193 protein-coding genes and 13 pseudogenes (1 of these 206 running past the window's edge) are annotated in these 230,686 nt (G+C 42.5%); 90 read left to right on the forward strand and 116 right to left on the reverse strand.

Annotation, left to right across the window (positions count from 1 at the left end; all coding sequences use genetic code 11):
- Positions 1–403: 403 nt before the first annotated feature.
- From ubiD to SFRI_RS17495, 5 genes are all read left to right on the forward strand, one after another.
- The gene (gene ubiD / locus SFRI_RS17475) at positions 404–1,885 is read left to right on the forward strand and encodes a 4-hydroxy-3-polyprenylbenzoate decarboxylase (protein ID WP_011638826.1); all 1,482 of its coding nucleotides are present in this window, start codon (positions 404–406) and stop codon (positions 1,883–1,885) included.
- Positions 1,886–1,966: 81 nt separating this feature from the next.
- Complete coding sequence (fre, locus tag SFRI_RS17480) at positions 1,967–2,665, forward strand: NAD(P)H-flavin reductase (RefSeq protein ID WP_011638827.1); 699 nt, start codon at positions 1,967–1,969, stop codon at positions 2,663–2,665.
- A gap of 296 nt (positions 2,666–2,961) precedes the next feature.
- Positions 2,962–3,495 carry a dCTP deaminase gene (locus SFRI_RS17485; protein WP_041413210.1) on the forward strand — a complete coding sequence of 178 codons (534 nt, stop codon included), beginning with the start codon at positions 2,962–2,964 and terminating at the stop codon, positions 3,493–3,495.
- Positions 3,495–4,235 carry a dCTP deaminase domain-containing protein gene (locus SFRI_RS17490; protein WP_011638829.1) on the forward strand — a complete coding sequence of 247 codons (741 nt, stop codon included), beginning with the start codon at positions 3,495–3,497 and terminating at the stop codon, positions 4,233–4,235. The genes SFRI_RS17485 and SFRI_RS17490 overlap by 1 nt, the downstream gene beginning before the upstream one ends.
- Positions 4,236–4,289: 54 nt before the next feature.
- A complete protein-coding gene (locus SFRI_RS17495) occupies positions 4,290–4,823 on the forward strand; it encodes a dCTP deaminase (RefSeq protein ID WP_011638830.1) in 534 nt (177 codons plus the stop codon).
- Between the two features lie 103 nt (positions 4,824–4,926).
- Here the strand turns inward: SFRI_RS17495 and SFRI_RS17500 are convergent, their stop codons facing one another.
- The 4 genes from SFRI_RS17500 to uvrD form a co-directional block, all read right to left on the reverse strand.
- Positions 4,927–5,952 (reverse strand): hypothetical protein, encoded by a 1,026-nt coding sequence (locus SFRI_RS17500; RefSeq protein WP_011638831.1) that lies wholly within the window; start codon positions 5,950–5,952, stop codon positions 4,927–4,929.
- 150 nt (positions 5,953–6,102) lie between these two features.
- Complete coding sequence (locus tag SFRI_RS17505; RefSeq protein WP_011638832.1) at positions 6,103–7,020, reverse strand: alpha/beta hydrolase; 918 nt, start codon at positions 7,018–7,020, stop codon at positions 6,103–6,105.
- 33 nt (positions 7,021–7,053) lie between these two features.
- Entirely contained in the window at positions 7,054–7,914 is an 861-nt protein-coding gene (gene ubiA / locus SFRI_RS17510) for a 4-hydroxybenzoate octaprenyltransferase (protein WP_011638833.1), read from the reverse strand.
- 37 nt (positions 7,915–7,951) lie between these two features.
- The gene (uvrD, locus tag SFRI_RS17515; RefSeq protein WP_011638834.1) at positions 7,952–10,135 is read right to left on the reverse strand and encodes a DNA helicase II; all 2,184 of its coding nucleotides are present in this window, start codon (positions 10,133–10,135) and stop codon (positions 7,952–7,954) included.
- Between the two features lie 433 nt (positions 10,136–10,568).
- On the opposite strand from uvrD, the gene SFRI_RS17520 reads away from it, so the two are divergent.
- Complete coding sequence (locus tag SFRI_RS17520; protein WP_011638835.1) at positions 10,569–11,447, forward strand: LysR family transcriptional regulator; 879 nt, start codon at positions 10,569–10,571, stop codon at positions 11,445–11,447.
- A gap of 170 nt (positions 11,448–11,617) precedes the next feature.
- On the opposite strand, the gene SFRI_RS17525 is transcribed toward SFRI_RS17520, so the two are convergent.
- From SFRI_RS17525 to SFRI_RS17535, 3 genes are all read right to left on the reverse strand, one after another.
- Positions 11,618–12,556, reverse strand: coding sequence for an SPFH domain-containing protein (locus tag SFRI_RS17525; RefSeq protein WP_011638836.1), 939 nt, complete (start codon positions 12,554–12,556; stop codon positions 11,618–11,620).
- Positions 12,556–13,485 carry an SPFH domain-containing protein gene (locus SFRI_RS17530; protein ID WP_011638837.1) on the reverse strand — a complete coding sequence of 310 codons (930 nt, stop codon included), beginning with the start codon at positions 13,483–13,485 and terminating at the stop codon, positions 12,556–12,558. Before SFRI_RS17530 ends, SFRI_RS17525 begins: the two co-directional genes overlap by 1 nt.
- Before the next feature lie 213 nt (positions 13,486–13,698).
- On the reverse strand, positions 13,699–14,160 hold the full coding sequence (locus SFRI_RS17535) for an NfeD family protein (protein WP_011638838.1): 462 nt from the start codon (positions 14,158–14,160) through the stop codon (positions 13,699–13,701).
- A 491-nt stretch (positions 14,161–14,651) separates the two neighbouring features.
- Between SFRI_RS17535 and SFRI_RS17540 the strand changes: the two genes are divergently transcribed.
- Positions 14,652–15,404, forward strand: a complete 753-nt coding sequence (locus SFRI_RS17540) for an outer membrane protein OmpK (RefSeq protein WP_011638839.1) — start codon at positions 14,652–14,654, stop codon at positions 15,402–15,404.
- 186 nt (positions 15,405–15,590) lie between these two features.
- Here the strand turns inward: SFRI_RS17540 and udp are convergent, their stop codons facing one another.
- Positions 15,591–16,349 carry a uridine phosphorylase gene (gene udp / locus SFRI_RS17545; protein ID WP_011638840.1) on the reverse strand — a complete coding sequence of 253 codons (759 nt, stop codon included), beginning with the start codon at positions 16,347–16,349 and terminating at the stop codon, positions 15,591–15,593.
- A gap of 441 nt (positions 16,350–16,790) precedes the next feature.
- Between udp and SFRI_RS17550 the strand changes: the two genes are divergently transcribed.
- Entirely contained in the window at positions 16,791–17,012 is a 222-nt protein-coding gene (locus SFRI_RS17550) for an HP1242/YdcH family protein (protein WP_011638841.1), read from the forward strand.
- Between the two features lie 62 nt (positions 17,013–17,074).
- Here the strand turns inward: SFRI_RS17550 and SFRI_RS17555 are convergent, their stop codons facing one another.
- A complete protein-coding gene (locus tag SFRI_RS17555) occupies positions 17,075–18,250 on the reverse strand; it encodes a type III PLP-dependent enzyme (RefSeq protein WP_011638842.1) in 1,176 nt (391 codons plus the stop codon).
- A gap of 358 nt (positions 18,251–18,608) precedes the next feature.
- Here SFRI_RS17555 and SFRI_RS17560 point away from each other — a divergent pair, with 358 nt between their 5' ends.
- Positions 18,609–19,442: a mechanosensitive ion channel family protein gene (locus SFRI_RS17560; RefSeq protein ID WP_011638843.1), complete on the forward strand. Its 834-nt coding sequence runs from the start codon at positions 18,609–18,611 to the stop codon at positions 19,440–19,442.
- A 611-nt stretch (positions 19,443–20,053) separates the two neighbouring features.
- Positions 20,054–21,271 carry a ribokinase gene (gene rbsK / locus SFRI_RS17565; protein WP_041413735.1) on the forward strand — a complete coding sequence of 406 codons (1,218 nt, stop codon included), beginning with the start codon at positions 20,054–20,056 and terminating at the stop codon, positions 21,269–21,271.
- 137 nt (positions 21,272–21,408) lie between these two features.
- Here rbsK and SFRI_RS17570 read toward each other — a convergent pair whose 3' ends face one another.
- Positions 21,409–22,383 carry a nucleoside hydrolase gene (locus SFRI_RS17570; protein ID WP_011638845.1) on the reverse strand — a complete coding sequence of 325 codons (975 nt, stop codon included), beginning with the start codon at positions 22,381–22,383 and terminating at the stop codon, positions 21,409–21,411.
- 598 nt (positions 22,384–22,981) lie between these two features.
- Between SFRI_RS17570 and SFRI_RS17575 the strand changes: the two genes are divergently transcribed.
- Complete coding sequence (locus tag SFRI_RS17575) at positions 22,982–23,398, forward strand: hypothetical protein (protein WP_011638846.1); 417 nt, start codon at positions 22,982–22,984, stop codon at positions 23,396–23,398.
- Entirely contained in the window at positions 23,395–23,589 is a 195-nt protein-coding gene (locus SFRI_RS17580; RefSeq protein WP_011638847.1) for a helix-turn-helix transcriptional regulator, read from the forward strand. The genes SFRI_RS17575 and SFRI_RS17580 overlap by 4 nt, the downstream gene beginning before the upstream one ends.
- Positions 23,590–23,671: 82 nt before the next feature.
- Here SFRI_RS17580 and SFRI_RS17585 read toward each other — a convergent pair whose 3' ends face one another.
- Complete coding sequence (locus tag SFRI_RS17585) at positions 23,672–24,445, reverse strand: radical SAM protein (RefSeq protein WP_011638848.1); 774 nt, start codon at positions 24,443–24,445, stop codon at positions 23,672–23,674.
- 540 nt (positions 24,446–24,985) lie between these two features.
- Between SFRI_RS17585 and SFRI_RS17590 the strand changes: the two genes are divergently transcribed.
- The 7 genes from SFRI_RS17590 (at position 24,986) to SFRI_RS21715 (ending at position 37,029) form a co-directional block, all read left to right on the forward strand.
- A complete protein-coding gene (locus tag SFRI_RS17590; RefSeq protein WP_011638849.1) occupies positions 24,986–27,154 on the forward strand; it encodes a nuclease-related domain-containing protein in 2,169 nt (722 codons plus the stop codon).
- 218 nt (positions 27,155–27,372) lie between these two features.
- Positions 27,373–31,410: a P-loop NTPase family protein gene (locus SFRI_RS17595; RefSeq protein WP_011638850.1), complete on the forward strand. Its 4,038-nt coding sequence runs from the start codon at positions 27,373–27,375 to the stop codon at positions 31,408–31,410.
- A gap of 177 nt (positions 31,411–31,587) precedes the next feature.
- Positions 31,588–33,132 carry an IS21-like element ISShfr5 family transposase gene (gene istA, locus SFRI_RS17600; protein ID WP_041412878.1) on the forward strand — a complete coding sequence of 515 codons (1,545 nt, stop codon included), beginning with the start codon at positions 31,588–31,590 and terminating at the stop codon, positions 33,130–33,132.
- A gap of 28 nt (positions 33,133–33,160) precedes the next feature.
- Positions 33,161–33,919, forward strand: a complete 759-nt coding sequence (istB, locus tag SFRI_RS17605; protein WP_011637026.1) for an IS21-like element ISShfr5 family helper ATPase IstB — start codon at positions 33,161–33,163, stop codon at positions 33,917–33,919.
- Between the two features lie 46 nt (positions 33,920–33,965).
- A complete protein-coding gene (locus SFRI_RS17610) occupies positions 33,966–36,455 on the forward strand; it encodes a hypothetical protein (protein WP_011638851.1) in 2,490 nt (829 codons plus the stop codon).
- Positions 36,456–36,495: 40 nt separating this feature from the next.
- Positions 36,496–36,630 carry a hypothetical protein gene (locus SFRI_RS21860; protein ID WP_279625676.1) on the forward strand — a complete coding sequence of 45 codons (135 nt, stop codon included), beginning with the start codon at positions 36,496–36,498 and terminating at the stop codon, positions 36,628–36,630.
- A gap of 39 nt (positions 36,631–36,669) precedes the next feature.
- Positions 36,670–37,029, forward strand: a complete 360-nt coding sequence (locus SFRI_RS21715) for a hypothetical protein (RefSeq protein ID WP_011638852.1) — start codon at positions 36,670–36,672, stop codon at positions 37,027–37,029.
- A 262-nt stretch (positions 37,030–37,291) separates the two neighbouring features.
- On the opposite strand, the gene SFRI_RS17620 is transcribed toward SFRI_RS21715, so the two are convergent.
- Positions 37,292–38,701, reverse strand: coding sequence for a DEAD/DEAH box helicase (locus SFRI_RS17620; RefSeq protein WP_011638853.1), 1,410 nt, complete (start codon positions 38,699–38,701; stop codon positions 37,292–37,294).
- A 5-nt stretch (positions 38,702–38,706) separates the two neighbouring features.
- Positions 38,707–39,243 carry a hypothetical protein gene (locus SFRI_RS17625; RefSeq protein WP_011638854.1) on the reverse strand — a complete coding sequence of 179 codons (537 nt, stop codon included), beginning with the start codon at positions 39,241–39,243 and terminating at the stop codon, positions 38,707–38,709.
- Between the two features lie 131 nt (positions 39,244–39,374).
- Between SFRI_RS17625 and SFRI_RS17630 the strand changes: the two genes are divergently transcribed.
- A complete protein-coding gene (locus tag SFRI_RS17630) occupies positions 39,375–39,581 on the forward strand; it encodes a helix-turn-helix domain-containing protein (RefSeq protein WP_011638855.1) in 207 nt (68 codons plus the stop codon).
- A 275-nt stretch (positions 39,582–39,856) separates the two neighbouring features.
- Here the strand turns inward: SFRI_RS17630 and SFRI_RS17640 are convergent, their stop codons facing one another.
- The gene (locus tag SFRI_RS17640; protein ID WP_011638856.1) at positions 39,857–40,180 is read right to left on the reverse strand and encodes a hypothetical protein; all 324 of its coding nucleotides are present in this window, start codon (positions 40,178–40,180) and stop codon (positions 39,857–39,859) included.
- Between the two features lie 310 nt (positions 40,181–40,490).
- Positions 40,491–40,829: a hypothetical protein gene (locus SFRI_RS17645; RefSeq protein ID WP_041413737.1), complete on the reverse strand. Its 339-nt coding sequence runs from the start codon at positions 40,827–40,829 to the stop codon at positions 40,491–40,493.
- A gap of 326 nt (positions 40,830–41,155) precedes the next feature.
- On the opposite strand from SFRI_RS17645, the gene SFRI_RS21785 reads away from it, so the two are divergent.
- The gene (locus tag SFRI_RS21785; RefSeq protein ID WP_341853332.1) at positions 41,156–41,251 is read left to right on the forward strand and encodes a helix-turn-helix domain-containing protein; all 96 of its coding nucleotides are present in this window, start codon (positions 41,156–41,158) and stop codon (positions 41,249–41,251) included.
- 291 nt (positions 41,252–41,542) lie between these two features.
- Here SFRI_RS21785 and SFRI_RS17650 read toward each other — a convergent pair whose 3' ends face one another.
- From SFRI_RS17650 to gshA, 7 genes are all read right to left on the reverse strand, one after another.
- Positions 41,543–41,869 carry a DMT family transporter gene (locus tag SFRI_RS17650; protein WP_011638858.1) on the reverse strand — a complete coding sequence of 109 codons (327 nt, stop codon included), beginning with the start codon at positions 41,867–41,869 and terminating at the stop codon, positions 41,543–41,545.
- Between the two features lie 240 nt (positions 41,870–42,109).
- Positions 42,110–42,949 carry an S-formylglutathione hydrolase gene (fghA, locus tag SFRI_RS17655; RefSeq protein ID WP_011638859.1) on the reverse strand — a complete coding sequence of 280 codons (840 nt, stop codon included), beginning with the start codon at positions 42,947–42,949 and terminating at the stop codon, positions 42,110–42,112.
- Positions 42,950–43,035: 86 nt separating this feature from the next.
- Positions 43,036–44,166, reverse strand: coding sequence for an S-(hydroxymethyl)glutathione dehydrogenase/class III alcohol dehydrogenase (locus SFRI_RS17660; RefSeq protein WP_011638860.1), 1,131 nt, complete (start codon positions 44,164–44,166; stop codon positions 43,036–43,038).
- Between the two features lie 262 nt (positions 44,167–44,428).
- On the reverse strand, positions 44,429–44,695 hold the full coding sequence (locus SFRI_RS17665) for a DksA/TraR family C4-type zinc finger protein (RefSeq protein WP_011638861.1): 267 nt from the start codon (positions 44,693–44,695) through the stop codon (positions 44,429–44,431).
- 156 nt (positions 44,696–44,851) lie between these two features.
- The gene (locus SFRI_RS21335) at positions 44,852–45,016 is read right to left on the reverse strand and encodes a phosphate-starvation-inducible PsiE family protein (RefSeq protein ID WP_341853339.1); all 165 of its coding nucleotides are present in this window, start codon (positions 45,014–45,016) and stop codon (positions 44,852–44,854) included.
- Between the two features lie 300 nt (positions 45,017–45,316).
- Positions 45,317–45,505 (reverse strand): glutathione synthetase, encoded by a 189-nt coding sequence (locus tag SFRI_RS21340; RefSeq protein ID WP_011638862.1) that lies wholly within the window; start codon positions 45,503–45,505, stop codon positions 45,317–45,319.
- Between the two features lie 53 nt (positions 45,506–45,558).
- Positions 45,559–47,151: a glutamate--cysteine ligase gene (gene gshA / locus SFRI_RS17670; RefSeq protein WP_011638863.1), complete on the reverse strand. Its 1,593-nt coding sequence runs from the start codon at positions 47,149–47,151 to the stop codon at positions 45,559–45,561.
- 571 nt (positions 47,152–47,722) lie between these two features.
- Here gshA and SFRI_RS17675 point away from each other — a divergent pair.
- Entirely contained in the window at positions 47,723–49,012 is a 1,290-nt protein-coding gene (locus SFRI_RS17675; protein ID WP_011638864.1) for an NAD(P)/FAD-dependent oxidoreductase, read from the forward strand.
- Positions 49,013–49,267: 255 nt separating this feature from the next.
- Positions 49,268–49,444, forward strand: a pseudogene (locus SFRI_RS21790) (transposase); the annotation flags it as partial.
- Between the two features lie 296 nt (positions 49,445–49,740).
- On the opposite strand, the gene SFRI_RS17685 reads toward SFRI_RS21790, so the two are convergent.
- The 8 genes and pseudogenes from SFRI_RS17685 to SFRI_RS17715 all read right to left on the reverse strand — a co-directional run bounded on the left by SFRI_RS17685 (position 49,741) and on the right by SFRI_RS17715 (position 55,009).
- Positions 49,741–49,920, reverse strand: a complete 180-nt coding sequence (locus SFRI_RS17685) for a hypothetical protein (protein ID WP_041413214.1) — start codon at positions 49,918–49,920, stop codon at positions 49,741–49,743.
- Positions 49,921–49,947: 27 nt separating this feature from the next.
- On the reverse strand, positions 49,948–50,436 hold the full coding sequence (locus SFRI_RS17690; RefSeq protein WP_011638865.1) for a hypothetical protein: 489 nt from the start codon (positions 50,434–50,436) through the stop codon (positions 49,948–49,950).
- A 112-nt stretch (positions 50,437–50,548) separates the two neighbouring features.
- Positions 50,549–50,728, reverse strand: a pseudogene (locus SFRI_RS21905) (IS3 family transposase); the annotation flags it as partial.
- 11 nt (positions 50,729–50,739) lie between these two features.
- Positions 50,740–51,420 (reverse strand): annotated as a pseudogene (istB, locus tag SFRI_RS17695) (IS21-like element helper ATPase IstB); the annotation flags it as partial.
- Between the two features lie 414 nt (positions 51,421–51,834).
- Positions 51,835–52,443, reverse strand: coding sequence for an S-(hydroxymethyl)glutathione synthase (gene gfa, locus SFRI_RS17700; protein WP_011638867.1), 609 nt, complete (start codon positions 52,441–52,443; stop codon positions 51,835–51,837).
- A gap of 105 nt (positions 52,444–52,548) precedes the next feature.
- On the reverse strand, positions 52,549–52,941 hold the full coding sequence (locus SFRI_RS17705; RefSeq protein WP_041413215.1) for a hypothetical protein: 393 nt from the start codon (positions 52,939–52,941) through the stop codon (positions 52,549–52,551).
- Positions 52,942–53,235: 294 nt separating this feature from the next.
- A complete protein-coding gene (gene gfa / locus SFRI_RS17710) occupies positions 53,236–53,793 on the reverse strand; it encodes an S-(hydroxymethyl)glutathione synthase (protein WP_041413216.1) in 558 nt (185 codons plus the stop codon).
- 64 nt (positions 53,794–53,857) lie between these two features.
- Positions 53,858–55,009, reverse strand: coding sequence for an iron-containing alcohol dehydrogenase (locus SFRI_RS17715; RefSeq protein WP_011638870.1), 1,152 nt, complete (start codon positions 55,007–55,009; stop codon positions 53,858–53,860).
- Positions 55,010–55,346: 337 nt separating this feature from the next.
- Between SFRI_RS17715 and SFRI_RS17720 the strand changes: the two genes are divergently transcribed.
- Positions 55,347–56,216 (forward strand): LysR family transcriptional regulator, encoded by an 870-nt coding sequence (locus SFRI_RS17720; protein WP_011638871.1) that lies wholly within the window; start codon positions 55,347–55,349, stop codon positions 56,214–56,216.
- A gap of 591 nt (positions 56,217–56,807) precedes the next feature.
- Here SFRI_RS17720 and SFRI_RS17725 read toward each other — a convergent pair.
- The 6 genes and pseudogenes from SFRI_RS17725 to SFRI_RS17750 form a co-directional block, all read right to left on the reverse strand.
- Positions 56,808–57,215 carry a hypothetical protein gene (locus tag SFRI_RS17725; RefSeq protein WP_011638872.1) on the reverse strand — a complete coding sequence of 136 codons (408 nt, stop codon included), beginning with the start codon at positions 57,213–57,215 and terminating at the stop codon, positions 56,808–56,810.
- Positions 57,208–59,010 (reverse strand): site-specific integrase, encoded by a 1,803-nt coding sequence (locus SFRI_RS17730; protein ID WP_011638873.1) that lies wholly within the window; start codon positions 59,008–59,010, stop codon positions 57,208–57,210. Before SFRI_RS17730 ends, SFRI_RS17725 begins: the two co-directional genes overlap by 8 nt.
- On the reverse strand, positions 59,007–60,644 hold the full coding sequence (locus tag SFRI_RS17735; RefSeq protein ID WP_011638874.1) for a hypothetical protein: 1,638 nt from the start codon (positions 60,642–60,644) through the stop codon (positions 59,007–59,009). Before SFRI_RS17735 ends, SFRI_RS17730 begins: the two co-directional genes overlap by 4 nt.
- Positions 60,645–60,652: 8 nt before the next feature.
- On the reverse strand, positions 60,653–61,786 hold the full coding sequence (locus SFRI_RS17740; protein ID WP_011638875.1) for a tyrosine-type recombinase/integrase: 1,134 nt from the start codon (positions 61,784–61,786) through the stop codon (positions 60,653–60,655).
- 69 nt (positions 61,787–61,855) lie between these two features.
- A pseudogene (locus tag SFRI_RS17745) lies at positions 61,856–62,812 on the reverse strand (IS1595 family transposase).
- A gap of 332 nt (positions 62,813–63,144) precedes the next feature.
- Entirely contained in the window at positions 63,145–63,636 is a 492-nt protein-coding gene (locus SFRI_RS17750; RefSeq protein ID WP_011638876.1) for a tyrosine-type recombinase/integrase, read from the reverse strand.
- Positions 63,637–64,712: 1,076 nt separating this feature from the next.
- On the opposite strand from SFRI_RS17750, the gene SFRI_RS17760 reads away from it, so the two are divergent.
- Together SFRI_RS17760 and SFRI_RS21695 are read left to right on the forward strand one after the other, a co-directional pair.
- Positions 64,713–65,834 carry an AlbA family DNA-binding domain-containing protein gene (locus SFRI_RS17760; RefSeq protein ID WP_041413218.1) on the forward strand — a complete coding sequence of 374 codons (1,122 nt, stop codon included), beginning with the start codon at positions 64,713–64,715 and terminating at the stop codon, positions 65,832–65,834.
- Positions 65,835–65,962: 128 nt separating this feature from the next.
- Positions 65,963–66,133, forward strand: coding sequence for a hypothetical protein (locus SFRI_RS21695; RefSeq protein WP_165870202.1), 171 nt, complete (start codon positions 65,963–65,965; stop codon positions 66,131–66,133).
- 94 nt (positions 66,134–66,227) lie between these two features.
- On the opposite strand, the gene SFRI_RS21085 is transcribed toward SFRI_RS21695, so the two are convergent.
- Positions 66,228–66,650 carry an antitoxin Xre/MbcA/ParS toxin-binding domain-containing protein gene (locus tag SFRI_RS21085; RefSeq protein WP_011638878.1) on the reverse strand — a complete coding sequence of 141 codons (423 nt, stop codon included), beginning with the start codon at positions 66,648–66,650 and terminating at the stop codon, positions 66,228–66,230.
- Between the two features lie 51 nt (positions 66,651–66,701).
- Positions 66,702–66,968 carry a hypothetical protein gene (locus SFRI_RS17770; RefSeq protein WP_011638879.1) on the reverse strand — a complete coding sequence of 89 codons (267 nt, stop codon included), beginning with the start codon at positions 66,966–66,968 and terminating at the stop codon, positions 66,702–66,704.
- 152 nt (positions 66,969–67,120) lie between these two features.
- On the opposite strand from SFRI_RS17770, the pseudogene SFRI_RS17780 reads away from it, so the two are divergent.
- The 10 genes and pseudogenes from SFRI_RS17780 to SFRI_RS21355 all read left to right on the forward strand — a co-directional run.
- A pseudogene (locus SFRI_RS17780) lies at positions 67,121–68,200 on the forward strand (IS3-like element ISShfr8 family transposase).
- Between the two features lie 47 nt (positions 68,201–68,247).
- A pseudogene (locus SFRI_RS21795) lies at positions 68,248–68,448 on the forward strand (LexA family protein); the annotation flags it as partial.
- Positions 68,449–69,705: a Y-family DNA polymerase gene (locus SFRI_RS17785; protein ID WP_011638882.1), complete on the forward strand. Its 1,257-nt coding sequence runs from the start codon at positions 68,449–68,451 to the stop codon at positions 69,703–69,705.
- Positions 69,706–70,705: 1,000 nt separating this feature from the next.
- Entirely contained in the window at positions 70,706–71,062 is a 357-nt protein-coding gene (locus tag SFRI_RS17790; protein WP_011638883.1) for a hypothetical protein, read from the forward strand.
- Between the two features lie 75 nt (positions 71,063–71,137).
- Complete coding sequence (locus SFRI_RS17795) at positions 71,138–72,487, forward strand: TolC family protein (RefSeq protein ID WP_011638884.1); 1,350 nt, start codon at positions 71,138–71,140, stop codon at positions 72,485–72,487.
- Entirely contained in the window at positions 72,484–73,410 is a 927-nt protein-coding gene (locus SFRI_RS17800) for an efflux RND transporter periplasmic adaptor subunit (RefSeq protein ID WP_011638885.1), read from the forward strand. The genes SFRI_RS17795 and SFRI_RS17800 overlap by 4 nt, the downstream gene beginning before the upstream one ends.
- Positions 73,411–73,500: 90 nt before the next feature.
- Complete coding sequence (locus tag SFRI_RS17805) at positions 73,501–76,617, forward strand: efflux RND transporter permease subunit (protein WP_011638886.1); 3,117 nt, start codon at positions 73,501–73,503, stop codon at positions 76,615–76,617.
- Between the two features lie 89 nt (positions 76,618–76,706).
- A complete protein-coding gene (locus tag SFRI_RS17810; protein WP_041413220.1) occupies positions 76,707–77,021 on the forward strand; it encodes a P-II family nitrogen regulator in 315 nt (104 codons plus the stop codon).
- 31 nt (positions 77,022–77,052) lie between these two features.
- On the forward strand, positions 77,053–77,412 hold the full coding sequence (locus SFRI_RS17815) for a DUF6488 family protein (RefSeq protein ID WP_011638887.1): 360 nt from the start codon (positions 77,053–77,055) through the stop codon (positions 77,410–77,412).
- 390 nt (positions 77,413–77,802) lie between these two features.
- A pseudogene (locus SFRI_RS21355) lies at positions 77,803–77,952 on the forward strand (integrase); the annotation flags it as partial.
- 228 nt (positions 77,953–78,180) lie between these two features.
- Here the strand turns inward: SFRI_RS21355 and SFRI_RS17820 are convergent.
- Both SFRI_RS17820 and cadR read right to left on the reverse strand, forming a co-directional pair.
- Positions 78,181–78,792: pseudogene (locus SFRI_RS17820) on the reverse strand (group II intron maturase-specific domain-containing protein); the annotation flags it as partial.
- A 42-nt stretch (positions 78,793–78,834) separates the two neighbouring features.
- Entirely contained in the window at positions 78,835–79,275 is a 441-nt protein-coding gene (gene cadR / locus SFRI_RS17825) for a Cd(II)/Pb(II)-responsive transcriptional regulator (protein ID WP_011638890.1), read from the reverse strand.
- An 85-nt stretch (positions 79,276–79,360) separates the two neighbouring features.
- Between cadR and SFRI_RS17830 the strand changes: the two genes are divergently transcribed.
- The 8 genes and pseudogenes from SFRI_RS17830 to SFRI_RS17865 all read left to right on the forward strand — a co-directional run.
- On the forward strand, positions 79,361–81,766 hold the full coding sequence (locus SFRI_RS17830) for a heavy metal translocating P-type ATPase (RefSeq protein WP_011638891.1): 2,406 nt from the start codon (positions 79,361–79,363) through the stop codon (positions 81,764–81,766).
- Entirely contained in the window at positions 81,763–82,842 is a 1,080-nt protein-coding gene (gene lspA, locus SFRI_RS17835; RefSeq protein ID WP_011638892.1) for a signal peptidase II, read from the forward strand. The genes SFRI_RS17830 and lspA overlap by 4 nt, the downstream gene beginning before the upstream one ends.
- Before the next feature lie 129 nt (positions 82,843–82,971).
- Positions 82,972–83,529 carry a recombinase family protein gene (locus SFRI_RS17840; protein ID WP_004213590.1) on the forward strand — a complete coding sequence of 186 codons (558 nt, stop codon included), beginning with the start codon at positions 82,972–82,974 and terminating at the stop codon, positions 83,527–83,529.
- A gap of 2 nt (positions 83,530–83,531) precedes the next feature.
- Positions 83,532–85,076: pseudogene (locus SFRI_RS17845) on the forward strand (Tn3 family transposase); the annotation flags it as partial.
- Positions 85,077–85,216: 140 nt separating this feature from the next.
- Complete coding sequence (locus SFRI_RS17850; RefSeq protein ID WP_006991878.1) at positions 85,217–88,195, forward strand: Tn3-like element ISShfr9 family transposase; 2,979 nt, start codon at positions 85,217–85,219, stop codon at positions 88,193–88,195.
- Positions 88,196–88,372: 177 nt separating this feature from the next.
- A complete protein-coding gene (locus SFRI_RS17855; protein WP_002962881.1) occupies positions 88,373–89,275 on the forward strand; it encodes a cation diffusion facilitator family transporter in 903 nt (300 codons plus the stop codon).
- Positions 89,262–89,699, forward strand: coding sequence for a phosphatase PAP2 family protein (locus SFRI_RS17860; RefSeq protein ID WP_011638894.1), 438 nt, complete (start codon positions 89,262–89,264; stop codon positions 89,697–89,699). The genes SFRI_RS17855 and SFRI_RS17860 overlap by 14 nt, the downstream gene beginning before the upstream one ends.
- 114 nt (positions 89,700–89,813) lie before the next feature.
- Positions 89,814–92,306 (forward strand): annotated as a pseudogene (locus SFRI_RS17865) (Tn3-like element ISShfr9 family transposase); the annotation flags it as partial.
- 46 nt (positions 92,307–92,352) lie between these two features.
- Here SFRI_RS17865 and SFRI_RS17870 read toward each other — a convergent pair.
- The 6 genes from SFRI_RS17870 to SFRI_RS21910 form a co-directional block, all read right to left on the reverse strand.
- Positions 92,353–95,439, reverse strand: a complete 3,087-nt coding sequence (locus SFRI_RS17870) for a Tn3 family transposase (protein WP_011638896.1) — start codon at positions 95,437–95,439, stop codon at positions 92,353–92,355.
- 23 nt (positions 95,440–95,462) lie between these two features.
- On the reverse strand, positions 95,463–95,774 hold the full coding sequence (locus tag SFRI_RS17875) for a type II toxin-antitoxin system RelE/ParE family toxin (protein ID WP_011638897.1): 312 nt from the start codon (positions 95,772–95,774) through the stop codon (positions 95,463–95,465).
- A complete protein-coding gene (locus SFRI_RS17880) occupies positions 95,774–96,034 on the reverse strand; it encodes a type II toxin-antitoxin system Phd/YefM family antitoxin (RefSeq protein WP_011638898.1) in 261 nt (86 codons plus the stop codon). The genes SFRI_RS17875 and SFRI_RS17880 overlap by 1 nt, the downstream gene beginning before the upstream one ends.
- Positions 96,035–96,226: 192 nt before the next feature.
- Entirely contained in the window at positions 96,227–97,186 is a 960-nt protein-coding gene (locus SFRI_RS17885) for a cation diffusion facilitator family transporter (RefSeq protein ID WP_011638899.1), read from the reverse strand.
- 19 nt (positions 97,187–97,205) lie between these two features.
- Positions 97,206–97,772 carry a recombinase family protein gene (locus tag SFRI_RS17890; RefSeq protein ID WP_011638900.1) on the reverse strand — a complete coding sequence of 189 codons (567 nt, stop codon included), beginning with the start codon at positions 97,770–97,772 and terminating at the stop codon, positions 97,206–97,208.
- 7 nt (positions 97,773–97,779) lie between these two features.
- Positions 97,780–98,061: a double zinc ribbon domain-containing protein gene (locus SFRI_RS21910; RefSeq protein ID WP_024946414.1), complete on the reverse strand. Its 282-nt coding sequence runs from the start codon at positions 98,059–98,061 to the stop codon at positions 97,780–97,782.
- A gap of 210 nt (positions 98,062–98,271) precedes the next feature.
- On the opposite strand from SFRI_RS21910, the pseudogene SFRI_RS17900 reads away from it, so the two are divergent.
- The 4 genes and pseudogenes from SFRI_RS17900 to SFRI_RS17915 all read left to right on the forward strand — a co-directional run bounded on the left by SFRI_RS17900 (position 98,272) and on the right by SFRI_RS17915 (position 104,399).
- Positions 98,272–101,249: pseudogene (locus SFRI_RS17900) on the forward strand (Tn3-like element TnShfr1 family transposase).
- A gap of 90 nt (positions 101,250–101,339) precedes the next feature.
- Positions 101,340–101,930: a recombinase family protein gene (locus tag SFRI_RS17905; protein ID WP_011638902.1), complete on the forward strand. Its 591-nt coding sequence runs from the start codon at positions 101,340–101,342 to the stop codon at positions 101,928–101,930.
- A 134-nt stretch (positions 101,931–102,064) separates the two neighbouring features.
- On the forward strand, positions 102,065–103,690 hold the full coding sequence (locus tag SFRI_RS17910) for a phosphoethanolamine--lipid A transferase MCR-4.3 (RefSeq protein ID WP_011638903.1): 1,626 nt from the start codon (positions 102,065–102,067) through the stop codon (positions 103,688–103,690).
- Between the two features lie 193 nt (positions 103,691–103,883).
- Positions 103,884–104,399, forward strand: a complete 516-nt coding sequence (locus tag SFRI_RS17915; protein WP_425271578.1) for a Tn3 family transposase — start codon at positions 103,884–103,886, stop codon at positions 104,397–104,399.
- 455 nt (positions 104,400–104,854) lie between these two features.
- Here SFRI_RS17915 and SFRI_RS17920 read toward each other — a convergent pair whose 3' ends face one another.
- The 6 genes and pseudogenes from SFRI_RS17920 to SFRI_RS17945 form a co-directional block, all read right to left on the reverse strand.
- Positions 104,855–105,262: a hypothetical protein gene (locus tag SFRI_RS17920; protein ID WP_011638872.1), complete on the reverse strand. Its 408-nt coding sequence runs from the start codon at positions 105,260–105,262 to the stop codon at positions 104,855–104,857.
- Positions 105,255–107,057 carry a site-specific integrase gene (locus SFRI_RS17925; protein ID WP_011638873.1) on the reverse strand — a complete coding sequence of 601 codons (1,803 nt, stop codon included), beginning with the start codon at positions 107,055–107,057 and terminating at the stop codon, positions 105,255–105,257. The genes SFRI_RS17920 and SFRI_RS17925 overlap by 8 nt, the downstream gene beginning before the upstream one ends.
- Positions 107,054–108,691: a hypothetical protein gene (locus tag SFRI_RS17930; protein ID WP_011638874.1), complete on the reverse strand. Its 1,638-nt coding sequence runs from the start codon at positions 108,689–108,691 to the stop codon at positions 107,054–107,056. Before SFRI_RS17930 ends, SFRI_RS17925 begins: the two co-directional genes overlap by 4 nt.
- A gap of 8 nt (positions 108,692–108,699) precedes the next feature.
- Positions 108,700–109,833 (reverse strand): tyrosine-type recombinase/integrase, encoded by a 1,134-nt coding sequence (locus SFRI_RS17935; RefSeq protein ID WP_011638875.1) that lies wholly within the window; start codon positions 109,831–109,833, stop codon positions 108,700–108,702.
- Positions 109,834–109,902: 69 nt separating this feature from the next.
- A pseudogene (locus tag SFRI_RS17940) lies at positions 109,903–110,859 on the reverse strand (IS1595 family transposase).
- A gap of 218 nt (positions 110,860–111,077) precedes the next feature.
- Positions 111,078–111,509, reverse strand: a complete 432-nt coding sequence (locus tag SFRI_RS17945) for a WapI family immunity protein (RefSeq protein ID WP_011638905.1) — start codon at positions 111,507–111,509, stop codon at positions 111,078–111,080.
- An 848-nt stretch (positions 111,510–112,357) separates the two neighbouring features.
- Between SFRI_RS17945 and ltrA the strand changes: the two genes are divergently transcribed.
- The gene (ltrA, locus tag SFRI_RS17950) at positions 112,358–113,830 is read left to right on the forward strand and encodes a group II intron reverse transcriptase/maturase (RefSeq protein ID WP_011638906.1); all 1,473 of its coding nucleotides are present in this window, start codon (positions 112,358–112,360) and stop codon (positions 113,828–113,830) included.
- Between the two features lie 349 nt (positions 113,831–114,179).
- Here the strand turns inward: ltrA and SFRI_RS21915 are convergent, their stop codons facing one another.
- The 10 genes and pseudogenes from SFRI_RS21915 to SFRI_RS21800 all read right to left on the reverse strand — a co-directional run.
- The gene (locus SFRI_RS21915) at positions 114,180–114,335 is read right to left on the reverse strand and encodes a hypothetical protein (protein ID WP_207891339.1); all 156 of its coding nucleotides are present in this window, start codon (positions 114,333–114,335) and stop codon (positions 114,180–114,182) included.
- A gap of 194 nt (positions 114,336–114,529) precedes the next feature.
- Positions 114,530–116,188: a mercury(II) reductase gene (merA, locus tag SFRI_RS17960; protein WP_011638907.1), complete on the reverse strand. Its 1,659-nt coding sequence runs from the start codon at positions 116,186–116,188 to the stop codon at positions 114,530–114,532.
- A gap of 34 nt (positions 116,189–116,222) precedes the next feature.
- Positions 116,223–116,624: an organomercurial transporter MerC gene (gene merC / locus SFRI_RS17965; RefSeq protein ID WP_244262841.1), complete on the reverse strand. Its 402-nt coding sequence runs from the start codon at positions 116,622–116,624 to the stop codon at positions 116,223–116,225.
- Positions 116,625–116,652: 28 nt separating this feature from the next.
- The gene (gene merP / locus SFRI_RS17970; RefSeq protein WP_041413222.1) at positions 116,653–116,928 is read right to left on the reverse strand and encodes a mercury resistance system periplasmic binding protein MerP; all 276 of its coding nucleotides are present in this window, start codon (positions 116,926–116,928) and stop codon (positions 116,653–116,655) included.
- A gap of 98 nt (positions 116,929–117,026) precedes the next feature.
- Positions 117,027–117,374: a mercuric transporter MerT family protein gene (locus SFRI_RS17975; protein ID WP_011638910.1), complete on the reverse strand. Its 348-nt coding sequence runs from the start codon at positions 117,372–117,374 to the stop codon at positions 117,027–117,029.
- Positions 117,375–117,464: 90 nt separating this feature from the next.
- Complete coding sequence (gene merR, locus SFRI_RS17980; RefSeq protein WP_011638911.1) at positions 117,465–117,872, reverse strand: Hg(II)-responsive transcriptional regulator; 408 nt, start codon at positions 117,870–117,872, stop codon at positions 117,465–117,467.
- A 534-nt stretch (positions 117,873–118,406) separates the two neighbouring features.
- Positions 118,407–119,045, reverse strand: coding sequence for a gamma-mobile-trio protein GmtX (gene gmtX / locus SFRI_RS17985; protein ID WP_011638912.1), 639 nt, complete (start codon positions 119,043–119,045; stop codon positions 118,407–118,409).
- Positions 119,042–122,560 (reverse strand): gamma-mobile-trio integrase GmtZ, encoded by a 3,519-nt coding sequence (gmtZ, locus tag SFRI_RS17990; protein WP_011638913.1) that lies wholly within the window; start codon positions 122,558–122,560, stop codon positions 119,042–119,044. Before gmtZ ends, gmtX begins: the two co-directional genes overlap by 4 nt.
- Complete coding sequence (gene gmtY / locus SFRI_RS17995) at positions 122,553–124,010, reverse strand: gamma-mobile-trio recombinase GmtY (protein ID WP_011638914.1); 1,458 nt, start codon at positions 124,008–124,010, stop codon at positions 122,553–122,555. The genes gmtZ and gmtY overlap by 8 nt, the downstream gene beginning before the upstream one ends.
- A 79-nt stretch (positions 124,011–124,089) precedes the next feature.
- Positions 124,090–124,203: pseudogene (locus SFRI_RS21800) on the reverse strand (oxidase); the annotation flags it as partial.
- A gap of 152 nt (positions 124,204–124,355) precedes the next feature.
- On the opposite strand from SFRI_RS21800, the gene SFRI_RS18000 reads away from it, so the two are divergent.
- Positions 124,356–124,613: a hypothetical protein gene (locus SFRI_RS18000; RefSeq protein ID WP_011638916.1), complete on the forward strand. Its 258-nt coding sequence runs from the start codon at positions 124,356–124,358 to the stop codon at positions 124,611–124,613.
- 66 nt (positions 124,614–124,679) lie between these two features.
- Here SFRI_RS18000 and SFRI_RS18005 read toward each other — a convergent pair whose 3' ends face one another.
- Both SFRI_RS18005 and SFRI_RS18010 read right to left on the reverse strand, forming a co-directional pair.
- Positions 124,680–125,339, reverse strand: coding sequence for a thiopurine S-methyltransferase (locus tag SFRI_RS18005; protein ID WP_011638917.1), 660 nt, complete (start codon positions 125,337–125,339; stop codon positions 124,680–124,682).
- Positions 125,340–125,437: 98 nt separating this feature from the next.
- A complete protein-coding gene (locus SFRI_RS18010; RefSeq protein WP_041413224.1) occupies positions 125,438–125,785 on the reverse strand; it encodes a hypothetical protein in 348 nt (115 codons plus the stop codon).
- A gap of 292 nt (positions 125,786–126,077) precedes the next feature.
- Between SFRI_RS18010 and SFRI_RS18015 the strand changes: the two genes are divergently transcribed.
- Positions 126,078–127,910, forward strand: coding sequence for a protein kinase domain-containing protein (locus SFRI_RS18015; RefSeq protein WP_011638919.1), 1,833 nt, complete (start codon positions 126,078–126,080; stop codon positions 127,908–127,910).
- A 111-nt stretch (positions 127,911–128,021) separates the two neighbouring features.
- On the opposite strand, the gene SFRI_RS18020 is transcribed toward SFRI_RS18015, so the two are convergent.
- The 3 genes from SFRI_RS18020 to SFRI_RS18030 form a co-directional block, all read right to left on the reverse strand.
- Entirely contained in the window at positions 128,022–130,418 is a 2,397-nt protein-coding gene (locus SFRI_RS18020; RefSeq protein WP_011638920.1) for a zinc-dependent metalloprotease, read from the reverse strand.
- Positions 130,419–130,457: 39 nt separating this feature from the next.
- The gene (locus tag SFRI_RS18025) at positions 130,458–134,168 is read right to left on the reverse strand and encodes a response regulator (protein WP_011638921.1); all 3,711 of its coding nucleotides are present in this window, start codon (positions 134,166–134,168) and stop codon (positions 130,458–130,460) included.
- Between the two features lie 261 nt (positions 134,169–134,429).
- The gene (locus tag SFRI_RS18030; protein ID WP_011638922.1) at positions 134,430–136,694 is read right to left on the reverse strand and encodes a TonB-dependent receptor; all 2,265 of its coding nucleotides are present in this window, start codon (positions 136,692–136,694) and stop codon (positions 134,430–134,432) included.
- 216 nt (positions 136,695–136,910) lie between these two features.
- On the opposite strand from SFRI_RS18030, the gene SFRI_RS18035 reads away from it, so the two are divergent.
- The 3 genes from SFRI_RS18035 to treF all read left to right on the forward strand — a co-directional run bounded on the left by SFRI_RS18035 (position 136,911) and on the right by treF (position 140,838).
- Positions 136,911–137,933 carry a LacI family DNA-binding transcriptional regulator gene (locus tag SFRI_RS18035; RefSeq protein WP_011638923.1) on the forward strand — a complete coding sequence of 341 codons (1,023 nt, stop codon included), beginning with the start codon at positions 136,911–136,913 and terminating at the stop codon, positions 137,931–137,933.
- 111 nt (positions 137,934–138,044) lie between these two features.
- Entirely contained in the window at positions 138,045–139,283 is a 1,239-nt protein-coding gene (locus tag SFRI_RS18040) for an MFS transporter (protein ID WP_011638924.1), read from the forward strand.
- 16 nt (positions 139,284–139,299) lie between these two features.
- Positions 139,300–140,838 carry an alpha,alpha-trehalase TreF gene (gene treF / locus SFRI_RS18045; RefSeq protein WP_011638925.1) on the forward strand — a complete coding sequence of 513 codons (1,539 nt, stop codon included), beginning with the start codon at positions 139,300–139,302 and terminating at the stop codon, positions 140,836–140,838.
- Between the two features lie 69 nt (positions 140,839–140,907).
- On the opposite strand, the gene SFRI_RS18050 is transcribed toward treF, so the two are convergent.
- Positions 140,908–142,302 (reverse strand): PhoH family protein, encoded by a 1,395-nt coding sequence (locus SFRI_RS18050; protein WP_011638926.1) that lies wholly within the window; start codon positions 142,300–142,302, stop codon positions 140,908–140,910.
- A gap of 323 nt (positions 142,303–142,625) precedes the next feature.
- Here SFRI_RS18050 and rapA point away from each other — a divergent pair, with 323 nt between their 5' ends.
- Both rapA and SFRI_RS18060 read left to right on the forward strand, forming a co-directional pair.
- Entirely contained in the window at positions 142,626–145,532 is a 2,907-nt protein-coding gene (rapA, locus tag SFRI_RS18055; protein WP_011638927.1) for an RNA polymerase-associated protein RapA, read from the forward strand.
- A 132-nt stretch (positions 145,533–145,664) separates the two neighbouring features.
- Positions 145,665–146,537: an alpha/beta hydrolase family protein gene (locus SFRI_RS18060; RefSeq protein WP_041413225.1), complete on the forward strand. Its 873-nt coding sequence runs from the start codon at positions 145,665–145,667 to the stop codon at positions 146,535–146,537.
- A 51-nt stretch (positions 146,538–146,588) separates the two neighbouring features.
- Here SFRI_RS18060 and SFRI_RS18065 read toward each other — a convergent pair whose 3' ends face one another.
- The gene (locus SFRI_RS18065; RefSeq protein ID WP_011638929.1) at positions 146,589–147,395 is read right to left on the reverse strand and encodes a crotonase/enoyl-CoA hydratase family protein; all 807 of its coding nucleotides are present in this window, start codon (positions 147,393–147,395) and stop codon (positions 146,589–146,591) included.
- Between the two features lie 442 nt (positions 147,396–147,837).
- On the opposite strand from SFRI_RS18065, the gene SFRI_RS18070 reads away from it, so the two are divergent.
- Positions 147,838–148,833, forward strand: coding sequence for a response regulator (locus tag SFRI_RS18070; protein ID WP_011638930.1), 996 nt, complete (start codon positions 147,838–147,840; stop codon positions 148,831–148,833).
- Between the two features lie 15 nt (positions 148,834–148,848).
- Positions 148,849–149,805 carry a GGDEF domain-containing protein gene (locus tag SFRI_RS18075; protein WP_011638931.1) on the forward strand — a complete coding sequence of 319 codons (957 nt, stop codon included), beginning with the start codon at positions 148,849–148,851 and terminating at the stop codon, positions 149,803–149,805.
- Positions 149,806–149,888: 83 nt separating this feature from the next.
- Here the strand turns inward: SFRI_RS18075 and rraB are convergent, their stop codons facing one another.
- The 6 genes from rraB to SFRI_RS18105 form a co-directional block, all read right to left on the reverse strand.
- Positions 149,889–150,320 (reverse strand): ribonuclease E inhibitor RraB, encoded by a 432-nt coding sequence (gene rraB, locus SFRI_RS18080; RefSeq protein ID WP_011638932.1) that lies wholly within the window; start codon positions 150,318–150,320, stop codon positions 149,889–149,891.
- A gap of 95 nt (positions 150,321–150,415) precedes the next feature.
- Complete coding sequence (locus tag SFRI_RS18085; protein WP_011638933.1) at positions 150,416–151,150, reverse strand: 1-acylglycerol-3-phosphate O-acyltransferase; 735 nt, start codon at positions 151,148–151,150, stop codon at positions 150,416–150,418.
- A gap of 147 nt (positions 151,151–151,297) precedes the next feature.
- The gene (locus SFRI_RS18090) at positions 151,298–152,083 is read right to left on the reverse strand and encodes a metal ABC transporter permease (protein ID WP_011638934.1); all 786 of its coding nucleotides are present in this window, start codon (positions 152,081–152,083) and stop codon (positions 151,298–151,300) included.
- A gap of 4 nt (positions 152,084–152,087) precedes the next feature.
- Entirely contained in the window at positions 152,088–152,993 is a 906-nt protein-coding gene (locus SFRI_RS18095; RefSeq protein ID WP_041413226.1) for a metal ABC transporter solute-binding protein, Zn/Mn family, read from the reverse strand.
- A complete protein-coding gene (locus SFRI_RS18100; protein ID WP_011638936.1) occupies positions 152,977–154,170 on the reverse strand; it encodes a membrane protein in 1,194 nt (397 codons plus the stop codon). The genes SFRI_RS18095 and SFRI_RS18100 overlap by 17 nt, the downstream gene beginning before the upstream one ends.
- A gap of 87 nt (positions 154,171–154,257) precedes the next feature.
- On the reverse strand, positions 154,258–154,530 hold the full coding sequence (locus SFRI_RS18105) for a hypothetical protein (RefSeq protein ID WP_041413227.1): 273 nt from the start codon (positions 154,528–154,530) through the stop codon (positions 154,258–154,260).
- Positions 154,531–154,774: 244 nt separating this feature from the next.
- Between SFRI_RS18105 and SFRI_RS21865 the strand changes: the two genes are divergently transcribed.
- Complete coding sequence (locus SFRI_RS21865; RefSeq protein WP_011638938.1) at positions 154,775–154,900, forward strand: hypothetical protein; 126 nt, start codon at positions 154,775–154,777, stop codon at positions 154,898–154,900.
- Positions 154,901–154,905: 5 nt separating this feature from the next.
- On the opposite strand, the gene SFRI_RS18115 is transcribed toward SFRI_RS21865, so the two are convergent.
- Positions 154,906–155,235, reverse strand: coding sequence for a hypothetical protein (locus SFRI_RS18115; RefSeq protein ID WP_011638939.1), 330 nt, complete (start codon positions 155,233–155,235; stop codon positions 154,906–154,908).
- Between the two features lie 124 nt (positions 155,236–155,359).
- Between SFRI_RS18115 and SFRI_RS18120 the strand changes: the two genes are divergently transcribed.
- Complete coding sequence (locus SFRI_RS18120) at positions 155,360–157,003, forward strand: mechanosensitive ion channel domain-containing protein (protein ID WP_011638940.1); 1,644 nt, start codon at positions 155,360–155,362, stop codon at positions 157,001–157,003.
- An 81-nt stretch (positions 157,004–157,084) separates the two neighbouring features.
- On the opposite strand, the gene SFRI_RS18125 is transcribed toward SFRI_RS18120, so the two are convergent.
- Complete coding sequence (locus SFRI_RS18125; protein ID WP_081430172.1) at positions 157,085–157,918, reverse strand: MaoC family dehydratase; 834 nt, start codon at positions 157,916–157,918, stop codon at positions 157,085–157,087.
- 303 nt (positions 157,919–158,221) lie between these two features.
- On the opposite strand from SFRI_RS18125, the gene SFRI_RS18130 reads away from it, so the two are divergent.
- Positions 158,222–158,992, forward strand: a complete 771-nt coding sequence (locus SFRI_RS18130; RefSeq protein WP_011638942.1) for a methyltransferase domain-containing protein — start codon at positions 158,222–158,224, stop codon at positions 158,990–158,992.
- Between the two features lie 67 nt (positions 158,993–159,059).
- On the opposite strand, the gene SFRI_RS18135 is transcribed toward SFRI_RS18130, so the two are convergent.
- Positions 159,060–159,968, reverse strand: coding sequence for a TraB/GumN family protein (locus SFRI_RS18135; protein WP_011638943.1), 909 nt, complete (start codon positions 159,966–159,968; stop codon positions 159,060–159,062).
- Positions 159,969–160,020: 52 nt separating this feature from the next.
- Here SFRI_RS18135 and SFRI_RS18140 point away from each other — a divergent pair, with 52 nt between their 5' ends.
- Positions 160,021–160,329 carry a hypothetical protein gene (locus tag SFRI_RS18140; RefSeq protein ID WP_011638944.1) on the forward strand — a complete coding sequence of 103 codons (309 nt, stop codon included), beginning with the start codon at positions 160,021–160,023 and terminating at the stop codon, positions 160,327–160,329.
- A 417-nt stretch (positions 160,330–160,746) separates the two neighbouring features.
- Complete coding sequence (locus SFRI_RS18145) at positions 160,747–162,492, forward strand: GGDEF domain-containing protein (RefSeq protein WP_011638945.1); 1,746 nt, start codon at positions 160,747–160,749, stop codon at positions 162,490–162,492.
- Here the strand turns inward: SFRI_RS18145 and SFRI_RS18150 are convergent.
- Complete coding sequence (locus SFRI_RS18150; RefSeq protein ID WP_011638946.1) at positions 162,487–163,011, reverse strand: DUF3016 domain-containing protein; 525 nt, start codon at positions 163,009–163,011, stop codon at positions 162,487–162,489. The genes SFRI_RS18145 and SFRI_RS18150 overlap by 6 nt on opposite strands.
- A gap of 236 nt (positions 163,012–163,247) precedes the next feature.
- On the reverse strand, positions 163,248–163,757 hold the full coding sequence (locus SFRI_RS18155) for a DUF4240 domain-containing protein (protein WP_011638947.1): 510 nt from the start codon (positions 163,755–163,757) through the stop codon (positions 163,248–163,250).
- 66 nt (positions 163,758–163,823) lie between these two features.
- On the opposite strand from SFRI_RS18155, the gene SFRI_RS18160 reads away from it, so the two are divergent.
- From SFRI_RS18160 to SFRI_RS21700, 5 genes are all read left to right on the forward strand, one after another.
- Positions 163,824–164,222 carry a hypothetical protein gene (locus SFRI_RS18160; RefSeq protein ID WP_150099391.1) on the forward strand — a complete coding sequence of 133 codons (399 nt, stop codon included), beginning with the start codon at positions 163,824–163,826 and terminating at the stop codon, positions 164,220–164,222.
- 122 nt (positions 164,223–164,344) lie between these two features.
- Positions 164,345–165,142 carry a response regulator gene (locus SFRI_RS18165; protein ID WP_011638949.1) on the forward strand — a complete coding sequence of 266 codons (798 nt, stop codon included), beginning with the start codon at positions 164,345–164,347 and terminating at the stop codon, positions 165,140–165,142.
- Between the two features lie 155 nt (positions 165,143–165,297).
- Positions 165,298–165,570 (forward strand): HU family DNA-binding protein, encoded by a 273-nt coding sequence (locus SFRI_RS18170; protein WP_011638950.1) that lies wholly within the window; start codon positions 165,298–165,300, stop codon positions 165,568–165,570.
- A 394-nt stretch (positions 165,571–165,964) separates the two neighbouring features.
- Positions 165,965–166,651, forward strand: coding sequence for a TorF family putative porin (locus tag SFRI_RS18175; protein WP_011638951.1), 687 nt, complete (start codon positions 165,965–165,967; stop codon positions 166,649–166,651).
- A 319-nt stretch (positions 166,652–166,970) separates the two neighbouring features.
- Positions 166,971–167,147, forward strand: a complete 177-nt coding sequence (locus SFRI_RS21700) for a PA3496 family putative envelope integrity protein (RefSeq protein WP_011638952.1) — start codon at positions 166,971–166,973, stop codon at positions 167,145–167,147.
- Between the two features lie 84 nt (positions 167,148–167,231).
- On the opposite strand, the gene SFRI_RS18180 is transcribed toward SFRI_RS21700, so the two are convergent.
- A complete protein-coding gene (locus SFRI_RS18180) occupies positions 167,232–168,209 on the reverse strand; it encodes a PDC sensor domain-containing protein (protein WP_011638953.1) in 978 nt (325 codons plus the stop codon).
- Between the two features lie 235 nt (positions 168,210–168,444).
- On the opposite strand from SFRI_RS18180, the gene SFRI_RS18185 reads away from it, so the two are divergent.
- The 4 genes from SFRI_RS18185 to SFRI_RS18200 all read left to right on the forward strand — a co-directional run bounded on the left by SFRI_RS18185 (position 168,445) and on the right by SFRI_RS18200 (position 172,996).
- Positions 168,445–169,797 (forward strand): flavohemoglobin expression-modulating QEGLA motif protein, encoded by a 1,353-nt coding sequence (locus tag SFRI_RS18185; protein ID WP_011638954.1) that lies wholly within the window; start codon positions 168,445–168,447, stop codon positions 169,795–169,797.
- 138 nt (positions 169,798–169,935) lie between these two features.
- A complete protein-coding gene (locus SFRI_RS18190; RefSeq protein ID WP_011638955.1) occupies positions 169,936–170,907 on the forward strand; it encodes an HlyD family secretion protein in 972 nt (323 codons plus the stop codon).
- Positions 170,904–171,875, forward strand: coding sequence for an ABC transporter ATP-binding protein (locus SFRI_RS18195; protein ID WP_011638956.1), 972 nt, complete (start codon positions 170,904–170,906; stop codon positions 171,873–171,875). Before SFRI_RS18190 ends, SFRI_RS18195 begins: the two co-directional genes overlap by 4 nt.
- 11 nt (positions 171,876–171,886) lie before the next feature.
- On the forward strand, positions 171,887–172,996 hold the full coding sequence (locus SFRI_RS18200) for an ABC transporter permease (protein ID WP_011638957.1): 1,110 nt from the start codon (positions 171,887–171,889) through the stop codon (positions 172,994–172,996).
- A gap of 44 nt (positions 172,997–173,040) precedes the next feature.
- On the opposite strand, the gene SFRI_RS18205 is transcribed toward SFRI_RS18200, so the two are convergent.
- From SFRI_RS18205 to metF, 8 genes are all read right to left on the reverse strand, one after another.
- Complete coding sequence (locus SFRI_RS18205) at positions 173,041–173,439, reverse strand: hypothetical protein (protein WP_011638958.1); 399 nt, start codon at positions 173,437–173,439, stop codon at positions 173,041–173,043.
- Between the two features lie 110 nt (positions 173,440–173,549).
- A complete protein-coding gene (locus tag SFRI_RS18210; protein ID WP_011638959.1) occupies positions 173,550–174,923 on the reverse strand; it encodes an alanine/glycine:cation symporter family protein in 1,374 nt (457 codons plus the stop codon).
- 204 nt (positions 174,924–175,127) lie between these two features.
- Positions 175,128–175,661 (reverse strand): SRPBCC family protein, encoded by a 534-nt coding sequence (locus SFRI_RS18215; protein ID WP_011638960.1) that lies wholly within the window; start codon positions 175,659–175,661, stop codon positions 175,128–175,130.
- Positions 175,662–175,888: 227 nt separating this feature from the next.
- Complete coding sequence (locus tag SFRI_RS18220; protein ID WP_011638961.1) at positions 175,889–176,254, reverse strand: cupin domain-containing protein; 366 nt, start codon at positions 176,252–176,254, stop codon at positions 175,889–175,891.
- Positions 176,255–176,296: 42 nt separating this feature from the next.
- The gene (locus SFRI_RS18225) at positions 176,297–176,575 is read right to left on the reverse strand and encodes a cysteine-rich CWC family protein (RefSeq protein WP_011638962.1); all 279 of its coding nucleotides are present in this window, start codon (positions 176,573–176,575) and stop codon (positions 176,297–176,299) included.
- Positions 176,576–176,754: 179 nt separating this feature from the next.
- Entirely contained in the window at positions 176,755–177,873 is a 1,119-nt protein-coding gene (locus tag SFRI_RS18230) for a c-type cytochrome (RefSeq protein WP_011638963.1), read from the reverse strand.
- A gap of 10 nt (positions 177,874–177,883) precedes the next feature.
- Positions 177,884–178,471, reverse strand: a complete 588-nt coding sequence (locus tag SFRI_RS18235) for a c-type cytochrome (protein ID WP_150099444.1) — start codon at positions 178,469–178,471, stop codon at positions 177,884–177,886.
- A gap of 201 nt (positions 178,472–178,672) precedes the next feature.
- Positions 178,673–179,557 carry a methylenetetrahydrofolate reductase gene (metF, locus tag SFRI_RS18240; RefSeq protein ID WP_011638965.1) on the reverse strand — a complete coding sequence of 295 codons (885 nt, stop codon included), beginning with the start codon at positions 179,555–179,557 and terminating at the stop codon, positions 178,673–178,675.
- 521 nt (positions 179,558–180,078) lie between these two features.
- On the opposite strand from metF, the gene SFRI_RS18245 reads away from it, so the two are divergent.
- Positions 180,079–180,570: a DUF1097 domain-containing protein gene (locus SFRI_RS18245; RefSeq protein WP_011638966.1), complete on the forward strand. Its 492-nt coding sequence runs from the start codon at positions 180,079–180,081 to the stop codon at positions 180,568–180,570.
- Between the two features lie 151 nt (positions 180,571–180,721).
- Here SFRI_RS18245 and SFRI_RS18250 read toward each other — a convergent pair whose 3' ends face one another.
- The 3 genes from SFRI_RS18250 to metB all read right to left on the reverse strand — a co-directional run bounded on the left by SFRI_RS18250 (position 180,722) and on the right by metB (position 184,790).
- Positions 180,722–180,928, reverse strand: a complete 207-nt coding sequence (locus tag SFRI_RS18250) for a hypothetical protein (RefSeq protein WP_041413228.1) — start codon at positions 180,926–180,928, stop codon at positions 180,722–180,724.
- Between the two features lie 167 nt (positions 180,929–181,095).
- Positions 181,096–183,489, reverse strand: a complete 2,394-nt coding sequence (locus tag SFRI_RS18255; protein ID WP_011638968.1) for a bifunctional aspartate kinase/homoserine dehydrogenase II — start codon at positions 183,487–183,489, stop codon at positions 181,096–181,098.
- 131 nt (positions 183,490–183,620) lie between these two features.
- A complete protein-coding gene (gene metB, locus SFRI_RS18260) occupies positions 183,621–184,790 on the reverse strand; it encodes a cystathionine gamma-synthase (RefSeq protein ID WP_011638969.1) in 1,170 nt (389 codons plus the stop codon).
- Between the two features lie 209 nt (positions 184,791–184,999).
- Here metB and metJ point away from each other — a divergent pair, with 209 nt between their 5' ends.
- From metJ to SFRI_RS18285, 5 genes are all read left to right on the forward strand, one after another.
- On the forward strand, positions 185,000–185,314 hold the full coding sequence (gene metJ / locus SFRI_RS18265; RefSeq protein ID WP_011638970.1) for a met regulon transcriptional regulator MetJ: 315 nt from the start codon (positions 185,000–185,002) through the stop codon (positions 185,312–185,314).
- A gap of 74 nt (positions 185,315–185,388) precedes the next feature.
- Entirely contained in the window at positions 185,389–186,129 is a 741-nt protein-coding gene (locus SFRI_RS18270; protein ID WP_011638971.1) for a sulfite exporter TauE/SafE family protein, read from the forward strand.
- A gap of 356 nt (positions 186,130–186,485) precedes the next feature.
- The gene (locus tag SFRI_RS18275) at positions 186,486–186,815 is read left to right on the forward strand and encodes a c-type cytochrome (RefSeq protein WP_011638972.1); all 330 of its coding nucleotides are present in this window, start codon (positions 186,486–186,488) and stop codon (positions 186,813–186,815) included.
- A 148-nt stretch (positions 186,816–186,963) separates the two neighbouring features.
- Positions 186,964–188,676, forward strand: a complete 1,713-nt coding sequence (locus SFRI_RS18280; RefSeq protein ID WP_011638973.1) for a DUF3373 domain-containing protein — start codon at positions 186,964–186,966, stop codon at positions 188,674–188,676.
- Positions 188,677–188,738: 62 nt separating this feature from the next.
- Positions 188,739–190,133 carry a tetrathionate reductase family octaheme c-type cytochrome gene (locus tag SFRI_RS18285; protein ID WP_011638974.1) on the forward strand — a complete coding sequence of 465 codons (1,395 nt, stop codon included), beginning with the start codon at positions 188,739–188,741 and terminating at the stop codon, positions 190,131–190,133.
- Positions 190,134–190,227: 94 nt separating this feature from the next.
- Here SFRI_RS18285 and SFRI_RS18290 read toward each other — a convergent pair whose 3' ends face one another.
- From SFRI_RS18290 to SFRI_RS18300, 3 genes are all read right to left on the reverse strand, one after another.
- Complete coding sequence (locus SFRI_RS18290; protein ID WP_011638975.1) at positions 190,228–191,208, reverse strand: pseudouridine synthase; 981 nt, start codon at positions 191,206–191,208, stop codon at positions 190,228–190,230.
- 111 nt (positions 191,209–191,319) lie between these two features.
- A complete protein-coding gene (locus tag SFRI_RS18295; RefSeq protein WP_011638976.1) occupies positions 191,320–191,898 on the reverse strand; it encodes an LON peptidase substrate-binding domain-containing protein in 579 nt (192 codons plus the stop codon).
- A gap of 213 nt (positions 191,899–192,111) precedes the next feature.
- Positions 192,112–193,167: a hypothetical protein gene (locus SFRI_RS18300; RefSeq protein ID WP_011638977.1), complete on the reverse strand. Its 1,056-nt coding sequence runs from the start codon at positions 193,165–193,167 to the stop codon at positions 192,112–192,114.
- 105 nt (positions 193,168–193,272) lie between these two features.
- Between SFRI_RS18300 and SFRI_RS18305 the strand changes: the two genes are divergently transcribed.
- Both SFRI_RS18305 and SFRI_RS18310 read left to right on the forward strand, forming a co-directional pair.
- Entirely contained in the window at positions 193,273–193,734 is a 462-nt protein-coding gene (locus SFRI_RS18305) for a NanQ anomerase/TabA/YiaL family protein (RefSeq protein WP_011638978.1), read from the forward strand.
- Between the two features lie 380 nt (positions 193,735–194,114).
- A complete protein-coding gene (locus SFRI_RS18310; protein ID WP_011638979.1) occupies positions 194,115–195,038 on the forward strand; it encodes a manganese-dependent inorganic pyrophosphatase in 924 nt (307 codons plus the stop codon).
- A 49-nt stretch (positions 195,039–195,087) separates the two neighbouring features.
- On the opposite strand, the gene SFRI_RS21380 is transcribed toward SFRI_RS18310, so the two are convergent.
- From SFRI_RS21380 to SFRI_RS18340, 5 genes are all read right to left on the reverse strand, one after another.
- Positions 195,088–196,316, reverse strand: a protein-coding gene (locus tag SFRI_RS21380) for an IS3-like element ISShfr4 family transposase (protein WP_086019777.1) whose coding sequence is annotated in 2 segments (ribosomal slippage) — positions 195,088–195,965 and positions 195,965–196,316 — 1,230 coding nt in all. Because the reading frame shifts where the segments join, the coding sequence is not laid out codon by codon here.
- Positions 196,317–196,429: 113 nt separating this feature from the next.
- Positions 196,430–196,834: a DUF1850 domain-containing protein gene (locus SFRI_RS18325; RefSeq protein ID WP_011638981.1), complete on the reverse strand. Its 405-nt coding sequence runs from the start codon at positions 196,832–196,834 to the stop codon at positions 196,430–196,432.
- Positions 196,834–198,867: a TRAP transporter permease gene (locus tag SFRI_RS18330; RefSeq protein WP_041413767.1), complete on the reverse strand. Its 2,034-nt coding sequence runs from the start codon at positions 198,865–198,867 to the stop codon at positions 196,834–196,836. Before SFRI_RS18330 ends, SFRI_RS18325 begins: the two co-directional genes overlap by 1 nt.
- A gap of 203 nt (positions 198,868–199,070) precedes the next feature.
- Positions 199,071–200,024, reverse strand: coding sequence for a TAXI family TRAP transporter solute-binding subunit (locus SFRI_RS18335; protein WP_011638983.1), 954 nt, complete (start codon positions 200,022–200,024; stop codon positions 199,071–199,073).
- A gap of 331 nt (positions 200,025–200,355) precedes the next feature.
- Positions 200,356–201,630 (reverse strand): glycerophosphodiester phosphodiesterase family protein, encoded by a 1,275-nt coding sequence (locus tag SFRI_RS18340; RefSeq protein ID WP_011638984.1) that lies wholly within the window; start codon positions 201,628–201,630, stop codon positions 200,356–200,358.
- A 236-nt stretch (positions 201,631–201,866) separates the two neighbouring features.
- Between SFRI_RS18340 and SFRI_RS18345 the strand changes: the two genes are divergently transcribed.
- The 4 genes from SFRI_RS18345 to SFRI_RS18360 all read left to right on the forward strand — a co-directional run bounded on the left by SFRI_RS18345 (position 201,867) and on the right by SFRI_RS18360 (position 206,228).
- Positions 201,867–202,508, forward strand: a complete 642-nt coding sequence (locus SFRI_RS18345) for a DsbA family protein (protein ID WP_011638985.1) — start codon at positions 201,867–201,869, stop codon at positions 202,506–202,508.
- A gap of 178 nt (positions 202,509–202,686) precedes the next feature.
- Positions 202,687–203,367 carry a monofunctional biosynthetic peptidoglycan transglycosylase gene (gene mtgA, locus SFRI_RS18350; protein ID WP_011638986.1) on the forward strand — a complete coding sequence of 227 codons (681 nt, stop codon included), beginning with the start codon at positions 202,687–202,689 and terminating at the stop codon, positions 203,365–203,367.
- A gap of 273 nt (positions 203,368–203,640) precedes the next feature.
- Positions 203,641–205,575: a B12-binding domain-containing radical SAM protein gene (locus SFRI_RS18355; protein ID WP_041413229.1), complete on the forward strand. Its 1,935-nt coding sequence runs from the start codon at positions 203,641–203,643 to the stop codon at positions 205,573–205,575.
- Between the two features lie 218 nt (positions 205,576–205,793).
- Positions 205,794–206,228 (forward strand): dCMP deaminase family protein, encoded by a 435-nt coding sequence (locus SFRI_RS18360; RefSeq protein ID WP_011638988.1) that lies wholly within the window; start codon positions 205,794–205,796, stop codon positions 206,226–206,228.
- Positions 206,229–206,414: 186 nt separating this feature from the next.
- On the opposite strand, the gene SFRI_RS21595 is transcribed toward SFRI_RS18360, so the two are convergent.
- From SFRI_RS21595 to SFRI_RS18380, 4 genes are all read right to left on the reverse strand, one after another.
- Entirely contained in the window at positions 206,415–206,825 is a 411-nt protein-coding gene (locus SFRI_RS21595) for a hypothetical protein (RefSeq protein WP_011638989.1), read from the reverse strand.
- Between the two features lie 191 nt (positions 206,826–207,016).
- Positions 207,017–207,562: a hypothetical protein gene (locus tag SFRI_RS18370; RefSeq protein ID WP_011638990.1), complete on the reverse strand. Its 546-nt coding sequence runs from the start codon at positions 207,560–207,562 to the stop codon at positions 207,017–207,019.
- Between the two features lie 442 nt (positions 207,563–208,004).
- Positions 208,005–208,286 carry a hypothetical protein gene (locus tag SFRI_RS18375; RefSeq protein ID WP_011638991.1) on the reverse strand — a complete coding sequence of 94 codons (282 nt, stop codon included), beginning with the start codon at positions 208,284–208,286 and terminating at the stop codon, positions 208,005–208,007.
- An 81-nt stretch (positions 208,287–208,367) separates the two neighbouring features.
- Positions 208,368–208,715, reverse strand: a complete 348-nt coding sequence (locus SFRI_RS18380) for a hypothetical protein (RefSeq protein WP_011638992.1) — start codon at positions 208,713–208,715, stop codon at positions 208,368–208,370.
- 878 nt (positions 208,716–209,593) lie between these two features.
- On the opposite strand from SFRI_RS18380, the gene SFRI_RS18385 reads away from it, so the two are divergent.
- From SFRI_RS18385 to SFRI_RS18395, 3 genes are all read left to right on the forward strand, one after another.
- Positions 209,594–210,175, forward strand: coding sequence for a protein tyrosine phosphatase family protein (locus SFRI_RS18385; RefSeq protein ID WP_011638993.1), 582 nt, complete (start codon positions 209,594–209,596; stop codon positions 210,173–210,175).
- A gap of 539 nt (positions 210,176–210,714) precedes the next feature.
- Entirely contained in the window at positions 210,715–211,689 is a 975-nt protein-coding gene (locus SFRI_RS18390) for a DUF1852 domain-containing protein (protein ID WP_011638994.1), read from the forward strand.
- A 44-nt stretch (positions 211,690–211,733) separates the two neighbouring features.
- Positions 211,734–212,801: a methionine synthase gene (locus tag SFRI_RS18395; protein ID WP_011638995.1), complete on the forward strand. Its 1,068-nt coding sequence runs from the start codon at positions 211,734–211,736 to the stop codon at positions 212,799–212,801.
- A 48-nt stretch (positions 212,802–212,849) separates the two neighbouring features.
- Here the strand turns inward: SFRI_RS18395 and SFRI_RS21090 are convergent, their stop codons facing one another.
- From SFRI_RS21090 to SFRI_RS18415, 4 genes are all read right to left on the reverse strand, one after another.
- Positions 212,850–213,830: a hypothetical protein gene (locus SFRI_RS21090; protein ID WP_011638996.1), complete on the reverse strand. Its 981-nt coding sequence runs from the start codon at positions 213,828–213,830 to the stop codon at positions 212,850–212,852.
- 287 nt (positions 213,831–214,117) lie between these two features.
- A complete protein-coding gene (locus SFRI_RS18405; RefSeq protein ID WP_011638997.1) occupies positions 214,118–216,802 on the reverse strand; it encodes a TonB-dependent receptor domain-containing protein in 2,685 nt (894 codons plus the stop codon).
- A gap of 84 nt (positions 216,803–216,886) precedes the next feature.
- The gene (locus SFRI_RS18410; protein WP_011638998.1) at positions 216,887–219,721 is read right to left on the reverse strand and encodes a hypothetical protein; all 2,835 of its coding nucleotides are present in this window, start codon (positions 219,719–219,721) and stop codon (positions 216,887–216,889) included.
- A 217-nt stretch (positions 219,722–219,938) separates the two neighbouring features.
- Entirely contained in the window at positions 219,939–220,313 is a 375-nt protein-coding gene (locus SFRI_RS18415; RefSeq protein WP_011638999.1) for a hypothetical protein, read from the reverse strand.
- A 303-nt stretch (positions 220,314–220,616) separates the two neighbouring features.
- Here SFRI_RS18415 and SFRI_RS18420 point away from each other — a divergent pair, with 303 nt between their 5' ends.
- Positions 220,617–221,825 carry a potassium/proton antiporter gene (locus SFRI_RS18420; RefSeq protein WP_011639000.1) on the forward strand — a complete coding sequence of 403 codons (1,209 nt, stop codon included), beginning with the start codon at positions 220,617–220,619 and terminating at the stop codon, positions 221,823–221,825.
- A gap of 61 nt (positions 221,826–221,886) precedes the next feature.
- Here SFRI_RS18420 and SFRI_RS18425 read toward each other — a convergent pair whose 3' ends face one another.
- The 8 genes from SFRI_RS18425 to SFRI_RS18460 form a co-directional block, all read right to left on the reverse strand.
- The gene (locus SFRI_RS18425) at positions 221,887–223,104 is read right to left on the reverse strand and encodes a M56 family metallopeptidase (RefSeq protein WP_011639001.1); all 1,218 of its coding nucleotides are present in this window, start codon (positions 223,102–223,104) and stop codon (positions 221,887–221,889) included.
- A complete protein-coding gene (locus SFRI_RS18430; RefSeq protein ID WP_011639002.1) occupies positions 223,104–223,478 on the reverse strand; it encodes a BlaI/MecI/CopY family transcriptional regulator in 375 nt (124 codons plus the stop codon). Before SFRI_RS18430 ends, SFRI_RS18425 begins: the two co-directional genes overlap by 1 nt.
- Positions 223,479–223,666: 188 nt before the next feature.
- Entirely contained in the window at positions 223,667–226,855 is a 3,189-nt protein-coding gene (locus tag SFRI_RS18435) for an efflux RND transporter permease subunit (protein WP_011639003.1), read from the reverse strand.
- A gap of 16 nt (positions 226,856–226,871) precedes the next feature.
- The gene (locus tag SFRI_RS18440; RefSeq protein WP_011639004.1) at positions 226,872–227,831 is read right to left on the reverse strand and encodes an efflux RND transporter periplasmic adaptor subunit; all 960 of its coding nucleotides are present in this window, start codon (positions 227,829–227,831) and stop codon (positions 226,872–226,874) included.
- On the reverse strand, positions 227,819–228,169 hold the full coding sequence (locus tag SFRI_RS21600) for a hypothetical protein (protein ID WP_041413232.1): 351 nt from the start codon (positions 228,167–228,169) through the stop codon (positions 227,819–227,821). The genes SFRI_RS18440 and SFRI_RS21600 overlap by 13 nt, the downstream gene beginning before the upstream one ends.
- 174 nt (positions 228,170–228,343) lie before the next feature.
- The gene (locus SFRI_RS18450; RefSeq protein WP_011639006.1) at positions 228,344–228,754 is read right to left on the reverse strand and encodes a hypothetical protein; all 411 of its coding nucleotides are present in this window, start codon (positions 228,752–228,754) and stop codon (positions 228,344–228,346) included.
- A 44-nt stretch (positions 228,755–228,798) separates the two neighbouring features.
- Entirely contained in the window at positions 228,799–228,975 is a 177-nt protein-coding gene (locus SFRI_RS21385; protein ID WP_011639007.1) for a DUF3012 domain-containing protein, read from the reverse strand.
- Between the two features lie 170 nt (positions 228,976–229,145).
- A complete protein-coding gene (locus SFRI_RS18460; RefSeq protein ID WP_011639008.1) occupies positions 229,146–229,511 on the reverse strand; it encodes a SpoIIAA family protein in 366 nt (121 codons plus the stop codon).
- Between the two features lie 329 nt (positions 229,512–229,840).
- Between SFRI_RS18460 and arfB the strand changes: the two genes are divergently transcribed.
- Positions 229,841–230,257 (forward strand): alternative ribosome rescue aminoacyl-tRNA hydrolase ArfB, encoded by a 417-nt coding sequence (gene arfB, locus SFRI_RS18465; protein ID WP_011639009.1) that lies wholly within the window; start codon positions 229,841–229,843, stop codon positions 230,255–230,257.
- A gap of 224 nt (positions 230,258–230,481) precedes the next feature.
- Positions 230,482–230,686, forward strand: the start of a protein-coding gene (aroQ, locus tag SFRI_RS18470; protein WP_011639010.1) for a type II 3-dehydroquinate dehydratase. Its footprint extends 242 nt past the window's final position; the window shows 205 of its 447 coding nt (coding positions 1–205); its start codon is at positions 230,482–230,484; its stop codon lies off the right edge, out of view.

Here is a 230,686-nt window from a genome sequence, read left to right on the forward strand (position 1 = left end):
ATAATAGGCCCACTCAATTATTATTAACACCAAGAACCATCATTCACTCCAATAATCAAACAACTTAAATAATTTCATTCACTCGATAAATTATCAAGTGATGCCTCCTGAATTGATGTGATTATAATATTGGTATTAACGCTTACAGCCTTTCAAAATCATTCGTTAATAATCAGTGGCAGTTAATGGCGTGACACAATAGCCTTAGGTAGGTAGCTACCTGATGAAATTATTAATTGACATTCAGATAGTTACTCTCAAATGCAAAGAACTATTATGCAACCTAACCAGTATTGAAAGCCGCTGACCAATACCAATTTATATGGATTGGTATTAACCCTATATTAGAAAAATGCTATAGTGCGCGGCATATTGGTTTGGATTTGATTTACAGGCGGTAAACATGAGTTTTAAAGATTTACGCAGCTTCATCGATCATTTGGAAAAAAATGGCGAGTTAAAGCGCATTAGCTACCCTGTTGACCCTCATTTAGAAATGACAGAGATCGCCGATCGTGTTTTACGATCTGGAGGCCCCGCACTGTTATTTGAAAATCCGACCAATCATACAATGCCAGTACTGGTTAACTTATTTGGTACGCCTAAACGTGTTGCTATGGCATTGGGTAAAGACGATCCTTTGGCTTTGCGAGAAGTCGGTGAGTTATTAGCATTTTTAAAAGAACCCGAGCCACCTACAGGCTTTAAAGATGCCATCGCCAAAATCCCCATGTATAAGCAAGCATTAAATATGCCGCCTAAAACAGTGCGTAATCCGCCTTGTCAGCAAGTGGTAAAAACTGGTGATGAAGTCGACTTAACCTCGTTGCCAATCCAACATTGCTGGCCTGGAGATGTCGCCCCATTAGTGACTTGGGGACTCACTATCACCAAAGGGCCGCGTCAGAAAAGACAAAATTTAGGTATTTATCGTCAACAGTTATTAAGTAAAAACAAGCTGATTATGCGCTGGCTTGATCATCGTGGCGGCGCTTTAGATTTTAAAGACTTTAAACAGCTCCATCCTGGAGAGCGTTATCCTGTCGTAGTGGCATTAGGTAGCGATCCAGTGACCATTTTAGGTGCTGTCACTCCTGTGCCAGACTCCATGAGTGAATATGCCTTTGCAGGTTTACTGCGCGGCGAACGAACTGAAGTCTGTAAAGCCATTAGCTGCGATCTTGAAGTGCCAGCCACCAGCGAGATTATTCTTGAAGGTTATATTGACCCTGAAGAGACAGCAGTAGAAGGTCCATACGGCGATCATACTGGCTACTATAACGAAACCGACTCATTCCCAGTATTTACCGTGACTCACATTACTCACCGTAAAGATGCCATTTACCATAGTACCTATACCGGGCGTCCACCTGATGAACCGGCCATGTTAGGCGTGGCATTGAACGAAGTATTTGTACCTATTTTACGTAAGCAGTATCCAGAAATTATTGATTTTTACCTGCCGCCTGAAGGTTGTTCATACCGCATGGCTGTGATTTCAATCCGTAAGCAATATCCCGGCCATGCTAAGCGTGTCATGATGGGGGCGTGGTCGTTCTTGCGCCAGTTTATGTATACCAAATTTATCGTTGTCGTTGATGACGATGTCAATTGCCGTGATTGGCAAGATGTTATTTGGGCTATTACTACACGAATGGATCCTATTCGCGATACCATGATGGTAGATAATACTCCGATTGATTATCTTGATTTTGCCTCACCCGTTGCCGGTTTAGGATCTAAGATGGGTTTAGATGCCACTAACAAATGGCCTGGTGAAACCACGCGAGAATGGGGAACCCCTATCGTGATGGATGAAAAGACAAAACAGAGAATTGACCAAATTTGGGATGATCTCGGCATACAGGATATGCCAACATTGTAACTACAGTGATCCGAACAGGACGTAAATAGCTATAATTAACTCGTTGATAAAAAAATTATAAAAGGGTTTAAAGGACGTTAGATGAAAACCATTCGTTGTCAGATTGAAAAAGTCACCCCGTTTAATGACGCTGTATACCAAGTGTTCCTTAAACCCGAAGCAGCCTTTGATTTTAAGGCTGGTCAATACCTAACTGTGGTCATGGGTGAAAAAGACAAACGTCCTTTTTCTATCGCTTCCGCGCCTAATGCAGCGTTAATTGAATTGCATATTGGTGCCGCGGTTAGCGAAAGTTATCCAATGCAAGTTGTTGAACGCCTACAAACAGCGACACATATTGATATTGAAGCACCCGCTGGCGACGCATTTTTACGCAGCGATAGCCACAGACCACGTATTTTAATTGCGGGCGGCACGGGTTTCTCATACATAAAAAGTATCGTTGAAGCACAGATTGCTAACGGCGAAACCATTAATACTAAATTGTATTGGGGTTGCCGTAACGAAGAAGCCATGTACTATCAAGACATCGCTCGTCAATGGCATGCTGATCATTCGTGGTTAGAGTTTATTCCAGTAGTAGAACTTGCTGACGGTAATTGGGAAGGTAAAAAAGCTAATCTGCTCGAACAAATAAAGCAGGACTTTGTTAGCTTAAACGGTTACGACATCTATATTGCGGGTCGCTTTGATATGGTAGGAGCTGCACGTGAGTTGTTTCGCGAGCTAGGTATTGAAGAAGCCCATTTATATGGTGATGCCTTCGCATTTATCAAATAATCTCTTTCAATAAAACCATTAAAACCGGCTATCTTGCCGGTTTTTTTATGGTCCTCTTCTTACGAGAACCATTTTTGATTTGTTAATTGCTCTTATTCACCTTTTTACCAAAGTTCACAATACAAAAATGTAACATATATGTGCGGGTTATAGATGTTACTCGTGCATTGAGCCATACTTTTATTAATAAAGCTTATACTTAAATGTTTCTCTAGTTACGAGAGCATCCAAAGTTTAGAATAGCTAAACAGTTAAATTAGTAGTTTACATTAACAATGTATATAAGGAGATTATCATTGATTTACTCACCAAAGTCGTTACTTGAAGAAATTAGAAAGGGCAATATTATTAGAAATCTATCAGAGCGGGAGTTAAACGCACCGGAGGGAGTAGGTTTTGATCTGCGAATAGCATCTTTGTCTGTAATTGAATCAGGCTCTGGTAGTTTAAGAATTGATACTCGTCGCACTCCAAGTGCAGAATCGATTCTTTGGGATAGTAATGGGTATATTAAGCTTAAATCAAATAGTACATACCTTGCAGTAACATGTGAAGAGTTTGAACTACCGCAAGATATGGCTGCGCTTTTTTACCCCCGAAGTACATTATTTCGAAGTGGCGTATTGTTTCAATCAAGTGTATTACCTTCTGGTTATATTGGACCAATGACCTTCGCATTAACGAATACACGTCTTGAGGATTTTGAAATTGAACAAGGTGCGCGTTTTGCACATACTATTCTGACATCAGTTTCAGGAGCAGTGAACTTATATAAGGGTCAATGGCAGGGTGGCCGTTTGGTACAACCATTTGATGAGGAGCAAATCTAATGACCGTTTTACAAGTCAAAGGGCGGACTACTAATTCAGAAGCATATTTTGATGCTCACTCTTTATCAAATAGTAGTTTCATATATACCAATGCAAGTGAAGATAATATAGAAGAGTATTCTTTGGAACTGACTTTAGGTTCAGGTTGGAATAATAGTTACTCTTTGAAAAATCAAGGACTAATTGAAATTTCTGAATGTATTAGTATCCCTAAACATGGTTCTATTGTAGTAGAAGTAAATGAAGACATATATGTTCCTCACAACAAATATGGCATTGTGGTACCTACAGGAAGTATGTTTCTGTCTCAAGGAGTTCTAATTGCCTCAGCAAAAGTTGAACCTGCATTTATCGGGAAGTTGAAGCTTAGGATGTATAATACAACAGCCCAAAAAGTAAATATTAATAAAGGTGACAAAATAGGATCTGTCATATTTTTTTCAACTGAATCAACAAAAGTACATGATAAGACCTATAAGTCTAGCAGTATATCTATAAGTCCTGAATCCACCTTTAATAAAGCTTTAAAGTGGTGTAATTATAATAGACTCACTCTTATTGGTTGGATAGTCACATCTATTATTGGCCCCATGCTGCTACTTGGTTCAACATATATACTCTACTACAAAGATATTTTAGAAAATAACAACAAAAATATCGACTCAAAAATAAACTCTGAAATAGAACTAAGATTAAAAAAATTAAATAAAGAAATTTTACCTATAGTGCCTAGAACTTGAATGCTAATAGTCACTCAGAGATAGAATCTTCATATTCTACAGGAGAAGACCGAAATGATGGTCATTGAGAAAAATCTAGAACAACTTACATGTCAATTTGAAGTATGTGAAAAAATTTTAATAGATGATTTTTCTTTAAAAATAGTATTGGGAAACACTTACTATAAGCCAGTTAAGATAGGAGAATCTATTGTTTATGGTATAACGCCTAATCCAAGCTCTTTCTTTTCTGATAAAGAAACTATTAATCAAAATGTAATTTTAAAACCTGGAGAACAAATAATAGCATGCAGCAAACATAAATATAAATTACCATTAGATTATTTCGGATTAGTTCAAACTAAGGGGACTTTAGCAAGATTATTTGTTTCAGCAACATGCAATGATGGCCAAATTGAACCAGGATTTGAAGGTTTCATTACATTAGAAATAGTTAATCAATCACCATGGACTATTGAGTTGCCTAAAGGAAGTGAAGTAGCTCAGATGTATTTGATTAAATGTAGTAGCCCTGCACTAAACGCATATAATGGTAGATATTCTGAGGCAGCGAAAAAAGGGCCGACAATTGCAATATTTAATAACTAAATTAACTACAAAGCAAAATTAAGTGTTCAATGAAATTAGAATAGAACAATTACCCATAAAAAATGCGCTTTTATCAGCGCATTTTTTATGGAATTTTTTATTATTACACTGCCACAGAGACTTTGTTATTAAGCGCCTGAATTAACTGCTGTGGATTGTCCACACTCAAATGCACCGTTTTCATGGGTTCGGGTAACTGGCCCATACCACCATGATAAATAACCGGACGGTTTAGGGTGATAGTGACATTACTCTGCCCACGGCCAATCATAATGGTTTCTGGCTCATCTTTATTTAATTCAGTTGATTGTTGATCAGCGGCACTAGCAATATCGGCAATATCGGCAATGTTCACTACCATAAATCCCCATAATGAATTATTGATCACTAAGTTATCTCTGATTAAATACAAAGAATAATAACGTGATAGCCGATGGTTAGCCACGATAGACATTAAGGTATAGGCAATAATGCTCGAGACAATTATCGCCACCCACTCGCTCCATGAAACCAGTAATAAATAACTGCCACAAGATGCAGCGATGCAACCCATTAGCATAAGCCACACATGCCAGCGCGTTGCACTAATGAGGTTAATATTGGCGATGGCCGCCGGATGATGACGTGAAAACCAAGGGATTGAATAAAACCAGTTAGTCGCCTCACTGGCCATGATAAGTGCGATAGTTAAGCTTTTTTCATCGCCATCTCGATACGTTTCTACCGCCCCGACTCTAGGATCGCCCTTAAGCTTTCGCACCTTAATCAAGCCACGAACAACACTCACCACCAAATACAATTCAATGACCAACAGCACCGCAATAATCGGATAGCGTAACCAAGCAATAAACTCAAAATAGTGCGCGACTTCGGCAGGAAAACTTAACCGAGCAACTAAGCTGCTTAAACTGAAAATAACTATCAATTTCCACAGTTTCTGACCACCCATTTTAATAATGCAATACCAGTAGCTCAGTGGCAGTAACACAAAATACAATACACAAATAAGGTATAACGACCACTTGTCAGCGTCGCTTGTTAACGACTCTGGTGTCCACTGAACGCCTATCACAAAGCTCAACACCATTAAGGCTAAAAAGGCTAACCGATACTTTACCGTGGCTCTCATTGAATACTTATCCCTGTATATGTTATTAACCCACGCATATTATTGTGAATATAAACGTGAAGATACAAGTTGTTAACATATCAGCAAACATTAGTTTCACTGCTATTGATTGACGCAAAAATTGTTACTAAAAATTGCCGAAAATGGGTATCAAGATAAGTTGCGCTTAAACAGCCAAGTTAAACCATGAATGGCGGTGGTAGGAAAAGCCATAGAATGATCGGCCTCAGGGATAAGCAGCAGCTTGAGTGCTAAGTCACCAGATTGCGCCGATGGATGGGATTGGAGGAGTTTAAAAAAAGCCTGCGCATCAGCCACCATATGATGATTATCGGTATAAGGTGGTTTTTCTAATTCGCCAATGCCAATAAACACCTTGGCAGATATTGCTGGTGTTTGACTAAAACGCTGAGCAAACTGCTGCAATAATTGTTTATTGTCAAACCACAGAGATGGACTGCCCAATACGTAATAATTAAATAACTTTGGCTGTTCTAATAAAATATAAGCACCCATTAACCCACCTAGCGAATTACCCACAAAGGTGTTTTGTTGGGTATCGACCCGATAGTTTTTTTCAACGAAGGGCATAACAACCTGACTGATATAAGCAACGTGTCGCTTGGCCTCGCCAGTGGGTAGTTTCCAACTCGCATCGTGACTTGGGGTATAGTCGCGGATCCGACTCGCCGAACCTTTGCTTGGCCTCTGATAGCCTATGGCGACTAAAATAGCTTGCTGCATCAAGTTGCTGTTCATTGGAAATCGCGTCGCACCAGACACTACTTGCAAGCTATACATGGAGTCAGTCATATAGATTACAGGGTAATGATGAGTAATATTGTTGCGGTAATCTTTTGGTAATTTGATCATCACTTGATAGTGGCGATCGCCATCTTTAAGCACAAATTGACGGGTACGAGGAATATTGACTACTGCAGCGGTGGAATGCACATCGACAGCGTTGCTTGTTAAGTCAGTCAGTACAGCATCATTGTTAGCTGACGCAATGGCTAGAGATAACCCACAACACATTATCGTGCCGATTAACCTATAAATTGTTTTCATGCATCCCTGCCCTATGGTAATAAACCACAAACGTTAAATCATATAATCCAGCGCAAGTGCAATAAACAATACCATTCCGGCCCAGTTATTATTTAAAAAGGCTTTAAAACATGGTGCACGTTCACGACCAAAAATTAATCGTTGCTGATACACGGCAAAACCAATAAAGCTGATAATGCCCAAGCCATAAATAACCCCACGGTCGGCCACCAGCCCAGCCATTACAAAACACCCTAATGCAGCAAGTTGAAACACACCGATAATTTGTCGATCAAAGCGACCGAATAAAATAGCCGTTGATTTAATGCCGACTTTTAAGTCATCGTCACGGTCGACGATGGCATACATGGTGTCGTACGCAACCGTCCAACACCAATTGGCCATAAATAACCACCACGCTTCAACAGGCACTTCACCAAGTTGAGCGGCATAAGCCATTGGAATTGACCAACTCCACACAATGCCCAAAAACATTTGTGGCATGTTGGTCACCCGTTTCATAAACGGGTACATCACCGTTAAAATAATCCCCACCACAGATAACTGCACTACCAGTGGATTAAGCCATAATACCAAGCAAAACGCAGCCAAACCTAAGAGGGTAAATAGAGTCAGAGCCTCTTTAACAGACACTTCCCCCGACACCAACGGTCGCATACTCGTACGCTCTACATGAGCATCTAGTTTACGATCGGCAAAGTCATTAATAATGCAGCCATTGGCGCGCATAATCACCACGCCAACAATAAAGATTAACAGCACCTTAATATCTGGCAGCCCTTGAGCCGCTAACACCAGTGCCATTAAACACGGCCATAGCAGCAGCAAGGTGCCAATAGGCCTATCAATCCGCATTAATCGTGCATAAGCACGAAGCTTATCTTGCAATGACATTGGTGTCATCTCTCCATGATTTAGCAAGCGAAACACATTAACAACGCTCTAATTTGGCTAACGACACCAACAGCCATTTACTACCGAAATCAACAAACTCAACCTGCACACGTCCTTTTTCACCAGAACCTTCAAAACTAGTGACAACACCTTCACCAAACTTAAAGTGCTTCACTTTAGAACCCACTTTATGACCGGTGTCGTTAAAACCATGAGGTTTTTTAGTGGCAACCGTAGCCTTCGCAGGAAAACGCTGACTAACTGACGGCTTAACCTGAGCACGTATACGGATTTGCTCAACAAACTTTTCGGGAATTTCGTTAATAAACCGTGATGGGCTAGCATAATCTTCACGGCCATAAATACGACGAGACTCAGCATAACTGATGTACAGTTTTTGCATAGCACGGGTCATACCGACATAACACAAACGGCGCTCTTCATCTAAACGATCGCCTTCATCTAGTGCCATCTTACTCGGGAATAATCCTTCTTCAACGCCAGCCATAAACACCATTGGGAACTCAAGCCCTTTGGCTGAATGCAATGTCATTAACTGCACGGCATCGGTAAAGGCATCAGCCTGACCTTCGCCAGCTTCTAATGCTGCATGAGACAAAAAGGCATTAAGTTCGCCCATGTCTTCAAGTTCTTCAGGCATTTCAAAACTGCGCGCAGCAGTAACCAGCTCGTTTAAGTTTTCAATTCGCGCTTGAGCTTTCTCGCCTTTTTCGGCCTCGTACATGGTACGCAAGCCTGAACGATCAATCACATCATCAGCCATCCGGTACAGCAACATATCTGCCGTATCAGTTCGCATCGCAATAATCAGTTCCATAAAGCCATTGATGGCATTAGCGGCACGACCAGCAAGGACTTTTTCTTCGATTAAACTCACGCAAGCTTGCCACAGAGTCAGTTCATGCTGTCTGGCGGTTGAGCGTATAATATCCAAAGTACGATCGCCGATACCACGAGCTGGTGTATTCACCACACGCTCGAATGCTGCATCATCATTTTGGTTATTAATCAGACGCATATAGCCCATAGCATCTTTAATTTCTTGTCGTTCGAAGAAGCGCAGACCACCGTAAATACGATACGCTAACCCTTTGTGTAAAAAGGCTTCTTCTAATACTCGCGATTGCGCATTTGAACGATATAAAATGGCACATTCGCTCAAACTACCGCCCTTTTCATGCCAGTCGCTAATGCGTCCAACAATGAATTTGGCTTCATCCATTTCATTAAAGGCGCAATAAACCGAAATGGGTTCACCATCTTTATCTTCGGTCCATAACTCTTTGCCCAAACGATCTGGGTTATTGGCAATCACAGCGTTAGACGCATTCAAAATATTCGCTGTTGAACGATAATTTTGTTCTAAACGAATGGTGGTTGCGCCTGAAAAATCTTTTAAGAAACGATGTAAGTTTTCAATTTGTGCGCCACGCCAACCGTAAATAGATTGATCGTCATCACCGACAATCATCACATTGGCGGTATTACCGGCTAACACACGGATCCATGCATATTGAATCGCGTTAGTATCTTGAAACTCATCGACTAAAATATGACGGAAGCGTTCTTGATAATGTGCCAATAAATGCGGCTTATTGAGCCATAATTCATGAGCTCGTAATAAGATTTCGGCAAAGTCGACCAAACCTGCACGATCGCAAGACTCTTGGTAAACCTTATAAATATTCAGTAAATTCTGTTCAATCGGAAAGCCGCCCGCATCGATATGCTTTGGACGTAATCCTTGGTCTTTTTTGCCATTAATATAACCTTGGGCCTGACGAGGAGGATATTGCTTCTCGTCTAAATTAAGGCTTTTTAGAATACGTTTAAGTAAGCGTAACTGATCGTCAGAATCGATAATCTGGAAACTTTGCGGTAAATTGGCGTCTTGATAATGGGTTCGCAATAACCGATGCGCTAAACCATGGAAGGTACCGATCCACATCCTACCCATGTTAGTGCCCACAACCTTTTCCACCCGTTCACGCATTTCTGCCGCGGCTTTGTTGGTAAAGGTGACTGCCAAAATAGAATATGGACTTTGTTGTTCAACTTGCATTAACCACGCAATACGATGGGTTAATACACGGGTTTTACCACTGCCGGCACCCGCTAACACCAACATATTTGAAAGTGGCGCGCCGACTGCCTCACGCTGTTTATCGTTTAGGCCGTCTAATAATGATGATACGTCCATTTTTCCTCCCAGAAATCTGCGAGGCATTATATCTTAAATAGCGAGATAATGGCGTGCAATACTTCAGCTATTTTATGCCAGCTATCACCTTAGGTAACAGAGTGAGTCCATTGACGACATTAATATCAAAGTCACTAAAATCACTTACTTGTGATGCTCTAACCGCGAAAACACACCTAAATTGACAAAGCTGTAAGCGAAAATTACTATATAAAATAAACAATTAATTAATGTTAGCGTTAAGTAATTGGCCTATTAGTCAATTAAACACTCAAATTCATGACTAAAGAAACAAGATTACGTTTGTTATTTTTGTGGCGAGTCTGTTCGGTTAATATGTCGGTTTATGATCGATATGTTCAATGCCATTAATACTAAAAAGCCCATTAAAATGGATTTATTACCCACAGTTTTTGCTGTATAGGTTGCCATATTGAATATCAAAGATTTAGAGCTATTCATTGCTGTAGCAAAGTTAGGCAGTTTTTCGAAAGCTGCAAAATCTTTTGATACTCGCAGAGCATTAGTCAGTCGCCGTATTGGAGAAATAGAAAAACAGCTCGGGGCACCATTATTTACTCGCACAACTAGAGTCATGGCCTTAACCTCTGCCGGTCGACAATATCTTGCTCAAATCGAACCACTGGTGAATCAATTAAATCATGCCGGATATGTGTTTAAACATCGCCATGATGAAGTACAAGGTAATTTACGCATTGGTTTATTGCCTTTCGTCGACAAGTTGATGGATGAATATATTGCTCACTTCATTCATGCGTATCCGCAAGTCCAATTAGAGGTGTTAATTGTGTCTGGTGGCAGTAAAGAGCTCAATCGTTTAGGGCTCGACTTGATTATTGATGTAGGTGAAGTTAACGGCGCCAACATTGCTGTACACAAACTGACGACTTTTGAGCGTAAAATTTATGCTAGCCCCAGTTACCTAGAAAAGTCATCACTGATCGAAAATACCGATGACTTACAATATCATTCATTACTAGGTTTTAGAGATGCACATGGGCAACTAGAGCAGACCTGGCATTTTCAGCACGCAAACGTACCAACACATTATAAAGTTATCTGCAGCGACTTTAACTCGTTATATCACTTATGTTTAGCTGGGGCGGGTATCGCTTTATTACCTCATGTTATTGCTCACGAGGCGGTAAATCAGGGACGATTAATCAATGTTCTGCCGCAACACAGCATTGGCTTTGCCGACATCAGCTTGGCCTATTCTACCAAAAGTCCTCAATCGCCTGTAGCAAAGGCCTTTTGCGAACACTTACTTCGGGAGATGGTTCCCTGTTAAAGCGATAAAAGCGGTAAAAGCGGTAAAAGCATAATTAAAACAGACTGCCGCGGTAAAGGTATAATTTAAATAGACGGTGGCGGTAAAAACAATAAAAAAGGTTAGCGAAGTCGCTAACCTTTTTTATTGTAATGTTCGTCACGTGGTGGCGAACATAGCAGTGTTAACGATTATTTCTTATCGTCTTTTAAGCCAATACTTTGCATCCAGTATTCAAAATTAACTAGATTACCCGGTAACACAATACGGCTATCAGGTTTGCTTAAACCATCTAACTGCTTCATATATTGCTCACCAAGCTGCATACGTAATGCACTTTGTCCGCCTTCAGATGAAATAACCACCGCTAATCGTTCTATCGACTCTGCAGTTGCTTTCGCTAAAGTGAGAATTTCTTGCGCTTTACCTTCGGCCTCATTAATGCGGCGCTGCATTTCACCTTCAGAGCGGTTAATGGTTTCTGCCATCACACCTTCTGAACGATTAATTTTACTCTGCTTATCACCTTCACTTTTGGCTAATAATGCCCGACGTTCACGCTCGGCATTCACCTGCATTTCCATGGCATTTTTAACTGTTTCTGGTGGGGTAATATTTTTAATCTCGTAACGATGCACTCGAATGCCCCACATAGAGCCAGCTTCGTCGAGAACTTCAACCACTTTGGCTGATATCACATCACGTTCTTCAAAAGTACGATCTAAATCTAAGGTACCAATCACAGAACGTGTAGTAGTTTGAGCGAGTTGAATAGCAGCATAACGGTAATCGGTAATACCATAACTTGCTTTAACGGGATCGGTAACCGAAATATAAATCACCCCATCCACTTCAACATTAACTTCATCACTCGAGAAACATTCTTGTGGCGGTACATCAATAGTTTCTTCTTTTAAGTCGTGGATATAAGCCACTTTATCAAGGAAGGGGATCAGTGCATGGAAGCCTGCATCTAAGGTGCTGTGATACTTGCCTAAACGCTCAACAATGTAAGCCGACTTGGTCGGTACAAGACAAATAGACTGGAATAATTTCAGTACAAAAATGGCAAAAATAACGCCCCAGATAGCCATCACAATCAAATCAGTATCAATTCCGTTAATCAACATTAGCGTGCTCCTTTTGCTGATGAGTTTGATACGGCATGAGTCACTTGCTCCATACCTTCAAAAAAGCCTTCTAGCTTGGCCATTTCCGCTGGCACAACAGAAACTTGAGCTTCAGATAAAATTTTGCCCACTTGGCCAATAAACTGTTCTTTAAGTAACATGTTCATAGCGTCATCGCCGCCATTTACTGTTAAGGCTTTGCAGATCATTTCCATGCCTTCAGCTTTCGCGTTAGCAATAATGGAAATTTCTTGCCCTGTACCTAAAGCCTCGTTAATACGCTTTTGTTTTTGACCTTCAGATAAATTAATCGCTTCTTGACGTTCACCTTGCGACATATTGATCATTGCAGCTTTTTCAGCATTCGCTAACGTGATTTCAGCACGCTTACGGCGTTCTGCTTCCATTTGTTTTTCAAGGGTGTGAATAACCTTCATTGAAGGCGAGATATTTTTAATCTCATAACGTAATACTTTGATCCCCCAAGGATCTGAGGCTTTATCAATTTCACGCACAATGGATTCATTCAAACTGTCACGCTCAGAAAACGTTTGCGACAAAGTTAGCTTACCAATTTCAGAACGCATGGTTGTTTGCGCTAAGTTAACCGCTGCACGGCGATAATTTTCAATACCATAGCTGGCAAGCTTGCCGTCCATCACCTTAAGGTAAACTAAACCGTCAACTTCCAATTGGGTGTTATCTTTTGAAATACAGCTTTGCGGTGGCACATCTAATACTTCTTCACGAGTGTCGTGGCGATAAGCAACCCGATCGACAAAAGGGACAAGAAAATGAAACCCTGGCTCTAGCACGGTACGAAACTTACCCAAACGCTCAATAACATGCACTTCACGCATTGGCACAATTAACATGAGTTTGAACAAAATAAACATTACAAATAAAAAAACGATTGTTAACACAAACATATCTACTCCCTTTTAATCTGACTTTCCTAGATAACACTTAACGACAATCGCAACACGACAACTTCGACACAATATTTACAAAACAATAATTGCGAAACTACAATTACGACACAATATTCATATCATAATAAACTGAATTTATTACACTTAAGTACTCGATAACCTCAACTCACAGTAACAACTCACGGCAACAAAAGCTTATCAACTAAATCGCTATACAGAATCAATAATCGGTTCAACAACAAAAGCTATATTATCCCGACAAATGATCCTGACTTTGGTGCCTTTTTTTATCACAGTACCATCACCTAAAGCAGTCCAATCAGTACCCAAACAGCTAATTCGACCGGTTTTTTGACCAGGGCCAATGGCTTGTTTAACGATAGCGACTTGATTATAGAGATCCGCCTCTTCATCAGTATTGTCGACATGAGAATCGCCGCCCACTAAACGCTGGGTCACATGACGAAAACTCAGTAATAACACCATTGAAGCCATAAACCATAATGTCAGACTTTGTACCAAGCCATCAATAATGCCAACAGCTTGTGCTGATGCGACAATAACGCAAGCCGCACCTAATAAAATAACGATACCACCCGGAATGATAATCTCCGAGATCATCAATAACAGCCCAAGCACTAGCCAGACTGCAATCGGATTTGAAAGCTCCATATTCTCCCCCATAAATGAGAATGTCCGTAAATTCACTATAACAGCTTTATTTATTATTGCGACATATTATGTCAAAGCGTTGTTACGAACAGTAAACGGGACAAACAATTCATCAACTTACCATTACCGCAAGAATGTGTATCGCTAATAATGAGTATTCCTATCAAAACCTATATTGCTGCAAAGTGACGTCTTATTTATCACCATAGTGATATTCGTTAAAATTAGATAACAGCGCCAATCAAACACTTTATGCGTTGCATCACACTAGCAGTGTTAATACCTGCCATAAGATTATATTGATGATGAAAACAATGAAATCTGTACATTCTAGTCGGTTTTAATTGTGCTCTTTCAAAATATTGAATATATTGCGCCCCATTGTGCACGATTGGGAATAATAGGTCACAGATTTAGCCTCGATCGCTATAAAACTTACCTTTAAACTGTCAAAATTGACGTATCTGATCATTTTACTAACCGGAAGAAAAATGAAAAAAATCTGCCTTTTAGCCACACTTGTACTCTCACAAAATGTTTTTGCTGACGATATAGTCCAATGGTGGGATGTTAGCGCAACTGTCTTGCATGGCGAAAACTATGACTTAGCACCATCAGAAAGACAAACTACCATCACCTTAGAAACAGCCGGTGGTTGGAAGTATGGTGATTGGTTTGCATTCCAGGATTTTATTAATTTCAATGGTAATAATAACGGTGTTGATAGCACGACTTATGGCGAAATATCTCCGCGCTTTAGTGCTAGCAAAATATTGGGCCAACAAGTGAGCTTTGGTGCGATAAAAGATGTCTCTTTAGCGTTAACTTACGAAGAAGGCGAAGGCCCAGTTAACAGCATGCTTTATGGTATTGGTGTGGACCTTGACGTGCCATTTTTTAGCTACTTACAACTGAACACTTACCGTCGTGATGCAATAAGCAGTGGTAATATCAGTGATGGTTGGCAGTTTACGCCAGTATTTAGAATCGACATGCCAGTGGGCAATGCCAATATTATTTTTGATGGTTTTATTGATTGGGTATTCTCTGCCGACAACAACGGCTACGACGAAAACCTGCACATCAATCCACAAATAAAGTATGACTTAGGTAAAACATTGTTTGGTGATCACAAACAAAACAAACTGTTAGTGGGTTTTGAATATGATTACTGGCAAAGTAAATACGGTGTTGCGGGTATCGACCAAAATACCTATTCAATTATTGCGCAGTATCATTTCTAATTTATGCCGCTATTGATATAAGTTAGATAACAAAAAAGGTGCCTAGGCACCTTTTTTAATGATTACATTTCAACACTCATTGATTTGAGGCAATTTGTTTTGCGCAATCAGTTTTAACACCATCAGCCTTAACACAATCTGTTTTTACACAATATCTTGTTTTGACGTGATGGTTAAAACGTTAGCTTAAGCTAACAATTTTTTCGCTGCTGCTACAACAATAGACACTGCACTTACTTCAGTCTTCTTCATTGTCGCTTCATCAGGGATCTCTTGCTGTGTGCGGTTTACAATAACACCGGCAACACATGCTGCACGCCAACCTTGAGTTGCACACATTGTAAATAGCGTAGCTGATTCCATTTCATAGTTCAGCACACCCATTGACTGCCACTCTTTCATAGAGCCAACATAACGCTGAGTAATGCGACCAGAAACAGTATCGTAACGCTCTTGACCTGGATAGAAAGTGTCAGAAGAAGCAGTAATACCAATGTGCGGCTCTAAACCAGCGTCACGACAAGCTGCAACCATAGCAGTGGTACATTCAAAGTCTGCTGCTGCTGGGAACTCAAGCGGTGCAAAGTGTAAGCTTGCGCCATCTAAACGCACAGAAGCTTGAGTCACAATCACATCACCCACGTTTACGTGCGGTTGGATTGCGCCAGTTGTACCTACGCGTAAGAAAGTTCTCACACCTAATTGTGCTAATTCTTCAACCGCAATAGAAGTTGATGGTCCACCGATACCAGTTGAACAAACAACCACGGCTTTGCCATCGATATAAGCTAAGTAGCTTGTGTATTCACGATGGCTCGCTAAGAACGTTGCGTTGTCCATTAGCTCAGCAATACGCTTAACACGCTCTGGATCACCAGGAACGATTGCTAAGGTAGCGCCATCTAACATTTTTTTAGTTAATCCTAAGTGAAATACATCGGACATTGTGAAAACCCCTTTCAGTTTTGAATATTAAATTCTTATAACCCAGACTTTAACCTAGTCTTTAGGCGGATAAGGTTAACTTGATCACATATAAATTCATAATAGTTAATATTCTTTCGTTAAATTATTACTAACATATGTCCAAAACCCACCAAATACACTGATTTCAGCATAGTTAAAGGTCGATAAAACAACAAATATCTTATCTCGCCTAACAATCATTAACGTGATTTACATCAAGTTAACCTCGCAAAAATGGTTTTAGGCTGAAGGTAAGCGTAACCAATGAGCATAAAGTTAATCAGTATTAGATTCAACACATCTCATTTTTCAAACTGTATTTGGTGCTGAAGTAAGCATCATTGTTATTGGAATAACATCTTGTTAATGCAAAGTGAAATGAGCCCTAAATCTACTGACACAACTTACAAGGAGTAACTTATGTTTCCAGAGTACCGAGATTTGATAACTAAACTTAAAGTAACCGATAAGCACTTTATCAAAAAATTTAACGACCACAATCAACTCGATGAGCAAATTACCGCACTAGAAAAGACCAGTAGCAGTGATGCGACAACTGAATTAAAACTAATGAAAAGCACGAGATTACATCTTAAAGAACAAATATTGGATATTTTAAAAAGCCATCAGCAAGAGGTTTAGACGCGCATAAAAACAAAGGACGCTAGTGCGTCCTTTATGATGTTGTCAAACTACACCATCAATTAAAGGTAATAATCTTTAAGTGGTGGGAAGCCGTTAAAACATACTGCTGAATAGGTCGTGGTGTAAGCACCAGCGGTTAACCAGTACATGCGGTCACCAATGGCTAAATCAACCGGTAAACCATAGCTATAGTGCTCATACATAATATCTGCACTGTCACAGGTTGGACCGGCAATGACACACTTGTCTAACTCGCCTTTACGCTCAGTATAGATTGGGAATTTAATCGCTTCGTCCATGGTTTCAATTAAACCAGAGAACTTACCCACATCTGTAAATACCCAGCGCTCTAATGCAGTGTTCGACTTACGAGAAATCAATACCACTTCAGATACTAATACACCAGCATTTGAAAGCAAAGAACGACCAGGCTCTAGAATAATCTCTGGTAATTCATCACCAAAGTCTTCTTCTAGGAAATGCTTAATCTGCTGAGCATAAACACCTAGCTCGTTCGTTTTGTCCATATAGTTGGCAGGAAAACCACCCCCTAAATTGATCATCTTTAGTACGATGCCGTGTTCTTCTTTTAAACGGTCGTAAATACTTTTCACTTTACCGATAGCAGAATCCCAAGCACCGATATCACGTTGTTGCGAACCCACGTGAAAAGAAATGCCATGCGGTTGCAAGCCTAACTCTTTTGCCAATACTAATAAGTCGTACGCCATTTCATTTTGGCAACCAAACTTACGTGACAAAGGCCAGTCAGCTGTGTGTGTACCTTCAGTTAAAATACGCAAGTACACTTTTGAACCAGGAGCTTCTTCAGCAATCATGCGTAAATCGGCTTCAGAGTCTGAAGCAAACATACGTACGCCTTGTTCAAAGAATGATCGTACATCGACACGCTTCTTAATGGTGTTACCGTAGCTAATACGGTCTGCAGAAACACCTATCGACGTTACCATTTCAAGTTCGTAAATGGATGCGATGTCAAAGTTTGAACCTTTATCTCGCAACAAGGTTAAAATTTCTTTGGCCGGATTTGCCTTAACCGCATAATAAATATTTGCGAAAGGAAAATTGTTAACCATATCATCGTATTGTTTCGCAACGATTTGGGTGTCAATAACTACAAATGGCGTTGGCTTATCTTTAGCAAATGCCTCAATGCGGTCAAACGTGTCCTTGTCATAATAATCTGCAACATCAATCGATTGAAATTGGCTCATTAGGCCAGTGCCTCCTGTAAGTAGGGCGATAAAAGTGTCATTACGAATCTGTAAAAACATGCGCAGTAAACGATATTTCCAATCAATACGCAACGAATTTTTATGCAAAAAGTATAATTTTTTATTCTTCGAGAAATATCAATAACACGCAACGCATTACTCGTTTAATTTACAGCGTTATTGATTGGTTTCTGCGCCTAGAAAGTATAGACATTTGCCAGAAAAATGCCCATTAAGTCGTTAAAAATATTTTCACCGTGATGGCACTTAACACCCATCACAGATTTACACCTTAGAGTAAAAAGTTGTTATCATCCAATTTGATAACATCTTAACGTGCTTCAATAAGGAACATAGAATGAACGAACCCAGTTTAGATCAAGAGCTCCAACAACTGCAAAATGTCTATAGCGTCATCACTGAGTTTGTTGTTGAGTACAGCTTTCAAATTGCTGGTGCGATTATTATTTTCTTATTGGGGCTTTGGGTGGCAAACAAAGCGGCCAATGTTGTCGCTGCTCAACTGAAAAAACATAACATTGATATCACCCTCAGTAACTTTGCTTCCAACTTAGTTAAAATCATCATTATTGTGATGGTTGCCGTTATCTGTTTAGGCAAACTAGGGATTAGCGTAACGCCAATGGTGGCTGCTATTGGTGCCGCTTCACTTGGAGCTGGCTTGGCATTACAAGGAATGTTATCTAATTACGCAGCCGGCATTACCATTATTGTCACCCGCCCTTTTGTGGTTGGAAATACCATTGAAATTAAAGGTGTCGGCGGTGTGGTTGAAATAATTAAACTGGGCCAAACCATATTAACTAATGAAGAAGGCGAACAAATTAGTATTCCCAATAAGCACATTGTCGGCGAAATTTTACATAACTCATTTGCTTATAAATTGGTTGAAAACAAAATAAATATTGATTACCACGCTGATGCCGATCATGTTATCCAATTAATTAATGACGTACTTGCCGCTGCTCCGGCAATTTATCAAGACAAAAAACCATTAGTCGGCATCAATGGATTTAATACTGTGGGTATAGAGATTGGCGTACGTTACTGGGTTCCGACAACACGCTATTTCGAAGAGAAGTACCACACTAACCTCGCCATAATCAAAGCACTCAATCAAGCCAAAATTAAGATACCTTGCCCGGTAAAGGAAATACATTTACAGCACTAGTTTTAGTGGCACTAGTTTAGTAACGAGAGTATTAACAGTGCTAGTATTTACAGTTCTAGTGTTCACTCTGCTGCCGGTACTCTTCATCGTGTAAAGTATTACGATTGTAAGTGCAACAAATAAAACGCCAATAAAGCAGCCGTTGCAGTTTTTAATCCATTCAATCTCACTGGCCCTAACAATCGGAACTGGGCCAACAAACTATTGCCGCCAATGGATATTCACCCGAGGCTCTATTGAATTCGCGCTGTAGTGGGAAGCTCCGCAAAAAATGTAATGAGAATGATAGTGCCGATGCAATAAGTAAGAATAATCAACAAGTTTACCCCTGTAAGAACACTTACTCACCTACGCTTACTCTCCATACATTTATTATCCAAAGCTACTGCGAACAGTATGAATATTATAGTGTGTGAAATAACCCAACCTCTTCTTTATTATGTACATTCAATGAAGCTCATGCAGCTAAGCTCATTGAATTTTTGTTGTCGAATCATTCACTAGCCCCAAATTGCCAATAACGGATAGCAAACGAACCAACTCGTTCACTTTGCATGTTAAGCTCTTGTCTTTATCACAACTTATTTTCTGCAAAAGCACTATATTTCATTATGAAAAAACTAAGTCGAAATGAAAGACTGGCTGTTATTCTCAAGTTGCTTAACATGCATAAAGAACTGTCTAACCAAAAAATATCCACATTACTGGCGGTAACCGCTAAAACGGTTCGTTGTGATCTCGTTCAACTGGAAAAAGACGGCCTGGTAAAACGAGTTCATGGCGGAGTCAGTCAGTCTGAAGGGGTGGATATCAAAAAGTATAGCTTGGATGCCATGCTGGCAGAATTACTCGACCGCAGCATACTGAACGACAGCATGGCACTCGACTCAAACCAAGGTAGATTAATCAAAATGAAACATAATGTATTTGTACTTGGCTCATTCAATGTCGATATTGTTGCGAATCTAGCACGTTTCCCCCAACCAGGTGAGACCTTGCATTCAAGTAGCAGCAGTATTGGCGCTGGCGGCAAAGGGGCAAACCAAGCTTATGCTGCGGCTAAAAATGGTGCCAATGTTAGCTTCATGACTAAAATTGGTACTGATCAATTTAGCCAATTTGCGCGCCAACATCTCAGCAGTACCGGCATAGACAATACGATTATCCTCGAGTCCTCAACTAGCCCGACTGGTACCGCGCTGATTTATGTTAGTGAACAAGCTGGCGAGAATATGATTGCGGTCAACGAAGGCGCAAACATGACGCTGACCGATGATGAAATACACTCAGCCAAACAGCATATTATTAATGCACAACTGTTTTTAACCCAACTTGAAACCAACTTTGATGCTATCAAGCTCGCGATGAGCATTGCCAAAGACAACGGTGCTAAAGTAATCCTCAATCCGGCGCCATATCATCAAAGAACTCTCGAGTTATTACCTTTAGTTGATATGATCACTCCTAATGAAACAGAAGCTTCGTTAATGACTGGGATCGAAGTAACCGATCTAGACAGTGCTAAGCAGGCCGCTATTGCAATACATGCCTTAGGCGTAACGTCGGTGGTGATTACTCGCGGATCTGATGGGGTATTACTTTATGAAAACGATCAATTTACCCTAATCGAGGTGTTAAAAAGCGCGGTTGTAGATACCACTGGTGCAGGCGATGCTTTTAATGGCGCTTTGGTCGCCGAGCTTGCTAGAGGCAGTACACTGCATCAGGCCGCTAAATATGCCAACGCTTATGCGTCACTCGCTGTTGAGCGCCTAGGCGCAGCAAACATGCCAGATGGCTCACTTGTCGCAGCTAGACTTAATGCTTAATAGCGAGTGCTGATTTCTAATGTAAAGCGCTAATGTAAAGCACTAATGTAAAACACTAGAGTCGAACGCCCATGAAAAAGCGCAGTGATTACTGCGCTCATTTGTAAGCGGTATTAGCCCGCCAGATGCCGACAGTGCTATTTCAATCTTACGGCATAATTGATAATACTGTGGCGATATAATTCCAACAGTTCGGCATCTTTCACCGTAACAGCAACCTGTTGTGGCGACTGGTTCATCCATTCATCATGCGGGTAAACACGGTCATCAATCTTCTGAATGGTCATTCCTTCGGCAACACCATCGACAACCACTCGTATTGGCCCTTCTCTAAGCGTGAACAACTCTGGATTAATCACATAGGCAATGGCGGATGGGTCGTGCACATGGCAAGCATCTAAGCCCACTTTTTCACTATAAAACCTCAAATAGAACCGGCTAACATCCCAAATAAATTGGCCAACGTCGCCTGCATTGTCACGTAATTGGTCAAGATAATCACGAGTAAAAAAGCTTTGTTCAGTCACGTCTAAACCAATCACAACCACAGGCCATGAGGCCGTCAACACCATATCAGCAGCATGAGGATCATCGTGTACATTAGCTTCGGCAAAAGGGGTCACATTACCGCGATGACCGTTCTCACCAAAAGCGCCACCCATAATGACCACCTTGTTAACTAAGTCGACAATGCTTGGGTCAGCCTGAAGCGCTAGCGCAAGGTTAGTTAACGGACCGATGGCCACTAAAGTAATCTCACCAGGCTCCGCCTTTACAGCGTCAATGATGTATTGATACGCAGGCCGCGGATCAGCTTGTCCTTCTACTTCAGCTGGGACATTCACATCACCAAAGCCACCTTCTCCGTGTACAACGACAGTTGGGCCAACTGGAGGTCGAACGATAGGCTTACTCGCGCCAGTGACAATATCGGCTTGCAACTGAAATTTTTGTTTAAGATAAAGCGCGTTACGGGTCGCATTTTCAATGGTTACATTGCCATAAATAGTAGTAATACCCTTAAGTTCAATATCGGGGTGTGCTTCGGCAAACAGAATAGCAAATACATCATCAATACCGGGATCTGTGTCTAATATTATTTTAGTTTTCATGGGGATCACTGTCCTACTTTTATTAAGTAAATCGATACACTATAAGGTTTTACTGAATATCCTGCAATGAGACTCACAGGCCTTTCAATGCATACCAACAAGATATTCGAAGATGATTAACGACTGCGACAAACGAACTGTTACAGGGTCCTGAGAGTCATTAAAGCCCTTGGCACTATACAAAAATAGTGCACAAAGAAGTGTGATTGCTCGTCAAACTTTTATCTGTAAATGAACATAATGGTTCACTTACACGCGTGCAACTAACTATGACAAATGCATCAGCGATAACATCACTTTATTAAACACCTACAGATATTCATTTCAGGCGTAGATGAGTAAATCCACTCTACAGCTTAGTTTTGCCGTCAATACATTCATTAACCTAATCTGGCTCAATAAGTTAGTTTTTAGCTGCAATGCACTAGTCCAATCATTTTGACTCAGTCATTAATGTAACCTCTTAACCCGAGTTGAAGTTAATTTACAACACATCGAAAAGTAAAGCTTACTTGACACCCACTAATAGATTGCTATAACTTAAAGTCAAGCTTAGTTGACATAATGACAACTAATCACGACCAAAGGGATGTTGATAATGTCACCATTAACACAAAATCAAGACTGGAAAAATACCAACAAACATAATACAACTCGTTTAGCTACATGGACCCTAGCGTGGGTGATAAGTATGGCCGTCGCTAACTTTGGTCCACAATTTATTTGGCAGCAAGATTTAATCACCATAATGGCCATAGGCACTAATTTCATGATGGGTATTGGGATGATTTTAGCCAATAGACGCCAACTACTTGGCTTAGATGAATTGCAGCAAAAGATTCAATTAAATGCGATGGGCCTCAGTCTGGGGGTGGGGCTAATTGTTGGCTTGAGCTACTCAAATTTAGACACGACAAACTTAATAGCAGGTCACGCGGAAATTTCTCATTTGGTGATCATTATGGGGCTAACCTATTTAGTCGGTATTATTCTAGGCCATAGGAAGTATCAATGAAAAATCGCCTAAAAGTGCTCAGGGCAGAACAAGACTTGACCCAAGCACAACTAGCAGACTTACTTGATGTGTCCCGGCAAACAGTCAACGCGATCGAAACCGGTAAGTTTGATCCGAGTTTGCCATTGGCCTTTAAAGCGGCACGTTTATTCAAGTTACCGATTGAAAGTATCTTTGAAGACGAGCAATAAAGCTAAGGCTGTCACTAAGCAGAAAATACAGGCTAGTTAATTAACCCATTCAATAAACTGGTTAGTATCATTGTAAATGCCGCTACAAACCCCGGTGCCATTCTTGTCGCAACGGGATCATTCCGTGTAATGCCTGCTCAATTTGAGTGATTAATGCAGACTTATCTTTGCCTAAAATACCTTTAAGCACTAAATAGTTCGAAGCATGATCTGAACGAAAAATGGTTTTATCCAACTTCAGATGGCTCAATAGCGTGTGCATTTCTGTCAATAAACCGCTTTGATCTGGCAATACAAACTTACCATCAAAAACATTATCCATGCGCTCAGTTCCCAGCGGTAATGTTACCACCAGTGTGGATAAATAATCGGGCTGAGCCGCATTCATTAATTCAGCAGAGGCTATCGCATGTTGACGAGATAACTGCACACCACCTAATCCCATGAGAATCATCACTGATGATTTTATGCCTGCTTGGCTAATCTTCTGTAACGCAGCTAAAGATGAGGCAAACGTTTCGCCTTTTTTAATGCGTCCAAGCACTTCATCATCACCGCTTTCACAGCCAATATACAAAATAGATAAACCCATTTGTCGTAATTGTGCTAATTGCTCAACCGTTTTATTGCTTAGGTTACGCGGGAGACAATAACTGCTAATCCGAGTGACATGAGGCAGATGAGTATTAATCAATTCACAAATCGCTTTTAAACGATTAAACGGTAACGTCATCGCATCACCATCGGCTAAAAAAACACGGTTAAATGGATAACCAGATGCGGCAGCAGTAATAATATCATCTTCAATTTTATCGAGTTTCTGTGCTCTAAACTGTTTTTGTGGCTGGGTATACATGCGTTCAGTATCACCCCCAAAAGAATACCAAGTAAGGCGGTGAGTGAGATTCAATTTATATTATCCATTAAATTACAGTAACTAATAACAAAATAAATTGGTACCAAAAATAGTATATCAAAAGGTTAGTATACTATTACCAATAAATAAATTTGAATACTACTTTGTAGTTCCATGTGAAACTGGCCGTTATATTTGAGCCTAACCAACTTATTTTTGGACAGGAATGTGTCAGCAGCCTTGCTAAATTAGCAAGCAGCCGATTACCTCAAGTAGTAAGAAACTCGGCTTAGAATAAGCCAACAAGCCCCACCTTTGATCGTAAAAATCGAAAAAATTTTCAAATAAGTTCTGACTTCCACTAACTGACTTATCACCTTTGTGGGAAGCATTTGACAAGCCTTTGAACATCAGACAGAGTGCCTTAAAAACTAAATTAAAGTTTTAATTGGTAGCACTACGGTCTAATTTAACAGTCTACATCATAGGCTTAACTCATATGCGGCATATAGGCATTGAATACTAAAAGGCGATTAAGCAATGACGATAAGAAAAGAACAAGACATTTTCGATGAGCTAGAGCACTTATCGTCCAAGGAAGGGTTTATCGATGTTTTATCATTCTTATGCTGGAAAGATACATTCGTCCACGGGAGAAATGGCATCATAGATGAAGATGCCTTTGCCAATAATTTTGATCGTTCTAAATTATGCCGCACCGAGCTAGCCACACTATATGGTTTGATGTGTAAAACTGGAGTTACTGGTAATGGCCTAACAATCAATGAAATAGTTGAATACGCCCAACGGGTCTATGAGTTATTCGAAGAGTTACATCGGTCATTCTACAATGCAGAGGACTTTGAGGAAACGACTGAAAAGCTAGAATCATTTAAGAATTTAGCAAACGGTTCCTCGTTTATGAGAGAAGCTATATTTTATAGTGGAGAGAGCGTTTTTAAACATCAGTATCGTGATTTAGTAAAAATTAGATACCAAAAAGACAACCCATGGCTCAAGGAGAATAAAGGGTTCGTAATTGAAGATGCCATATCCGTTTTAGAAGTAATAGATAAGCTTCAATTGGAAAAGCTAAACACCTTAGTTCCTAATATTTTTCAAAAGGACAATCAAGCTCCCTTTTCATCAGCCTTTTGCTTTAGCGCTGATGAACTCCATAGGCATTCAGAGCTTAGCAAAGAAGTCACTTTCAATGTTCTTTCTGCACTGTCTGCGTCGCCAACTAGTGGTATGAATGGGTTCTCAAGCGTTGATGATTTCAATCATAGAAACGCCTTTCCAATCGTAAAGTTAGATGATGGTTTATATGCTTCATTTTTATCATTTTCTAATTGGGAGTCTCTATATGAAAGCCCCTTCTTTTGGTTTAATACCGATAGTAGCTATAAGGGTACTGCAAGCGATCACAGAGGAGAATTCACAGAAGATTTTACCGCTGACCGTCTAAGAAAAGTGTTCCCGCCTCAAAATGTATACACCAATATTGATATATACGATGGGAAAAACAGAGCGGGTGAAATAGATGTTCTGGTAGTCCATGGTAAATATGCAATCGTGATACAAGCGAAATCAAAGAAGCTTACTATTCCAGCCCGCAAAGGAAACTCAAAACAACTTAAGTCCGATTTCAAAGCCGCTGTTCAAGATGCTTATGACCAAAGCTACCTTTGTGCAGAGCTGTTACAAAGGAAAGATGTTAAGTTTAAAGACGCAGAAGGAAAGGTTGTTGCTTTGGGTGATGACTACGAATCGATTTTCCCTGTATGTATTGTTTCCGACCATTACCCAGCTCTAGCCTCCCAAGCTCAACACTTCTTGAGGCATACCGTAACGGAAACTATCAAGCATCCATACGTAATGGATGTGTTTTTGATAGATATGATGACAGAAATGTTAAGCTCACCATTGTATTTTTTAGATTTCGTTACCAAGAGAAGTGACCATGGTGATTCAATTCATTCTAATCATGAATTAACAACACTCTCCTGCTATATCATTCAAAACCTATTTTTTGACGAAAACCCAGACATGGTAATACTTGATGATGACGTCTCTGCATCACTAGAATTATCGATGTTAGCGAGGCGTGAAGATGGTTTTGATCATATCCCTAAAACGCCAAGAGGAATTCTTACAAATTATTCTGGAACCCTCATTGGTAACATTCTTGATGATATCAAAAACTCTTGTGACCTTGGCCTCATGAAATTAGGATTCCACATTCTGTCACTCAGTGAAGGCTCTGGAAACATCATTAATGATGCTATTTCGCAAATGGTTGATCTACACAAAAAGGACAACAAACATCATGACGCGACCTTACCAATACTGGAAGCAAAAAAAGGCTTAACAATCCATGTCAACAATGATGAGGATGAGGTCTCTGGTAAACGTCTAGTAGCACACTGTGAGAAAAGAAAGTACACATGTAAAGCAGATGAGTGGGTAGGTTTATGCTTTAGTCCCGTGTCATCAAAATTTAGGTTTGCTACCTATCATTGCTCAAAATGGGAACCTTCCGTCAAGATGGATAAAATAGTAGAGAGCCTACCTAAGATAAGTGATGCACATGAAGTAAAAAATGGGAAAGTCGACTTTAAAGCTAAGCAGGCCGTTAGGAAAAAAATAGGGCGTAACTCATCATGTCCCTGTGGTAGTGGTAAAAAATTTAAACGATGCTGTATTTAACTTACGCTAACTGAATTTAACCGATGGTAGAGCGAACTAGGGCTTACCAGTACTATGATAAACACCACTTACCTCAATATATCTAATTTACAACAATAATTTAGTGGCGTTATCTTTGGCGTATAAATAGAGTGGCCTGGAACATTATCGTACTGCTATTGAATAAGCTGTTATTCGATTGAAAAACCAAAGTTGTTAAACGAGGAAATTATCAGAATATGAAACCAGAATTCTTAGGAGCCAGAGCTTCCAACACAGGCGATGATTTTCATGAGTGGTGGGCTCTTCGTTTAGCATTACAATTGCTAGCCCCAGATACAAACTTAGAAGCTGTAACTGTTGAAGGTGTAAATCTTGATGAGCAAAATGAGATAGGGTTAACGGAATGGGACTCTGTCGATTGTGGCTTATTTTATGGTGGCTATACAGTAGAAAAAGCTGAAAAAGTTGTAATTGAGCAGTTAAAGTATTCACCATCAACACCTGAAAAGAACTGGACTGTTTCGGATTTAACAAGTTCCAAGTCGAAGTCTTCAAATAACAGCATTATCAAAGGACTTGCTGATTCATTTAGTGCCATATTAAAAAAAAGACCAGATCTGATCAGTATCAGTGCGTTAACAATCAGGCTAGTCAGTAATCGACCTATTGGTGCTGATCTTAAGAAATCACTTTCCGATACCAGTAACAAAAAACATGAAACACTGAGGGTTGCCAGTGGCCTCAATAAGAGAGATTTTAAGAAATTCATTATGCTTTTTGACTTCTCTGATTGTGGTACGGGGTCTCGTTTTGAGCAAGAAGAAAACGCGATTAATGAAATTTTAAATCTAACACATAGTGCTGATCGAGGGTTTGTGTTGGACTTGAAAGACCGTATTCACAAGCTTATGCTACCGGAGGCTACAGGAAGTTATATCACTAGAGAAACAGTGCTTACATGGATGAATGTGTCTGATCCTCTTGCTTTATTTCCATGCCCTTCAAGACTCAAGCCAGTAGAAAATACAATTAACAGAAATGTAGCTGTTGCGATACAAACTGCAATGGTTAATGGTGATCAATTTATCTGCCTACATGGCGAAGGCGGTAGTGGCAAGACGACCGTACTAAAACAGGTTGAATGCTTATTACCTGAAGGCTCAGTCATGGTTACATATGACTGTTATGGCGCTGGCACTTATATGGATAGTGAAGCATATCGGCATAGGCCGAAAGATGCTTACTTGCAAATAATCAATGAAACCTCGGCTCGATTGCGATTACCCTTGTTGATTAGTCAGGGTTCTTGCATTGATTTTCTCAAGGCCTTTTCGTTAAGAGTCGAAAGTGCGAGCAAAATTCTAAAAGCACAAGCCGACGATGCATTGTTGGTCGTCGTTATTGATGCTGCGGATAATACTGTAACGGGTGCTAAACAGTGTAAGCCGGAAGAAATCAGTTTTGTTCATGAGCTGATTAAGATCGGTAATCTACCAAGTAATGTTAGGCTGATGGTCTCAGCGAGAACTGGGCGTTTGGATTCGTTATCTATTCCTGTTAAATACATCCCGGTAGAGATATCTAACTTCTCAATGGAAGAAACTGCGCTAAATGTACTTAACCAATATCCCAGAGCAACCGAAGCATGGATAGAGGATTTTCATAATTTATCTAACCAGAATCCACGAGTGCAAAGTTACGCATTCGACTACGCGGATTCAGAACCGGGCAAAGCGATTGAATTTTTAAGACCCAATGGAAAGGGGTTGGATCAAATCTTTGAAGCTCGATTTGAAGAGGCGATTTTGAAGGAAGGTAATTCTGAGGTCTTGTCTCTTGTTTGTTCATCGTTAATAGCACTACCTGCACCTGTTCCAAAGCAACATTTAGCTAGTGTTGTGGGGATATCAATAGAAAGGGTTAATGATATTGTCTCTGACCTTCCCGGAATGCGTGTTCTTGAAGATAAAGTAGGGTTTCTTGATGAGGATGTTGAATTTTTTGTTAGAGAAAAGGCGCAACCAAAGCTTTTGGAAGCTTATAAGCGTTCAGCTGCACATTTCAGTGCCAACCATCAAAGTGACGAGTATTCCGCCATGCACTTGGCTTCAGCACTATTTTCAGCTGGGAAAGGCCAAGAAATCATAAAAATCATTGAGCAAAATGAAGCGCCAATAGCTATAAAAGACCAGATAATTCGCAGGGAAGTACAACGTCAGCGATTACAACTCGCAATGAAAGTATGTCGTTCAGCAGGCGAGCCAGCAGATGCGATATTTACTTTGTTGGTTGGGGCTGAGGCGATCAAAACAGATGATGCCGTAGAGAAAATTATCGCTGAGAACCCTGATTTATCCGTCCATTTTGCGTCTGATACTGTAGGCCGAAATATACTTTACTCGTCAAAAACGTATGAAAGCCATGGTAGGTTCTTATCGCATATTGTTGCTCGTGATGCAGCTGACAGAGACTTTATCGCTGCCCGCGAAAAGAAACGCATTTTTCGTGAATGGATGAATCGAAGAAGTGAGGATATTGAACGACAAAAACTCGAACAAAGCGAGCATCGATACAAACATATAGATGCGTGGCCATTAGAGCTTGAAGATATTGCCGCCGTTGCGCATTCAGTGCTAGATATGGAGGGATACGAGGCTGCATACGAGTTCATTTGTAGCTGGAAGCCGAAAAGTCTCCATTACAAAATCGCGTTCAGGTTAGTGGATCGCCTATTGCTATCGGGCAAGGCAGTCACAGTTCAAGAATTTTTGGATAGTGGCTGTATTCCAGAGCCTTGGTCATCACTATTCAACTTACCTTTAGCGCTTGTCGGTCATGACATTAATTGTGCAGCTTTTGAAAAGTCACTATGCAGCAAGGAAATACTGAAGTATTGCGATCTAAAAGAGCTGGAACAGCACACCTCTGAAGATGCAGATGATTTCAGATACGCGGAAATGCTACTTAGTGGCTGTGAAATTTTGGCTGCCAATGGGGTGGACTTGTCCTCTGTTGAGCCAATCCTTGAATATCTATGCCCTGATAAATGGCGTTTAGTCAATAACATCTACATACACAACATTCTTAAAAACGATGTTGCTTTTAGAGCATACTCTTTGTTGACACGTAATCGTGGTCTCGATGTCACAGTGGAGTCCTATTGGATTGATTCGGCTATACCTGATGATCTTGATGAGCCCGAAAAAAATAAGCAGAAGCAAAAGTTATCGAAAAAACACAAAGAGATAAAGGAAAACCTGTCAGCTTTAATATCTGTTTATGCTGTTAGAGCGGATATATTGCTGTCCAATATCATGCCTAAAGATGCTGAAGAGAAAGTTAAGTCTGCACTAGGCTCTTTGTTTTCAAATTCCTGGAGAATATCCAGAGAGCACTATTTTGAATCCATATGTAGTCAGCTCTCTTTATCTGTAGCTAAGCTATCTGTTGTACCTGGTATCGATACTAACACAGTGCTAACCCTAGCTAAGGGAGCGTTTAAACAATGGCCATCAGTGTTTTCTTCCGGTCAGCATAAAGTTATTGAAAACCTGATAAAAATACCGGAGTTGAGGCCGTCAGTTGTTAAGGATATTTACGACCGTTCAATTGAAGTAAAAGATCTAAAAACAGCAGCAAGTGAAAAAATCAGCATTCTTCTAGATTTGTCCAGAATATTGCTTTTTGTGGATAAGGATGAAGCTAGAGAAGTTTTTAAAATTGCAGTTGATATCGCTAATGATGTTGATGTCGATGCTATGCATGATGTGGCTCTTTTTTCAGCGTTATCCAAAAACGCCAAAAATCACTTTTCACCCAAAAAATCGCAACAAATAGCGACTCAAATGTCGGCAATAATAATCGAATACGGCACTCTACTTAAAGGGTATGAACATTTTCCTTGGGGCGATGCAATTTCTGCTGTTGCTATATTAGATATAGCAACAGCAATTAGACTTATTGGGTATTGGGAAGATTGTGATTTAGTTCAAGCCAGCGATACCCTACCTGCATTGATGTCTACAGGGGTTACAGAAGGAACTATAAACTCTGCGCAGGCTGCATCTTTGCTTAATTTCTGTGATGATTTGAATGATGAGCTTGTTACTAAACTGGTGCCGGTTACAAGCGTTCAAGAAGCCAGTCAACTGATAGAGGAAATCGCAAAAGCTGAGTTATTGAGATTCAACAGGAGCGGTAGTTCCAAAGTATGCCAGATGCTAAATGAGCTAGTTGCATATTCTCATGCATCGCGATCACCTAATACCATCTAAGCCGATCACCTAATACCATTCATCGCGATCACTCAATACCATCGATGCCGATCACTTTTCGGTCAAAATAGTATTGAGTGATCGGCTTGAATAGTACCGTTCGTTTTTTGTACTTTTTTGTCTGCCCGTAGGTGTTTTTAACCGTTATTCTTTTCATTTTTGATGATGAGAATGACCATGCCAACGGCACCTATTTCAATGCGTAAACTCAAAGAAATTTTAAGACTAAAATACGGCTGTAAACTCAGTCATCGTCAGATAGCAAAAAGCTTATCTGTTTCACCCTCAATCGTGTCTAAATATGCCTGTAAATCAGCAGAGCTAGACATTACTTGCTGGCCGCTTGATGAGAAGTGGGATGATAACTCTCTACAACAAGCGTTTTTCAAAACAAAGCCTCGTTTAAAAGGCTTTACCATTCCTGACTGGTCGTTAGTTCAACAAGAGCTTCGGCCTAAAACCATGACGTTGTTGCTGCTTTGGGAAGAATACAAAGAGCGGCACGCGGAAGGTTTTTACAGTTACACTCACTTCTGCCGTCAGTACAAGGCATGGCTTAAATGCCAAAAACCCTCGATGCGACAAAACCATAAAGCTGGTGAAAAACTGTTTGTGGATTACTGTGGCCCAACCATGAGTATTGTTGATAGAAGTACAGGCGAATGCCGTACTGCACAAGTATTCGTCGCGGTCATGGGGGCATCAAATTATACCTATGCCGAAGCGACTTACAGCCAGAAACTTGAAGATTGGGTGATGAGTCATGCCCGTTGTTTTGAGTTTCTTGGTGGTGTTCCTGAGCAGATCATTCCTGACAACCTTAAAAGTGCCGTCACCAAACCCTGCCGATATGAGCCTGACTTAAACCCAACCTACCAACAACTAGCGACGCATTACGATACCGTCATTGTGCCTGCAAGACCCTATAAACCAAAGGATAAAGCCAAGGCTGAAGTGGGTGTACAAATTGTTGAACGTTGGATCATGGCACGTCTTCGTAATGAAACCTTTTTTAGCTTGCGTCAATTAAATCTAAAGATTCAAGAATTACTCATCGATTTAAATCAGCGACAAATGAAAAAACATCCTGGCTCACGATTAAGTCAATTTGAAGCCATTGATAAACCAGCGTTAAAACCATTGCCCTTGCAGCCTTACAGCTACACCTTAGTGAAACAAGTGAGAGTACATATTGATTATCATATTGAGATTGAAAAGCACTATTACTCAGTGCCACATACCTTGATCAAGCAAAAACTTGAAGCACATGCCTCAGGAAAATTGGTGACACTCTACCATCAAGGCATACGAGTCGCTGTTCACCCCAGATCATACCGAGAAGGTGCGCATACAACACTTGAGCTACATATGCCTATCGCTCACCAAAAACAACAGCAATGGACACCGCAGCGATTTGAGCGCTGGGCAAGTCAGTTTGGTAAATCAACCGAGCAGTTTGTTATGCAATTGATGCAAGCTAAAAAGCATCCAGAGCAAAGCTACCGTGCTTGTATGGGGTTATTAAGCCTAGGCAAGAAGTTTACAGACCAACGTCTTGAAGCCGCCTGTCATCGCGCATTAGCCACAGGTGTTACTCGCGTAAAACAAGTGAAAACCATCTTAGAAAAAGGCTTGGATAAGCAACCCTTGCCACAAGCTCAGGGTGATTCGCTACAAGATATTGATCATAAAAATATCCGCGGCAATAACTATTACCATTAATAAAAACTAACCAATCAAAGGAAATCTTATGAAAAATATCAATCAACAAGTCAATAACCAGTTAAGTAACTTAAAGCTAAGCGGCATACGTGATGCGCTATTACAGCAACTTGAACAACCTAATCTATACGTAGAACAAAGCTTCGAAGAGCGGCTAAGTTTATTGCTTGAGCATGAAATAACGCAGCGTGACCAGCGTAAAATTGACCGCCTAACTCGACAAGCAAAGTTCAGAGTTGGCGGCACGCTTGCTCAACTCAACTATGGCGCAGCACGACAACTCGATAAAACTCAGATCCGTTCATTAGCACAAGGTGAATGGCTTCGCCTTCACCAAAATATTTTGATTACGGGAGCAACGGGGTGTGGCAAAACTTACCTCGCTTGCGCTCTTGGTCAAAACCACTGCCAACAAGGGAGTAGCGTTTATTATTTTAGGCTCAAGGAGCTATTAGAAAAGATGTTCTTAGCGCAAGCCGATGGTAGTTATCGAAAACTGATCAACAAGCTTAGCTCTGCTAATTTACTGATCTTAGATGATTGGGGATTAGAGCCATTAACGGCTCAACAACGTAGTGATTTATTGGAATTAATTGATGCAAGATATGATACAAAATCGACATTAATTGCCAGTCAATTACCGATCGAAAATTGGTATGAAATGATAGGAGAATCGACACATGCTGATGCGATTCTAGATCGACTTGTTCACGGAGCAATAAAGTTGGAATTAAAAGGCGAATCGATGCGAAAAAAACTAAATACCTTGACTGAAGCCGATCACTGAAGCTAGATTTTACGGAGGTCTACTGGCGAACAAAAAAGTGATCGGCTTGAATGGTATTGACCGATCGGCATCATGGTATTACGCACTAGTTCCATATAGCGATAGTAGTAAATATTGGCATTCAGCACTTAATCAATTGATTAAATTTAAATCACAAATCAAAGTAAGTACTCAGACAAAATCTAGTAATGATAAGCTTGATTCGACAACTAGGAATTTAACGGAGAAAGAGTTCCTTGACGGTATAAATGTTGCGGAAATTTCCTTTGAATCACCTGACGACTTTATAAACTCGATACTCGTCAAGAAAAAGGAAGCTAGCGGTGAAGATTTTTATATTACTAGCGATGACATATTGAGGGTTGTTAGCAATCGTTTGGAGTCAAAAGATCGTATTTCTTTTCTGAATTTCCTAACTGATGAGCGAGTAATTGATGCTCTTGGCTATACATGGGCTAAAACGTTAATTGACTGCATTAGCCTATGGAGTGGGTCATCTCACGCCGTATCTTCTTGGAAAGAGGAAAACCTGCCAATCTTAATTGCTAATCATTTGGGCGAGTTTTCTTATGGTGAATATTATGGCTACGATAAACGGATGCTGAAAGATGTTATTCATAGCCTTAATTTAAATAAAGAAGTCACGGTTAGCTTACTGCTGGATGGCCTGGAAAAAAATGCTGAATCTTTACCCTTACCCAAGCTATATTCGGTGATCAGGCTGCTGACTGATTATTGCAGCGAGGAACAAATTGCAGATGTCACAACTCGTTATGTTCAGCGACTAACCACACGGTTACGACTTCCAACGAATAAAATTGAGTCTGAGTGTTCAGCTGAATCAGCATTAGCATACCAACTCTACTCGTTCTTAGGCGATGTGGATACCAGGGTGAGATGGCGAGCGGCACATAGTATTAGAGCGTCTGCCAGAATGGGAGATTTTAAGAATATTGTGACGTTAACCGCTCTGTATGAGCTTAAATCCATGCCCGGCTATCGTGAAGATAATGCACCTTTCTATTGGTTGTCAGCGCGTCTTTGGCTCATCGTTACATTTGATCGAATTGCATCCGAGGTGCCCGAGGCCATCGCACCTGTCGCACGCTGGTTGTTGAGTATTGCCACTGACCAAGACTTCCCACATGTATTGATACGCCATTTTGCTAAATCCTGCTTAATGAAGCTTCTTTCAAATGGTTTTATTGAATTTGATGAGCAGGAAATTGCTGCGTTGCATGCTATCAATATTTCAGAATTAGTTTCCGAAAAATCTAAAGGTAGAGTTTCTCGGGGAAGATTTCACGGAGGTGGTAAAGAGAGAAGGTTTAGTTTTGATTCGTTAGATACCCTCAGCTATGTATACCCAAGCGCGATAAAATGTTTTGCTGATGTAAACGAAGAAATGTTTCTTGATGAGGCGGAAGCCTGGATTATTGACCGGTGGGGTAATGGTTCGGATCTGTCAGTATGGGAAAAAGAACCAAGAAAACATAAGTTTGAAAGAGCTGACTATTCCCTATACAGCCACAGTCACGGCTCCATGCCGACGATAGAGCCTCATAGCTATTACCTAGAGTGGCACGCCATGTGGTGTAGCCTCGGTTCTCTAATGGCAGAAAAAGCGTTAGCTGAGCCTGAATATGATGATGACGACTATGGAACATTAAACGGTTTTTTGAGCCGGGAAGGGTTAACTCAACCACCGCAGTGGTCAAGTGACCTTCGCAGTCCAACACCACTAGAAACACATTTTCACTATCCCCCTACTGTCGAGGCAGAAGATTGGGTGGCAACAATAACCGCCGATGATTTTGAGTTGGAGCTTGGTTTAAGCTCTGAAGATGGCAATTTAGTTGTGGATTCATATCATGATATTCGCACCAGTAATCATCGTTCCAGTGTAAGAATATCCTCTGCCCTTGTTAATCCAGAAACCGGGTTTGCATTGGTTAGATCGCTTCAAACATCCGACGACTCCCATGACTACCGTTTGCCACCTGCTGGTCATGAATTTGAGATTGATGATGGCCCATTTTTACTACGTGGTTGGCTCAATGAACACTCTGGTGATGCACGTCTAGATGAAAAGGATGTGTTTAATCATGGTGTCCGCCTAATAGAAGCGACGCCGTCTGAAAATGTCGTTGAAATACTGGGGTTGTGCCGTTCGGATAGTTATCCCGTTAACTGGCTTGACTCCTCTAATGGGGACAGCGCATTTCATTATGAAGCATGGGGTGATGTAAGAGATGACTCTCGACAGAGAGAATACTTATATGGTGAAGACTGTATCTCCAATGGCCACCGCTTGAAGATATCGCTACATCACCTAAAGCAATATCTAGATAAAGTTGGCTTTGATCTAACCATTGAAGTCGAAATAACACGAAGAGTAACTAAAGATGGAATTACAGAGTATAACGAAAAGTCCGAAAAAGAAGCACGGTACGCAAGACTCTATCTTCTCCGAAGAACTGGAGAAATCCTTACCACTGAAGGATGTGTTGGTACTTGGACACCATCTGGCAACTGAGCTGGGTTTCTCCGATAGTTGCGATACCTTGGGAAAATGGATGTCGCACTATTTAGCCGAGATGATGGATCGTGCTGAGCGTGAGGAAAACGCAGAAAAAAAAGAAAAATACCAACAGCAAACCGTTGATTTAATTTTAAAAATATGGGAACACAGAAGCTCCTTAAATGGATAGGCATACCCATTAGCCAGATTCAAGGGAATTATCGATTCTTTGAGCATACTTTCTCCTGAGGCTAATGTATGGGAGAGAAATAGGCTTGGAAAGTACGAATCCTTGGCGGCAGATTCATTCTCGATGATTGTAAATCTGTATAGAGCGCTAAATTTTATTGAGTTTTTACGATTAAAGTCTTCTAGGAATAAACAAGTACCAGCTTCAGTGCTAACTAATGAAGAGCAGGAAATATACAACTTTCTAGTTTCGTGGGCCGAAGAAGAAATGAATTTTCGTTCTAACAACGAGTTGGATATCGAAAAAAATGATGTTCAAGGTTTGTCAAAATTTATGAGTGATTATATTGATGATTTATGCGTGAAGTTGAACTTGCTCAAGGATGAGCTATCTGAATAGGAGCTTACCAGAGTATAGGAAATCGACAAATTCTTAGTATTATTGCCTCAATATATTAAAAAATTGAGCTCACTTAAAAATAAATGAAAAACAATTAAAATTGCTAACTGATTGGTTTAGATGCTCATAGGTATTGTTCCTAAACTTCTGATTTTATGGGAGAGTTACATAGCTTTCTCTTAATCAAAAGAATATTCTAGCATCCCTCACATAAACCAAGCCTGCTATTAAAAGTGGTGACACCATAAATAAGATTTCAGCATCAAAAAGGGGAGTTAAAAGTAGATACTACCTTTTCTCTAAAGCCACCTAGAATCTCAAAAGATGGTGACGTCGGCCAAGATAGATTTTGATTGTTCGAACCGGCTATTAACGGGTGTTTTGGTGCTGTTATGTGTGGAGTACTAAACCTAACTGTATGACTATCTTGAGATGGGGAACTTGCTCTTATTATTTCACTTCCCCCCAGCTTAACGGAGACCGTAACAGTATCAGACTCCCTGAATACAACTGGCACATCTGGAATCTCTTCAGCTATACGATTTGCAAACTCGACAAGCTTTGGTGCTGCAAAGGTGTACAGCCAAGCATCTTGGTTCGTAGCCTTGTCGACTCTTAAAATTCTGCCTAATACTTGCCTGAAGTAGAGTTCGGTTTTAACCCTGCTAAGGTGACAACACACCTGCAAACGTGGAATGTCGGTGCCCTCGCTAATCATGCCTACACTGACTATCCAGTTCGTTGTGCTATTCCTGAATTCGTTGATTTTAAGTGAAGGCAGGTCTTCTTTATAAGTAACTATTTCAGCGGTTTGTGCATATTCATTTCTGAGCATATTCAGAATGTATGCAGCATGCTCTATCGATGATGCAACTACTAGTCCAGCAGCATTAGGGTTGTGCAGTCTTATGTCGTCGAGCTTGTTAGTCGCCAGCGTTAAGGCATGTCTAATGGCAACATCATTTTTGATGACCGATTGGTAAGAAACTAATGAGCCTTTGAATAGAGCATCCAGGCAATTAAACGTCTTAGTTTCATTTTCTTCGTCAGTAACAGAAATTTTTTCATTATCGATCAATACAATCTTTGGGCTTCGGCATACACCATCAGCAACAGCTTCCCTTAAACCGTAGATATAATCACACTGTATCTGATTGTCTGGGTCTGTATAACGAGATAAAGCTATCGGTGCTTGATCTGAGCGCCACGGAGTGCCAGTTAACGCTAAAGTGTATTCGGCTTGGCTTTGAATATTCAATAAGATCTCTTCCCCCCAGGCGTTAGCATCTTCAAGAGAGCTGCCTGAGCAATGGTGGATCTCGTCAAATATCACGAGTACCCGATTTTGTTTTAACAGTTGCCAGAAATCCTCTTTGAAAGACAGCATGCTTTGATATGTATAAGAGCAACCAACGGCACCTATGACGCCATCGAAACGACATTCCAGCCGTTTCGAGAAAGTTTGCTTGATACCCTGCGATATATTTATCGAAGGTGAAAAGCAAAGTACAAAATCGATAAGGTCTTGCTCAAGCAGCTGAACAGCGACTTCTGAAGCCATAATCGTTTTACCAGCGCCTGGAGTTGCCAAACAAAGGAAGTGTTTATGTTTGGCACTAAAGTGCTCTAGAGCGCGATTGACGCACTCTGATTGCCATTGTCTTAGATGCATTAAGGTTACTTTTGCTGATGAGCGAGAACAGACTTAATCGCTTTGATTTGGCCGAGTAGTTTCGAGCTGTTTTCACGGGCTTGTAAATACTGGGATTCAAGGTGCGCTTTCATCTCAGGGAAGGATTGATACAACCGCATATACTCTTCTGACTCGCCAATGCTAGTGAGTAAATCAACCTCAGATTCTTTAAGACGCTTTTCAAGCTGCTGGACAGCGAGACGAGCACTTGCATTAATCAACTCGGGTTTATTAACCTTTCTTTCAGTTATTTCAGTGATAAAACTCGCTTCATGAAACAAATCCGACTTCTGATACGTAACTCTTTTAGAGTTTTTCGCTCCTTTTTTTAACAATAGACCTTTCTTAACTAGTCTCAGAATTTGTCTGTACACATACTTGCGAACCTCTACAGAATCCTTATTAGTAGGAGATATAGCTAAATATGCATCACGTAATTGAGATACACGGAAATTGTTAAAGCTCTCATCCTGGAGAATAGTATGCAACCTTGTGCATATTTTCATTGAAATTTTCGACATTACTTTCTCGCAAGAGGTAGTGGTTCACTGTCTTAAGCTCTTTGTAATGAGCTTTAAACTAAATACGGATTATAATCCGTGGCTTTATAAGCCGCAACTTTGGATAGTCTTTATCTTTAACGAGATGAAAAATGAAAGACTTAGCTATCCAATTTGGAGCAAAATTGCGCGATAAGCGCAAAACACTAGGCATTTCTCAGGATAAATTGGCATTACTAGCAGAGATTGACCGCAGTTATGCAGGACGAATCGAGCGCGGTGAAGTCAATATCACCCTCGAAAAAGCCTATCAGTTAGCAGAGGTTTTGGGGTGTGATGTCAGGGAACTGCTGCCTTAGTTTAAAAAACAATTTGTGTAATGTATTAAATTTACAATAGTTGTCATTATGGAAGTTTTTACTCTAATTGTGGCATAGTGATTTTAGGTACTGATTTGTTGTTGAACGCACTTTTTATCGTGATAATAATTTGAAATATTTCACGATTAATCACACTGATTAACGCATTTTTGCCCCATTGTGAGTTACAAGCGATCCAAAGTAATTGATAATGGGGAGCAAAGCATCGTAAATATAAAGGCTTATGGTTGAGCATAATGAAAATTATGCAAGCACTATAGGCCATCGATATCAACGTCGATTTCAGGTTGGTTTAATCTTGATTTGATCAACTCAACTTGCCTTTTCTTATTTTCTGCCTCTGATCTAGCAAATCGCTCGTTAAATTCAATAAATTCGGGCGCTGTACCCTCATAACGCTGAATGGGAGGCCACAACACATCGAGCAAAATCGCATAGCTGTCTTTGTAGTCGTCTGTCAGTTCGTCAGCTATAGCAAGTGCATGGGCGTACTCTTTGGGAGTAACAATCCCCTCGCGACCAAACGGTAAAGCGTTTTGTAATTCCTTAGCAAGAAACTTAATTTTTTTAATATCCACTGTGCAAACCTCTAGAACTACGGGTTAAGTTGAAGGAAAACCAAAGGAGTTATTTGGTAGTTTTATGTTCTTTTAGAGCAAAAGCGGCTGTTTTAAAAAACTTTTCACATAAGTCGAAGTGATAAATATTACCATCCTCCTGAGAGTCATATCCAAATCAAGCACTCAGCTCAACGAACTCAGCGTATCTATTTCCATGCACTTCAATCATAACGGTTTCCTCCCAAACATCACAAATTCTATTAACTTCGGTTTGCCCCATTCCTTGCTAGGGATGCCAATTCGCCGATTTCAACTTACTGAATAATTTTCAGTCTATTCGGGTAATAAAGGTTTGCTCGTCATCCACAAAAGCTACAAAGCCGCCGTGATAGATAAATACCCGACCATGCCGCTCAACTAAGCAGGCAAGCTGTGGGTTCAAATCTTCTTCGTTACCCTGTCTTTGATATGTGCCGATATCGGTGATTACGCCGCTGAGAGTAGGCAAATATCTATAAGTTCGCTTTGCTTGATCAACCAGGTTCAATTCGCTGGCGGTAGAGAAGCAAGAGGGTATCGTACCGGCTTCTTCGATAAACATAGTTTTCAGTTCTTCAAAAGCTGTGATCACTAGCCAGTCGATGCCGTTAATATGATGGATAAACATTGAGTTTCTCGATAATTCTGATGCGGCGATTTTAACATTATCAGGGGCAGAACGTAGTAGAGATTTAGTCATTCTGTGCAATTTACGGTCATTCACTAGGCCAGCTTGAAACACGTCTTTGCCCCAATACGTTCTATCCAAGAAATCTTCATGGACAGAGCAAATCCTGATAAGCCGTAGCATAACTAATATGACGTACTCAAGGCTTGCCTACTTCCGGTAACCAAGTTGTTGAGATACGCTAACCCATATCCATGAAGCCGTTTGTGACGTGATGGCGGTAATAATGACTAAGACGAGAGATAATCGGCTCTGCGAGTGGCCATATGAATCATTACGAAAAAGGTCGTCACACCCCAAATATAAGTACTTTACAGCGCTTAGACGATGAACTCGATGTATCTATAAATTATTTTCTGTAAAAATAATGCATCAGCAAAGCTCGCCTGATATAAAAATTACCTGAACAGGAAAATTAGCATTAATAGAGGAGTTTGAATATAAAATGGAAGAGTGATGCTATTTACATAACTTTATGAAGTGTCCACCTTATTATAAAAATCAAATCAAATAATGAGTTGATAGCCGATTACCATGTCATTTACAATTGAAGTTTGTATATCTTTACTCATCTCAAACTTTTAACTGACTAACGAAGAAGTAAATACATGGCAGATATTGTAATTAGAGCAAGGAGAAAAATAAAACATGGATTAGTGGCTATGCCCCTGAGATAGGTTGATCATTACCACACCAAGGGCAACCAACAGCATACCAATCCAAGCTGTCATGTCCAGATGCTGACGATAGAAGAGTGCAGACAGAAGTGTCACTGTAACAATAGCCATTCCAGCCCAGAGCGCATGTACGACACCGACAGGCATTCCCTTCATCGCCTGGCCTAAGAAAATAAAAGCCGTCAAATGCCCCAAAATCACCATGACAGCAGGGAGTGGTCGCGTGAAACCATCGGTCGCCTTAAGCGCCACATGAGATAAGGCTTCAGCCATGACACCCAGTAATAGAAAGATCCAACTCATAATATAAGCCTTAAATTTAAAATGTTCGGCAGAATAAGTCCGCTGCTTTGATCGAAATAATGATTTGTTGCGGCTATTATATTGATATTTACTCAGATGATAATCGGGTTAAATAACAAATCACTTTTACCCATTCGTAATAAAGATAGGTAGCCCAAAATAAAAAAGGTGTCGCCACAAATGACAACACCTTTTCAGTCAGATCTTATTAGTTAAAATAAGTTACTGGTTTAAGTTTAATTACTTTCCCAGATGCTCGGCATGAAAACGCAGATGGTTTTCGATAAAGCTGGAGATGAAATAGTAGCTATGATCATAACCTTCACGATAATTAAGCTCTAGAGGGTAACCCTTAACCTTAGCTGCAGCTTCGAGCACTTCGGGCTTCAACTGCTCGACAAGAAAGTTATCGGCGTCACCTTGGTCTACCAGAGCCGGTACAAATTGGGTCGCCTGGCGCATCAAGACGCTGGCATCATATTCCATCCATGTCGCCGAATCGCGGCCTAAATAGGCAGTCAACGCCTTCTTGCCCCAAGGACAATTAATCGGGTTACTGATCGGGCTAAAGGCCGATACTGACTGGTATGCATCAGCGTTACGCAGCGCGATAACTAACGCACCATGCCCGCCCATTGAGTGGCCCGCAATAGAACGTTTATCACTGACAGGGAACATAGATTCAATCAGTTTTGGCAGTTCATCGACGACGTAATCGTACATACGGTAATGGCGATTCCACGGTGCCTGCGTCGCATTGACATAAAAGCCCGCGCCTTTACCAAGATCGTAGCCTTCATCATCGGCGACATTCTCGCCTCTGGGGCTGGTGTCCGGCGCGACGATAGCAATACCAAGCTCTGCAGCCAGTGCTTGTGCCCCAGCTTTCTGCATAAAGTTTTCATCGGTACAAGTCAAACCTGAAAGCCAGTACAGAACTGGGACCTTCTTACCACTTGATGCTTGTGGTGGCAGATAGATAGCAAATCGCATCTCACAATTTAACGTTTGAGATTGATGACTATACTGTTTATGCCAACCACCAAAACTCTTATTTACACTCATATTTTCAATTGTCACGCTTGAGCCTCCTTAATCGCTCCGACTTAATTAGTGATACCACTGACTAAGTCGAAACAGCAGGATGAATATCTTATCGATGAGTATTACTTATCAAAATGAATAACAGTACGGATACTCTTACCTTCGTGCATAAGATCAAACGCATCATTGACCTGCTCAAGACTCATGGTGTGAGTGATGAAGTCACTCAACTTAAACTCACCCGCTAGGTAACGTTCGACATATTCTGGTAGTTCAGAGCGGCCTTTAACACCACCAAATGCACTGCCTTTCCATACCCGACCCGTGACTAACTGGAATGGACGGGTAGAGATCTCTTGGCCTGCACCCGCAACACCAATAACCACTGACTCACCCCAACCTTTATGGCAGCACTCAAGTGCAGAGCGCATCACATTAACGTTACCGATACACTCAAACGAGTAATCGACGCCGCCGTCGGTCAACTCAACAATCACGTCTTGAATTGGCTTGTCGTAGTCTTTCGGGTTAATAAAGTCCGTAGCACCCAGTTTACCGGCTAACTCAAATTTACTTTCGTTAATATCGATAACGATAATGCGAGACGCTTTAGCCATTGTCGCGCCGATAACGGCCGATAGACCGATACCGCCCATACCGAAGATAGCGACCGTGGCGCCTTCTTCAACCTTGGCGGTATTCATTACTGCGCCCATACCGGTTGTGACACCACAACCCAATAAACACACTTCTTCAAGTGGTGCTGCAGGGTTCACTTTCGCCAGTGAAATTTCAGGCAACACGGTATATTCAGAAAACGTTGAGCAGCCCATATAATGGAAGATATCTACGCCATCTTTAGAGAAGCGAGTGGTACCGTCAGGCATTAACCCTTTACCTTGAGTGGCACGAATTTTCTGACACAGGTTAGTCTTGCCAGACTTACAGAATTTACATTCGCCACATTCAGGCGTGTAAAGTGGAATAACGTGATCACCCACTTGTACGCTAGTGACACCTTCACCGATAGATTCAACGATCCCGCCACCTTCGTGGCCTAGAATACAAGGGAATATACCTTCTGGATCATCGCCAGAAAGCGTAAAAGCATCGGTATGGCAAACGCCTGTTGCGATCATCTTGACGCGTACTTCACCCTTCTGTGGTGGCATTACATCTACTATTTCCATAGATAGTGGCTCGCCTACAGCCCAGGCGACTGCGGCTTTCGATTTGATTGTTTGTGCTGTCATCTTAATATCCTTAATTGATAATATTTAAATAGCGGTCTTATCTGAATAAGAACCACGGTTAATATGAAACTATTATAGCTAACGCCCGGAGATTGATAATCCCACCTTTATGCAAATTACTTTTACCACATGGTAATAATTGATTATTGCCTCCCCTACAACAAGTAATGGCAGACCTAAGTAGGTGTTTGCGACAACAAACAAGCCAAACATTAACTTGTAAGCACTAAACCTCATGTTCAATGACTCTGAAATTCAGAACTTACCTCAACTGACTATCTTTACTGGCACGGCGATTAACCTTGCTTACCTCTTTTTGTCTCTTATCCGACTCACTCTGGCAGCCAACACAGAGTCGAACACCTGCAACGGCTTTTCTACGATCCTCAGGAATTGGGCATTCACATTCCTCACAAAAAAGTAGACTTTGACCGACTGGCAATCGACTCCGGGCTTGGGCGACGCCATCCTCAACACTGTTGTCTATTTGATCTTGTACGGCGCCGTCTTTAGACCAACCACCAGCCATTCAGCCTCCTACTCTTTAAAATTTATTCGTGATGTAAATATATCTATCAATTTGATCTTGCACCGTCATCCAAACGCCATTATCTCGACCAACCACCAGTCATCAGATTATTCTACACATTACCAACTAATCAAACTTAGAGTCGCTTGAAGTCAATCACTCAACAGATGAATGAGACCGCTTAGCCGATACCAGCCAATAGGTAACACCCAACGCGATAATCACAGTAGCCGAAGCCCATACATATTCCGGTCCCACCTCTTTAAAATCTAAGACGATAATTTGTCTTGAGATGGCCATCTGTGCGGTCGAAATGACTATCTGCGCTAGTTAACGACAGTAGGGTTGCAACAATACAATATCGCCGGATAACCGGACATAACGTGCTGGAGCCATGATCTTTTAGAGATAGAAGTGCCAGTGAACTTTATTATAGTATTTAAGTCAGATAGCACAGCCATAAATTTATGACACGACAAGCGAACTAGAGGGCATATCAGCCTTACTTATTGAGGCTTAACTCATTATCAAGCTTCATTCATAGACAGTTATTGACTATTAAGCTTTACGCTCGGTGACACCCATCAGTTCAGCTGCTATATCTAGGTTGAACTGACTATCTCATTCCCGAATACAGGTTGGACCACATCGCCCCATGACCTGTCCATTGAGGGAATAGAGATCGGCTTGTTTCATATAAAAGAGTTGCCAACCTCTATCTTGAGCTGCCCATAGCATGGCCCGTGGACTGTCTTTGTTGTAATCGATCGATTCGATTGGATCCGTCACTATGCCGAGGCGAATAGTCATAATGTGTATTTTTATCTCAGGTAAATAGTACGTGTCATCGGATTCATTTAGGCTTACGCCACAAAGTAAGTCTTGAGAAAGTGTTCAAACGGATTTTCCTCATTTAGCTCTAACGCTTGCTGCTTTTGCAATGACTCTCGGGCCAGATTTTGAAAGAGGGTTTTCTCAGATTCGGATAACGCCTGCTGGCTAAGATGCTGTTTATGCTGTTTCGCCTGAGTCAACATCTGCTTAGTAAAGCCTTCCCCCTGTGTGATCGACTGCATAATTCTTGCCGATGGCGTTAATGAACTTTGCAATATCTTGTCTTGTTGAGCCGAAATGGCATCGCGATATTCCTGAGTTTCACCTGATTCTCCATTTAAAGAACTAACTTTATGGGCTTTATCCAGTAGCTCTGCGACAGGTATAAGCTCATCCAGTAGTTGCCGAGCCATTTGTTGAAAAGCAATCGGCTCCCCAGCGTTTTGCAAGATCAATGAAGGCTTTCGTCCTTCCTCTATCACCAGCCGCAGGTTAGTCTTTATTTCTTCATCTTCGATCGCAGTGATCTCGGGGCTGTCGGACAGCAGGCAGAAGAGCAAAAATGTATCCAGAAAACGGATTTGCAGTGCATCGATGCCTAGCGGTAAGAAAGGGTTGATGTCCAAAACGCGCACTTCGATATATTCGACGCCACGCTCTTTTAACACTTGATTCGGCTTCTCTCCGGGGCTCATCACGCATTTTGGACGAATATCGCTGTAGTACTCGTTTTCAATTTGTAAGATATTGGTGTTTAGTTGGCGATATTCCCCATTAACTTGGATACCGATCTGCTCATAAGCCGGGTAACTCTTATGGATAGCCTGATCCAGATTGTCGAGATAAGTGTCTAAATTATTCAGGCTAACCTTTATCGAAGCCTGTGCCTCACTCTTATAGCCAAGATCGCTCATGCGTAATGAGGTGGCAAAAGGCAGACCCAAGGTATGCTCGCCAATCAGATTTAAATTATGGGGTTTGTCGGCTACAAAACTAGTATCGAGCACCGGAGAGGCGCCGAACAGGTAACTTAACAACCAGGAGTGACGATGAAAGTTGCGTATCAGACCAAAGTAGCGCTCCGATCTAAATGCTTGCAACTCACCCAGATCACCCCAAAGGGTTTGGGCAAGAGGCCAAAACGCTTCCGGCATGGAGAAGTTATAATGAACTCCCGCTATCGACTGCATAATTCGCCCATACCGATGTGCCAATCCCTGCCTGTAGATATGTTTCATCTGACCCAAATTCGAATGCCCGTATTTGGCGATGGGAATACTGTTTTCCCCCTCTAGACGACAGGGCATACTGGACGGCCACAAATACTCCTCACCAATATTACTCTGTGTAAAACGATGCAGCAGTTCCAGATAGTCGATGCAATCATCTACCTGCTTGAATACCGGGGTGATAAACTCGAGCAATGCCTCGGAATAATCGGTCGTGATGCTGCCATGAGTTAACGCAGAGCCAAGTGCTTTGGGGTGGCTAGTTTGTGCAAGCTTGGCCAGTGGCGTGACTCTCAGCCCCTCTTTTTCTATACCACGTTGAATATTCGTCAGTAAGCTGTAGTTGTTCACATCATCGAGCTTGTGCAAACGTGTATGGTATAAATTAGACAAGGAAGTCTTCCTTCATAGGAGAGGATTATAATCTTACTGATTATTCAGATCGCAGTAACCCGGAGCTCAAAGATATTTAAGCGAGCAATTTTATCTACCCACACCGCAATAACAATCCCCTTAACGGTAATTAACTCTTACCACACGGTAATAATAAATCACTCATCTGAAGAGTAATTCCATTGCATTTGGGTTACGTCGAGAAGCGAGAAAATACTTAACGATCATTTTTCCAAGCTAATATTGTCATGCCTGCATTTCATTACCTACATTATTACACGTTAGCAAAAGTAATTTGCCGAATAGACGGATTATACTTTTCCTGTATATGAATATAATACTCCATCGAAGTGAATGTGATTTACCCCAAGTGCTACTTGGTCTGATGCCGATATCTAATTCTTGATTAGCCAGCTTGCCAAAAAAGAACAATCTAGAGCCGCTTAATTAAAGCTGCAATGCTCAGAATTTGGTTTTTTTACATTCGAAACGAAAACAAATAGGCGCAAGCCTGAGAGGTTCTGTGGGGCTAAATGCCCGGGACAATTTAACTATTTATTTGGAGTTTGTAATGACCAATATTGTTGTGATCGGTGGCGGCGCCGGTGGTATGGAGTTGCTGGGTAAGATCAGCAAAAAACTGGGTAAGCGTGGCAAAGCCAATATTACTCTAGTAGATATCAGCAGCCACCATATCTGGAAACCGCTCTTACATGAACTGGCGGCTGGTAGTCTGGATGAAGGGCTAAATGCCGTCGATTATCGCGTTCAAGCCGCTCAAAATAGTTATAACTTTGAGCAGGGTGCCCTGACTGGCGTCGACCGTGAAAATCGAAATATCACCCTAGCCGCGATGAAAGATCAGCATGGCAATGAAATTCTCCCCGAGCGTCATGTTGATTACGACTATCTAGTGATAGGCATAGGGGCGATCACCAATGATTTCGGTATTCCCGGTGTCCGCGAACACTGTGATTTTTTAGACTTGACCGAACAGGCCATGAATATACGTCAGAAAATCCTCAACAGATTCCTGCAGCATGCCAAGAATCCTGAGCAGGGCCATTTCGATATTACCATCGTAGGGGCTGGCGCAACAGGCACTGAGATGGCTGCCGAGATGCACCATGTTGCCGACACTCTGAGTGGTTATGGCTACGAGATCGCAGAAGATCTGCTGAGGGTTAACCTGATTGAAGCTGCCGATCGCGTAATGCCGGGTCTGAAGAAGGAGTGCCTGTACGGAGCCGTCGATAAACAGCTACGTGCTCTGGGCGTGAACATCATGACCAATACTAGTGTTACTCAAGTAACGCCTGAGGGAATGTACACTAAAGAAGGGCTGTTCATTAAATCAGATATGATGATTTGGGCGGCGGGAGTTAAAGGTCCTGACGTTCTGGGCACCCTGGGACTCGAAGTTAACAAGATGAACCAGCTCATGGTTTACGCCAATTGCCAAACTACCACAGACGAGCGTATTTTTTCCTTCGGTGACTGTGCCGCCTGCCCACAGCCGGATGGCTCTTTCACGCCTGCCCGAGGCCAGACAGCCCGTCAGATGGCACTGCTGGTCGGTGACAACCTGATCCGCATATTAAAGGATAAGGATGCCGAGCTCAAAGAGTATCTTTATAAGGATCTGGGAGGATTTGTGAACATGTCTAAGTTCTACACTGTTGGCAATATGTTTTCATTTATCGGCGGGGGAATAGCCATTAAAGGATGTCCGGCCCGCTTTGTCTATGCTTCCTTATATCGCAGGCATATGCTCGCCCTGCATGGCCCGATAAAGGGCTTGTTACTTATGGGACTCAACGGCATGCAAAGCTGGCTGCGCCCACAACTTAAGTTGTGGTAGGGGAACGGCCTTAGGCTTACTAAAGGAGTCGCCTAAAATAAACTGAAGGTCTTAATAAGCCAGTTGGTTCTCCCAACTGGCTTATTCATGTATGAGGTTTAAGAAATATCTGGATATTTTGAGTGCAATCAGAGCAAGTGCATGAGCGCAGAGAAAAAGCTAAGTTTCCATGCGTTACCTGCATGTTTACCTAGAAATTGGCAGATAGAAAATCGCTTACATTGGATACTTGTTGCAGGATTCGCCGTTTCAATTCTGCGGGCACTAGAAGGCTTTACTAACTCTGTATTCCAGTTTATGGATGTGCCACTGACGCCCCAAGTTACAGCTGTATCAGTAAGCGAGCTAAGAGTGTTGAAATCAAGTATCGGGTAAAGAGTCATGGTCGGTCCTGTGGCGCATGTTGTTATTAATTCAACAGGTCTCAAAGTTTTACCGATAGTAAGCGAACGGGTATAGTAGGATGGGCAACACTGTGGATCGGCTGGGATTGTCTTCAGGAACGAGTACAGGAACTGATTATTGCGAAAGAAATGCTGCAGGATGGCGTTGACCTCCAAAATCTGTGATCAAGAGACAGAGCGTGCACCATCAGATGAACTGTCTGATTTGCTGCCGTGGAACGTTGATTTAGGTGAAACAGAATAAGCTTCACCGGTTCATTGACCGCTTACCAATGAAAATTATGCGTTTGTAAGTAAAGCGTGTACGAATAAGCTAATAAACGTTTAAAACACTTCATTTTCTTTCAATAGTTTTGTTAACAACTTTAATCGTTGCGTATTTTCTTCATCATCTCTAAAAGCTATCACTAATTCTTTTTCCATAATTATAGAGACAGTTTCTATCTTGGAAGACCATTCTTGTTTAGACAAATGTTGCATGACTACAGGATCGGTAATCGCCACATCTCCTCGACCAGCTAATAGTTTTTTTTACAACAATAATTCATTCGACGCACGTTCTACGTTATGTGGATATTTTTTAATCGCGTTATCAATAATTTTTGGATAATGGTATGTACTAACAATTCCGACTGAATATTTTTCAAATAACTCATCAATACTGTCAAAATTAACGACTTTGTCTGCGATTTTTAAGATGGCGATTTCTGACCAGTCAACCGCCGGAGAAATTATAGCCCCATCAAATACATCTTCAGGCCACGCAGGAAAAATTCCGATATATTCATTATTGGTTTCTACTAAATATTTAGACCTTTTCCAAGGATAAAACTCAACGATAAGAGTGATATCTTGCTTTTGTAACAGTTTTCTTAATTTCTGAATTGAATGTCCCTGATTTTCTACTTTTGATCCAGCATAAGGAGGCCATTCTAGCGATGTTATCTTCCAAGTTTCTCCGGCATGTAACGTGGGCATAAATACGATTGAACACAATAAAATAAATTTGACAATCAACATCCTTGTTTTCCTCAATTAATGTTTTTAACAGTTCCAATAACTATAGTGTAGTTAAAATTTTTCAATCGATTTCTGGTTACGGTGTTTTTCAAGACATTTGTCGCCTAAATTGTTAAGCAGCTTCTTTGTGTTGCTCTGGATTTAACTCCACAGCGCCTATGGGCTGCCAGTTTCGCTCTTCTTTTGACCATTGTTCTGGATGTTCATTTCTTTTTGTCTGATATTGCGTAATACCATTATGCCGATCGGTCAATACCCATTTAAGCCGATCACTTTTTGTTCGCCAGTAGATTTCCGTAAAATCTAGCTTGAGTGATCGACTTCAGTCAAGGTGTTTAGTTTTTTTTGCATCGATTCGCCTTTTAATTCCAACTTTATTGCCCTGTGAACAGGCCGATCTAAAATGGCATCTGCATGCGTCGATTTTCCGATCATTTCATACCAATTGGCTATCGGTAACTGACTCGCTATTAAGGTCGATTTTGTATCGTATCTTGCATCAATTAATTCCAGTAAATCGCTACGTTGCTGCGCCGTTAATGGCTCTAATCCCCAATCATCTAAGATCAGTAAACTGGCACTACTAAGCTTGTTGATCAGTTTGCGATAACTGCCATCGGCTTGTGCTAAGAACATCTTTTCTAATAGATCTTTGAGCCTAAAATAATAAACGCTGCTCCCTTGTTGGCAGTGGTTTTGACCAAGCGCGCAAGCTAAATACGTTTTACCGTAACCCGTTGCGCCGGTGATCAAGATATTTTGGTGAAGGCGAAGCCATTCACCTTGTGCTAATGAACGGATCTGCGGTTTATCAAGTTGCCGTGCTGCACCATAGTTTAGTTGGCCAAGTGTGCCGCCAACTCTGAATTTTGCAAGGCTCGTTAGGCGGTCTATTTTACGCTGATCTCGCTGAGTTATTTCATGATCAAGCAGTAAACTTAACCGTTCTTTAAAGCTTTGCTCAACGTATATACTCAAGTTAGGCTACAGACTCGCAATAATCTAGAGAAAATTATTGTTACTACAGCATTTATAGCAATAAGGTTACTTCAGATGAGAGAGCTGATTGCCAGAAAAAAGAAAGCAAAATCAGTAAGTTGCGCTCAATATTACAGTCCACTTGAGTTGAAGTTGATGTGGGTCAAAGACCGAGCATAAGGCTGTACCGAAAGAGCCACCCTCAATGTAAATGTACTGGGCATATTATGCACTGGCAAAGCTTGGGCGCTGACACGATAGCAAAGCAACAGGAATTGTCGGCTGGCTGGTTTGTATTAAGCCAGCTTCTTGAGGGAGCAATCTTAATGCTACAACAGATAAAGGACATGTGATCAAGAGACAGCTTCTCAACAAGGCAATACAAAAGGCTCAAGTGTGCCTTTTGTATCTTTTTACTTTTTACTTTTTACTTTTTAACATATGTCCAGCAATGACATCCATCAAAGCAGGAGAGAGACAGTCAAACGGCTCTAGCCCTAAACTATTCAACTGCTTTCTAATCACATCCATATCTTTAGGATCTGTGCCTGTTTCAATAATTGATGAAACAAATGCGGCAAACTCAGGAGCCGCCCAGCCACTTTCTGTTGAAAGTTCGGTATGAACGAAGTCTAAACCAAAGAAAGGATGTTCTTTATTGTCAATACGGCCATACATATGCACGCCACATTTCTGACAAGCAAAGCGTTTAATTGCCGCATTTTCGTCTATTACTTGTAACTTTGTCCCATTGCTTGAGACTGCTAAGTTTTCACTCGGTACTACAGCAACTTGAGAGAAAACCACCCCTTCAGGCTTCCAGCATTTTGAGCACCCGCAAACATGATTATGTGCAGTTTGAGTGGTGATACGTACCGTCACTTTGTTTTTATGACAGTGACATTTCAACTCACCACCAGAAAAATGATTAGATGAAGGTGTAATACCTTTATCTACACTAGGGTGAATACGAATGATGCTTGATGAGCCGAATAGACTTTTATATTGGTTTACAATCTTATTGAACATACATACGTTCTCTATTTTATTTAATAGAAACCATTAATAGTTGTGGTTTCCATATTACTCGAATTTAACATCCGACATTTGAAATTCTATTAGCGATAACCATTCTTATGCCAGTGGAGCAAACTCTGCAGCAGCTTTACGGTGAGCGGTATAAATGGCTTCGCCATCACTTTCCGCATCAAAGATAACCGTCACATCTGGTGAAAAAAGAATAACATCGCCTACTTCAGCAACATATTTATTACCTTGCTGGTCTCGCATAACAATCTTACCTTTTGTCACGACTTTATATTCTACAGAATCATAGAAGTATTCAAATTCGACACCTGGCTGCATGGCGAAGTGGCCAATTGTCAGCGCGTTTGAATTATTGGTAACAGCAACTTCAGCCATTTGGCTTTGCAACCCTTCAATTTCAAGAATTTCATTTAGTTCGTTCAAATTAAATGAACCCGCTTTAAATAGCGATATCCCTGGCTTATCAATCATTGTGGTCATATTTAGTTTATCCATTTAATTTAACATAAACCCCGATAGAGGTGCTTTATACATTATTTGAGTTTGCTTGGTATTTACATACAGACTATTAAAGATAGTAATAACATCTTCAAGGCTTTCATTATTTCTTTCAATGCGAGTTTCGCACCTAGAAATTAAATTTAATTTCGTTCCATCAATCTATATATCCATCAGGGCTACCGCTGAAACCTGACATAAAAAAGCGCCGTAACGCTTTTTTATTAAATCAATTCCTCCCAGAACTGATTGATAAAACAGAAACGAACTCAGACTTTAGCCGTTATTCGCGACATGAGTCGCGATGGCGTCCATCAATACAGGAGACAAGGTGTCGTAAGGCTTGAGCCCTAACTCTTTAAGGGTTTTACGCACATCTCCCATGGATTCAGGCGCTGCGCCCGACTCGATGACCGATGAGACAAATGCGGCAAACTCCGGTGCTGACCAACCTTGCTCTAAAGATAGTTCGGTATGGACAAAATCTAAACCATGGAAGGGGTGGCCCGTGTTTTCGATGCGGCCAAACATATGCGTACCGCACTCATTGCAGGCATAACGCTGAATCGTTGCCGATTCGTCGATAATGATCAACTTGTGAGGATTTTCAGTGACGCTCACCTTGTCACGTGCGACAACGGCAACTTGAGAAAACAAGGCACCTTCAGGCTTCCAGCATTTGCTACAACCGCAAACATGATTGTGGGCAGTCTGTGCACCAACAGCAACTTCAACGGGCTTGCTACTGCACTTACACAATAAATAACCGCCAGAAAAGCCATCACGACCGGCAACAATACCGTTATCGACTTGAGGGTGAATTAAAGTTTTAATAATGATTACTCCATGGATATTTAGTTAAGACAACCTCCATCTGAGGCTGTCTGTTTGGTTTGAATTACATAGCTTTCTTGAAAATATTAATAATATCTTCAGTGGTTGCCTTTCTTGGATTTGTTAAGGAGCAGGCATCATTCAGGGCGTTGATTGCCATAAACTCAAGCTTGCCCTCCTTAACACCAAGATCAGACAGTTTCTGATCTGTGCCAACCGAAGCAGATAGCTTCTCGATAGCAAGGATGCCAGCTTCAGCAGCATCGACTAACGTCATGCCCACAGTATCTACACCCATCGCTTTCGCCACCTCGGCAAAACGCTCCACTTTTTCAGCCGCGTTAAAACGTGACACTACCGGTAACAAGATGGCGTTACAGAGACCGTGCACCAGGTCATAGGCACCACCAAGTTGGTGAGCCATCGAGTGTACATAGCCTAATGAAGCATTAGAGAACGCCATACCTGCAAGGTACTCACCGTATTGCATAGCCTCACGAGCCTCACGATTTTCACCATTGTCGACTGCCGCTTTCAGGTTTTGGGCAATAAGCTCAATAGCTTTAACTGCTAACGCATCAGTTATTGGCGTGGCTGCCGTCGACACATAAGCTTCTACCGCATGAGTCAATGCATCCATGCCTGTCGCTGCCGTGAGGAACTTAGGCATTGCAACCATCAACTCTGAGTCGTTTACTGCAATTATTGGGGTCAGGTTTTTATCTACAATCGGGTATTTAGTTTCATCTTCCTCATTGGTCACGATGGCAAATATCGTCATCTCTGCTGCAGTACCAGCTGTAGTATTCACCGTCACCAGAGGAAGTTGTGACTTAGCCGACAGATGAACCCCTTTAGAGTAATCACGAATGTGACCGCCGTTGGCCGCGACCAATGCGATGCCTTTAGCACAGTCATGTGAAGAGCCTCCGCCGAACGAAATAACGAAGTCACATTTTTGCGCTTCGAGCAGAGCCAAACCCTGATCAATATTTTTTTCTGTCGGGTTCGGCTTAACGCCATCAAAAATTGTGAATGCGATATCGTGAGTAGATAACTCATCTGTCAGCTTATCCACCAACTTGATATCTACTAATGCCTTATCTGTAACAATCAGTGCCTTGATGAAGTTTCTTGCCTGCAGTTCTTTGCCTAACAATTTGATAGCATGTTGTCCCATCAGAGACATTGGAGGCATATAAAATGTAGTACTCATTTGTCTTTCCTTGTATTGAATAAAAAAGGGTAAATTTGCTAATGGGTCGATAATTTTGAGGCGATAAACTGGCCTAGGTTTGATGTCAAAGCCTGAATATCTTTGCCTGTATCGCTTGGATGACAAGGATTATATTCTGCTCAAAAATAATGATAATCCCATAATTTTGAAAATATCTTTTTCCCCTCAGTAACAATTTAAGGTGTAAAAAGAACTCCCCCCCTTTGTGATATCAGAACAAAAGGAAATTCACTCTTATTTAAGATACAAATTGCATCTCCAGAATTTTTGACGATAATGAGTATTATTGAAGACCTATAATTACTAGGAAACAACAATGTTTAATTGGGAAGGCGTTAGCGAATTTGTCGCCGTTGCAGAGGCAGAGAGCTTTACTAAGGCTGCAAAACGGCTTGGGATATCAACCGCGCAAGTCAGCAGGCAGGTTAGCGCATTAGAAACCCGAATGGCTACTAAGCTGTTTCACCGCACCACACGTAAAGTGTCGGTGAGCGAAGTGGGCCGGATCTATTATCAACACTGCAGACAAGTGCTCGATGGATTAGAAGAGGCCGAGCGCGCAATTACCAATTTACAGAGTACACCGAGAGGGCTGTTAAAAATTACCGCCCCAGTAACTTATGGTGAAAAAACGCTTGCGCCGCTGGTGAACGACTTTATCGCTAAATACCCGGAGCTTGAAGTAAAGATAAATCTAACGAATCAGAAGGTCGACTTAATCGATGAGGGGTATGATCTCGCCATTCGACTCGGACAGCTTGAAGACTCGAGTATGATGGCCAAAAGACTGTGCTCCAGAACTCAATATGTCTGCGCCTCCCCAGATTATGTTTCAACTTTTGGCATACCTCACTCACTGTCGGAGCTGGAACAACATAACTGTCTGCTGGGAACATTAGATTACTGGCGATTTCAGGAAAATGGAAAGACGAGAAATGTCAGGGTTAAGGGTAATCTGACCTGTAACAGTGGCCATGCACTCGTTGATGCCGCGATAAAAGGCATAGGCATCATTCAGCTACCTGACCACTATGTCTTGCCTTTTTTAGAAGATGGACAGCTTGTTCCACTACTGGAGCAAAACCGTCAACCTAAAGAGGGGATCTGGGCACTTTATCCACACAACAGACACCTATCACCTAAGGTGCGCATGCTACTCGATTACCTGAGTAAGGCTCTAAGCTAAGTGCTGATTCCGAGGGATCCCCCACAAATTTAGTAGGATTATTGCGGAGCCAGTATTAAATTCTGCAGCATCTAAATGGCTGACTGACAATGCGATTTCAACAGCTTCAAATTCCTTTCTTTGTATGCTCTCAAGCTAATAAATTAGTTTGAGAGCATGTGCGGTGCTTTATTGTGTTTGCTTGATATTACCTGTGTTTACCAGCAGCTTTGACTGCTAAACTTAGCTGGGGATATCAATTAAGCCCCTAGGGCATGAAATATGAACTCACGGATAGAGTAGCCACAACCTCCTCTCTCCGATTTTAAAGAACAATCTATTACACGAGACCTATGCCTCATGAATTTCGGTCGTTATCGCATATCCGATCACCATACTTTACCTAATGACTATAGTCATTTTATGAGCTTAAGCTCTAAAACGTTTATGTCCAAAAGTGTGTTTGAAAGTGATCAAACTTTATAAATACCACGTTACATGTAACTAACTATATGTAATTGTTTTATATGGATTTGTTTGTTGTTGCGATTTTATTGAAATTAAACCATCAATTAATCTCAGTAAATCTATTGATTTTAGCTTTTAATACAATTACTTACTACAATATAACTGTGTAACATTGCTGTTTTTAGCACTAACACCACTTAACACCATATTTTTCCGTATTAACGTAGCGTTTTGCGATTGAACCTTAGATAACATGGCTTTTAACTCCTCGACCTCAGTTCGAAGTTCTCGATTGCGCTCTTTGTATTCATTCAGCTCAATTTGCTTGGCATCACGCTGCTGTCGAATAGCTTTATTCACACCACCTTTAATACGCTCTAACAGGTCAGGGCAATCGCGATGAATCAACGCTCGGCTTACGCCAGCTTCTTCGGCAACGGCAGCAACACTCATTTTACGCTTATCAGAGACAACATTAGGCCGAGCTTTTTCTATGCGAATAATGGCAAGTCTTACCGCTTTATGTGTCGACTTTTCTTTCTGGTTAGACATTCTCTACCTCGATTAGATCTCTTTGGCTAAACTTCTGCTTCATGGCTTCAACATCGATACCTAAAGCACTCAATACCTTTTCACAGCGTTCCATACCTTTCCTAGCTGCATCTCTACCTGCTTCCCCTATATCATCCAACTGCATAAGTTTTATTTGCTGAACAAGCATCCCCTCCCAGTAGGGAAGATGCCGTTTATCTACAATTCCGCTCTCGCAGCTATCGGGCTTACCGCACTTACATTCATCATCATTGGTACACCATCCAATACCTGTTGAACGGATAGGAATAGAGCTAGAGTAGGCTTTAGCCATATCACTGAGAGAGCCGAAAGTTTTAATTAGCTCTCCATCTGCACGGACTTTCTTGATGTTTTTAGCCATATCGCCACCCGTAATCGGTGTGTCTAGTTCAAACCAGTCTTGCTTGATTTCTTCTTCGATCAAATACTTTTCTCGGAGCAGTTCTTCGAATAATTCTGCGTCTAAATCTTCGTTAAAGGCATACAGAGCCGTCATGGTGATTGACCAGTGTTTAAAATGGTCTTTTAGTGCCCTTAAATCACCCAATTCAGAATGCACTGCATAGTTGGCAAAGGTGCGGCGAAACTGGTGCGCTGACAAATTCCAGTTGCAATCTATCTGTTGACATAAATTAGGCAACCTATGAACAGTAATTGTACATCCAGACAACAGGCTAATAGCGTTACTTTTTTTAGATACCGACAAACAAATATGGTCTGAGATTTGTTCTAGCCTATTAACTTCCACATGGTCTTGACTATCCCTTGCTTTTGATAAGTCATTTTCAAGCTGCTTTTGCAATGGCGCACTATAACGACCAAGAATGTCGATAGCTTGAGTTGCAATCTCTGGCGCAATCCATTCAGCTAATCCCGTATGGGTCTTCTCTGACGCGGTTTCAATGTAGTAATACGTCACCTCATCTCTTGTCTCACTGCGATACGCTCCGCGTTTAATACCTAAAACCTCATGGATACGCATACCTGTTGTGAGTAGCAACCAGAAGATGCAACTGTCTCGCAGCAGTAATGATTCACGCTTACCTTTTGATGCCAAAATTTCATCAGCCCTGTCTAAACATGACTTTGTAAACTTACAGAGTGGAATTAGCACTTCGTTAGGGATGATAGGGGTTTTGGGTTTGGTTTTCGCTTTTTGAGCGGCCTCTCCAATCAGTCCTGCCTGCATATTGGCACCAGAACCAGGCCAAGGATGCTCTTTAACAAAATAAAATGCTTTGCAACACTGATAAAGGTTTTCCACTGCGAGGAACTTAAGCGTTTTTGTTGTTAACGAAAGAGGCTTTATTTCGCCATTCCGCTTTGCGCTTAGTCTATTCACATACTTAACATAAGCACTAGAGGTAAAAGCAGTCAAGCCATGCGTTGCAGTTGTGTCTGAACTCAAGGCCCATTTAAAGTAGCCTTTAAGAGAACTTAAAGAATGTAGTAAAGAGTTGACCGCTAATCCTTCTTTTAATTTATTCCATATGACCCATTTTGCCATTTGTTTCATTTCAGGGTTATTTATTGTGCCAAAATTAAGTGTAAGGTTACTTTTGGTGGTGCCTTTAGTCCCTTTAGCAGCAGGAAATTTCCATAGTTCTTCTTCATATCGAGAGTAAACTTGATAGTGACCGTTGGCTAACTTTACATAGGTTACAATGCCCGTCAGGGTGCCATCAATCGCTCGCTCTAGTGTGCTTTGATTAGGCTTTGAACATTGCTGCTCCGCAAACTCAACGTCCGTTAGTATCAACTCAATCAAACTCATTGTGTCACCTTTAACATATCGAGATTTTGCCAGTATGGATGTGGATTGGTTCTTGCTCGTTCCTTTTCAGCATTGACATGCTGCAATTGACCAAGCTTGGCAAACTCAGGCACAACCTCTTCATCCACAATTCTGAGCACGTTCTTTAGGTGCCGCTTCCAGTCTTTACGACCAAATTCATCACGGTTACGAATTATTGCCCAATAGAAGCTAAAGAGCTTATACAAATCATTGCCTGTAATAACGAAGCTCTTACAACGGAAACACCCTAAGAAGTCATTACAGAACGTTCCATCTTTCGGTGCTTTATCCCCATTTTTCGGGTCTTTACAATGGCCGACAGGAACGCTTGGAGCATCGCAAGTTAGCTCTTTGACTCGTATTTCACCCATCAAACCTAGGTTACGTTTTGATTGCTCAGGGGCTTGCAAATAGTAGTCAAGTGAACTTGTTCCACTATGTTTAGCTTGCTGTGCTGCAATCAACAAACTTTCACCACTCAGTTCGTACATGCCATTGATGAAAGTTTTGCGAATACGACTGATATTAAGCTTAATTGTGCGTCCATCTTCATCCTTTAGGTCGTTTTCTTTGATGAATTTTTTTATGTTGAAGTGCAGCGATAAGTCTGACAGAGAGGTAATAGCGCTTTTACTGTTGCTAGCGACATATAAGAATACTAAATTGCTACCACTCACTTGCCTCAATGACGAGCTTAGCTGAATAATGGTATCGATCAGGTAAGCCACATCTAGTTTTACCCCTTGTACTACCTCAACGTTTTCTGATTTGCGCAAGTTATGTAATTGTTTTGCATTACCCCGCTTTTTAAACACAGTTAAAAGCTTTCGATTATCTTTAAGTGGATGATCAGTTAAAGCATCCGTTGTCATGTTAAGCAGTGGTGAAGTATTGATACCCGTTTGAATTGCCACAGCAAGTAGGCACAACGTTAATTCGTAACCCGACAATGACTCTCTCTTTTGATAAATAGGTTTAACCGCTTGCTTTAACGCAACAACAACCTGTCTTTTCTCATAGGGAGAGAGTGATCTTTCACTTTTTGCATGTTTACCGGAGTTTGGAAAAGGATTCTTGGGGAAAAAATCACTATTAAGGTTGATGTCATCGACAAGTGGCCAGTAGCCTTTTTCTTTCATACGGACTAACAATGACTTGAGGTGCGTGTAGAGAGCTTTTTGAAAGCTAGGTTTAAACTCACTACCTTTGAGGTGCAGCAAATATTGTTCAATCAGTCTAGGCGTAATGTCATTTTGCGTTAAATCTCCCCTGACTGAGTGCCTGAATAACTCAAGATATTGTGCAAAATAGCGAAAGCCATTCTTTAAATACGTGTGCTGAGTTTCTTCAGTAAAAGCATTAGTGTTTCTCAGTAACGCCTTTGCAGTGTAGTAAACTCGATTCGTGATGTCGTCGTAGCCTTTGCCGTAATAAGAGGTAAAGTCGAAGTTTACGCCATTGCCACCTTTAGAACCCAGATTTGGGTAGGTAACAACTGGGTGTATTGCTCGCACTAAGCCTTGGCTTTGGGGGGCGTCAACGGTTAGCTCTACTGCCGAAGTTTTCCTGATCTTATCTTTGTTGATGGTGAGGTATTTTCGTTGTCTTGCCATGCTACTGCCTACACAATTGCATCAATTTGTTGTTGATACTCAATCGACAGGTCGTCCACCAAATCATTAACCAGATGTAAATATTTCATTGTGGTGGTAATACTGGAATGTCCAAGACGGCTTTGTAGATACATCAATGGCTCAAACTTACTGCTTTTGCGCTCTAAGAGCCCTTTGAGCATGTGAGTTGCATAGGAGTGTCTTAACATGTGCGGAGCCACATGAAAGGGCAGATTCAGAGATTTGAGCGCCTTTCCAAAGGCAGAGCCTTGCGAAGCCCATTCTTGACCATCAGAGGTTAAGAAAAGGCAATCTGAGTTCACTCCTGATTCTTGTTGCTTCTGAAAACGAGCTTCATTTACATAACGCCACAAATCTTCCATTAGCCTTGATGGAATGTGTATTTTGCGCTCTTTCTCACCCTTAGTCCGTGAGATATTTACTTCGTAGTAAGTTTGGTTTCCAGAAGGTTTTCGTATTACGTGTAGGGGGAAAAGCAGTAGCTCCTTACGCCTAATTCCTGTCTGTAGACATAAACGAACCATCAGTTTGAGCGTTGGGTTTTCAATCGAAGATAACAATTCTTGAACTTCATAGGCAGATAAAAACTCTGCTTTCTTTTCAAAAGTTTTCATCATCAAGTCCGAGCTGTATTTTTTGCCACCATTTCTCTCGGTATGAGCCAAAAACTGCTGACCCTTTCGCACCGAAACCGACTCTAGTGAGTAAGGCAATGAGTCAAACCACTTGCCAACACCATAACTGTAAAACCGCACGATCGTTCTTAGGTGTTGGTTGGTTGAATTGACCGACATGCCAAACTCACCAACGCAAAGGTCACGATAGGCGCTGACTAACATTTCATCTTCACTACTTTCAGAAATATTTCGCCAATCTAAACCGTTATGTTCACAGAATGTCAGGAATTGATTTAAGTGGCGGGCATAAGTCCACCAAGTATTTTCACTGTCTACTCGCCCACGTTTCAAGCACTCATAAATAAGGAATTGCATTGCTTCCACACAAAGCATTCCAGATTCAATCCCTAGCTTTGCATTATCAACTTCCCACGTTAAGAGGGGAAAGTTAGGGTACTTTACACTTTCAATTTCAAAGTCAGATGTGGATTTAATGCAAAGCATAACCGCCTCAATGTACTGTATATTAATAAGGGCTATCCACTTAGCACAACCAACCACTATATATTGTGGTTATCGATTTTTAATTGATTGGTACGTTATCGGCTTAGAACGCACTGCTTGCTCAAGCAACCTGTAGAATAATAATCCCCGAGAATCTGACTTTCTTCTGTTGAAGCGAAATGTAAACTCATCTAAATAATAATCAAGTTGCTTAGCCTTTACCGCGCCTTGATACGTACCTAAAAGCCATCTTTTACATAATGATGAGACTCGATGTACCCCAGCCATTGTTTCATGTGCAGGTACAGATGAACCTAAATGCACTATCCGATTATGCTTATATCCTTTTTTGTCTATTTGTTTGTATGCTTGAGAACCATCACTACAAATTGTGCTACCAGGTTCTATTACATCTTGAATGAATTGATGGATATGTTATTTAGTTGCACTTTCTACTTGCCTTAAACGTATCCGACCAAATCCAGAGGGTGATAGCAGCTCAACAGCAACCAAAACTACAGCTTTACGCTTACCCTGTTGATTTTTAATAGATGATTGTGGAACGAGGCCACCTATTAGTGTTTCGTCAACCTCAACGATGCCGGACAACTTATCCCTTTCAGGATCAACCATGGCATATCTTAATTTGTGCATTAATGACCAAGCGGTTTGATAACTCCCAAGACCTAATAGCCTTTGAACTCCAAGAGCGCTGACACCATTTTTTTGATTCGTAATAAACCAGACCGCAGCAAACCAACTTTTCATTGGGGTTCTTGTTTTGTCAAAAAGTGTACTTGATGTTACTGAACACAGAGAACGGCAAGCATGACATTTTAACTTGCCATTACGTAACTGATAAGGTGATTGATGGCTTGAACAGCTTGGGCAAATGAATCCGTTTGGCCAACGAAGTGCGTAAAGGTAGCTAATGCAAGATTGTTCATCATGAAACCAATCAACAAATTCGTCCCAATTTTTAGGGTAATCGACGCCAGCTTTTAATAAATACGATGAAGTTTTCATTACTACATATTGACACTGGTATCGCTAAATGGACAGCCCTTATATTAATACAGTGTAACTGTGGGCATTATGCTTTGCTACAAAAATAAAAGATTTTTTATGTGGACATTGGTATGTAAAACGTTTCTGGACAAAAGTGAGTTAGATTTTATACTCTAAAATATATGGTTTGCATTATAATAAGTATAGCAAAGCTCGATATACAGGTGTTTTTAGTGATTAGTTTCAATCAATAAATTCTTTACATATATATGACCCAAAGATATTATAAGTCATTGATTAATAGTCAGAATACCACGAAAAATAGCCTTAGGTTCTGGGGGCATACCGTATTAACAATCAGTAGATTCTGAAAGTGTAAGAGCATCCTCCAATTCAACACCAAGATAACGAATTGTGTTGTCTACTCTAGTATGTCCGAGTAAAAGTTGGACGGCTCGAATATCCTTAGTTTTTGCATAGACTAATGTTGCTTTGGTTCGTCTCATTGAGTGAGTCCCATACAAGTTAGGATCTAGACCAATATTTGATGCCCACGACCTGACAAGAGAACGATAATACGAATAGCTAATCGGTTGCTCATTTCGTATTAAGCTTGGAAATAAATAATCACTTGTCTTTAGAGCTGCGACAAAAATCCATTTCATCAGACTTTGTTGAGTTCTAGCAGTGACTTCAAACTGGACTTCAACATCCGTTTTCTGCTGAATAAGCTTAACTCTTGCAAACATTCGTTCTTGTGACGATATATCACAAACCCTCAGAGGAAGTAGGTCACTTGTGTATGACCATATTAAAGTTTGATAAAAAATTAAGGTTTTCATGAACGGTAATGACGCAATAGTTTGATAAATTATCAGAGGACAAATTTCATTTTTTGATAATAAAGTTTGTTATGTATCATTGAAAGTGTAACATCTATCTTAATGATTAATATCTGCGGTTGTAAGGGTTAACTGAACTAAAGCATTATTCTTATAGAGGTAGTGCTTTCTTTGCTGATTGGAATCTAACAGAGGCGATGTTGCCAAACTCATTTCTGCCCCATTATGAGTTAATCACGATTTCTGACTTGCATCATTTATCTAATGATAGACCCAAATATCGACTTCGGAATCTATAAAGCAGTGATCAAAAAGATGCACCACTACACAGATATAAACCTTAGAGGTAATTAAAAGTGTATTATTTTCGTAGTTATATTGTTGGCGGTTATGCATATTATAGAAGTAAAAGTTTTGGCCATTCTGGGGCAGTGTCTATGGTATTGCTTTCATCATTAGGTTTTGTTTTTCTCATCTTGCATGGGGTGTTAAATGCAAATGATGTTAGTTTTTTTTCAGATGTTAGCGTGAGCGGGTATTTTTTTATATTTTTAATATGTGCTTTATGGCTATACATTTATTCACTTTTTTGTAAAAGGTTAAAAATATATGAACTTGATTTTGAAATCAGTATAGACCCTAGAAAAATTAGGTTGCATAGCTATGTAACATATTTTTTTATTACGATATTCATTGTTGTTCGAGTTTTTATTTGAACATTTTATACGAGACACCCATTGTTTCGGGCCTAAGCCCCAGCGCGTTATAGTTTGGCTGCTCGGTTTGTTTCTCTACTGCTTGTTCGACTTGTTCATCACTGGCTCGTTTCTGTCCATCAACGTTCCAGGTAATCTTGGCGACAAGATTTTCCTAATTCCTTCTGAGCCAAGCCCTCAGAGCTTCTATGGAGATAAGTATTATTCAAATTTATCTAAGGCTTACTAGCGACTAAGTCGTGCCGAAATTATGCCAGCCACTACTGTACTTTAGTTCCAACTTCCTGTTATTACGCTACTTATGGCATTATGAGCTCATCAACACGTTCAATATACATAATTTCATCAGTGGATTATTTTATGACAAATAGCTTAATGGTTCGGGATGTGGATACACAGCTTAAAAATATTTACGATACTTTTGAAAGAGTTAACAGTGGTAATATCAATGGCATTGGCCCTTGGTCTACGCTGTATAAAGAAACATTCTTGTGGGATAAATTTAGAGTTTTTGAATCACATTGGATGTCATATGTATATGACAGATCGGTGACTTTTCCCGAAATACACTCCATTCTCCAGATAATTAGACCTACCTTAGAGCAAGCATTAGATATCTCCGCTCCACCATTGATTCAAGAAAAAATGTATGAGCTAAGTAGGTTAGCGTTAGAAATAAGATTATACGGAAAAACAGAAGATCGAGAAAAATACGTCAGAATGGCTGCACCATTAAAGTGTTTCCCTCCTACGTTACGCTACTACATTGAAGCCGTTGAAGCTCATGCGAAATTTGCAGACTATTTGCTATATGGTAGTCCATCACCTAGAACGCTTGAAAGGATTTTGAAGTTAGTTATCGGTATCTCCAATTGTCCTAAAGGAGGAGTAAAATATTTAGAAAATTTTCAAAGCCTCTGCTTAGATTATACCCAACCAGATAATAAAGAAGCTTTGGAGATAATAAGACGTGATGAAGGGCAACATGTTGAGTTTAAAGCATGTTATCAGTCTTCTAACACTAAACGTCAGTATGATAAAAAGAATCTCAGCCAACAGCGAATTACATCAGTTGTCGCATTTTTGAATTCAAATGATGGAAATTTATTTATAGGTGTGGATGACGATATGACTATACATGGAATTGAAGACGAGCTAATGCAGTACCATAGCGACTCAGAAGACAAATTTGTAATGCAGCTCACATCTCTTTTTCGGGATAGTATTTACACGCGTACCACTGATAACCTTGAACTTAAAGCCCTAGCAAAGCCTAAGGAGCTAATTACGATTAGCTTAGTTTCGATTAATGGTCATACCGTTGCATGGGTTCAGGTGAAACAATCAAGAGAACATTTATTCTTTTATCGAGAAAGTAAAAGCAACTATCAATTTTTTATCCGTACAGGGCGTAATAAGGAAAAAATAAAACCTGAGGATATTGAGCGTTATCTTGCTCTTCAAGATGGTATTTCAGTATAAGAGTATTAATTCAGCTAATGTGAAACGAATTAAATAGTGTAAAGACCCTAACTCATTTCTGTCCAAAAACGGTTTAGTAAATGGCCCATTTATACCTATAATACAAATTTTGTAAGAGGAGTTCCTTTGTGAAAAAACATGGCTCAGCAAAAGGTATTTTAAAGGATATTAAAATAGACGGTTCTTTAAATGATGATGAATCTTTGCTATTTGCTATAGATGAAGATTGTGAAATAGCTGAAATAGTTCATCGGCGACGTGATCAAGAAGAAATCGAAATTGGGATTGATGACTTGTAATAGTCTTTAATGAAAACTAACTGTCCATAACTAATTTCTTGATGAATTTATCTAAAGTTCCAATAGAGATTGTTTGCATCCTAACTAATTTTTTTCATGTTGTCATTCCATGAGAGAGTTTATTTAGTTCTTCTGAAACAAGTTTAATACCCATTACTGTATCAAGATAATTCAGCGGGGTTTCATTGTATAATTGGAGGTTTGGAGTGTTTAACCATTTCAAAGCGGCTGCATTATTACCGTGATATTGCTCGGCTTGAGCTAAAACTTCAATAATCATTAACATACGTTCGCTCTGATTCGGGGATAGTCGACAAACAAATTTTAAACTTGTGCTACCTGAAGCTTTTCCTATCAGCAAGATTACATGCTTTTTATTCAATCCCATTAATCTTGCTGCTTCATCCAGCATTGCTTCAGGTAAACCTATTTTGAGAAACTGAATAATGTTAAGTAATGAATCATCCTTAAAATCAAAGTCTTTGCCACCAAGTATATAGAAAGCTTTCTGATACATAGATTGTCCTAAACAATTTTTTTGATAAATACATTTGATTCTGTAACGATATCAAGTTGCTTTTACTGAACTCACCGTAAAAGTAACTTGTTGCGGCTTGCCCTGCAACGACCTTGTAAATATAGGTTTAGAAACTACAGGTGAGTAGTGATGATCAACTTTTTCGCATTCATCTATGTGTTGAATTAATGCTTTGATCGCATTTTTATATTGTTCAGGAACTCTCATCACTATCGTTTTTTCATATCTAGTCTTGCGGCCAGCACCTTTACGTACACCACCATGCGCCCCTTTATGAGCATCACTTTTATCTGCCATACTTAGAACCTCTTGATTACGTAACGATATCAAGGTAGCTTGATTTGGTTACATAATCAAATAAAACGTTACAAGTTTGGGCTAATCCCCCCTAAAAATAGTAGATTTCAAAAGTAGAATTTTCTCGTAATATATACGCAGGGAGATTCTGCATGAAAACATCAAAATTTAGCGACAGCCAAATCCTAGCAATCCTTAAACAAGCCGAAGCTGGCACCCCAGTTCCGGGGCTTTGCCGTGAGCATGGCATGAGCTCTGCGACCTTCTACAAATGGCGCGCCAAATTCGGTGGCATGGACGCTTCTATGATGGCGCGATTGAAGGAGTTAGAGGCTGAGAATTCACGACTCAAAAAAATGTATGCCGAAGAGCGACTCAAAGCTGAAATACTCAAAGAGGCCATCGAAAAAAAGTGGTAAAGCCGTCGCGGCGGCGGGAGCTGGCGCAAAAGGCGGTGAGCCATTTCGATCGCATTTGCGTGTGCCTTGTTTGGACTCAGTGAGAGCTGTTATCGCTATCAGGCAAAACTCAGTGATGAAAACGCTGCAATAGCCGACTGGTTACAGCAACTGACATCAACCCATCGGAGTTGGGGGTTTGGGCTATGTTATTACTTTTTACGTAACGTGAAACGCTACCGATGGAACCATAAGCGGGTGTATAGGATTTACCGAGAATTGGAGCTAAATCTACGAATTAAGCCGAGGAAACGCTTGAAGCGTGATAAACCGGACACATTGGCGGTGCCAGAGGCAATCAATGAATGTTGGTCCATGGACTTTATGCACGACCAACTGGAAGATGGTCGCAGCATTAGGTTATTGAACGTGATTGATGATTACAACCGTGAAGGCTTGGCGATAGAAGTCGACTTCTCCTTACCTGCGGAGCGTGTGGTGAGAACATTGGATCAAATCATCGAATGGCGTGGAAAACCAAAACAGATACGCAGTGATAATGGTCCAGAGTATATAAGTGCGGTACTGGCTGCCTGGGCTGAAAAACACAATGTAGAACTGAAATTTATTCAGCCTGGCAATCCACAGCAGAATGCCTATGTAGAACGCTATAATCGGACTGTGCGATACGAATGGCTGAGCCAATATCTTTGGAATAGTATTGCCGAGGTACAGGAACATGCGACACAATGGCTATGGTTTTATAACAATGAAAGACCCAATACAGCAATTGGTGGTGTCCCACCAAAGCAAAAACTGGCACTAGTGGCCTAAGTCTCTACTTTTGACCTCAGCTAAAAATGGGGAGATTACCAGACGGTCGAAACGGCGATGTAATAGTTGCCAATTTTAATGGCGAGTTTGTCTGCAAGATTCTAGATACCAAGCTGCGTGTTCTCCATTCCTCTAATCAACAATACCAACCTGTCACAATTCATGAATACGATTATTTTAGTATTGAAGGCGTAGTCACACGTTCTATTCGTTGCCACCGTCAAAGCCCTTTGTTGTGGGGTAATTAGATGTTTGCTCTAGTTGACGCGAATAGCTTCTATTGCAGTGCAGAACAAGTCTTTCGCCCTGATTGGCGTGGTAAGCCTGTTATTGTGTTGAGTAACAACGATGGGATGATTGTTGCTGCTAATCGTCAAGCTAAAGAGGCTGGAATTGGGAAGTTTCTACCTTACTTTCAAGTTAAAGCCTTATGCGCCAAACGTGGTGTTATTGTCTGTTCCTCAAACTATGAACTTTATGCTGACTTATCTAGCAAAATGATGGATATCATTGGCCGCTTTGCCCCTGAGCAACATGTCTACTCTATTGATGAAAGCTTCCTCTCTTTTAAAAACTGCTATCCCGCTATCAAATGCCTCCTTACGCAAGGCCAGTTAATCCGCCGTGCTGTGTGGAAAGAAGCGCGGCTAGCAGTCTGTGTGGGTATTGGTGAAACGCTTACTCTTTCTAAAATAGCCAACCATGCAGCTAAGAAGATTGAGGGCTACAAAGGAGTTTGTTTCATTAGTAATGAGCAAGAGCGTATAGCTATTTTAAAGCAGCTTGCTGTAGGGGATGTATGGGGGATAGGCCGCCGAATAAGTAAGAAGCTTGAATTAATGAATATCCGTACTGCGTTTCAACTTGCGTCTATGCCGCCGACACTGGCAAGAAAGCAATTTAGTATTGAAATAGAACGTACCGTTCGTGAGCTTAACGGCCAAGCCTGTAAAATATGGGATGAGTCGAGGGCAGATAAAAAGCAGATATTTTCGACTAGAAGCGTAGGTGAGCGCATCACAGATTATTCGTCGTTATTACAAGCATTGAGTAAGCATGTTGCTATCGCAGCGAGTAAAGCACGTAAGCAAGGTTCAAACTGCAAGACCTTGCTGATTTTTGCCAGTAATTCACCCCATGATGAACGGCCTGTAAGCTATAAAGCTATTGTACATTTTCCATGTCCAACCAACTGCACTGTTGAGCTAACCAAAGCTATGAGTGAGGCCGCACCAAAGCTATTTCGTGAGTTCGTACATTATTACAAAATCGGTATAGGGCTTATCGATTTAGCTAGCGAAAAACATAACCAATTCGATTTATTTAACCCTTCAAAGGCTAATCCCGCTTTGATGAATACGCTAGATGACATTAACCAACGCTATGGCAGTGATACGATGTTTCTAGCAGCTCAAGGCATAGAGCACAAGTGGTCAATGCGCCGTGATTTGCTAACGCCACAATACACAACCAAATGGTTCAGTGTACCCAGCATTAAGTGCTAACTAGGTTTTTGCTTTGATTAATGTTTTCACTGTTAGTATCACTCATATGCTTGGTTTAATTAGATAAATCAGACATTAGCTAATCACTGTTCCTTAGCTTGAAGCATTCGATGAACCTTCTTAAAATTGGTCTACCTTTCTTTTTACTGGCTTTTAGCTCAACAGCTATTGCAGCTGGAAATACGCGGCTTAGGAGGAGTTATTTATGTGCATATATGCTATGAGTATTGATTTTAAGGGCTTCTACAATACATATGGTCTAATAACAACATGTATTATATTGGAGCGTTTATTAATAACATGAATTTTAATGTGTAATCAGTAGTCCTTCACTGCTAAAAGATTGCTTCGTGTTTAAGTTAACTTACGTGAATAAAGTAATAATAAAAATTTGTTCCAGTCACTGTAATATTCTTCAATAATGAGCTAGCTAATGATGATGATCGTTAGCTGCAATCCGGTATGATGTGATTAAGTTGGCTTACTCAAGCTCGATATACCAGAAATCTCTATAAGAGAAACTGTTGCACTTACTTCAGCTCAGATTAATGGACAGTATTTATTTTGATAAAGTAACAAAATCAAGTTTTTGAAACGGAATGATGATACGTTAAGAGCTTGTATGTGAGTATTTTTGTTAAAAATGCTGCATTTACTTAAAACTTTGTACAGAGCCTGTACATATACCGTTCCAGCAAAACTAATGAATCCTAGTCAATGCATTTTATTAGCGATAACTTGTTTTCAGGCAGATTTTAATGTCATCGATGACTACCACTGTGAAGCGTTGCTATCGAATTGTACTTGAGTTCACCTCGTCATTCGCGAGTATTTAACTTTAATTTTAACTTTAAAATTTTATAGGCTCTTGTACATTCTTAAATAACAGGTTTAATATTCAGCGGGTAAAACACCGCCATCAGTCTTGAACAGAGTTAAATATGCATTGATTTTTTTATGGGGAATGTTAAAATCAAAATGTATCTAAATTGGGGTTAGCATGATTAAATTAGTATCGACAATTTTAATTTTTGTATGGGTTGTGTTTCAACCTATGACAAATATTGTCGATGCTCACCCGCTAAAAGCTTATGCTGAGATTTTATCAAGTACACCAATCGATAATAATGTATCAGTTATCAAAACACCTCCAGTTCATGATGTATCTACGACTGATATTCCTTCTTCAAATGAAATGTTTCACTGCCACCACCACAGTAGTCATTGCCATATCTATTTGTTAAGTGTCTATGAGGCTGAAACTGATATCCTCACAAAATACGCTCCATACAACTCATATTTATTTTCTATTCCAGAAACTCCTTTTTCAGCTTCAATTCGTCCTCCGATCGCCTAATTTTTATTCTAAGTCAATTTTTGCAAATGATAGAGTTTGCGCATTTTTATATCTTAAATAATTAGGTATTACAATATGTTAATGTTAAATCGTCCTCCAAAACTAGTTTTGGAGCTCTCGAGTCGTATTTATAATATACGGATTATTTCGTGTGTTTTCCTTGTGGCATTCTCCTTTACAATCAGCGCAGCAAGAGCATCATCGGCAGATCAAGCTATATCGCTGCCAACTGCAATGCAGCGTTCACTATCACAAAATCCTTCTCTTAAATTTTTTCCGTATCGAATTGATGCTCTGAATGGTCAAATGGAAACTGCTAAATTATCACCTGCTTATGAATTAGGTTTTGATACTGAAAATGTTGGAGGAACTGGAAATTACAACGGTATTAGTGGAGCTGAGTTCACTATAGCTTTATCCTCAGTTTTTGAAATGGATAACAAGCGTTTAGCTAGAATTGGGACTGTATCTTCTGAATTGTCATTATTAGAAGCAAGCAGGCAGGTTGAGTCACTGGCTTTACTTGGTGATGTTACTCGTCGTTATGTTGATGTACTTGCTGCACAAGAACAAGTTGTTCTTGCACAGGAGGCTACTCAACTAAGCATTGATACTTTGGATATTGTAAAAAAACGCGCTGCTGCAGGTGCTACACCCGATGCAGAAGTTAAACGAGCATTAGCAGCCTTAGAGCAAGCCAGGCTATCATTATTTGCCGAACAGCAACGCTTATCTTACTTAAAAGTTTCGTTATCGAGTTTGTGGGGATCATCCTCACCTGACTTTGAGAATGTTGAGGGGAATTTATTTCAGTTTGGGGAAGATATCTCATTTGAACAATTGTTTGAAAGAGTCAAACTTAACCCTGCAATAGAGATTTTTGCATCAGAAGCTCGTTTAAAAGATGCTGAAATACGTGTTGCTAAAACACAGTCAAAATCTGACATTAGTTGGTCTGTGGGGGTTCGTCGAGCTCAAGATACAAACGATACAGCACTCGTAGCTGGCTTCAGTATGCCTTTATTTTCTGGCTCTAGGAATCAAGGTGCTATTTCAACAGCCATTGCAGAAAAAAATCAAGTATTCGTAAAACGTGATGTCATGTTATTGGATATGCATAATCAGTTATTTCGAGCTTTTTACAATAGAAAACAAGCTATTTTAGTCGTTAACTCATTGCGTTCCACCATCATCCCTTCTTTAGAGCAAGCACTGATTGAAACTCAAGATGCATATCAGCGTGGAAGGTACGGTTATCTGGATTATGTGAGCTCTCGTCAGGAGTTGTTAAGTGCAAGACGTACATTAATTGAAGCTGCAGGTTCAGCATTAACTTATGGTGCAGAAATCGAACAATTGACATCAGAGCCTTTAGCTAGCTCGCAATATAACGAGAACATCAAATTATCAGGAATATCTCAATGAAATTAATTTCTAGTTTTACAAAAGTTCTATTCTTAACCAGCTTCTTATTTTTTACAGGGTCTATTTTTGCAGAGTCTGGTCATGGAGATGAATCAGAACATGAAGAGGAAGGGCATATAGAATTATCTAACGAGCAAATACAGCATGCCGGAATAGTGGTTAGCACCGTTGGTGCCAATGTTATTCGTGATGTATTACCTGTTTATGGTTTGGTTGCTACTAATGCTGAAAGTTTGCAAGTGGTTAATGCCAGATTTGATGGTGTGGTACGTGATGTAAAGAAGAGCATCGGTGATCCGGTCCGTAAAGGTGAAACATTGTTAATTGTTGAAGCAAATGAAAGCTTGAAAAACTATTCAATAACTTCTGAAATTAATGGATATATCACACAGCGAAATATAAATATTGGAGAGAAAACAAATGAAACTCCTTTACTGGTGATTCAAGATTTTTCTACTGTTTGGGTAGAATTAAGCATATTTCCGAAGGATCTTCCTTTGGTCAAATTAAATCAGACGGTTAACATACAAAGTACTGATTTAAAAAATATTTCAGAAGGTAAAATTATTTATATTTCACCATTTGGACAAGTGCAAAGCCAAGCCACTAAAGCTCGTGTTCTACTTGAAAACAGCAACAACATTTGGAAGCCGGGCTTATTTGTTAATGCCAACATTACACTTGATGAAATAAATGCGCCAGTTTCTATACGTAATGAAGCAATACAAGTTATTGAAGATAAAAATGTAGTTTTTGTCAAAGGTGAATCTGGGTTTGAACCACGCGAAGTGAGCCTTGGTCGAACAGATGGTCAATATAGTGAAGTTCTAACGGGTTTGTCGGTTGGTGAAATGTATGTGAGTAACAATAGCTTTGTTTTGAAGTCTGAGTTGGGGAAAGAGGATGCTGAACATGGGCATTAAATTTTTTATGCGTCTTCGTTTACCTTTATACCTTATTTATGTTTTTAAATTTAGACATAATCGGTTGTGTGCTTCAAATAGGAGTTTTAAATGATTGATAAACTCATTCAATTTTCCATAACCCGCCGGTGGTTGGTTATGTTTTTTGTTTTGCTAACGGGTGCACTAGGCGTTTGGAATTATCAACATCTTCCTATTGATGCTGTACCTGATATTACCAATGTTCAAGTTCAAATTAACACAGAAGCACCTGGGTATTCACCACTAGAAGTTGAGCAGCGAGTCACCTATTTGGTTGAAATGTCAATTGCAGGTTTACCTTATGTTGAGAGTACTAGATCGCTATCTCGTTACGCACTCTCACAAGTTACTGTTGTGTTTGAGAAAGGAACTGATATTTATTTTGCTCGGAATCTTATTAACGAACGTTTGCAACAAGCTAAAAGTGAGATGCCGTCAGGTATTGAGCCCGTAATGGGACCTGTTGCAACTGGATTAGGTGAAATCTTTCACTATTCAGTTCATGCAGCGCCAGGGGCTTTGCAAGCAGATGGACAACCTTACGATGCAACAGCTTTGCGTACATTGCAAGATTGGGTTATTCGTCCTCAATTGCGTTTGGTTGAGGGGGTTACTGAAGTAAATACAATCGGAGGGTATGAAAAGGAGTTTCATATTACACCAGAACCTTCAAAGCTATTGGCTTACCAAATTAGTTTTGATGATTTAGTCGCTGCGTTGCAGAAAAATAATTCGAATGTAGGTGCTGGGTATATAGAGAAAAATGGTGAACAATATTTGATCCGTGCTCCAGGTCAGGTTACTGATATTTCATCGATTAAGCAGATCATTGTTGCTCGTAGGGATGGAATTCCTATTACCGTAGGTGATGTTGCAGAGATTGGGTTTGGTAAACAGCTTAGAACTGGTGCTGCAACTCGCGATGGCGAAGAAACTGTGTTGGGCACAGCTGTTATGTTGCTTGGCGGAAATAGTAGAACTGTTTCTCAGGCAGTATCAGCAAAATTGCTTGAGATTAATAAAACTCTTCCAGAAGGTGTGATTGCTGAACCAGTTTACGATCGTACTGTATTGGTAGATAAGACGATTGCAACAGTTCAGACCAATTTAGCTGAAGGTGCTGTGTTGGTCATTGTCGTTCTTCTCGTTATGCTGGGTAATGTTAGGGCTGCTTTATTAACTGCCATGGTGATCCCTTTATCGATGTTGATGTTGATGACTGGCATGGTAGAAACCAAAGTAAGCGCAAATCTCATGAGTCTAGGTGCACTTGATTTTGGGTTAATTGTTGACGGTGCTGTAATCATAGTTGAGAACTGTATTTTAAGGCTGGCAGGAAGACAGCATCACCTGGGGCGAATATTGACATTGGATGAACGTTTTCAGACCGTCTTTACGGCTACCCGTGAAGTGTTTACTCCAAGTCTGATAAGTGTTTTAGTTGTTATTATGGTCAATTTGCCAATTTTGGCGCTGACAGGTGTCGAAGGTAAAATGTTTACTCCAATGGCAATGGCCGTAATCATGGCTTTATTGTCTGCACTTGTATTGTCTCTCACTTTTGTTCCTGCGGCAGTCGCTTTGTTTATGACAGGCCACATAGAAGAAAAAGACAACTTTATCGTCAGTCAATCTAAACGATTATATCTGCCAATTTTGTCGATTGTGTTGAGATTCCGAGTACTTGTAATTTCAATAGCATTGATATTTGTGATTTTAGTCGGATTTGTTGCAACAAAAATGGGAACCGAGTTTGTTCCTAATCTTGATGAGGGCGATATTGCGATCCAAGCACTTCGAATTCCAGGGACCAGTTTAACTCAATCATTAGATATGCAGTTTAAGTTGGAGAAGGCAATTCTAGAGATTCCGGAGGTTAAAACTTATTTCTCGAGAGTTGGTACTGCAGAGGTTGCGAGTGATCCTATGGGGCCAAATATATCTGATGGTTATGTGATGCTTAAGGATCATAGTGAGTGGCCAAATCCTGAAAAGACTAAGGCTCAACTTTTAGAAGAAATAAGTGAAAAACTAGCCTTACTACCAGGTAATGCTTTCGAAATAAGCCAACCTATTCAACTTCGGTTTAACGAATTGATTTCAGGTGTCAGATCTGATTTAGGTATAAAAATTTTTGGAGATGATTTATCTAAATTACTGAGTTCAGGTGCTGAAATAGCAAAAGTGTTAAGTAGTATTGAAGGGGCTGAAGGCGTAAAAGTAGAGCAAGTTTCTGGATTACCCATCTTATCAATTGATGCTGACAGAGCTGCTATGTACCGTTTAGGCTTAAACGTCTCGGATGTCCAAGATGTAGTTGCTGCTGCAACGGGAGGTGAGAGTGCTGGCTTGATTTTTGATGGTGATCAACGTTTATCAATCGTTGTAAGGGTTGATGAGAGGGTTCGAGGAAATTTAGAAGCGTTAGAGCGTTTACCTATTCCGTTACCTGAAGGTGGTTATGTACCATTAAGAGAAGTCGCTAAACTTACTTTAGCACCTGGCCCTAATCAGATTTCACGTGAAAATGGAAAACGAAGATTGGTCGTTAGCGCGAACGTCCGTGGTAGAGATCTAGGCGGATTTGTTGCAGAAGTACAAAGTAAGGTTGCTGAGCAAGTCAAATTATCTCCAGGATATTGGTTAGAATACGGTGGTACTTTTGAGCAATTACAATCTGCTTCTGATCGTTTAACTATACTTGTGCCTATAACATTGATAATGATATTTGCTCTTTTAATGATGACATTTGGCTCAGCAAAAGACGCAGCTTTAGTCTTTAGTGGAGTACCACTAGCCCTTACTGGAGGCGTCATAGCTTTATGGTTGCGTGATATCCCTCTATCTATTACAGCTGGTGTAGGTTTTATTACTTTGTGCGGCGTTTCTGTTTTGACGGGGGTTATGATGGTATCTGCATTTAAAGATGAACTGGATCGTGGAAGTCCTATCGATCAAGCTATTCAAACTGGTGCAATGTTGCGATTAAGACCAATTATGATGGTTGCACTTGTTGCAGCATTAGGGTTTTTACCAATGGCGCTTAATACTAGCACTGGTGCAGAAGTCCAGAGACCACTAGCTACAGTCGTTATTGGTGGGATCATTTCATCAACATTACTCACTTTATTAGTATTACCTGGCTTGTACAGACTTACTTGGCGAAAGACGAAACAGCTAAAATAGTAATTAAAATTTAAGTATGAAGAAGGGATTGCGGTGTTCGAGTTGTCCGTAATCCCTTTAAATATAATTTCAAATTGACAGGTAAAAATATGAAAAAAATTACTGCATTAATTCACCATGTAAGGTCTGCCGATGTTATACAAGCATTACAAGATTCTGGCTACGGAAATATATCAATATTTGATGTCAAAGGAACATTGAAAGCTCTTCGGGAAAGTGAGTTAGCATATTCTTCTGAAGCTGGTGTTACTATCTCTGAAGTTCAGCTATCTCTTATATGTGAAGATGAACAAGTAGATGAAGTTATATCAATTATTAGAAAAATAGGTAAAATTGGAACGGAAATTTCTGGGTGGGTTTACGTTAGTCCAATTGACACAATCCTTCCAATTGGTGGCATTTAGATACTTAGTTTAAAATAATAAGGGCATATTTATGAGATATTTATTTGCTTTTTTAGTTATCGTTACTTCTTTTAATTGTAATTATTCTTTTGCGCATCTAGATAGAATGAAAAGCATGGATCATTCAAGAAATAGTCATATGAATGAGAAGAAGGTAATTAGCATTACCATTAAAACAATAAATAAAATGACATTCAAAGATTTAGGTTATGAGGCTGGTAAGCTGCCATCTTCATGGGAAACCATTAACAATGCAGATGTAAATATTGTAAATGTTCATGAAGGAAGTTATGTCGTGAGTGCTACGAACTCACAAGTTAAACAGACATTATATTTTAGAATTGATGACGATGGTGATGTCGTTGCAGTATCTGAGAATAAGGGCTTTTAATAAGCGGTAAGTAATGAAATAGTGATTGTCAAACGACTACTTCTAATTGAAGTAGTCGCAACCATTGTTCTTACTAAATTAGGATAAGAACAAGGCGTCTAAAGGCGGCACTACCAACTTAGAAGCCTGTTGGTAATCATGGCAATTGCACCATCATCCTAATTGTTTACTATTACACATTATGAGAGTCTGAGTTAGTTAACTTGAAATGGTCGCATAATCATGTGAATCGCTTTGGTAATGGTGTCCCAGTGTTCATTCGTTGAGTGTAAAAACATCTGCACATAGCCAAAACTCAAACGCGATTATCCTGACTTACAATACATCCTCATTAGCGAAAGTACTATTAGCTACACTTATGATGACCAATCAATAAAGTAGGAGGTCACCATGGTCTCATCAAACAAAAAAAATCATAGCGGAGTCAAAAAGCCTTTTCGGCTCGAAGAGATTTGGCGTATTCGAACTAGGCTAGAAATAGAAAATAGCCTTATGCAACTAGCGTTACTCAATTTGGCAATCGATAGTAAACTCAGAGCAAGTTGTGCGTTTATATAATAGTTTGATAATTCTTAATAATGTTTGATCATTTATATAATAGTTTGATATTTTTTGTCGCTTTTGGTGAATGTTCAGGTTAAGAGTTAGCACATTTTTGTCGGGTAGACGACACTTGTTGCCAAGTGCCGTCCCCCTAAGAACCCAGCGTGCAACTTTCACTGCACTAGGCTCAAGCCTCCACAAAGGTATCGTTTGATACCCAGCAACTTATAAAGCAGTGAGAGCAGGTTCATTCCAAGCGTTACGAGCTTGCCTTTTCGATTTTCTCCTAGCCAAGTATTCTTGGTATTGAGGATCGAATGGTATAGCCGCACTTCGAATTTTCACATGTCTCTCAATAGGCACTTTGGCTATTTGGAATAGATTGAATTGGCAATCCATATCCTTGACCTTCTGCCAACCGTGAAATTGCCATTGGCCTTTTCGGTTGATGAAGTATTTAAGGGCTACCCAAGTCTTAGACTTTGTTGGATGGCGCCTTACTGCCCAGTGCCATAACGAATAGAATAGTTTGTGCCCAACATACCCGAATACTTGTTTAGCAACGCAATGACGATAATAATTCGCCCACCCCCTTAGTTTCGGATTTATCAGTTTGATAAGGTCGTTAACAGGGATGGTTGCGTGCTTTTTGATGAGTTCGCGCAGGTTACTTAAGAACAACAACGTGTTGGATTTACTCGGTTTAATGAGCAATTTTCCTTTGTACTTCCTATGATTAAACCCTAAGAAGTCAAAACCATTGTTGATGTGGGTAATATGCGTTTTCTCTTCGGAGAGTGTTAAGCCTCTTTCCGCTAAGAAATCAGCTATCAAGGGGTCGCCTCAGAAAACGGAAAATAAAGCACGCTAAGCCCTTACTTACCCAGATGTTTGACTGTTCGTGGCACTTTCACCATGGCAATTGCAATTGCCCAACCCTTGCAAAATGCCGCACGCCTCTACAGATCGAGAGCCAGAACACTTCTCGCGCAAATCAACCAAGTGCCGTTTTAACTGCAACAGCGCGGACACACGCATTTCCACCTGTTGAATATGGGCCTCCAGCAGCGTGTTGACCTCCCCACAGTCCTGCATCGGGTTGTCTCGCAGACCCAGCAATGCGCGAATCTCGCTCAACGTCATCTCGAGCGAACGGCAATGACGGATGAATTGCAAGCGCTCAATGTGCGCCTCACCGTACAGCCGGAAGTTGCCACCGCTTCGCGCTGGCTTCGGCAGTAGCCCTTCCTTCTCGTAGTAGCGGATGGTCACGACCTCGCACCCAGAGCGCTTGGCGAGGTCGCCAATTCTGATTTCCATGCATCAATCTCCAATTATCACTTGACTCTATAGTGACTATAGAGATTTTAATGGAGGCTGAATAGAAGATTTTCAGGAGTTACTCATGAGCGAATGCGCTTCAAAGGGGTGTGGCTGCACGACTGAGCCGATCATCCAACCCACGGCACCGGCCCCGCTGGCAACCGGATCGGCTCAAGCGGTGTACCGCATCGAGAACATGGATTGCCCGACCGAAGAGGCGCTGATCCGAAGCAAACTGGCCGGTCTGGCGGGGGTGGCGGGTCTTGAATTCAACCTGATGCAACGTACCTTGGCCGTGCGACACGAATTGCCTTCGTTGTCTCCCGTCGAGCAGGCGCTGAAGGCCATCGGCATGCAAGCTGTGCGCATGGATCAGGCGTCGGCCGAGCAGACGACCAAGCTGTCCATTGCCAAGATGGATTGCCCGACCGAAGAGACGTTGATCCGCAACAAGCTCGGCACCGTGGCCGGTGTTGCTGATCTCGATTTCAACCTGATGCAGCGCACGCTGTCGGTACGCCATGCGAACCAGGTTCTGCCAGACGTGCTCGTGGCACTGCAAGCGCTTGGATTCGAGGCGCAGGTCGTGGACACGGCAGAGGTCGCATCTCCATCCGCCGCCCCTGTGACCACGCCGACCAACTGGTGGCCGCTGGGCATCTCCTTGGTCACTGCATCGGCGGCCGAGGCGGTCTACTGGCTCCACAACGGCAATCACTGGTCGGTTGTCGTTCTGGCGCTTGTCGCGGTCTTCACGGGTGGCCTCTCCACCTACAAGAAGGGGTGGATTGCGCTCAAGAACCGTAATCTCAACATGAACGCCCTCATGTCGATTGCGGTCACGGGTGCCATGTTGATCGGCCACTGGCCCGAAGCGGCAATGGTGATGGTACTGTTCGCGCTGGCCGAGGTAATCGAAGCCAAATCGCTGGATCGCGCTCGTAACGCTATCCGTGGCCTGCTCGACCTGACCCCGGAACAGGCCACGGTACAGCAGGCTGACGGCACATGGCGCGAGGTGGGCGCCAAGCAAATCACCATCGGCGCCCGCGTCCGGGTCAAACCAGGTGAGCGCATCGCCCTTGATGGTGAGGTGCTGGAAGGCCGCTCTGCCGTCAACCAAGCCCCGATCACGGGTGAAAGCCTCCCGGTCGAAAAATCCCCCGGTGATTCGGTGTTCGCTGGCACGATCAACGAATCCGGCTCGTTCGAGTACCGCGTCACCGCCTTGGCCAACAACTCCACTTTGGCCCGGATCATTCACGCGGTAGAGGCTGCGCAAGGTAGTCGTGCGCCGACTCAGCGTTTTGTCGATCAGTTCGCCCGCTGGTACACCCCCGTTGTATTCGGCGTTGCCATCGCCGTCGCGTTGTTGCCGCCGCTGTTCATGGGTGCGGCATGGCTCGACTGGATCTACCGTGCATTGGTTCTGCTGGTGGTCGCCTGCCCGTGCGCACTGGTGATCTCTACACCGGTCAGCATCGTCAGCGGCCTGGCCGCCGCCGCCCGCCACGGCATTCTCATCAAAGGTGGCGTCTATCTGGAAGAAGGCCGCAAGCTGCGCTGGCTGGCTCTGGACAAGACCGGCACGATCACGCACGGCAAGCCCGCACAGACCGACTTTGTCACATGGGGCAATGCACTCGCCTCGGACAGCCGCAGCATCGCTGCCAGTCTGGCGGCCCGCTCGGACCATCCTGTATCCAAGGCGGTGGCACAGGCCGCGCAGACGGACGGGGTTGCCTTGCTCGACGTGGCCGAATTCAACGCGCTGCCCGGTCGGGGTGTGCAGGGCCAAATCAACGGTGAAACCTACCATCTTGGCAACCAGCGGATGCTAGAAGAGCTGGGGCAGCGTACTCCCGAGCTGGAACAGCGCATCGCGGCGCTGGAAACCATGGGTAAAACTGTCGTGATGTTGGTCAGCGCAAAAGGGGTTCATGCCTTATTTGCCGTAGCGGACACCATCAAGGAAAGCAGCAGGAGCGCCATTGCCGAGCTTCATGCACTGGGCATCAACACCATGATGCTGACCGGCGACAACCCCCACACGGCACAGGCCATTGCCGCACAAGCCGGGATCGACCGTGCGCAAGGCAATCTGCTCCCAGACGACAAACTGCGCGAAGTTGAGCTACTGGCCATAAAGGGCAAGGTCGGCATGGTCGGTGATGGCATCAACGATGCCCCGGCCTTGGCGCGTGCGGACATCGGCTTTGCCATGGGAGCGGCTGGCACAGATACCGCCATCGAGACCGCTGACGTGGCCCTGATGGACGACAACCTGGGCAAGATTCCGACCTTCGTGCGCCTGTCGCGTGCGACGGCGCAGGTGCTGATGCAAAACATTGTGCTGGCCCTTGGCATCAAGGCAGTATTTCTGGTGCTGACCTTCACGGGTCAAGCGACCATGTGGATGGCGGTGTTTGCTGATATGGGGGCCAGCTTGCTCGTCGTTGGCAATGGCTTGAGGCTGTTGCGCAAATGAGCTGGAAATTCTTTCTCTACGACTGGGGTGGTCTGAACATCGCGTTGTTCCAAGCCATCAACATGAGCACACCTGCAGCGCTGGAACCGCTGGCATCGTTCTTCAACCTTGTGATAGGCAACTACTGGACTGCACCACTGATGCTCTTGGCGATGTGGGGATGGTCAAAGTCGGCACCTGACCCAACGCGGGCCGATGCCATCCGGTACAGACTCAGAGTCTTTAGCGTGGCCTTTGCGTTGGCATTTCTCGTCGCCACCATCTTGAAGCTATGGATCGACTTTCCACGCCCGCCTGCCGTTTTTGGCGACATGGTGCGCGTTATCGGGGGCATCGAACGACACTACAGCCTGCCCAGCGGGCATGCCACCTATGCCGCGCTGGTGGTCGGCGCGCTCTGGCCTTTGATAGGCCGTCGTGGCCGCATCGGCTTGGTGTTGTACGCCGCATTGGTCGGTTGGTCACGCATCGCAGCCGGAATGCACTTTCCTGCCGATGTGCTGGCGGGGTGGGTACTTGGATTGAGTTGCACGGCGCTCGCCGGGTGGCTGATGCCGCTGGCCGCCCCTGTGTGGCAATCGGCTCGCCGCACATCGACTTGGGTCTGGTTCGCAGTGGCCGCCAGTGCTGTCATGACCGATCAGCTCGCAAAGTTCGCCATCACCCGCACGTTTGCCTACGGTGAACAGGTCGAAGTCACGCCCTTCTTCAACTTCGTCCATGTCCTGAATCCCGGCGCGGCATTCAGCTTTCTGGCGAACGCTGGCGGCTGGCAACGTTACTTTTTCATCACGCTGGGCCTGGTCGTTTCTGCTTGGCTGGGACGCATGCTGTGCCAGCAATTGCCCCGTCTCGAAGCGATGGGATACAGCCTGATCCTCGGCGGTGCGCTGGGCAATGTCGCGGATCGTGTGCTGCGTGGACAGGTTGTTGATTTCCTTGACTTCCATTGGCGACTTGCGCACTGGCCCGCCTTCAACCTCGCTGATGTGGCGATAACTATCGGAGCGCTCTGCCTGTTCTTGACGGTTGTACCGAAAAGCAGTAAAGGCACAGAGGCCGAGGTGTCCGGTTAAGCTATACCCTAACCTGATGTCAGATGCTTGGCGCAAAGCACGTCAGAATAGAGTTGTAGTTTGTATTTATTGACACAGGCCGCCAAGGGTAATAGATTTCATCCTGACACTTTTACCTTTGGAGGCATCTTGCAAGGTCAACGTATCGGCTATATCCGCGTCAGCAGCTTCGACCAGAACCCTGATCGGCAACTGGAGCAAATCGAAGTCGGTAAGGTATTCACCGATAAGGCTTCCGGCAAGGACACGCAACGTCCCGAACTTGAAAGGCTGCTGGCCTTTGTGCGCGAGGGCGACACCGTGGTGGTGCACAGCATGGACAGGTTGGCACGCAATCTCGATGACCTGCGCCGCATCGTTCAGGGGCTGACACAACGGGGCGTGCGGATGGAGTTTGTCAAAGAAGGGCTGGCGTTCACCGGCGATGACTCACCGATGGCCAATTTGATGCTGTCGGTCATGGGGGCTTTTGCGGAGTTCGAGCGCGCACTGATCCGCGAACGCCAGCGCGAGGGAATCGTGCTGGCCAAGCAGCGCGGTGCCTACCGGGGACGAAAGAAATCGCTGAACAGCGAACAAATTGCCAAGTTGAAACAGCGAGTCGCGGCAGGCGATCAAAAAACCTTGGTGGCCCGTGACTTCGGCATCAGTCGCGAAACCTTGTACCAGTACCTGCGGGAAGACTGATCATGCCGCGCCGCTCAATCCTGTCCGCCACCGAGCGCGAAAGCCTGCTGGCACTACCAGATGCCAAAGACGAACTGATACGGCACTACACGTTCAACGAAACCGACCTATCGGTGATCCGCCAGCGTCGCGGCGCTGCGAATCGATTGGGCTTCGCCGTGCAGCTTTGCTACTTGCGATTCCCTGGCATCTTCTTGGGCATCGATGAGCCTCCGTTTCCGCCCCTGCTGCGCATGGTGGCCGCACAACTCAAGGTGCCGGTGGAAAGCTGGAACGATTACGGCCAGCGCGAGCAGACACGGCGGGAGCACTTGGTCGAGCTGCAAACGGTGTTTGGATTCAAGCCCTTCACCATGAGTCACTACCGGCAAGCCGTGCATACATTGACCGAACTGGCCTTGCAAACAGACAAAGGCATTGTGCTGGCCAGCACCCTTGTTGAAAACCTGCGGCGGCAGAGCATCATCCTACCCGCCATGAATGCCATCGAGCGCGCAAGCGCCGAGGCCATTACCCGTGCCAACCGGAGCATCCATGCGGCATTGGCCGATTCCTTGATACCTGTCCATCGCCAGCGCCTGGACGAACTGCTCAAGCGCAAGGATGGTAGCAAAATGACGTGGCTAGCGTGGCTGCGCCAATCGCCCGCCAAGCCTAACTCGCGCCACATGCTTGAACACATCGAACGCCTCAAAGCCTGGCAAGCGCTTGACCTACCTGCTGGCATCGAACGGCAGGTACACCAAAACCGCTTGCTCAAGATCGCCCGCGAGGGCGGCCAGATGACGCCCGCCGACCTGGCCAAGTTCGAGTCGCAGCGGCGTTACGCCACCTTGGTAGCACTGGCCATCGAAGGCATGGCCACCGTCACTGATGAAATCATCGACCTTCACGACCGCATCATCGGCAAGCTGTTCAATGCGGCCAAGAACAAGCATCAACAGCAGTTCCAGGCTTCCGGCAAGGCGATCAACGACAAGGTGCGGATGTATGGGCGCATCGGTCAGGCGCTGATTGAAGCCAAACAAAACGGCGGCGATCCGTTCGCCGCCATCGAAGCGGTCATGCCGTGGGACACCTTCGCCGCCAGCGTCACCGAGGCGCAAACGCTGGCGCGGCCTGCAGATTTTGATTTCCTGCACCATATCGGCGAGAGTTACGCCACGCTGCGCCGCTATGCGCCGCAGTTCCTGGACGTGCTCAAACTGCGCGCCGCGCCCACCGCCAAGGGTGTGCTCGATGCCATCGACGTGCTGCGCGGCATGAACAGCGACAGCGCGCGCAAGGTGCCCGCCGATGCGCCAACCGCATTCATCAAGCCGCGCTGGGCAAAGCTGGTTCTGACCGACGAGGGTATTGACCGGCGTTACTACGAATTATGCGCCCTATCGGAGCTGAAGAACGCACTGCGCTCTGGTGATGTTTGGGTGCAGGGTTCGCGTCAGTTCAAGGACTTCGACGAATACCTGGTGCCGATCGAGAAGTTCGCCACCTTGAAGCTGGCCAGCGAATTGCCACTGGCCGTGGCCACCGACTGCGACCAATATGGGGTTCTGGGGATTTCCCCCTCTAAAAAGACATAATCCTCTGTAGACCACACTAATAAATGGCTGTGGAGGTAGGTTACTACTTATAAGTGTGGCAAATTAGGTAGATATCGTACATTTTAATACGGAACAGCCCTGATATGGCCATCAAAAACGAAATTTCTATTCTCACGAGAGCAGAACAGGCAGATCTTTATTCCCCACCCATTTTTTCAATCGAAGAACAACGTCTGTATTTTTCTCTGAACGATGGGGAATTGGCAGTTTTTCGGTCAATTCGTCTCAGAGCTCATAGATGTTACTTTGTCGCGATTTTGGGATACTTTAAATCAAAGCCCGTCATCCTAGATATCGCTTACTCGCAGGTTTCTAAGGATTTAATGTTCATCAGTAAAGAGCTGCTTGGCGGCAAGGGGCTCAGACCATTCACTCCCTCACAAAAACAAAAAGATCGACTCTACGCAAAAGTATTAGACCTTGCTGGTTATCACAAATGGGACGAAAGTCAGCACTTCAATTCTCTTTTCGACCACCTTGTTCAGGTGGGCAATGCCTGGCTGGAGCCGCGTTACCTCTTTGATACTGCTATTGAATTCCTAGCCAGTCACAGCATTGCTATCCCCAGGTATACCGTACTCCAGAGACTGATAAGCAGAACAATGCAGCAGGTCAGAAAAGACCTGGCGCACCAACTTAATCAACTCACCAGTCCTGAACTTCACGTCTTTCTGGACAGCATAACAGCCATTGATGACGGACTAAGCCTGAACCAGCTCAGAGGCGGTGCAAAAAGTCTGACCGTACCTGAGCTTAAAAAAGAGCTTGCCCTTTATCATCAGTTAGCGCCATGGCGCACGCAAATCAATGGCGTTATCGATGGGCTTAATCTGTCTCTTAAAAATCGACAACACTTCGGTGAGCTCATCAACTATTACGGCAGTAAACTCAAACGATTCAAACGCGCACAGCAGCATCTATGGTTGCTATGTCACCTGACAGAGCGGATACAACTGGCACTGGAACGGTTAACTGATGGGTTCATTTACCATATCCGCAAGCAACAAGAAGCTGCCAACACCTTTGCACAACAAGCAGTGTTCCTGTCCTGGCAGTCAGCCGCGGACAATGTCACAAAAGCGGCAGAGTTACTGCATCTGTTTGTGGATGAGAACATTGATGATAATCAACCCTTCTCAGTAGTCAGACAACAGGCATTGAAGGTCATGAATGACAGGGATATCCAGACCCTCTGCCTTTACCTGAAAAAACAGAAACGGACCGTGGAAGAGTACCAGTGGCAACATTACGATGAACAATGCAATCTCCTGAAGCAACTGTTAAGGCAGGTGTTCTTGTGCCTTGATTGTGAGGCCGGTAAAGGCTCAGAAGCCGTCGTCGCCCAACTTCAACAGATTCAGACGGAAATCGCATCCGGTGGACCACTGAAGACGATGGATACGTCGCTCATCCCGAAAAAGCACCTCCCATGGTTGGTTAAACAGGATAACGTTAACCCGCAACGTTACGAATGGCTGCTCTACCGCCAGTTGACTTCGCGACTGAACGGACGCATTTATTTGCCAAATGTTACCAAATACCGCGCACTGGAAGACGACCTGATCCCCCAGACATCGCAGGATACCTTGCTGGCCTCATCAACACTGGACAGACTAAAACAGCCCGCAGAGTTATTGTTACAGGAGCAACAACACCGGCTGGAAAGTGCGCTCAAAGACGTTGCTCTCCATATTGATGAGGGAGACAATCGAAATGTGATCATGAAAAATCGTACCGGTACCCGCTGGCGTCTGCCGACCAAAAGCGCTACATCTCTGGTCAACAATCCCTTTTTTAAGCGAATGCAACCGGTCGATATCGCGGATGTACTGCGGTATGTAGAGCGCGAAACCGGGTTCATGAAATGTCTGACTCATGTACTTCCGATACAAAAACAAGGGTTCACTCATCAGGATGATTTACTGGCCATTCTGATTGCCAACGCCACTCACCGTGGTGTGTATGGCATGGCGCAGATCTCCGATCGAAGCTATGAACACCTGAGTACGGTGCAGGCCAACTATATCCGGCCTGAAACGCTGCATGATGCCAGCGATGTGATCAATAATGCGGTTGCAGCGCTACCCATCTTCCGCCACTACCATATTCAGGAGGACCAGTTGCATGCCAGTGCGGATGGTCAGAAATTCGAAACCCATCTGGAAACCTTTAAAACCCGGTACTCCTCTAAGTATTTCGGCACCAATAAAGGGATCACGGCCATGACACTGGTAGCCAACCACAGCGCCCTCAATGCTCGGATCATCGGTTCCAACGAGCACGAATCACACTATATTTATGACCTGTTACAATCCAACAGCAGTGATATCAAACCTGACGTACTCTCGACAGATACACACGGTGTCAATCATGTTAACTTCGCCTTACTGGATCTATGCGGTTACAGTTTTGCACCGCGATACGCGCAGTTCAGTAGTGTCATCAACGATCTGTTTGACGTAACTGAAAATGAACATGGCGGCACCAACCTTGCCCTGAAAAAGCCCATCAGGACGAATGTCATCGAAACGGGATGGCAGGATATTAGGCGCATTGTTCTGTCACTTCAGACAAAGCGAACGACACAGGCAATGCTGGTAAGAAAGTTGTCTGGTTATCCTTCGGGGCACCCGACATTACAGGCGCTGACGGAGTATAATCGACTGGTCAAAGCGCAATATTTACTGGATTACATAGACAATGCCAGTTTGCGGCAGTACGTTCAGCGTGCTCTTAACCGGGGAGAAGCGTGGCACTTCCTGAGACGGGCTATTGCGTCGGTAAATGGCGATCAGTTCCGAGGCAAAAACGAGTCTGAAATCGCTATCTGGAATGAATGTGCAAGATTGCTTGCCAACGCGATCATCTACTTCAACTCCGCGATACTGAGTCATCTGCTGGAACACTTTGAAGCGAGAGGAGATGAAGAGAAAGCGGGTATCACTCGTTCTGTTTCGCCCGTTGCGTGGCAAAATATCAACTTAAGCGGAACGTATAACTTCACTAATACTGGGAAATTGCCCGATATTGGCGAAATAACGAGGCCGATAGTGGATGATTAGGCTCCAAACTGAAAGTAAACCACCTCCGCAGCCATTTATTGGTGTAGTCTACAGAGGATTATGTCTTTTTAGAGGGGGAAATCCCCAGAACCCCTACATGCGTTAAATATCAGCACAGATATGTCATTGCCTGAAAAAGCGCCATCACCACTATTTGTTATGCAAGAGGAAGAGTAAATGTCAAATAATAACCATACGCACAGCCATGCACATAACCATGACGGAAAATTAAGCATGGCAGTATTTATCAATATTTTACTTACTGTGGCCCAAGTTATCGGCGGGGTTTTATCAGGTAGTTTATCCTTGATTGCTGATGCGCTTCATAACCTCAGTGATGCAGGCGCTATCGTTATTGCGATTGTTGCGAGAAAAATTGCAAGAAAACCCGCTAATAGCCAAATGACTTTTGGTTTTAAACGGGCTGAAATTATCGGGGCATTAATCAACAGTACTACCCTTATTATTCTTGGTATATATCTCATTTATGCCGCAGTTGAGAAGTACTTTAACCCTCAACCTATTGATGGTTGGATTGTTGTTTGGATTGCGACAATAGCCTTAGTGATTGATTCCATAACCGCGTGGTTGACTTATCAAGCAGGCGCGAAGAATAACTTGAATCTCAGAGCGGCATTTATTCATAATTTATCTGATGCCTTTGCTTCTGTCGTTGTCATTGTTGCGGGTAGTTTGATCATTTTATATCAATGGTATGTTGTCGATTTATTGGCAACCATACTTATCTCGGTTTATGTGGTGTACCACGGTATTATTTTAGCTAAGCAAAGTATTCGTATTTTAATGCAAGCGGTCCCCGTTGATATCGATATCGATAAGATTTGTAAGGATATCGAATCAATGGAGAATGTTGAAAAAGTAAGACACATTCATGTGTGGCAATTAGATGATAGCGAAGTGTATTTAGAAACCAGTGTTAACTTAAAAACGATGGAACAATTCCAAGATCTTAAGCCAATTAAAGATTTGCTCGCAGCTCAATACGGTATTCACCACTCGACCATAGAAGTGGTAGTAGGGAACACCTTGCAAATGGAGAATTGTTTTGAACTTGAGTAAACACCTGCTTTATTCAATGTATGCATTAACGCTTATTGCTTTTTTATTTGAAACAACAAATAGCGATATTTGGCTTCAAAATTTGTTATTCAATGCATCCAACCAAACGTGGTTAATTGATAAATATGAAGAGCCTTATCGTTTTATTTTTTACTTGTTGCCTAAATACAGCATTATTTTGTTGGCACTGTCGCTCATTGCTTTTTACGTTATCGCTTGTAGACGCAAGTACTCTAAGCACTTTCAAAAGCGATTATTAGTGGTTATTTTCTCTTTGATGTTAGTGCCGTCAGTCATCGGCGGTTTAAAAGCAACAACCAATGGTGCTTGTCCTGCGCAGCTTGAACTATATGGCGGCGATGTCCCTTATGTTAAGGCGTTTGAATTAATGCCTGAATGGGGTTCTGGGGATTTCCCCCTCTAAAAAGACATAATCCTCTGTAGACCACACTAATAAATGGCTGTGGAGGTAGGTTACTACTTATAAGTGTGGCAAATTAGGTAGATATCGTACATTTTAATACGGAACAGCCCTGATATGGCCATCAAAAACGAAATTTCTATTCTCACGAGAGCAGAACAGGCAGATCTTTATTCCCCACCCATTTTTTCAATCGAAGAACAACGTCTGTATTTTTCTCTGAACGATGGGGAATTGGCAGTTTTTCGGTCAATTCGTCTCAGAGCTCATAGATGTTACTTTGTCGCGATTTTGGGATACTTTAAATCAAAGCCCGTCATCCTAGATATCGCTTACTCGCAGGTTTCTAAGGATTTAATGTTCATCAGTAAAGAGCTGCTTGGCGGCAAGGGGCTCAGACCATTCACTCCCTCACAAAAACAAAAAGATCGACTCTACGCAAAAGTATTAGACCTTGCTGGTTATCACAAATGGGACGAAAGTCAGCACTTCAATTCTCTTTTCGACCACCTTGTTCAGGTGGGCAATGCCTGGCTGGAGCCGCGTTACCTCTTTGATACTGCTATTGAATTCCTAGCCAGTCACAGCATTGCTATCCCCAGGTATACCGTACTCCAGAGACTGATAAGCAGAACAATGCAGCAGGTCAGAAAAGACCTGGCGCACCAACTTAATCAACTCACCAGTCCTGAACTTCACGTCTTTCTGGACAGCATAACAGCCATTGATGACGGACTAAGCCTGAACCAGCTCAGAGGCGGTGCAAAAAGTCTGACCGTACCTGAGCTTAAAAAAGAGCTTGCCCTTTATCATCAGTTAGCGCCATGGCGCACGCAAATCAATGGCGTTATCGATGGGCTTAATCTGTCTCTTAAAAATCGACAACACTTCGGTGAGCTCATCAACTATTACGGCAGTAAACTCAAACGATTCAAACGCGCACAGCAGCATCTATGGTTGCTATGTCACCTGACAGAGCGGATACAACTGGCACTGGAACGGTTAACTGATGGGTTCATTTACCATATCCGCAAGCAACAAGAAGCTGCCAACACCTTTGCACAACAAGCAGTGTTCCTGTCCTGGCAGTCAGCCGCGGACAATGTCACAAAAGCGGCAGAGTTACTGCATCTGTTTGTGGATGAGAACATTGATGATAATCAACCCTTCTCAGTAGTCAGACAACAGGCATTGAAGGTCATGAATGACAGGGATATCCAGACCCTCTGCCTTTACCTGAAAAAACAGAAACGGACCGTGGAAGAGTACCAGTGGCAACATTACGATGAACAATGCAATCTCCTGAAGCAACTGTTAAGGCAGGTGTTCTTGTGCCTTGATTGTGAGGCCGGTAAAGGCTCAGAAGCCGTCGTCGCCCAACTTCAACAGATTCAGACGGAAATCGCATCCGGTGGACCACTGAAGACGATGGATACGTCGCTCATCCCGAAAAAGCACCTCCCATGGTTGGTTAAACAGGATAACGTTAACCCGCAACGTTACGAATGGCTGCTCTACCGCCAGTTGACTTCGCGACTGAACGGACGCATTTATTTGCCAAATGTTACCAAATACCGCGCACTGGAAGACGACCTGATCCCCCAGACATCGCAGGATACCTTGCTGGCCTCATCAACACTGGACAGACTAAAACAGCCCGCAGAGTTATTGTTACAGGAGCAACAACACCGGCTGGAAAGTGCGCTCAAAGACGTTGCTCTCCATATTGATGAGGGAGACAATCGAAATGTGATCATGAAAAATCGTACCGGTACCCGCTGGCGTCTGCCGACCAAAAGCGCTACATCTCTGGTCAACAATCCCTTTTTTAAGCGAATGCAACCGGTCGATATCGCGGATGTACTGCGGTATGTAGAGCGCGAAACCGGGTTCATGAAATGTCTGACTCATGTACTTCCGATACAAAAACAAGGGTTCACTCATCAGGATGATTTACTGGCCATTCTGATTGCCAACGCCACTCACCGTGGTGTGTATGGCATGGCGCAGATCTCCGATCGAAGCTATGAACACCTGAGTACGGTGCAGGCCAACTATATCCGGCCTGAAACGCTGCATGATGCCAGCGATGTGATCAATAATGCGGTTGCAGCGCTACCCATCTTCCGCCACTACCATATTCAGGAGGACCAGTTGCATGCCAGTGCGGATGGTCAGAAATTCGAAACCCATCTGGAAACCTTTAAAACCCGGTACTCCTCTAAGTATTTCGGCACCAATAAAGGGATCACGGCCATGACACTGGTAGCCAACCACAGCGCCCTCAATGCTCGGATCATCGGTTCCAACGAGCACGAATCACACTATATTTATGACCTGTTACAATCCAACAGCAGTGATATCAAACCTGACGTACTCTCGACAGATACACACGGTGTCAATCATGTTAACTTCGCCTTACTGGATCTATGCGGTTACAGTTTTGCACCGCGATACGCGCAGTTCAGTAGTGTCATCAACGATCTGTTTGACGTAACTGAAAATGAACATGGCGGCACCAACCTTGCCCTGAAAAAGCCCATCAGGACGAATGTCATCGAAACGGGATGGCAGGATATTAGGCGCATTGTTCTGTCACTTCAGACAAAGGCTAAATTTGCCCAACGCGCCAAAAATGTAAAGTTAGCTTTAAGCTCTAAAATTCATCACTTGAATTTTCGTTCTCAATCAGCGCTTGCTTCCAATATTCTGGTTCAGCATATCGAGCAACCAATGCATCGATATCTATTTTTGAGGTTGATGGACTAAACTCAAAATTGCCATACATATTGATGTGCTGCCATGCAACGGGCGAAATACTGTGAAGCTGAGCCAGTGCGTTTTGATCTCCTACTGTTTGCTTCTGTTCATAGACACGAGATAGCAGCACTGTGTTGTAGTAAATGACCGCATTGGTGATGAGCCGAGAGCATTCATTCCAAATTTGTTGCTCCTCTTCCGTTTTTACTCTGAATTTTCCACCGTTAACAAATGCAACTGCTCGCCTGAGACGATGATAGGCTTCACCACGATTTAATGCTTTTTGTACACATTGACGTAAGCCAACATCGTCGACAAAGTCGAGAATGTATAGCGTTCGGCATATGTTTTCCAACTCCCATAATGCTTTCTTGGTCTGATTCTGACGCGAATAGCTCGAGAGTTTGCGAACAATCGTGGCTTGAGTAACATCTTTTTGAGCTAGCGATGCCATGATACGTTGAATATTGGGCCATTCACGTTCAATCAATTCATCGTTGGTTTTTCGGGCAGGCTTTATTAGCCAGTCACCACACTCATTGGGATGTTGTGAGCCGACTAACGTATCCATTTTCTTATGCAAATCACGATAACGAGGTGCAAAATGATATCCAAATGCATGCAAAATCCAAAAATTAACCTGATTGGTGCCATGGGTGTCAGTGGAATGCCGTTCTGGCTTTATATCAGAGGTATTGTTATGCAATAAATCGAAAACGTAATGGCTTTCATGTTCGTGAGTCCCAATAATCTTTGCATTTATAGGAACATGATTTGCGACCAACGTGTAGGCGCTGACACCTTTCTGTAAACCAAAATACTTAGGAGAATATCGAGCGTTAAGGGTGTTAATTTGCGTTTCCATCCGCTGGCCATCGCTACTTGAATGGAGCGAGTCCTGAATATCATAGAGATGAAATGCGGGTAGCTGGCTGGTTGCATTACTAATCGCATCATTAGCCGCTCGCAACGTCTCCAAGCGTAGATAATTTCTAGACGTCCCCGCCATTGATGCTGAGCTAAGGCCTGAAACCTCAGCCATTTTTGCTAACCCCATGTTTGTTCCCATCGCAACAATACAGGCGAAAATTTCACGGGGATCAGCTTCATGCTTTACATAACGATCTAATACATGGGTAAATGCATTTAAAAATCCAGTATTACCCGCAACAAACCACAGTAGATCCGCAATACCAATTCCTGGTAACTGGCTGTAAAAATCGCTATTAACGGATTCATCACTGCTCGGATAAAGCAGCTTCCAACGACGCTTTTCGGCAGCCCCAATTACTTTAATATGTTTGTTGACCCCATCAGAAATATGTTGGTTAATCGCACTATAACGTGCTGCTAGCATAGTATGAAATACAGCCAGAGTATCTTGGATAGGGGCCAATAAAATGGGTGCACCAATATCTTGCAATACTCGTTCTTTATCCTGCCATCTAAGATCGCTTATTAAGTCATCTTCAAAGCGGCGAAATTCATTACTATGTTTAACGTACACATCACCCGCTTCCAGTGAGTTGCGTAGTAGGCGATAGACCAAAAACTCATAGCGATCTACATCTAGCGTTTTAAATGTTTTACCCTCTTTACTAAACAAATATCGGCGTAAACCTTTAGGAATAATCTCAGTCGGAAATGCATTAGGATCAGTTTGCCTTGGTGATTTTTCTGTGCGTAACAAGTTTTGTAAAAAACCGATAGCTTCAAGCAAAGGAGAGTCTTCTACACGTCCGGCAAAATCCAGATCAGTAAAAAGTTGCCTTAAGTTACGTTTGAATGTGGCGGATAATTTTGTGTAATGTAACCATTCAAATGCCGTTTTGTCGAAAGCAATATTGCGTAAGTAATCAGCAACTAATGGGAATCTCTCTTGTTCAAGCAATGCATAGGCTTTTTCTTTAATAATGGAAAAAGGTGTGTCATCGGTGATGGTGTCATCCGTAAACAGGCTCAATACATGACCCGCAGCCTGTAAATTTTTCGCTGCATTGGTAACCGCATTATTCATTGCTTCTTCAGCGGCACGCTTGGCCTGTTTCTCGTATTGATCGACCCAATGGAGCAATGCTTCAATTAAGTTGTCATTAATTTGCTGAAACCGATGAAAAGCAAAAAACAGCAGATATAACTGAGCAGTCTCTTTTTTCATGCGTTGAAGTTTATAAGTGGTATAAAACTTAACCATAGAAGCATAATACTTGCCGCTTTCATTGGAGATCCCCGCTGTTATGAGGAACTGCTTGGCAAACTCATGTAGAGGCTGGAAAAACTGCCGCCGTGCGACTTCATGTCGCAATTCTTTATAACTGAAATCTTTAGCTTCATGTTTTAATGCGCTGACGCGAAATACTCCTGAATCAGCCCGAAGCAAAGCCGCTAATTGCTGATCGATAAGTGAAGTCATGCAAGTGCTAAGTAATCGAGCAATACGGGTGCGTTCATAAGCCACCACTCTACCAATCATCTCTTGCATATACCGATAACTGGGCATGACAATACGGTGTAATGCTAAGTATTGGGTTAATTCACGAAAGATAAAGATAGGTTGTGTCGATAGCATCGCAACCCGCTGTGCTTTATCTTCCAAATCAACTTTTACCTCATTATCACATTGTTTATACTGGAATAAATCAAGAATTGCTCGTTGTTGTTCAGCCCTAATCGGTCTTGAGGGACTTTTCAGCCTTGAAAGCGTTTTGGTGGGAAAGTACAGCGCGGCAATGTAATCCAAGTCATTTAGTACTGACGATTCTTGTTCATAACTGAAAAACTGCCGTTTGGCTTTGAAATAGCCCAGTTGCAATACTAAATGGGCTGCCACAGAAAACGTTCGGGTATTGTCGAATAGCTCGCGCTCTTTAGCACTTAAGTCAAAATATAATCGACGATCATCATCTGAGAAATGAGGTAATCCAAACAGTTCATCTATTTCATCAGTTGACAAAATAGATAGCCGCCGAACGTCATTTTTCATGGTGCCCCCCCTATTTCAATACATCAAATAATTTCCCGCTCCGCGAGATGTGCAAGTGGAACCATACTTTTATGTAAGATCCCAAATACAACGAATTGATGCTCATGTTGGATGTAATAGATGACATGACTTGAATAAGGGAAGCTAAACACATTCACGCGTACCTCGGGTCTATTTTTCCCAAGGGTGGGTGTTTCAGCCAGCAGCTGAATCGTTTGTCTAAGTCCTGATAAATATGTCTTCGACTGAGTCGTTCCCCATTGGGCTAACGTAAAGCGGTGAATACCTATCAGATCAGATTGTGCATCGGGCGTTAAATGATAAGTTACCGGCATTAGTCATACTGCCCTGCGGCCAGCTCATCAAAAAAGGTATTACCATCAACCAAATTGCCCATTTTGATGTCAGTCATGGCTTTCACCGCTTTGGATTGAAGCAAATGTAATTTTAGTGTCTCGATACTTTGGTACGCATCAGCTGAAATAACAACGGCCACAGGCTTGCCATTTTTATTAATTTGGATTGGAGCTTGTTGAGCTTTGAGCAACAAATCTCCAAAGTGAATTTTTGCTTCATTGGCTGAAAGAGTGTTCATTTATCACCTTTAAACGAATCGTTCGATTCGCTCAATTTACACCAGTTGGGCGATAAAAGTCAAAAATGCACCTTATCAAAATGTATACTATTTGACAGCTCTGGTTATTGCCTATCAGGGGTCGTCTCAGAAAACGGAAAAAATCGTACGCTAAGACCGGTTTGGCTAGCCGGGTAGTAGGAGTCCCATTAGTCACGCCTGCCGGGCTGCGGCTTGGTCTGGTTGAGAACTCGGTTCTTTGTGGCGATGATCCACGAAGTTGCACCCATCGACGCTGTGTTCACAGGCAACAATCTCCAGTTGCAGCGTCGTATGGAAGATGCTGAATCGGTCAGCCAGCAACAACTTGAGGGTTTTGAGCAACTCGTCGGGCCCTATTTCCGGCGCATACACGATATGAGCGGTCATGCTGACCTTGCCGCTCGTGAGCGCCCATACGTGCAAGTCATGCAGCCCTGTCACGCCTGGCACGGCCTGAACAGATGCCATCAAGGCTCCCATGTCAATGCCGTCTGGGACTCCCTCCAGCAAGACATTCAGGCTTTCCTTGAGTAGCAGCCAAGTTCGTGGCAGCACCCATAGCCCGATTGCCACGGCGACGACCGCATCTACCCACACCCAGCCGGTGAATCGGATGACCAGCGCAGCTCCGATCACGCCGATGGAGCCAATCATGTCGCTCCAGACCTCCAGATAAGCGCCTTTGACGTTGAGGCTCTTGTCCTTGCCGCCCTGAAGCATACGCATGCTGATGAGGTTGACGATCAGACCCAGCACTGCTACCACCAGCATCCCGCTGGACTGAACCTGCGCTGGCTCGCGCAAACGCTGCCAGCCCTCATACAGGATGTAGCCAGCGACGCCGAAGAGCAACAGGGCGTTGAATGCGGCCGCAAGGATTTCGAAGCGGTAGTAGCCATAGGTGCGCTTGGCATCGGCTGGCCGTCTCGCCACCCGTACAGCCGCCAAGGCGATGGCCAGCGCCGCTGCATCCGTGAACATGTGCGCCGCATCTGAGAGCAGGGCCAGGCTGTTGAAAACGATGCCTGCGGCGACTTCGGCCAGCAAGAAGCTCCCGGTCAGCGCCAGGGCGATCCAGAGCGATTTTTCATTGCGCTCGCTGGGTAGGGCATGGGTGTGACCGGTGCTCATTTTCGTCCTTCTTCTGAGTTCATTTTTGTTCAGCGTGACCGGAAGCCGGCACCCAGCGATACAACGTCGGGATTGAGACCCCGAGGTTCTTGGCCACGTCCTTGGGAGCGATCCCGCTGGCGAGCAGCTTCTTGGCCGATTCAATCTTGCTTTTGGTCATCTTCGGTTTGCGCCCTCCCTTGCGGCCTGACAGCCGGGCGACCGCCAATCCTGCTCGGGTCCGCTCCACCGTCAGCTCGCGCTCCATTTCGGCGAGGCTGGCCATGACGTGAAAGAAGAACCGTCCCGACGGCGTGCCGGTGTCGATGGCGTCGGTGAGACTCTTGAACTGGATGCTCTGCTTGTGCAACTCGCTGACCAGATCGACCAATTGCTTGACGCTGCGGCCCAGGCGATCCAGCTTCCAGACGACCAGCGTGTCTCCCTTGCGTAGCATTTCAAGCGCCTTGGCCAAGCCGGGGCGCTCGGCTCTCGTGCCGCTTAATTTGTCCTCAAAGAGCTTTTGGCACCCGGCCTGGGTCAAGGCCTCCCGCTGTAGCTCCAGGTTCTGATCCTGCGTCGAGACGCGCGCATAGCCAACCAGCATGGCACGGTCAGACCGCTGCCTTGCCGCACTGAGCGCAAAACTTCGCACCCGGTTGCAGTGTGGTTCCACATTGCGCGCAAGCCGAAGGAACCAACGAAGTCCCGCACTGCTGGCAGAAGCGAGCGCCTGGCGCGTTAGATGCCTTGCAGTTGGGGCAAGCAAGGCCGCCATTACCCCACCCGCCCGCTGGAGGCCCGCCGCTTCCGTACCCACCGCCACCACCGTGATGCCCACCACCGCTGTAACCACCACCGTGGTGGCCACCGAAAAGTCTGTCAAAAATACCCATGAGTCTTTCTCCTTTCGTAAACACGTCAAAGCCACTTGGGGCAGCGGTTGGCTACATCCCTATTTCTCGAAACGCGTTGATATGATAAGAATTCAAGAATAAAGTTTCAAGAACTGTTTTCGAGAATCGCAACGCATTGATTTGCTGTACCGCGCCAGAGGGTTGAGCGGGATTGTCGCAAACCTACGTTTTTGAGAAGAAGGAGACTGCATGCCCCGCCGTTCAATCCTCTCCGCCGCAGAGCGCGACAGTCTCTTGGCGTTGCCCGATACCCAAGACGAACTCATCCGGCTCTACACGTTCAGCGAACCCGACCTGTCACTAATCCGCCAGCGGCGCGGTGACGCCAACCGCCTGGGTGTCGCGGTGCAATTATGCTTATTGCGCTTTCCCGGTCAGGGCCTGCTGCCCGACGCTGCGGTGCCGATGCCCCTGCTGCAATGGATCGGACGGCAACTGCGCATCGATCCATCGTGCTGGCCACAGTATGCAGAGAGGGAAGAAACCCGGCGCGAGCATCTGCTTGAGCTGCGTGCATATTTGGGCATGGAGCCGTTCGGCCTGGCGCACTATCGGCAGGCTGTCCATGCCGCGACCGAGTTGGCCTTGCAAACCGACAAGGGCATCATGCTGGCCAACAGTGTTCTCGACGACCTGCGGCACCGACACGTCATCTTGCCGACGCTGGATGTTGTCGAGCGCGTCTGTGCCGAGGCGATCACCCGCGCCAACCGGCAAATCTACGAAACCTTGTCCGAACCGCTATCGGACGCGCATCGTCGCCGCCTTGACGATCTGCTCAAACGCCGGGACAACGGCAAAACGACCTGGCTGGCCTGGCTGCGCCAGTCACCCGTCAAGCCCAATTCGCGGCACATGCTCGAACACATCGAACGCCTCAAGGCATGGCAGGCGCTCGACCTGCCTTCCGGCGTCGAGCGGTCGGTGCACCAGAATCGCCTGCTCAAGATCGCCCGCGAGGGTGGCCAGATGACACCCGCCGACCTGGCCAAGTTCGAGGCGCAGCGGCGCTACGCCACCCTGGTCGCGCTCGCCATCGAGGGTATGCAGGTATGGCCACCGTCACCGATGAAATCATCGACCTGCATGATCGAATCCTGGGCAAGCTGTTCAACGCCGCCAAGAACAAGCATCAGCAGCAGTTCCAGGCATCCGGCAAGGCGATCAACGCCAAGGTGCGGCTGTTTGGGCGCATCGGTCAGGCGCTGATCGAGGCCAAGCAAGCGGGCCGCGATCCGTTCGCCGCAATCGAGGGCGTACTATCCTGGGATGCTTTCGCCGAAAATGTCACCGAAGCGCAGAAGCTCGCGCAGCCCGAGGACTTCGATTTCCTGCACCGCATCGGCGAGAGCTACGCCACGTTACGCCGGTACGCGCCGGAATTCCTCGCCGTGCTCAAGCTGCGGGCTGCGCCCGCTGCCAAGGATGTGCTGGACGCCATCGAGGTGCTGCGCGGCATGAACAGCGACAACGCACGCAAGGTGCCTGCCGATGCGCCGACCGACTTCATCAAGCCGCGCTGGCAGAAGCTGGTGATGACCGATGCCGGCATCGACCGGCGCTACTACGAGTTGTGCGCACTGTCGGAACTGAAGAACGCGCTGCGCTCCGGCGACATCTGGGTGCAAGGCTCACGCCAGTTCAAGGATTTCGAGGACTACCTGGTACCGCCTGTGAAATTCGCCAGCCTCAAGCTGGCCAGCGAACTGCCGCTGGCTGTGGTCACCAACTGCGACCAGTACCTGCATGACCGGCTGACGCTGCTAGAAACACAGCTTGCGACCGTCAACCGCATGGCGGCGGCCAACGACCTGCCGGACGCCATCATCACCGAGTCTGGCCTGAAGATCACGCCTCTGGATGCGGCGGTGCCTGACACCGCGCAGGCGCTGATCGACCAGACCGCGATGATCCTGCCGCACATCAAGATCACCGAACTGCTTATGGAAGTGGATGAATGGACGGGCTTCACCCGCCACTTTACGCACCTGAAATCGGGCGACCTGGCCAAGGACAAGAACCTGCTGCTGACCACCATACTGGCCGACGCGATCAATCTCGGCCTGACCAAGATGGCCGAGTCCTGTCCCGGCACAACGTATGCCAAGCTCGCCTGGCTACAAGCCTGGCATACCCGCGATGAAACCTATTCGACGGCGCTGGCCGAATTGGTGAACGCGCAGTTCCGGCATCCCTTCGCCGAGCATTGGGGTGACGGCACCACGTCATCGTCGGACGGCCAGAACTTCCGCACCGGCAGCAAGGCCGAGAGCACCGGGCACATCAACCCGAAATATGGCAGCAGCCCAGGGCGGACGTTTTACACGCACATCTCCGACCAGTACGCGCCGTTCCACACCAAGGTCGTGAACGTCGGCGTGCGCGACTCGACCTACGTGCTCGACGGCCTGCTGTACCACGAGTCCGACCTGCGCATCGAGGAGCACTACACCGACACGGCGGGCTTCACCGATCATGTCTTTGCCCTCATGCATCTGCTGGGCTTCCGCTTCGCGCCGCGCATCCGCGCCCTGGGCGACACCAAGCTGTTCATCCCTAAGGGTGAAGCCAGTTACGACGCACTCAGACCGACGATTAGCAGCGACAAGTTGAACATCAAGGCTATTCGTGCCCATTGGGATGAAATCCTGCGCCTGGCTACCTCGATCAAACAGGGCACGGTGACGGCCTCGCTGATGTTGCGCAAGCTCGGCAGCTACCCGCGCCAGAACGGCCTGGCCGTTGCGCTGCGCGAGCTGGGGCGCATCGAGCGCACGCTGTTCATCTTGGACTGGCTGCAAAGCGTGGAACTACGCCGTCGTGTGCATGCCGGATTGAACAAGGGCGAAGCCCGCAATGCGCTGGCCAGGGCGGTGTTCTTCAACCGGCTGGGCGAAATCCGCGACCGCAGTTTCGAGCAGCAGCGCTACCGGGCCAGTGGCCTCAACCTGGTGACGGCGGCCATCGTGCTGTGGAACACGGTCTACCTGGAGCGCGCCGCGAATGCTTTGCGCGGCCACGGCCATGGTGTCGATGAAGGGCTGTTGCAGTACCTGTCGCCGCTGGGTTGGGAGCATATCAACCTGACCGGCGATTACCTCTGGCGCAGTAGCTCCAAAGTAGGCGTGGGGAAATTCCGACCGCTACGTCCGCTCTCTGGGTCTTAGCGTACGATTTTTTCCGTTTTCTGAGGTGACCCCTATCAAAACTACTATCATAAGTGCATTATCAAAACCTTTAAAGAGATATGGTAATTTATGTCCAAAGTTGGTTATGCTCGAGTGAGTTCTACGGGTCAAAGCTTAGAAGTGCAACTGGGCAAGTTACATCGAGCTGAGTGCAATAAGATATATCAAGAAAAACGCAGTGGGAGGACGGCTGAACGGTCTGAATTTCAATCTTGCATGAGTTATTTACGTGAAGGGGATACCCTAGTGGTAACACGACTCGATCGTCTTGCTCGCTCAGTCGTACACTTAGCCCAGATTGCTTCGCGTTTTCAAAGTGAAGGCATTGATTTACTCGTTATCGATCAGAACATTGATACGAGCACTTCGACTGGGAGACTCATGTTCAATATGTTGGCTGCGATTGCTGAGTTTGAAAATGACTTGCGGACAGAGAGACAGGCCGAAGGTATCGCAAAAGCACATGAAAATGGGGTTAAATTTGGTAGACCTGTAAAACTCACGGATACCTTAAAACAGGCTATTTATGATAAAAGAGCTGAGGGGGCCACCATTGGGCAGCTTGCCAAGGAGTATCACCTTGGAGAAGCCTCTATTTATCGGGCACTGAATTCTGTGAAGAGCACACAAGAAATTACAAGTAAACTTATAAGTAATTGAAGTTTATTTACTTAATTGTTTACATGTAACTTTTAGGTGAATTGGGCTCAATTCACCTAAAACGGTCTTATCTGTTAAGGTTATTTTAATGAGGTCAAGCTAGTATTGTTTTTTTTAGCAAAAAAGGGATTTTTGTGATTTCTAGATTTAAGACGTTATCGGTTAACCAATTCACTTTCATCACTGCGTTGTTTTATGTTGCCATTTTCAATCTACCGCTCTTTGGTATAGTGCGAAAAGGAATTGAAAAACAACCAGAAGTTGATCCCCTTTTCATCGCATCTATGCCGCTATTTTTAACATTTGCGCTGAGTTTTTTGTTTTCAATTTTTACCGTCAAATACCTGCTGAAGCCCTTTTTTATCGTATTGACGTTACTTTCCTCAAGTGTATTTTTTGCAGCCTATCAATACAATGTCGTGTTTGACTACGGCATGATAGAAAACACGTTTCAAACACATCCTGCTGAAGCATTGATGTATGTAAATCTTGCATCAATTACCAATCTACTGCTGACTGGGCTATTACCGTCATATCTTATTTATAAGGCCGATATTCATTATCAGCCCTTTTTTAAGGAGTTATTGCATAAATTAGCCTTTATGCTGCTAATGTTCGTTGGCATTGGGATAGTCGCCTTTTTTTACTATCAAGATTATGCTGCATTTGGTCGAAACAACAGTGAGTTAAGGCGTTACATTGTCCCTACCTATTTTGTCAGTAGTGCATCTAAATATCTCAATGAGCACTATTTGCAGACGCCCATGGAATACCAACAACTTGGCCTAGATGCGAAGAATGCCAGTCGTAACCCGAACACTAAACCTAACTTATTAGTGTTTGTTGTGGGTGAAACTGCGCGCTCAATGAGCTATCAATATTATGGATATAACAAGCCAACCAATGCTCATACCCAAAATCAGGGGCTGATTGCGTTTAACGATACTAGCTCATGCGGCACGGCCACGGCGGTGTCTCTACCCTGTATGTTTTCACGAATGGGGCGGGCAGACTATGATCCTCGCCGTGCTAATGCTCAAGACACAGTGATTGATGTGTTAAGTCATAGTGGTATAAAAGTACAGTGGTTTGATAATGATTCTGGCTGTAAAGGTGTGTGTGATCAGGTTGAAAATCTCACGATAGATTTGAAGAGTGATCCGAAGCTGTGTTCTGGCCAATATTGTTTTGACCAAGTATTGCTCAACAAATTAGATAAAATTCTGGCAGTAGCACCAAGTCAAGATACAGTAATTTTTTTGCATATCATTGGTAGTCATGGACCAACTTATTATCTTAGATACCCGCCAGAGCATCGTAAATTTATACCGGATTGTCCGCGCAGTGATATTCAAAATTGCAGTCAAGAAGAACTGATTAACACCTACGACAACACTATTCTATATACGGATTTTATTCTCAGTGAAGTGGTGAATAAATTAAAAGGTAAGCAGGATATGTTCGATACTGCAATGCTGTATCTCTCTGACCATGGTGAGTCTTTGGGTGAAAAGGGCATGTATTTACATGGTGCGCCCTATAGTATTGCACCGAAAGAACAAACTAGCGTACCAATGCTGGCTTGGGTATCTAATGACTTTAGCCAAGATAATCAGTTGAACATGACTTGTGTTGCACAGCGAGCAGAACAGGGCGGCTTTTCCCACGACAATTTGTTCGACAGTTTGCTAGGACTTATGAATGTAAAAACCACCGTCTATCAGAGCCAACTCGATATTTTTGCACCTTGCAGGTATTAGATATGGCTGTAAATGTTTTATCTTAGGGGTGACATATTCACCCCTTAAATCTTGGACTAACAATGTCCTCTATTGTTACATTTAGCTCTCAATCTTCCACAATGAGTTATCACGGTCTTTTAGACTTAACATCAATTTGCCGTTGTGAAACTAGAACAATGGCTTACAAGCTGTAAATGCTAACTTTACATTTTTGGCGCGTTGGGCAAAATTAGCCACAAAGCGAACGACACAGGCAATGCTGGTAAGAAAGTTGTCTGGTTATCCTTCGGGGCACCCGACATTACAGGCGCTGACGGAGTATAATCGACTGGTCAAAGCGCAATATTTACTGGATTACATAGACAATGCCAGTTTGCGGCAGTACGTTCAGCGTGCTCTTAACCGGGGAGAAGCGTGGCACTTCCTGAGACGGGCTATTGCGTCGGTAAATGGCGATCAGTTCCGAGGCAAAAACGAGTCTGAAATCGCTATCTGGAATGAATGTGCAAGATTGCTTGCCAACGCGATCATCTACTTCAACTCCGCGATACTGAGTCATCTGCTGGAACACTTTGAAGCGAGAGGAGATGAAGAGAAAGCGGGTATCACTCGTTCTGTTTCGCCCGTTGCGTGGCAAAATATCAACTTAAGCGGAACGTATAACTTCACTAATACTGGGAAATTGCCCGATATTGGCGAAATAACGAGGCCGATAGTGGATGATTAGGCTCCAAACTGAAAGTAAACCACCTCCGCAGCCATTTATTGGTGTAGTCTACAGAGGATTATGTCTTTTTAGAGGGGGAAATCCCCAGAACCCCAAAGTGCTTCAGTGTTTATCCATGTATGCGTTATGCATGTTCAGCAAGAAATTTTGCATATAATGAATCTAACACTTCAGAGCAGAGGTGAATGATTTTGTCCAATTCCAGTCACTAGCGGCACCGCTTCATGAGGTGCCGTTTTGCTATCTGGAAGTGGGAAATGTAGATGTCGCCCGAAGTTCGTAAAACATTTATGTCCAAAAGTGAGTTTCAAAGTGATCAAACTTTATAAATACCACGTTACATGTAACTAACTATATGTAATTGTTTTATATGGATTTGTTTGTTGTTGCGATTTTATTGAAATTAAACCATCAATTAATCTCAGTAAATCTATTGATTTTAGCTTTTAATACAATTACTTACTACAATATAACTGTGTAACATTGCTGTTTTTAGCACTAACACCACTTAACACCATATTTTTCCGTATTAACGTAGCGTTTTGCGATTGAACCTTAGATAACATGGCTTTTAACTCCTCGACCTCAGTTCGAAGTTCTCGATTGCGCTCTTTGTATTCATTCAGCTCAATTTGCTTGGCATCACGCTGCTGTCGAATAGCTTTATTCACACCACCTTTAATACGCTCTAACAGGTCAGGGCAATCGCGATGAATCAACGCTCGGCTTACGCCAGCTTCTTCGGCAACGGCAGCAACACTCATTTTACGCTTATCAGAGACAACATTAGGCCGAGCTTTTTCTATGCGAATAATGGCAAGTCTTACCGCTTTATGTGTCGACTTTTCTTTCTGGTTAGACATTCTCTACCTCGATTAGATCTCTTTGGCTAAACTTCTGCTTCATGGCTTCAACATCGATACCTAAAGCACTCAATACCTTTTCACAGCGTTCCATACCTTTCCTAGCTGCATCTCTACCTGCTTCCCCTATATCATCCAACTGCATAAGTTTTATTTGCTGAACAAGCATCCCCTCCCAGTAGGGAAGATGCCGTTTATCTACAATTCCGCTCTCGCAGCTATCGGGCTTACCGCACTTACATTCATCATCATTGGTACACCATCCAATACCTGTTGAACGGATAGGAATAGAGCTAGAGTAGGCTTTAGCCATATCACTGAGAGAGCCGAAAGTTTTAATTAGCTCTCCATCTGCACGGACTTTCTTGATGTTTTTAGCCATATCGCCACCCGTAATCGGTGTGTCTAGTTCAAACCAGTCTTGCTTGATTTCTTCTTCGATCAAATACTTTTCTCGGAGCAGTTCTTCGAATAATTCTGCGTCTAAATCTTCGTTAAAGGCATACAGAGCCGTCATGGTGATTGACCAGTGTTTAAAATGGTCTTTTAGTGCCCTTAAATCACCCAATTCAGAATGCACTGCATAGTTGGCAAAGGTGCGGCGAAACTGGTGCGCTGACAAATTCCAGTTGCAATCTATCTGTTGACATAAATTAGGCAACCTATGAACAGTAATTGTACATCCAGACAACAGGCTAATAGCGTTACTTTTTTTAGATACCGACAAACAAATATGGTCTGAGATTTGTTCTAGCCTATTAACTTCCACATGGTCTTGACTATCCCTTGCTTTTGATAAGTCATTTTCAAGCTGCTTTTGCAATGGCGCACTATAACGACCAAGAATGTCGATAGCTTGAGTTGCAATCTCTGGCGCAATCCATTCAGCTAATCCCGTATGGGTCTTCTCTGACGCGGTTTCAATGTAGTAATACGTCACCTCATCTCTTGTCTCACTGCGATACGCTCCGCGTTTAATACCTAAAACCTCATGGATACGCATACCTGTTGTGAGTAGCAACCAGAAGATGCAACTGTCTCGCAGCAGTAATGATTCACGCTTACCTTTTGATGCCAAAATTTCATCAGCCCTGTCTAAACATGACTTTGTAAACTTACAGAGTGGAATTAGCACTTCGTTAGGGATGATAGGGGTTTTGGGTTTGGTTTTCGCTTTTTGAGCGGCCTCTCCAATCAGTCCTGCCTGCATATTGGCACCAGAACCAGGCCAAGGATGCTCTTTAACAAAATAAAATGCTTTGCAACACTGATAAAGGTTTTCCACTGCGAGGAACTTAAGCGTTTTTGTTGTTAACGAAAGAGGCTTTATTTCGCCATTCCGCTTTGCGCTTAGTCTATTCACATACTTAACATAAGCACTAGAGGTAAAAGCAGTCAAGCCATGCGTTGCAGTTGTGTCTGAACTCAAGGCCCATTTAAAGTAGCCTTTAAGAGAACTTAAAGAATGTAGTAAAGAGTTGACCGCTAATCCTTCTTTTAATTTATTCCATATGACCCATTTTGCCATTTGTTTCATTTCAGGGTTATTTATTGTGCCAAAATTAAGTGTAAGGTTACTTTTGGTGGTGCCTTTAGTCCCTTTAGCAGCAGGAAATTTCCATAGTTCTTCTTCATATCGAGAGTAAACTTGATAGTGACCGTTGGCTAACTTTACATAGGTTACAATGCCCGTCAGGGTGCCATCAATCGCTCGCTCTAGTGTGCTTTGATTAGGCTTTGAACATTGCTGCTCCGCAAACTCAACGTCCGTTAGTATCAACTCAATCAAACTCATTGTGTCACCTTTAACATATCGAGATTTTGCCAGTATGGATGTGGATTGGTTCTTGCTCGTTCCTTTTCAGCATTGACATGCTGCAATTGACCAAGCTTGGCAAACTCAGGCACAACCTCTTCATCCACAATTCTGAGCACGTTCTTTAGGTGCCGCTTCCAGTCTTTACGACCAAATTCATCACGGTTACGAATTATTGCCCAATAGAAGCTAAAGAGCTTATACAAATCATTGCCTGTAATAACGAAGCTCTTACAACGGAAACACCCTAAGAAGTCATTACAGAACGTTCCATCTTTCGGTGCTTTATCCCCATTTTTCGGGTCTTTACAATGGCCGACAGGAACGCTTGGAGCATCGCAAGTTAGCTCTTTGACTCGTATTTCACCCATCAAACCTAGGTTACGTTTTGATTGCTCAGGGGCTTGCAAATAGTAGTCAAGTGAACTTGTTCCACTATGTTTAGCTTGCTGTGCTGCAATCAACAAACTTTCACCACTCAGTTCGTACATGCCATTGATGAAAGTTTTGCGAATACGACTGATATTAAGCTTAATTGTGCGTCCATCTTCATCCTTTAGGTCGTTTTCTTTGATGAATTTTTTTATGTTGAAGTGCAGCGATAAGTCTGACAGAGAGGTAATAGCGCTTTTACTGTTGCTAGCGACATATAAGAATACTAAATTGCTACCACTCACTTGCCTCAATGACGAGCTTAGCTGAATAATGGTATCGATCAGGTAAGCCACATCTAGTTTTACCCCTTGTACTACCTCAACGTTTTCTGATTTGCGCAAGTTATGTAATTGTTTTGCATTACCCCGCTTTTTAAACACAGTTAAAAGCTTTCGATTATCTTTAAGTGGATGATCAGTTAAAGCATCCGTTGTCATGTTAAGCAGTGGTGAAGTATTGATACCCGTTTGAATTGCCACAGCAAGTAGGCACAACGTTAATTCGTAACCCGACAATGACTCTCTCTTTTGATAAATAGGTTTAACCGCTTGCTTTAACGCAACAACAACCTGTCTTTTCTCATAGGGAGAGAGTGATCTTTCACTTTTTGCATGTTTACCGGAGTTTGGAAAAGGATTCTTGGGGAAAAAATCACTATTAAGGTTGATGTCATCGACAAGTGGCCAGTAGCCTTTTTCTTTCATACGGACTAACAATGACTTGAGGTGCGTGTAGAGAGCTTTTTGAAAGCTAGGTTTAAACTCACTACCTTTGAGGTGCAGCAAATATTGTTCAATCAGTCTAGGCGTAATGTCATTTTGCGTTAAATCTCCCCTGACTGAGTGCCTGAATAACTCAAGATATTGTGCAAAATAGCGAAAGCCATTCTTTAAATACGTGTGCTGAGTTTCTTCAGTAAAAGCATTAGTGTTTCTCAGTAACGCCTTTGCAGTGTAGTAAACTCGATTCGTGATGTCGTCGTAGCCTTTGCCGTAATAAGAGGTAAAGTCGAAGTTTACGCCATTGCCACCTTTAGAACCCAGATTTGGGTAGGTAACAACTGGGTGTATTGCTCGCACTAAGCCTTGGCTTTGGGGGGCGTCAACGGTTAGCTCTACTGCCGAAGTTTTCCTGATCTTATCTTTGTTGATGGTGAGGTATTTTCGTTGTCTTGCCATGCTACTGCCTACACAATTGCATCAATTTGTTGTTGATACTCAATCGACAGGTCGTCCACCAAATCATTAACCAGATGTAAATATTTCATTGTGGTGGTAATACTGGAATGTCCAAGACGGCTTTGTAGATACATCAATGGCTCAAACTTACTGCTTTTGCGCTCTAAGAGCCCTTTGAGCATGTGAGTTGCATAGGAGTGTCTTAACATGTGCGGAGCCACATGAAAGGGCAGATTCAGAGATTTGAGCGCCTTTCCAAAGGCAGAGCCTTGCGAAGCCCATTCTTGACCATCAGAGGTTAAGAAAAGGCAATCTGAGTTCACTCCTGATTCTTGTTGCTTCTGAAAACGAGCTTCATTTACATAACGCCACAAATCTTCCATTAGCCTTGATGGAATGTGTATTTTGCGCTCTTTCTCACCCTTAGTCCGTGAGATATTTACTTCGTAGTAAGTTTGGTTTCCAGAAGGTTTTCGTATTACGTGTAGGGGGAAAAGCAGTAGCTCCTTACGCCTAATTCCTGTCTGTAGACATAAACGAACCATCAGTTTGAGCGTTGGGTTTTCAATCGAAGATAACAATTCTTGAACTTCATAGGCAGATAAAAACTCTGCTTTCTTTTCAAAAGTTTTCATCATCAAGTCCGAGCTGTATTTTTTGCCACCATTTCTCTCGGTATGAGCCAAAAACTGCTGACCCTTTCGCACCGAAACCGACTCTAGTGAGTAAGGCAATGAGTCAAACCACTTGCCAACACCATAACTGTAAAACCGCACGATCGTTCTTAGGTGTTGGTTGGTTGAATTGACCGACATGCCAAACTCACCAACGCAAAGGTCACGATAGGCGCTGACTAACATTTCATCTTCACTACTTTCAGAAATATTTCGCCAATCTAAACCGTTATGTTCACAGAATGTCAGGAATTGATTTAAGTGGCGGGCATAAGTCCACCAAGTATTTTCACTGTCTACTCGCCCACGTTTCAAGCACTCATAAATAAGGAATTGCATTGCTTCCACACAAAGCATTCCAGATTCAATCCCTAGCTTTGCATTATCAACTTCCCACGTTAAGAGGGGAAAGTTAGGGTACTTTACACTTTCAATTTCAAAGTCAGATGTGGATTTAATGCAAAGCATAACCGCCTCAATGTACTGTATATTAATAAGGGCTATCCACTTAGCACAACCAACCACTATATATTGTGGTTATCGATTTTTAATTGATTGGTACGTTATCGGCTTAGAACGCACTGCTTGCTCAAGCAACCTGTAGAATAATAATCCCCGAGAATCTGACTTTCTTCTGTTGAAGCGAAATGTAAACTCATCTAAATAATAATCAAGTTGCTTAGCCTTTACCGCGCCTTGATACGTACCTAAAAGCCATCTTTTACATAATGATGAGACTCGATGTACCCCAGCCATTGTTTCATGTGCAGGTACAGATGAACCTAAATGCACTATCCGATTATGCTTATATCCTTTTTTGTCTATTTGTTTGTATGCTTGAGAACCATCACTACAAATTGTGCTACCAGGTTCTATTACATCTTGAATGAATTGATGGATATGTTATTTAGTTGCACTTTCTACTTGCCTTAAACGTATCCGACCAAATCCAGAGGGTGATAGCAGCTCAACAGCAACCAAAACTACAGCTTTACGCTTACCCTGTTGATTTTTAATAGATGATTGTGGAACGAGGCCACCTATTAGTGTTTCGTCAACCTCAACGATGCCGGACAACTTATCCCTTTCAGGATCAACCATGGCATATCTTAATTTGTGCATTAATGACCAAGCGGTTTGATAACTCCCAAGACCTAATAGCCTTTGAACTCCAAGAGCGCTGACACCATTTTTTTGATTCGTAATAAACCAGACCGCAGCAAACCAACTTTTCATTGGGGTTCTTGTTTTGTCAAAAAGTGTACTTGATGTTACTGAACACAGAGAACGGCAAGCATGACATTTTAACTTGCCATTACGTAACTGATAAGGTGATTGATGGCTTGAACAGCTTGGGCAAATGAATCCGTTTGGCCAACGAAGTGCGTAAAGGTAGCTAATGCAAGATTGTTCATCATGAAACCAATCAACAAATTCGTCCCAATTTTTAGGGTAATCGACGCCAGCTTTTAATAAATACGATGAAGTTTTCATTACTACATATTGACACTGGTATCGCTAAATGGACAGCCCTTATATTAATACAGTGTAACTGTGGGCATTATGCTTTGCTACAAAAATAAAAGATTTTTTATGTGGACATTGGTATGTAAAACGTTTCTGGACAGAAGCTTGTTAGTGCCCAAGCTCTAACACTCACTATTCGCATTATGATAAGTATGGTGAATTTAGGTTAACGCCATAGTCTCTTGTTATAAAGCTCGTACGGGAAAGCCTTCTAAAATCTCATCTAGATCTTCGATAATAGATTGGAGATAGGTTTGATCAAATCCTGTAGAGAACTTAAGTTCATTTCCAACACCAACACTGTCCATGCAATTACCCTCTAATTCAATTCCACCTCTTCCATTCCCGATTAGCTTGATTTCAAGCTGCCCCTCAAGACTGTCGAATGTAGCTGTACCTTTTAGGCAAACATAGAGCTTTTGTATTTCTTTAGAGAACTTAACGAAATCATAGGTTTGAAAACTGGCAGAAAATTTACCACTGAAGCTTCCAAATGAAACACTAACAGAGCAAATAAGCCAGTTATCATCAAAAGACTCACTGCTTGGAGAATGTTGGTACTGTTCTACAGTGATCTCAACTTGCTCATTTGGAGAACAACCGATGGATAAACTCATACGTTCCTTGTGCTTTATAACGTTTTAGTATTTATACGTTGCGCTATTTGCAAGGCATAAATCGCTTGTTGGACTTGGCCTATGCCACATCCATATTAATCGGTATGTTTTATGCTATAGGAATTTGCTTTTTTACGGTACTTGTTTTTTGTACAGCTTTGTATCTAATCACCTTTTCTGATTACATCTTTTAAGAAAGGTTTTCGATATTTTAGCTTTTATATTGCCCGTTTATGAGTTTTCCCAGATATACCTTACTGACACGTAATGGGGCGTGCGACGTGAGGTCGTATGAAGCGCTGTTCACCGCTTTTGAGTGAACCATCTGTATCACCAGATGAACCTAGGAGCCTGAATAAAGTAGCGGCTCTGACAATGTAATGAAGATTGGTTATAGACCAATCGGGATCTGAATCGTGAGAGAACGATCCTCCTGATAACCACAAATTGGGTGAGTGCTAGGTAGTCAGTATGATGAACATATGTAAATCCGCGTAAGGTGCGTTATACGATGAAACAGCGGAAGTGGTTTATACGCTGTGGCCAAAAGGCAATGAGAGTTGGAAAGAGATTGCCCCATGCTCTTTCGTGGTCAATATAACTCTTCGCACTATAGCGGGCATCTACCCTGACATTGCGCGACATACGGAACACGGTAAGCCTGTATTGCTCCCTTTGGGAAAGCCGATATGGCCGATAGCGGTGCAGGTATAGGAGGTTGGAAAAAGCAAAGGCTGCATTGTAACGATGCAGATACAGACTTGTGTCTGGTCACGAAAGTGAGCCCACTTCCGACTGGTCTCCCGTTGCAAGATAATGTGAAGAACTTTATTCAAGGAGAAACGCAAATGATGATTTCAACAGAGATTAGTGCCTCTCCTGACGGCGAACAATGGCAGTCCATAGACTGGAAATCCGTTGAACCGCATGTATTAAAGCTTCAGATGCGTATTGCAAAGGCAACACGAGAAGGTAAACACGGTAAGGCGAAAGCGTTGCAATGGATACTGACTCACTCGCGTTCAGCAAAACTTCTTGCTGTTAAACGAGTATCAAAAAACAAAGGCAGTAGAACGCCTGGAATAGATGGTGTCATCTGGAACACGGATGCACGCCGCATGAAAGCAGTAAATCAATTGAGCAGGAAGGCATATCAAGCCAAACCACTCAAGCGTATCTATATCCCCAAAAAGAATGGCAAACTTAGACCTCTTGGTATCCCAAGCATGATAGACAGAGCACAACAAGCGCTCCACCTTCTTGCATTAGAGCCTATATCGGAGACGCTTGCTGACCCAAACAGCTATGGATTTAGACCAAATCGTAGCACTGCCGACGCAGTCGATCAGTGCTTCAAATGCTTGGCTCTAAAGAGATCAGCGCAATGGGTTCTTGAGGGAGATATCAAATCCTGCTTCGACAAAATCGGGCATCAATGGCTTGTTGATAACATCGCCATAGATAAACGAATGTTGGAACAATGGTTAAAGTCTGGTTTTATGGATAAAGGGTTGTTTTATCGTACTGATGAGGGCACGCCACAAGGAGGGGTTATATCCCCAACCTTGATGCTAATGACTCTTGCTGGACTTGAACAGCGCATAAAGTCTACAGCACTCAAAAAGGGTGCTAGAGCCAACTTTATTGGATACGCCGACGATTTCGTCGTCACCTGCGCTTCAAAGGAAGTGCTCGAGAACGATATCAAACCGTTGATCGCTGACTTCTTGGCGGAAAGAGGCTTAACACTCTCCGAAGAGAAAACGCACATTACCCACATCAACAAGGGTTTTGACTTCTTAGGGTTCAATCATAGGAAGTACAAAGGAAAATTGCTCATTAAACCGAGTAAATCCAACACGCTGTTGTTCTTGAGTAACCTGCGCGAACTCATCAAAAAGCACGCAACCATCCCTGTTAACGACCTTATCAAACTGATAAATCCGAAACTAAGGGGGTGGGCGAATTATTATCGTCATTGTGTTGCTAAACAAGTATTCGGGTATGTTGGGCACAAACTATTCTATTCGTTATGGCACTGGGCAGTAAGGCGTCACCCAACAAAGTCTAAGACTTGGGTAGCCCTTAAATACTTCATCAACCGAAAAGGCCAATGGCAATTTCACGGTTGGCAGAAGGTCAAGGATATGGATTGCCAATTCAATCTATTCCAAATAGCCAAAGTGCCTATTGAGAGGCATGTGAAAATTCGAAGTGCGGCTATACCATTCGATCCTCAATACCAAGAATACTTGGCTAGGAGAAAATCGAAAAGGCAAGCTCGTAACGCTTGGAATGAACCTGCTCTCACTGCTTTATAAGTTGCTGGGTATCAAACGATACCTTTGTGGAGGCTTGAGCCTAGTGCAGTGAAAGTTGCACGCTGGGTTCTTAGGGGGGCGGCACTTGGCAACAAGTGTCGTCTACCCGACGTCTATAGTACGAGTAGCTAATCGACTGTTGTTTCAATCTAGGGCTAGAAAAAATAAAATCGCTTGCGCTTAACGAAGCAAGTAAGATCCATTTCATCAAACTTTGTTGGGTTCTGGCTATAATTTCAAATTGAACTTCAATATCAGTCTTCTTCTGGATATGCTTAACTCGATTAAATATCCTGTCTTGGGAAGAAACATCGCATACTTTCAAAGATAGTAAGTGTAGTGGTCAAGCTTAATTGGCCCTAAGTTTGCTATCAATAGCCAGATTGAATAGTGCTAACTGCATCAAGTTCTCCTCAATCTCTAGTCTCGTGCGAATACGCCAAATTTCTTCAAGCCTGAAAGGCTTTTTGACACCACTTCGTTGTCCACGGTTTAGTATGACCATGATGACCTCCTTTTTGGTTGACTGGTCATAATGGTCATAGTTAGTAGGATTGGGATACAAATAAATTACACGTCTAGGCTCATTTCTGAACAAAAAAGCTAAGTCTCGGTGGCATTTAGTACCACCGACCTTCGACTGTTCTTGTTTGATTTCAAATTCATATCATATAGAACACCACATCAATCAGTGATTCTTTACCCGGCGCAGCAGGAGAGTGCTTTAACATCCTTGTTAAAGGTCTGCGCGCAGAGTTTTAGTCCTTCCACCATGGTCAGGTAGGGGAAGAGTTGATCCGCTAGCTCAGTGACTGTCATGCGATTGCGAATGGCCAATGCTGCACTCTGAATTATTTCACCGCCTTCATGCGCCAATATTTGCGCTCCGATAATTCGACCGGTTTTCTTTTCTGCCACTAATTTAATGAAGCCGTCGGTCTCGAAGTTGGCCAGGGCTCGTGGCACATTTTCCATGCCCAAGACTCGACTGTCCGTCTCAATATCTTGCGCCTTGGCCTGTACTTCGGTTAAACCCACAGTGGCGACTTGCGGATCGGTAAAAATCACCGCGGGCATAGTGGTGAGATCCAGTTTGGCGTCGCCACCTATCATATTCACAGCAGCACGACTGCCAGCTGCGGCAGCAACATAGACAAATTGCGGCATATTGGAACAGTCTCCGGCGGCATAAATGCCGGAAATATTGGTCTCCATTCGTTCATTGACGATAACCTCACCGCCCTGGTTGGTTTTAACACCGATTGCGGCAAGATTAAGTTGGCTGGTATTGGCATTACGCCCGGTACTGATCAACAGTTGATCACCAATTAACGTTCCCGCATTGGTTTCCAGCGTAAATTGTTCTCCTTGATATGAAACGCTTGCCGCCTGAGTGTGATTCAACACGTTAATGCCTTCTTTTTCAAAACATTCGCTAAGTTTCTCACCTAGCAAGGGGTCTTCTGCATACAGTAATGAATGCCGCGCCAATACCGTCACCTCGCTACCTAAGCGGCGATAAGCTTGTGCTATCTCCAACGCGACCACAGAGGAGCCAATCACGATCAGATGTTGTGGCAGCGCTTTGGCAAATAATGCTTCTGTGGATGTCCAGTAAGGGGTGCCGGCAAGACCATCAATCGGCGGGATCGTCGGCGTCGAACCGGTGGCAATTAATATTTTATCGGCATGCAGCACTAGCTCTGAACCATCGACTTTACGGATGATTAAGGTATTGGCATCGTTAAATCGTGCAAACCCTTTAATTAAACTCAGTGCGGGATTATTGTCTAGAATATTCTGGTATTTGGCTGCCCGCAATTCTTCCACCCGCGCGGTCTGCTGCTCGGATAAGCGCGCTCGACTCAGTTCTGGGGCATGATTTTCCAGTCCTGCAAACGGGTTGCTTCGCTGTTGCTGAGCCAATTGCGCCGCTCGAATTAAAATTTTGGACGGCACACAGCCAACATTGACACAACAGCCGCCGATCACCTCGCTTGCTTCAATAATGGTAACCTGTGCGCCACGCTCCGCTGCCTTGATGGCGCAGGCAAAAGCGCCAGAACCGCTGCCTATGATGGCGACCCGTTGCTGAGGGCTAATGTCTTCTTGCTGGTCAGTGTCGCCACACCTTGTCGTGTCTTTAAGCTCTGTTGCAACGTAGCCTAAGGCATTAATCGCTAGGATCAGTTCTGCTACATTGACACCATCTCTTGTGGTGATCACAGCTAGGGCTTTTGCATAAGACACCTCAGTTTTAATGACGCCTTCAACGGCATCGAGCGCCTCTTTAATGTGTTCGACGGAGCTTGGGCAGCTCATCCCTTGTATGGATAAGCGTATGGATAATAAAATCATTTTCTTTCCTCAACTAAGGTAAATAATCATTGGCTTAAACGGCACAACTTTCATCGTCGCAGCGCTTATTAGCGGGTGAAAAAATGTCCCATACAGAAACGGCCACCATCAGCGCGAGCGCCGAATAGGTCACATAAGCACTCCAGCCATATTGAAACAAGGGGTAGAGTGATAACAAGAGTAGCGCTGGGCCGAACATACCCAGAGCACTGCGATGCCACTGCCTATGGCTGAACCAGCCCAGTCCGTTAAGCACTAAGGCAATCCAAGCGAATAGGGGCAATAAGGTGTTGACGAACAGGCCTTCCCATTGGCTGAGAAAGCCTAATCCAATCGCTGCGCCCAAACTGGCAATCGCCGGGAAACACATGGCGCAGCCCATAGCAGAGATAACAGCACCCAAGGAGCCCGCTTTATCACCGATGCGTGTCAGCATATTGAATAAATTGGTCATAGCCTTCTTCCTATTGTTTGATAGTTGACGGGTAACCTGCGTTGGTGGTCGCATCGATTAACGCTTTGACCGTGGTTTTCTCATCATCAAAGGTCACAATTGCCACCTTGGTCTCAAAGGTGACATCGGCCTCGCTGACGCCTGCAACATTTTGCAGCGATTTTTTCACCGTAAAAGGACAGGTAACGCAGTTCATGGTCGGCACGTCTAAGGTCACAGTTTGTGGTTTGGCAGCAGCAGTCAAACTGGTGAGTGCCATAAGGGTTAATAACGTGACTTTTTTCATTGTATTCTCCAAGTGTTAGTTAAAAGTGTAAGTGCTATGAATCGCTGTGTTCTGTCATTAATCTTCAATTGGTTAACGCCAAATCCTTGGTGCTGCACTTAGGCAAACCAGACAATCCAGTAATTGCTGGTCACTAGCACTAGCGCTGCGAGTGCCGTTAACCAAAAAATGACCTGTCGACGCTTGCGCACTTGCGGCACGGCGCAGGCGGTTCCTGGATCACATGCTTCCATTGGGCGATAAACGTTTCGACCGGCGACAGCAAACAGAGCCAATACCACAACAATGAAAATAGGACGATAGGGTTCTAATAAGGTCAGGTTACCAATCCAGGAGCCACTGACTCCCAGCAACAGCAATATGAAAGGTCCAGCGCAACACAGGCCAGCGCCGACGGCGGCAACAATGCCACCAATAATGGGCAGATTAGGATCTTTTGGGGACACGTCTTACTCCTCAGTTTTCAATGTATGGAGTAAGTGTAAGTGCCGTACCTATGTACGGAGTCAAGCATATTTATCTGTGGGTAGAGTCGATCAGGGTTGCAAGGAATCGATAATGGGGCAATGGCTGTCATCTTCATTGTTATGGCACTGTAGCAACAGTGTATTAAGCGCGGTTTCCAAGCGTCGTAAATCAACCATTTTTTCTCTGACGGCGCCAAGTTTATGCTCGGCAAGCTCTTGGACTTGACTGCATGGGCGATCCTCTAGGCTCAATAGATTAGCAATTTCCTCCAGCGTAAATCCCAACTCCTTGGCTCGTTTGATAAAGCGAATACGGTTCACCGTTTCATTTGGGTAATGACGGTAACCCAGGTCTGGCTTCAGTGGTTGCTCGATCATTCCTCGTCGTTCATAAAAACGCACCGTCTCAATATTGATACCAAGCTCATTGGCCAGCTTACTGATGGTTCTTTTCTTTTCAAGTGAGACAGAAGTCATACCTCTTCCTTTGATTACTATTATGAATGGGATCATAACATTTCTTATTAGGTGGCCAAATCTACTATGCCACTACACAAGAAGTATAAACGATGCTGAACTCCATAATTCTGACTTGAATTTAGTGGCAAGAATCCAGTAATTTATGAGGCTCACCGCCATTGCGGGGCTTATTCGTATTAGAATTACTTATGGATTAAAGTAGTACCCGAAACACGCTTTGGGGCAGAAATGAGTTTGGCAACATCGCCTCTGTTAGATTCCAATCAGCAAAGAAAGCACTACCTCTATAAGAATAATGCTTTAGTTCAGTTAACCCTTACAACCGCAGATATTAATCATTAAGATAGATGTTACACTTTCAATGATACATAACAAACTTTATTATCAAAAGATTAAATTTGTCCTATGATATTTTATCAAACTATTGAGTTATTACCGTTCATGACAACCTTAATTTTTTATCAAACTATATTATTGTCTTACAGATGTACTAAATCAATTGCTAGAATTTAGTACATATAGAGTTATGGCTTACAAAGACAACGTTTTTTCAATCGCATCGACAAAACCTGCTTTGAATATTGTATTACCCTCACTATCTTTAACTCTTCCCTGCTTATCTGGTGTCCACCCATTTTTTTCAAATGTATCTGGGTTAATAGAGTGTGATAATGCTTCTACTTCAGTTGGGAGTAGATTCGACTTAGTTAAAGATGGATGAGATGAACTTTCCATTGCATTGTTATTAGCTGATGGCCTTAGATCAATATTAATATTTGATAGCTCTTTTGCTAATTGTAGCTGCCCTGTTAACTTACTATTTTGTGCAATTAAGTCCATTACGAGCCATTTGATACGGGCATCATCAATATCACCAACCCATGCATTTTGTTCTTTTACTTTGCTTGAGATAACTTTTAAGGGTTTTTTAAACTCTGCCCATGATTGGATGAGTGCGCGGTATTTTTCGCCTGTTTTATTTCTGATAGCCTGAGCCTTTGGACCGTTAACAGCTTCACTTAAACGGCCAATTGTGGCTATTGTAAAATCACAGGACCCTCGTTCAGACTGTTCGGTACATATCTGATGAATTAAATCTATTGTTTTTGCCATTTTTGGAGTAGCACTTTGTTTAAGTTTTTCACAAAAATCATTAGGTTCATGCCTCATATTGCCTCCAATAAAGACTTGTTAACGTCCAGTTGAGTCAGTTGGCTTCCGAGTAAGATCTTCTTTACCTCATCATGAAGTGGCGTGAGCTGATTATCATCATTAAAATCACTTAAAAGGATCTCTGCTCTCATCAGTTTTTCAACATTTTCCCACGACTTTAAACGACTCTTTAATAGCTCACTCATTTGGTTCCCCACTTCTAGCTGCTGGTCAGGGGAGAGCATGCACAACCATGGCTGAATGCCATTTTGGTGCGCCATCTTGTCAATTAATTGAGAGCGCCTAGCATTGGCCAATGATGCATCACTTAGTGTAAAAATAGTTGCATTTTCACACACAGTGCTTAGCTGATGAAACTCGCTATTAGTTTCATCAATACTCCAGTTAATAGAGGAAGATTCTGTATTAGCAACTAACATAGTTCCTGTACCTTCCTCCGCTTCAATGGACTGGTTCAATAAGTTGGTACACTGCATAATAAGCCGTACAATATGCACTGTATCAGTCGCATACATACACGTTTCTTTAGCTATCATTTCAAGGTTTGATGCCGCTTTATCCAACTCCATTGATTTAGTGAACACCTGATCCTTTTTTTCAGCGTCATAACGTTCATCCTCTAATGACTCAATATGAAGAATTAGATTCTGTTCTTTTTGTTTAATATAAAACTGCTTTAATGAAATTTCGTTAAATACAGCGGTTAAACCGCCTAAAAAAGCAGGGCTTGTGATAAAAAAACGGCAACGGATACAGTTTTTTTCACCCAGATGCCCAGACGCTACGGGTAAATACTTTTTAATTTTGACTTCACTATTTTCAACCTCCCCTCCTTGATCACATTTCCCACCACCCATAGGGCATATACCTATATCGGTGAAAGAAAATGCTGAAGCTGGATGATTGTTATTTAAATATTTAAAGGCTAATAGATCGTTCGGAACCAATGAGTCTCTTACTGCTTCAAATTGTTTATTTCTAATTTGTTGCTGAACTCTCAGTGGCGCAACGGCTAAAGCTCGTTTATCTGCTGCATTAAGTTCATCACGCATTTCAGCATGACCTACCTTAGTGTAATAAATCGTCATAACTAACCTTGCATGGCCAACCAACTTTTGAACAATATGGATAGGCACTTTTGCATCAACAACAAATGCTGTAATTAAGCTTACGCGCATTGCGTGAGGTGTATAGTCTGATTTGTACGAACCCACACTCTCTTTAGCATTAACTTTATTTGTTAATAGGTTATCTTTGTCTTCTATTTGATGCAGAACATAAGCAAGTGCCTTAGAGAAAATGGGCTGCTGGTGAGGTTGGCAACTATTACCCATTCTAAATAAAAAGCAATTGGCACCTCGTTGTTCTAAAATCCTATTTCCAATGGGAACTCTCAATGTAAGCCCTGTCCATTTTGTAGGCTCAGCAATAGCATTGTATTTGGACTGCCAATGTCTAAGTTTAATCATCCAATAATCTAAATTATCAGGAGCCCAAGGTATATCGTAGCCGCCCTCCTGACGCGATGTTTTATTGGTAGTAAAATATAAACCCAGCTCACTTCCTGAATATTCCTTTATAAAACCTTGCTTTTTTGTCTGTCCTGCTAAGGGCCCTTTATTCGCGACCCACTCGACTTTACCATTCACCAGCTCGGGAACTTTTTTATCTGCTTCTCCGCTATCGCACCAGAGAATCTGTTGCCCTCGAGCTGGGACACTCAATAAAGTATATAAGGCAAAAAAACGAACAGGAGACCACATTTGACAGACTTTTTCGTTATAGCTCCCGACTAACTCACCTGTATGTTTTCCTTTTCGACGGTCTCTTTCTACATACCTATAGACACAATCTAGATCATTTTTATCAATTAGCGAAGAGTCTACGTCAAACCAATCACTTTCCATCAAGTCGTGTAAATGACTTAAATGACTTAGGCTTTTGGATTCTATTGGCAAGATCCACTCTCTTGCTTTAACCACATAAGTATAAGCTAAAAGAGGTTTATCAGATTCAGATAATTTATTGGGTTTAATGTCCAGCAAAGGGCTTTGAAATCGACTTAATGGATTACGAAAATCAGGATGAATTAATACTTCGTCTTCGTCTTCGAATGTGCACAATTGAGAAAGACAATAATCAAGGAATTCAAGAATGATTACGTGGAAGTGAGACTTACTTTTCTCGCCAAAAAACTTAAGGAACTCCTCATACTGATTATTATTAACCTTTGTTGTTTTAAGCAGGAATTCCTCTGGTTTTGATGGGTAATTATTTTCCATAATGAATTTGCAGATAAAACCAATACTAGTTCTTTTCTTCATTGTAATGTTACGCTGAGATTGCTCTATATATGAGTCAAATAAATCTCTCCAACCATTAAATTCCAAGCTTACATCCGCAAGAGAATAAGGCTTTGATTGGTTCAGAAAACCATACCATGAACCAAACACCTTCCAGCTATCTCGATAAACACAAGCTGGAGAAGCTGGAAGCCTAGGGTCTTCGTTGTAGCGCTTCTCATACTCAGTACGCGACTTAATACAGAGCTGAATAGCAGCTTTTGAAGCGGCTTCAACTGTAGAGTAAAACGCTGGAATACTATTGCCTAAAAATCCTCGCCATTTACCAAATTCCGGCCAGTCACCTCGGTATGTTTGTTCAGGGCAACTAGGAAGCCAAGAGTCTTCGTTATAACGCTTTCTGTACTCAGGACGTGTTTTAATACCGAGCCTAATTGCAGCTTTTGATGCGGATCCAATCGTAGGGTAAAATTCTGGAATATCAGTATCTAGAAAACCATACATTCCACCCAGTGCCCGCCAGTCATCTCTGTAAGTATGAGCAGGGCTATTAGGAAGCCTTGGGTCTTCTTTATAACGCTTTCTGTACTCTCGACTTGTCTTAATACCGAGCTTAATGGCGGCTTTTGAAGCATCTTCAACTGTGGGGTAAAAATCAGGGATTTTATTATCTAAAAACCCACGCCACTTGCCAAATGCCGGCCATTCATCGCGGTAAACGTTATTTGGGGTTTTGGGAAGATTAGGGTCTGATTTGTAGCGTTTTTTGTACTCAGGACATGTTTTGATACCGAGCCTAATGGCGGCTTTTGAAGCATCTTCAATTGTGGAATAGAAGCTAGGAGCGTCTTTACCCAAAAAGCCATACCAATTGCCAAACGCCTTCCAGTCATCCTGATAGATTTTATCAGGGGAACTAGGAAGCCTAGGGTCTAATTTATAGCGCCTTCTGTACTCAGGGCCTGTTTTAATATCAAGCTTAACAGCAGCTTTCGAAGCCTCCTCAAGTGTGGAGTAAAAATCGTGGATCTCATTACCGAAAAAACCTCGCCATTTGCCAACCCCCTCCCAGTCATCCTGATAGATTTTATAAGGATGACTGGGAAGCCTAGGGTCTGCTTTATAATGCTTTTTGTACTCAGGAAGCGATTTAATGCCAAGCTTAATAGCTGCTCTTGAAGCTTCTTCTATCGTGGCGTATTTACTCATCATCACTCCCTAACACTAAAATTACTTTAGCCTTACTATCGAAACGTTTTAATTCCGCTCGTATCTGGCTAGGCGAAAGTGATTTATAAGAGTCTTGAGACTTTATCGATTTGTGATTCAAAGCATTGGCTACGAATAAATTACTAACACCAGCTTCTTCTAGGCGATTCGCATAAGCGTATCTATGACCATGTGGTGTTGTACCTAAGTCTTTTTCAAAGCTCAGTCCAATCCGTTCAATAGCTTTTTTGTGTTTTCGTTCAAATGCATCAATCGAATAAGGATCGCCATATTGATTAGTAAAAGCATACGGATGCTCGCGGTTTTTATGTGGACTAACCCTTTGTTTAGATAGATACAAACGCCAATAAAATAAAAAATGTTCGCCAACTGATGGTTCAAACCAATTTACAACCATATAATTTTTTTTTGATTGGGATAATTTATTATTCTTCCAACCGGCATAGACCTTTTTACTTTTTTCATATTTGTTTCGGGGCAAGAGTTGGAAGTTTTTAGCCAGTGTTTCTTCACGAAACTCAATACGTCCATTAGTATATGACATAGGAGACTGGCCGATTTCAGGTTCGTACACACATACCAGAGCTTCATTTGAATTTTCAGGATGAATTTCTATATCCTCAAGCCATAGATGGAAAGGTTCCGATCTTCTTAACCCGCCAAAGTGGAGTAACATAGTGATGAGTATGTCCCTTAATTCAAGTCGGGTATAAGCTGGTGCGGTAGCTAAAACACCAGGTTTTATAAATCCTTTATGAATTAAGTCATCAATATATCCATCAGGAAACCTGTTCAAGGCAGAGTTATGATCATTGTCCCTATGGTCTTGTTGGTATCTAACATTTCTAGATAATTTATTTATCTCTTGCATTGATTTTTTTGACCATGTGTGTGCGAGAAAAGCATTTTTATATTTATGTGAATATGCTGCCCAATTTAATCGTTCTTCGTGACTAGTTGCTTCACGCCAAGGATTAAGCTTGTCTTTGTTGTTAAGTTCTTTATGGTCGCAAAGCCAATCAGAGTATTGAGTCACATACGAAATGATTTTATTACCATTTCGTATACTTCTCTTTCTCCATCTGAGTCCCGTGGGGTCTTCACCATTTAGGTTAATTGTTCCTGAGAAAAGTTTATCTGAAAATGCAGCGAAAAGATCTGCAGGATATTTGTAATTAGTTGTATTGAACTCTACAAATTCGACTAATAAACAAATAGCTCGAGCACTTGCATCAATCCAAGACATGCTCTTATTTCGTTTATAGATTGAATAAGCCAGATATGATTTTAAGACCCCATTTTGCGTGTAAATAACAGGCAACCTTATTTTTATTTTATCTTCAATATGTATGGTTGTCCTAACGACCAAAGGGTGAAACATAAATAGCACTCTTGCATAACATTTAGTACAAAATAGGGGGGCACGCATATATTGTAAAGATATGTTTTATTATAACTATGAAAGGAATCGTTTAGAAAAGGGTAGAAATAGTACAACAGAACTAGGGGTGATACTCGCAAAAACTGCACTGATTCCAGCTACAACCATTGGAAACCTGTAAAATTAATGACTTTCCCTCTGAAGGAGGACGAAATACTGGTTCAATGTAATTAAGCATCAGAGTGTCCAAATTGATGAAAATGTGAGTTAGCTAATGAAATTTGGGATTTTTCATACAAAATGCGTTCAAAAAACTATCATTCAAAAGTATTATTGTTATAGTAATGTTGTAAACAATAAATAAGCCATTCAAAAGACTTAGGTGAAAGGATTATGACTCAAGTTGCATACCAAATAAATGATCGACGTGACAAGGATGTAATTCATCACGATGAGCATTGGAATTTAACCACAGCAGACCAAAAACTCGCACTGTATGACTTACATCGTTATGGTTATCGATTATTGTTCGTTCGTCATATGCTTAAAGGGCCAGTGGCTGTCATTAGTCAGCAAGATGATATCGCAGCCATTTACGCCGACGGTGAAGTCGATTTAAGGCCCTTAATTACCCTTAGAGAATCTCACTAACGCCTTTAAAAATGATTTCGCGTTATAAAAAAACCTACCGATGTTATGGTAGGTTTTAGCGTCTCTTTATGATTTTCGAGTTAACTTATAAACGGCTTCATTAAGCCAAGGCACGTGTTTATTCATAAACCTCGGATTGTCAGCCAGTACATCAACACACTCCAACAATTCAACATCAAAATATGGCGTTAAATAGCTTTCAACCCAACGTGGACTGACTGCAAATGGTGGCCCTTTTAGAGTCTCTTGTAAGTAATCTAGGGTGATTAATAAGCCACTTACATTCGCCGGTATCAGCGCAGCGAGTGCTTTAACATATTGTTGGCGCATTTCTTCTGGCCAAGCAATCAGGGCAGCGCGATCGTAAAAACCACTAATCGACGCTGTTGCACTTTTAGGGAGAGTAAAAATATCACCTTGATATAAGGTCACTTGATCGGTAGAAAAGACCACATGTTCGTCGGTATGATTGACTTGATAAGTCAGACCATTGTCGGTAAAAAATTGTTCAACCGCGAGGGTATTGAGTTCACATCCAAGCACAGTATGACGCTGCTCGGCCAAATAAAACATATCCAACGATTTACCACATAGAGGAACGAATACCTCAGTGTTTTCATTCAAACCAATATGCGACCAATATTTTACTAAAAAAGGGTTCACTTGGTTTTGGTGAAAACCAATTTGTTGTAACTGCCATTTTTCATGCCAAAAGCTGGGTTCCATGATGTTATTCTTCAGTCAAGTTGCTAATGAGATGCTGGCTACTTTAAAGACTAAAAAAAATGGATGCAACCTCCCTTGATGATTTGGCATTCAACTTACTAGGCTTTACCGTCTAGAGTCATTTGTACTTGCCTTAACCAACGACAGTTTTCACATTGGCACTTTCTACGCGACATATGATGCGGGCTTAAATTTGAGTCAATGTAATCGACCGCGATTAATAATTGTTGCTTTAATTGGTCAACCGACTTCATTTCAAGCGCAACCATTTCATCGTTATGATTAATCCACAAACACTCCTCTCCCTGATGACAGGTTATGCATTGCTCATCACTTTGATTAAAAAACACTGCATGGGGACAATGGGTAACTTCCATTGATTGTAAAATTCGCTGCCGAGGAAAATTAAACAACTGAATTAAATCAGTTTTATTTATATTATGCATATAACCTCTCATAAAATCGTTAATTAACTATTACAGCCATAGTACCTAGTGTTGATTGATTTTGATTTGATATAGGTCAAGGTTTACTTATCGTAATTTTTTAGATAGGAAGCGACCATTTACAAATCAAAAAGCTTGCTCACAAAACAATACTGGGCGGTTTTTAGTAAAAGAACAGCCATGTTTAAATAGACTGCGCTGATGTGTGGATGGAATCTGTTGTTTTATATAAGAAGCACTTGCCGCAGTAAGGTTAATCAAGGTTTAATGGGCTTAAAAAGGAGGCTTACTTTTGCAAACACCGCAACTGCAACACTTTTATATCAATGAAGAGCAGTCCATCTACCTGCTCAGCGCCAATGATGCACGCAAGCATAAGGCCTGGATTCGCCTGTGTAAGCAACAGCTGAGTAAATTGGGATATCAGCAAATTGAATTTATTGGTAAGGGAGCCTATGGCTTTGTGTTTGCGGGTATCAATGAATTTAGCCAATCACATGTGTTTAAATTCTCAAGGGTAAATTTACCTCAAAGCGTCCAAGATAGGCTTGAAGAAGAAGCCTATATGCTTAGCCAAGTAAAACACCCAAACATACCTGGGGCGATAAAATTTGAACGGGTTGGTAAGCAAGGCATTTTAGTAATGGAGCGAGCTCAAGGCGAAGACCTCGACAAAATTTGCCAACGATTAGGCGCTTTGCCACCAGTAATGGTCGTCAGTATCGCGAGACAATTAGCCAATATTTTATATTATCTTCGTAAAGGTAAGCCTTTAGTGCATGGCGATATTAAGCCATCTAACTTGGTTTATGATATTGAAACCGACAAGTTGTCGTTAATTGATTGGGGCTCTGCGGTATTTGCTCAGCGAGATGAACACGGCCGCGCGGTTGATGACAATGTCATGTCCTTACTATCAAGCGACCAACAGCACACTAACGCGCGTATGGGCGATGTGTATTTTATTGGTGACGAACAATTGAGCGGTGCGTTATCTACGCCTCGATTTGACGAACAAGGCGCTGCTGCAACCTTATATGCACTCGCGTCAGGACAAATTAGTCGTTTCGGCACAAAAATCATTCCTGCAACCAGCATAGGGTTACCTATCGAACTGGCAAAAATACTTGATGCAATGCTCAGTGATGATGTTGAACGGCGCAATCTTGCGGGTGATTACTTTCTCAAAAGTCTACGCCACAGTCATCGAATGCATTTGCCGATACTATCCACTCCCCCCCTCGCCCCCGACATTCCTGTATGGGCTCAACCGCGTTCGAAAGCCGTCGAAACCGTAAGTTACAGCTCGCGTAAATCGTTTTTGAAAGAGCACAATACTCAAGATCCCATTGCCAAAATGGATGATGTGCAATTAGAGAAATATTATCGCAATTTTATGGTGGGTATGGCCGATACCGAAAAAGGCTTTATTGCCGCAGTAGGCCGTTTAGCACAGTATCCTATCGTCGGCGGTTTGGTGATCCATTGGCAAGAGTCTGGCGTGTTTATCGACTCCAATTTAGCCATCTACGATCCAGACAGTAAAGCGCCGCTCGTGTTAGCGGTAAATAATATGGTCACCATGGCGCGAGGAATTAAGCGGATTGGGGTGTTCAAAGCTTGCTTTTTTAATGCCAAAGACACCTTACACCTTGAGCGAAAAAGTACCGAGCACCAATATAAAATAACCGGTGAACTGCAAATGCCGTTTGAAGTCGGTGATGTGCCCACCTTGGAAGATAAATCTCGGCTGCACTCATACTTTGAAGACGGTAAAGATCCGGAAGAAAACTTGGAACTGCCAGCAGAAATCATGACTGAACTTGGGTGGTTAAATCAAATCCATCATACTGGCTGTATTATCTTTGAAGCGTTACCAAACCATTTAAAAATCCACAGTTATTTACGTTTATTAAATCCACGAAAACAGGCAGCATTTCGAGCCTGTTTGGATAGAATTATGACTCACGCAAATAAAATTCAAGGTCATGGTATTTCAGGTTTTATGAAACTGCCCTATAAAAACACCCGTCAATTTAGCCATATCGATCGTAAAGCAGATGATTTCTATCCTAGAAACCCTAAAGTCATCGTTGCAGGACCCACTTTACCGCAAAAAAAATAGTCATATTCTAAATGCTATCATCAGGTTATTACACTGATACAAAGCAATACGCGACCCCAATAGAGGTCGCGTATTATCAGCTGTACATCACTCAACACTATCACTCAACACTTAAATTGGCGAACCAGGAGGCAAGTCCATCGGCTTGGTGATTAATCGATAAGTAGGATCGGTCATGCCTTTCGTTACACCTTGAAACAGCCAATCGTAATGCGCCGATTGATAATCGCTGCCACGGTTACTGCGACGCTTAAGCTGCTTAATAATATAGTCCACTCTTGCGGCTAACTGCGCTTTAACTTCAGGTGCTGTTTTAGGGCTATGGTACGTTGCTAATAGACTATCAATCACCACAGTATTGACTCGCATTTGCATCGCTAGACCCTGGCCACTCGGTAAATCTTGATACAAACTGGCACCCGCAAGCTTATCGATTAATTGAACCACCGACAGTTGCTGACTGTCTTCCATATAAGCCTGACTGACACGGTTTAAACGTTCAGGGGTTAATAACTGCGTCACTATATGACGGCTCAACACTTCAGCCATCGCCACTGGATCGGTTATCACACCTAAGTTTGATCCAAAGCTTTCACGAGTTTTTCGATAATTACCGGCTTTTGGCACTAACGCTTGCAGCACATTATTTGGTACTAATAAGCTCTCGGTTTGCAAACTCGCCAATAATGCATCGAGTGCAGCAAGTTGCATTTTAGGACGAATATAATTCCAACGTACGCCTGAACCTACTTGTTGATAACTATAATCAGTCCCGCCAATCCACTTTGCAGCGGCTTCTATTTGATAACGCGTGAGCAAATATATAGGCACAAACACATCGGCTAATTCGCCATGAGGTTCATCGGCCAATAAAGCATCTGAATTAAAGTCCTCAATCGCTTTACGGCGCACTGTTTCTAAACGTACTAATTCCGCTACTGCATCGTTACCACGGTCCCATAAACTGGCATACGCATTACTGGCACTGGCACTACGAGAGTCTGCTTCCCCAATATAACGAAAACCTTTAGTTAAGGTCGACGTTAACAAAGACTCGGTCTGCGTAAGGCCACCATAACCATAGGCTATGGTGTATTTGTCCCACTCACCCATTCCTTCGGTGTAAGGCGTAGCAATATCAATGTTATCACCTTGAATACTCACGTACGGATGTGGGTAATCCATTACTGAAGCATTATCGTTTGTTGATGCTGCAAAGTTATGGTCAAGCCCCAGGGTATGGCCCACTTCATGGGCAGCTAACTGACGAATACGGGCAAGCGACAATTCCATGGCGGCATTAGCAGCGGCTTTACGATCTGGCCAACCAGCAGTGAGCCCTCGAGCAATGAGATGGTCTTGGCGTACTCTTAGACTACCAAGCGTGACATTACCTTTAATGATTTCACCGGTACGAGGGTCGGTTACTGCTGCGCCATATGACCAACCTCTTGTGGCGCGATGCACCCATTGGATCATGTTATAACGCACGTCTTGAGGGTCTGCACCTTCTGGCAACAATTCAACTTTAAAGCCGTCAATAAAACCTGCATCAGTAAATGCACTCTCCCACCAACGTGCACCTTCCAGTAAAGCACTTCTAATAGGCTCCGGTGCACCAGGATCAAGATAATACACAATAGGCTTAACCACTTTACTTGGAGCGTCACCAGGAGTGACTTTTTCTAATCTGTGGCGCAGCAAATGGCGTTGAGTCAGCGGTTGATCAACTGCGGTAGAATAATCGGCATACTCATCAGATAAATAACCGCTCATAGGATGATAACTACGAGGTTGATAACCCACATCTGGGAGTTGTATAAATGAGTATCGCACGCGAACAGACAACAATTTACCGTCTGGAGTAACTTGCTCAACTTGCTTGCCCGCTTTGCTGGCTTTAAAGGTTAAATTCACATCAATATCAGCATTACGTTCGAACGATTTAATCTTTTGCGGCAATATCATTGAGCGGCTACTGTCTAAGCTATACAGACCTTGCTTAGTTGCCGTTAATACATCAGACACACCATGCAAATCATTAATCACTAAGTCATTAATCGCAACTAGAGCCGTTTTGCCCTCGACTAATTTACCGCGCCATAAAATCGACTCAGCAAAAGCTTGCGTTACCGCTTGACGTTCGGCGACATTATCACTGGAGGCTCGAAAATAGGTATTAAGCTGCTTGAGCACAACATAAGGACCATGCTGTTCAAATTGTACCATTCGAGTTTGACCTAACTGGCCACGGTCTAAACCGATATCATTCGAACCAACGCCATGAGGTAAACTGGTCAGCAATAGAAAGGGTTGATTGAGCTTATCCGCTTGCAAATAAAGCTGGGCAGATTTGGCATCGTAAAATAGATTAATAAAGCCTTTTGCCGCTTCAGCATTTTTGATTATTTTTTGGGCTGAGTCGCTGGCAGCTATTGCAGCGTTAGAAAGTAATGTTGCTGGTGTGACGGCCAGCAACAATGCCAATGAAATACTACGGCGGATCATAAATAATCTCCCTGTCGTTAATATCCTATCTTCAAAAAACTAATCGTCTTTATGATTATGTTTATATGCAATCCAATGAGATAAGGTTTCAAATAATTCAGTAAGCACAATTGGCTTAGTGATATGTGCATTCATGCCTGCAGCTAAACTTTTTTCTTTATCACCCGACATTGCGTGCGCAGTCATGGCGATAATAGGCATTTGTTGTTTGCTATAACGTTTGCGTAATTCGGCGGTAGCAGTTAATCCATCCATTACCGGCATTTGAATGTCCATTAACACTGCATCAAATGGTTTAGAATCAATCACATCTAATGCAACTTGACCGTTGTCGGCTATCACTACTTCATAACCGGCACTTTTCAGTAATTCAGACGCCACTTGTTGGTTAATAAAGTTATCTTCAACCAACAATACTAAACCAGATGCTTTGGCGGGTTCGGCTTCAATAATAACCGGCATTGCATTCAGCTTAGGTTCTTTGGCAAAGGCATTAATAATTTCATCAAATAACGCCGAGGCCTTAAACGGCTTTTGTAATACCGCATAAACAGAATTTTTTTGCAGCTCATGGTCTAACGGCTCAGCAGCATAAGCGGTCATTAAGATAATAATAGGACGCTTTGCTATGCTACCATCAGCGACCATTTCATCTATCGCCTTAATAACATCACAGCCGTTCATTTCTGGCATCATCCAATCTAACAACAATAAGTCGACTGGCTTTTTACGCAATATATCCAGTGCTTTTTGACCACTGTCTGCCGTGTTCACACCAAAGCTAAAATCGGTCATCAATGTCGAATAAATTTGTAATGCACTTGGGTTGTCGTCAACCACCAGCGTTGTTAGGTTATTTAATTGTTCTGGCACCACCAGCGGCGCGATCACTTGTTCTTCGGCAATTTCAAAGCTAATGGTAAAACTGAAAATGCTGCCGGAGCCCAGTTCGGACTCAACTTGCATGGTTCCACCCATCATCGACACTAAATGTTTACTGATAGATAAACCTAAACCCGTGCCGCCATATTTACGTGTAGTTGAACCATCAGCTTGTGAAAATGCATCAAACAGCATTGCTTGTTGGTCTTTACTGATCCCAATACCGGTATCGCGTACCCAGAATTTCATGGTGATACGGTCGTCACGCTCACCCACATCTTCGCAACCCAGCTCAACTTCACCAGTTTGGGTAAATTTGACCGCATTAGACAATAAATTAACGATGACTTGGCCTAAACGCAGTGGATCGCCATACAAAATAAGCCCTGCGGTGACTGGCGCATACAGCAGTAATTCGACGCCTTTTTCTTGCGCTTTAATGGCATTAATATCAATAACATGATCAAGCACTTTATCCAGCGGGAACGCGACTCTTTCTAACTCTAATTTGCCTGCTTCAATTTTAGAAAAATCTAGAATGTCATTAATAATTCGCAGCAACGATTGGGCAGAAAAACCGGCTTTATTAAGATAATCTTGCTGTTGCACAGTCAAGCTAGTGCGTTGTGCTAACTGCAACATACCAATAATCGCATTCATTGGTGTCCGAATTTCATGACTCATGTTGGCCAAAAATTCACTTTTGTACATGTTGGCTAACTCGGCGTCTTGTTTTGCTTCAAGCAAGGCGACTTCGTTACTCTTCTGACGGGTAATGTCTTTATGTGTACCGAGCATTCGCTTACTACAACCATCCTCAGAAAACTCAACCGCTCGCCCACGAGATAACACCCAGAAATACAGGCCATTTTTACCGCGCATTCTAAATTCGATTTCATAAGTGCCAACCGGATCGCGCACATATTGAGCGCGGTACTCTTGTACTCGTTCACGATCGTCAGGATGATATAACTCATCTATTGATTCGAGTAACGGTGGAAACTCATTAGCTTGATAACCCAACATTGAATAGAAAGCCGGATTACAAATAATCTGTTCAGAATCAATGTACCAATCCCACAAACCATCTTCTACCGCATCCATAGCAAGATGGTAACGTTGCTCAGACATGCGTAATTGCTCAGCGGCTTCGTATTCACGGGTAATATCACGCCAAACAGAAATCAAACCTAATAGATCGCCACGGCGATTGTAAAACGGCAATTTAAAGGTATCGAGCAATACCGGTTTACCTTCAATATTGACTCGTTCTTGGTAACGTAATGAATGCTGCTGGGTCAGAACTTTGTTGTCTTCTTCCCCAATGCGCAAGCCTTGCTCTGGGCTCACCACTTCTGATGACGTTAAGCCAATAATTTCATTTTCGGTATAGCCCAGCATTCTTTCAGCTGACTTATTACAGCCTAAGTATTTGCCTTCTTTGTCTTTAAACACGATCGCTTCAGGGATCGAATCGATCAATGATCGTAGCAATGCAAACTCGCGCTCACGGCGCTCAGTTGTTTCACGTAAACGCTGAGTACGCCTAGCAACTAAGTTATCAAGACGTTTATTTTGTTCGGCGAGATGATGAGTATACTGGCGGTTTTCTTCAAAAATACGACTCACTAGCGCAAACCACGGTTCCCAACCACGGGTAATTTTCTCTGGCGGACGGATAGGCGTTTGTGAACACGCTTCTAGATGGGTTAATAAGCGTGAAGCTGGGCTAACGAATGCTCGGCGAGTTTGCCAATGCACAATGGTAACCAGCAGTGACAAGGCCAATACCACTAATAGAAAACTCAGTTGTAGCTTGTCCCACGAATCTTTGAATAAATCATCTTCATCTTGTAAATACAGTAACCGCCAAGGCGCGTTATGCAATGCCACACTATGAATGTAATATCCATTTCGCAAAATGCCTTCATGGGCGTCAAATAGCTCAGACTCCGATAACGAATGTAACTCTGCCGGAATTCGCTGGCTAATGTGGTAAACCTTATTCATTTCACTGGAGTCAAAATCACTGTGAGATAAAATATTATTTTGCTGGTCAAGCAAGATCACCGTACCGGGCATTTTAAAATAGGTACGAATTTGTTTATCCAGCGATGATAACGTCATGTCGAGGTTAATCGAACCGATAAACTCATCTTCTAGATATACCGGTAAACCAAGCGTAGTAATAAGGCCTTGATGCGCCGAATCGATGTACGCCTCACTCCAAAAAACACTACGTTGTGGATTCATTGAAGGCGTTGATAATTGAAATTGTTTCTTATTGAGCAGCTCATCTCTAAAGCGTAAATCATTATTTTCCCATGGATAAAATGACATCATCCGACGGTTAGAAATATAATAGATCGACGAAGCTTTAGGGGCAGCTTCTTTCGCGACAGGAAAGGATAATGATAGCTCAAACAGCATTTCAAGCTCTTGATAAAAGCTCTCGCTACGGTCATCTAATGAACCCGCACCAGTAATGCGTCCCATATTGGTAAACGGTACACCACTGTTGGCATAATTGGGTTCTAAAGTGAAATACTGGCCATCTTCGTTAAATTTTTCATACTCTGGTAAGCGCTCTTTACGCACAAACTCGCCCAAACGTAAATGATCCACCGCTACATCACGCAAGCTTTTCACCGCACGAATGCTCGACTCAAGCAATAAGTCGATTTGCATAACATGACGAGCTACTTGTTCTTCTCGTTGTTGAATTTGCTGCTCTTTTTGACGTTCAAACATAATGCCAGCGGTCAGCAAAGCCATCACAATTACCCCGATATAGGTGTAGAACACCGCTCGGTTATAATTACGTTGAATAGGAGATTTTAGTTGTAAATCTGGCTCAGTCGGTTTCATTAACCACCCTTGATACAGCGTAAAAAAAAAGACCCGCTGTCGAACGAATAACACCAAAAAACGGCAGTTATAACAGTAATGATTATGATATCAGGAAGATATCGTTAATCACATGAATAAATACCTTATATGGTCTGATCTGTTTAACCTAGTAAGCTTAGGCATACCAGCAAAATAGCATCGAAAACGTGATAAAAAAAAGACAAAAAAACCAGTAGTTTGCACTACTGGCTGTTAATATATTAAGAGAGTTTTAGGGGATTAAAACTGGTAACTTACATTAAAATCAATGGTTCTTGGAAGGATATAGCGTCCATTTGAAGAAAGTGAATCTCGAGGGTCACCTTCTGTTAGTGCATTCTCATCTGTTAAATTACTCACAGCAAGCTGCATTTGAACTTCTTCGGTTAAGTTAACAATAACGCCTAAATCGACTTTGGTGTATCCAGCTAACGTTACCGTGTTTTCATTATTAGCAAAACGGTCGCCAACTGCCGATACCGTTCCGTAAAGCGTCGCGTACATCCCATTTGAAAAATCAATATCGTAACTAGGTGTCATACGCACTTGCCAGCCAGGCTGCCTTTGCGCTTCATTACCTTTATTGGTAGGGCTTTCGGTAATTTCAGTTTGTTGTATGGTTGAATTAAGATTTAACGTAAAGCCACTATCCGTGAAGTAATTAAAATCAACTTCAAGACCATACGCTTGGTTTGTTAATACCTCAGCTGGGGCACCTGGAACTGCAACAAAAGTATCGCCTTTTACTTCATTGAAAAATGTTGTGGCATAAAGTTCGTAATCATCAGCAACTAACTTGTAACCCAATTCATATTGAGTAACATCTTTAATCAAATCTTCACCCGACTGATATGCGTCAAAGTTATCGCGAAAATCATCAAAGAATGGCATTTTAGAACCATCACTTATCCGTGCAAATATGCCTTGGGAATCAGCAAACATCCAATTTGCTCCTAAAGTCCATGCTATGGCAGACTCATCATAGGAAACCGCTTTGCTGATCACACCGTCTAACCCTTCATCAACCGTATACTCAATTTGATGATTTTCGTTGCGAATACCAGCATCCATCGAGAGTGAATCGGTTATTTCATGGGATGCTGCAACATAAAAAGCTTGAGTAGACCCATCGCCAACACTGTTTATATCGTAATTCCAACCACAGCTATCTTGGTTATCGTTACAATCGATTCCCGTTAGCATTTCGCCACCAGACTCAACCACATGATAAGCTTGGTTACCTATTGACCACCAGTCATTCGCGCTAAAGGTAGAGTGGTAATAACCCGCAGTAATTGTACTGTTATCAAATGTTTTAGTAATAGCGAGATCATTGGTAAAGGCTTCAATTTGTTTCTTAACAACCCAACGACCAATTTGCTGTACCACAGTTGAGCCCGCGTATTCTGTTCCTGTTACCGCGCCAGAAGCAGTGCTTCCACTGTCTGCAATCGTCGATAACATGACTGGATCACCATCAGGGACTAATCCATATGTATCAGCATCGCCTTTGGTATAAATAAAACGGTCAACAATGCCCCAACCATTGTCTAAGGTTAAATCTAAACTGCCGCCTGATACAGAACCATTCCAGCCTCGACCTTGGCCAAAATCAACGTTGATAGCTTCACCATTGGGTCCAAATTTAACTGTTGCTTGACGGTTATTGGTTCCAATTTGGTTATATTGATTATCGACAGTAGAAACATTTATCGGTGCAGGCAAATACCACACGCCATGGTCATCAGTTTGACGAGTAAAAACATTGAACTTACCGTTATCAAATTTTTTGGTGATATTAACCGTAAACTGTTTGCCTTCTTCTGCATTGAATCCGGCATCACGAACGCCTGGTGAGCTCTTAATATAGCCACCAGCCATAAAATATAAATCTTCTGCTAATTGGCCACTAACAACGCCGTCAACACGTTGTAAGTTGTAATCTGAAGTTGAATATTTCACTAAACCTTCAGTTTCTTCGGAGCCTTCTTTTAATAAAAAGTTTGTGGTTAAACCTGGTTGGCCATTTGATACCACAGGATTAGGACCACCACGAAGTGCTTCCATGAATGACACTGTTTCGTCTAGTCTAAATAAGGTTGAGTTTTCTAAAAATGACAGCGTTGGCGGTGGAAAAATAGGCGCGCCTTGCAGTTGAACAGTTAAGAAAGGAGCATCTCCGCCCCCAGGAAAACCACGAACAAACACGTTAGCACCTGATACACCACCTGAACTTTCAGCCCAAATCCCCGGTACAGCCTGAAAAAGTTCTGCAGTGCTTTTTGGAGCCAATTTTTTAATATCGTCTTCAGAAAACGAGCTAATGGCATAACTAGCATCTTCTTTGGCAACACTTTTCCCACTAAATGTGCCGGTTACTACAATTTTTTCGACTCTATCTTTGCTGACTTCTTGTTGTATTTTATCTGCGGCAAAACTGCTATTAGCTTGGCAAATTAAAGCTATTGCTACAGTTAATGAAGATAGCTTGAAATTTTTCATCATGTTTTTCCCTTTGGTTGACAAGCGCATTTAGCGATGATCAACGATTTATTATATTGATTACTTTTTCTTCCCCACACCCAATATAGGTTCCAATGCAAACGTTTGCAATAATTTTATGCAAACGTTTGCATTTTGATTTCGCTTTCCGTTGCATTACTGGCTGTATATGTAATAATTCTTTGACAGGTTTTAAGGATATACTGGGATGTTTCACCTTTGAATAACGACAATAAAATCACCCTAGCGGGTTTAGCCAAGCTTGCTGGTGTGTCTACTTCTACCGTATCAAGAGCACTCAACAATAATCCGCTGATCAAACAAGAAACTCGCGATAGCCTCCAAGCGCTTGCCAAACAGCATAACTTTAGTTTAAACCGCGCCGCGAGTCGGTTACGTACACAAAAAACCAATGTGATTGCTGTCATTTTGAATCTAAGCGACAGTACCGATCAAAGCATTAGCGATCCATTCTTACTTAAGGTTGTAGGTGACTTGAACCAAGCACTCAACCAACACGGTTATGAAATGTTGTTATCGAATTCATTAATGGCTCATGAAGATTGGACAAGTTACTTTATCAACAGTAGCCGTGCCGATGGCATCATTGTTGTAGGCCAAGGAAAAAGCACCCAAAAAATAGAAGATGTCGCCCTCTCAGGAGCACCACTGGTGGTGTGGGGAGATCCTAAAGTGAATGCTACCTATCCTGTTATTGGTAGCGATAACTGCCTTGGGAGTTACTTAGCTACGCGTCATCTTATTGAAGGGGGCTGCAAACGGATTGTATTTCTTGGCGACCCAGAACATGCCGAAATGAGTGAGCGTTACAAAGGCTACGAAAAAGCCCTCGCTGAATTCAATCTTGATATTAGTATCGATCTTACAGTATCTTGCGACATTACCAGTAAAGCTGCATACGAAAAAATGGACCAAGTTATCCTTGATCACGGGCTTTTTTTCGACGGTATTGTAGCAGCCAGTGACATGGTTGCTCTTGGTGCATTAAAAGCGCTAAAAGAGCGTTACATCAATATTCCAAATGACGTCGGCATCGTAGGATTTGATGATATTGTCATGGCTGAATTATTTCACCCTTCACTCACAACCATCCAACAAGACACTAAAACGGCCGCGAATATCATGGTAGAACAACTCATCAACCAATTGAATGGCCAACCAGCAAAATCAGTTGTTATGGACATCAAACTGATCACTCGAAAATCGACTAAATCGGTGTAAGTTATTTCGATAATAGAAAAAACTAATACTCACAAGACAAAATGCAAACGATTGCATTAGTGAGGTTTCAAAGATACACTGAAATGACTTACCTTTATTTGAGCGAACTTTATGCCTCGTTTTATCACTATAACTGCCATTGCTGCTTGTTACTTTGTGTTTGCTATTTTGCTCAACAGTGTTGGTACTGTAATCCTGCAATCGATCAATAGTTTTGATATCAGTAAAACAGAAGCAAGTACACTGGAAGGTTTTAAAGACTTATCTATCGCATTTGTGTCATTTTTTGTTGCTTCAATTATTCCAAGAATTGGCTATAAAGTTGCGCTACTCATCGGATTATCAATTGTCACTATCGCCTGTGCTATTACGCCAATGCTAGGTCAGTTTTGGGTGATCAAACTGCTATTTATGTGCATTGGTGTGTCTTTTGCGTTAGTAAAAATATCGGTTTACTCTGTTATTGGCCAATTAAGCGACTCGATAAAAGCACATTCATCATTGCTCAATACCATTGAGGGTATTTTCATGTTGGGCAGTTTATCGGGGTATTGGTTATTTAGCTTTTACATCCATCCCGACAATGACTCATCAACCCACTGGCTACAAGTTTACTATCCGTTAACCGCAATGGTGTTAGTCGCGATGGTTCTCGTTTTCTGCTCATCCATGACCAAGCCGTCACAACAAGACACACCACCTAGTATTGTGGATGGGTTTGTCGACATGATCAAAATGAGCATAAAACCTTTGGTACTCATTTTTGTTATGTCCGTGTTTTTATATGTGCTTATTGAACAAGGCATAGGCTCTTGGTTACCCACATTTTACAATGAAGTCATTAACCTACCGAGTCATATCAGTGTACAAATGGCGAGTATTTTTGCAGCATCACTCGCCATTGGACGCTTACTCGCGGGGCAAATTCTAAAGTTCATCAATTGGCATTTATTTCTAAATATCTGTCTCATCGGTATGGCGTTAATCATCGTATTTTTACTGCCCCTAACTGGAGCAAGTTCTGGTGAAGAAATAAAATCTATCGTTGATGCTCCACTTATCGCTTATTTATTGCCACTTATCGGCTTAATGATGGCTCCTATATACCCCGTGTTGAACTCAGTAATGCTGAGCAGTTTAGCGCGTCACAAACACGCTCCGATGACGGGGTTGATTGTTGTTTTCTCTGCTTTTGGCGGCACGACAGGCTCGCTTATTACTGGTTATTTTTTTCAAGAAGTTGGAGGAAAGAATGCTTTCTATCTAGCCCTTATCCCAATGGTGCTGTTAATCATCAGCCTGTACTTTTTTAAGCAAGAGACTCAGAAAAGCTCTGTCAATAAGTCGTAACGAAAAGGCCTTTTTCATGGAACAGATCTATGATTCAACCAATCAAGCTAGACAAAGCTTGATGTTTTTTGAAAGTGATTTATTTAAAACGGTACAAATAAGTCATATTTTTACCGACAGTAAAACGTTTGCAGATGCGATTCCACGCATTGCCATGAACGATATTCTAAATGAATTCAATAAAATCAGTAGCAACTTATCTAAAGCTGAATTACTGCAATTTATAGCCAATTATTTCGAACTACCAGAATATCAAAGCATCGTCATAAATAATCCTTCTGCTGATATTGATAAATATATAGATACCTTATGGGGCAAACTTGAAAAAGCAGCAGATAAGCAAATCCCTGGTTCGCTATTGCCTTTGAATGGAAAATATATCGTACCTGGCGGTCGTTTTAGAGAAATATATTACTGGGATAGTTACTTCACCGCATTAGGGTTAATAGAAGCAAACAAGGTTGATATTGTCGAATCTATGTTCACTAATTTCGTCGACCTGCAGAAAAGATATGGTTGTATACCTAATGGCAACCGCAGCTATTATTTATCCCGCTCTCAACCTCCTATTTTAGGGTTGATGTTAGAACTATTACTTCCCTTTCAAAACAATTCAAAGCTGTTTTTAGCTCAACATCTCCAAGCAATTGAAACAGAATATCAGTTTTGGATGCAGGGAAATGAATCACTGTCCGCTGATAATAGTGAATTCAAACGGGTCGTAAAAATGCCAAATGGCTGTATTTTGAATCGTTATTGGGATGATTCAACATCACCAAGACCTGAATCATATCGCGAAGATATGGAGTTAATGAATAGTTTACATGCTAATCAAGATACTTTTTTTAGACATATACGTGCTGCTTGTGAATCGGGTTGGGATTTTAGTTCTCGCTGGTTATCTGACATCAACTCATTAGCCAGTATTAATACCACTAATATTGTTCCAGTGGATTTAAACTGCTTATTATATAAATTAGAAAAACTATTATCTGAATACCATTCTTCATTGAATAATGTGCTTAAGAGTAACCACTATGAGCACCTTGCTGAAACCAGAAAAACCGCCATTAACCAATATATGTGGTGCCCTGAGCAGCAATTCTTTTTTGATTACAATATCAAGAGTCACAATATGAGTTCGGTAAAATCATTGGCTGCCACTTTGCCATTATATGTTCAATTAGCAAGCCAATTGCAGGCCGACTCAGTCAGTAACATCCTTAAGAATGAGTTCCTAAAAGTTGGCGGACTCGTCACCACAGTAAATTCCACAGAGCAACAATGGGATGCACCGAACGGATGGGCACCATTGCAATGGTTTGCCACTCAGGGACTATCTACCTATCATCATAACTCGCTTGCTAATGACATTAAACAACGCTGGATATCGACAATAGAAACGTATTTTACCCAAACAGGTAAATTAATGGAAAAGTACAATGTTTGTCAGCAAACACAGAAAGCTGAAGGCGGTGAGTATGATGTTCAAGAGGGTTTTGGGTGGACAAATGGCGTCTATCTTGCTTTTAAAAAACAATTGAAAGCCAAATAAAAGTGCAATAAACATAAAGGATCAAAAACGCCGAACTCGTTTTTGATCCTTTATTATGACGTAATGTCGTTACAAATGTTCTTCAGCAAACTCAGCTAAACGAGACCGTACGACGCCATTAAGATAAATATTGGCGCTGCCTTCAAAGTCTTTAAAACGTTCAACCATATAAGTTAACCCTGATGTAACCGCAGTTAAATACGTTGAGTCTATTTGGGCTAAATTACCACTACAAATCAGCTTAGTCCCCTCACCCATACGAGTGATCATGGTTTTAATTTGTGACGCTGTTAGGTTTTGACATTCATCTAAAATAACCACCGAATTTTGAATAGAGCGGCCGCGCATAAAGTTAATCGATTTAAACTGAATGTTGGCTTTTTCCATTATGTAATTAACGCTACCTGCTGGGTTTACATCATTTTTATGGAGCACTTCAAGCGTATCGGTAATTGCGGCAAGCCAAGGGGTCATTTTCTCTTCTTCGCTGCCAGGTAAAAAACCTATCGATTCAGCAATTTCAGGGGTATTACGGGTGACGATAATTTTGTCATATAACTTACGTTCAACTACCAATTCTAATGCCGCGGCCATCGCCAATAGCGTCTTGCCGCAACCTGCTGGTCCCGTCAAAATAATCAGTTCAATATCAGGATCTAACAAGGCATCAAGTGCCATACCTTGGTAAATATTTTTTGGGTTAATGCCCCACGCTTCATGATGTAATAAGCGATCTCGGCCGCGATCGATCATCTCTAAATGTTTATCGGTTTTACTGACCACTCGACCACAAAAATCTGAACTGTCATCGATTAAATACTGGTTCAGATAAAAGTTTTCATTACCAAGATGTTCCAATGGCACTTGGTGAACCGTATGTAACCCTCTACGTTCAGTGGAGACTTTATCGACATTTTGCCAAAAATCCCCAGAAAATTGATAAAAGCCTTTCGCGAGAAAGCGCACATCATCAATTAACTGATCGCTGCGGTAATCTTCTACGCGCTCAATACCTGCACCTTTGGCTTTTAAGCGCATGTTAATGTCTTTGGTGACTAACACGACGGTGCGAGGAAAATGGATTTTTTGTAAATGCAGGGCGGTGTTGATAATGCGGTTATCGTTATTGTCTCCAGGCAACGAGCCGATAATAAACTCTACTTGATGATCTGGGAAAATCGATAAATGGCCAGAAACCTGAGAATGTTCTTCGCGAGTAGGCAATGCTACGCCTTTTAAAATTTGCTCCGGGGTTGTGGGACCACCAAGAATATCTTCTAATGCACGTATGGCAACTCGTGCATCACGACTCACATCTCGCTTACGATCCTTAATACTGTCGAGCTCTTCTAACACTGTCATGGGAATAATTACATCATGTTCTTTAAACGAATATATCGCTAAAGGTTCATGTAGTAACACGTTGGTATCCAGTACAAACAACTTTTTGTCGTTTTGTTGCATGGTGCCTCCAGAGTGCTCTCAATGAATAGATATCAGTATCACTTAACTAAACGTATAACATTAAAGGGATAATTAAAGTCTCTATTGAAAACAGGCCATTGCCATGAGCAATGCTGCCTTAATAAAATATGCCATTTGTCGGGTTAGAACTCAATGTCATCATCGCCTTTGTTTCACACTATGACGTCAATGTGACGCTAACATGTCAAGATGATGTAAAAATGAACATCTAAACGATAAATCAATGCTAGAATTTCAATCTGGATGGGTTTGGTTTAACATACGCCCCCTTTTTTGTTTCACGCAATAAATGAGAGTAAAAGATGCCGTTTGCCTTAGGTCAACGCTGGATAAGTGATACCGAGTCAGAACTCGGATTAGGAACAGTCGTTCAAGTTGAAGGCCGCATGGTTACGCTGCTATTCCCTGCCACTGGAGAAAACCGGATGTTTTCTCGCAGTGAAGCTCCCTTAACCCGAGTTATTTTTAACCCAGGTGACACTGTCGAAAGCGGTGAAGGTTGGAGTATCACCATTGAAGAGCTTGAAGAAAAAAACCAATTGGTGATTTATCATGGTATTCATAGCGAGACTCAAGAAAAAGTCAGTCTTCGTGAGACCATGCTAAGCCACAATATTCGCTTTAATAAACCACAAGATCGTTTATTCGCCGGACAAATTGACCGCCTCGAACGTTTTGGGGTGCGTTATCAATGTCAGTTATTGCGCCACAAATTAGCCACCTCAGATTTACTCGGCCAGCAAGGCCCACGCGTAGGCTTAATTGCACATCAGCAGTGGATCGCTCATGAAGTGGGTAGCCGTTACGCTCCACGCGTATTACTGGCTGATGAAGTCGGTTTAGGTAAAACCATTGAAGCTGGCTTAATTATTCATCAGCAATTACTTACTGGTCGTGCTGAACGTATTTTAGTCATTGTGCCGGACACTCTACGTCACCAATGGTTAGTTGAAATGCTCCGCCGCTTTAATTTGCGCTTTTCAGTGTTTGATGAAGATCGATGCGTAGAAGCGTATGCCGACAATGACAATCCGTTCTATACCGAGCAGTTAATTATTTGTTCACTTGATTTACTGCGTAAGAAAAAACGTCTTGAACAAGCTGTAGATGCTGATTGGGACTTAATGGTTGTCGATGAAGCTCACCATTTAGAATGGTCAGAAGACGCACCAAGTCGCGCCTATAAAATCGTCGAAGCGTTAAGTGAAGTGGTCCCAGGCGTATTGCTCCTTACCGCGACCCCAGATCAACTCGGTCATCAAAGCCACTTTGCTCGTTTACGTTTGCTCGATCCTGATCGTTTTTATGATTACGATGCTTTTTTAGCTGAAGAAGCAAGCTACAAAGATGTGGCAGAAGCGGCTGAAGCATTAAGTCAGGATAAAAAATTACCCGACAGCGCAATTAATAGCTTAACTGAGTTGCTTAGCGAGAAAGACATCGAGCCAAGCATTCGTTTGATCCAGTCAAAAGATGTTGATGCAGAATCACAGCAAGCGGCACGTCAAGAATTGCTCCAAGAATTACTCGACCGCCATGGCACTGGCCGCGTACTGTATCGTAACAGCCGCGCATCAGTTAAAGGCTTTCCGAAGCGTTTATTTAATGCTTACCCACATGACATGCCTGCGCAGTACGTTACCGCTGAACGCGTTAACGCCATGATGGGCAGTGCCAAGCAGCCACAGGCCAAAGCAGCACAAGCATTAAGCCCTGAGAAGCTTTACCAGGCATTTGAAAACGACAGTGCCAGCTGGTGGAAGTTTGATCCACGGGTAGACTGGTTAATTGAGTTTCTAAAATCGCATCGCAGTAAAAAAGTACTGATTATTGCTAGCCAAGCAGAAACAGCATTAAGCCTTGAAGAAGCCCTGCGAACCCGCGAAGGTATTCAAGCTACGGTATTCCATGAAGATATGTCGATTATCGAACGCGATAAAGCCGGCGCTTACTTTGCTCAAGAAGAAGGTGGCGCTCAAGCATTAATTTGTTCTGAAATTGGTTCTGAAGGACGTAACTTCCAGTTTGCTAGCCATTTAATTTTGTTCGATTTACCGCTCAACCCTGATTTATTAGAGCAGCGTATTGGCCGCTTAGATCGTATTGGACAACAAAACGATATCCAAATTCATTTGCCTTACTTGCGCGATACCGCTCAAGAAAGATTGATGCGTTGGTATCATCAAGGACTCAATGCATTCGAACTCACCTGCCCGAGCGGTCATGTGTTGTTTAACGAATTTGCCGATGAACTGATTAACGTACTTTGCGACGACGATGAAGATCTGATGACTCAATTGCTGAATCACACCCAGCATCGTTATAAAGAACTTAAACAGGCAATGGAGCAAGGTCGCGATAAACTACTTGAGATCAACTCTCATGGTGGCGAGCGTGCTAATGCATTAATTAAGCGCTTATCAGACAGCGATAACGATACTCATCTCATCGGTTCGGTCATTCGCTTGTGGGATATTATTGGTGTCGATCAAGAAGATCGCGGTGAAAACTCAATCATCTTACGCCCGAGTGAACACATGATGTTCCCTACTTATCCTGGGTTAAATGAAGACGGTATTACTGTGACGTTTGATCGTGAAACCGCTTTGTCTCGTGATGACATTGCATTTATCACCCAAGAACATCCTTTGGTACAAACCGGTTTAGATTTAATCACTGGCTCAGAAACGGGCACCACCAGTGTGGCAATTCTAAAGAATAAAGCGCTTCCAGCGGGCACTCTGTTTTTAGAATTAATTTACATGGCCGATGCATCTGCACCAAAATCGACTCAGTTATACCGTTATTTACCACCGACACCTATCCGTGTGTTACTGGATAAAAATGGTCTTAACATGGCAGACAAAGTGGACTACGCCAGTTTTGATAAACAGCTAAGTGCGGTAAATCGTCACATCGCTAGCAAGCTCGTCAATGCCTCACAGCCTATTTTGCATCCGCTATTGGCCAAAGGTGAAGAGTATGCAAAAGAGTCGCTTACGCAGCTAGTCGTGGATGCCCGCGCTAAAATGACTCAGCAACTTACAGGCGAATTGGAACGACTTGAAGCCCTAAAAGCCGTAAATCCGAACATTCGTGAAGACGAGCTAGAATATATTCGTAATCAAATGACCGAGATAACTGGCTACATGGATAACAGTCAATTACAGCTTGATGCAATACGTATGGTACTTGTCAGCCACGTATAACGGCTAACAAGCATTAAACAATATTGTAGTAATCATGTCGTGTAACCAATGCCCTGTATATCAGGGCATTGTTTTTATTCGCCGTTATACATTAAGCTAACCGCATTATGGTTTCATTCGCTCGAGGTTATAGTGCAACTAGGACAATTTAGTCAGTTACTAATCGTAACGATAAGCATATTGCTGGCAGCGCCTAGCGCAAAGGCACAGCAACCCTACGGTCACTTACCTGCCGATGAAATCAAATTTATCACTATTGACGGTAAACAAACTGAAGTGCTTGTAAGGTCTTGGCAGAGTAAAAAACACTTTGGTTCGGCGATGATTATTGCAGCCTCTGACACCGATGCTGATGCAGCAGGCTTAGCCAGCTACTTACGAACCAATATTAATGCTCGCGGTTGGGCAAGTATTAGCCTAACGCCAGCAAAAGGGCTGTATCGGCCTAACTATGCAACAAAACCTGAAGAAGTCACTAAAGCAGGCACCGAACAACTGCAATTAACCAGCAATAAAAGCACTCCAAAGTATGAGTCATCTCAGTTGCTTGAGCTACGAAATTTTCAACAAAGTAATCTCAATGAAGCCCTAAACCAATTAACCTCAACCACCAGTTTATTTCCTGGGGGCAAGATTCTAATTGTTATTGATGACACAGCCGGCATGGTCACGAATCTGCTTTATGACAAAAAAATCCCTACCCCTGATGTGCTAGTCATCGTCAATGCTTATCGCGAGTTTGAGTACTTAATTGATCCGCAAAGTCAGCGTAAATCGATCGCCGAGCAATTAGTCACCATGTCGATCCCGATCCTAGATATTCAATCTGCTGATGCACATCCGAATTCAATTGAACAAGCACCTACCCGCCTCAACTACAATCAAGTGAAACCTGCTAAGTATTATCGCCAATACCAAATGAGCTTGGACTTAAGCAGCCCTAGTGGCTGGGAAGAAGCCCTCGATCAAATAGAAGGCTTTTCCAGAACAGTTATCGGAAGATAGTATATTCAGCGTAGCCATGACTAAAAATAGAGCATTAGCGAAAACAAATCATTACCACCAAGATTGACGAGAACGATAGGCTTTATCAGGATTTTTAGTTTGTCTAATTGCTGCAATCACGCGGTTTTTACCCAGCAACAATCTTATTTGGCTTAGTGATTCTCGGGCTAATAGGCTGCGCACTGAGGCGGTCCAACTTTGATTGATGCTGCGTTTAATGGCTGCATTAGCATCCGGGGAAGTGCGGCTTATTTTTTGGGCTAGTGCCGTGGCACACTCATAAGCGTTATCACTTATTTGAGTTACCAAACCTAGCTCAAGCGCTTGCTCGGCAGTTAAAATATCCGCGGTATAGGTCAGCATCAAGGCTTTGTCTTTCGGCATAATTTGTCTTAATGCCACCAAACCAGCCATATCTGGCACAAGCCCCCACTTTGCTTCCATGATCGACAACTTACAGCTTGGCGTAGCAATACGAATGTCAGCACCCAATGCAATTTGAATCCCACCGCCATAGCAACAACCTTCTAGAACCGCAATGACAGGAACAGGCAAACGCTGCCATCCCAAAGACACACGTTGGGCTAAATTTGCATTGCCAGGCAACCACTTGAATAAAAGCTTTAATGCACTTGTGGGTGAACTCGCGACACTCTTCACATCTAAGCCAGAACAAAAGTTACCTTCTGCGCCAGATATAATAACCGCATTAATTCGTTTATCACCACGGAGTTGTTTAATCACATTATCAATCGAAGTAAACATTTCAACATTAAGTGCATTAATTTTACTGGGTCTATTTAAGCAAACATGGGCAATGCCATTATCTACTGTTAACTTAATTAACTCTCTTTCCATGAAACACCCTGCTGCTGGTCAGTCCAGTTTACAGGCTAACATATCTGGACTAACTGGCGAATAGTAATAACATGACAAATAATCGGCGTTGGTCAAAATATTGCCACATTTTATTTTGAACAATATACATTGAGTGTTAGCCTAATATATCATCGATATAGGTATAGCCATTCCATCTTCATGATCATGCTTCTACACTAAATATTATGCCAGCTTGATATGACATTGATCACAATGTGGTAACTGCCACTAAAATGTTGCCAACTTGACCAGTATGTTAAAACTAAGTTATCAATATTGTAAGCAAATAAGTATAATGCACTAACGAACAAAAAAAATCGCTGTAAATAGTCTTATAATTATAACTATCCGCCTCGCTCCGTTCGCGGTTGCATTAATGAGTGTTTTTTCCCTAAAGGCGAAATAAGGAAGACCAGCAACAATGACCATTCCAATATTAATATGCGACGATTCTGCACTCGCTAGAAAGCAAATGGCAAGAACTCTCCCCAAAGATTGGGACGTTGAAATTAGTTACGCCACCAATGGCGCTGAAGGCCTTGAAGTTATTCGCGCAGGTAAAGGTGAGATTGTGTTTCTCGATCTCAACATGCCAGTCATGGATGGTTACGAAGTACTCCAAGCGGTACAACAACAAGATTTGCCCGCATTGATTATTGTGGTGTCTGGTGATATTCAAATTAAGGCTCATGAACGAGTCAAAGCATTAGGCGCCCTCGACTTTATTCAAAAACCCGTTAGTGCAGAGGCTATCAGCCATATTTTGCAAGAGTACGGTATTTTGACCCTTACTCAGGGTAATAAAGCTGAAGAAACACCAATGATGAAAGTTGATATGCGTGATGCATGTCAAGAAATAGCCAACGTAGCGATGGGTAGAGCCGCAGACTTACTCGCTAAGCTTCTGGATGTATTTGTACTATTGCCTATCCCTAACGTTAATGTGCTTGAAGTCAGCGAATTAACGATGGCCTTAAAAGCAACCGAACGAAATTCAACAGTCTCAGGGCTTTGCCAAGGATTTATTGGTGCAGGTATCGCAGGTGAAGCGTTATTACTGTTTCATGATTCTAGCTTTGAAGATATGGCCAAGTTAATGGGATTAGAAAACCCAAATGACGTTAGTACTGAAATAGAAGTGATGATGGACACAGGTAATGTGCTCATTGGAGCATTTTTAAATGGTATTTCTGAACAACTTGACATGAAATTCAGTCAGACACATCCGGTGGTACTTGGCAGGCACTGCAGTGTCAACGAACTCATTCACGACAACTCTGACAAATGGCAGCGCACTCTCGCGATGGAAATTAACTATCGAATAGAAGATTACAATATTGAATGTGATCTTCTGCTGCTATTTACTGAAGACTCAATTCCTACGCTGAACTACAAACTTGGCTATTTACTCGACTAATGTTGGATACTTTTTATGTCAAATGATCAAAGTGCGATGAACGAACTCCACTGGCTAATCGATATGGTACAAACCATTGAGGTTGGTTTAGTAGTGCTCGATCGCGACTATAATATCCAACTTTGGAACGGTTTTATGGAAAACCACAGTGGTGTCTCACCCAATTCCATTAAAGGTAGTAATCTATTTGAAAAGTTTCCCGACTTACCAGCCACGTGGTTAAAACATAAAATGGAGTCGGTTTTTTTACTTAAAAACCGCACCTTTATTAGTTGGGAACAGCGCCCATACGTATTCCAGTTTAAAAACTATCGCCCGGTGACTGGCCGAGCAGATTTTATGTATCAAAACATTACCTTACTGCCATTAGCGTCATTAACCGGGCAAATAACTCACATCAGCATTATTGTCTATGATGTGACTGATATTGCGGTTAATAAACTGCAACTTAAAGCCGCTAATGAGCAACTTGAACAACTTAGTCAAACCGATGGTCTAACCCTTTTGCATAACCGTCGTCATTGGCAAAGTTGCATGGAAAAAGAGTTCGATCGTTATTCTCGCTATGGCGATGCAGCATCATTGGTGATGATTGATATTGATAATTTCAAGCGTATTAATGATGAATATGGTCACCCTGCCGGTGATAAAGTGATCCAACATATTGCCTATTTGTTAAAGCAAGCGTTGCGTGACACTGACTGTGCTGGCCGTTATGGCGGAGAAGAATTTGGGGTGGTATTATCTAAAACCACTGCAGAAGAAGCTCTCAACTTTACCGAACGGTTAAGAAAACGTATTGAAGCATCGGAAGTCGCATTCGAAAACCGCCTTATAAAAGTCACCGTAAGCTTGGGCATTAACGATTTAGATTCCGAAATAGATAATAGCTCAACCTGGTTATCGGGTGCTGATAAAGCCCTATATGTAGCTAAGCAAGAAGGCCGTAACAAAAGCGTTATCCATAAATAAGCGCCTATAAAATCTTTTTGTTATCCATAAAAAAACGCCCATCATCGATGAGCGTTTTTTTATGGAATTAGATTGTCGACTTATTAGTGGAATGCACCATCAGACTCATCTTCATCTTCATCGTCATAATCTTCGTCGTCTTCTTCATCGCCTTCAACTTCATCACCGACAAAAAAAGTCCCCCAACCGTCATAGTCTACTTTTTGCTTGCCCGCCACGAGAATCAACTGTTCACATGCTTTATCCAGTAAGGGCACTTCTAGCTTATGCTTAGCAATGGCGTCAAAACAGAAAATAATTGAGCCATCTTCAAGTTCCATTTCTTCTGCATCATTCACTTCAAAACCAAGCTTAAATGCATCAACAGCAGCTTTTTCTAAACGATCAAAATTAGTCGCCGAAAAATGATGTTCAATCGTATATTCCGCATCAGGCTCTGAACCATCAGCAAGTAAGGCATCAACAATTTCAAGATTCTCAGCAAATTGCTCTTTTAACTGACGCTCAACAGACATGGATTACTCCGTAAATAGGACTCGTAAAAATTTAATCAATTATACCCAAACTGACACAAGTTGCGAGCTTGCCAGAGATGTTTGGTGATCAGTGGTTATGTTCGAGCTTTTAAGGTTAACGCTTCAGCTTCTTTATTTAACTCAACTAAACGTGCTGACATCAATTGATGCACCTTAGTGTTTAAGGCTTTAACATCATTTTTATCTAAGCCAGCCGTTGGGATAGGTTCCATCATCTCCACAATTACCACACCGTTGTTCCAACGATTAAGGTTAATATGGCTTTGACACGAAGCTAATACTGGTACTATCGGCGCTTGAGCGGCTATTGCTGTATGAAATGCTCCCACTTTAAACGGTAACAATCCGCGACCGCGAGAACGAGTCCCTTCAGGAAATATCCATACCGACAGTCCTTTGTTCTTCATTCTTTCTACGGTTTTAGCCATAGTATCAAAAGCACTGTGCCGATTTTTACGATCAATAAGAATATTGCCTGATAACCAATAAATTTGACCAAATAGCGGCATCCACGCAAGGCTCTTTTTACCTAAGCTAACAGTCGCTTTTGGTACCACTGACGTATGAGTAAACAAATCAAAATTATTTTGATGATTCGCAAGATAAATGCAAGGTTCCGATGTAGCACTTACAGGATGAACACGTTTAATGACCTTAATGCCTAATATTGGTGCAACAGAACCAAATATACTGGCAATTACATGTACATTATTACGATGCATTGGCCGCAAAAGGCAAAAAACAATCGAAAATACAAAGAGTAAAAACAAAAGTACGGCGAGAATGATTGAACGAGCGATAAGCAGCACAGCATACTCCTGCAATAAAATTGGCGTCAGTATAACGATGCTAGTCTAGGGACTCAACGTTTTGTTTACATATGTACGCTGAAATATTCTGCCCCTGTGATGTGGGGCAGAATAACATAGTTTATATGACAGCTAGATGGTAGATAATTATTTAGCTGGTTGATGTGCTGATGCTGGTGAACGTAGCTTAAGTAACATTCTAAATAACAATGCACTTAATGCTAACGTTGCAACAATAGCGGCACCACTTGGCAAGTCGTAGCTAGCAGACAACAGTAGCCCAGCAATATAGCCCACTATGCCGACGCAATAAGCCCATACTAACTTGGTTTTACCTTGATACTTATTTAATGCCAATGCCGGTAAAATAAGCGTGCTAAAGACTAAGTACACGCCTACTAACTCCACCGACAAAGTAATCACTAATGCAAATAAAAAGTAAAAACCTGCACCATCTAATATCCGTGGTTTAGCGATGATCACCCCAAGAATACCTGCAGAGACTACTGCAGGTAATGCTAATTGAGACCAGCTCACCCACAATATTTGACCAGACATTAACTGCTTTAATAACTCAGCTCCATGAGGATCATTGGCTAACAATAACATTGCCACCACCGCACTGAGCACATAAAAACAACCAATAAATGCCTCGAGTTCACCGACTAACCGTTTTGCCATCCAAGCGATCACACCCGCACCTGCTAATGCAAATAGCGCAGGCATCCATACATGAGCAAACGGTAACTCTTCTACTCGATGATCTATGTGCGATACGATTGCCCCCAATGCAGCAACCTGAGCGATAGCCAAATCAATGAAGATAATGCCACGCTTTAGCACTTGTTGACCTAACAACACATGAGTTGATAACACTAATAGCCCTGCCACTAACGCAGGCAACAAGATAGACAGCAGCTCGACATCAAACATAGTGTTATTTCACTCCATTTAATAATGTCAGCAGACTATCGTATAGACTGATTAAGTCTTTACTTTCATCGTTACCACCTACCGACATCGGTAACACCAATACCGGCAGATTTGCGCGTTCACCTAACCATTTAGCCCCTCGCTCATCTTGGTATGATGCCACTATTACCGCCATTACATCGCCTTTTTCAGCACGAGTAAGTAATGAGGCTAAATGGCTGCTGGTTGGTGCTAAGCCAGGTTTAGGCTCAAGATCTGCCACTTGCTCTATTCCAGTCCAATTAAATAAATAACGGAAGCTCGAATGATAAGCGATGACTTTTTTGCCGGCTAAGTTTTTAGCTTGTTCTTGCCATTGCGGCATTTTAGCCTGCCAACGTTGGCTAAAGTCGCTCAACGACTGGGCATACTTACTGGCATTTTCTGGATCAACTTCAGTAAGCTTAGCGCTCAAGGTCTGCGCAACGGTCAACATCCGCAAGGGGTCTAAATGCAAATGAGGATTTCCCTTTGCATGCACATCGCCCATTGAACGATCTACTTTGGTTAACTTGTCCAAGGTATCAATTTGATCTGCGGCAAAAAACAAGCCTTTATCCGTTGAATTAACCTGAGGATTAGCAGACTTCATTTGTAACATTGGCAACCAACCAATTTCTAAATCGGCCCCGGCGCACACAACTAAATCAGCTTGGCGCATTTTAGCAATCAAGCTTGGTCTTGCTTGTACTTGATGTGGATCTTGCATCGCTGTGGTGGCCGAATACACTCTAGCATCGGGTGCTAAAGTTTGCGCTAATGCGGCATATTCAGGTTCACATGCAAACACGTTCAGTTCCGCTTTAGCTGTCGCGGTAAACAGCAGCGACATTGAAGTCACTGCTAAAAGCAATTTAGAATTGATGCGCACCGTGAGCTCCTAATGACATGACATATTGTAAAGTAAAGATATTATCATCTTCAAAACCATCGAAATTAGTTCCAGTCTGATGAGTGTATTGCAAACGCACGGTCGAAAAATGACTGCTATGCCAAGCAAGACTGACTTCTGACTCTTTTAATTTCTGTGGATCGAGGTGATCGTCATGGATTTCATTAGTATCAATTTGCCCGTAACGAATCCCAGCAGACCAACTTGGTGAAAATTGATACACACTACTCACGTACCAACCTTGATGATAGTCATCGGTACTAACGTCCTCATGATCTGCCTCAAGAATATGTCCTGGCTCCATACCAAAAATGTCAGTGACTCTAAAATATTCGCCACTGACGGTTAAGTTTTGATATTTGTAATTACCATTCGGTGCCCACTTATAAACAAAGTCAGCAATATAGGTATTTTCGCCTGTGTAAGATGCACTATGACTATGCTCAGCATGTCCTTCATCAGCCGCTTCGTCTTCGTGCTCATCTTCGGCATAAGCTTGGCCATTCTGATTACGCAAATAGCTCAATCCTAGTTGCCAAGAACTCTCGATACCAATGTCACCACCGATTTTGGTTAATGCGGTATACACGCCAACATCATCAAAATCACGCTCACCGTGCTCATCTGCAGCGCGTAAGCTTTCGCCTTTAAACGCTTCGACACCCATGGTCCAGTAGAGATCTGTTGGGGCCACATAATTTAAACGAACACCATCATCAAAATAATGACCACCTAAAAATGCACGATAGGCCGCTGGACGATCCGTAAATGCATCGGTATGTAAATGTTGATTATTTAAATAACCAATATCCGATAAAAATCGACCCGCACGAACTGATAAACCGTACGGCATCGCTAACGTTTGGATAAAGGCTTCTTCTAAATTAAGCTCTGTTTCACCGTCATGAGACTCAACAACTGCGGTCACTTTACCGTAAAACATTTCATCAATATTGGCACTTAATGCCAACTCAGTTTCGCCTAAACCAAAACCTTCAGCACGCTCAGCTAATGGTCGGTCGCCCGTTTGATAATAACCATCGAGCACAGCACTAATACTAGGATTAGTTAAACTAGAATCTTCTGCCATTGCAGAATACGAACTCACAGCACAAGCCAGTGCCAATAACGAAACACGTGTGTTTAACGCAGACATAATATCTCCAAAATACAACAAGTAGCCGCCTACCTGGGTTTAGAATAAACCGGCAGATAACGGAAAATAAATTATTACAATGTTGGACTAACGAGATACAGGTGGGGCACGACTTTGGTAGTAGGCTTGGAATACGCTAAGTAAAAAAGGCAGCGTATATTGTTGGCGTTCGAACGTTTGCTTAGAAACGGCAAAAACTAAATTGGAAGAGTGAAGCGTTTTATTAAGCTGATGCTGATGAAAACACAAAGTACAATGATTTTGTACCCCGTCATCAAGATGTTTAACTGAGTGTGCAGACGCAGCAATAGACAACACAATCAAAATGGCACTTAGCCAGATTGCGATAGTTTGTCTCATTTTGATGCGGGAACTCACCAGAACAACTCCACCAGGTTAATAAAAGTGAGCATTAGTGTAAAAGACCGCAGCGGAAAAGCAACACTTAGATTGTGACAATTCATGACACCCATTCACAATCGCGTTCATTAACAATTAACCTTAACAACTAATGGGTAACTAAAACGTTATTTTTAAGATAGGCTTAAGCTATTACCCATACCATAATGAATGTGTAAAACATCATCATTACAGGACAAACACCATGGCACAATTTATTAGAGAAAATATTGGCATCATTTTAGTCATGATCATTGTTGGGGTTGTCGTGCTAGGCGGGATTTACTATGTTGAAGAATCACTAGAAAGCCAAGTTATTGAAGTTAAATAACAAACTTATTTCGCATGCGTCTCTGCATTAGGATCATTTTCAGGCACTTCAATCAGCTGCAAGTGGTCCATAATATGAGATAAACCCACCATAATAACAGCCAAAATAATCAATGGTGTAGTGATAACGGTTACACCCTCAACAAAATAGCCTACTGCAGCAGCAATAACCCCACCATAGAAACCTACTATTTTAACAACTGACAAATATTTATTATGCCCAAGCCATGCAGCACAATGAGGGCATTGAACTTCTACTGACAAACCTTTCCCGCGACTGTCATTCACCTTCGCAATTGAAAAAGATTTATAGCAATGAGCACATTGCAGCGACATGATAATTTCCTCAGTTCAATAATGTCGGCAAGTGTAACAAATTAACCTACCAATTACTGTATTTGGCTCCTATAGGATTTTTCCATTATCATAGGCGCAACTCAGAGCCCTAGGACAACTTTACATGCTACGGATTTTACTAACGTTATTATTATTCACATCGGCAGTGTTTACGACACTATCTCTTCGTGCAGAACAAGATGCTGTGATACCGATTGTTGCCACTAGTCAGCTAACTGATACTCAAAATCAAATCAGCCGTTTACAACAAACAATCGAGCAAGATACCAAGCTACTATTTAAGGCAAAAGGTGAACTGCGTACATTTACTGAATATCGCATTAAAAACAAGTCGTCTGAATTACGCGACAAAATTGGTCAACTTATTGCCACACCAGACGCAGACCAGCAATATCTAGTCACCTTAGTACAAAGCCAATTGGCCTTTTTAGAGAATGTCAGTGCGTACTTAGACGCCCAAATTATGACCATGCGTCTTGATTTAAGTCTAGATGATGACAGTCAAAAAATCCTAGCCATTTCACAACGAGAATTTGAACGCGACCATTATCTCAAGGCACAATTAACCACTCTGCAGTGGGCAGAAACACTGAATATAGATGTGAGTGTCCAAAAGCAAAAATTGACCGAGTTTATGCTCAATAGAGCGGATCAGTTTGATAGTTTAGTGCATTACACACAAGATGAATTACAAAAAGCCGTTGCAGAAGCCGCTGATGCAGGTGCAGATATCACCAGCGAACAAAAAGCTGATGTGGTGGCACTAAAAGAACGCTTGGAGCAAAGCAGCTCTAGCTTAGCGGTTTCAGCGGGAATACTCGAAACATTAGGCCAGAACGTGGCACCATTTAAACAAACATTGTTTAGTGTTTCTGGTGATATCACCCAAGATGTATTGAATTTTAGCGTCGCGTCTAACCTGCTACAAGGTTGGGGTAAAGTCATTAAAGATCAGACGATTAATAATGGACCCAGTTTAACCTTTAAGATTTTAGTGTTTCTATTCATATTATTTGCGGCAAGTTTAGTCGCCAAAATTGTTACACAAATTATCTCTAAAACAGTACGTGCATCGAAATTACAATTTAGCCAACTGTTGCAAGACTTCTTTATCTCGTTGTCGAGTAAAATAGTGTTTGCCCTAGGATTATTGATTGCCTTATCACAGCTCGGGTTTGAGCTTGGGCCGTTACTCGCGGGTTTTGGTATTGCGGGAGTCATTATTGGTTTTGCACTGCAAGATACCCTGTCTAACTTCGCTTCTGGCATGATGATCTTAATCTATCGTCCATTTGATGTCGGCGACTTAATCAATGCCGCTAATGTTACCGGTCGCGTCAGCCATATGAGCCTAGTATCAACAACAATCAAAACGCTAGATAACCAACGTCTTATTGTTCCAAACAATAAAATCTGGGGCGATACCATTAACAACATCACCGCAGAGCATCAGCGTCGAGTAGACATGACTTTTGGCATTAGCTACAGCGACAATGTTGAACATGCAGAAACCATATTAAAAAGTATTGTAGAACAACACCCTAAGGTGCAAGCGCATCCAGAACCGATAGTGAAACTCCACACATTGGGCGAATCGTCAGTCGACTTTATTGTAAGGCCTTGGGTTAAACCCGATGATTACTGGGAAGTATACTGGGACATTACTCGCGCAGTGAAAATACGCTTTGATGCGGAAGGCATTAGTATTCCGTTCCCGCAACGCGATGTACACATATATCAAAAGTAAGCTTTGCAGTTAGCAATAAAAAGGCTCAAGTCATCGACTTGAGCCTTTTTATTAATAGATAAAGTTAGCTAACCAAAGGGCTTATAAATAAGTGATGCTGCCCTGTAAATGAGGTCGGCGGCCTTTAACATCACGCATTTCAAAACGTTTACCATTTTCAATACTTTCAAACGCAAACGTCACTTCAGACGGCATAAATACTGGCAGTTTAAATTCAACATCAACTTGAAATGGTTGATCGCCAACAAACGTCATTAACTGAGACATCACCCGCGCTTTAGACCACATTCCATGCGCTAACACTCGCTCAAAACCAAAGCGTTTTGACAACAATGGATGTAAATGGATCAAGTTATAATCGCCAGAAGCTTTAGCATACCGACGGCCGAGATCATCGGTTAAGCGCCATTGCTGAACGTTTTCCCATACCATTTCTGACGCTTTAGGCGGACGAGCACGACGCCCAGCAGACTCGATACGATATAAGTAAGTTGATAGCGCTTGCCAAACTAACTCTTCACCGACAAACACCTTAGACACCAAATCAAACTCAAGCCCCGCATCGGTAGTACGGCTTGTGGTTAACTCACACTGTACTATTAGGGTTTCATCCGCTCGTACTGGGCGTAAGACACTAATACTATTCTTTAAATGAAGCATGCCAAGTAACGGAAATGTCACCGCTTTATGGGTAAAAATCATCGCATGCAAACGAAATGCCCAGACATACAGATACGTTGGCGGTAACGTCATACCGTCATATTCAAAACTGCATACCGCAGCATATTGGCTAATTTTATCTTGGGACAACACCACATTCGACGCTTGTACATAAATATTCGGAAGCGGTTGTTGGTTCCATCCCGGTTTACGTCCAAACAGGATTTTGCGATACAAAGACAAAAGCGAAGGCATCGCTTTTAATTCGATAGCGTAGTCGTGACTCACAATGTTGTACCCTAAAGTAGGCAGCAAAAAAGCTGTGCTGCAAAACGATTAATAGATGATTATACCTTAGACTCTTGCAGTTGCTAAACCGCTAATTACTTAATGCGTTTAAAACAGCATGTCGAGACAACATATATTGATGCCATCAACACAAAAAATACTCGACACAATGGTTGTGACAACTCACTTACTACAGCTAATTTACCTTTACCTTTTTCAACCCAAAATGCGACAATTACCCGACTTAAATGACTTAACGTAGCCGATACAGTGCAAGATAAAAACTTCGATAAACTTAGCCAAAAGTTTGCCCAAAATATTTACGGTACCACTAAAGGTGAAATCCGTGCTGCAGTATTATGGCGCGACTTAGCACCTGCCCTAGCCAGCCTTGGCAAACCACGATTACGTATTTTAGATGCCGGTGGCGGTTTTGGTTATTTGAGTCAAAAACTAGCGGCTTTAGGTCATGATGTTGTGTTGTGTGATATTTCAGAACAAATGCTTGCCCTAGCACGGCAACAGATTGAAGCGTCAAATACCGCATTATCGATACAGTTAATCCACAGCCCAATACAAGCATTAACCGTTGAAGAGTATGGTCAATTTGATGTCATTCTCTGCCATGCGGTAGCAGAATGGCTAATTGATGCTCGTAGCACCTTGCAAGGTTTATTGAGTTTGCTAAAACCTCATGGTTTATTTTCTCTGATGTTTTTTAATAAAGAAGCCTTACGGTTTCATAGCTTAATATCAGGTAATTTTGACTATGTTAACCGTGACTTTAAGGTCAAAAAGAAGGTCGGATTAACGCCGACTCACCCGCTGTATATTGAAGATGTCCGCAGTTGGTTTAGCCAATGGCAACTGTCGATGGTGAGTCAATCGGGGGTAAGAGTTATCAATGATTACTTGAAAAATAATCTGCCACCTAACTTCGACAAACATCAACTGATTGAAATGGAGTTGGCCTACTCGCAACAAGAACCTTATTTGTCGCTTGGGCGCTACATTCACTTTGTAGGCCGATCGACTCCATAATAAACCCATTGTTTTAGCATTTTACTTTCAATAGCTTGCCTTTTGAATAGCTCGCGCTACATCGACATTAGCACTGTAAAAAGCTACAACGAGTAATCGTTGCACCTTGCTGTTTTAGTAGGTCAGGAATGGCTTGCTGTCCGACAATATGGCCAGCGCCCACCACGATAAATAATTGTTTGTGGGTTTTACTTTGTAACAACTGGATGATTTTTTGCGCCATCGTGTGATTACGTTGCCACAACAGTTTTTCGAGTAGTTCATCAGCATCGCCCGCTTGCGATTCCATAATGTTTGCGAGAGCATTACCATCGCCTTGGCGCCAAGCGTAGATTAAATCAAGCATTTCAGCATCGCTAGCGTTAATCGAATCATCAAGCATTTGCAGTTGAGTCGCGGTTGAAAATGATGAAATTAATTCAAATTGAAACTGAATACTCTCAAGCTCAACTACATTTTTACCACTGCGATTTGCCATAAAATAAGCGTCGACACCTTGTTCTGCGCTGTAACCTAATTGCCCAAAACGGCCCATGCTAATTTGCGCAGACTGCAACCAAGGTGCATACGGTGCCAGTGCTTGGCACAAGGTTTGATGACTTTGGCAATACTCTTGCCGAGTCGCATTAACGTCTGCGGCAATCTCTGCCGGCAAACCACCATAGCGTTGCAATAACGCTCCAGTATCACCTTGGCTAATATCTGCTTCAACAACCAGTGCATCCGATTGTTTAAATGCTGATTCTATATGCTGTGCTAGTGGATAGAAGTCTTGACGACCAACATGAATGGAGCCCAATAAATACGCTTGCTGTTGCTGATACTCAATTTTATAGAATACCGGAGAATCCAACGCAGCTGCCGATGTGGATGTAAAACACAGTAGTAATGCGACTAAACCGTAGCAATTTCGCTGTAAGCGACCATAAATCAAATTGATATTGAAAATAAGCCGACTTTCTCTTGTTGCCTGCATACTAGCTCCTTATAATTAACGTTATTCTTTGCACATGCACTATGAGGCAATTATGCCGTACACCAATGTTTTTCTACAGATAAAAGAAAACCTGCAAATAGCCTATAGACAAGCCATTGATTCAGATGCTCGCCTAGATGAATTACGTAAAGAAGGCCACGGCAAGTTTGTAGCTATTTTTACCGAAGAGCAAGGTTTTACAACTAGTAGTAATCGTTTCTTACCTTATGTACAAGAATTGGTTGCTGAATTTGATGCGATGCAGAGCAGCACTCATGTTGCACCTGAAACACTTGAAGCCTTTGTCAAAAAGCTTGCGGCCTTACTTCAAACACTACAAATATTTAAACTCGCCAAATAATCGATAAGCTCGTAGTGTCTGTTGATCTTTCAAAGTTGTTTTTGCGGCGAATTGTTAGTCATTTAAACAAGGCAGAGGCTTTGTCGTGTAGTTATTCTATACAAAGAGCCGATAACGCAGTAGAAATGACTAACAAACACTGCCCGAAAGGTTCGACTAAAAACGTTTTACTCTTTGTTGAGTGCATCTTATTGAAGAGATTTTTGCTTAGATTGCTAGGCACCAATCACCTCGATTAACACATTTTTATCTCGAACAAAATTTAACTAACAAAGATCAACAGACCCTAATACTTTCTTATTAGGAGCTTTCCATCATATGACATAATCTTGTCATATTTTCGCAATAGACTTGTCTCTCATTGGTAACAATACCAAACGCAATGCCGTTAGGTAATTAATAAAATGAGACGCAAAGATGACGGCTTTACAGCTAGTAAGCGAACTTGATCACATCATAGAACAGCAATCTATCGACGCTGTATTCCAGCCGATTTTTAATGTTTCAACAAATCAATTGCACGGTTATGAAGCGCTCAGTCGTGGCCCTAAAAATAGCCCGTTACACACGCCTTTCGCTCTATTTACTACCGCCGAAAAACAAAACTTATTAAGCGAACTTGAAACCTTATGTCGCAGCATTTCAATTAATGCATTTCACTCTCGCCAGCTTAATGGCAAGCTATTTATTAATATTTCACCAAAAGCATTGCTCGATCCCAATCATCCAAAAGGCATGACACTACAGCTTATTAAACAGTTGGGGATCAACCCGTCGGATGTGGTTATTGAATTGTCAGAACAATATCCTGCCGACGATATCGACTTGCTAAAGTCCTGTTTAAACCATTATCGCAATCAAGGGTTTTTAACCGCTATTGATGATTTAGGCGCCGGTTATTCTGGATTACGCTTGTGGTCTGAATTAGCACCAGATTATGTCAAAATCGACCGCCATTTTATTCATCAAATAGATACCACCGCGGTAAAACAAGAGTTTGTCCGCTCTATTGTCGATTTATGCCAAAACTTAACCTGTAAAGTGATCGCAGAAGGCATTGAAACCAATGAGGAACTCACCACTCTAAAACAATTAGGGGTAACCTATTGCCAAGGCTACTTTCTTGGACGACCAGCTCTCCATCCAAACCAGCAATTTAGCAGTGAACTGAGCACTCTCATAGCTCAACCTAATTCTCGTTATTGTGAAACAGCTGAAAGTTTATGCACCAACGCCATAAAAGTATCTCCTGGTACACAACTTAAAAAAATCAGTCAGACTTTTGCTGAACAACCAGCATTACAAGCCATTGTGGTAACCGAAAATAACAAGCCATTAGGTATCGTCAATCGCAGCACATTACTCGAGCTATTCAGTACACCTTATGGCCGTGCATTACACGAAAACCGCCCTGCGAAAATGGCAATGGACACCAAGGTGTTACACATTGACGCCAACGAACCGCTTACCTATGTCAGTCAATTACTTACCTCAGATTCAGTCAACACGGTGGCGCAACAGTTCATTATTTTGCGAAATCAGCAGTTGATTGGCATTGGCCATACTAAAGATTTATTACAACGTATTACTGAACATAGAATAAAAATGGCGCGACACGCAAACCCTCTCACCAACTTGCCAGGAAATGTGCCAATACAAGAAGAGCTAAAACGCTTAAGGCTACAAAAAAAATCTTACTATCTTGCCTATTTAGATTTAAGCCATTTTAAACCTTACAACGATATTTATGGATTTTGGCGTGGGGATGAAGTCATTCAGTTAGTAGCAAACTTGTTGCTGCCTTATCAAAATGAACATTGTTTTGTTGGCCATATTGGTGGGGACGATTTTGTTATGATAAGCATGCAAGACGACACGCTAGCCAATTGCCAAACAATTATTGAATTATTTGAGCAACAGAAAATGAGTTTTTACAATGGCGATCACTGGCAGGCGCAAACAATGCAAGCCCAAGACAGGCAAGGACTGCAATTCCAATACCCTTTGGTTTCATTATCCATTGGGGTTTTACCGCCATTGGTGACCCAACAAGCAACAGAATATCAAATATCAACGTTAAGCGCCCAAGCCAAAAAGCAGGCAAAAATCGCTTCAAATGGATTTTACCTGCATGAAAAACAATCGACATTGCTTAGCTTATAATTTGGGAGCTACCGTTTTTTGTAACCAATCATCAAATAAGTTGGTTTCATATTGAAACGGTCTGTTATTGAAATTACGCGTATTATTCATAAAACTCATGTCGATAATTTTTTCATCTCCAGCAATAATGACTTTGTCACCTTCATTTACACTGTAACTAAACGTCGCTCTGGGTGGATATAAATCTTTTACAATACGTAAATCACCTGGCGTAGCCCCAAATGTTGGTCGCATGTCTCCAGCTAAATCAAGGTTGGTCACTTGCATTTGCAAAGTCTGCCCTGGCTTAAGGATTTTTTCAGCTTGTTTATTGATGTTTTTGGTTAAGGTTTCAAATAAACGGTTTTCAAAGCGCGATTGAAGTTCATTTGAAGTTTTGATATCACGAAAATCTTTTGGAGTTTGCCACTCAATTTTAACCATCCCCACTTCGGTAACCGGGTTCAGTTCTGGCGCATCTTCAGCCAGAGCAACTTGGCATACCAATACCGGTGCAAGCAGTAAATATTTTACGTTCATAATAGACCTCCAAAGGGCTTAAGGCACTTACAACACAACCACTTCAAACGGTAGGTTAAACAATCAATTCAGCACGTCATGTTTAACGTTTATCTAAACTGTTGTTGTCATATTGCAATGCGGATAATCGTCATTAAATTGAATGTTAGCCATCTAGCCAGCATCATATGTAATAACTATAGGCCTGTTAAGCTGAACCAACGCTTAACACAGGCCTATTATGAATATTCATTCCGCTAAAAAGGAAACCGTGCGCTTAATAAAGGATAGGTTTGACGCATCACTTTTGGCTTGGTGCTGAATTTTTTGCCCACTGGTGTGTTCAGCCCTGATGGCATAAACGGCAACTCATCCCCATTACGATCTTCGTAAATTTTACCTGCAATTAAATCGTAGTCTTCCATAAATGGGTAAGCATAATTATCCACTAACGGCCATTGTGCTAACTCACCCAAGCAATCAGGATTAGCAATAACCTTGTCATACCATTGCTGACCTAACGACAGTAAAAAACATCTAAATTCGGCAAAGGCATAGTCAGAGTCGCAACCGGTAATGATGTATGCCGCGCCCCAAACTGACCATAAATAACTACGGCGTAACTGTTGACCTAACATTTTATCAAATGTCTTTAGCGCCTCATCATCTAAGACTTGCAATTGTTCGCGTAAACGCAATTCAAGATCAGCAGAAGACTGCTCCGGTTGATCTCGTGTTACTAGCGCCCAAAAATGTGTTTCTGTCATCAAAATGTATCCATCACTCTATTTTGTGAGATATTCTACCTCAAATTTTCCAGCTAGATGATCAATATGAACCAAAATGCAGCCCCCCGAATACCAATTAGAGTCATGCTTCTTATCTCACTGTATGTTGTACTCACTCTTATTGCTATTTGGCGCGCGACAACTTATCAAGCATATGATTTATTAACACTGGGAGTAATACCGGTTTTCATTGGCTTAATCAAACGTGCGGCATGGACAAAAGTACTGTTGATAAGTTATGTAGGCTTACAAAGCCTCGGACTTGCAGCGATGACTACAACAGCAGTGATTGCTTATCAAATCACCCCTGATGACGTAAAACTGGTGTTTCAAGGTTATAACATTCCACTGATCCCACTGTGGTTGTTACTGTTGAGCGTGGTGGTATTTCAATGGTGGGTTGGACTCTCTAACGTGACTAGAAACTATCTCGTTAAAAAGTAAGCATAAAATGCTATTACTCTGGTCTGACTGCCATCCTCAGGCCATTTTTAGTGTATAATTCGCTCATGCGCGCAACATTAAAACAACAAAATAATAATAAATATATCTGTGGAACGTGAATTATGACTAGTTTATCCCCAAGTGAATTATCCATCCTATTACTTGAGCCTTCAGAGACTCAACGTAAAATTATCATTACACGTCTTCAGCAAGAAGGAGTGAGCAGCATTCAAACTGCCGCAACGATCGCTGAAGCCAAAACAATTATTCAACGCCATAAACCTGACTTAATCGCCAGTGCGCTGCATTTTGTCGATGGTGAAGCCACAGAACTACTGCAGTACATCAAAAGTACCCCCGCATTAAATGATATTCAATTTATGCTGGTTTCCAGTGAGTGTCGCCGTGAACAACTCGAAATCTTTAGGCAATCAGGTGTTGTCGCCATTTTGCCTAAGCCATTTAATGCAGAGCATTTAGCCACGGCACTTAATTCAACCATTGATTTACTCAGCCACGACGAGCTGGATTTAAGCCACTTTGACGTGCATAACATCAGGGTGTTAGTGGTTGATGATAGCCGAATGGCGCGTAATGTGATTAAACGCACTATTGGCAACTTAGGGATGCAACTGATTACTGAAGCGGTTGATGGTGAGCAGGCTATCAATCTGATGAAAGAAAACATGTATGACTTAGTGATAACCGACTACAACATGCCTTCGGTAGATGGATTAGCATTAACGCAATATATCCGTAACCACAGTCAACAATCACATATCCCGATTCTAATGGTGTCGTCAGAAGCCAATGATACCCACCTAAGTAATGTATTTAGTGCTGGGGTTAACGCCTTATGTGATAAACCTTTCGAACCACAGTTAGTAAAGAAAATTCTTTACCAACTGCTAGAAGAATAACCACAGAGCGAAAAAAGACATTATTTGTACTGATTTTGCTGTAAAACCACTACAGATACTGAATTTATGGGATAAAGTGCTTTTAAACCAGCATGGCTTGTGGCATGTTATTCATGTTTTAAAAAACACTTCTATGGAAAGCAGAGAATATCAATATGAACAAAAGTGAATTAATTGCAAAAATCGCTGAAAATGCGGAACTAACTAAAGCTGAAGCTGGCCGCGCACTAAAATCTTTCGAAGAAGCGGTAACTGAAGCCATGAAAAATGGTGATAAAATTTCTATTGTTGGTTTTGGTTCTTTTGAAACCACTCAACGTGCCGCACGTACTGGCCGTAACCCGCAAACTGGCAAAGAAATTCAAATTGCTGCAGCTACTGTGCCTAAGTTTAAAGCTGGTAAAACACTAAAAGATAGCGTTAATTAATTATACGCTCAGTCTTTTTTTGATAGAAACCTCCTCTGTGGAGGTTTTTTATTGGTTATTTTTCAGCTTTGCTTATTCTGTTATCCAGATGCCCGAGTTAAATTAATAATATAGACCACCTCAGACCACCTACTATCCCACAGCAAAACGCTAATCTACTCAATATAAGCGAATATCTAACGCCGATGTATTGTTGCACATTAAAAGTGCGCTCCTGCATCATTTAGCGGCAACAAAGATGCAACAAAATGATCCAGAACTACATAACTTACTAATTTAAAATGTAAAAAAATATTGGCATGCGATTCGCTAATTAATCTTCAGACAAACCAACATTGAGCTCATTTAATGCTACATAAATGCCTCAGTGATAATAAAACTTTAAGGGATGAAGATGAAAAAATCACTATATCAAGCAATTGCGTTATCAACAGGCTTATTACTAAGCGGCTCAGCCCTTGCTGAAGTCACTGGCAATATTGGCGCAACATCGAACTACTTATGGCGTGGCACCACACAAACCAATAATGAAGCAGCCGTTCAAGGTGGCATTGACTATGCTCATGAGTCTGGATTTTATGCCGGTACTTGGGTATCAAATGTCGATTTTGGTGATGAAACCAGTTACGAACTAGACCTTTATGGTGGTTATGGCGGTAACTTTACTGAAGACCTAACTTACGACATCAGCTACCTTTATTATGCTTACCCAGATGCTGGTGGCAGTATTGATTTTGGTGAAGTGGCCTTGGTGCTTGGATGGAAATGGTTAGATGTTGGTTATTCTCAAGTGATCAACGCTGACTCTGATGTGTCTGGTGCAAGTGACGAAACAGATTGGAACTATATTCAAGCCAATGCCAGTTTCCCGTTAACAGAAAAGCTCAGCATTGCATTCCACTACGGTTATTCACAAGGCGATGTTGTTGAAGATTTATTTGGCGACACCTATGCAGACTACAACGTGACTTTAAGCGCTGAAACAGACCTAGGAACAGTCTCATTTATGGCCTCTGACACAGACTTGCCAGACAATGATGCTAAAGTTGTTTTAGGTTACTCATATGGCTTTAGCCTATAACGAGTAACCCTATCGCACATGCGCTTTGCTGTATTCGTGTTATCGACGCCACCTAATTAAAGGTGGCGTTTTTTTACCTGCTTGAAAGCGGAGCATTATCTACGCTCAGCACATCCAGAATATTTGATCACAAGCACACTCTACGCACCAGCTAGTTGGTTTTACTAGCAAGAAAAACAATTAATGCTAAGCTCAAAGAGAAAGGTAAAAATAGCTGTCCAACTGAGGAAAAATATTTTACTTCCCTATTTAGGTTTTTTTAGTTAGAAAATGCTCATTGAATTAATACCACGCTTTTATTCAACATGAGGGTTTTGTTATGGCTAATCTTAGTGAAAGAGTGCCTGATGACACAGAAATGGACGCGATGACAACGCCTAGAAACGTTAAATCCGCCGAAACATTACAACATAAACGCCAAGTAAAACGCAGATTAGAAGATTTCCTCGAACAAGCTCAATTACGTAAAGCGATTGGTGACGACGACTTTTTCTAAAAAATAGGGATAAACGCCAATGTCGTTTATCCCTGTCTATTTTAAGCGAGCGAACTTAGGCACTACTAAGCGCTAATTAATTGCCTATTCATTTTTAGTTTGTACACGCCTAGTGTGCTTACCAACTTGTGCTTGTGTGAGTAGCAGCTCAGCTTTGGCACCTAGATACACATATATCCCTAACCCAACCAATAGCCCCACGACCGCTAACATCATCAAAATGGCAGGCTCAATATATTGTTTTTCTCCCAGCGATGCTTTAAACATCGTCAGCAAAGCTTCAATTGAAATCGCAATCAAAATGGTCGAAATAAACCGCGTAATCGTTCTACGAGTCGAGCTGTGACGGAAGATATCTTTATGCATCAGCACTTCTTCTTCCAAAATGGTTTTACCCAAATCAAAAATAGCTAATGCCAATGTAAGAAAAATGATAATACCAAAGGGCTGTAGCGGATCATGGGTCGCAGATATTTGGCTAAACAAGGCATAAATATCGCGGATCACGGTCCACATGAGTACGCTCACCAACACAAACAGACACAATACAATCGCAGTATAAATACTTTTAAAAAACGGAGACATTTTACGCCGAGCACTGTCGCCCATCATAAACTCGATCAATCGTGTTAGGTTGACATCAATAACCACAATAACCACTTGCCCAGAGGCCGATTTAATCATTTGCGATGCCGACAAGCACAACCCACCACCAGAGTTTGATAAATAGGGTCGAGTAATATGAACGGTGTCGATAGCAGTCAATTGAGTAAAATAAGGTCGTTGGCTTCGGTCAACATGATGACCGCAAGCCATTAGCTTAACTTGCTGATTAATGACGCTGATATTAGGACAAATCTGCATCCCTTGCTCATCAAGTAAATAAATGAGTTCAACGAAGGGATAACTAATCGCCATGTCTTCAAAAATTTTTGCCGAAATGGGTTGTTCGAATAAATTAATATCTCCCACACCGATCAAAATAGATTCTAATAATTCGTGTACCAGATGTTCATATTCATGGTAACGCTCGATCACACTTAAATAGCTCATCGCTGCCATAGGATTTCCTTTTAATCTAGATTACTTTAGCTAAAGCAGTTTTAATGCCAAATAAATAAGCTATTATTTTTAGATACTTAAATAATATGACTAGAGGGGGGTTGCGATATAAACTGATTTTCCGCACCAAAACAGTGCTACATTTGAGGTGTTTTTTCATTGCCGTTTTGCAATCAACATCTGCTAATATAAGTGCAAATACTGCTTACAATATTTTCAAGATTAGGAAAAGACAATGTCTGACTCTTTATTGCGTTATCAACAAGATATTCGTCGTTTTTCTGATGAATTAATTCGTATCCAAGCACCGATTAAAATTTTAGACTCGATAAAATGGCCAAGACAAGTTGAAGATGACTTTTTAGCTAAACAAAGCAAAGAGTTACCCAATATCAGCAATGATTTTTATCAATCGATTCCTTTATCATTTAACGCAGATCAGACCCAAACCGACCTACAAGGGTTAAAAAATGCCGTTGAGCGAGGTTTAGGTAAACGCGATAAGTTAGGTAAAATTTTACTGGCTAACATTGATCAATATCGGATCGTGATAGACATGCTACACAATCGTGGCAAGCCAATGTTTGGTAAACTCAGTCAAGAATTGTATGGCAGTGCCAGCCACAAATTACATGGCGATCGTCATACGGTACGCCAACTGGGTGATCGTTTAAGCCATATATTTTCGTTACCTGCTGCGCGCCACATGAGTAGCCGTCATCCAAAAATTATCACCGCACCAGAAGCGGTCAATGTTCTCAGTGAGCGTTTAGTAAAATATTTTCACAATGATGAAATTCACGTTAAATTGAGCGATGGTATTGTGTCTGACGCTGCTGTAGGTGGTGACACAGTAAAACTCAATACCCGTGCCATGTTCAGCGAATCTGATTTGAATGTGTATGAAGTACACGAAGGCTGGGTTCATGTGGGCACCACGCTTAATGGTCGTGCGCAACCACATGCGACTTGGCTCAGTGTCGGTTCACCGCGAGTGACAGCGTCGCAAGAAGGCTTAGCAGTGTTGATGGAAATGCTGACCTTAAGCTCAAATCCAGGCCGCGCACGCCGAATTAGCGATCGTGTATCTGCTGTCGACATGGCTGAACAAGGTGCCGATTTTATTGAGGTCTATCGCTACTTTAGAAACCTAAACCTGAGTTCAAAAGACAGTTATCGTGTTACTCAACGGGTATTTCGTGGTGGTATGGTTGGCGGAGGCAGCTTTTTCACTAAAGATATCTCCTACGTACGCGGTTATGTTGAAAACATTAACTTTATCCGTAGCGCCATTAGCACGGGTTTACCAGAGTTAATCCCTATGCTGTTTTTAGGTAAATTAGCCATCGAAGACATTCCGGTTCTGTATCAAGCTTACCAGGAAGGCATTATTGCCCGCCCTAAATATTTACCACCAATGTTTGAAGACATTAGCGGCCTTTATGCCTGGTTTGGCTTTGCGTCCGGTATCGGCAATATCGACTTAAAAGGGGTGCAACGCCATTTTGCACGCCAATTCAAAAATGTTGTCCCTACTTCTGCAGTCGACTTATTTGAAGATTCAGAGTTTGATAACAACTTCGAATAAGCGACAGTCATAGGTTAGTAAACGAATAGACTAAGTGTGGCATAAGTCACACTTAGTCTACTAAACAAGTGTAATGCTAATGCCTTGTTACCTAGCGAGTTTGCTATAGTGTAACTACGGCTATGGTTGAGACTTGCTATGAAACACATTCTATTTTCAGCGTTATTTTCAATGTTATTCTCCAGCTTGATATTAATGAGTGGCTGCACGCCAGCAAGCCCTTCACAAGCATTAGGTACCTTAGAGCGCGACCGAGTCATTCTTCGTTCAACCGCAGCAGAAATCATTACTGCACAACCCATTAAAAAAGGCATGCAAGTCAACGCCGGTGACTTATTAGTCCAATTTGATACCCACAAACAAGCCGCGCGCTTAGCGGTAATGCAAGCCGAAGTGGTTAAAGCCCAAGCCTACTTATTAAAACTCACTAATGGCGAGCGCCCAGAAGATATCGCCAGTGCCAATTCGGCATTAAAGAGTGCCAACGCCGCCAAAATCGAAGCGCAAAAATCTTATCAACGCAGCGCGAGTTTATTAGCAAAAAACCTGGTCAGTGAAGCAGAGCGCGATCGTGCTTTAGCGCTTCGCGATCAAGCCAATGCAGAATATGATGCCGCCAACGATCGATTAACAATATTGATCAAAGGTGTTCGCCAAGAAGATATTTTTCAAGCACAAGCAGCACTCGATGCTGCCAATGCCAACCTACGTTACGAGCAGCAGGTTTACAGCGACTTAAGCATTCGTGCAACTCGCAGTGGTAAGTTAGATAACTTGCCCTACAATGTTGGCGAACGCGTCCAGCTAAGTGCGGTGGTAGCGGTTATCCAAGCTGATGCTGCGCCCTACGCCAGAGTGTATATACCAGAACCCTATGCAGCTAAACTTCGCATTGGCCAAACGTTGTCTGTCAGTGTAGACGGTATCGACAGCACATTTAACGGCACACTGCGTTGGATAAGTACTGAACCGGCATTTACCCCCTACTACGCACTGAATCAAGCAGATAGGTCACGATTAGCCTTTCTAGCCGAAGTGAGTTTAGACAGTTCGGCCAGCGAACTCCCTACGGGCATACCAGCCCAAGTTATATTACCGACACAAAAATGACCTCATCCGTAGACCCACAATGGGTAATTCAAGCTCATGGGCTAACCAAAAAATTTGGCGACTTTACTGCGGTAGAGCAATTAGACTTATTGGTGCCTAAAGGCAACATTTATGGTTTTTTAGGCCCTAATGGCTGTGGTAAATCAACCACTATTAGAATGTTAACCGGTTTACTCACCCCCACAGAAGGCACCATTAATGTCATGGGATTAGCCATCCCGAAGCAAGCTGAAGCATTACGCCATAATATTGGTTATATGACCCAAAAATTTTCCCTCTACGATGACTTAACCGTTACAGAGAACTTGCAATTTATTGGCCGAATCTATGGTATCGACAATAGCACCTGCAAAAAACGCATTGCTCAACTGCAAAGCACTTACAAACTAAGCCAATATCAGCATCAACTGGCCGGTACCCTTAGCGGTGGACAAAGACAACGATTGGCCCTCGCCTGCGCATGTTTAAATCAACCAAAATTACTGTTTTTAGATGAACCCACCTCAGCCGTTGATCCACAAAACAGGCGTGACTTCTGGGAGCAATTGTTCGATTTATCAGAACAAGGCACCAGTATTTTAGTGACTACCCATTATATGGATGAGGCCGAACGCTGCCATAAAATTGCCATTATGGAAAAAGGCAGGATCAGAGCGGATGACACGCCAAAAGCATTAATGGATAACATCAATGCCCATGTGGTTGAAATCAACACCACTGATTTAAGGCCGTTAAAACAAGCATTAATTAGCCACATTGAAGTGACATCTGCGGCGCAGTTAGGCCATAGATTACGGGTATTGGTCAGCAAACAAGTGGTAGATCCTATCTCTTGGTTACTGCATCAGTGCCAACAGCATAATCACCCCGTTAACCTGCAAGATATTCACTTAGTTAGCGCTAATCTTGAAGACGTGTTTGTCAGTCATACTGGCCAGCGTGTTCCAGCCTCCCATGAAGCAACATAAGGGCTAACAACATGCTGAACAGTATTCGCCATAGCTACATGCGTATTCATGCCATTACCGCTAAAGAAGTTAAGCAGCTTATGCGCGATCGAATTACCTTTGCCATGGTGATAATGATCCCGCTGATCCAGCTGTTGTTATTCGGCTATGCCATCAATACTGATGTGCGGGCAATACCAGTAGCAATTGTTGATCAAAGTGATTCAGCTGCAGGACGCTGGATAGTCGAAGCGGTAAAAGTCACCCAGGTAGTGGAAGTCACATCCTATCTCACGACAGCAGAGCAAGCACAGGCTGCTATTCGCCGTGGTGACATTAAAGCGGCATTAATTTTACCGCCTACTTTGAATGAAAAAATCGCACGCAATGAACCGATTGGCCAATGGATAGTCGATGGTTCAGACACCATGATTGCAGGCGCGATAAAGCAACTGCGCAACCTATCGCTCAACGATATTGTACCGGAGCAAACCAGCAACCAATCTCGGTTTGAAGTTAGCTTATTTTATAATCCGGAGCAGCGATCCGCGGTGAATATTGTTCCAGGTTTAATCGCCGTCATTCTGACCATGACCATGGTGCTGTTTACTTCATCAGCTATTGTTCGTGAGCGTGAACGCGGCAACCTTGAATTATTGATCACCACCCCAATAAAGCCAATAGAACTGATGATTGGAAAAATATTGCCATACATCGTCATCGGCTTAGTGCAAATGACCATTATTTTAGGCTTAGGCAATATTATTTTTGCCGTGCCCATCAATGGCGCTATCAGTCATTTATTGTTGGGCACGTTACTGTTTATTACCGCTAGCCTGACATTAGGGTTAATCATATCTACTATTGCAAAAACACAGCTACAAGCCATGCAAATGACCATTTTTGTATTATTGCCAACCATATTACTCTCTGGATTTATCACCCCATTAGAAGCCATGCCGACAGCAGCAAAATGGATTGCCGAAGCACTGCCAGGAACCCATTTTATGCGGGTGATCCGAGCGATTGTGTTAAAAGGGGCAACGTTAGGCGAGTTAATAAACGATGTATTGTGGCTGGTGGGTTTTACAGTCATTGGATTATGGATTGCAGCGATGCGATTTAGCAAACGATTAGATTAACGCCTATTGTATGACTCCAATAGGCGCTAGAAAAATGGGTCTAGTTATAAGCCACGGTCGATGACATATGCCTCGCCGTTACACTCTAAATAAACAGCACAAGACGAGTAATTAACTTTGCCGCATTGCTTCAACACAATGGCATTACCGCCTCGTTGGGTCACTTGTAATTTGAGTGACTTAGTCATTGAAGACAAACTTGGAAGATCATCTAACTTTTCAGGATCTGATGAATTTTCACAATATGAAGTGGTCACATCGCCAAGAAACTGCGCTTTGAACCTAGACATTTCTGCTGAGGTGTAGGTATCAACCCCTGCTATTGTGGCGTTACCTAGCGCAATTGTACCCGCATTGGTTCGCAGTGACAGGTTAGAGCAACCCGACACAAACACCATACTCAAGATGGCGGCAACAGAGACAGTAAAAACAACGTACTTCATAAAAAATCCTTTTAAAAAAGCATGTTCATCAATGTACTGATAAACATGCTTAATAATCATTTGGCTAAAGTTAACCTAAAATAACACTTAGCCAACTATTTACGACAATATTAATTGGCTTTTTGTTTTGCGTTAAGCGCTCTTTGCTTGAGAAAGTATTCGCGAGTTAGGCCAAATACCACAGGGCTTAATAGCACTAACGCAATTAAGTTTGGAATCGCCATCATCGCGTTCAATGTGTCGGCTAATAACCAAATAAATTCTAATGAGCTTACAGCACCTAAAGGCACAACCAAGGTCCAGATTAGACGAAATGGCTTAACTGCTTTGTCGCCTAATAAGTATTGAACACATTTTTCGCTGTAAAAACTCCACCCTAAAATAGTGGTAAAAGCAAACACAGCCAAAGCGATGGCCACGATATAGTTACCCATGGGCAGTGCATGTGAAAATGCTAGAGAGGTTAATGCTGCGCCGTTTTCGCCAGATGTCCACGCACCAGAAACCACAATCGCCAAGCCCGTTATTGAACATACAATGAGCGTGTCAATGAACGTACCTAACATGGCCACTAAACCTTGCTTCACAGGGTTATTCGTTTGCGCCGCCGCATGGGCAATTGGCGCACTTCCTAACCCGGCTTCATTTGAAAATACCCCACGTGCCACACCAAAACGAATCGCAGCCCATACCGCCGCCCCCGCAAAACCACCTTGGGCCGCTACTGGGTTAAAGGCACTTTCAATAATCAACATAAAAGCAGCAGGCACTTCGTCTGCATATACAACCAATACCGCTAAACCAGCGGTAATATAAAATACCGTCATCAATGGCACTAACTTACCAGCCACTTCAGCAATACGTTTAATACCGCCCATGAGTACCGCACCCACCAGCACCATTAACACCACACCTGTAACCCAACTAGGTACACCAAAGTTACTGCTCATCGCATCAGCAACTGAGTTAGCTTGTACGGTGTTACCAATACCAAAACCGGCAATGGAGCCAAACAGAGCAAATGCAGTACCTAACCAGGCCCATTTGCTGCCTAAACCATTCTTGATGTAATACATCGGGCCGCCAACATGGTTACCGTTAGCATCTGTCTCACGATATTTTACCGCCAGAACGGCTTCCGAAAACTTAGTCGCCATACCCACGAGCGCCGTACACCACATCCAAAATAATGCCCCTGGCCCACCAATAAAAATCGCCGTAGCCACACCAGCAATGTTACCCGTACCAATGGTGGCCGATAATGAAGTCATGAGGGCATTAAATGGACTGACATCACCTTTTTCACTTTCATCAGTAACCTGACGACCCGACCATAATAATTTAAAACCTCGATTCAGCTTTAAAATAGGCATGAATTTTAAACCTATCGACAAAAACAGCCCGACCCCTAAAATCAAAATAAGCATGGGAACGCCCCATACTATACTGTTAATCATACTGACAAATTGCGTGACTGCTTCCATGTAAAAAACCTCATAATGAGTAATGACTTATGTCGAATATTATAATTATTAGATATTTGGTTATTTTTATTATGGTTACAGTGGCCCAACTCCACTGCAACGATTGCGTTTTTTAGATTACCCCGATTAAGTTAACCATGGCAACCCACCGCATGACCTAATGAATCATCTTCAAGATGAGTCATTAGGTCATGCGCATACAAATTATTTTTCGAGTACCACTTTCAATGACTCTAGACCTTGCTGTAAATCAGCACCTATCATGGTTTCAAAATCGATAAACAAAAACATTAAGTTAGTTGGATAAGCAAAATGACCACTAAAACCCCAATCAACTTTAGTTTGATTAGCATTAACGGCTGCAGTGCTCATATAGGCAGGCTCGGTCGCTTCAAAGGGTGAGATAAACCGTAATTCAAAATCGATACGTTTACCTTCATCTATGGCAATAATTTCTTGCTCCCCAACACCAACATCTGGGTTTTCACTGGCCCAAGCAGACACAAAGCCTACTGTCGCATCAGTACCGCGGTAGGTTTTGACCATATCGGGATCCATTTGCGCCCACTTACTAAAATTATCTTGGTTTTTTAGATGTTTAACGTAATTAAAAACCTCGGAAATCGGTTTATCTATGGTGATAGTACGAGTGACTGAATAGTCTTTTTGAACAAATAGGGCGACAACAAAAGGGATCGCAATAATAGTCGCGACAACAACGAGAATTTTTCTAAGCATTATTATTATCCTCAAGTATACATAGCGTTATATGACAGACTTTTTGACTTAATGGCCAAAACGCAATCTCCTCAGTATACCGACTAACAGCAGGCTAACAATAAAAATTAACATCGAGTTAACAGTAGTTTCTCATTAAACACACAACTGACTTTGCACCAACGGCTAGCGCTGAAATGCACTAGCATGAGCAGAGGCCTTTAATAAATGACAAACCTTTGCCTACATTATATCCACTGATCATTTAACGCCGTTCGATCGCTATCGATTTCGCCAGTATTGACGACACCTCGAGGTTCGATAATCATGATTTTGCATTCTTCTTTCGCCATGGGCTTATGCTCAACACCTTTAGGAATAACATACATTTCCCCAGCCTGAAGTGTGATGTTCTGATCGCGAAAAGCAATCTGCAACGTTCCCTCCATCACAATAAATACTTCGTCAGTATCGGCATGTTCATGCCAAACAAACTCACCCTCGACCTTAACCAATTTAAATTGATAGTCATTCATTTCCGCAATCACACGAGGAGACCAATGCTGATTGAACAAAGAGAACTTGTCATTGAAATTAATCACTTTCGTTTGCATAGGAACGTCCCTAATGAATGGTAATTATGGTTATGGTTATGGTTATGATTTTAATTCTGATTTTGGTTCTGGTGAATAAGTTTCGACGGGATCGATATTGAATTGTTGCGCCAATTTAGTCATACATGACTGACAAACACATTGGCCATTCGGCAAATCAACCAAAGTAGATGCCGCTTTGTATTGTGCAATGATCAATGGCATGTTTAACGCTTGCTCAGCACACCAGCATGCATCGATGGCTAACCCTTGCTCCATTGCACAACCATTAGCTTGCTGGCAAAGTGGGCACGATTGTGCTGCTGAAGTAAATAATGTCATTGCCCTGCCTATATGGTGATGATGATAAATGAATATACTGACATTTATCATCATGCTCAATAAACGCTATACGCATTACATTTCTGAAAACGTATTAACAATCGATAAAAATACCCACTAAGCGTTAACTTAATGGGTATAACTGACAATGATTGATGGTTAATACAGAGTCAATATGATTACTTTATATTATTTTTAAGCGGAAAAACCGGATATGAGGCCGTTCCCAAAACAGGCTTACCAGCAACGGATTGACCATAATATCCTTGGTGCTTATGATAGGTGGCTTGAGTCTTACTCACATCACCGTTAAAGCGAGGATCTTGTGGGCGATCAAACGAATTAAGGTAAGCCGCTACATCCCAAGCTTGCTGAACCGTTAATTGCACGCTTTTGCCTAAAGGCATATTTTCATAAATAAAGTCAGCTGCAGTATTGACCCTATGCATGCCTGCGCCCCAATTATAGCTTTGAGCTCCCCATAATGGTGGCAATGCAGTAACACCAGCAATCACTTGTCCTTGACCATCTTCACCGTGACACACTTGGCAATGTGTTTGATAAACTACCTGGCCGCGTTCTGGAGAATAGGCCAGTTCAGGTTGAGATGTTTTCGGATAGCCGCGCCCAGGAAGCTGGCTTAACGCTGCTATATCCAAATGTTTAGCAATAGCCGCTGGCATTGGGAAATCATCCCGTTTACCACCTTTAACCAACTCCACATCAGACAATTCAGGCACTGGGCCAGCAACCTTGTATTGGTCCATTAATCCGCTCATGCCTAACCAGTAAGAATAGGCCGATATTGCTACTAGCTCAGGAGAGTTTGCCGCCGGAGCTTTACCGTTCATCGAATAGGTAAAACAACCTTGTATGCGCTCTTGAAAAGAGTTTACTTTATCGTTTTTCTTGCGATAAGCAGGATAAGCAAAGTATGCCGCCCATAAAGGCGATGCATTGGCTTGTCGTCCTGAATTCATATGGCAGTTAACACAGTTGAGCTCATTGCCAACATACTTATCTCGCAGTTGTTGGGTGTTAACAAACAATTGATAACCTAAACGAACCTTGTCACCAAAATCCCCCTCAGGAATAGCAGTTAATGGTGCGGGTTGAAGATAAACAGCATCAGCTTTTTTCTCCAGCGCAGGTAATGCAGCTTGGCGATCGGGTAGTGTCGTCGAAGACTCAGACGATTTTACCGCAGTAGGCTTCGCCGGAACTTCGGTCATTAATTCATCGGCCTGTAAAGGCAAGCTAAACAGAGCGCCAATGGTCAATAGCGATAATAATTTCATAGCCATGTCCTTATTTTATATTGGCAAAAAACTGAGATAACCCATCGATTTCAGCAGCCGTTAATTTCAGCGCAATATTGCCCATCATGTTATCAGCATCGCCTGTGCGAGAGCCCTCTTGCCAGGCTAACAATTGAGTTTTAAGGTAACTGGCTTGTTGCCCCGCTAAACGAGGAAACTGCCCGCCCCCCACGGCAGACGGACCATGGCAACTTACACACGCTGGAATGGTACGTGACCAATCACCTTGAAAGGCTAATGTTTCGAAAGGATCGCTAATACCAACCTTGTCACCGCGAAATTGGAGCGGAATGTCTGCAACAGGTTGCTGACTAAAATATTGCGCCACAACAGCAATATTGTCACCTTGCACCGTAGCAGCCATTGCCAACATGGTTGGGTTTTGACGTTTACCTGCATGAAATAACGCAAGTTGATTGCTGATGTAATCGGCAGATAAGCCTGCTAAACGAGGGCCAATAATATCGATACCTTGACCTTGTGCACCGTGGCAAGAAGTACACAGCTGAGCCGCGGCTGGAACCGGCAGTTGTGGGGGAGTTGTTTCTGCAGCTTCTGCTGTCATAACAGTCAACATCGTTATGCCAGCCAATGCAGCGAACTTGTACAAGGATGTTTTCATCATCACACCTCTTTAGTCATTCGTGATTGGTTATTGTCATACCACCATAGGCTAAATATATTTAAAAAAGAATACGGCAAACGTCGAATATTTAAACAAAAATCCCGTTAATGAAACCATTAACGGGATTTTTGTTTGCGTAAACTTTACATTGTGCTACTTCGGACGCACGCCTAATGTATGGCAAATGGCATACGTTAATTCAGCACGATTAAGGGTATAAAAATGGAAATCTTTAACACCTTCACGAGACAATACTTTCACCATATCAATAGCAACGTTGGCACCCACTAGCTGACGTGTTGCTGGGTCGTCATCTAAACCTTCAAATTGGCGGTGTAACCAATGTGGAATAGCGACATTGGTCATGCCAGCGAAACGCTTAGTCTGTTTAAAGTTAGTCACAGGTAATATCCCTGGAATGATCTCAACATCTATACCAGCTGTAACACAGCGGTCGCGAAAACGTAAGTAGGATTCAACATCAAAGAAAAACTGAGTAATGGCGCGGTTAGCACCCGCATCAATCTTTTTCTTTAAGTTTATTAAATCGGCCTGCGCATTACGCGCATCTGGATGCACTTCAGGATACGCCGCTACCGAAATATCAAAGTCGGCCACTGAGCGCAGTAAACGCACTAAATCATTGGCAAAGCGAGTTGGTTTTGGGCTACCGTCAGGTAAATCACCGCGTAATGCCACGATGTCTCTAATACCAGAATTCCAATAATGCTTTGCCAGTTCAACTAATTCTTCATCACTAGCATCAACTAAGGTTAAATGCGGCGCAGCGAGCAGATTGGTTTCTTTCTGGATACGTTCAATCACGCTATGAGTACGGTCACGTACACCAGAATTGGCACCGTATGTTACTGATACAAATTTAGGGTTCAATGGTTCTAAACGACGAATAGAATTCCACAAAATCTCTTCCATTGCTGGCGTTGAAGGCGGGAAAAACTCAAAAGACACATTAATATCATTCAGCTCAGACAAGCTCTGATTTAACGACTGGGCATGTTGTGCATGATGAAAAGCCATAATGTATTCCTTCAACTTCTGTAACACTTAGGAGTCTATACCAATCAACTAAAATGATTAATTCAACTTAAACCATTTAGCCGTTTGGACGTCTATATGTCCATATACTAGTTTAACTACATCTTAAGTCAAGCTAAAAAACCATCAATAAGCAATTTGTAGTAATCACATTAACGCTAGGCCTAAATAGTAGGTTATAGAAAACAGCTTAAATCAGCTTTTTGTTCATCAGCCTACAGACAATATCATTTGATAATGTTCAAATTGTTTTGATCAAAAGTGTCAGCACGCAGGCGATAAACATGATGATGATGAGGAATGAGTGCAAATACGGGAGGTGATATGCAGTAAACGTAATGACCCCTCCCCCCACTTAACAAGTTGCATAATGTTTGGTTTTATTAGCAGTTGCTTTTATTTGCGAACTGGATCGACTTTTATAAAACCTAAATACATAACTTCTGTTTATTGTGCTAAATTTAAAATTCACCGTTCTAAATTTCATCTATCGAGAGGCGACTATGGCGCATCGTTGGCAAATTGCAATTTCTGCTGGTTTATTGGCTGCTGTTTGGGCTGGTCTTGCTGATGTATTTCATCTCGTGACATGGGTAGGCTTTCTCGGCTGCAGTACCTTTTTCGCTCAAACAGAAACAGGTGCTAAAGGCATGATGATGGCGATGATGACCAATCTTTCCGGTGTATTCTGGGGCTGGTTAATTATTGCAGGCAGCGGTGTTCTAGGTTCGCCAATGATCAGCTATGCATTAACAGGCATTGTCACCGCATTTATGTGCTTACAAGCCAGTAATAAAAACTTCGCCTTTATTCCCGGCACCTTTATCGGTTGTTGCATCACTTTTGCCTTAAATGCTGATCTAGCCGCTATCATTCCACCACTTATTATCGGCGCCGTACTCGGTTACAGCATGAGCCTACTCACAGGCCTATTAATAACGTTAACCGATAAAACAACTGAATCATTAAAAGATGACGCAGTAGAAGAAGCCTAAGCACAGGCGACTTAGATTGTGTCGCCTTAACAGTATTAGTTACCTGCGAGTAATTGGCTGCAGCGACAAGCTGAACCAATCCTTATTAATAATCTATTTTTTAGGTGATGTTGATTAGATCTTTAAGCTTACAAAAAGCAATCTCGTTATATTACTGATACCAAATGGTAATATTTAACGTCGCTGGCATAAATGAACCACCGCTTTGAGTTTGTTTAATTTCAGTAATCTCTATAGATGTGTGCCTGGATAACCATAAATTAATTTCGTCTTGTAAACCACAATCAGCTTGTTCTATCGGTTGCATCCAAAAGCTGAGTTTAGGTTTTAACACTTTAGTAAACACTTTGACTTTCATACTTATTTTCGAACTCCATTTCAAGAGATGAACACTAGTCATATCACGTTTTAGTATTTATGCGTTGAGCGGTTTGCGGCAAATAAAGAATAGAGCTGAATTTCAGCTCAAAAACATTCCCGAGATGACATAAAAAAGACCATTAATAATGGTCTTTTTTAACAAAACTACTCTTGTAACAGGTCTTTGCAAATATGCACTAAATCCGACTGCACCGCTGCTGCAGTCACCTCTCGCCCAGCCCCTGGACCGCGAATAATCAATGGATTACCTTGATAAAACGCACTACGAATAACAAACACATTATCCCCTGGGGTTAAATTCGCATAAGGATGATTATTATCAACCCACTGCAAACCCACTTCAGCCTGTAACTTACCTTCGACTTTATCCAGCGAAGCCACATAACGTAGCACCTTGTTCTGTTCAGCTGCAGCGACATACTGCTGCAACAAATCGTCATCAAGCTCACTAATGCGCGCTAAAAAGTCTTCAAGTGATAACTCAGCTAAGGCTTGAGGCACTAGCGAGTTGAGACTAATATCTTCTAGCTCTACCGCTAAGCCAATCTCACGAGCCAAGATTAACAACTTACGTTGCATATCGCGGCCAGATAAGTCATCACGAGGATCCGGTTCAGTAATGCCTAAACTGCGAGCATGAAGTACTAATTCTGAGAACGGCTTGCTGCCATCATAATTTTCGAATAACCAACATAACGTGCCCGAAAAAATCCCACCCACGGCTTCAATAGTGTCACCACTATTACGTAAGTCATTTAACGCATGTTGAATAGGCAAACCAGCGCCACAGCTGGCGTTATAACGCCAAAATAAGCGGCGATTACTCAGCTGCTGCTTTAATTCGCGATAAAATGGCAATGGCCCTGAACCGGCTAATTTATTGGCACTCACCACATGAATACCACGGGCAAATAGCTCTGGATATTGTAAGGTTAAGGCGGCACTAGCACTAATATCTAAGGCGACAATTTCATCGCATGATAACTGCGCTAATTGATCAAACAGTTGATCATAATCCCATTCAATACCTTGCTGTTGATAATCTTGCTGCCATTGTTCAAGGTTAATTCCGTCGTTAGAAATTAACGCTTTTTTCGAACCAACTAAACCAACGAGCTCAACAGAGGCTTCAAGTTCGTGATCTAATACTGGACTGGCGCGTTTAAACAAATCAATCCACGCCTCACCAATGTTACCCACTCCCAGCAATAACACTCCAATACGCATTCTTGGCCCAGCACAACGACGATGTACTTTTTGGGTCAATAAACTCACTTGAGCTTGCGGTACTAAGGTGACCAAACTTAATGCATCTTGATAAATCGGTTTGGCATCACGACTGAGTAGTCGGGCAAAACTGCGTCTAAAGTGATGAGCATCAGCACTGACTAATGCCACTAGGCCTAAGTCAGTTTGGGCACTCAACTCTTCAATCAAAAATTCGCTGCTGTATTGGTTAAGCAAAGCTTGCACTTGTTTTTGGCTTTCAAGCGTTAACGCCAACTCAAACTTATGCTGTGCTAGCGACCAATAAGCTAACGGCGTGATACCAGCTTTATCCAAAATGGCCAGTAACGGTTCAATATCTGCGTTCATTTTAAAACTAAACAACACCACTTCATTTAAGTTAGTGACCACAGGCGCACTCGCTGATGAACTCAGTGGCGCGATTAAAGTAAAGTCAGTGTGTGAAGCATAACTTGAGCGTACCGCTAAACTCACTTCAGTATTAAACAGTGGCTGTAAGGTACGAGAATGCAATACAGGAGAGCCTAGGCGCGCTAAGCGGTCAGCTTCGGCTAAGGACATACTCTTGAGTAATTTCGCATCATTAATTTTGTTAGGGTCGGCATTAAACACCCCTTCAACATCGGTCCAAATGGTTACACGATCAATGTCAGCTAAGCTGGCAATTAAGGTGGCACTAAAATCAGAACCATTGCGACCCAGTAATAAGGTATCGCCGTGGCGATTTGCGCATATAAAACCGGTGATCACTAAACGCTCTTGCGGGTGCAAGGCTAATAAGGCTTGTACCTTGTCACGAGACTCAGCGACTAAAATATTGGGTACGGCGCCTTCATCGGCAACCAAAATAGAGCACGCATCGACATGAGTCGCAGCTACGCCCATTTCTCGTAACAAAGCGGCCATTAAGCGCGCCGACCAACGTTCACCAAAACTCACCACTTGGTTTAATTGGTAATCGTTACGTTGCTCTAAAGATAATAAGCTGACTAACTGAGATTTGTCGGTAGACAAACGTTCGCGTAAATCACGCGCTTGCTCGTTTGACAATAATTGTTCAATTAACGTTTGCTGGTAACTGATCAGAATTTGCAGCTCTTCTTGCCACAACTGACCACTGTCACGCAGGCTCAATAATTTGTATAAGAAGTTAGTCGTTTTTCCGGCGGCGGATACCACAACTAAATCATCACTCTGACCATGCGTAAGTAGAATATGTGCAACACGGCGATAGCAATCTGCATCCGCTAAACTTGAACCACCAAACTTATGTAAATGACTTCGCGTCATTACTGACTCCTTAAACAACTACGACTTTTGTTGCGACTGCTAGACTTCTATTTTGAAACCAATAGTGTTGCAAGTGCATGTTTTGCTATTTTACCCAATTTGGTCGAAACCACAGCTAACTTAAACTCGAATTAAGCTGATTTTATCGCTGCAACAGCTGCTAGGCCTGCTTGAATATCGGTCAAGAGGTCATCTGCATCTTCAATACCGACAGATAGTCTCAATAAAGTCTCTTTAATACCAGCCTCTTGCCTTGCTTGTGGGTCCATTGCTCTATGGGTCATAGTGGCCGGAACGGCGACTAAACTTTCCACCCCGCCTAAACTTTCGGCAACACTAAACAACGACAGCGCCTTTAAAAATGCCACCACTTCCGCTTCGCCGCCGATTAACTCAAAACTTAACATAGCACCAAAGCCTTGTTGTTGTTTTGCCGCAATTTCGTGACCTGGATGGTCTTTTAAACCCGGATAATACACCTTTGCCACTACATCACTGGCGTTGAGTAACTCAACAATCTTTTGTGCGTTACGTTGATGCTCACGAATTCGTACCGCTAAAGTACGTAAGCCTCGCAAGGTTAAATAACTGTCAAATGCTGAACCCGTAAGCCCAAGAGTATTTGACCACCAATGTAACAACTCACCCACTTCAGGATCTTTAGCGACTACAGCCCCACCGACCACATCGCTATGACCATTGATGTATTTGGTGGTTGAGTGAATAACAATGTCTGCACCCAATAACAATGGCTGCTGTAATATCGGCGATAAAAAGGTGTTATCGACTGTTACTAACGCGCCAACGTCATGGCAAGCTTGGCTAATGGCAGCAATGTCGACCACGCGCAATAAAGGATTCGATGGCGTTTCTAACCACACCATTTTCGGTTTTTGAGCTATTGCTTTGCTCAGCGCTTGTGCGTCAGTTTGATCAACGACCAATAACTTAAATTGGCCTTTTTTGGCCAAGTTAGTGAATAAGCGGTAACTGCCACCATAACAATCGTGCGGCACAACCAATAAATCATCAGGACCAAGTAAGCTAGTCACCAATGTAATCGCGGCCATGCCGGTACATGTCACTACACCGGTTGCACCTTGTTCAAGTTTGGCGAGTGCGTCGCCTAAAATACATCGAGTAGGGTTACCCGAGCGACTGTAATCAAACTCGCGCGGATTATTGTGGCCATCGAATGAATAATTGGTCGATAAATAAATCGGTGGCACGATAGCACCATGTTGTGTGTCTGTTTCAATACCTTGGCGAACGGCCAATGTGGCGCTTTGATGCTTAGTCATGGTTGACTCCTAAAATTTCACAAACACACAAAGAGATGTCTAGACGTCCAAATTTACCTAAGAGATCCCCATCCGTCAACCAAAATAGACGTTTAGACGTCTAAACATCAAGAAATCTATTTGCAATCGGGATTAAATAGTAGCAATAATTTGACTAGAGATTGTAACGGTTTAAAATCTGCAGCGTATTTATCGTTAAGGGTAAGTTAATGACTGAGTGGAATGGCGAATATATCAGCCCATATGCCGAGCACGGCAAAAAGAATGAACAAGTAAAAAAAATTACGGTTTCTATCCCTTTAAAAGTATTAAAAGTACTGACAGATGAGCGGACGCGTCGCCAGATAAATAATCTGCGCCATGCAACTAACAGTGAACTGCTATGCGAAGCATTTTTGCATGCGTACACCGGTCAACCATTACCTTATGACGGTGATCTTTCAAAAGATCAGCCTGATAGCATTCCAAGTGAAGCGAAAAAGTTAATGGATGATATGGGTATCGAGTGGGAAGAACTCGAATAATTCACTGATTAGTGATTACCTCACAAACTTTTAAACTGCCCTATAAAGAAGCAGTGATGTTTTAAAGAGAACTTATGATGTCATTTATCGATCCAACGACCTTGATACTGGCATCAATTATCGTGTTTTTTGGCGCGCTAACTCAAAGCTTAATTGGCTTTGGGTTAGCCGTTGTTGCAAGCCCGCTGCTGTATATTGTTAATCCTCAATTAGTTCCAGTTCCGATAATTGTTATGGGCTTTGCCATTTCTGCAATGACCTTGTTTAGAGAGCGTGGTCACTTACAATTTAATGGTTTGCAATATGCCTTACTCGGGCGAATTCCTGGGGGGTTTTTAGGCGCTGGATTATTGCTGTTTGCCCCACAAGCAATATTAGGCTTAGTGATTGCAGCTATTGTGTTTATTGCTGTTATTCTTAGTATCTTTCGCTTTAGCGCCCCCATCAATCGCCTCAGTTTATTTATCGCAGGGGTATTTTCGGGCATATTTGGCAATATCGCTGCCATCGGCGGTCCGCCAATGGCCATTTTGCTTGCAGGCCAAGACCCAAGTCAATTTAGAGCCGCTTTATCAGCCTTCTTCGTGTTTAGCTCATTAATAGCGCTAGCCATTTTAGCCATCGTAGGCTTAGTTGAAGTGAAGCATTTATGGCTATCACTGCTATTATTGCCTTCAGTCGTTGCTGGTTATCTTGTCTCGGGTAAGTTAATTGGTCGCGTTGATAAAGATAAAACCCGTATAGCCACATTAGTGTTATGTAGTATTAGTGCAACCGTGTTAGTTATTATGTCGACCAACACGTTAATGAGCTAATCAACTATTCTGCACCTGTAAACAAAACGAGCCATCAATGGGCTTGTTTTCTAACAATGATTAAAATCTTACCCTTCTATTTATCAAGCAGTCTATTTCTCACCTAAAAAACGCCATCAATAAGTATCAAAAAAAACCGTTTCACTTCCCCTAACAAACTCATTATCTATATGCAATAGATCCATATCACACTAGTTCATTAGATTTCTTTCAATTAACTTTTTTTCAATTAGATTTTTCTCATGGATATGATCTACTTCAAATTAACACTACCCACTTTTAGGTAACATTGTTTACAGCAAAGAAATAATTAAATGTTGTTAAGCACGACCCTAATAAGCCCGACAGAGGACAAAATGATGAACACATACATTAAAGTTGGTATCGCAGTTGCTATGGCATTATCACTTGGCACCCAAGTGATGGCCGCAGATGGTGGTAATCCTAAAAAAGGTAAGCACCTATACAAAAAAGAATGTAAAGCCTGCCACAGCGCTAACAGTGAAGGCCTTGAACTCACCCCAATGACTAAAACCATGAGCCAATGGGATCGTTTTTTCACCCGTGATAAGCACAAAGCTAAACCTGCCGTTTTTGAAGCCTTATCAGAAAAAGACCTGAAAGACATTCAACAGTTCTTATATGACCACGCCGCCGATTCAGACCAACCAGCTACCTGCGGCTAAATCATCAATGCTGAGTATCTTTTCGTTCTAAACGAAACATCAGCCAATAAACCAAACGAAAAAACTGTGAGGCTTAGCCTCAGGGATTCTGACACAAAAAATTTGCCAAATTGACCATGCTATTTGGCAAATAAAGGGGAGAAAGACCATGAGAACTCTCATCTCAATATTAGTGGCTAACGCGCTCTTTATGAGCGGCGCAAGCCTAGCAGCAGATACAGATGCACAAAAGATTGCCGATCTTAAACAACAACTGGTTACGATTAATGAAGATCTTGATTATTTAAATTCACGAGTTGATAAAACCGAGCGTCACACAGCTTTAGACAGAATAGCCATTACGGGTGATTTTAGAACTAAAGCACATTCATTACATTATCAAAACGTCACTTGGAACCCAGCCATGAACGTTAACTTTTCTGACTTTGGCGCTAAAGCCATGTCAGGAGCGTTTGGCGATCCAAATAGCGCTACCTCACCGTTAGGCCAAATGATGATGGCAAACCCTGATTTAGCCAGCGCGTTTCAAAGCGGTATGCTACAAGGTGTTATGCCAATGCTGTTAGGCCAGAAAACCCAACAAGACATTGATAACGATATATTTTACACCACGCGCTTACGCCTAAATATTGATGCGAAAGTGTGGGATAACGTCAGCTTTGCAGGACGTTTAACCATGTTTAAGAGCTGGGGAGACTCTGCTGGGGTTAAAGTATTCGACTCATGGAATTCATTCACCATGGACGGCACCAGTAGCGGTAGCACCAGTGGTGATGAGTTAAAAGTAGAGCGCGCCTATTTTAATTGGAAAGACATTAACGGCAGTGGCACTTACCTTTCTATTGGACGTCGTCCTTCAACGTACGGTCCACCAAATCATTATCGTGAAAATGAACTCAGAGGTGGCACGCCATCAGGTCACTTAGTTAATTTTAACTTCGATGGTCTTACCTTAGGTTACAACTTGGGTGATATTACCGGTATTGAAGGCCAAACAGTACGTTTTTGCTATGGCCAAGGCTTTGAATCACAGTACGGCAATGGCGAATTGTTTGGTGACATCATCACTAAAGATACCCACCTCGGCGGGTTTAATATCGACGTGATTAATGACGGTAACCATTTCTTACAGTTCACTTTATTCGGTGCTAAAGATGTCAATGATGGCTTTACGGGCACCATGGCATTCCCTACTCAACTGGCGGGTATCTTTGCCCCAACCATGTATCAAGACATGCAAAAGTTTGACAACTTTAACTTCGTCACCCGTGTACAACCAAGCGGTGTCATTGGTGATATGTACTTAGGTGGTTTAGGTTATGCCTATGAAACCGATGACGATCTGAAAATGTTTGCCTCATTAGGATGGACTCGTGCTGAACCTAACGGTAATGCAGGTTTGTTCGGTGGCATGTTAAGCGATGCAGTATTTGAAGCAGAGTTGAACAGCACTGGTACTGAAATCATTATGGTGCCAAAAGAAACTGTTGATAGCGACACCAAAGATGGTTACGGCATTTATGTAGGTATGCAAATTCCTGCACCATACGGCAAATTCGGTTTGGAATATAACTATGGTTCTAAATACTGGAGTCCCTTCACCCAAGCACAAGACGACCCAATCGGCAGTAAGTTAGCCACTCGCGGCCATGTTGCTGAAGCCTATTATATCTTTGATATTAATCCAAAAATGTTTATCAAGTTAGCTGGTTTGTATTACGACTATGAATATACCGGAAGTGGCTCACCAGTAGGTGCACCGATGAAGGTTGACGATGTGATTGCCGGTAGCGCGTACTCAATGTTGCCAGTTGTTGACACCGCCTATGACGTCAATGCCTCACTGACCGTTAACTTCTAACGCTAACTTAACCTTCTAACTTGGCCCCCCTGAGCACAATCTCAGGGGTAAGGACAAACACCATGAAATTATTATCAGCACTGGCTGTATTACTGTTATTAAGCAGTAGCGCACAGGCTGCCTTTAACCACAAAGAGGCGCTGAAAGGGCCTTTTGCTAATGGCCCTGAAGTGACGACACAATGCTTAACCTGCCATAAAGAACATGCTGAAGAGTTTATGAAATCTTCACATTGGACTTGGGAGTTAGAGCAAAAACTACCAGACCGCACTGTGATGCGCGGTAAAAAGAACAGCATTAACAACTTTTGTGTATCGATATCGGGTAACGAACCGCGTTGTACCAGTTGTCATGCCGGTTATGGATGGAAAGATTCAACATTCGACTTTAAAGACATGACCAAAGTCGATTGCTTAGTTTGTCACGACACCACGGGAACTTACATTAAAGATCCTGCGGGCGCAGGCGAGGCCTTAGCAAGAGTCAATTTAGCCAATGTTGCCCAAAATGTAGGTGCACCCGTGCGTGACAATTGCGGCAGTTGCCACTTTTACGGTGGCGGCGGTGATGCGGTTAAACACGGCGATTTAGACTCATCAATGTCTTATCCAGACAAAGCGACCGATGTCCACATGGATACCGATGGAAATGACTTCCAGTGTCAAACTTGTCACGTTACTGAAAATCATCAAATTACCGGTAACTCGATGGGCGTATCACCTGGAGGGGAAAACAAAATTGGTTGTGTAAATTGCCATGATGCTGCGCCTCATAAAAATAAAAAGCTCAATACACACACAGCAACTGTAGCGTGTCAGACTTGTCACATACCATCATTTGCTAAAAATGAACCCACCAAAATGCATTGGGATTGGTCACAGGCAGGACAAGATCTTCCTGAAACAACAGACCAATACGGCAAGCACACCTTTATGAAAAAGAAAGGCAGCTTTATTTGGCAAAAAGACGTTAAACCACAATATGCCTGGTTTAATGGCCGCGCCGATGCGTATATGGCTGGCGATAAAATGGACCCAACTAAAACGGTTAAATTGGCTTATCCATTAGGTGATATTCGCGACCCTAAAGCTAAAATCTACCCATTTAAAGTGCACACGGGTAAGCAAATCTATGATGCTAAACTTAATATTCTGATAACCCCTAAAACGTACGGTGAAGGTGGCTACTGGGATAAATTTGATTGGGACTTAGCTGCTAAATTAGGCATGGAAGCTAACCCAACCATGGTAGAAAAAGGACTCAAATACAGTGGTCAGCATGGTTTTGTTGAAACCGAGATGTGGTGGCGCATCAACCACATGGTGTCACCAAAAGACAAGGCACTACAGTGTAATGACTGCCACAATAAAGGCGAGCGTTTAGACTGGAAAGCCCTTGGTTATGATGGCGACCCAATGAAAAATCGTAAAGGTATTAAACACACAAAAGCTGACTAATACTCAGGTAAGCTCACTGCAACAGCAATAAGCTGATACAAAAAAACCGCTATCGACTTTACGATGGCGGTTTTTTTATTCGCTAAATAACGAACTAAAAATTCAAACTTTGGCACTGAAAATCTTGTTCAATAGCACTGATGGGATCGGTAAAGCGCAACCGTTTAGCCAACAACTGCAACGGCTTATCAAAGTTATCCGGCCCTTTAGGTAGTAGTACTGGATAAAAGCGGTCGTGTAAAATCGGCATACCTAAACTTTGCATATGTACACGTAATTGATGAGTTTTACCGGTAATCGGACTTAACTCAAATAAGCCAAAACCATTTTTTACCGCCACTAAACTGATTTCAGAATGGCTATTCGCCTCGCCTTCAACCACCTGCATAGTAAAGCTGGGATTTGCCGCCACAATACGATTTTTAACCGTCCAATGAATAGGAAGCATACAAGTATTATCGGCAAATTCACTCAGCAACGTAGGCGTTAATTTAGCGATTGCTTGATAATCTTTAGTGATCTTGTCATCTAAAAACAGCTGATGATATGCATGGCGTGTTTGCGGATTGAGCGTCATTAACATCACACCAGCCGTATCTTTATCGAGCCTGTGCGCCGGTGCGACCGTATCTATTTGAGTGGCGATACGTAAACGATGTACTAAACATTCATTAACGTAATTTCCGCCTGGGGTAACGGGTAAAAAATGCGGTTTATAAACAATAATAGTGTCGTTATCTTGATACAACACCTGCTCAGCAAAAGGCACTTTCGTTTCGGCCAGCACTTCGCGGTAATAATACACTTTGGCAGTGGCTTGATAGGCACTCTCTGCGGTAATTAGCTCACCATTTTGCCAATGCACTTTGCCATCATTGATCCGTTGTTGCCACACACTGGGATCGATTTGCTTAAAATGATCGATCAAAAACTCAAGTGCTGTGTGGTATTGCTTACCAGCTAATTCATTAGCACGCGGCAACACAATATACGAAGGTTGAGCGGCAATGGCAGCGTTTGGTGTTTGGGAAGAGGATTGAAGATGATCCGCAGTGTAGTTTGATGAATTAGGCATAAACAACTTTGCTATATAAAGATGAAGATAGGTTCAAACGAGAAGGTATCTTATCAGGCTAGGCCGAAAATGTATCTTGATTATCTCGATATCGATAACACAATATTGCGCTTATACATCCACGTGAGATTTTAGTAATTGCAGCACAAAATCCATAGTTTTATGGCAATTAGGTTGTTCAACTAAAATCAGCTTATCACGGTTATACATAGGTAAAACCTCTAACCAACGCTGACTCACCCAAGCGGCATCTTCTAAATGAGTTTGTGAATACAATTCCAGTAAATCTGGATTCACTTGATAAAATTGTTCAAGTGCGGCGCTGATAATTTCAAACTCACCCGCAATGGGCTCATTGCACCAATTAGCGCAAGGGAGCGCACGAGCAATCCAACAACCATCTCGTTTTTGTGCCGTAGATAAAATTTTAAGACGCTGCAAGCCTTCAATAACAATGCTTAAAGAACCATCCTCTAACTGATTGAAATCAATAATATTGCATTGGGTGGCTGTAATATAACAAGGCAGTGAGCTATTCACTTTCAATGGCGCAAAAGCTAAACCATAGTGGCCTTTTAGTACATCGGCAACCATGGCTAAATCACTCGGTGACACGACTCTAATTTCAAGTCGTCCACCGGGTAATAGCACAGCATCTTGAATCAGTAATGCTACTTCTTTTGTTTGCATAACAGCCTCCTACACCATAGGTGAAGTTACTGAACCAAAGTCAAATCAATGAAACAAGTGTAGCAGTGGTTAATTATTCAACAACTTAAGTAGCCTAATATAATGCTTACTACCGACATAACCACCCGTTTTCGCTACGCCCTACTCCAATAGACCTTGTTTAATACGACTATCTTTCAAAAAAAGTACAAAAAACATTCAACTTATTGGATCTTATAAACGCTCAATACGATCCATAATAGTGCCAGAAGCAACAATTTCAGCAAACTCATCAGCTAATACCTGGCTTTGCTGCACGCTTTGCTGCCAATAGGTAATCCGACTTTTAGTATCTAAATTTTTAAAGTCTTCACGGTCAGGAATTTTACTAAACGGTAAGCTTGCAATAAATTGCTTACTCGGCGCTAAAATTAAACCATTGTGATAATTCGCTTTCGCTTTACGCCACAATAAGGATTTATCAAACCAGCCTGGGCTCATGTACGGGTAAAAGTGTGGATACAAACTCAAGCCTGTAGCGGCAGGCAATGGCATATCAAAATGATAATCGGTTATGCCACCATCGTAATAATGACCCTTAGGCGAGCCTTGCAGATCTTTTACCGGATCAAGTAGTAACGGGATCGATCCTGTCGCTAGCAATCCATGGCGGATATTGTCTTGGGTTAACTCGACATGTTTGGTGGGCAAATCTTTCAAACGTCTAAAAGGTGATGCGGCGTCTTTATGGCTTAAAATAACCCGTTCAAAGTGCCAGCCTAAGCTTTTACGATTGACCACATTACTTACTGCAGCCATCGACAGTCCCATCATTAAGCCAAATTTGGCATGAATGCGATTTAAATGACGGGCACGACAAGCCACCATATGATGACGAATTAACGGATTAGCAATAATATCAGCGCCTTGCTGCTCACCTAAAATGCCATCAACAATTTGTAATACTTGGGCACTGACTTGTTCACGAGTCGGCTTTTTTTCGTAGTTCTGATGAATATAAAAATGCTCTAAACGTTCATAGGCCGCTAATGGGTCTTGTTGCGCCATACAAGCTAAACGCCACGCACCCGACGACGCGCCCATGGTATAAAGGGGATCTTCGCGATCCTGAAAAAACTCACTAAATAAATATTTATCTAAGCCTGCTATGGCCAACCACTTAGGTCCGCCTGATGCAGCAAAGAGCTGAGTAAACAATGATTGATCTAAGCCATTCGCTTCTAGTTGTTCGTAAGCAGTTGGTCCAGCAAGTAAACGTAATGCAGGCAATGTACAATCCTTCTTATATTTGTAATGCTGTTATCTTTGTAAAACTGTATGCTTTAGCGCTAATACGCTAGCATATTTTTGTGGTTCATATCTTACGGAATTTTTATGATTGTTGATACTTTAGCAAATCGTCACCTATACACTCAACTTAGCCCGAGATTAGCCAAAGCATTAGCCCATCTCGCGGACACAGACTTTAGCCAGCTTGAAGTGGGCAATTATCCGCTTGAAGGCAAAGATATTTTCGTTATCGTTAATGACTATGAAACTAAGCCTAAAGAAATCGAACCCTTTGAAGTTCATCAACAGTATATTGATGTGCAGTATGTGGTTAGCGGGGAAGAAGAATTTGGCTATTTACCGTTAGCCAATCAAACACCTTCTAAGCCTTATTTTGACAAGCATGACTATGCTGAATACGGCTATGAATCTAACAAAGATGATGCGGCGTTTATTCCGCTAAAAGCGGGCATGTTTGCACTATTTTTCCCTGGCGACATCCATATGCCAGGCACCAGCCCAACACCACAAAAAGTTCGCAAAGTGGTGATAAAAGTACGGGTATAACGATATGGCCTTAACAAATGATGAATACTCAGTCCTACTGCTGAATTATTAGCAAAAAATCGCTATTTGAGAGAAGTCTGCTAAAGTTAATTCCAGTACAAGAAGCACCTCGACAGAGCACTTGAGATAGTCTCAATAGAATACTGAAAAGAGACTTCGATAACGTTGTTATCCCAAGCTAAAGGCAAATATACACCTACCCTGAGTAAAATATAAAAAGCCCCGAGACTCTCCGCTCGGGGCCTTTTTTTGTCAATTAAACACGCATATCATTATGGATAACACTCATATGGTAAGTTGAACCGTTGAAGTGGTATTTTTTAATGCGATGAAGATCAATCCTTGTTAAAATCAGGGCAACTTTATAGGAGAGTCTTTCAATGGCAATGTATGTAGTGGGTCACAAGATCCCTGATTCAGATTCAATTTGTGGTGCTATAGCATTAGCATATTTAAAAAACCAAATCGATGAACCGGCAATTGCAGCCCGTTTAGGCGAGTTATCACCAGAAACCGCATTTATTTTAGAAAAATTTGGGTTTGAAGCACCAGAATACAAAACCAGTTACGCTGGTGAAGAAGTCTATATTGTTGACCATTCAGAAATTACTCAAGCACCAGATGATATCGCTCAAGCGACTATCGTCGGTATTGTCGACCATCACAAATTAGGCGACCTAACCACTTCTACTCCGCTAGAATGTTGGATCCGTCCAGTTGGTTGCAGCAACACCGTCATCAAAATGATGTACGATTTCTACCAAGTAGAAATTCCAGCAAACATCGCTGGTATCATGATGTGCGCCATTTTAAGTGACACCGTTATTTTCAAATCGCCAACCTGTACCACTGCCGATATCCGTTGCGTTGAAGCGTTAGCTAAAATCGCCGGTATAAAAGACTTTAAAGAACTCGGCATGGATATGTTTAAAGTGAAATCAGCAGTTGAAGGCACACCAGCACGTGACCTTGTTATGCGTGACTTTAAAGACTTCAACATGAACGGTAACCTAGTGGGTATTGGCCAATTAGAAGTTATCGATTTGTCTGTATTTGACGATATCAAAGCTGACTTAGAAGCTGATATTGCTAAATTGAAAGTTGAAGGCAATCGTCACAGCGTATTATTGCTGCTAACCGATATCATGAAAGAAGGTTCAGAAATGTTAGTTGTTTCTGATTCAGCAGACTTAACTGAGCGCGCTTACGGTAAACCTACCGTTGATGGCCGCGTGTGGTTAGACGGCGTATTAAGCCGTAAGAAACAAGTTGTACCTGCACTGCAAGATGCATTTGCAAAGTAATACTCTGCAAGCAACTTTGTCTAGTCCTAAAATAGGTTGACGGTTTTTATTAAGCCAGTTGGAACTCCCGACTGGCTTTTTCATGCACTTCGTTTGGGGTTTTCATTCCTAAACTAAGGTGCGGTCTTAACTCGTTATAAGTCCTAATCGATTCTTTGGTGAGTATTGCCAGCTCCTTCATCGTACGACAGCGGTAAAGTAAAAACTCTTGCTTCAAAATACCATTCACTCGCTCAGCTAACGCATTCTGATAACAATCATACCCATCTGTCATCGATGGCCTTATCGCATTCGCAGCCAATTTATGTTGATATTCTGCTGAGCAGTACTGTATCCCTCTATCTGAATGATGAATGACATCACTGGTTGTCTGACGATTCTTTATCGTCATCTCCAATGCTTTAACGACATCACAGGCTTTCATTTCATCACTTAATTCATAACCCATTATTTTTCTTGAATATGCATCTGTGACTAATGATAAATAGTGAGTTCCTTCGTCTGATTTTACGTAGGTTATGTCACTGACAAACACCTCTTCAACCCCCTTCACCACTCTGTCTTTGAGTAAGTTTGGGTGTTTTCTCAACCAATGATGGCTATGGGTTGTCTTGGTGTAATTCTTCCTAGGCTTTACTAACATATTGTGTTGTTTCAAATACCGAAATAGGCCGTCCCTACCTAGCTTTATGCCTTGTTTAAGTAACTGTGGCTTGATGAGTTGATAAAGCTTACGCGTTCCCACTCTGGGCATGAACTGACGCCAATACATAACCATCGTCATCACCGGTTTTAACATGTCAGCTCTTGCTGCTAAGCGCTGCTTCCATTGATAAACAGCTTGTCTTGATAGGTTGAACTGCCGACTCGCTGTCGCTAGCTTTACAGTGCCTTTTTCTTTGGCAAGCCAGAGCGTTCGGCTAAGTACTTTTTTTCTAAATCAATACCGTACTCATTTTTAAGTAACTCGACCATATCGCCATAAATCATATTTTTCATTTCGAGATTGGAGACTTGTTTCTCTAATCGTTTGATTTTCTGGGCGGGTGTTTCTGTAGATTTGGACATAGGTGAATGCTCAATCGGCTGGGACCAATCTAATCTACCATGTTTTCGTAACCATGTTAGGACGGTACTTCTCCCTTGAATGCCATAATGGTCTTGAGCTTGCTTATACGTTAGCTCGCCTTTTTCTACTTGACTAACAACCGCTAATTTAAAGCCTAACGTGTAATCTCGTTGAGTACGTTTTATATTGATTGATACTGAAGGTTTCATAGATAAGTCTCCAATGTGTCAACTTATCTCAGGACGGGACACTTAAAAAAGAAAAGCTGAATCAATTGATTCAGCTTTTCTATGCTTCAGCGCCTATCTATTATGTCGATTAACTAACTTGGTATATCACAGCCCCATAGCTCAATGGAGGGCTGCTCAGTGGTAGGCTCACCCACCCAATAACTCATAGAATGGCATTGTTGCCCAGCCTGAGTCGATGACACACATAACTGATAATCGCCTGCTTCTGGAGTGCGGCCCAACTTTAGCATTGGCAAAATAGGCAAATGCGGTTTGTAGTGCCAACTGCCATCTTTTAACACTGCATCGGCAGGGATCTCCATTCCTGCGCCACTGCCTTTTACTCTTGCTTGTTCTAAAATAAAACCTTCATTAGTTAATCGATAATCTTCGGCCCAACGAATTTTCTCAATAGTGTGAGTCCAAGACAATGTCATCTGTTCAGCAGGCACTTGAGCCCATATTGTGCCTGCTAAACCCAAACATAGCCCTAGCATTATTCGCCCTGCGCTAAACGTTTTAGCTTACGTGCTCGCCATACGTGGTGCAAAATAAACACCAGTGCCAAACCAAAGCCTAACTCATCACTTAGCGGTGTCGCCATAATTAAACTGCCACCAGCAATAAAGCCTAAAACACGTTCCCACCAATAAAGGTTTTGTAATAAGTAGCCGGTAAATATCACGCCCCAAATACCTATAGCAACCGTCGCTTTAAGGACCACATAAACCGTTTCTAGCACACCACCACTTTGGAGCATTAACGCAGGGTCGTACACCGCCATAAACGGAATAATAAACCCAGCAATGGCAATGCGAATGGCCCATAAACTGATTTTTAAGCCTTTCTCTTTGGCGATTGGCGCCGCGGCGAAACACGCCAGGGCAACGGGTGGTGTAAGGTCTGCCATAATGCCAAAATAAAACACAAACATGTGCGACACAATTAACGGTACGCCTAAATCCAGTAACGCTGGCGCGGCAATTGAGCTGGTAATAATGTAATTAGGAATTGTCGGGATCCCCATACCTAATACCAAACACGTCACCATCGTCAGCACTAAAGACAAGAATAAGTTATCTTGGCCGACAGCCAGAATATAGCCGGCAAACGTTGAAGCAATACCGGTTAGTGACACAACACCAATAATCACGCCCACTAGCGCACAAGCAATACCTACAGGTACTGCATGTCGCGCACCTTCAACTAACGCATGCACACATAATGTTAGGGTTTCTTTGCCACCTTTAACAAACCAACAAATCACCACCAGCATAGCGATAACGCCAAACATCACCCCTATACCTAACTGGAAAAATCCTGCACATAACACCCCTAGCGCTATCCAAAAAGCAAACCGCATAGCAGCTGATGATAGATTGAGAATAATGGCCGAACCTAAAATAACAATCGCAGTGAGTGCTAAGCCAACCATGCCAGAAAACAGCGGTGTACGACCTGAAAATAACAAACCAATCAAAATAAATAGTGGAATTAATAAGTACCAACGCAACTTAATAGCTGCCCACGGATCCGGACATTGGTCTTTAGGTAAACCAGATAAATTGGCGCGTTTAGCTTCTAAATGCACCATCCAGAACACCGAACAAAAATACAATACCGCGGGGATCATCGCTGCTTTAGCAATTTCAATAAATTGCACATTAATGGTTTCTGCCATAATAAAGGCCACGGCGCCCATAATCGGCGGCATAATTTGGCTGCCCATACTGGATGTGGCTTCTACCCCACCCGCAAAAGCAGACCGATAACCAAAGCGCTTCATTAACGGAATAGTAAACTGGCCGGTGGTGACCACATTGGCAACTCCCGAACCGGTAATGGTGCCCATGAGTGCTGAAGACACCACCGACACTTTTGCAGGCCCACCCACTTTATGGCCAAATAAGCCCATAGCAAAGTCGGTAAATAAGCGGATCATGCCTGCTTGCTCTAAAAAGGCACCAAACAGAATAAACAAGAAAATATAGGTCGCGGATACATAAGTTGGCGTGCCATATAAGCCTTCGGTACCAAAGGCCAACTGGTTAACTATTTGATCGAAACCATAACCTCGATGCATCAATTCACCGGGTAAATACTCGCCAAATAAACCATAGGCCAAAAAAATACCACAAATAATCGGCAGGGCTATTCCCATCACTCGTCTTGCGGCTTCAAACACTAAAGCGACTAACACCACACCAATAATCATGTCATTTTGGGTTAAATCACCAGAACGTTGAATTAAGTCTGCTTCGAACACCCATTGATAAACCGCGGTAGCCATACCCGCTAAACCGAGTATCCATGCCAAAGGTTGCCATGGCTGACTCTTGCCTATACCTGGGTAGCTAATAAACACCACTAATAATAAAAAGCCCACGTGTACGGCGCGCAATACTTGTGTCGAAACTGGATGAAATGCCGCGGTGGTAATTTGGAAAATAGAAAAAATCAATGCTACTGCAAACAAGGCTTTTGGCCAGTTGCGAGTATCGGCACTTAAGCCTTGCTCTGGTTCGTTAATTTGGGTTGGATCGCTCATGGTATGCCTCGACACTTACTACAACTAATAACCTCAGCTCAGAAAAATGAGTCAATTAACAATGACGTTGACTCAATCAGTCACTCTTGATCTAAAACGGAAGTTAGCAAATATGGTTGAAAGACAGAAATAAACAAGCGCTTGCTGGGTTTACCAAACAAGCGCTGTTAACTTAATACTATTACTTATAGCGCATTCACTTCTTTGTAATAGCGTTCTGCACCTGGGTGTAGTGGGATAGGCAGATCTTTTGCCGCTGTGGCTAAACTGATCGCCTTCGCAGCTGAGTGAGCAGTACCTAAACGGTCTAGGTTTTCAAACATCAGCTTAGTCATTTGATAAGCAATCTCATCAGACACCTTGCTGTGACTTACCAATAAGTTTTGTATCGCAACAGTACTCACATCTTCTGTTTGGCCTTCATAAGTATTAGCCGTAATCACCCCAACTTGATAAGCAGGATTATTAATTTTAGCGACAACATCTGCAGGGATAGCCACAAAGTTGATATCCATTGTTGCGGCTAAATCACGAATGGCTGCCATACCTAAACCAGACGATTGTAAAGTCGCATCCAATTGGCGGTTTTTAATCAGCTCAACAGATTCGGCATAAGGCAAAAACTCCACTTTACCCATATCGTCGTAACTGAGTCCTGCTGCTGCAAATATAGCACGCGCGTTAAGTTCAGTACCTGATTTTGGCGCCCCAACAGAAATACGTTTACCTTTTAAATCTGCAAGACTATTAATACCAGCATCTTTATTGGCGACAATCTGAATATAGTTAGAATATGTTGCTGCAATAACACGTAATTTTTTAAGCGGCGCTTTAAAACCGGCTTCCTGATCACCTTCCCACGCTGCCGATACTGAATCACCTAGAGCAAGCGCTAATTCACCACGCCCAGCTTGTAGTAAATTGAGGTTTTCAACCGACGCTTTAGTCGCTTGAACAGAGGTTTTAGATCCCTCAATGCCATTGCTGTAAAGTTGAGATAAAGCCACACCGATAGGATAGTAAACGCCACTGGTGCCACCGGTGAGAATATTGATAAATGTCGGCGCGGCCATAACAGCCGTACTAATAGATAGCGCTGCAGCCGCGCCAATCATGCAAAAACGTTTGGTTAATTTCATCCTGCAATATCCTTATTTTTTATATTGTTATGAGTATTATTGTGTAGTTACACTACCACTGACATCCAGTGCAATCTATATAGACTAAAGGCTAATAACATCATTATAAATCGCCTTTATTCCGTGATTTCAGTTACTTCGATATTAAACCAATAGCAACATTAGCATTTCTCATCACCAACTTGCTCTAGGGCAGTCTGAGCAGTAAGCAATAAATACTCTGCCATCAACGAGTATAGTTAATTGAAATAAAAAGGTGCCAACAATGTCGGCACCTTTTTAGTCTATTCTGTTCGCCCTCATTAAATGAAAGGCTGAAATACAGTTAATCTTACATATTCATACAGTTAGCATAATATGTCACTGTGGCAGGCCAGTCAGAAAACACACCCATTACTCCGACATCTTTTGCCAGTACATCTAACAGCTCAAAAGTATCACCTTCGTTATCTATCACGTCAGCAATACTCTGATAATACCAACCACCACCGCCTTGACTCAGTGGCCCAGACCGCTCTAATGACCAAGCAATCATCTTCAACCCAGCGGCACTTGCTGCTTTGGCATATTCAGATGGCACTATCGCGTTATTGTCTCCCACAGTAACCAGCATCCATAATGGCGGCGCAATAATCTTGACCCCGTCTGCTGCTAGAGTGTCCATACTCGGTGACCATGTGGCACTGTTCTGTGGATCAAAACCACTCAGATCATAACGATCGTCAAGGTATACCGCTTGATCGGCAAATTCAGGCGCATTGGCTATCCAATATTTTACATCGTCTAAATTAAACGATTGTGGAAACACTTGCGATGCATCAACGCCTGCTGCGGCATATTCATCTAACATTTTTTGGGCGTAGTCTTGTTGAGTAAAACCATCATACGGCATGCTGATACTGGCCGACTTAAGCTCGGGAGTCATCTTTACTCCAGCAGCTTTGAACAAGGCGATACTTTCAGCGTGAGTCATTAACGTGCCATTACCTGCATATAAGTCGGTGCGCCAATTTGGAGTGCCATCCATAAACTCTTCAACTGTAGTGGCATTAGGGTTAAAGCCGTCCATTTTGCCTTTTAAGGTTGTAAACTCTGCAAGACTAATATCGCTGGTACAACAGGTTGCCGTTGCACTCACGCCATTGACGGCATCAGCTGGTGAAAATGGCACTGAACATTTATTAGCTAGGGCTGGGATAGCCAGAATATTGGTGGTAGTGGCTAAATCACACTGCGAGTGACGGCAAACTAACTCTTTATCTGCGGTAAACGTCACGTCACATTCCACAATACCTGCGCCCGAATCGATGGCTGCTTGATAGGCTTCTTTGGTATGTTCAGGAAACTGCATTGACGCACCGCGGTGGCCAATAGAAAAGTCTGTACGGTAAAATGAATTTGAAGCACATTGCGCTAATTGATCTTTTAACTCACTGTCTTGCATTTGACCGACTAAAAATAGCGGCCTCGGGCCCACTTGGGCGCTAACACTTTTATCCACTTCTGCAGTGGTGTCATTATTATCGTTACTGTTACACCCCGAAATCCATAACATACTGGTTAAAACCGAAATGATACCCAGTGTTACACTTTTTTTCCTTGTCATCTTATTGCTCCATGTTGTAATGCTGTAATGTCAGTTGTAATGGTTTGCTAAAAATTTCATCATCTGTAACAGCTTACGCAATGAATATGACTGAATTATCGAATTATTATGACAACCTTCGTTTCTTCTGTTTTATCGACCGATTGAATAATATAAAACATGACCCTAACTGCGGTAACGGTATATAGACAAGCAAATAAACGATAGTGAGTTAACGGCTAACGATGAGGTCCACAATGGCAAACACAACCCTTTATTATGTTCACGATCCAATGTGCAGTTGGTGTTGGGGATACCGCCCCACATGGGATGCTCTGCAAGTTCAACTACAACAGCAGTTTGGCCAGCAATTGAGTCTACACTATCTAGTCGGTGGTTTAGCGCCCGACTCAGCAGAACCAATGCCACACCCCATGCAGCAAATGCTACAACAAACCTGGCATAAGATTAACCAACAATTAGGTACAGAATTTAATCACGACTTTTGGCAGCTCTGCCAACCAAGGCGTTCAACGTATCCAGCATGCAGAGCCAGCATAATTGCTCGCCAATATGGGCTTGAGCAACAGATGATCAACGCTATCCAACAGGCTTATTATCTTAATGCACACAACCCATCTGATGTTGATACTTTAGTATCGATTGCGACTCAATTAGGGATCCCTGCAGACTTATTCACAGAGCAATTAAACGCTGATGAAACAGAAGATAAATTGCTCAAAGAAATCAATTTTGCTCGCCAACTTCCCATTCAAGGATTCCCCTCATTAGTGCTTATGGTCGATAACAACGCCTACCCTATTAGGCTTGATTATCATCAATGGCAAACCAGTTTGGCAGACATACAAACAATCTTGTTAACAGCCCAACCGAGTTGATTAGTGCTTTAGGGTATTAGGACATTAGGACTTAATGACTCTGCGCAACGTCACTTAAGATATAAAGCATGCACGACGTTGATTAGCCTTTGGCCTTAATGCCCAATATCCTATACTCTTGCACGTCGAAAATGACAAAGCCTCACACAGGCTAGTTAAACATAAAATGAGGCAGTGAATGACAGATCGTAAACGAGGTTTTTTCGGTTGGACATGGTTTGTCATGTGGCGCTTTTTGCTACTACTGGCGCTATTACTATTGGTACTAAGATTTGTACCGCCACCGACAACGTCATTTATGCTGCAAAGCGATTATCCGGTTAGTCAGCACTGGGTAAGTATTGATGAGCTGCCTGCGCACATGCCATTAGCAGTAGTAGCCGCAGAAGATCAGTTGTTTCCCGAACACTTCGGGGTCGATATTAACTCCATCACTAAAGCCCTTAACCAGTACGACGATGGCGAAGGCCTGCGTGGTGCCAGTACCATCACCCAACAAACCGCAAAAAATCTGTTACTTTGGCCGGGTAGAAACTTTGTTCGCAAAGGGTTAGAAGCCATGTTGGCCGTGAGCCTTGAAGCCATTTGGGGCAAAAAACGTATCTTAGAGGTGTACTTAAACGTAGCAGAGTTTGGTAAAGGTATTTATGGCGTAGAAGCGGCGAGTCAGCACTATTTTAATAAATCGGCCCGCTATCTATCCAACAACGAAGCGGCGCGCCTAGCAGTGTTGTTGCCGAGTCCGCGTAACCGAAACCCTAACAATTTAACCCCATACCTGCGCCAAAGAGTCGCTTGGGGTGAAAAACAAATGCGTCAACTTGGTTCTGGCTATTTAAAGCCTATTCTTACCAATTAACCGCCATCAGTTGCCCGTTGTTATTGCTCTTTGTTAAGAGCAATAACAACTCGAACTGCCCTTCATGTTTAAAAGATCAAAATATTGATCATTGATAAGCCTTTAGCCTTTAATATCATTCAAAAAATACTTTTCTCTTCCAATCGTCATCATGTGGCGAAAACATGATGCCTACTCGCAAGCCAGATGAAAGCCGGAATTAACAGGATTTGAACTATTTTTACTGTTAGAATGCGACCTCATTTTTATCCGCTTTTACGATCAAGGCAGGCTATGACCGTTCTTCTAATGACTCCACCGATGACCCAGCTGAATACACCGTATCCAGCAACAGCGTATTTAACCGGTTTTTTACGCTCACGAGGCTATGAGGCGGTTCAGCGAGATCCTGCGATTGAGCTTTTTCTTGAGATGATGACAGCACCTGCGCTGGACATTATTCGTCAGCACGTAGAAGAAAACTTCGAACACTTTGAAGACGACGAACTGCCAGATGTCATTTTTAACTTTCTGGCTGAATTTGAGCGTTATCACCTAACTGTGGAGCCTGCCATTCGCTTTTTACAGGGCAAAGACCCAAGCCTTGCAATGCGGATTAATACCCGACGTTTTTTACCCGAAGGCCCAGCGTTTGATGCAATTGCTGAGATGGAAGCGGTATCTGGCGACGTGTTGCAAGCAGCCTTTGGTAATTTAGGCGTACAAGATAAAGCCAAATATCTGGCCACCCTGTTTATTAATGATCTGTCGAACGTTATTACCCAAGGTGTTGATCCCTACTTTGAAGTCAGCCGTTATGGCGAAAAGCTAGCGGCGGCCAACCCAAGCTTTGACAACCTCTACGACACCTTAATGGGTGAAGCAAGTTTTAGCTCTGAAATTTTGGAGCAATTGGTCGAGATGTATCTGGAAGACACCCAACCAAGTGTCGTCGCATTAACCGTGCCGTTTCCCGGTAATATGCTAGGCGCTTTACGTATTGCCCAAACCTGTAAAGCCATTAATCCAGACATTCCTATCGTCATGGGTGGCGGCTTTGTGAATACTGAACTGCGCGCACTAAAAGATCCGCGCGTATTTGAATTTGTCGACTTTATCTGTCTGGATGACGGCGAACGCCCGCTTATCACTTTGCTGGAATACTTTGAAGGCAAACGTGAAATAGACGATTTAGTGCGTACTTACTTCCTTGCAGAAGATGAAAATGGCCAACCTTATGTCCACTTAAATCAAAATGATCAGCTGCACGATATTCCACAATCTGAGGTCGGCGCACCCGTTTACGACGGTCTGCCATTGGGCGACTACCTGTCTTTATGTGAAATGCTCAACCCAATGCACCGCATTTGGAGTGACGGACGTTGGAACAAACTGACCATCGCCCACGGCTGTTACTGGCGTAAATGCAGCTTCTGCGACGTCAGTTTGGACTATATCGACCGCTACGATACCGCTGGCGCCGATGCCTTGGTTGACCGTATCGTAGAGCTTGTTGAAGAAACCGGACAAACAGGTTTCCATTTTGTCGATGAAGCCTTACCGCCAAAAACATTGTTTGCCTTTGCAAAACGTCTCATAGAACGCGGCGTAGTGATCAGTTGGTGGGGCAATATTCGTTTTGAACGTACTTTTAGCCCAGCGCGTTGCCAATTACTGGCAGACTCAGGTTGTATCGCAGTCAGCGGCGGACTTGAAGTGGCGTCAGATCGACTACTTAAACTGATGAAAAAAGGCGTGAGTGTTGAGCGCGTCGCCCACGTCACCAAAGCATTCAGTGATGCCGGAATATTGGTTCACGCTTACTTGATGTATGGCTTCCCGACACAAACCGAACAAGAAACCATAGACTCGCTAGAAATGGTGCGTCAGATGATGGAACAAGGTTGTTTCCAGTCAGCCTATTGGCATCGTTTTGTCGCCACCATTCACAGCCCGATAGGCATGAATCCAGAGCAATTTGGTATCACCCTTGCTGAACGCCCTGAAATTTTATTTGCTGAAAACGATGTCGACTTCACCGACCCGACCGGAACAGATCATGAAATGCTTGGCGAAGGACTGCGTAAAGCAATCTACAACTACATGCACGGTATCGGTTTTGATCAACCAATGAGTTTCTGGTTCAACGAACCCGTTACCCGCACTTCAATGAAGAAAGACCTAATATCAAAAGCGATTAGCAACTTTATTCTTAGTAATGAAGAGTAGGTATTAAAGAGTAACTAGGGCTATCTCATTGGAATAACTAAACGCAGCCTAAATAATTGGCAGTCAAATTCTGCTATACAGGCGCATCATGGCCCTACTTAATATAAGAAAGAGTTAGTGGGTCCAAGATTAGAATATTGAAGGTTGATTTATCACTGTTCTGCATAGAGAATAGCACCCAAATACAGTGATACATAAAGCATAGGAACGGCAATAAGATGATGACAAAATGGGCGACACGCTTTTTACAAATGGCCGAGCTCGTAGCATCTTGGAGTAAAGATCCCTCCACCCGAGTTGGTGCAGTGATCACTGAAAACAATCGCATCGTCTCGCTAGGTTTTAATGGTTATCCTCACGGAATATCAGATAGTGCTGAAACCGATAACCGTGAAATGAAACTGCTAAAAACGCTCCATGCAGAAGAAAATGCCATTCTGCATGCCAAACGAGATCTCAGTAGCTGTGAAATTTGGGTGACCCACTTTCCTTGCCCAAACTGCGCCGCCAAGATTATCCAAACTGGATTGCGCGCCGTACATAGCCCAAAGCCCAACGAAGATTTCCTGTCGCGTTGGGGGGATAAGATTAAAGTCAGCCAAGATATGTTTGAGCAAGCTGGCGTTCAAGTCGATTGGATGCAAGTAGATTAACCCTACTTTTTCACCGTCGTTCCGGAAATGCGGTTGAGCCGGAATCCAGGTGTTTATTCTTTGCATTTATGGCCTGCGTGGCACTTCATCATAGTAAAGGGTGAACAGTCTAGCTTCACTTTACTAGCTGGCTTTAAAAGGCTAGGTAAAAATTTAACAATGGATGCCATGATTAATTCGTGTCGTTTACAAGCTTTCTAAGAATATTTGCCAAGTAAAAAATAACAACCACAGAAGGCCAAGCATAAAAGCAACATCTTCTTTAATCGATGAGCCAAACTCTGAGCTATTATCACCAAAAAAGTAACCTACCGGTTTGGAGTATATTACTGCCGCTAAGCATAAACCTGGCACAAGATAATACAGCACCCAATCTTCTAAATACGTGCTTGTTTCATCGACACCCATTACAACGTAACTGTGCCCATACATCAGCAAATAGACTATGTATATTAGTACAAGAATAACGGCAAAATACTTACCCCATTTCCATTTTTTTAAATTATCCGAAAGCGACAAATCGAATTCATGATTTGAATAAATGCCAAAAAAGATCAATGGCAGTATCAGTAAACAAATGCCTAGAAAAGTACTCAAAATACAGCTCTCTCCAGAAATTTAATAATGGGAATTTAATAATGGGTGGCATGGTTAACGCCTTTACCCTGCCCCACTAAATTCACCTTTAAATTCACTTTTACCACTTTTATAAGCGATTAAAAGAAGTAGTGAATGATCAAAAAAACAACTATTTATTGTCCTGCTTTAATGACTTCTTGTACAAAAAATTATTCTTTCTTTGTTAAATAATTAACATAGTTAATTTCATTTGTATGATTTGACTCGAAAGCATAGCCTTCATAGGTAATTGATAAGTTATTTGATAAATACAAAAGGTTATTATAAATTTCTACGTTTACAGTCATTTCCCATAGAGGCTCTTGAAAAACTTCGACAACAATAAATTTATCATTTGTATCACGATTCGATTCGGGATAGCTGTAGGGATTAATTGTTTGTGAAATAGATTCTACAGGGGTTCCTGCACAATCAGAGGTATTATATTTATGTTCAATTATTTCTAAATTGTCACTAGTTAAGACTAATTCATTTGTATAATATGCCAAATTTTTCCTTTCGCCACAATTTGATAACCATGAACCAGTCAGATCGAATGTTTCATCAATAGGCACAGATACAATGGGAGGTACTACACTTTCGCCTTCCACTTCAGAATTGCCACCGCCACAACCGTACAATGTTACGAAAGCAATGCAAATGACGAACCTAATGAGAAAATAGTTAGTAAGTTTTGTATTTATATTAGAATACACAGAAATTCCTTTTATATATGCTAAGCGGATAACGAATGCTTAGGGGCAATTAACAGTTGACCACCATTGCGCCAAGCCAACAGAAAATTGTCGCAGTGAGTTTACGAACAAAAACTATGCCCCCACTTTTACTATTAATTAACATAACTGCTTTTAATTTTGATTGCTAGGCATCAGTCCTATTCAAATGTAAAAATTGAGCGCTAGATGTAAAATGCTGATCCAGAATAACGAATGCCTAAAAAAGTACTCAAAATACAGCTCGTTCCAGAAATTTAACAATGGGTAGCATGGTTAATTCGATAACTATCACATCAAACAGCGCGTTTTCTCGAGCTGTTAATTACATAATAAAGAGTCATTCGGGCTTATTCAACACTTGGGATAGGACGCAGCTTCGCGCGGCCTATCCTTATTAGTTATATGCGAAAAACACTAAACCTTAGTTTTCACTTAAGGTTTGCTCTATTGTTACTTGGTTATGTAGTAACAAAGTAGACCACACTGTTACGCCAGTATAAATAACTGTAGATAATGCAATTACAACAGTTAGAGCCACTATTGATTTCTGATGCTTATTTTGCGATTTAGAGCTTTCTTCTACTGCTTTTTGGTGCTCTTTCTGATTGTTCGCTTGCAACTCAATCGCTGATATTAGTCTATTACCAACACCTACGATTCGATCAGTAGTCTGACTAGTTTGACTAGTTTGACTATATTCCAATTTAAAACTCCGACTCTTTGAATAGCATATAACGCCTCCTACAGAGGCAAGGGACTTGTCCTATGTTAGGACTTGTTAACTTTAAAACCCTACAAATGAGGGTAAATTAGGAGATAAATAATGCCAGGCAATAGCACCAACAATAAAGATAAGCCCCCCTATGATAAGGTACTGTGGTTTGCTGTTTTGCCAATTAGTTTGACTCTCTCTTTTATAGTCAATTATCTTGGCTTCGTGGAGAGATTTATCAATATGCTTCAATGCTTCTAATGCCTTTTCAGGTACTGGGTGACTTTTAGCAAAAGAGTTAGATACTAAATCTGAGAAGTAATCTTTTAATATGATTTTATCTTCTTTGGATAATCTTGAGTCATAAGCTTTACCAAGATTTTCATTATAAGTATCTATACTAGAATCAATTTTAATCAAAATATAAACCTATTTAACAGAAGTAATAAATTATGAACAAAAATGAATATATAAGTTTCCTTGAGAACGCACTAGAGGAAGCTATAACAACATTAGACGAGTGCAAACCTCTTATAGCTTCTAGTACTAATAACTTAATGGATTCACTTATACTAAAATCTATAGTTTCGAATCCAACCAACCAGATAAATCATCTTTGAAATCAGTGAGAGACTCAGAGATAGTTTTATCCGTGTTGCTGTGTTTATCTAATAACTCCTGAAACTTGGATTGACCTTCTAAGGTTGCTAGTAGTTCATAACGGGTTTGTTAATAGCATAATCTTCTTTTAAACGGGCAACCCTATCTTGAAACTCTTTAGCTCTCTTCATCATATCTGACATATAGACCTCCTTGATCTGGGTTTTATAAGTTAACAGCTTATTGAACGGCTCGACCGATAAAGCCGCCCGTTTAAGTTATTGATTTATATCATCCTACATTTTGTATCTCATTGATGTAAAGCAATTTACTGACTCTTACACTCAAATATAAAACTGAAATTGCGCGTTAAAAGTGTGAATTTAAATGCTAAAAAATTAAATTAAACAATATCAATAAATTAGAAGTATTCCATTTTTCTCACCGTACTACTTTAGTTTGATTTTGATTACGTTTTTATGTTTCTAGCAAACGAACGGCGTGCTTCCAGTGGTACGCAACAAAGCGCTTTGTGTTCTTTTTTCGTTTGAAATTAATGGAGTCAAAATAAACTTTATTGGTTAGCAACCAGTCCAAAATTTTCATCACATTTGACTATCATTCATGGCGCCGTTAACTTGAACAGAGTAAAAAACTCATCACGCATTATCACGTATCAAATTAGCCCAAGGGATCACATGAATATATTGCAACGTTTTCGCCTACTGTCCACCAGCATATTAATGTGTTGTTTCTTTTTTAGTGCGGGAGTGTTCAGTGCGGAGAGCATGGCAAACATTGATACCAGCAAGCTTGGCGACATAAAAGCAATTAAATTTAATAACCAGCAAGTCATTACCGCGGGTTTACCCACAGAGCCGCAATTTGCACAGCTCGCTCAGGCGGGTATTAAAACCGTGATTAACCTCATTCCTAATGATAATCCAAACGCCTTAATCAATGAGCAGCAAATCGTCACTCAACTCGGTATGAATTATCACAATGTTAGCGTGGACTGGCAGCAGCCTACACAAGAAAATCTACAGCAATTTTTTAGCCTGATGGAGCAAAATGGCGACGCACCAGTGCTAGTGCATTGCGCGGCTAATTATCGTGCCTCAGCCTTTTATTACTTATACCAAGCCCGCCACAACAATGCGCCGTCAATGGCTGAAGCACTAACACCTTGGGGCGACTTACAACAAAGCTTTGCTGAATATCCTCAATGGCAACAACTGATAGAAGATGCAAAACAGCAATATCAAACCAAACAACAGTAATGTAAATACTGCGATCCCTTTGGCCAGTGCCGAATGAAAGTGCAGGATAAAATCCTGCACTTTCATCCTAACTAATTACCTGCCGCAGGCTTTAGAACAAATAATACCTCCGCTCTCTTCAACAAGTACTAGACAACAAGCACTAGCCAACTGAGTTAGATAGCCTTGTAATTCAATACTCATATTATTCAATACTCATATTATTCAATACTCATATTATTCAATACTCATATTATTCAAGATTGTCGTCCGACACCGCAAATAATCTCTAGGTACTAACGCTTATTTATAATCATGAATATTGCTCATGCTGCAGGTGAAATAAAACCGTTTTTCTTCATGTCCCGACCCACGTATAAATTACTCATGCTTTTAGCGCCAAACAATATTACAGCTGCTCCCTAATTAAGCCATCAGGCACAAAGCAGACAAAGCTGTCACAGCGACTTGTTGAGAAAATCAGCACTAATAGAACATATCGATAAACAGCAAAACGTAAATTCAGGCTTTTAAATCACAAAATTGGATACCAGATCATCATGAATAAAGATTTCACATTTACGATTAAGAGCATTCGCCTCGATGAAGATTATCATCCATCAGACAGTACACGTATCACCACCAACTTTGCTAATTTGGCCAGAGGAAGCTATCGCCAAGCAAACTTGCGCAACGCGTTAAAGATGATTGATAACAGTTTTAATGCCTTAGCGAATTGGGATAATCCTAAAGGCGATCGTTACTCCGTCGAACTTGAAATCATTTCTGTTGATATGGATATTGAAGGCAGTGGTAAAACCTTCCCATCGATTGAAATATTGAAAACGAATATTGTTGATCATCAAACTAACCAACGCATTGAAGGTATTGTAGGAAATAATTTTTCCTCTTATGTGCGGGATTATGATTTTAGCGTATTACTGCAGGCTCATAATAAAGACCAGCCCAACTTTAGTATTCCAGATAACTTTGGTGAGCTGCATGGCAAACTGTTTCAGTATTTTGTTAATTCAAATGCTTACAAACAAAATTTTAAGAAAACACCTGTTATCTGCCTTAGTGTTTCAGATAACAAGACCTATCATCGAACTGAAAATCAGCATCCTGTATTGGGGGTTGAATACCAGCCAAATGAGTCGTCTTTGACTGAGCAGTATTTCAAAAAAATGGGACTACAGGTACGTTATTTTATGCCGCCAAATAGTGTTGCGCCGTTGGCTTTCCATTTCTTTGGTGATCTACTTAATGATTACACTAATCTTGAGCTTATCAGCACCATCAGCACTATGGGAACCTTTCAAAAAATCTACCGACCAGAGATTTATAATGCGAATGCCGCTGCTGGAAAGTCCTATCAACCCAATTTGAAGAACCTAGATCATTCATTAACGCAAATTGTTTATGATCGAGAAGAACGTAGCAAGTTGGCTAATGAGCAGGGAAAGTTTGCTGAGAAGCACTTCATCAAACCCTATCAAACGGTGCTTGAGCAATGGTCTGCCAATTACGTTTAATCGCTGCGTTTAATCATTACACCCAACATACGGCATGACTTATTATGAAAACATTGATTAACAAAAGAATACTACCCACTTCAACTGCAGGCAGTTTACCTAAGCCCTCTTGGCTTGCTGAACCCGAAACACTTTGGTCAGCTTGGAAACTACAAGGTGAGGAATTAATTGAGGGCAAACAAGACGCTTTACGTTTGTCATTACAAGATCAACAACACGCAGGCATTGATATTGTTAGTGATGGTGAGCAAACACGCCAACATTTTGTGACTACGTTTATTGAACATCTTAACGGTGTTGATTTTAATAAGCGTAAAACCGTTAAAATTCGTGATCGCTATGATGCTAGTGTTCCAACGGTTGTCGGCCCTGTTAGTCGCCAAAAATCAGTTTTTGTTGAAGATGCCAAGTTTTTACGTCAGCAAACCACGCAACCCATTAAATGGGCTTTGCCTGGTCCCATGACAATGATTGATACGCTTTTTGATGACCATTATAAAAGTCGTGAAAAGCTAGCGTGGGAATTTGCTAAAATTCTTAATCAGGAAGCCAAAGAATTAGAAGCTGCAGGTGTTGATATTATTCAATTTGATGAGCCAGCATTTAATGTCTTTTTTGATGAGGTAAATGATTGGGGAATTGCTTGTTTAGAAAGAGCCATTGAAGGACTAAAGTGCGAAACGGCTGTGCATATTTGTTATGGCTATGGCATCAAAGCCAATACTGATTGGAAAAAAACACTGGGCTCAGAGTGGCGACAATATGAAAAAGCGTTCCCTAAACTGCAACAGTCTAATATCGATATTATCTCACTAGAATGTCACAACTCTCATGTGCCAATTGAGCTGCTTGAACTCATTCGAGGTAAAAAAGTGATGGTTGGTGCCATAGATGTAGCAAGTAATACGATTGAGACACCAGAGGAAGTCGCTAATACCCTCCGAAAAGCACTTCAGTACGTAGATGCCGATAAGCTTTATCCATGCACCAATTGTGGCATGGCGCCCTTACCTCATCATGTAGCAAGAGGTAAGTTACATGCCTTAAGTGCAGGGGCTGACATTGTTAGAAAAGAGCTATCGGCCAAAGGATTGTTGAACCTTAGGGATTAACATTTATTCAATCTACGGCGATTTAATCGCAGTGCGAGCACACATCACCTACCGTTGAGTATGAAAGCCTTTCAAATCCATTTTATACAAGGGTGCTGGGATCATCTCTGAAGTGATAAAAATGCTGTTACCGTCTGGGCTAAAACCCACGGCTTCGGCTTGCTTTATCGCTGGCAGAGAAATCTCTTGTGGCGGTGTAGAAAACAACGTTAACCAATCACCTGGCTCAGTTTGAGTAAAATAGAACGCGTGAGTGTAGGTTAATACCACCGCCGATAAACCATCAGCTGATATATCCATGGCTGTAGGTTTTCCGGCAAAACCAATCCAGGTATAGATACTGGCGTAATCGAGCATGGCGGTTGGTAAAGGCGCGATTTCGCCTAGCTTTTTGGCTTGCTTGTTAACCATTTGAACCGATGAATTGTTGGAAACGCTTTGTCCTAAAGCTGGAGCCATTAATGGCAGCTCGAATAATATTGGTAATTTATCGCGTTTGCTCAGTAACAGTATTTTTTGCTTAGCCACATCAACGGCTACAGATTCACAATCGTGTGCACCATCTGGGTAGGTAAATGTCATGCTCCAAACGGGTTTAGCCGACAGTGTTTTTTGGCCATTCAGTTGGCTTAAATCAGGCTCTTTGATCAGATGTAGCTGATATTGCGATCGTTTCGCTTGGTTATCACCCACATCGGCGATCAATAAATACGATTCACCTTGGTAAACGAACGAGGCGATGTCTTCCCAATCGTTATTCTTAACGCCTGTAATGTTAACTGTCGCCAACTGATGACCTTGGGTATCAATGGCAAAAATCCTTGCGGTGTCACCACTGTCGTTATGTAGCCACAATATATTGTCGTTGAGCCTCGATACCGCCAAACCACTGGCTTCGTCAATAGTCGGAGCAGTAATGCTACCCGCTTGGATCATGCCTATCGGCATAGCACATGCACTGGTAGATAACGCCAACATCACATATATACACAGCTTTAACGGGGTGAAAAGGGGCAGAATTTTGGGCATTAACACGGGTCCATTGAGGTATCAGTAACGAGCAAGCCAGTATTCTACCCAATTTGAAATAGAAAAGTGCCAATGTTTACACTGAGGTTAATTTATTTATCCGTTAGATAAGCTGAGTTTGTGTAGCGTTATCTTGTTATTAAACAAAAAAAGGCCACTTTCTTTGTTCCGAAGAAAGTGGCCATGCACATTTTTAGCGATTGAAATGATGAATAAAAACCACTAAAAACAAGTACTCTTTTATACGTAACTCTTGAACGCACTATTACACGTAACGATTAAACCTATTAATACTCATAGCTAAATTGCAAAGTGAACTCTGTGCCAGGGTCTTTAGCGTACACTTGCAGATCTTGCTGTTCGTATTCAGTGGTTTCACCTAAGATATTTTTCGCTTTTACTTTTACCGTAACGCTATCTGTCGGGAAGAAACTATAGGTAAAATCAAGGCTATGGAATGGCTTTTCAAATACATCGTCTAAACCACCACGGCCACCATAAGCAATACGTTCACCAAACACGTTATACACTAATGTGGCACTGTGATAACTGTCTGACGAGTCGTAACTTAACTGTAAGTTAGCCACCCATTGTGAATGTCCGGTCATGCGGCGCGTTTTATTGGTTGGGTCAATTTCGCCGTTAGCAGCGATATCGATTTCTGAGTCACCTAGAGTTAAGTTACCCGCAACAAAGAAGTCTTCCCAAATGCTGCCATCGCGACCCAAAAACTCAAGCTCTTGTAAGAACTCGGTTTCAAGACCGTACACATAACCCGACTGCGCGTTATAAAACTTGAGCTGACGCCCTGCTTCTGAAATACGTTGAATCGGCTCAATCGGTGCATCTACATCTTTATAGAATGCGCCCATGCTGAAATTATTACCCGAATCAGAATAGTATTCCCAACGTAAATCTAAGTTAAGAATGTCTGAACTCTTTAACTCTGGGTTACCGAAGAAGTCAAAACCAGTAACTGGATCTTGGAATCGAACCGGTGACACTTCACGTAGATCTGGTCGTACAATGGTTTTACTCGCGCCAAAACGCCATTGGGTGGTGTCGGTTTGTTTCCAGGTTAATGACAACGATGGGAACCAACCGTCTTCTGCTATCACGTAGTCAGATAACTGATAACGACCACCTTCATCTGATATTTCACCATTGGGGTCGATAGGCAAAGTGACGCGACGAAAATCTTCATAACGAATACCAGCATAGACGCGCCAAACATCGTCAAAGTCGATGTCCATGCTCACAAATGCAGCGTCGTTTTTCTCGGCGGCAATGTAGTCTTCAGTGTCAGTTGATGCGTCTTTCAGCTCTAGCCCTAAGGTATTGTCGGTAATGTTTTTATCAGAGAAAATCTCATCAAAATCACCCGCTAAAATAGCGCCATTGGCATCGGTTGGACTTAAATCGACATCAAACCCTAAGCGAGTTGCATAGCTTTCGCGAGTACGCTCAAAGTATTCATAGCCGGTAGTCAGTTTAACCACGGCGCCGTCTAGATTAATTGGATACATAAAGTCCCAAGCATAGTTTTGGCTATCATCTTCTAGGCGACTGTAGACATACTTGGGTGCATCTTGAGTATTGAGGTTACGTGATAATAACTGGTTGCTGTCGTCTAAAATCACGTTGTAGGTATACGACACTTCATTTGGTGCATAACGCTCTGAGCGCGCATCGGAGAACTTCCAATTAAATTCAGCGTCATTCAAATATTCAATAAAATGATGACCTTTAATTTGGTTACTGATAAGCGAACGTTCTTCATAATCAATGGCGTAAACTTGCAGTGCATTTGGCTCACCCAAAGTATCGATGGTTTCTTCAATCCCCATAGACACATCATCTGAAGTGTCTTGCAGGTAAGTAGTGAAGGTTTCGATTTTATGGTTGTAGCCAATCTCTAAGCCTAAGTTAAGCATGCCAGACACTTGGACTATTGAGTCGGTACCAACGATGTCTTTCTGGTTTTCAACTTGTACTTGGCTGCTATCACCATCAAGCTCAACTTCACGTTTAGTGTAGTTTTCAGCTTGCTTCTTGTAAGACACGGCTGACAATGCACCAAAGATAATATCGTCGGTAATGTCCCAACGATCACCAATGGCGATATCGCCGCGCATTGCAGGGTCTGTACTTTGGCTGTGTACCGTCATATCGCGGTACATGTCTAGTGCTAGTTCGCGGTTAACTTTTTGTGCTGCTGGGTAATTTATAGCGCCATTAGAGTTGCTGACGATATCAATTGGGCTAATTCCACCATATTGATTAATGGTGTTATTAATGTTGCTTGGCATGCTGCGAGTGCCATCGTCTTGGCCAGTCCAATCATCGCCACCACCGTTGTAGGTGTAGCTGTCATTTGAGTCATTGGTGTTATAACGACCGCCTACTGACGCTTTAAAGAAGAAGTCGGCCGGAATTGATTTAGTGCGAATATCAACATGCCCGCCACCAAATGCGGCAGGTGAATTAGCTGAGGCAGACTTTTGCACCGATAATGATTCAATGATCGATGCAGGAAACATATCTAAAGGTACTACGTTACGGGTTGGGTCTGGCGATGGCACTGTCGCGCCATTCAGTGAGGTACTTGAATAACGCTCACCTAAGCCACGAACATAAATGAATTTGCCATCTTTTAAGGTTAAACCTGTCACACGACGAAGCGCTGCGGCTGCATCACCGTCACCGGTTCTTGAAATTTGTTCTGAGCCCATAATATCGGCTACAGCAATTTGTTCACGACGTTCTTCAGTTGCTTCCGATGCAGAGCTACGTAAACGCCCAGTAACTGAAATCACTTCTATCGGTTCAATTGGAATCACTTCACCAGGATCACGAACAGGCGCTGGTTCTTGCGAGTATACGGGGGTAGCTGTTAATAGTGTCGCCGCAGAAATCACAGAGATAATGGCAAGACTTAACTTATTAACGGTAAAACTCGGCTTGGTTTTCATACTTAACTATCCTGTATGCGGTTCAGAGATAACCGCCCTTGCGGGCGGCTATTAATAGGTCACAGATTAAGGTTATCGAGGTGATTACTGTGGAAAGTAAGCCCAACCTTGACGCCAGTCATTCTGGCCATCGAATGCACCAATAAAGTTGGTTGATTCGAAAAAGCTATCATCAGTGCTTAAGTCTTTACCTTTGCCAAGTAGCGTTGTATCTGTTGCTGCTGGCATACCGTCAGTGATAGTCACTGCAGCTGTTGAGTTTCCTTCTTGGCCCATGAACCAGGTTTCAACATTCACAGCGTCTGCTGTTGCGGCATTATCAGAGCTGTACTTAAAGGGCTCGTTACAGTCGATAATTGAATGAGACATGGTTAGCGTTTTGCTGTTTACGTTGTCGACTAAACCAGCGTAAGAGCCATCTAACTCTAAACATTCGCCAGACTCAGTATCAGCAGTGCTGCCTTTACGACCTTGAACTAACACGTTGTATAACTCACCAGCAGTAGCAACACGTAACAAGATACCTTCACCTTTATCGCCACTTGCGTTAGCAATATCTGTACCCGGTAAAATAGTGAAGTTAGCTAATTTTGGCGCCGACACTGGGGTATCAGTAGCACCTTTATGGCTATCACCTTCGATACCACGGTTAGCATTACCGTCTTCGTGAGTGATATACACAAACTGTGCTTTACCTGTCCAACCGTTAGTCCAATCTAAGCTGTCATCGAAGTTTTCAGTTAAGTACACATATTTCAAGTTAACTGCACCACCCCAAAACTCAACACCGTCGTCGCCGTTAGCGTGAATTTGAATATGGTCGACTTGAGTTCCGCTGCCCACAGCCGCAAATGAGATACCGTTCATTTCTTGAGTATCATTCACTTTAAAGCCAGCATACTTAATCACTACGTAGCTGATTTGACCGCTGTTATCAGCGTTGTTGTTACCACCGTACGGGAAGTCACCGACTTCAAACGACGCTGAACAAGCATTATGATCAGGACATGTATTAGTTAAACCATTACCTAGAATAACCAATCCCCCCCATTGACCACGTTCGCCACTTGCACCCGCAATCACATCCTCTTCAGAGGTCATTTCAATTGGGTGAGTTGCACTACCTTGAGCCATAATTTTTGAGCCACGACTCACCGCGATAAAGCTGTTAGATGTCGCGAATAACTTAGTGCCCGCTTGAATAGCCAATGTTGCAGGCGTGGTGTTATCTCCACCCACGACGACTGCACCGCCATCAATTTTGTACATTACGTTTTGGCCAGCGAGAAGAGTCGTGTTGCTTAAAACATTACCTTCAAGGGTACAAATTAAGGTAATTGATGCATCTTTATATAAACCTGCTGTTGCAGCTGAAGCTGTTGTGCCTACTGGACAAGAGGTTAATACTGGTAATGCTGTCGGTGTTGGCGTTACATCGTCATGAATGGCTGTGGTCCAGCCTTCCGTCCAATCGTTAGTGCCATCAAATGCACCAATGTAGTTAGCATTAACCAAACGCGCATCAAGGTTAGCCAAATCTGCTTTGCCAGCCGTTAATGCAACAGATGATGAATTAGGCATGTAATCGGTTAAATCTGCTGCTGCAACTAGGTTATCCGCTTGCCCTTTGTACCAAGCTTCAACATCTAGCGCTAAAGTACGGCCTTCTGCAGCATCTGCCTTGGCATTTTTGAACGGTTCAACACAGTCAATTAAGCTGTTTTGCATCGTCAATTCTGCCGTGTTGGCGTTGTTAACGGTATTGTCGTCGTTAACCTCTAAACATTCGCCAGAATCAACGTCACCTTTAACAAGAATGTTATAGGTATTCACGCCAGTGCCTTTACGGAATAAAATACCTTCCGCATCGTCACCACCACTGTTGGTGCCGTTAGCAACCTGAATAGTAAAGTTGGCTAACACTGGTTTGGACATAGGTACAGCACTTGCGTCACTGTTACTGTCGGCTTCAATACCACGGTTAGATGCGTTATCAGCTTGACGAATATAAACGTGCTGCGCACTACCTTGCCAACCGTTAGTCCAATCTAACGAGTCATCAAAGTTTTCTGTCAGTACGATATTTGTTACTGAAACATTACCACCCCAGAATTCAAAACCGTCATCGTTATTCATGTGAACTTGTACGTGGTCAATTTCAGTACCCGCACCCACACCGGCAAAACTAATACCGTTCATTTCTTGGGTGTCATTGATTTTGAAACCACCAAACTCAACACGTACATACTTGATTGAACCTGAATTGTCTTCGGTGTCATTACCACCGTAGCTGTGGTTACCCACTTCAAAAGACGCTGAACAATTAGTTAAATCTGGGCAGGTGTTTACTGGCGCATTACCCAATAACACTAAACCACCCCACTGACCCGCTTTACCTTCTTGGCCTAAAGCCGTTTCAACAGACGTAAATACGATAGGGGCAGTTGCAGTACCATCAGCCATAATTTTAGAACCACGGCTAACCACTAAATATGAATCGCTGCCACCTAAGATTTTGGTGCCAGGTAATATCGATAACTCAACCGCATTGGCATTGTCGCCACCGGCAATCACTGCACCATCAAGCTGCCATACAACGTCATTACCTAATACGATTTTGTCGCCATCTTGGCCACCAGTGGTAATTGTTGATGCTGCTGTAGAAGGTGCAAGAGTTCCCTTTAATACCCAAACTTCTTTACCATCAACGGCTGTCATGGTGGTGCTTTTAGTTGCAAAGCCACTGTATGATTTTTGTTGTTCTGTCTGAGTGGGTGTAGTTGGAGTTGTTGGCGTAGTCGGTGTAACAGTATCGCTACCCGCATTGATATTAATATCACCACCACAACCAGCGAGCCCTAATGTTGCAGCAAGGGCTGTAGAAAGTGCAGTAAGTTTAAAAATGTTTTTCAGTTCCATTGTCATCTCCGAAGACGGATTTAAGCGTGTGAGTTAGTTGGCTGGATGACAAGCTAACCTGCAAAAATGACAAAAAGACTGCGCAAACATGACAGTCACATTTCATTAACATTACAGAAATGTGCAAATCCAATGGCTATGCAGCTTAGGAGGATATTTGAATGGCATAAATTTTTAACAAAAAAAGCGAAAATATAACGTTTTAGGTCTAATCAACTTAATAATAGCTAACATAAACGGTCCACAAACCAAAAATAATGGCGCACAACCCTGCGGGTCTGAATGCTTTGACACAATATGAGGCAGACCATAAAGCAAACTTTTTGTGATATTTTTCGGTCATAAAAACAAGAATAATTGCAATAATAAACAATAAATTACCTATCACTTCGAACACTAATGGCGATGAAGTGTTATGCGCATCGAGTAGTAATACACTCCCGAGAACTAACCGAGATATAATTTCAATGTAATGGAAATAGCGTTGATGGCTAAAACGAACAATTTGATCTGCAAAATGCGCTGGAGCCAACATCATGAACAGGCCAAAACTGAATGTTATTACGCCCCACAAGCTAATGAATATGGCCATGTTAACTCCAAGAGATACTGCTTACGCTAATATTAACACCTCACTAATGAGGTAAATATGTTAACTAAAAATGTCGCATCCACTATCAACAAGATGATTAAGCAAGATGCCTCAACAAAAAAGGCTAAGGCTGGTGGCTATTTATTACCCTTTTATAGTCTAATAAACACACGGCAATGACATTAATCAAACCGACTCTGAAGATATAAAAAAATATTAATAAATGCTCATGAAATAAGTTTAGACGATTTTAATGCTAAAATAGCCATTTGATACAATCTTCATCACACAAGGAGTGCCCATATGCCACCAGATATTATTATTTTAGGGATCTCCATACTTATCGCCATTGGCATTTTACTTCATCATCCATCCAAAACTTTAGGTTTACCATCGTTACTGATCTTTATGGGTGTCGGCTTGGCATTTGGCAATGGTGAATTTGGTTTTGTATATGACGATCTTCAGCTTACTTCAGTGATTGGCACCTTAGCATTAAACACCATAGTATTTGTGGGTGGCCTAAATACCCCAATGAAACACATTAAGTTTTCTTGGAAAGAAGGTGGCATGTTATCCACTGTGGGGGTGATATTCACTACCATTATTTTTGGCTTTATCTTGAATGCATTACTCGACTTTAACCTCATTACTTGCATGTTGTTTGCCGCGGTAGTGTCGTCTACCGATGCAGCGGCCGTATTCTCTATTTTAGAGTCAAAAAAACTTAAATTAAAACACGGTACGGGCACCATTTTAGAATTCGAATCGGCTACCAACGACCCTGTGGCCTTGTTAATGGTGGTGATGTTAACCGACTTTATTATCAATAGTGCCAACGGCGCACCTACTGCACTTTCAGTGTTATCGAGTCTCGGCCAGCAAATTGGTGTTGGGGCGGTAGTGGGGTTAATAATGGGTAAAATGGCCGTTTGGGCACTTAATCGCATTAAACTGCCTGAATTTGGACTTATCCCCGTTTTTATTTTAGCCAGCTTTGCCATCACAGTATCAAGCACAGAAATCTTAGGGGGGAACGAGCTTATTGCGGTTTATATTGCAGGGGTGATCATTGGCAACTACTTAAAGAAGGGTGCTGAAGTCAGTAAGCATTTCTTTAATGGTATATCGTGGTTAGCTCAGTCATTAATGTTCATCATTTTAGGTTTGCAGATATTCCCGCAGCAATTATTGCCGGTGTTCATAGCCTCATTGCTACCGGCTATATTACTTATTGTCGTCGCGCGCCCATTGGCTGTGCAGCTGTGCTACTTGCCATTTAAACAAGCTAATTGGCGCAAACGTTTGTTTGTTTCTATGATCGGATTAAAAGGTGCTACGCCAATTGTTTTTGCACTTATTCCCGCAGCTGCAGGAGTAGAGGGGTCGCGTGAAATGATCCACATGGTGTTTTTCATTGTACTGATGTCGGTCATTGTCCAAGGCGCCGCTATCGAGCCGCTCGCCAATAAACTAGGCCTAAAACTGCAGCCCAAAAAGCCAGATCTATAAAAATGATTCAATGCCTCATAGCAATGAGGCATTGAATCATTTTCAGTATCTTTGTTATTAGTTATTTTACCGTGATTCTCTCAACTGATTTATCAGGCTGATGGATCACATAGTCTAACTGTACTTGTAGGTCTTTAAACCCAGTTGCAGAGGGTTGATACTTCCATTGTTCAAGTGCCTCAACTGCCGATGCATCAAACACTTGTTTCGGCGACGACTTAGTCACTCTAACATTGTTCACACTGCCATTTGGACTGATATCAAATGACATTTGCACATAGCCATTAAGCCCTTCTTTAGCAGCATCAATTGGGTAGCTAGGCTCAATTCTTATCACAGGCATCGCCATAGCATCGGCTTTGTTTTCAACGCTAAGATTATTACCTGCAAATACCTGCTGATTAAACATAAAGGCACCAACACCAATAGCCAATGTCATTCCAATCAATGTTAAGGTGCTTTTTCCATGTTGCTTTTTCATCTGTAAGATCCTCTCTTTTAAGATGGTTTTATCCCCATAATGGGTGTGTAACATGCTCAAAGGTGCATGTTGTGAATAGGCCAGTAGTGTTCTGCTATAGGCAATTTTAGCTTGGGCTTTCATGCTGGCAGTGACCTGCGCATCGCATGACAATTCTTGATCTTGTCTAAAACGGCGATAGCTCAACCACATCAACGGATTGAACCAAAACAATACGGTTAATCCATAAGCCAGGGCATTTGCCCATAAATCACCACGTTGATAGTGATAAATCTCATGCTGAATAATGGCTTGCTGCTGGCTTTCTTCGAGTAACGTAAAGCTTGTTGGTACCAAAATACTGGGGGTAATAAACCCTGCGAGCATAGGTGATTCAATATCTGGATGGGCTAATACGTTAAGCTTTACAGAAGGAATATCTAGCTGACATCCACGCTGGATTAACCGTTGCAGGTAGCCGTATTCCATCACGATATTAGCGACTAATAACGTGATAACGATACCGTAGAGATATGGCAGATATAATAAGTCAAATAAGCCTGCCGACAACGCAGCGGTATCGCTAGCAAACACATAATACTGCTGGATGATTGAGGCTGCGTTATTGCTACCAAACCAGCTAAAGTGGTGCGGTAATATCATTTGCAGTAAATCTGCAATGATTAAGAGTGGCACGGATATCCACATAAAATAGGTATAGTGCGCCCCAAATTTAGACAATATAAACCGGTGCAATACCAGTAATACTAAACACACCACGCTCAATGAGATGGTTTGTTCCATAAACCAATTAATCATCACTTTTGTTCCTTCTGCCAATCATCAAGTAAGGTTTGCAGTTCGGCGACATCTTCTGCCGACAGCTTGTTCTTTTGCGCAAAACCGGCAACCAATGGGGTTAACTTGCCAGCAAACATGCGGTCCACAAAAGAAAGCGATTCTTTAACGGTATAGTCCTGCTGAGCAATTAATGGTGAGTAATGGTAAACCCGACCTTGTTTTTCAAAACTGACGGCTTGTTTTTTGACTAAACGATTAAGCAAGGTTTTAACCGTTTTTTCATGCATGTCATGGCTTTGTTCTAATGCATCAACCACTTCACTCGAGGTCAATGGCGACTGCAGCCAAAGCTGCTGCAACACGACTAATTCACTATTGCTGATTTCTTTCATGCGATACCGCTCATTTGTTGTTAGAACTTATTAGATTATAAATGGATTACAGATGTAATCTGCCTATTTAAATTACAACTGTAATCTTAAATAGGCAAGTATTATTTTCGAGCGGTTTACGAATGAAAATGAAAAAGCCTAATCAGATAATTAGGCTTAAAATTGAAATGTTATTTAGCTAATTGGCTTTATTTCGATAATAACTTATCTCGATACAACCACTGATAAACCGTCGGCAACACCAGTAAAGTCAAAGCAGTTGAGCTAAACAAGCCGCCAATGATCACCACCGCTAATGGTTGTTGAATTTCACTGCCCACACCAGATGATAACAAGATAGGGATCAGCCCCAATGCAGAGGTGAGTGCCGTCATTAACACCGGTCGTAACCGCCCTACCGTGCCTTGATAAACACTGTCGTACAGACTTTCATCTGATGACTGTCTACGTTGGTTAATCGAGTCCACCAGCACCACACCATTCAACACAGCAACACCAAACAAGGTGATAAAACCGATTGAACTGGGCACCGACAAATAGGTGCCAGTGACATATAAAGCCACCACGCCGCCGATTAATGCCAATGGCACGTTAGCCATAATCAATGCCACCTGTTTGAGTGAACCAAACGAGAAATACAACAATAAACCAATAAGTCCGATAGAAATGGGCACCACCAACATTAGCTTTTGTTGCGCCCGTTGCTGGTTTTCATATTGGCCGCCCACCACAACCGTATAGCCCGCAGGTAACTCCGCTTGCGGCACAATGGCATAAATATCGTTGACCACCGAACCCATGTCACGCCCCGATACATTAGCCTGCACCACCACTCGGCGCTGTACATCGTCACGACGAATATTCGGCGGCGCCATTTCAATCACCACATCAGCGAGATCGCCCAAGCGTACAATCGCGCCATTAGCACCACTGAGTAGCAAGTCTTCAATCGCATCTGGCGCATTACGATATTGCGCTGCTAATCGTAGATTAATGTCATAACGGGCGTTACCATCAATCACTTGGCCAGCACTGGCACCACCAATACCTTGAGTGACTAAACTCATGACTTCATCGACGCTAATACCATAGCGAGCGAGTACTTCACGTTTAGGTCGAACCACTAACTGAGCTTCACCGCTGACTTGTTCTAGCGACACATCAACCGCCCCAGGAATGGCAGCGACTAAATCGGTTAACACCTGACCTTTTTCCGACAATATGCTCAAATCGGGGCCAAATATCTTAATCGCTAACTGCGCTTTAACGCCCGATAACAACTCATCGACTCGAGTCGCTATCGGTTGTGAGAAGGTTAACAATAATCCTGGGAATATCGCTAGCCGTTGCTCCATCAAACGCTGTAGCTCAAAGCGCGAACTTGCCGATGTCCATTGCTCTATCGGCTTAAGGCCAATATATATTTCAATATTACTCACAGGTTCAGGGTCGCCGCCAAGTTCGGGAGCCCCGATTCGACTTAACGCATATTCCACCTCGGGAAACTCAAGCAGCATGGCTTCAATTTTAGGCGCGACGTTAACCGAAGTGGCCAAACTGGCTGTAGGCGCCAGTGTCACCCGTAAGTTGATGGTGCCCTCTTCTAATTCAGGCACAAATTCAGTGCCTAGCTTTGGCAATAACAGCATGCTTGCAGCAAACAAAACAACTGCCGCTAACATCACCGATTTAGGGCTTGATAACACTAGCGTGAGTACTCGTCGATAGACTGCGTCAATGGGGGCCAACACTTTGCTTTGACGCACTACAATACCGCGTTTAAATAGAAACACCGCCAATGCAGGCACCGCAAATAACGCCACCACTAATGCCGCCATCATGGCGAGAATAATGCTCACGGCCATAGGTTGAAATAATTTACCCTCTACACCTTCAAGAGCAAATAACGGCATAAATACTACGATGATAATCGCTGTTGCAAAGAAGATAGGACTGCACACTTCTTTTGCCGCCAGCATGATCCTAATCGCCATGCTTTGGGTTTGAGATTCTGATTCACTATCAACATGAGCTTCAGTAGATTGGTTGGCGCCAGTTTCGCCACTAACATGTTTAAAGATGTTTTCGACCATCACCACTGAACCATCAACTAGCATACCGATCGCGACAGCAAGACCACCTAAAGACATTAAGTTAGCTGACATGCCGTAATAAGACATGATCAATAACGCGATCCCGATCGACACTGGGATCGACAGTAATACCAACAATGTCGCCCGTATATTGACCAGAAACAACGCCAAAATAATCACGATAAACCCAAAGGCCATCAATAGCGCTTCAACCACAGTAGTGACCGCTTTATCGACTAAATCCGCCTGGTCGTAAAACACCTCAAATGACACTCCTTTTGGCAAGGATTGTTCAATTAAACTAATACGTGAATTGATGTCGTCAATAGTGGCTTTGGTATTGGCGCCCATGCGTTTAAGCACAACGCCTGCAACCACTTCACCTAGCGCTTGTACATCGGACGACGAGCCATTAGCCGCTGCTTGCCTACGCGACATGGTCACTGCACCGACTCTTATTTCGCTACCAAAAGCCACATTAGCAATGTCGGCCACTCGTATTGGCGTGCCATTGATTTCGGTTAACGGAATGTCGGCAATGGCCTGTAAACCTGCGTCGCCAGCGGGCAACAAACCATAACCACGAACCACTAATTGCTCCTGGCCTTGGTCCATAAACCAACCACCAGCATTACGGTTATTACTTTCCAATGCTTGGCTAACTTGGCTCATCGACAAGCCATAACTGCGCAGTTTATTAGGATCAACTTGCACTTGGTATTGCAACACCTCGCCGCCAAACGACAGCACCTCAGTCACCCCACTCACCGGCATTAATATCAACTTCACTAAATAGTCATTTAAGCTCCGCAGCTCAGATGCGCTGATATTGGTTTCGGGTTCAGCCCGTAAAATGTATTGATAAATTTGCCCTAAACCAGAGGTATTCGGGCCAATTTCAGGGTTACCGACACCCGCAGGAATCGACTCTTTTGCAGCTTGCAGTTGTTCAAACACTTGCTGACGTGCAAAATAAATATCGGTACCTTCGGCAAACACCACTGTCACTAACGATAAACCAGTACGTGATAATGAACGCACCTCGGTCACCGCCGGTAATGCATACATTGCCGATTCGACAGGATAGCTAATCAGCTTCTCGACCTCTTCTGCCGCCAACCCTTCCGCTTCAGTATTAATGGTCACCTGCACATTGGTGACATCCGGAAACGCATCTAGATTTAACTTCGGTAACATGAATACCGATGCCACCACAGTGGCCAGTAATCCAAGTAACACCAATAACCGCTTTTCAACGGCAATCTCAATTAATTTATATAACATTATGATGCCTTAGCGCTTAGTGGTTATGGATATCAAAGCCAGATTTTGCTTGCTCAGATGCTAAGAAAAAAGCACCAGATACAACAACGCGAGTTTGTGGTACTAAACCACGAATAAAACTCAGTCCACGTTGACGCTCTACCACAGAAACTTCTACTGCACTAAATCCACCGTCTTGTTCTATGAACACCTGCCAATCACCATCACCACTGCGTGTTAACGCAGCATCTGGCACAATAAACCCAAGCGGCTCTGCCCCTTGATTTGCTGCTAGGTATAATTCGGCAAACTCACCAGCATGTAAGTCATGGCCAGGGTTTGCCATACGCACTAATACTTGCTCAGTGCGGGTTTGCGAGTTAATTTCATGCGAACGTCCAATAATGACACCCTCTCGAGTACGGCTTCCCACTCGCACCAAAACATCGGTGCCCATATTGACTTGATCTGCTTGTAATGGCGTCAGTTCAGCCTCCACCCACAAATACGATTCATCAGTCAGTTGCATCAAAGGTGTGCCCGCGGTTAGCACTTGTCCTACTGTGGCAATATCTTGCTGAACCCGCCCATTTATGGGAGCCAATAACTGAAACTGGCCAATTGAACTTGGCGATGTTGCTAGCTCGGCTATCTGTTTTGTGGACATCATTACCGACTGTAAAATGGCACGTTTAAGCTCTGCATTGACTTCGGTTTGCATACGCTGGCTGGCACTAATCGTTCCTTGGCTCATGCGCTTTATACGATCCCACTCCGTTGCAGCATTAACGTAATCGGCTTGCGCCGCAGCAATATCTGCCCCGCCGATAGTCAATAATGGTTGGCCTTTTTGCACCTGTTGCCCTGGCACCACATGGCGCTTAAGCACCTGCATATCTAATTGCGGCGCTATGGTGATAGTTTTGTCTTTATCTACAACCAGCTGAGCGGTGGCAACGGCCTGTAAATTAAACGCGGTCGCACTTAACTGTGCCACTTCCACTCCCGCGAGTTGGCGCTGCTCTGCACTAAGGTTAACAACGACTCTTGATGAGCGGCCTCGGTTGATTCACTGCTGGCTTGCACAGCCGAACTAGACAGTGCAAATAATGATAGCAATAGCGCTACACTGAACAATAATGCTCGCGAAACGCTGGAGTTCATGCGGTCATATTGTCGAATGCTTGGCAGAGAGATGGAGCGAGTGCCTAGCAGAATATTTAACTGAGCACGATTCACAAAACGATTCACAAAATGATTCACTAAATGGCTCAACATAGCGTTGGCATTTAATGCTGCCAATAAAGGTAGTGCTGGGACTGATTTGATTTTCATGGTTAATCCTAAAAACAATCTAGACCGTCGACAATAAATATCAACGGAAATAGGCTTAGCCACCGTCATTCAAGCGAGATATCACGCCATGATGGAATGCAGAAAAGCATTCATTAGCACAATAACAGCGAATATAGAGGTGAAGCTAAACAGTAAAAACGTGTTTTAAAGGGGTTAAACGATAGGAGGGCGATAAGTAGGGAAAGACTCAGGAGGTAAATAGTTAAGTTTGGTATCGGTAAAAAGGTCATGAAAATGTTCACTAACAACATTATCGTTAAGCTTAGCAAGTGCCACATGACCACCATGACACTGACAATCTAAACAGACATCAACTTGCTCAACATCGGTAACATTGTCAGCATGCTGATGATCATCATTGACCGAATGCAGCAATGAACCGTCAAGTGCACAAATACAATCGACACACTCGGCGAGGCTTATCACTTCGGTAGTAAACTGAAGATGTGGATGGTTATTTTGCTCTTCGCTGCTGTTACCCGCGTGTAATTGATGCGCACCTAAATTGGCACCCACAAATTGCAGTAGTACTAAAGCAATCAATAATTTGGCTATGTTAGCCATAAAAGGCAAAACAGTATGACTCAACCACCCACTCCTAAACGATATTATTTAAATACGCAGTGCTTAGCGTAATCAGCTGCTTCATTGGCAGTCCAATCACCACTTTCTTTTTCTTTCATTTGCTTACACCAAGCTTCACTACCCACTTCTGGAGCACATGCCGTTAAGCTAAGGGTTAACAATAATGCACTTGATACGGCAAACAACTTTGACAATGACATAAGCTATCCTTTTCTAAAATAATAAAATCTAGGGTCTGATGACCTTTCGAGATGAATTCTGCAGTAGTTTGTGATAATTAGCTACAGCTTAGAACTTATGGTGTAGCAATGTTCGAAACAAATAAGCGATAACCGAGTAAAAAGGTGCCAGCAAATAATTTACAGGCCCCTTAGCACAGAGATCGTTTGGCAATCCAAGTAATGGCTTCTTGTTTACGCTCTAATGGAAACCATGCAACTTCGCCCTGCATAAAGGGTCCCATCAGCCTAACAGAATTACCCACCCAATCTGGGCCGCCCACAAACACTAATGCATCAAACGCAGGTAACTGAACTTCTCCGCTACCGGTTAATGAGCCAAACTCCCAGCCTTCTAACAACACATCAGCTTCAATATAAAGACACACTTGATTCCAGTCTTTACGATAACTCTTAATGGCGGGCTGTAAACGGGTACGGTAATCTTGTGCCGATAAACGGCCACTGACAAATAAGCTGATGACACCTTTAGTGATATCGGGGATTTGGCATAACATAACAACGGCAACTCCGGCCCTCTAATTAGGCCATAGAACAGACTTTATACGGTGATGTTATCGTGTAAAGCGACAATGGCGCTCATGATAACAAAACTATTCTAGTTATTTCATTAAATATGTAATAACTCTGAGGCCTGTCAGGCTTTTTAGTTCAATACCCATGCTAAGGCTAAACCACTTCTTGCCATACATGTCACAGCAGACAACCCTGAAAAGTTTCCCAGATTGCGGTAGAATGTAACTACAGCACATAAACATGCCGCGTTAAAAACAGTAAGCAGCGTTACAGGTTTATGACCGTTAATTAAGGGGAACACTACAACCGAATGATACAAATAACTCAACGCGTCATATTGCAAGATAACGAAATTGAATGGCAGTTTGTCCGTTCAAGTGGTGCGGGTGGCCAGCATATCAATAAAGTATCAACCGCAGCGCAACTCAGCTTTGATATTGCCTCATCTTCTTTACCCGAGTTCTACCAACAAAAGCTGCTTGAAAAAGCCGATCACCGTATTACCAAAAGTGGCAAAGTAATTATAAAATGCCAACAATCACGCAGCCAAGATTTTAACCGCCAAACCGCACTGGAACAATTTATTGAACTGGTAAGAAGTGTTGGCATAGTACAAAAAGCCCGTATACCAACCAAAGCGACAAAAGGCAGCCAAAAGAGACGCATTGAAACCAAAAAACAACGCGGTGCCACTAAAGCGATGCGCCAAAATAAATCTGATTATTAATAAGTCATTAGTAAATAATTAGCCAGTTGCTAATAAATCATTAGTAAGTCGCTAGCAAATTATTAGCAACAAAGTGAATCCGCCATCACTCAATGACTAAGGTATTACCCTAGTTGAGCATTTTTTGGTTTACCTGATAACCGTCTTCGGTAAGAATGCTTGTTGAACCCTCTTTTGTGCTGCATATTAAGCCGACTTACCTTGCGATTTTTATAGGAACCATCATGAGCCAAACAGCAAAAGTTTTATTGATCAACGGTCCTAATCTCAATCTATTAGGCCGTCGCGAACCCGGACATTATGGTCACCAAACACTCACCACTATTGTGGATGAATTAACTCGCAATGCGACTCAGGCTGGCGTTACGCTTGAACATATTCAGTCCAATGCCGAGTATCAATTGATTGATGCAATTCATGCTACCGACG

It is taken from the genome of Shewanella frigidimarina NCIMB 400 (assembly GCF_000014705.1).
GTDB classification, from domain to species: domain Bacteria; phylum Pseudomonadota; class Gammaproteobacteria; order Enterobacterales; family Shewanellaceae; genus Shewanella; species Shewanella frigidimarina.

What these genes read in the sequence shown, in the direction of transcription:
- ubiD (WP_011638826.1), top strand. Translation starts at nt 404, where the DNA reads ATGAGTTTTAAAGATTTACGCAGCTTCATCGATCATTTGGAAAAAAAT.
- fre (WP_011638827.1), top strand. Translation starts at nt 1,967, where the DNA reads ATGAAAACCATTCGTTGTCAGATTGAAAAAGTCACCCCGTTTAATGAC.
- SFRI_RS17490 (WP_011638829.1), top strand. Translation starts at nt 3,495, where the DNA reads ATGACCGTTTTACAAGTCAAAGGGCGGACTACTAATTCAGAAGCATAT.
- SFRI_RS17495 (WP_011638830.1), top strand. Translation starts at nt 4,290, where the DNA reads ATGATGGTCATTGAGAAAAATCTAGAACAACTTACATGTCAATTTGAA.
- SFRI_RS17500 (WP_011638831.1), bottom strand. Translation starts at nt 5,952, where the DNA reads ATGAGAGCCACGGTAAAGTATCGGTTAGCCTTTTTAGCCTTAATGGTG.
- SFRI_RS17505 (WP_011638832.1), bottom strand. Translation starts at nt 7,020, where the DNA reads ATGAAAACAATTTATAGGTTAATCGGCACGATAATGTGTTGTGGGTTA.
- ubiA (WP_011638833.1), bottom strand. Translation starts at nt 7,914, where the DNA reads ATGTCATTGCAAGATAAGCTTCGTGCTTATGCACGATTAATGCGGATT.
- uvrD (WP_011638834.1), bottom strand. Translation starts at nt 10,135, where the DNA reads ATGGACGTATCATCATTATTAGACGGCCTAAACGATAAACAGCGTGAG.
- SFRI_RS17525 (WP_011638836.1), bottom strand. Translation starts at nt 12,556, where the DNA reads ATGTTGATTAACGGAATTGATACTGATTTGATTGTGATGGCTATCTGG.
- SFRI_RS17530 (WP_011638837.1), bottom strand. Translation starts at nt 13,485, where the DNA reads ATGTTTGTGTTAACAATCGTTTTTTTATTTGTAATGTTTATTTTGTTC.
- SFRI_RS17535 (WP_011638838.1), bottom strand. Translation starts at nt 14,160, where the DNA reads ATGGAGCTTTCAAATCCGATTGCAGTCTGGCTAGTGCTTGGGCTGTTA.
- SFRI_RS17540 (WP_011638839.1), top strand. Translation starts at nt 14,652, where the DNA reads ATGAAAAAAATCTGCCTTTTAGCCACACTTGTACTCTCACAAAATGTT.
- udp (WP_011638840.1), bottom strand. Translation starts at nt 16,349, where the DNA reads ATGTCCGATGTATTTCACTTAGGATTAACTAAAAAAATGTTAGATGGC.
- SFRI_RS17550 (WP_011638841.1), top strand. Translation starts at nt 16,791, where the DNA reads ATGTTTCCAGAGTACCGAGATTTGATAACTAAACTTAAAGTAACCGAT.
- SFRI_RS17555 (WP_011638842.1), bottom strand. Translation starts at nt 18,250, where the DNA reads ATGAGCCAATTTCAATCGATTGATGTTGCAGATTATTATGACAAGGAC.
- SFRI_RS17560 (WP_011638843.1), top strand. Translation starts at nt 18,609, where the DNA reads ATGAACGAACCCAGTTTAGATCAAGAGCTCCAACAACTGCAAAATGTC.
- rbsK (WP_041413735.1), top strand. Translation starts at nt 20,054, where the DNA reads ATGAAAAAACTAAGTCGAAATGAAAGACTGGCTGTTATTCTCAAGTTG.
- SFRI_RS17570 (WP_011638845.1), bottom strand. Translation starts at nt 22,383, where the DNA reads ATGAAAACTAAAATAATATTAGACACAGATCCCGGTATTGATGATGTA.
- SFRI_RS17575 (WP_011638846.1), top strand. Translation starts at nt 22,982, where the DNA reads ATGTCACCATTAACACAAAATCAAGACTGGAAAAATACCAACAAACAT.
- SFRI_RS17580 (WP_011638847.1), top strand. Translation starts at nt 23,395, where the DNA reads ATGAAAAATCGCCTAAAAGTGCTCAGGGCAGAACAAGACTTGACCCAA.
- SFRI_RS17585 (WP_011638848.1), bottom strand. Translation starts at nt 24,445, where the DNA reads ATGTATACCCAGCCACAAAAACAGTTTAGAGCACAGAAACTCGATAAA.
- SFRI_RS17590 (WP_011638849.1), top strand. Translation starts at nt 24,986, where the DNA reads ATGACGATAAGAAAAGAACAAGACATTTTCGATGAGCTAGAGCACTTA.
- SFRI_RS17595 (WP_011638850.1), top strand. Translation starts at nt 27,373, where the DNA reads ATGAAACCAGAATTCTTAGGAGCCAGAGCTTCCAACACAGGCGATGAT.
- istA (WP_041412878.1), top strand. Translation starts at nt 31,588, where the DNA reads ATGCCAACGGCACCTATTTCAATGCGTAAACTCAAAGAAATTTTAAGA.
- istB (WP_011637026.1), top strand. Translation starts at nt 33,161, where the DNA reads ATGAAAAATATCAATCAACAAGTCAATAACCAGTTAAGTAACTTAAAG.
- SFRI_RS21860 (WP_279625676.1), top strand. Translation starts at nt 36,496, where the DNA reads ATGTCGCACTATTTAGCCGAGATGATGGATCGTGCTGAGCGTGAGGAA.
- SFRI_RS17620 (WP_011638853.1), bottom strand. Translation starts at nt 38,701, where the DNA reads ATGCATCTAAGACAATGGCAATCAGAGTGCGTCAATCGCGCTCTAGAG.
- SFRI_RS17625 (WP_011638854.1), bottom strand. Translation starts at nt 39,243, where the DNA reads ATGTCGAAAATTTCAATGAAAATATGCACAAGGTTGCATACTATTCTC.
- SFRI_RS17630 (WP_011638855.1), top strand. Translation starts at nt 39,375, where the DNA reads ATGAAAGACTTAGCTATCCAATTTGGAGCAAAATTGCGCGATAAGCGC.
- SFRI_RS17645 (WP_041413737.1), bottom strand. Translation starts at nt 40,829, where the DNA reads ATGTTTATCCATCATATTAACGGCATCGACTGGCTAGTGATCACAGCT.
- SFRI_RS21785 (WP_341853332.1), top strand. Translation starts at nt 41,156, where the DNA reads ATGAATCATTACGAAAAAGGTCGTCACACCCCAAATATAAGTACTTTA.
- SFRI_RS17650 (WP_011638858.1), bottom strand. Translation starts at nt 41,869, where the DNA reads ATGAGTTGGATCTTTCTATTACTGGGTGTCATGGCTGAAGCCTTATCT.
- SFRI_RS17660 (WP_011638860.1), bottom strand. Translation starts at nt 44,166, where the DNA reads ATGACAGCACAAACAATCAAATCGAAAGCCGCAGTCGCCTGGGCTGTA.
- SFRI_RS17665 (WP_011638861.1), bottom strand. Translation starts at nt 44,695, where the DNA reads ATGGCTGGTGGTTGGTCTAAAGACGGCGCCGTACAAGATCAAATAGAC.
- SFRI_RS21340 (WP_011638862.1), bottom strand. Translation starts at nt 45,505, where the DNA reads ATGACTATTCGCCTCGGCATAGTGACGGATCCAATCGAATCGATCGAT.
- SFRI_RS17675 (WP_011638864.1), top strand. Translation starts at nt 47,723, where the DNA reads ATGACCAATATTGTTGTGATCGGTGGCGGCGCCGGTGGTATGGAGTTG.
- SFRI_RS17690 (WP_011638865.1), bottom strand. Translation starts at nt 50,436, where the DNA reads ATGTTGATTGTCAAATTTATTTTATTGTGTTCAATCGTATTTATGCCC.
- gfa (WP_011638867.1), bottom strand. Translation starts at nt 52,443, where the DNA reads ATGTTCAATAAGATTGTAAACCAATATAAAAGTCTATTCGGCTCATCA.
- SFRI_RS17705 (WP_041413215.1), bottom strand. Translation starts at nt 52,941, where the DNA reads ATGACCACAATGATTGATAAGCCAGGGATATCGCTATTTAAAGCGGGT.
- SFRI_RS17715 (WP_011638870.1), bottom strand. Translation starts at nt 55,009, where the DNA reads ATGAGTACTACATTTTATATGCCTCCAATGTCTCTGATGGGACAACAT.
- SFRI_RS17720 (WP_011638871.1), top strand. Translation starts at nt 55,347, where the DNA reads ATGTTTAATTGGGAAGGCGTTAGCGAATTTGTCGCCGTTGCAGAGGCA.
- SFRI_RS17725 (WP_011638872.1), bottom strand. Translation starts at nt 57,215, where the DNA reads ATGTCTAACCAGAAAGAAAAGTCGACACATAAAGCGGTAAGACTTGCC.
- SFRI_RS17730 (WP_011638873.1), bottom strand. Translation starts at nt 59,010, where the DNA reads ATGAGTTTGATTGAGTTGATACTAACGGACGTTGAGTTTGCGGAGCAG.
- SFRI_RS17735 (WP_011638874.1), bottom strand. Translation starts at nt 60,644, where the DNA reads ATGGCAAGACAACGAAAATACCTCACCATCAACAAAGATAAGATCAGG.
- SFRI_RS17740 (WP_011638875.1), bottom strand. Translation starts at nt 61,786, where the DNA reads ATGCTTTGCATTAAATCCACATCTGACTTTGAAATTGAAAGTGTAAAG.
- SFRI_RS17750 (WP_011638876.1), bottom strand. Translation starts at nt 63,636, where the DNA reads ATGAAAACCTTAATTTTTTATCAAACTTTAATATGGTCATACACAAGT.
- SFRI_RS17760 (WP_041413218.1), top strand. Translation starts at nt 64,713, where the DNA reads ATGACAAATAGCTTAATGGTTCGGGATGTGGATACACAGCTTAAAAAT.
- SFRI_RS21085 (WP_011638878.1), bottom strand. Translation starts at nt 66,650, where the DNA reads ATGTATCAGAAAGCTTTCTATATACTTGGTGGCAAAGACTTTGATTTT.
- SFRI_RS17770 (WP_011638879.1), bottom strand. Translation starts at nt 66,968, where the DNA reads ATGGCAGATAAAAGTGATGCTCATAAAGGGGCGCATGGTGGTGTACGT.
- SFRI_RS17785 (WP_011638882.1), top strand. Translation starts at nt 68,449, where the DNA reads ATGTTTGCTCTAGTTGACGCGAATAGCTTCTATTGCAGTGCAGAACAA.
- SFRI_RS17790 (WP_011638883.1), top strand. Translation starts at nt 70,706, where the DNA reads ATGATTAAATTAGTATCGACAATTTTAATTTTTGTATGGGTTGTGTTT.
- SFRI_RS17795 (WP_011638884.1), top strand. Translation starts at nt 71,138, where the DNA reads ATGTTAATGTTAAATCGTCCTCCAAAACTAGTTTTGGAGCTCTCGAGT.
- SFRI_RS17800 (WP_011638885.1), top strand. Translation starts at nt 72,484, where the DNA reads ATGAAATTAATTTCTAGTTTTACAAAAGTTCTATTCTTAACCAGCTTC.
- SFRI_RS17805 (WP_011638886.1), top strand. Translation starts at nt 73,501, where the DNA reads ATGATTGATAAACTCATTCAATTTTCCATAACCCGCCGGTGGTTGGTT.
- SFRI_RS17810 (WP_041413220.1), top strand. Translation starts at nt 76,707, where the DNA reads ATGAAAAAAATTACTGCATTAATTCACCATGTAAGGTCTGCCGATGTT.
- SFRI_RS17815 (WP_011638887.1), top strand. Translation starts at nt 77,053, where the DNA reads ATGAGATATTTATTTGCTTTTTTAGTTATCGTTACTTCTTTTAATTGT.
- cadR (WP_011638890.1), bottom strand. Translation starts at nt 79,275, where the DNA reads ATGGAAATCAGAATTGGCGACCTCGCCAAGCGCTCTGGGTGCGAGGTC.
- SFRI_RS17830 (WP_011638891.1), top strand. Translation starts at nt 79,361, where the DNA reads ATGAGCGAATGCGCTTCAAAGGGGTGTGGCTGCACGACTGAGCCGATC.
- lspA (WP_011638892.1), top strand. Translation starts at nt 81,763, where the DNA reads ATGAGCTGGAAATTCTTTCTCTACGACTGGGGTGGTCTGAACATCGCG.
- SFRI_RS17850 (WP_006991878.1), top strand. Translation starts at nt 85,217, where the DNA reads ATGGCCATCAAAAACGAAATTTCTATTCTCACGAGAGCAGAACAGGCA.
- SFRI_RS17855 (WP_002962881.1), top strand. Translation starts at nt 88,373, where the DNA reads ATGTCAAATAATAACCATACGCACAGCCATGCACATAACCATGACGGA.
- SFRI_RS17870 (WP_011638896.1), bottom strand. Translation starts at nt 95,439, where the DNA reads ATGAAAAATGACGTTCGGCGGCTATCTATTTTGTCAACTGATGAAATA.
- SFRI_RS17875 (WP_011638897.1), bottom strand. Translation starts at nt 95,774, where the DNA reads ATGCCGGTAACTTATCATTTAACGCCCGATGCACAATCTGATCTGATA.
- SFRI_RS17880 (WP_011638898.1), bottom strand. Translation starts at nt 96,034, where the DNA reads ATGAACACTCTTTCAGCCAATGAAGCAAAAATTCACTTTGGAGATTTG.
- SFRI_RS17885 (WP_011638899.1), bottom strand. Translation starts at nt 97,186, where the DNA reads ATGAGCACCGGTCACACCCATGCCCTACCCAGCGAGCGCAATGAAAAA.
- SFRI_RS17890 (WP_011638900.1), bottom strand. Translation starts at nt 97,772, where the DNA reads ATGCTGGTTGGCTATGCGCGCGTCTCGACGCAGGATCAGAACCTGGAG.
- SFRI_RS21910 (WP_024946414.1), bottom strand. Translation starts at nt 98,061, where the DNA reads ATGGGTATTTTTGACAGACTTTTCGGTGGCCACCACGGTGGTGGTTAC.
- SFRI_RS17905 (WP_011638902.1), top strand. Translation starts at nt 101,340, where the DNA reads ATGTCCAAAGTTGGTTATGCTCGAGTGAGTTCTACGGGTCAAAGCTTA.
- SFRI_RS17920 (WP_011638872.1), bottom strand. Translation starts at nt 105,262, where the DNA reads ATGTCTAACCAGAAAGAAAAGTCGACACATAAAGCGGTAAGACTTGCC.
- SFRI_RS17925 (WP_011638873.1), bottom strand. Translation starts at nt 107,057, where the DNA reads ATGAGTTTGATTGAGTTGATACTAACGGACGTTGAGTTTGCGGAGCAG.
- SFRI_RS17930 (WP_011638874.1), bottom strand. Translation starts at nt 108,691, where the DNA reads ATGGCAAGACAACGAAAATACCTCACCATCAACAAAGATAAGATCAGG.
- SFRI_RS17935 (WP_011638875.1), bottom strand. Translation starts at nt 109,833, where the DNA reads ATGCTTTGCATTAAATCCACATCTGACTTTGAAATTGAAAGTGTAAAG.
- SFRI_RS17945 (WP_011638905.1), bottom strand. Translation starts at nt 111,509, where the DNA reads ATGAGTTTATCCATCGGTTGTTCTCCAAATGAGCAAGTTGAGATCACT.
- ltrA (WP_011638906.1), top strand. Translation starts at nt 112,358, where the DNA reads ATGATGATTTCAACAGAGATTAGTGCCTCTCCTGACGGCGAACAATGG.
- SFRI_RS21915 (WP_207891339.1), bottom strand. Translation starts at nt 114,335, where the DNA reads ATGGTCATACTAAACCGTGGACAACGAAGTGGTGTCAAAAAGCCTTTC.
- merA (WP_011638907.1), bottom strand. Translation starts at nt 116,188, where the DNA reads ATGATTTTATTATCCATACGCTTATCCATACAAGGGATGAGCTGCCCA.
- merC (WP_244262841.1), bottom strand. Translation starts at nt 116,624, where the DNA reads ATGCTGACACGCATCGGTGATAAAGCGGGCTCCTTGGGTGCTGTTATC.
- merP (WP_041413222.1), bottom strand. Translation starts at nt 116,928, where the DNA reads ATGAAAAAAGTCACGTTATTAACCCTTATGGCACTCACCAGTTTGACT.
- merR (WP_011638911.1), bottom strand. Translation starts at nt 117,872, where the DNA reads ATGACTTCTGTCTCACTTGAAAAGAAAAGAACCATCAGTAAGCTGGCC.
- gmtX (WP_011638912.1), bottom strand. Translation starts at nt 119,045, where the DNA reads ATGAGGCATGAACCTAATGATTTTTGTGAAAAACTTAAACAAAGTGCT.
- gmtZ (WP_011638913.1), bottom strand. Translation starts at nt 122,560, where the DNA reads ATGAGTAAATACGCCACGATAGAAGAAGCTTCAAGAGCAGCTATTAAG.
- gmtY (WP_011638914.1), bottom strand. Translation starts at nt 124,010, where the DNA reads ATGCGTGCCCCCCTATTTTGTACTAAATGTTATGCAAGAGTGCTATTT.
- SFRI_RS18000 (WP_011638916.1), top strand. Translation starts at nt 124,356, where the DNA reads ATGACTCAAGTTGCATACCAAATAAATGATCGACGTGACAAGGATGTA.
- SFRI_RS18005 (WP_011638917.1), bottom strand. Translation starts at nt 125,339, where the DNA reads ATGGAACCCAGCTTTTGGCATGAAAAATGGCAGTTACAACAAATTGGT.
- SFRI_RS18010 (WP_041413224.1), bottom strand. Translation starts at nt 125,785, where the DNA reads ATGCATAATATAAATAAAACTGATTTAATTCAGTTGTTTAATTTTCCT.
- SFRI_RS18020 (WP_011638920.1), bottom strand. Translation starts at nt 130,418, where the DNA reads ATGATCCGCCGTAGTATTTCATTGGCATTGTTGCTGGCCGTCACACCA.
- SFRI_RS18025 (WP_011638921.1), bottom strand. Translation starts at nt 134,168, where the DNA reads ATGAAACCGACTGAGCCAGATTTACAACTAAAATCTCCTATTCAACGT.
- SFRI_RS18030 (WP_011638922.1), bottom strand. Translation starts at nt 136,694, where the DNA reads ATGATGAAAAATTTCAAGCTATCTTCATTAACTGTAGCAATAGCTTTA.
- SFRI_RS18040 (WP_011638924.1), top strand. Translation starts at nt 138,045, where the DNA reads ATGCCTCGTTTTATCACTATAACTGCCATTGCTGCTTGTTACTTTGTG.
- treF (WP_011638925.1), top strand. Translation starts at nt 139,300, where the DNA reads ATGGAACAGATCTATGATTCAACCAATCAAGCTAGACAAAGCTTGATG.
- SFRI_RS18050 (WP_011638926.1), bottom strand. Translation starts at nt 142,302, where the DNA reads ATGCAACAAAACGACAAAAAGTTGTTTGTACTGGATACCAACGTGTTA.
- rapA (WP_011638927.1), top strand. Translation starts at nt 142,626, where the DNA reads ATGCCGTTTGCCTTAGGTCAACGCTGGATAAGTGATACCGAGTCAGAA.
- SFRI_RS18065 (WP_011638929.1), bottom strand. Translation starts at nt 147,395, where the DNA reads ATGGAAAGAGAGTTAATTAAGTTAACAGTAGATAATGGCATTGCCCAT.
- SFRI_RS18070 (WP_011638930.1), top strand. Translation starts at nt 147,838, where the DNA reads ATGACCATTCCAATATTAATATGCGACGATTCTGCACTCGCTAGAAAG.
- SFRI_RS18075 (WP_011638931.1), top strand. Translation starts at nt 148,849, where the DNA reads ATGTCAAATGATCAAAGTGCGATGAACGAACTCCACTGGCTAATCGAT.
- rraB (WP_011638932.1), bottom strand. Translation starts at nt 150,320, where the DNA reads ATGTCTGTTGAGCGTCAGTTAAAAGAGCAATTTGCTGAGAATCTTGAA.
- SFRI_RS18090 (WP_011638934.1), bottom strand. Translation starts at nt 152,083, where the DNA reads ATGTTTGATGTCGAGCTGCTGTCTATCTTGTTGCCTGCGTTAGTGGCA.
- SFRI_RS18100 (WP_011638936.1), bottom strand. Translation starts at nt 154,170, where the DNA reads ATGTCTGCGTTAAACACACGTGTTTCGTTATTGGCACTGGCTTGTGCT.
- SFRI_RS18105 (WP_041413227.1), bottom strand. Translation starts at nt 154,530, where the DNA reads ATGAGACAAACTATCGCAATCTGGCTAAGTGCCATTTTGATTGTGTTG.
- SFRI_RS21865 (WP_011638938.1), top strand. Translation starts at nt 154,775, where the DNA reads ATGGCACAATTTATTAGAGAAAATATTGGCATCATTTTAGTCATGATC.
- SFRI_RS18115 (WP_011638939.1), bottom strand. Translation starts at nt 155,235, where the DNA reads ATGTCGCTGCAATGTGCTCATTGCTATAAATCTTTTTCAATTGCGAAG.
- SFRI_RS18120 (WP_011638940.1), top strand. Translation starts at nt 155,360, where the DNA reads ATGCTACGGATTTTACTAACGTTATTATTATTCACATCGGCAGTGTTT.
- SFRI_RS18125 (WP_081430172.1), bottom strand. Translation starts at nt 157,918, where the DNA reads ATGCCTTCGCTTTTGTCTTTGTATCGCAAAATCCTGTTTGGACGTAAA.
- SFRI_RS18135 (WP_011638943.1), bottom strand. Translation starts at nt 159,968, where the DNA reads ATGCAGGCAACAAGAGAAAGTCGGCTTATTTTCAATATCAATTTGATT.
- SFRI_RS18140 (WP_011638944.1), top strand. Translation starts at nt 160,021, where the DNA reads ATGCCGTACACCAATGTTTTTCTACAGATAAAAGAAAACCTGCAAATA.
- SFRI_RS18145 (WP_011638945.1), top strand. Translation starts at nt 160,747, where the DNA reads ATGACGGCTTTACAGCTAGTAAGCGAACTTGATCACATCATAGAACAG.
- SFRI_RS18150 (WP_011638946.1), bottom strand. Translation starts at nt 163,011, where the DNA reads ATGAACGTAAAATATTTACTGCTTGCACCGGTATTGGTATGCCAAGTT.
- SFRI_RS18155 (WP_011638947.1), bottom strand. Translation starts at nt 163,757, where the DNA reads ATGACAGAAACACATTTTTGGGCGCTAGTAACACGAGATCAACCGGAG.
- SFRI_RS18160 (WP_150099391.1), top strand. Translation starts at nt 163,824, where the DNA reads ATGAACCAAAATGCAGCCCCCCGAATACCAATTAGAGTCATGCTTCTT.
- SFRI_RS18165 (WP_011638949.1), top strand. Translation starts at nt 164,345, where the DNA reads ATGACTAGTTTATCCCCAAGTGAATTATCCATCCTATTACTTGAGCCT.
- SFRI_RS18170 (WP_011638950.1), top strand. Translation starts at nt 165,298, where the DNA reads ATGAACAAAAGTGAATTAATTGCAAAAATCGCTGAAAATGCGGAACTA.
- SFRI_RS18175 (WP_011638951.1), top strand. Translation starts at nt 165,965, where the DNA reads ATGAAAAAATCACTATATCAAGCAATTGCGTTATCAACAGGCTTATTA.
- SFRI_RS21700 (WP_011638952.1), top strand. Translation starts at nt 166,971, where the DNA reads ATGGCTAATCTTAGTGAAAGAGTGCCTGATGACACAGAAATGGACGCG.
- SFRI_RS18180 (WP_011638953.1), bottom strand. Translation starts at nt 168,209, where the DNA reads ATGGCAGCGATGAGCTATTTAAGTGTGATCGAGCGTTACCATGAATAT.
- SFRI_RS18185 (WP_011638954.1), top strand. Translation starts at nt 168,445, where the DNA reads ATGTCTGACTCTTTATTGCGTTATCAACAAGATATTCGTCGTTTTTCT.
- SFRI_RS18190 (WP_011638955.1), top strand. Translation starts at nt 169,936, where the DNA reads ATGAAACACATTCTATTTTCAGCGTTATTTTCAATGTTATTCTCCAGC.
- SFRI_RS18195 (WP_011638956.1), top strand. Translation starts at nt 170,904, where the DNA reads ATGACCTCATCCGTAGACCCACAATGGGTAATTCAAGCTCATGGGCTA.
- SFRI_RS18200 (WP_011638957.1), top strand. Translation starts at nt 171,887, where the DNA reads ATGCTGAACAGTATTCGCCATAGCTACATGCGTATTCATGCCATTACC.
- SFRI_RS18205 (WP_011638958.1), bottom strand. Translation starts at nt 173,439, where the DNA reads ATGAAGTACGTTGTTTTTACTGTCTCTGTTGCCGCCATCTTGAGTATG.
- SFRI_RS18210 (WP_011638959.1), bottom strand. Translation starts at nt 174,923, where the DNA reads ATGGAAGCAGTCACGCAATTTGTCAGTATGATTAACAGTATAGTATGG.
- SFRI_RS18215 (WP_011638960.1), bottom strand. Translation starts at nt 175,661, where the DNA reads ATGCTTAGAAAAATTCTCGTTGTTGTCGCGACTATTATTGCGATCCCT.
- SFRI_RS18220 (WP_011638961.1), bottom strand. Translation starts at nt 176,254, where the DNA reads ATGCAAACGAAAGTGATTAATTTCAATGACAAGTTCTCTTTGTTCAAT.
- SFRI_RS18225 (WP_011638962.1), bottom strand. Translation starts at nt 176,575, where the DNA reads ATGACATTATTTACTTCAGCAGCACAATCGTGCCCACTTTGCCAGCAA.
- SFRI_RS18230 (WP_011638963.1), bottom strand. Translation starts at nt 177,873, where the DNA reads ATGAAATTATTATCGCTATTGACCATTGGCGCTCTGTTTAGCTTGCCT.
- SFRI_RS18235 (WP_150099444.1), bottom strand. Translation starts at nt 178,471, where the DNA reads ATGTTGACTGTTATGACAGCAGAAGCTGCAGAAACAACTCCCCCACAA.
- metF (WP_011638965.1), bottom strand. Translation starts at nt 179,557, where the DNA reads ATGGCTTTTCATCATGCACAACATGCCCAGTCGTTAAATCAGAGCTTG.
- SFRI_RS18245 (WP_011638966.1), top strand. Translation starts at nt 180,079, where the DNA reads ATGGCGCATCGTTGGCAAATTGCAATTTCTGCTGGTTTATTGGCTGCT.
- SFRI_RS18250 (WP_041413228.1), bottom strand. Translation starts at nt 180,928, where the DNA reads ATGAAAGTCAAAGTGTTTACTAAAGTGTTAAAACCTAAACTCAGCTTT.
- SFRI_RS18255 (WP_011638968.1), bottom strand. Translation starts at nt 183,489, where the DNA reads ATGACGCGAAGTCATTTACATAAGTTTGGTGGTTCAAGTTTAGCGGAT.
- metB (WP_011638969.1), bottom strand. Translation starts at nt 184,790, where the DNA reads ATGACTAAGCATCAAAGCGCCACATTGGCCGTTCGCCAAGGTATTGAA.
- metJ (WP_011638970.1), top strand. Translation starts at nt 185,000, where the DNA reads ATGACTGAGTGGAATGGCGAATATATCAGCCCATATGCCGAGCACGGC.
- SFRI_RS18270 (WP_011638971.1), top strand. Translation starts at nt 185,389, where the DNA reads ATGATGTCATTTATCGATCCAACGACCTTGATACTGGCATCAATTATC.
- SFRI_RS18275 (WP_011638972.1), top strand. Translation starts at nt 186,486, where the DNA reads ATGATGAACACATACATTAAAGTTGGTATCGCAGTTGCTATGGCATTA.
- SFRI_RS18280 (WP_011638973.1), top strand. Translation starts at nt 186,964, where the DNA reads ATGAGAACTCTCATCTCAATATTAGTGGCTAACGCGCTCTTTATGAGC.
- SFRI_RS18285 (WP_011638974.1), top strand. Translation starts at nt 188,739, where the DNA reads ATGAAATTATTATCAGCACTGGCTGTATTACTGTTATTAAGCAGTAGC.
- SFRI_RS18290 (WP_011638975.1), bottom strand. Translation starts at nt 191,208, where the DNA reads ATGCCTAATTCATCAAACTACACTGCGGATCATCTTCAATCCTCTTCC.
- SFRI_RS18295 (WP_011638976.1), bottom strand. Translation starts at nt 191,898, where the DNA reads ATGCAAACAAAAGAAGTAGCATTACTGATTCAAGATGCTGTGCTATTA.
- SFRI_RS18305 (WP_011638978.1), top strand. Translation starts at nt 193,273, where the DNA reads ATGATTGTTGATACTTTAGCAAATCGTCACCTATACACTCAACTTAGC.
- SFRI_RS18310 (WP_011638979.1), top strand. Translation starts at nt 194,115, where the DNA reads ATGGCAATGTATGTAGTGGGTCACAAGATCCCTGATTCAGATTCAATT.
- SFRI_RS18325 (WP_011638981.1), bottom strand. Translation starts at nt 196,834, where the DNA reads ATGCTAGGGCTATGTTTGGGTTTAGCAGGCACAATATGGGCTCAAGTG.
- SFRI_RS18335 (WP_011638983.1), bottom strand. Translation starts at nt 200,024, where the DNA reads ATGAAATTAACCAAACGTTTTTGCATGATTGGCGCGGCTGCAGCGCTA.
- SFRI_RS18340 (WP_011638984.1), bottom strand. Translation starts at nt 201,630, where the DNA reads ATGACAAGGAAAAAAAGTGTAACACTGGGTATCATTTCGGTTTTAACC.
- SFRI_RS18345 (WP_011638985.1), top strand. Translation starts at nt 201,867, where the DNA reads ATGGCAAACACAACCCTTTATTATGTTCACGATCCAATGTGCAGTTGG.
- mtgA (WP_011638986.1), top strand. Translation starts at nt 202,687, where the DNA reads ATGACAGATCGTAAACGAGGTTTTTTCGGTTGGACATGGTTTGTCATG.
- SFRI_RS18355 (WP_041413229.1), top strand. Translation starts at nt 203,641, where the DNA reads ATGACCGTTCTTCTAATGACTCCACCGATGACCCAGCTGAATACACCG.
- SFRI_RS18360 (WP_011638988.1), top strand. Translation starts at nt 205,794, where the DNA reads ATGATGACAAAATGGGCGACACGCTTTTTACAAATGGCCGAGCTCGTA.
- SFRI_RS18385 (WP_011638993.1), top strand. Translation starts at nt 209,594, where the DNA reads ATGAATATATTGCAACGTTTTCGCCTACTGTCCACCAGCATATTAATG.
- SFRI_RS18390 (WP_011638994.1), top strand. Translation starts at nt 210,715, where the DNA reads ATGAATAAAGATTTCACATTTACGATTAAGAGCATTCGCCTCGATGAA.
- SFRI_RS18395 (WP_011638995.1), top strand. Translation starts at nt 211,734, where the DNA reads ATGAAAACATTGATTAACAAAAGAATACTACCCACTTCAACTGCAGGC.
- SFRI_RS21090 (WP_011638996.1), bottom strand. Translation starts at nt 213,830, where the DNA reads ATGCCCAAAATTCTGCCCCTTTTCACCCCGTTAAAGCTGTGTATATAT.
- SFRI_RS18405 (WP_011638997.1), bottom strand. Translation starts at nt 216,802, where the DNA reads ATGAAAACCAAGCCGAGTTTTACCGTTAATAAGTTAAGTCTTGCCATT.
- SFRI_RS18410 (WP_011638998.1), bottom strand. Translation starts at nt 219,721, where the DNA reads ATGGAACTGAAAAACATTTTTAAACTTACTGCACTTTCTACAGCCCTT.
- SFRI_RS18415 (WP_011638999.1), bottom strand. Translation starts at nt 220,313, where the DNA reads ATGGCCATATTCATTAGCTTGTGGGGCGTAATAACATTCAGTTTTGGC.
- SFRI_RS18420 (WP_011639000.1), top strand. Translation starts at nt 220,617, where the DNA reads ATGCCACCAGATATTATTATTTTAGGGATCTCCATACTTATCGCCATT.
- SFRI_RS18425 (WP_011639001.1), bottom strand. Translation starts at nt 223,104, where the DNA reads ATGATTAATTGGTTTATGGAACAAACCATCTCATTGAGCGTGGTGTGT.
- SFRI_RS18430 (WP_011639002.1), bottom strand. Translation starts at nt 223,478, where the DNA reads ATGAAAGAAATCAGCAATAGTGAATTAGTCGTGTTGCAGCAGCTTTGG.
- SFRI_RS18435 (WP_011639003.1), bottom strand. Translation starts at nt 226,855, where the DNA reads ATGTTATATAAATTAATTGAGATTGCCGTTGAAAAGCGGTTATTGGTG.
- SFRI_RS21600 (WP_041413232.1), bottom strand. Translation starts at nt 228,169, where the DNA reads ATGAAAATCAAATCAGTCCCAGCACTACCTTTATTGGCAGCATTAAAT.
- SFRI_RS18450 (WP_011639006.1), bottom strand. Translation starts at nt 228,754, where the DNA reads ATGGCTAACATAGCCAAATTATTGATTGCTTTAGTACTACTGCAATTT.
- SFRI_RS21385 (WP_011639007.1), bottom strand. Translation starts at nt 228,975, where the DNA reads ATGTCATTGTCAAAGTTGTTTGCCGTATCAAGTGCATTATTGTTAACC.
- SFRI_RS18460 (WP_011639008.1), bottom strand. Translation starts at nt 229,511, where the DNA reads ATGTTATGCCAAATCCCCGATATCACTAAAGGTGTCATCAGCTTATTT.
- arfB (WP_011639009.1), top strand. Translation starts at nt 229,841, where the DNA reads ATGATACAAATAACTCAACGCGTCATATTGCAAGATAACGAAATTGAA.